The sequence below is a fragment of the Colwellia sp. MB02u-14 genome (assembly GCF_014076915.1).
In the GTDB taxonomy this organism is placed as follows: Bacteria; Pseudomonadota; Gammaproteobacteria; order Enterobacterales; family Alteromonadaceae; genus Colwellia_A.
Map to the genome: position 1 here is coordinate 1 of NZ_JACGUX010000079.1, position 230686 is coordinate 230686.

A 230686-nucleotide genomic window follows, 5' to 3' on the forward strand; every position below is an offset into this window, starting at 1 on the left:
CCGTCATCCTCAACACAACTCCGTCATCCTGAACACAACTCCGTCATCCTGAACACATCTCCGTCATCCTGAACACATCTCCGTCATCCTGCACTTGTTTCAGGATCTGTACTTCGAACCAAATAACAGATACTGAAATGAATTCAGCATGACGAAACTCGTGCAAATAATTATAATTCGGTCTATTTCCCATCATAAGTTTAGCTGTTTTATTGCCCTATTCCAGAAAATAAAGTGCTTAATTATTCTTCAATTTTTGGGCTAGTTTGGTTGCTTGTTTACACACTAAAGCATAAATAGAAAGCTGTGGATTAGTACCAATTGACGTAGGAAACACAGAGCCATCAAATACCCATAAATTGTCTAAATAATGGTATTTGCAGTCACTGTCGACTACGCATAATGCTTTGTTTTCACCCATAGCGAGTCCGCCCATAACGTGAGCACTTCCTACCAAGTTATTACTCACTTGATGCTCGAGTTGCTCAAAACCGACTTTAAAAGACTCAAAACTATCAAACCATTGGCCATGTTCGTGTGCTGGGCGTACTTTTTTTGCCCCCGCTGCAAACTGTATTTCAGCCATTGATAAGTAAGCGCGCTTTATGCCGTCAAATAAATAATCATTCATTGGATAATCTACAATCGGGCTACCATCATCAGAAAGGGTAATACTTGCTCCTTCGCTGTCCTCATCAAACCCATCACGCAACAACGCTAACATAGCGTGGGTATTGTTGAGCTTAGCCATATCATTTACATGGTTTTTACCGTGCCCCATTAACATGATTGATGACATAGCGGGATGTAATGGCGGCACTTCTAGTTTATAACTTAATGGCCCAGTAGCACCGTGTTGCCATTGAAAATGATCACTATAAATGCTTTGTGGCGCACCATAAAAGGGAGAGATTTCTTTATCAAATTGAGCAAAAGAAAAAACCGTTGGATGTAAAAAGGTTCTTTTACCAATACGGTTATTTGGATCAGGCGCATTAGAACGTAACATCAAGGCAGGACCATTAATAGCGCCGCCCGCGAGAATAATATAAGGGGCTTTCGCTATAATTTTTTTCGTCGTTTTTTGCTTATTATCATCAAGGGCAATACATTCTACACCCGTTATTTTTTTATCGGTGATAAGTAAGCGTTCCACTCGGGCTTGATAGAGCAAGGTAGCTCCGTGTTCAAGCGCATCAGGAATCGTTGTCACTAACATCGACTGTTTAGCGTTAGTTGGGCAGCCCATACCGCAATAACCTAGATTCCAACAGCCTTTGACATTGCGTGGAATAACTTTCCATGGAATATTGAGTTTTTCACAGCCCTCTTTTAATACCGCATTATTTTCATTAGCGCCTTGCCATGGCGCTATGCTTAAGCGTTTTTCCATTTGTGCGAACCATGGCACCATATCACGGGTGCTACAGCCTTTTACCTGGAAGGTTTTCTGCCAGTAATCAAGCGTTAATGGCGGTGTTCTAAAACTAGAGGTCCAATTGACAACCGTTGTTCCACCGACACAGCGACCTTGTAAAATACCAATGCCGCCATCTTTAGTGGCTCGTCCGGCACTTTCTTGATATAAATCAGCATACGCTTGTTGTTCATCCATTTTGAAATCACGAGTCGATTTTAATGGCCCCTCTTCTATCATCAAAACGTTTAAACCTGCTTGGGCTAATATTTCAGCGCTAGTACCACCACCAGCACCTGTACCAATGATTATAACGTCAGCAGTTATATGGTCTGTTTCAAGTTGATTAGCGTTTATAGTACGCTTAACGAGTGCTTTATTAGCAGCGTATGGATCACTAATACCACGAATTTCGGAGACTATTTTCACATTTTATTCCTGCGGTGGCACTATTTTAGGAGGGCCTGGATAACCCGCTTGTAAAAAATTTTCTGGTTGGATATACCAGCTCATCGTGATCAACTTACTTAAAGCCGCGTAACCGCTACGTTTTAATGAAAACATGCTTGTTTTCCAGCCTTGTAGAAAACTCTCGAGTTGCTCAGTTGATGCTAAAGCCCAATCACTAATAGGTGCGCCAGCGAGGTAACGCAATGTAAAAGAGGATAATAAATCAAACAGTTGTCGTAATTGCTTTTGGGAATGCTCATCTAAAGCGGCAATTTGTTTGTCAATAGCGGTTAATAACCGATGTTCGGCTTCTTTTTCTAATAAACCTGGGTAGTTAGCTGTTAACATGACCGGTGCAAGCACTAACAAGAATTCAGCATCAGCCACGTTAAGAAAATCAAAATCAGGTAAATCGTCCTCACTCAGTCTTGCTAGCGCAAAAGTAGATAAACTACTGCCAACGAACAAGACAGCACTGCCAAGCAAACTGACTTTAAAGAATTTCCTTCGACTTATATCCACAACGCCACCAAATTATAAAAGGTCACACCAACTGGTATTACCTGTTAATTATGATGAAAAGATAAAGGATAATAGCAACAAAGTCTAGAAGCTTATCTAGACGGACCTATTTTGATGCTTACGATTACCGGCTATGCCAATGATACGGTCTGACCTATCATCACAGTTTCATTTGCCTCAACGACATGTATGTTGGTATTTACCGCTTCTAAACACACAAATGCATTTTCAGCCCCGACATGAAGATCTTTCATTTTGTTGGCCAGTTCAGCGCCAGGATTCCATAAAACCCACTGCTGACAATTGGTTGACGAAACTTTAATGGTTCTTTGCCATTGCTTATCTTCGATTAAGCATGGTTGGTTAGTGTAATAAATACGATCGACTTCCCCACAGCAATTTTCTAAAGCAGCTAGCTGCTGTTCTTTACCCGTAACTTTGTCATCAAAGGGAAATTCAGCTAACGGCGCTATCTTGATATTTTCTGGCGTACTAACAGCAAAGTAACTGTGTAATGCCGCTGAGTACTCAAACGCCTTCGACGATAAGTTACTGATAAAGAGTCGTTGTTCAAATTGTTTAGAAAAAATTAACTGCTGTTTTAATTGATATTGATGAGGCCATAGCGGATGATCATTTAGCCCAGACAAGAACAAGGTCACGGTAACACTGTTTTTTTCAATGGTCACTTCATCAAACTGCCAATTCCGCTGACGAGCAAAGCCATGATTCCCTGCGGTTTCACCACTGGGCGCCTGATATGGACCAAACCAAGGCCAGCATAAAGGAATACCTCCACGAATGGCTGTTCCTTGCTCAAATATCGCATTTTCGCTTAACCAAAACACTGGTTGTTCATTAACTGGCTGCCACGCCAGCACTTGTCCACCATATAAACTTATTTTAGCGGTACCAGTATCATGGGTTATTTCCAACATGCTAATTTGTTTGGTAAGCGAGACTTGTTTAATTTGACCAAATTCATTTTCAGCAATAATAGATGTCATACAACCCCAAAGGTTTTCTATAAAGAAGTAAATGAATCATTATAGCGATAATACAAATAAGCGTCATCCTCAATACTACGCCGTCATCCTGAATACTACTCCGTCATCCTGAATACTACGCCGTCATCCTGAATACTACGCCGTCATCCTGAACTTGTTTCAGGATCTGTACTGACAATAACAAAGAGCAGATACTGAAATAAATTCAGCATGACGGCAAGATAAATATATTAAGCATAACGGCAAGAGAGTATGAAAATGCGAATCATAAATAAACACTCTCCGTCAACCTGAATACTACGCCGTCATCCTGAACTTGTTTCAGGATCTGTACTGACAATAACAAAGAGCAGATACTGAAATAAATTCAGCATGACGACAAGAGAAAGATATTCAGCATGACGGCAAGAGAAATATATTAGGCATGACGACACGGGAGTATGAAAATGCGAATCATAAATAAACACTCTCCGTCAACCTGAATACTACTCCGTCATCCTGAACTTGTTTCAGGATCTGTACTGACAATAACAAAGAGCAGATACTGAAATAAATTCAGCATGACGACAAGAGAAAGATATTCAGCATGACGACACGGGAAATAAATTCAGCATGACGAAAAAAACTAAGTAGCTAAATCCCTTTAGGAAAATTCAGCATCACAGCAAAAATGCTAAACAACAAAGCGCAAAAAAAAAGCATTAAACAAATGTTCGTTTAATGCTTTTCGCTATCGAATAACAAACTGCCAATAAAAGTTACTTCGTGTAACCTCTTGGCATATCACTTTCAGTGGTATAGCGTTTACGCAGTTTGTCTTGACGACTCTGCGTTGAGATTTCTTTACCGTCAATCCACATTTTATCAACTTTCGTACTAAGCTCAAAAGGGTCAGCACTCCATAAAACTAAGTCAGCTTTTTTACCAACGGCAATACGACCCGCATTAATATTAAAAGCATCGGCAACATTGGCAGTAACAGCGGCAAGTGCTTGGTCTTTAGTTAAACCATTAGCAATTGCATTACCCGCTTCGAAACGCAGCTGATATAAGTTATGTGCGTCGTTTATGGCTAAAGCGACATTGATACCTGCTTGGGTTAATTTCGCCGTATTGTCTAACGATGAATGCAGCGAATCAAAACTACTCGGTAAATTATCTAAAGCGCCAAATATAACCGGTACTTTCGCTGCAGCTAATTGCTCAGTAATTAATATCGCATCAGCACCGCCAGCAATCACTAAATCAAGATTAAATTCAGCTTTTAATTTCAGTAATTCGAGTAAGTCTGTGGCGCGGTCAGCATAAGCTACAAGCGGTTTATCACCGGTTAGTAAGGCATTGATAATTTTTGCATCACGCTTTAGTTCTTTCGGTTCTTTTTGCTTGTCGTCAGCTTTTTTGTCTTTTTTCGCTGTTTTAGCGTCTTCAGCAGCTTTGGTTAAGGATTTTTTGGCGTCTTCAAGCGTGTAACGCAATTTTTGTAAGTTTAGAGCGCGTGAACCGCTACTTTTCGCTCCTAAATCTATGATAACGGCATTTTCTTTAAGGTAAACACTGTCAAATTCGCCTGAGAGGTCAGTTACAAAGGTTTGCCCTTTGAACATACTATCACCACCGCTAGGCACTGAAACGTTACTGGTGATACCACCTTTGCGTGTATAAGGCACAACCGTTGAACGTGGATTAAAAGCGATTGAAGCATCAAAAGTAATGTCTGCTTTTTTATCACTAGCATCACGGGTTCTTGATACCGCATTTACCTCAACCAAACCTAATGAATTCATAGCACCAATTAAACCCGGTGTCAATATTTTACCCATCGCATCGAAGGTTACATCAGCATCAATTTTTTCAGGATTAATCGCAATAATTTTTCCGTCATCAATAACAACTGTGGCATTTGTTAAAACGCCCTGTTCAGTAACCGTATGGATAGTGGCATTGGTTATTGCTAAACTTTCTGCGTTAGCATGGCTTATTGCCGCTAAAGCAAGTGCAACTAACGAGGCTTTAAATAGCTTAATTTTTTTCATGATTACTGCCCTCCCTTTTTAGGTAAAGCCGGAACTTCAGCTTGCCCTAACATAAAGTCACTTGTTGCTTGATATTTATCATCAAAGCGGTCATACACTTTTGCACCATCAACAAAGACTTGTTCAGCTTGTGCATAAACACTAAAAGGGCTTTGATTCCAAAGCACCACATCCGCATTTTTCCCAACTTCTAAACTACCCGTTTTATCATCAATGCCTAAAGATTTAGCCGCATTTAAGGTGATCCAACGGATCGCTTCTGCTGGTTTTAAGGCAAAACCATTTTCGTTAGCACGGTACATGACTTTACCTGCTTCTTGGTTTAAACGCTGAATAGTACTGTTTGAGTCTGAGTGAACAATCGCACAAGAGTTTTTAACCGCGTTAACAACCGCAACGTTTTCGTGGATCATGTCGTAAGCTTCCATTTTGAAACCCCACCAATCAGGCCACATGGCTGCACAATTTCCATTCTCAGCTAATAAGTCAGCAATTTTGTAACCTTCAATCGCATGGTGAAAAGTCCCTGACGGGTAATTAAACTCTTTACCTAGATCAATCATCATCGCCATTTCTTCAGCTTTGTAACAATGATTATGAATTAAAATTTCACCGTCGAGCACACCACGCAGAGTATCAAGCTCTAGGTCACGTGCTGGCGCTAATGGATTTTTCCCCGCTTCGTAGTCACGGTCGTATTTTTCCCAGGCATGTTTATACTCAGTCGCTTCTGCCCAAGCCATGCGGTAACCTGCCATGTTACCCATACGAGTTGAGGGTAATATTTTACGGCTACCGTAAACACGCTTAGGGTTTTCACCACAAGCCATTTTTAAACCATAAGGCGCTTGTGGAAATTTCATGCCTTGCATCGTGTGGCTTGATACATTACGAAGCGTTACACCACGGCCACCAAATAAATTAGCAGAGCCAGGTAAAATTTGCATTGTAGTAACACCGCCAGCGCGGGCAGCATTAAAACCCGGGTCTTGTGGCCAAATACTATGTTCAGACCAAACTTCAGAGGTATTGGGCGAACTCATTTCATTACCGTCTGAGTGTGACTCAGCCGATGGGCTTGGATAAACCCCTAAGTGCGAATGCACATCAATAACACCGGGCGTAACCCATTTATCTGTTCCATCAATTTCAACAGCACCCGCAGCAGACAAGTTTTTGCCCACTTGAGATATTTTTCCATCTGTCATTAACACATCAGCATTATCAATGCGCTCACCATTACCAATTAATACTGTAGTATTTTTGATTAATGTTGTTTGCTTAGGTAATGGTTGGTAAGTACTCGGATAAGGGTTTTTATTAATAGACACTTTTGGGTCTTGCTGCTCAGACTCTAAACAGCCAGATAACGCGAGTGATACGCTAAGCGCCAACAACGTAGGCGTGATGCTTTGCTTGATATGCATTTAATGCTTCCTGTGCGGATTATTATTTTGGGTTTTGATGGATAACAATAAAATGATTTGAACAATACAGCAAGTGAACCTTAGCCAATTACGTTAAATGGTTACACATTTACGGTGAATGGAAAGTAATTAAGCTAAGTGGGTATTATTCGTGGGGCTGAAACGTCATGCTGAACTTGTTTCAGTATCTGGTCCCTACTCACTCCCGTGTCGTCATACTGAATTCATTTCAGTATCTGGTTTTTTCACTCCCGTGTCGTCATGCTGAATTCATTTCAGTATCTGGTCTTTATTCATTCCCGTGTCGTCATGCTGAACTTGTTTCAGTATCTGGTCTTTGTTCACTCCCGTGCCGTCATGCTGAATTTATTTCAGTATCTGGTTTTTGTAGAGCAAGTAAAGATCCTGAAACGAGTTCAGGATGACGGAGTAGTATTCAGGATGACGGAGAGTGGCTTGTTTATTATTCGCATTTATTCATTCCCGTGTCGTCATGCTGAACTTGTTTCAGTATCTCGTCCCTACTCACTCCCGTGTCGTCATGCTGAATTTATTTCAGTATCTGGTTTTTGTAGAGCAAGTAAAGATCCTGAAACAAGTTCAGGATGACGGAAAGTGGCTTGTTCACGATTCGCATTTGCTCACTCCCGTGTCGTCATGCTGAATTTATTTCAGTATCTCGTCTTTGTAGAGTAAGTACAGATCCTGAAACAAGTTCAGGATGACGTGTTTTTTCAGGATTACAGAGTATTTTCAAGACTAAAGAGTCTGTTGAGAATGATAGTATTAAAGCTCAAAGTCACCGAAATCAAGGTCAGTTGACGTATCTTGTTTGGCTTTTGATTGAGGGTCAAGTAATGAAGGCTGTAAAACTTCAGCGCTAGTTTGCATCACTTTGACTTTCGGTTTGGTATTTTTACGTTTTTTACGTTGCAAGCAGCGCTTAACGACTTTTTGCTTATTGTCAGACGTTAAGCTTATCCACGTTTGGCGTTCTTCACGCGTACGGTAGCAGCCAAGACAATTGCCTTTTTCATCAGACTGACACACACCCACACAAGGGCTGGGAACATCAAAAAACTCTAATTGCATAAAAACCTTCGGCCAAACATAAAAAGCCTATACATAATGTATAGGCTTGTATCATATTAGTCTAGTTTATCAGTAGCAATATGATAGTCAGGGTCTTCAATCACATTGATTTCAACTAAACTGCCCGCTTTGGTGAGCAACTTGGTACATTCACTACTTAAATGTCTTAAATGCATGGTTTTACCACGCGACAAATAACGGTCAGCTAAGGTATCAATCGCTTCAATAGCTGAATGGTCAACAACGCGTGAATTTTTAAATTCAACGATAATGTCGATACTTGCTTCGTCCATATCAAACTGCTCTAAAAAGTTTGAAACCGATCCAAAAAATAACGGTCCCTTAACATCATAAACGGTTGAACCATGCTCGTTAGTTGAACGATGCACAGTAACGTGTTTTGCATGTTCCCAAGCAAACACGAGCGCTGAGACAATCACACCCACAACAACAGCGATAGCAAGGTCAGAATAAACAGTAACACCCGAGACAAGAATAATAACAAAAGCATCCGCTTTAGGTACTTTGCCTAAAATACGAAAACTCGACCATTCAAAAGTGCCAATAACCACAATAAACATAACACCGACCAAGGCCGCCAACGGAATTTGTTCGATGAGACCTGAAGCAAATAAAATAAAGCCAAGTAATGCTAATGCCGCGGTAATACCTGATGCTCTACCTCGACCACCCGAGTTCACGTTGATCATTGACTGACCAATCATTGCACAACCACCCATCGCACCAAAAAAACCACAAGCGGTATTCGCTGCACCTTGTGCAATACATTCTTTATTGCCACGGCCACGAGTACCCGTTAATTCATCAATAAGGGTTAAGGTTAATAATGATTCAATTAAACCAATCGCCGCTAGCACGAGTGCAAAAGGAAATATTATTTTTAACATTTCTAAATCAAAAGGAACACTTGGAATACTAAATGTGGGTAAACCACCCGCAATAGAAGCAACATCACCCACTAATTTTGTATCAAGACCAACACCTAACACCAACAAAGTAACAACCACAATAGCCACTAAGGTTGATGGTACCGCTTTTGTTAATTTAGGAAAAAAATGAATAATGGCCATGGTTAAAATAATTAACCCTGCCATTGTATAAAGAGGGGTGCCTTGCAACCATTCTAATTCACCCGCTTCATTAGTGAATTTAAATTGCCCTAGCTGAGCGAGAAATATAACGATAGCTAAACCGTTAACAAAGCCGAGCATAACGGGGTGAGGCACTAAACGAATAAATTTACCCAACCTAAATATACCCGCGAGTATTTGTAACAAGCCGGTCAACACTACGGTCGCAAATAAGTATTCAACGCCATGAAGAGCAACTAAACTGACCATCACAACGGCCATTGCGCCAGTTGCACCAGAAATCATGCCTGGACGACCACCAAAAATAGAGGTAATTAAACCCACCATAAAAGCCGCATATAAACCGACTAATGGGTCGACACCGGCAACAAAAGCAAAAGCAACTGCTTCAGGCACTAGCGCTAAGGCGACGGTTAACCCTGAAAGAACATCATTCTTCAGGTTGGAAACTTTACTGGCATGTAATTCGAACATTGCACTCTCATTTTGTAAATAGTGGGGTGTAACCTAACGATGTCCTAATAATAGGAAAATTCAACGAGAAGCGTTAATTGACTTATTTGAGGGAATATCAAGGTAAAAGCGCGAGAATACTAATGATTTGCAGTTAAAAAGTCAATAACTAGCCAGTTTTCTGACTCGTTATTGACCTTATTTTAAGGCGACTTAATTGCTTGCGGTATTAAAACGTTTGATTAAGTTTTGACTTGAAGCTGACAGCATTGACATTTCGCCACCTTTGATTGCTGACAAAATACGGTTGCCTAATTGTTTACCGAGTTCAACACCCCATTGGTCAAAAGAATTTACCTGCCAAATAACCCCTTGCACAAAAATTTTATGCTCATAAAGTGCAAGCAATGCCCCTAAGTTTTCGGGGGTCATTGCTTCAAGTAATAACGTGTTACTGGGGGTATTACCTTTCATGGTTTTATGTGGCGCAAGTGTAGAAATTTCACTAGGTGTTAAGCCAGCAGCGTTAAGTTCATCGTTAACTTCAGTTAACGTTTTACCGCGCATTAACGCTTCACTTTGCGCAAAACAATTAGCCACTAAGACTTGATGATGCTCAGGTAAATGGCTCGCGCCTTTTAAACAGACAATAAAATCGGTAGGAATAATATCATCACTTTGATGCATTAATTGCATAAAAGCATGCTGACCATTCGTCCCCTCTTGACCAAAAACAGTAGGGGCGGTTTGCCATGCTAACTTCTCGCCAGCATTAGACACTGACTTACCATTACTTTCCATATCAGTTTGTTGAAGATAACCGGGTAAAGCCCGCAAAGAATGGTCGTAAGGTAATATAGCAAGGCTTGAATATTGCAAAGCATTACGATTCCAAATACCAAGCAGTGCCATTAACACCGGCATATTCTGCTCAAAGGGAGCATTTTGAAAATGCTGGTCCATGTTATAAGCGCCCTGCTTAAGCTTATTGAAATTTTCATTACCAATCACTAAAGCTAGCGGTAAACCAACGGCAGACCAAAGCGAAAAACGGCCACCCACCCAATCCCACATGGGTAGAATGTTTTTTTCTAAAACACCAAACTCAGTCGCTTTAACGATATTGGTGCTAACTGCAAACCATTGCTTTTCAATAATGTCAGAACAGGTTGAATGCTTAAGCATCCAGTTTTTAACCGCTAATGCGTTAAGCAACGTTTCTTGGGTGGTAAAGGTTTTAGAAATAACAACCACCAAGGTGGTATTAACATTCAGCTTAGCGAGTTTCTCTTCAACGGCAGCGCCGTCAACATTGGCAATAACATGGGCATTCAAGCCAGTGGTATGAAAAGTACTTAATGCAGAAAGCGCCACTTTAATACCGTAATAAGAGCCACCAATACCAATAGCGATAATGTCAGTGTACTTTTCACCAGAAGCTGAAAGTAACACTCCCGAGCTAATATCATTAACGATATCAGCCATGTGCTGCTCAGTTGCAATAACGTCGTCAGCTTGTGCTCCTAATATCGCTTGTTTTTTTTCGTTAGGGGCACGAAGAACGGTATGAAGCACGGCGCGCTGCTCAGTGTTATTAATTATATCACCTGAGAACTGCGCGTTTATTTTTTCAGCTAAACCTGATTCTTTTGCTAATTCAAAAAGCTGATTAAGTTCTGTTGCGTTAATGTTTTGTTTAGAGAAGTCGAGGTATAGACCGGCATTGCTGGTTGAGTAATGCTCAGCACGGCTTTCATCAGTAGAGAATAATGAAATAATTGCCCGAGACTTAGCCGCTTTTGAAAGCGCTGATAAAGAAGATATATCCATATGTATACTTTTCTTATAGTAAATTTAAAATAAGTGAAAGATCGTCATGCTGATACCAACACCGTTATTCTGTGGGATAAACGTCATCCTGATACCATCACCGACGCCCTGAACTCTACTCCGTCATCCTGAACTTGTTTCAGGATCTGTACTTATAACAACGAACACCAGATACTGAAATAAATTCAGCATGACGACAAAAGTGCAAACGAATTACCGTCACCCTGTGGGATAACCGTAATCCTGACACAAACACCGTCATGCGAGATAACCGTCATCCTGAACTTGTTTCAGGATCTATACTTGCAACAACAAAAACCAGATACTGAAATAAATTCAGCATGACGACAAAAGTACTAAACGATCACAGACTCTCTGATACCAACACCATCATCCTGTTGGATAACAGTCATCCTGAACTCTACTCCGTCATCCTGAACTTGTTTCAGGATCTGTACTTGCAACAACCATCACCGTCATCCTGAACTTGTTTCAGGAACTGTACTTATAACAACAAAGACCAGATACTGAAATAAATTCAGCATGACGACAAAAGTGCAAAAGTGCAAAAGAACAAAAAATAGTTGTTACTTCATCAACTCAGTTAAATAAGCTCTGAAATCATCAGCCAATTCTGGGTGACGTAAACCGTATTCAACATTCGCTTTCATGTAACCGAGTTTAGAACCACAGTCATGTGATTTACCTGTCATATGAAAAGCTTCAACCGTTTCTTTTTCCATTAACATGGCAATAGCATCAGTTAACTGAATTTCATCACCCGCACCAGGAGGCGTTAATGTCAACAAATCCCAAATTTTCTCAGACAATACATAACGGCCAACAACAGCTAAGTTTGATGGCGCGTCTTCCATCGCTGGTTTTTCAACAATAGCCGTCATAGTTTTTGATTCACCGGGGGCAAGTTCAACACCACCACAATCAACCACACCATAACTACTTACTTGCTCCATAGGCACAGGTTCAACCATAATCTGGCTGTAGCCACCCACTTCATCATAACGCGTTAACATCGCCGCCAAATTTTCAGTTGTCAAATCTGCTGTAGCATCATCTAAAATAACATCTGGAAGTACCACAACAAAAGGTTCGTTACCAATAATAGGACGGGCCTTCAATACAGCATGACCTAAGCCCTTCGCTTCACCTTGACGAACATGCAGTATGGTAACGTCTTTCGGGCAAATCGCTTGAATTTCATCAAGCAACTGACGTTTAACACGATTCTCTAAAGTAGTTTCTAACTCGAAAGATTTATCAAAATGATTTTCAATGGCGTTTTTTGAAGAATGCGTAACTAAAACAATTTCTTTAATACCCGCAGCAACACATTCATTAACAATGTATTGGATCATCGGCTTGTCTACAATTGGCAACATCTCTTTGGGAATAGCTTTAGTTGCTGGTAACATACGAGTACCTAGGCCTGCTACAGGTATTACTGCTTTTGTTATTTTGTTTTGCATTTTTATCCTTAAAGTATTAGTAATAACTTATTGTAAAGAGTCTTTAATTTATTGTCACTACTATTAAATAAGAAAGTAATCGTTCGACACAAAATAAAAAGCGATATCAGTTGATATCGCTTTTATAGTTATCTGATACTTCTTTATTTGTATTGAGCAGCTATCCAGTTTTGATAAGAGCCATCCATTACCGACTGCCACCATTGTTCATTATTCAAATACCAAGCAACTGTTTTAGCAATACCTGTTTCGAACGATTCTTTAGGCTGATAACCTAATTCATTATTAGTTTTAGTAGCGTCTATGGCATAACGTCTGTCGTGACCCGGTCGATCAGTAACATAAGTAATTAACGATGCGGTATTACTTTCTATTGCCGCTCTTGCTTGTGGAAAGCGCTCAGCAAGCTCAACGTTTTTAGCGAACTCTTGCTCAACTAGAACAGAAATAGCTTTTACAATATCAATATTCGCCCATTCATTATTACCGCCAATATTATAGTTCTCGCCTATGCGGCCATTTTGTAAAACTAAATCGATGCCATAAGCATGGTCTTCTACATACAACCAATCTCTAATTTGCTGTCCATCGCCATAAATAGGTAAGTCTTTATTATGCAAAATATTAGTGATCACTAAAGGAATAAGTTTTTCAGGAAAATGATACGGCCCATAGTTATTAGAACAATTACTGGTCGTAACATTTAAACCATAAGTATGATGATAAGCACGCACTAAATGGTCACTCGCTGCTTTACTCGCAGAATATGGAGAATTAGGTGCATAAGCAGTGTCTTCAGTAAAAGCTGGATCGGTTGCTGATAACGTACCGTAAACTTCATCGGTTGAAACATGATGGAAACGATGCCCATCAAATACAGTGTCACCATCTAACCATACTTTCTTAGCCGCTTTTAATAGACTATAGGTTCCCATGATATTGGTTTCGATAAAGGCATCAGGGCCAGTAATAGAACGGTCAACATGAGACTCAGCGGCAAAATGGACTAAAGTATCAATACTATTCTCAACTAACAGTGATTCAACTAAGGCTTGATCACAAATATTGCCATGTACAAAAGTATAATTTGGATTACTTTCAACAGACACTAAATTAGCCATGTTACCCGCATAGGTTAACGCATCAAGTACAACGACTTTATCTTCAGGGTACTTCTCAAGCCAATAGTGAACAAAGTTGGCGCCAATAAAACCAGCTCCGCCGGTAACTAATAATGTTTTCATATTTTAACTCTTTAATATTTTTTACTTAATGTAAGGTTTTAAAATTATTAACTTTCGTGCCGTTGCATATAACTCAGGAATGTTTGTTAAAAGATAGTCATCCTGAATTCATTTCAGGATCTCGTTGCTAAGATACTGAAACACAGTTTTATTGTTCCAGACTAAAGCTCAGTACCTACATCCATGTAGGCAAGTTCAGCATGACGAGAAAATCATCTTTTTTGTGAGCTCCTGAATGAACTTAATAGACACGTTAACTTTTAATGTTATTGATGGCTAAGAGCTAGCCTGCTAATTCACGCATCATATTCTCTAATTGTTTGCGCCAATGCACTAATTCACAACATGGCAGCGCATTAACAAAGCTACTTTTATCAAGCACACTGTAATGCGGTCGTTTTGCTGGTGTAGGATAATCTGCCGTGGTAATGGCATTAATGGGAATTTCTTTCTCTAACATGCCAAGGCTCAACGCTATTTCTTGAATGGCCACAGCAAAATCATACCAGCTTGCTACACCGTTATCTGTGTAATGATGAATACCCGTTACGTAATGCTTTGCCGCTTCAACACAAGCAATAGCTAAACCTTTAGCATAAGTAGGCGAGCCAATTTGGTCGCTAATTACACTTAATTCTGGCTTAGTACTCATGAGCTTCAACATGGTTTTAACAAAGTTATTACCATGTGTTGAATAAACCCATGATGTTCTGAGTACACATGACTTTTGTGGATAAAGTTCAAAAATCAGTTTTTCACCCGCCGCTTTACTTGCACCATAAACACCTAATGGGCTTATAGCATCATCAGGTAAATAAGGAGATCCTTTATCACCCTGAAAAACAAAATCTGTGGATACATGAATAAAAGGTATGGCAAGTTTTTTACAAACACTCGCCAAGTTACCCACATATTCACAATTGAGTTTTAAGGCATTTTCTTGATCAGACTCTGCAGTATCTACAGCTGTATAGGCAGAGGCATTTATAACAGCATCAGGCGCTAATAATTTAATTTGCTCTGTTAACTTTACAGGGGAAGACAAATCAACATCATTACGACCTAAACAGAAAACAGCTAACTCAGCATCTTGTAATTGTTGTATTTCCCATGCTAGTTGCCCTGAACGACCTATAACTGCTACTTTCATTTTACATCCATTGGTTTAAAACCACTTGTTAAAGCTCTTTCATTAAAAAGAAGGCGCATGCTCAAACGACAAACCAACTTTATCTTTTGCTGATAGGTTAGGAATAACACCATCAACAAGCGGCCATTCAATAGCTAACGCAGGGTCGTCCCATAAAAGTGACACTTCATGTTCTGGTGCGTAATAATTGGTACATTTATATACAAACTCAGCCGACTCACTCATCACATAAAAACCGTGAGCAAAGCCTTCAGGCACCCATAATTGCTTTTTATTATCACCCGACAACACTACACCAACGTGTTTGCCAAAAGTCGGAGAAGACTTACGCATATCAACAGCAACATCATATACTTCACCAGAAGTAACACGTACAAGTTTACCCTGTGTTTGTGTTAACTGGTAATGTAAACCACGTAGAATACCGTGTGATGATTTACTATGGTTGTCTTGCACAAAAGTAACATCAGCGACATTGGCTTTAAACCAATCAACACGAAAGGTTTCTAAGAAAAACCCTCGTTCATCTCCAAATACTTTTGTTTCTATAATTTTTACATCTGGGATACTAGTATCAATAACTTGCACTATAAACTTCCTGAACCGTTATTCTGAATTTATTTCAGAATCTAGCTAAATTAAAAATTAAACCGTCATTCTGAAACACAAACCGTCATTCTGAATTTATTTCAGAATCTAGCAAAATAAGCAGAAGCCTAAAAAACTCGCTCATCAATTAACTTCAACAAATACTCACCATAACCACTCTTACGTAGCGGCTGAGCAATTTCACGTAGCTTGTCAGCACTTAACCAACCATTGCGAAAAGCAACTTCTTCCGGACAATTAACTTTAAGACCTTGTCGCTTATCAATAGTAGAAATGAACTGAGCAGCCGCTAACAAGTCATCATGAGTTCCTGTATCAAGCCAAGCGGTGCCACGCCCCATAATCTCAACTTTTAATTCACCAGCTTGTAAATATTGGTCAATTACATCGGTAATTTCTAATTCGCCGCGCGGAGAAGGTTTAACATTTTTAGCAAATTCAACCACGCGTTCATCAAAAAAGTACAAGCCAGGTACAGCATAATTAGATTTAGGTTCTACTGGTTTTTCTTCTATCGAAATAGCAGTGCCTGCATCATTGAATTCAACCACACCGTAAGAGCCAGGGTTTGATACATGATAACCAAATACCGTGCCACCAGAAGTTTGAGCATTGGCGTTTTGCAGCGATTTTGATAAATCATGACCATAAAACATATTATCGCCAAGTACGAGTGCAGTAGAACACCCCGCTAAAAACTCTTCAGCTAATATAAAGGCTTGTGCTAAACCATCAGGGCTAGGTTGCTCTTTGTATGATATAGAAATGCCAAAATTACTACCATCACCTAACAAATTCTCAAAGCGGTGAATTTCTTCGGGAGTAGAAATAACCAGTATTTCTTTGATTCCCGCTTGCATCAATGTGGCGAGCGGATAATAAACCATAGGTTTGTCATAAATAGGCATTAACTGCTTACTAACAACCTTAGTTAATGGGTAGAGACGAGTTCCACTGCCTCCCGCTAAAATAATTCCTTTACGCATTTTTTTCTCCTGTCAATTATATGTGCATTATCTCTTTAGTTTGAGCCACCATCAAGCACATATTGATTTTTACTATGTATTTAAGCATCATTAACCACTTTTAGAACAATTATAGCTAATATAAAAAATATTTTAAAAGACAACGTCATCGGTTTTAAAATTCAACAACTAATCACAATGAAGTATGAATTCATATAATTAAAGGATAACTCAACAACAAATATAATACTGTGGGATGCAAATTCTTAAAACGCCACTATATGTCATAGAGAACTTTTAACGCAAGTAAGGCGATGTTTAGTAAGTAAAAATCGAAAAACACTACTAACATGCCAGTAAAAATGCTTAGAGAAAATAGATCTGTTTTGATGTTCTGCAAGATGTTGCATTTTTATTTTTGGATAAAAAACAACTTGTTCTCCTATCAAGTGGCTACGATAACAAATATCAATATCTTCACAATACATAAAATAACCTTCGTCAAAACCCTTTAATCGCGAATAATGAGATACTTTAAAAGCAAGGAATGAGCCAGCAGCCCAATCTACCTTTGTTGGTTTTTTTATTAATTTTTTATTGATAATAGAGGTATTAACCATACCTAAAAATGACCTCACAAACTGAGAGTAACTAGGAAAATTTCGTATCGAATTATCTGATATTGAATAATAAGGGTCTTTAAATAAGTTCACACCAGCTAAATTCACACTATCATTTATCATTAATTCAATTAAGTTATCTATCGCAGTATCGTCTGAAATAACATCTGGATTGAAAACTAAAAAGTAATCCTCATCTTTCATTGATAAATACTTTTTACAGTATTTATAAACTACATTGTTATTGTGTCCAAAACCAATGCCATATAAGTCATCAATATAACTAATTTTATTGTCCTTTAAATACGAGACTAGCCCTTGCTCATTTTTGTTGATTTTTACTACTACAGTATATTTTTGAGCTAATTTACTTAAGCAAGCTAATCTTTGTATTAACTTACTGTGACCATGCGAAACAACCGCTATGAAAATAGACATTCAAATTTAACTCCTGAATTGCATCAAATATTAATCAAAATTTGATAACACACTATATTTAAATAAGTACGTGGATAATATTAATTTCACTTAAATAACCAAAATCACTGTATCTATACAATATTTTGATTCAGGGAAATTAATAAAATTAAGCCTCGCTAATTATCAATGAAAAATAACATTAAAAAGTAAAAGTACGACTTCGTGATTTCGCCCATATGTCCGTGTAATCTAATGCCATTATGCTAATGAGAGACAACTAAAATATAAGTTTTCACAAGTAACTACTTAATTCCAAAATAACGAAGAACAAGAGAAGATAACAACCTGAATCGTTCGTGAATAATAGTATTTAGTACACGTGTGCTTTTTGATGACGTCGATGATGCATTACCACCATGTCGTCTATATAAAAGCATTGGCTCTATTATCATAATATGCTTACCTTTAATTAGACTTATTAATGACAACCATACATCATGCATTGGGATGTTTTTAGGGAATGGTAGAGCTATCTCAAGCACTTCACGTCTAAAAGCAGTACAACAACCGACAAATGTATTTTTAAATAAGTTTCTTACTAAGGATGAATTGTGGCCTATTAGATCAAATAATAAATCATTCTTATTCCAAGCAACTGAAAACTCATTTCTTTCATAAAGGTAGGCATTACTCGTTACTATAAATACTTCAGGAGTTTCAAATTCTTTAATAGTTTTAAGAAGACGTCCAGGTAGCCAAACATCATCTTGATCACATAAAAAAACAATTTCATTAGTACTGTTAATTAAAGAATTCTCAAAATTACATATAACACCTTTACCAGTTGCATTTCTAAATAACTTAATTTGATGATATTTTTTAGCATAGGCTTCTAAAATATTAAAGGTACCATCTGTAGAATTATCATCTGAAATAACTATTTCATCAAAATTTCTTATCTGGAGCAATATGGAATCCAACTGCTCTTTGATGAACTCATTGCCGTTATAGGTAGCAATACAGATACTCACACTAGTTTTCAAATCTTTACCCTCTCAAAAAAATATATAATAAATAAATATAATAAGACACCACAGAAAAGGGTAAATACCCAATACTCAACATCTGTTGCTATAATAAATCCAGTATTAGATAAATAATATTTAAGTGCTGACTTTTTATTAGAAGATAAACATAAATTCCGAAAATAGGAAACTATATAAGTAATTATAAACACATAAAAAATTGAAAGATAATATGGAAAAACCATTATTTGTAATGGCAAACTGAAATTAGATCCCTGAGCGAAGCTTGCTTCAAAGCCAGTAACTAATTCTGTAAGCTGCCAACCTACATTTTTTACACTACCAACTATTGGAGATATAAAAATACCAAAAGTAGATTTAACGTATGCAATAACACTCGACTCAATATTGTACGCACCATCAAATTTTAAATAATACTCAACACCATCAGCATTTGCTATAACTCGGTTTAATATAACATAGATAGGATCTAGTCCAGAATCATAGAAAGAAGTCACAAAAATAGCTATTAATATTGAAAAGCAAACTAGAATAACACCATAAAAATTTATTTTATTAAAAAAGGAAGCAGAAAAGTGTTCGTAAAAATAATAAGCAAACATACCTAGAGATAATAGAAATTGAATTAACGAGGAGCGCCCCCCCCCCAAAATATTAATGCTGAGTATAAGTACTATTACAAACGCGACGTAAAAAACAATTCGCTTATATATAAAAATTAATAAAAAAGAATAATAAAACAAAAAAATAGAAGTGGATGTTGATAAAATTCGCTCAACAGGGTTACGGCCTGTAAGATCTTGATACCGATATAAGAACCATGATATAGGAGGATTATTCAAGAAGTATTCAAACATGCTATATTTCGATATAAAAAATAACAAAGCCATAATAGCCCACAAAATAACGACTTTTCTATATTCTAAAAGCTCACCTACGTCTTTATTTCGATTTATATTTTGTATAAAAAGAAAGAGAAGAAATACATATAGAACCATAATCATTAAAAAATAAAAAGCTAAAGCAATATTATTATTTAGCTCAAAAATATAAGAGCACAAAAAACTGAAGAAAGTAGATATCCATAATAAATGGTAAACTAAAGGGTCTAAAATAGAAGTATATTTATTTTTGAACAAAATCAAAAAAAAAGAAAGAAATAAAATTAAAGTCAAAAAGAGTAATGATAGTTCATAGTTTCTTATACTAAACATTCTTCAACCAAAATTTCACTCTATATATTAGCTTCAAAATAAAAGCATATTTAGATGGGAGTAAGCTAGATCTCACAGCATTTGTTTCATAACGAATGGATAACAATGAGTTTGAATCACGGCTGATACCGTTTGGATCGCAAATTGCTGCAATTCCGCTAATCTTTAAAAATTTTCTTTTAGATAAAAATGAACGTAAGTTCAAGTGATAATCAGAAAATCGTTTGTAGCTCCGATCATAAGGATAATCGAGCAATAACTGCCTATTATAGATAATTGACTGATGATGAATAGTATTATGTAATAAAATTTTTAAATTATACATCGAATGAACTATGTGACCGTCTGTATATGCCACATCTCCGTAATATGCATCTATGTTTTTATTACATTTCAAAACAAAATTATTAAAAAAGAAATCTGAAAATATTACATCTCCTGCATTTAAAAAAAACACCCAATCATAACTTGCTAATTCAACGCCTTTTGTCATTGCGTCGTATATACCATCATCTTCTTCTGAAATGAATATAGATACATTATCAAACTGATTAATAATACTCCGTGTATTATCCATTGAGTTCCCATCAATTACGATAAGTTCATACTCAATCTCTAAATTATACTTCAAGCTTGCTAATGTAAGCTTCAAATCTTCGGCTGCATTATAACATACGGTAACAATAGAGATCATAGGGTCTGCTCGTAATATTGAATATGAGAATTGATAATAATTTCTTCTGAAAAATTTTCCTGATAAAAAGCAAGGCATTTATTATGTAGTTGCTTTGACTTATAAAAATTACTGTTAGTATTAATAAATGAAATGATTTCATCAACCTCATTAAAAATATATCCTGTAATATCATTTTTCACAATATCTCTTAAACCAGATGTATTAAAACAAATAACAGGTGTACCTATTGATATTGATTCACACGCAACAAGCCCAAATGATTCAATCTTAGATAAATTGAATACCCAGTCTGATTCGCTCATAATTTTCAGCATTTTCTGTTCGTCATTTATAATTCCAAGGATATTAACATTCTTGAATTTTACTAGACTTTCATGAAGTTCAGATTCTCCAAAGATATTGAAAATGATATTTTCATTACCTTTCACACTATCAATTATTTTGATTAAGGAATTAAATCCTTTATTACTGTTATTATAAAAATTAACAGAACCAATTAAAACATTCACAACACCACTATTAGAAATTCGAGTATCAGCAAAATCATTTTTTAGGGCTTCAGTCACCAGATTAGGTATTACCTTACAATTGTATCCTGAAGAAATAATTGAAGATAAAAATTGTTTTTTCATCCAATGACTTGGTGAAATAAAACTTAAATTATCTGGATAATGCTTAGCTTTGATATTAAGAATACATTTATCTAAATTACTTAGATTCAGCCCTAGATCATGATGATAAGTTGACAAAAAAGGCCACGAATCATGCAGAGTCCAGATGATATTACCTGATATTTTCTTAATATCGTATATACTGAGCATTTCCCCGTTAATCCAATGTAGATGAATTATATCGGCTTCGTAAGAGTTAATTATATTCACTAATTTATTAGGAAAAACATTTAGAGAGCGGTGAATATCTCTGCGTTTCCTAACAAATAAAGAATCCAACTTCAAAATTAATTCGCTGATTCTATTGATTATTTTAAAATATACATATAAAAAAATATTTCTTTCTGTTACCGAAAAAACAGAATTAACAGAAGAATGTTTGTTTATTACAAGTAAAGTAGAGTCAATTTTATTTTTAAGCAATAGCTTGTGAAGCCTTAAACAAGCGACTCCAGCGCCCCCTTCAGCGTCACTATAGGATATATGTAATATTTTCAATTAAAGTGCCTTTTAAGTTTTTTACGAAAAAAACTAGACGTAACAACTCTTAAATCGAGAAAATTTACACCATCACAGATAACCGTTGAAAATTTAAAATAAAATTTTAATAGAAAAACAAGTTGCCCATTTAGTTTTGATAATTCCCGAGCCTTAAGGTATTCGATATAACAAATATCATTTTTATCCCACCCCAAATCATTTGCAGTTAGACAATCTAACATTTTAAGGTAGGAGCTAGATAACTCGTCGGCTTTTACTGTTGAAGTTGTACCAACTCCAGCTCTATAAACAGGAAAGGCTCCGGGTACTTTATAAATTGATGAAACGTATCTAAGTAGCTCTAACTCATGCAGCCTATCTGCCCAAAGTCCAATATCAGTCCGATATGGTTTTATGTTTGAATAGAGTTTCCGACTAAAACCAACAAGCCTTGTAGAGTATTTATCCCTAAGCAACGACTTTAATGGGTTAAATCCATTAACAAAATCATTTCTTACAAGTTTAAGTCTTTGATCTAAATTGTATATGTATATATCTGGTGCGAGAACAAATGCCTCTTTTATAGGATCAATTTTATTTTCTAACATAACATTATTCATTGATCTTATCATACCCGGCTCTAGCCAATCATCGCCAGAAACAAAATGAATCAAATCGGATGTAGCAAGTTTCATAGCTATATTAAAGTTTTGAAATAAACCTTGGTTAACTTTATTTTTATAAAGTTTAATAACACCGGGATATTTTTTTATATACGCCTCAACCTGTTCAACTGTATCGTCACTCGAACAGTCATCACAGACTATAATTTCATCAGGTATAACATCATCTGACAATATTGAAGTTAAACACTTGCCAATATATTTAGAGTGATTATATGTGACACAAATAACAGAGTGTGTGAATTTTATATCATGCATTTTTAAACCAGTATTTTTTAGTAAAAAACAAAATAATTACACAATTTATAATACATGCAATCATATACGCGCTTGTAACAGATGTAATCGACTCGAACCGTGATAATAATAACGAAGAAATAAAGACATATAAAAAAGAGAATGTTAATTCCGATACAATTGAAGTTCTAACAAGTTTTTTTGCTGCCATTATCACAGCAAATACCCATGTAAAAACTCTAATCAAATCACCAGCTAATTGAAATAAAAGTGCAGAACTATCAGGAATAAAACTTTCTGAATACAACAAAGAAAAAACCAATTCTTTATAAAAATACACAAAAAGTATGCCACTAACCACTAGAGGGATTACCAACTTTAAAACCTTAAATATCTCAACTTTAATTTCGCTTATTTTAATTGAACTTATTACAGGTAACAAATATACATTCAACCCCATAATAATAAAAGTCAAATAGGAGTCTGATAGTTTGATAATGCCCTGCCACACACCTGCGACATCTATTCCTAAACTATAAATTATATTTGTTCTTATCAAAAATTGAGTTAATGGAATCGCTATTGCAGTAACGATAAACATTAAAACATAACCTTTAAAAACAGTAAAATCATCAATATTTTGCTTTAAATTCAACCAAGAGCATTTATAATAAACTATAACTCTTTTAAATTTATATATTATGTAAAGAAAACCTATAACCTGTGTGGCAAACATTGAGAATACCACAGCTTTAATACCATAAAACTCAGCACTAAAAACTGTAAGGCCTAATAAAAAAATGGCGATAACGCTATTAAATATTGCGATAAATCTAATGCGACCACGACCATTAAAATAAGAAAGTATTACGTTGTTAATACTGAATGAAAGCACACCAAAAAAAACAATTAAATAATCAAACAATGTTATTGAAAGATCAAATTCTTTAACTGTATAAGAAAAAAGAAACGGTGATAAGCACGCTACGGATATAGAAATAAATAAAGTGAATACAATAAGGGACTCAATTATTTTGCGACTATACTCAGCAGAATACCTAACCATAGCAGTACTAACACAAGAACCAATACCTACCGACATCAATATTATATTTTGAAGCTGTGAATATATGGCAATTCCATTAGTTCCAAACTGACGAGCAATTAGCTTCAATATTAATAATGTAACTAACATTTTAATAAGTACTGAAAAAAATGTATATGCTGCAGTGGAAGTTAATGACATTTTCACAATAAAAATTTATTCGCTATTCCGATAACGTCAGTGATATCTTTCTCCGTCATATTTGGTCCAATGGGAAGACTTAATAAATTTTGGTGCAAACTTTCACTTATGGGATACTCAAGGTCGCCCATAGATGAATATGCTTTTTGCTTATGAGGCGGTATAGGGTAGTGAATGGCAGTTTCGATTCCATTCTTGCTAAAATAACCTTTAAGCTCATCTCTACTTTGTGTTTGAATGACATATAAATGGAACACATGACTGCCATCTGGATGCCATACAGGCAATTTTATTTTAGGGTTATTAATTTCAGCACTATACCTAGTTGCAATATCTTGTCGTTTATTTATTTCACAGTTTAAATATTTCAACTTAACTCTAAGCATCGCCGCCTGAATTTCATCTAAACGACTGTTAATACCTTTGTATAGGTTTTTATACTTTTCGTGTGAACCGTAGTTTCTTAACGCTGAAATTGTAGCTGCTAGTTCACTATCATTTGTTGTAACCGCCCCACCGTCCCCTAGCGCTCCTAAATTTTTTCCTGGGTAAAAACTAAACCCCGCAGCATCACCTAACGAACCTACCTTTTTAGCTTTACCATCATTACCTATAGACAATGCGCCATGTGCTTGTGCACAATCTTCAATAACTTTTAAATGATGCTTTTTAGCAATGGAATTTATTTCATCCATATCAGTAACCTGGCCGTATAGATGAACGGTTAAAATCGCTTTGGTTTTATCTGTAATGGCTTGTTCGATTAACTTCGGATCTAAGTTAAAGGTGTTGATATCTGGTTCGACTAATATTGGTACTAAACCATTTTCAGATATAGCTAATATTGACGCAATATAAGTATTAGAGGGAACAATCACTTCATCACCTTTATTCATCACACCAAGTTCGATATAAGCACGCAGAATCAGCACTAATGCATCTAAGCCGTTTGCAACACCCAAGCAATGCTCAGTTTCACAGTAAGTGGCGAACTCTGTTTCAAATTCAGAAACTTCTTTACCTAAAACATACCAACCCGAGTCTATAACACGAGCACATGCTTCTTTAAGTTCAATTTGATACTGTGCGTTTATTTTTTTTAAATCTAAGAAAGGGATCATATCTTAACTTCTCTTGCTGGATTACCGATAACAGTAGTATGTGGTTCAACACTTTTAGTAACAACAGAACCAGCACCAATCATTGCAAATTCCCCAACTATCACTCCAGGTAGTATGGTTGCATTTGCCCCAATCGATGCATTATTTCTTATTATTGTTTTTAAAAATTTTTCAGGGTATATTTTTGAACGAGGTGTTTTATCATTTGTAAATGTAACATTGGGACCAATAAAAACATTATCTTCAATGGTTATACCATCCCATATTTGAACGCCACTTTTAATCGTAACGTTATCACCTATAATTACATCATTTTCTATTAGACAATGTGAGCATACATTACAATTTTCACCAATAACTGCCTTTGCTAAAACCACACAAAACTGCCAAATATTCGTATTGTAGCCAATATTGGATGATTGTACATCTGAAAGGTTATGAATCATGTTTCACCATTTTAGTAAATTCTTCATAGTCTCTCACATAGTCTGTTTCATCATAAATAGAGTCAGCTAAAACCATTAAAACGCAATCTTCTGAAAAGTCAAACATTTCTCGCCATACGAATGACTCAATGTATAAACCTTGAGCAGGGTTATCTAAAAGCACCTCAATTTTTTCATTACCGTCGTCCAACAAAAACCGACAAGAGCCCTTAACAACAATAGCTAATTGTTTCAATTTTTTATGGGCATGAAAACCACGGCGAACTTTATCTTTAGTATTGAATACGTAATAAACACGTTTAATACTAAATGGTATGTTTTTTTCTTCTTCTAAAGAAACTAAAGAACCACGTTCATCACCATGACTTTGCAATTGTATTAATTTAATATCCATTATTTTTCTCATTATTTCACTAAGTCGAATAAATACTCGCCATAACTATTTTTCAACAATGTATTGGTAATACCTTCAATTTACTTAGCGCTTAACCAGTCCCGATCGAAAGGAATTTATTGAAGGCCAGCTATTTTGAAGTCTTGTCACTTTTCAACGATTTGTAAGTATTGCCCCGAATCCATTAAACTATCGTAAGTGCCCCTATCTAACCAAGAAAAAACCAACAGAGTAATACCACGTGTCAAATACTTGTTATTACTGCTAGTAACTTCATTTTCACCTAACCTCTGAACTTATCTTGGTTATTGACAAACCATTGATAAGACAGAGTTAATCCTTCACCTAATGAAATTGAATGTTCCCACCCTAATGATTTCAAACGTTCAACATTCATCAGTTTACGTGGTGCACCATCTGGTTTACTAGGGTCGAATTTAACTTCACCTGTAAAGCCAATAACTTTAGCGACGGTTTCAACCAACGTTCTTATTGTACAATCAACACCAGTACCTACATTAATGTGGCTTAACATAGGCTCTGTATTTTCATCATAGGTAGACTTATCTAAATTCATAACATGAATAGATGCATCAGCCATATCATCAACATACAAAAATTCACGCATCGGCTTGCCACTGCCCCATGCAATAACTTCTTTATCACCATTTAATTTAGCTTCATGAAACCGTCGCAAAAGAGCAGGGATAACATGACTATTTTCGGGGTGAAAATTATCATGTGCACCATAAAGATTGGTCGGCATGACACTACGATAATCTCGAGCATACTGTCGGTTATAGCTTTCACAAAGCTTTATTCCCGCTATTTTAGCTACGGCATAAGGTTCGTTAGTTTCTTCAAGTGTACCGGTTAAAAGAGCGGCCTCCTTCATTGGCTGCTCTGCCAATTTAGGATAAATACATGAAGAACCTAAAAATAATAATTGCTGAATATTTGCCAAGTGTGCGCTGTGTATCATATTGCACTGAATCATTAAGTTTTCATAAATGAAATCAGCAGGGTAAGTATTATTAGCAACAATCCCTCCCACTTTAGCAGCAGCTAAATAGACTTGTTCTATTTTTTCAGCTTGAAAAAAATCAACAACAGCTTGCTGGTTAGTCAAGTCTAATTCACTTCGTGTGCGAGTAATGATATTAGTATGACCACTTGCTTCAAGCTGACGAACAATCGCCGAACCAACCATGCCACGGTGACCAGCAACAAATATTTTAGTATCTAAGGCAAGCATACTCTTAACCCTGATTTTCAATTGACATAGCGACTTTATGACCGTGGGCTTTAAGTAGTGCATGTTGCTTTGCTTTACTTAAATCGTTCTGCACCATCTCAGCACACATTTCTTCTACAGTGATTTGTGGTACCCAACCTAATTTTTCTTTTGCTTTTGAAGGGTCCCCGAGTAACGTTTCAACTTCTGCTGGGCGGAAATAGCGTGGGTCAACACGTACAATTACATCACCAACAGTTAGTGCTTGTGCGTTATCGCCAGTGATAGCTTTAACTGTCGCTATTTCATCAAGACCTTCACCGGTAAACTCTAATTCAATACCCACTTCTTTAGCTGATAATGATACAAATTCACGTACAGATATTTGCTTACCCGTTGCAATAACAAAGTCATCGGCAGTTTCTTGTTGTAACATCATCCATTGCATACGCACGTAATCTTTAGCATGTCCCCAATCACGAAGTGCGTCCATATTACCCAGGAATAAACACTTTTCTAACCCTTGAGAAATATTGGTAATAGCGCGGGTGATTTTACGCGTTACAAAGGTTTCACCACGGCGTGGTGATTCATGATTAAATAAAATACCGTTACACGCATACATACCGTAAGATTCACGGTAGTTAACAACTATCCAGTACGCGTACATTTTAGCTACAGCATAAGGCGAGCGCGGGTGAAAAGGTGTTGTTTCTTTTTGTGGTATTTCTTGTACTTCACCATATAGCTCTGAAGTAGATGCTTGGTAAAATTTAGTTGTTTTTTCCATACCTAAAAATCGAATAGCCTCTAATAAACGAAGTGTGCCCATGGCATCTACATCAGCAGTATATTCAGGACATTCAAATGAAACAGCGACATGTGACTGTGCCCCTAAGTTATATACTTCATCAGGTTGAACATCTTTGATAATGCGCGTTAAATTTGAAGAGTCCGTCAAATCGCCATAATGCAAAAAGAACTTTTGATTATTTTCATGATTATCTTGATAAATATGGTCTACACGCTCAGTATTTAGCGAAGAAGCTCTACGTTTGATACCATGAACTTCATAGCCTTTTTCTAACAACAATTCAGCAAGGTACGAACCATCTTGACCTGTTACACCGGTAATTAAAGCTACTTTATTCTTTGTCATTTTTATTTCCTAAATTTAGTTTAAAAGATGTTATTTTCTTAACAGCTCTAATAATTCATTTGTTTTTTCTTGCATTAAAGCGACATTACCTTTCGCTTCAACATTGAGTCTAACTACCGGCTCAGTATTTGATGTTCTTAGATTAAAGCGCCATTCAAACGTGTTTTTAGCATCTATTTCTTTAAAAGATAAACCGATACCGTCTGTATAATCGATGAATATCGCCTGTTTTTCGTATTGCTCTAATACTCGTTCTATCGCTAACGTTGGATTGTCGAGTTTTGAATTAATCTCTCCTGAGCTAGGAAAAGCAGCAATACAATTTTTAACCATCGAAGATAACGTCTGCTTTTTAACTGATAATAACTCTGCAACTAAAAACCATGGGATCATACCACTGTCGCAATATGCAAAATCACGAAAATAGTGATGAGCACTCATTTCTCCGCCATAAACGGCATCTTCCTTACGCATTCGCTCTTTAATAAAAGCATGACCTGTTTTGGACATAATGGCTTCGCCATTATTTTCTTTAATTATTTGCTCGGTATTCCACGTTAAGCGGGGATCATAAATGATTTTTGTTGGTTTTTCACTTCCACCCGTATTTTTTTTCAAAAAAGCTTCAGCTAGTAATCCTACGATATAATACCCTTCGATGAATTCACCTGTTTCATCAAACAAAAAACATCTATCGAAATCGCCATCCCATGCTATCCCCATATCTGCATTATGCTCACGAACCGCTTTAGCGGTATCTTCCCTATTTTCAATCAATAGTGGATTAGGTATACCATTAGGGAAATTACCATCAGCTTCGTGATGCACTTTAATCAATTCAATTGGGATATTGAGCTGTTTAAACGCTACCTCTATTGCATCAACAACATGACCTGCAGCGCCATTACCCGAATTTACCACTAATTTAAGAGGGGTAATATTTTCAGGGGCTATGTATGTCATTAAGTGGTCAACATAAGCAGCCAAATTCGAGATTTGTGTATATTCCCCTTTTGGGGTTGCTTGCATAGTAGGACCGCTATTCTTCCAAGGTTGACTTTCAGCCAGCGCTTTAATGGCATTTAAACCGGTATCGCCACTTATTGGCTTAGAATCTTCTCTAACGAATTTCATACCATTATAATTCATCGGGTTATGACTAGCGGTTACTTCAACGCCGCCACACATGCCTAAATTTTTTGTGGCAAAATAGATTTCTTCGGTGCCCGTCATCCCTATATCAAATACGTCTACACCTTCATCCCGTAGACCGTCTGAAAACGATAGTTTTAATGATTGTGAAGTTAAACGAATGTCCCCACCTACTACAACTTTTTTAGGTTTCAGGTACAGAGCAAAAGCTCGCCCTATTCGGTAAGCTATTTCATCATTAAGTTCTTCACCTAGTTGCCCACGAATATCGTATGCTTTAAAACAAGTAAGTTCAGTCATATTCTTCTCATTAGCATTGGTTTACACGCGGCCATATCGATCTTCAAAACGAACGATATCATCTTCACCGAGGTATGTTCCTGATTGGACTTCTATTATTTCTAAAGGTAATTTCCCTGGATTCTCCAGCGCATGAACCACACCAATAGGTATGTATGTAGATTCATTTTCTGTCACTAAAAATGTTTTATCGCCATTTGTGACCTTTGCCGTACCTGACACCACTATCCAATGCTCAGCCCTGTGATGATGCATTTGAATAGACAATTTTTCACCGGGTTTAACCGTTATACGCTTCACCTGATAGCGAGTACCATTATCGATAGAATCATACTTACCCCAAGGACGATAAACTTCACGATGATTCTTAAACTCATCTCTACCTTCTGCTTTTAATTGTTCAACGATTTTTTTAACATCTTGTACTTTATCCTTGCTTGCAACGAGTAAAGCATCTTTTGTGTCAACGATAACTAAATTGTCGATACCAACCGTGGCAATTAATCTTTCACTGCCTTGAATTAAGCTGTTAGTGGTTTCGTGCATAATGCTGTCACCAATCACGGCATTGCCATTAGAGTCTTTGTTATTTACATCCCATAATGCAGACCAAGATCCAATATCGCTCCAACCTGCATCTAATGGAACCACAACCGCATCTGATGTTTTTTCCATTACCGCATAATCAATAGATTCGTCGGGACATTTTTCAAAGGCACCTTTATCTATTCGAATAAAGTCTTCATCTTTTGATGTGTTTGCCAAAGCACTTTCACATGCTGTATAAATATCAGGTCTAAATTGGTTTAACTCTTCCAAGTACCGACTTGCTTTCATTAAAAACATGCCGCTATTCCAATAATGCTCTTTCCCTTCAAAGTATTCACTGGCTATTTTTGCATTAGGTTTTTCAACAAAGGCATCGACTTGAAAGCCATGTTCATTAACAGATTCGCCACGTTTTATGTAGCCATAACCGGTATGTGCTTCGGTAGGTACAATGCCAAAAGTCACGAGTTTACCCGCTTCTGCTAGAGGAATAGCTTTTTCGACAGCATCGATAAAAGCGCTTTCATTAAGAATAACGTGATCAGCCGCTAAAATAAGGATGAGTGAATCTTTAGACTCAACAACTGTCTTTGAGGCTAATGCAATTGCAGGTGCTGTGTTTCGGCCAACCGGCTCTAGGATAATAGTGCCAGATTGATTGATTTCACGTAATTGCTCCGCAACGATAAAACGGTGCTCTTCATTACAAATAACTACCGGACGCTCAAGCGTTAAACCAGTAAGTCTCTGTAAGGTTTGCTGAAGCATTGTTGCTTTGCCGTTTAAGGCTAGAAACTGCTTAGGGAATAAAGAACGACTTAATGGCCATAATCTTGAGCCAGAGCCACCAGCCATAATAACAGGAGTGATCATATAAAATTTCCGTTTAAAATCATTTGATTTGAATTATGTTACTTATTTAAAGGAGCATCTGCTTGTTTATTTTCTTGAAAATACCATTTACTGTGTTTATGCACTTGTTCACTTTCAACGAGCTCTTTTTCAGCGAACCATTTGTATTTTGAATGTTGTTCAAGTGGTAAAGAAGCTAAATCACCCTTAAAAGTTATTTCATAAGCCAGTACTAGATAATGCGTTGAAAAATCATCTTCAGAAAAGTTATCATCATAAAAGTGCTGGTAGATACCTTTAAAAGTTGACTGTACGTTATCAAGCCCTAACTCTTCTTTTATGAGACGATTAAATGCAGACTCGAAACACTCATTTTTTAATATACGGCCACCAGGTACAAACCAATAGCCATTAGCCGGCCTATTAGTTCTTTTTCCTAGCAATATTTGACCTTCTAAGTTTCTAGCAATGAGGTCAATTGATACTAACGGGGTAGATTTAACGATTTTTTTGAATGTTTCAAAGGGTAACATGAATATTTTTCTTTATAATTTTTTTTGTGATATAACACAGCATTTACTGTTCACTAGTTCTAAACAGATAGGTAAAATTTCACAGGCCTAATCTCATATTATCGATACGCTAGTACACGCAATCAAAAAAACAGTAATTGCACCATATCAACTGTTAAATGAGATCAACACCAAATCTCAGGCAATTTATTTTCTTAAAAAAAATATTGTAGTGATAGAGACTATTTCTCTTAGTAAAATTGTCTCTAACATTTATAACCAAAGCACTAGAGAACTTTAAGTAACTTATAATCCATTCAACCAATAGGTTTATCTATTTTACTCTTTCAAATTTTGTAATTTTTCTGATTACCACGACATAACTGGCAAACATAAAAATAAAACCTGTCAGCATAATTACATCAGGTATAGCAAAATATTCACCCGCCAAACCAATTACAGACATTGCTACTGCAAAGGTAGAAATAATGACTAATGCTTGTCGTGTGCTATATCCAACACGTTGAAGTATATGATGAAGGTGGTCTCTATCGGGTTTAAATGGTGATTTACCATTTTTATAACGACGTACGACAATTGCTAACATATCCATTAATGGAATAGCACAAATCCATAGAGCTGTTACTGGGCGAAATGAAGCGTTATCATTTTGAGTCCCCATAGTAAGCAACCAAATAACACTCAAGCCAATGAACATACTTCCTGCGTCACCCATAAAAATTTTCTTTGACTTATTGACTAAACCCAAATTAAAAATCAAGTACGGGATGGTTGCTGTGGCAAGAATTAATGGGTAACTTATATAGTCAGTTTGTCCACTCATGATGAATAGAATAGCGATAGCCGTAAAAGTGTTAATGCTTAAACTACCGATCAAACCATCTATACCGTCAACCATATTAAAAGCATTGATAACAACAATAATACCGACATAGGTAAATATAATGCCTATAGGGCCTAGTGTTACATCACCTAAGCCAAACAAGTTACCTAAGTTTGAAATATAACCACCCACACCATAAATCATTAAGCTAGCGACAATAAGCTGCCCAATAATTCTAATACGTACTTTTAAGTCAAATTTGTCGTCTACCGCACCAATGAAAACCATCATTGCTGAGGCAATGAGGTACATACGAAGCTCTAAGGTATTCGGTAGCCATAAAAGGCTAGCCATGAGTACCGCTATAAAGATTGAAATCCCGCCAATAAGCGGAATATGTCCGGCATGCAATTTTCGTTCGCTGGGTTTGTCAACTAAGCCAACTTCTATTGCTACCGGTTTAAAGAATTTAATTGCGATAAAGGCAAAGCAAAATGCGGTAAGTGCAGAGATAAATACGTCCATTATAATTTCCTATTAGCTTGCGCTAAATTTTCTTCCTTAGTTTTAGTCGACTTATTGTTATTAGTAAAGTGTCTGATTAATACGATAAGTATCGACAATATACCCCCCAGCATTGTACCTAGTACTACAATTAATGCACGCTTTGGTTTAGCTTTGGTATCAGGTACTTGAGCAGGGTCAATCGTTTTTAAAACATATTCTGATGAAACCTTAGTTAGCATCATATTTTTTGTTTGCTCTTCAATCAATTGATAAAAAACAGTTTCCATGGCGCTAACTTCAGTATTTCCTAACTGTTTAGTTAAGTAATCAATTGATGATTGAGCTTCTTGTTCGTCTTGCTCACGCATAAAGTTATTAACGTCTGTAATTAACCAAACAAGCCATTTTTTTGCTATATCAGGTGAATAAAACTCAATATCGATATTCACTAATGATGTTGCTTTATCTTGTGAAATCGTTAATAAGCTTAAAAATCTTTGATAAGTTTGCCACTGAGATGGTTCAGGTGATTCAGTAGCTGAAACTTTACTGAGCCATTTTTTATTTTTACTATCATAAATTTCTTTATTAATAACAAGAGAGTCTGTTGATTTGTCCCAATTTTCACTAGCCATAAGCGGTACGAGCAGTTCATGTTTAGTAATAAATTTTTCTAAAAATGAGCGTGTTTTTATAATTTCAAGAGCAATTGCTGTTTTATCAGTTCCACCGCCACCTAAACTAATACCTGCAAGACTGGCTAAACCACCGAACTGCCCGGCAAGTGCACCCATTCCACCGGCAGAGTCTGATGAGGCTGGTGCTAATAAAATTGAAGCTTTATAGATATCAGGTTTTGATAAGGCAAAAGCAACAGAAGAAGCTCCGAAGATAATGGAAATAACGATGATAATATATTTCCCTGACCATATAGCTCGCCATAAATCTGCTAAGTCAATTTCATCGTCTGAGTTATTTTTTTCGGCAAGTTGTTGAGCCATTTGCTGAGAAAGCAAAAGCGCTTCTTGAGAAAAGGGTGTAGTGGATTGCTGAGTACTATTATGATTCGATTGATTCTGATTTGGCACTTGCAGATTTTCCATACTTAACTATTTGAATAACAATAGGACACTTCCCTATTAAAGCTTACGAATTATACTGTATTAAATTAAGTTATGTAAAGGTCAACACACAGATACTTGTAATAAAGTTGTTATCTTACTGTTCTTTTTTTTGTTTTTAGCAAATAAAAATTCATTAATGATTAATAAACATTCACTTTAGATAATTAACTATATGTGCAATTTTTTCGTTTAACTTAACGATTATCAAATAATGGGTTGTTTACTTTTTATATATTAATGCTTTTAAGTACAGATCTTGAAACGAGTTCAGGATGACGATATTTGGGTCAGAATAACGGTATTACATTCAGAGTGACGGTGCTTGTGTTTGGATAACGGGACATACAGGTAGAATTACGTAGTTATTTGTCGTCATGCTGAATTTATTTCAATATCTGGTTTTTTTTGCTTATAAGTACAGATCCTGAAACGAGTTCAGGATAACGGGACATACACTTAGAATTACGTAGTTCTTTGTCGTCATGCTGAATTTATTTCAGTATCTGGTTTTTTTTTGCTTCTAAGTACAGATCCTGAAACGAGTTCAGGATAACGGTAATAGGCTCTGGATGACGGTGGTGTCAGGCTGTCAATGCTTGTGTGTGGATAACGGGACATATACTTAGAATACGTAGTTCTTTGTCGTCATGCTGAATTTATTTCAGTATCTGGTTTTTTTTTGCTTCTAAGTACAGATCCTGAAACGAGTTCAGGATGACGGTATTACGTTCAGGATGACGGTGGTTGGCTCTGGATGACGGTGGTGTCAGGCTGTCAATGCTTGTGTCTGGATAAAGGGACATACACGTAGAATTACGTATTTCTTTGTCGTCATGCTGAATTTATTTCAGTATCTGGTTTTTTTGCTTATAAGTACAGATCCTGAAACGAGTTCAGGATGACGGTATTACGTTCATGATGACGGTGGTTGGCTCTGGATGACTGTGTGTCAGGCTTTCAATGCTTGTGTGTGGATAACGGGACATACACGTAGAATTACGTAGTTCTTTGTCGTCATGCTGAATTTATTTCAGTATCTGGTTTTTTTGCTTCTAAGTACAGATCCTGAAACGAGTTCAGGATGACGGTATTACGTTCATGATGACGGTGGTTGGCTCTGGATGACGGTGGTCTTGTCAAGATGTCGGTTTTGTTTAGGCTAACGTTAGTGAGTCTGGTTTACGTTACACATTAGAGAGCTAGGTGGACCTTTCTTTTATGAGGTATTTTATAATTCTTTACTCAAATCTAGCCAATTAGGGTTTATTTGTTCTATTAAATTTTCCTTCCAGGCCCTTCGCCAGTTTTTAAGTTGCTTTTCTCTTGTTATCGCATCGTACATCGTTTCAAATGACTCAAAATATACTAATTTATTCAGGTTATATTTATGGGTGAAGCCTAATGTAAGTTTAGATTTATGTTGATAGACCCTCTGAACTAGCTGACTCGTTACACCTATGTATAGTGTCGTATTTTTTATATTTGTCATTATATAAATATGCGGCTGTTTCATATTGACAAGCCTATTAGTAAATAAATTTTTTCGCTAATTTAGATATTTCAGGCCAATCATTGTTAATAAGAAATTGTTTTTCTTTTTTACTCCATTGTCTAATTTCACTTGCTATTTCTCTGGCTTCTTCTTCCGTTTTAAATTTCTGTTGATGTACGAGTTTAGCGGGTAAGCTTATATCATTGTCTAACAACAGCTTGTTATATTTGTCGTATTTAGCCAATACGATATCAAGTTCATCACAACAACCTGTGTAATAACGGCCGTCTACTGACTGTAATATATAAACATAGATTTGAGTATTCATATCACAAGCTCCTTTTGTTAACATAAAATTTACACTTATTCAGTGTAGTATAGCTTTAATACTTTGTCAGTTATCTATGATGAGTTTATTTTAGTGTCCCGTTTAGGCGCGTTGCCGCTTGTCGTCATGCTGAATTTATTTCAGTATCTTGGGTTTGTAGGTAAGTACAGATCCTGAAACAAGTTCAGGATGACGGGTACACAATCAGGATGACGGGGATGCGCGGCTACGATGGTGGGTAATCGCTAACTTGTTAATGGTGCAGAGTTCTTGATGATGGTGTTGGCTTCTTGATGATGGTGTTGGCTTCTTGATGATGGTTTTTGTTCAGAGTCACGGTATTTTCCTGCCCTTTTGTCGTCGTGCTGAATTTATTTCAGTATCTGGGGGTTGTAGGTAAGTACAGATCCTGAAACAAGTTCAGGATGACGGGTACACAATCAGGATGACGGGGATGCGCGGCTACGATGGTGGGTAATCGCAAACTTGTTAATGGTGCAGAGTTCTTGATGATGGTGTTGGCTTCTTGATGATGGTGTTGGCTTCTTGATGATGGTGTTGGCTTCATGATTATGGTTTTTGTTCAGAGTCACGGTATTTTCCTGCCCTTTTGTCGTCGTGCTGAATTTATTTCAGTATCTGGGGTTTGTAGGTAAGTACAGATCCTGAAACAAGTTCAGGATGACGGGTACACAATCAGGATGACGGGGTTGCTCGGCTACGATGGTGGGTAATCGCTAACTTGTTAATGGTGCAGAGTTCTTGATGATGGTGTTGGCTTCATGATTATGGTTTTTGTTCAGAGTCACGGTATTTTCCTGCCCTTTTGTCGTCATGCTGAATTTATTTCAGTATCTGGGGTTTGTAGGTAAGTACAGATCCTGAAACAAGTTCAGGATGACGGGTACACAATCAGGATGACGGGGATGCGCGGCTACGATGGTGGGTAATCGCTAACTTGTTAATGGTGCAGAGTTCTTAATGATGGTCAGAGTTCTTAATGATGGTCAGAGTTCTTGATGATGGTGTTGGCTTCATGATTATAGTTTTTGTTCAGAGTCACGGTATTTTCCTGCCCTTTTGTCGTCATGCTGAATTTATTTCAGTATCTGGGGGTTGTAGGTAAGTACAGATCCTGAAACAAGTTCAGGATGACGGTTTTATGTTCAGGATGACAGTAGTGGAGTCTGGTTGACGGTGTTGGTGTCAGGATGACGGGTGCACAATCAGTATTACGGGTTACGCTGCCACTATGGCGAAGTGCCTGTGCGTATTGGCCAAACGGGTTTATGTTTGAGCTTTGCATTCAACAATGTAAAGTCCGATAAAATCGGACTTTACTTATCTATTTTGTCATAAAATTAATATACCAAGGCATCGCTTTATCAATACCTTGTTGAATTTTAAACTCAGGTTCAAAACCTAATAAATTTTTAGCTTTAGAAATATCCGCTTGAGAATGTAAAACATCCCCTGCCCTGAAATCTTGATAAATTGCTGATTTATCATAATTTACGCCATTTGCTTTTAATGCGACTTTTAAGCTATCGAATAAAGTATTCAAGCTTGTTCTATCGCCTAAAGCCACATTATAAACTTGGTTCTTACCGGCATCATCTGCTGTAGCCGCTAATATATTTGCTTGTACCGCATTTTCAACAAAACAAAAATCACGGCTCGTTTCACCATCACCATTGATATATAAGTCTTGGTTGTCGATCATCGCGGCTGTCCATTTTGGGATCACGGCTGCATATGCTCCGTCGGGGTCTTGACGTTTACCGAATACATTAAAGTAACGTAAACCGGTTGCATTCAAACCATAAGTTTTGTTGAACACGTCAGCATATAGCTCGTTTACATACTTTGTTACGGCGTAAGGTGATAATGGCTTGCCTATATTTTCTTCTACTTTAGGTAATGCAGGATGATCACCGTAAGTAGAACTTGAAGCGGCATAAACAAAAGTACTGACTTGCTCTTCTTTTGCTGCGGTTAACATATTAACAAAACCGGTAATATTAGCAGCGTTCGTTAATATTGGGTCTGCAATTGAACGTGGTACTGAACCTAAAGCTGCTTGATGAAGTATGTAATTAACACCTAAAACTGCTTTTTGACAATCATCAAAATTTCGAATGTCACCTTTAATAAAGGTAAAATTTTCCCATTGCTCTGCTGAAACCTGAGACTGAACTTCGTTTAAGTTACGCTGGTGGCCCGTTGCAAAGTTATCTAAACCCACGACTGTTTGACCAAGCTTTAGTAATGTTTCAAGAATGTTTGAACCAATAAAACCAGCGACGCCAGTAACAAGCCATTTTTTGGGTGTTTGTTCGAGTTGAATTTTAACTTCGCTAAAACGAGACATTAGTTTCCTTTACTTATTTATTTTAAGACCCTGAAAAAAGTTCAGGATCATTATATCTATTTCACATGAGGGGTAGTTACTTAAAAGATAACTAACGCTACAAACGCATATCTACACTGTCTTTGGGGAGTAAGTATTTTAGGTCATAAAGAACATGGTTCTTTTTACCCAACTTACGAATATTTTCAGCACCTAGTTTTTTAAACTGGTCATGAGATACCGCTAAAATTATCGCGTCATAAGTATCGGCTTTCGGTGTTTGATTTAGCGACAGGCCATATTCATGTTCTGCAGCTTCACTTAAACACCAAGGGTCGGTAATATCGACATTTATATTATATTCTTTTAGCTCGCTAACAATATCAACAACTTTGGTGTTGCGTAAATCAGGGCAGTTTTCTTTAAACGTTAAGCCCATTACTAATACATTGGCCCCCTCAACTTGAATACGGTTTTTCAGCATTTTTTTAACCAGTTGAGAAACTACATAGGCTCCCATACCATCGTTTAAGCGACGGCCAGCTAAAATCATTTCAGGGTGATAACCCACCGATTGTGCTTTATGGGTTAAATAATAAGGGTCAACACCAATACAATGACCACCGACTAACCCGGGACGGAAGGGTAAAAAGTTCCATTTTGTACCTGCGGCTTCTAGTACTTCTAATGTGTCGATACCGAGTTTGTTAAAAATGATTGATAATTCATTAATCAATGCAATATTGACATCGCGCTGGGTGTTTTCAATCACTTTAGCCGCTTCTGCCACTTTTATCGAACTGGCTTTGTGTGTGCCAGCAATAATAATAGAGCGGTAGAGTTGGTCAACAAATTCAGCTATCTCAGGCGTTGAACCTGAGGTTACTTTTAAAATATTAATCACCCGATGTTCTTTATCGCCTGGGTTGATTCGTTCAGGTGAGTAACCCGCAAAAAAATCGGTATTGAACGTTAAGCCTGAAAACTGTTCTACAACAGGAATACACGATTCTTCTGTAGCGCCAGGGTAAACCGTCGATTCATAAATAACAATATCGCCTTTGTTAATGACTTTACCCAGCATTTCGCTGGCTTTAATTAACGGGGTTAAATCAGGTCGTTTGTGCTTATCAATCGGTGTGGGCACCGTAACAATGTATACATTGCACGTTTTTAAATCATCAACGGTGCATGAGTAAGATAACGCTTTAGTATGGGCAAGCTCTTCATCACTCACTTCTAGTGTACGGTCTGTACCACTTTGTAGTTCTGCAATTCTAGATTGGTTAATATCAAAACCTAAGGTTGGGTATTTTTTACCAAACTCTACCGCTAAAGGTAAACCTACATAGCCTAAACCAATTATGGCTAATTTTACTTCACTTAAATCGTTGATCATCTTTATTCATTCCATTTTGAATTTTTATAAAAAGCGTTTAAAGTCCACTGATCGCAGCAACTGCTACTGCGGTGTTGTACATAATGGTGGTTGCCGTTGTCCAGAGCGTTAAGCTATTCATGTACTCAGAATCGAGTGGCACTACAATAGAATCTCCTGGTTTTAAAGCGGAGTCGCTAGTACCCGCAAACCAATTACTTTCTTGGAGCATTCTGATACTGCCGTTTGACGAAATAATGTAAATTCTTTCATCGTCAGCGCGCTTTTTCAAGCCACCGCTTTGTGCAATATATTGTTCAACGCTTCGTGATGAGTCAAACATATGAGAACTATTAACTTGTACCTGTCCCATAACATTAACAGAGTCTTTCATCGTTGGAATGTAGAGAATATCGCCCCCTTCAACAGCAACATCATAATCATTACTCGCAATAACCCGTGGTAAGTTAATGACCAAACGCCCTACGGGTTCTACTTTAGTTAAATCAGCAAGAAGCGATTGTATTTCGGTGTAAGAGGTAACCGCACTATTGCTTGACAATGACTTCGTTGCCATTTCTATACGTAAGTCTGCACTCACTTTGATTAAGTTTTGTTTCTCTAGTTGTTTTAATTTCACCCGTGAAAACACTGAGCCATTGGGGTCAGCGAACGATGTTAAACCGCCCGCTTTCTTAATAACACGAGACAATTTATCGCCACGGCGAACGGTATATTTACCCGGAAAAAGTACTTCACCTCGTAACTCGATAACATTGTTCTCGCTCCAGGCAGGAATTCGATGTACATTTAAACGGTCTTTACTTTTTAGTATAATGTTGTCTTCATCGACTTGTTGAAGTGCGTTAGCAAGTTGAATGTTTTTTGATATCTTTACAGCACTCATACCATCCATTTCGTTACGCGTTAATTCAGCTCGCGATAAGTAAGCTGATTCTTTAACGCCGCCAGCCGCTCTAATTAAGTCATTAACACGTGAATATTTCCCGAGTGGATAAACACCAGGAAATTTAACTTCTCCGTCAACTTCAACCAACTGAATAGGTGTGCCAGCGCCAGCTTGTTGGCGTAGTTTATTGACAATAGGCACCAGTAAACGTTGACGAGAAAACAAAGCCATTTCACGAACATTGACAATATTTTTCGTTACGCCGCCACTAATGTCGTTAATAGATTGTTGAACCTCTTCATTAGCACTGTTCGCCACAAGACTATCTTTGCCATACTTATTCCAGAACTTTTTCCGTTTATCACTTTTAATGACTAAATTTCTTTCTTTCGCCAAGAGCTCTTCTTGTGTATAAGCAAGTTCATCTAATAAAAATTGCTCATCTGATAAGGTAATCGCACTTGAAAAAACAATAATTTTATCATTGGTATTTAGCTGAATATTATTTATAGAATTGTTATCAGCAAAAACTTCGGCTAAGTTAAACTGTAATATTTCAATATTGCGTGCGCTATCTATCTCTCTAACAATAATGCCGTAATTTAGGTCGGCGTAGGGCAGTAAGTAAGAGTCTGCATTACGGATAACATCAGATAATTGCTGCTGTTTATGCCACTGATATTTCCCAGGCCTGGCTACCGCGCCAATGAGGGTAATTGATTGACCATACATGTCTGAGCTTTTCAAAATGCGAATATAGTCACCTGGCTCAACGGCTTTTGCACTTTCATTTTTATTTGATAGGTCGATATTGATGATGCTTCGCAAGTTACTGCTATTATATCTTTCTACAGTCGCTGACTTAGGGTAGGCAGAAGGCAATAAGCCACCAGCCATGGCAATAACAGAATCAAAATTATCTTTTTCAGCTAATTCATAAATAGCAGGACGACGCACTTCACCAAATATCGATGCACTTGGTCCTTGAGCAGGAATTAAAACAACATCACCTGATTGTAATAAAATATCACTTGATGAATCACCTTCAATCAGTAGTTCATATAGATCTACTTTTTGAATAAGTTTACCGCCACGCTTAACTTCGATGTTCCTTAATGAACCAATATCACTTATACCACCCGCAGCAAAAATGGCATGAGTTACTGAAGACAAAGAACTAAGAGTATATGGGCCTGGTTTATAAGCAGCGCCCATGACTAAAACACGCATTGAACGCAGTTCGGTAAGACTTACCACAACATCAACGCCAATAATCTTTTGTTTTACTTTATTAACAACGAATTTTTTTAGCTCTGAAAAAGTGAGTCCTGCCACTTTTATTGGTCCAAAAGTAGGGAAAACCAACTCTCCTTCACGACTGACCGTTAAGTTCATTTCGCGGTTTTCTTTGCCAAACACTTGTACAGAGACTGAATCCCCTGTACCTAAGATATAACCTTCAGGAATAGCAATATCCATTACTGGCGAAAAAGTAGAAGGGGCATTTGCAAAAACGTCTAAACCGAAACGGGGAAGCTTTTTGAACAGATTATCTGCATTCTTTTGCTCATCTGATTCATTTTCATTTTGATTGTTCGTATTATCGCCGTTTAAAGCGCGTGGAATAATAGGGGTATTTACCGGTCCTTGTTGAGTGTTTTTTCCGGCTAATTGTGCTTCGATAGCACTGAGGTTAACCCCCATACTTTTAGCTAACACTTGTTGCTGAGATTTAGGTAGTTTTTTAAATTGTTCTATTTGCTGAGCAGACACCTGCTGTGCATATAAATTAATAGAGAGCGTAAAAAGTAAAGAGGCTGCTATAACATAGCGAATAATATTCATCATTGGCGCAATAAATTTCCTATAAATTCAAGATAAAAAGTTAGCTAAAAATTCTAAAACGTAAAGCAAGCAGATAAAATAAGTAAAAGGCAATAAATCAATATATTGCCTTATAAATAAACTGCAAAAATTAACATCTGGAGTTTATCAGCAACGACCTCTTGAATAAAGTAACTTTTTCTCCTTCAAAAAGTAAACGCATTCTGTATTAGCTTGCCTATTAATGGGTTGTTTTGTTTGCCAGAAGTAAACAATGGTAACTAAAACATTACATCTGCTTAATCAAATCTCGGTGCCAAACTATTGCCTTTCATAGCAAGCACAGGTATAACACACGCTGACTTTCGCAAATAAATTTGACAATAATTACAGCGCAAAGAACTTATTTCAATATTTTAAAATGTTTTTAGCGAATTAAAATAATAATATTTAACTGTAATTTACACTTATCTAGAGGATTTTTTTATGAGTACACCTGATGATACAGGTCTAGAGCATTTAGTTATGGGGACACCTGGTAAGGGTTCTTTTTTCGGCCATCCGGCAGGACTACAAACGCTGTTTATCACAGAAATGTGGGAGCGCATGAGTTATTACGGTATGCGTATGCTACTGGTCTTATTTATGACCGCCACCTTACAAGAAGGTGGTTTAGGTTTAACCGTTGCTTCTGCTGCTGCTATCTATGGTTTATATACCGGTAGTGTTTATTTTATGGGCTTACCTGGCGGTTGGATAGCTGACCGATTAATTGGTGGTCAAAAAGCAGTTTGGTACGGCGCAATTATTATTATGATTGGCCATATTATCTTAGCTATTCCGAATGACACCACCTTTTTTATTGGTTTAATCGTCGTCATTTTAGGTACGGGTTTATTAAAACCGAATATTGGCGCTATGGTGGGTCAATTATACTCAGATGAAGATGTTCGTCGTGACAGTGGCTATGCCATTTATTATATGGGCATCAATTTAGGTTCAGTTATTGGCTATGCAGTTTGTGGCTACTTAATGGAAAATGTCGGTTGGCATTGGGCGTTTGGCGCCGCGGCTATAGGTATGGCATTAGGTTTAATTCAATACAAAATGACTACCCCTAAGCTTAACGGTATAGGAGAAAAGCCTGTATACCCGTTATCAGTTAAAGCACAAAAAACAAGCTGGACAGTGATTGGCGTCGTTCTAGCAGTTATTGCTCTGGTAACTTTTGCTGTATTTCAGGGCATATTAACCATTAAACCTGTCACCGTTGCCCAGTATGTTGCCGTAGCATTTTCTTTAATATTTGTTATTTATTATGCGGTTATTTATTTTGGTAGCTCAATTACACCCAATGAGAAGAAAAAGCTTTGGGCGTTATTACTTATTTGTATTGCCTCAGCTTGTTTTTGGTCTGGCTTTGAACAAGCGGGTTCTTCACTCAACTTATTTGCGCGTGATTATACTGACCGTATAGTGGGATCATTTGAAATACCTACGGGTTGGTTCCAAATGACCAACTCGTTCTTTATCGTTTTACTCTCACCTTTTTTTGCCGCTCTATGGATTAACTTAGGTAAAAGAATGGTCAGCCCTTCTTACGGTATAAAGTGTGCTTTTGGTTTAATCATTATGGCCAGTGGTTTTATCGTGATGTTTTTTGCTGCGCAGTATGCGGCATCAGGAATGAAAGTAGCGCCTTATTGGTTAGTCGCCACTTACTTCTTGCACACCGTTGGTGAGCTTTGCTTGAGCCCTGTTGCATTAAGTGCCGTAAGTAAATTATCCCCTAAGCGTTTCGCTGGACAAATGATGGGTGTTTTTGTATTAACCTATTCAATTGGTAATATTATTTCTGGTTTGTTAGCGGGTAACTATGATCCAAATAACGTTGCACAAATTCCTTCACTTTATCTCCAAGTGAGCTTATTCAGTATTGGTATTGGTATCATTATTTTACTGGTTGGTTTCAAATCTAGATTTTGGGAAAACTTACCTGATGATTCAGAAGCATCTGCAACTAACGCAAATGGTTCAACGGCAACGACTAACGCTTAATTAACTGTTAGTCATCGTTAAAGTGATTTTGAAAAGCCAACATCTATTGTTGGCTTTTTTATAGCTAATTTTTACTGTAACTTACTTGTTGTCGTTAGACTTATTTTATAAGGGGTTAAATATCATGAAAACAAGAGATGTGCTTCGCCAAAAAATTCGCTATCAACGCAGTTTATTAAGCGCTGACCAGCAAGCAGAACAATCACTTTTATTATCGAAAAAACTCATTAAAGAAAAAGTAGTTAAAGGCGTTAAACACATCGCTATTTATTTAGCCAATGATGGCGAGTTAAATACTCAGCCTTTTATTGATTGGTGCTGGCAAAATAACATCGCTGTTTATTTACCCGTAATACACCCCTTTAGTCAAGGGAATTTACTTTTTTTACACTATACTGAAACGTCTGCTCTTATCAAAAATAAATATGGTATTTTAGAACCTAAACTTGATGTGCGACATATAATAACTGTTGCGAACTTGGATATAATTTTTACGCCATTAGTCGCCTTCGACCGATACGGCAATAGACTGGGCATGGGCGGAGGGTTTTATGACAGAACGCTTGCTACTTGGTATGCACAATATAAGCAAAACCAACAGACTAAACCGTTACCTATTGGCTTAGCGCATGACTGTCAAAAAGTTGATAACATTCCCAGTGAAACATGGGATATTCCCCTACTTAAAATTATCACCCCTACAATCAGCTATCACTTCGACATTTAATCATCTGCTGATATACTTCTCCCTAATTTCTCCTCGCTAATTAGGATTCACATGACACAAGATGAAATGAAGAAGGCAGCAGCCCTTAAAGCACTTGAATTTATTAAAAACGATACCATTGTTGGCGTTGGCACGGGGTCTACTGTTAATCACTTTATTGACGCCCTAGCAACAATCAAAGACGACATTGAAGGTGCAGTTTCTAGCTCTAAAGTGTCGACTCAGAAGTTGAAAGCTCATGGTATCGAAGTGTTTGAATTGAATGATGTGGGTAGCATAGATGTTTATGTTGATGGCGCCGATGAAATTACTGAATATCTGTCGATGATAAAAGGTGGTGGTGCTGCACTAACTCGAGAGAAAATTGTCGCGGCCGTAGCAAAAACATTTGTCTGTATTGCCGATGAAAGTAAGCAAGTAAAAGTGCTAGGGAAATTTCCACTACCGGTAGAAGTTATTCCGATGGCACGAAGCTATGTGGCTCGTGAATTAGTTAAGTTAGGTGGCGATCCCGTTTACCGTCAGGGCGTAATTACCGATAACGGTTGTGTAATTCTCGATGTACATAACTTAGAGATACTTGATCCTAAGAAACTTGAAAACGATATTAATGCCATTGTAGGGGTTGTTACTAATGGTTTGTTTGCACTACGTGGCGCTGATGTTTTAATTTTAGGCACTAAAGATGGCGCAAAACTCATAAAATAAATCTTTAGAGTTTATACACTATATGCTAATTTAGAAATCTAGCCATCTAAATGCTTTATAGATGGTTAAGGCAATGACCACTATAGTCCTACATGAGATATTAGACCAATGAGCAATAATTCATTAGCAAAAGAAAAAATTAAAATTTTATTACTTGAAGGCGTTCACCCTAGCGCTATTGAAGAGTTAAAAATGAAAGGCTACAGCAATATTGAATGTATAAGTACATCGCTTGCTGAAGAAGATTTAATCAAAAAAATTGCTAATGTCCACTTTATTGGTATTCGCTCACGCACTCAGTTAACCGATCATGTTTTAAGCCATGCCAAGAAACTCGCCGCTATTGGTTGTTTCTGTATTGGTACGAACCAAGTTGACATTAAAGCGGCTCAAAAGCGCGGTATTCCGGTATTTAATGCCCCGTTTTCAAATACCCGCTCGGTTGCCGAACTAGTATTAGGTGAAACTTTATTATTATTACGTGGTATTCCTGAAAAAAGTGCTAAAGCACATCGTGGTGTCTGGCATAAATCTGCGGCAGGCTCTGTAGAAGCTCGCGGAAAAACGTTGGGTATTATAGGTTACGGACATATTGGTACACAGTTAGGTATTTTAGCTGAAACCTTGGGTATGCGTGTTCGCTTTTATGATATCGAAACTAAACTTACCTTAGGTAATGCGAGCCAAGCACCGAGTTTAAAAGCTTTATTACAAGAAGCTGATGTAGTTAGTTTACACGTACCTGAAACGGTTCAAACACAAAACATGATGGCAGCAAAAGAATTTGCAATCATGAAAGACGGTGTTATTTTTATCAATGCTTCTCGTGGCACCGTCGTTGATATTGATGCTCTAGCACAAGCGCTTAAAAGTAAAAAAGTCGCGGGCGCAGCAATCGATGTTTTCCCTGTTGAACCCAAAGGTAATGATGAAGAGTTTATTTCACCCTTACGCGAATTTGACAATGTTATTTTAACACCGCACATTGGTGGTAGTACTAAAGAAGCTCAGTCAAATATTGGCTTAGAAGTAGCGAGTAAACTGGCTAAGTATTCTGACAACGGTTCAACACTTTCAGCGGTTAACTTCCCAGAAGTTTCTTTGCCAGAGCATACGGGTACGAGTCGTTTATTACATATTCATCGTAACCAACCGGGTGTCTTAACCCAGATTAACCAAGCCTTTGCAAAACACAATATTAATATTGCTGCTCAGTACTTGCAAACAGATGATAAAATTGGTTATGTGGTTATTGATATTGAAGCGCAAGATAGTGTGCTTGCATTACGTGAATTAAAGCAGATTGACGGCACAATTCGCGCACGTATTCTTCATTAGTATGCAGAGAATATAATATAAAAACAGCAACGAGACTTAATGAGTCTCGTTTTTTTATTTCCATATTAACGATCCGTCATTTGACCGCATAACAGAACCTATTACAGCCCCAATAATACCCAAAGGAACGAACTTGTTGTCATACTGAATTCAAAAACCTCAGATCTTTTGTAATTATCCATTCTCGTCATAGTGAGTTTATTTCAGTATGATTCCCGTCATGCTGAATTTATTTCAGTATCATTCTCGTTGTTAAGAAAGAGATCCTGAAACAAGTTCAGGATGACGGAATTGGACTTCATACTCACGGTATTTGGGTACATGCTGAATTTATTTCAGTATCATTCCTGTCATACTGAATTTATTTCAGTATCATTCCTGTCATGCTGAATTTATTTCAGTATCATTCCTGTCATGCTGAATTTATTTCAGTATCTGCTCTTTGAGTTTTTAAAGACGAGATCCTGAAACAAGTTCAGGATGACGGAATTGGGCTTCATACTGACGGCGTTTGGCTTCATACTGACGGCGTTTTAGTTCATTCTGATGGAGCTTGGGTTCATACTAATGGAGTTGATTTATGCTCATTGACAATATCTCTTTAGCTCAATTTAATGAAACGACGACACCTTCTGGATTAGCTAGTAGTAAACTCACTTTTTTTAACATTTGAACATTATTACCTATAAAATGTTTTACTGCTTTTGTCATCACTAATTTAACTTCTACCCCCCCCTCAGGGGTTAACGGACTATGAAGTTCTATTTTCTTTCCATCGTGTTCATAAGACATTTTAATTGGCTGCTCTAATATACGAATAAGGGTGCCAATAGGAATATTGTTATATAACCATTCAATATCATTGTCATACAGGCGAATACAGCCAGAACTTGCACGCATACCAATGCCAAAACGTTTATTGGTACCGTGAAGTAAATACTCACTGGTGCCAATACGTAGTGCATATTTACCGAACGGGTTATTGGGCCCTGCCGGAACTTCTTTGACCATTTCTTTACCATGCTCTGCAAAGTAACGAGCGCGCATTTCTTGTGTTGGTCGCCAAGTAGGGTCTTTACGTTTTTCACCAATAGTACTGGTTAAATGGGGTGTTTCGAGCCCTTCTCGGCCAATACCAACAGGAAATACATAGACTAATTTTTCTCCCTTAGGGTAATAATACAACCGCATTTCAGCAAGATTGATCACAATACCTTCACGTTTACCAAAGGGTAGAAGCATTTGTTTTGGAATGACGATGTCACTGCCTGGTTCAAGTAAAAAAGGATCTACATTAGGGTTAGCGGCGAGTAATGCGAAAAAGCCAACATTATAGTTTTCAGCTAACGCTTGAAAGTAATCGCCCTTTATTGCTTTGTGAATCACTTGCTCTCCGATCAACCGGGAATCAGAAGAAGGTAGATTATAAACACTCCCCCAACTTACAAAGGTTATGAAACTACTTAACAACATCCCGAAATTAACAACCCACTTCATGAAATTATCACCCTACTTATTATCTTCAACAACATGTTATGAAAATCTATACAACACTTACGATATTACAATAAAACGATTACGATTCATCTAACCAATAAGATTTCATCGTTAGTGCTATTTTTCTGGAGCTGTCTAACGCTATCAACAACCCTTCAACTTTACTTCCTTGCCATGAGACGAGTTTTTTGGGTTTCTCATCTAACGTTTGTAGCTGCTGGTGAATAATCCACAAGGTTTGTAATTCACTGATCCCTTGTTGAATATCCAACCAAGGCGTTCGATATTCCTTACGTTCATCTTCATCGAACAATAAACCAAACCAAGTTCCCGTTAATAAACTGCGATTCAATAACTTTGCTTGCGACAAGTATTCTTCTCTAGAGAGTGACTCTTTGTTTATGCTATTGGCAAATAAGACTGACATACTTTTCGTTAAGCTTTGCTTTGCAAAAGGTAATAACGCGTCATTAAGTTCAGATGGCTCAGTTAAAAGCATTGCCAGCAAATTAGCTTGCAGCGTATTAAAACGCATACCATGAAGTAGCTCAATGACATCATCACTGGTAGGAAGACGGCGTTTCTCCATTCTTAATTGTTCTACTAGTTGCTCACTGTAATTTAGCTTACGTCGATAGTTACCCGTTTTATTCGTGAGTTCTTGTAAATTAACGGCGTTATCAACCCACGAAAGTAAATGAACAAAATAACTTAACTCATCACGAATTTTTACTGAACCCTCAGGAAGATAGTCAGCAAAAAGCCAAAAACCATGACGAATTAACGCTAAGGTTTCAGTGACTTTTTCTAACTCTACTAAACTTGGCGCTGTTATATAATGTTCAATATGGTCATGTAAATGCGTCAAACAATGATTAATGCCTGTAGAAAATGCATTTAAAATAGATAAGCTACGGTCAATGGGCAAAGCATCAGTGATGGGCTTTTCATAGTTTGGCTTAGTATTTTTCCATAACCGATACCCCCGCGCTGCCTTGCTTTGGCTACTGGGTCTTACTGATACGACTGAAAATAGAAGTTTTGCAAGAAAAAGTAGATCTGATGTTGTGCCATTCACTAGCTCTAATTCAAGCTCACAAATTTTTTCACTTCTGCCATCACTACTAATATCACCTTGATCAAAGGCCACTTCTATCACCGAACCTGATAATAAAGTGACTAACCAAATAATTCGGGTAAAGTCTGTTGAAAAAAGCGGTATCAACGATTCTTGCAGTTGTGCTACTTTTTGATTAGGCGACCAAATATTGGCAGGGAATAAAGCCAGTTCAGGGAAATTATGACTGATGTCAATATTATACTCGGGTCGTTGATGCAAGCCTGCAATCACCACACCCGCAGTTTTTATGGTTTGCTCTAATTGGCCATCACAGCCTCTAATTCTAAGTCCCATATCATGATGGCGAAAATCTAAATTAGCTGTATCGTAGTAACAATTTGATAATTGCTTTGTTACGCACTTAAATGAAAGCTGTTGCTCGCTAAATAGCTCGGTAATCTTTTTTGGGGTATTATCACTCGTTACAAAATACTTGAGCTCAATTTCGGTAACCATATTCTTCCAATCAGTTTTTCGACATGTCAACATTCAGAGTTTACAACAGCAACATATGAAAACAAGTAGCGAACATTGCTTTGATCCAAAAATATCGATAATAAAACCTTTTTTACCAAAAAAACCTTAATGTTCGTAAACTTAACTTGCTATCAATCCTCCAAAGCCCTAGTATTTTGCTATTAATAATTCTCTAAACGTTAATGGTAGTTTCATGAAAATAATAAAAGCTTTATTGGTTGGCTTAGCCCTTAGTTTATCTTTCTCACTTCTTGCAGAAGACGCCGCCTCTAATCTTGACTCTGGATATATTTCAGACGACTTATTTATTTATATGCATTCAGGCGCTGGTAATAATTATCGCATTTTAGGCAGTATAAATTCAGGTACAGAAGTAAAGGTAACGGGCCAGTATGAAAATGATTACACAGAAATTGTTGATGATAAAAACCGCAATGTCTGGGTTGAAAGTAAATACATATCATTAAAGCCAGGTTTACGCTTTGTTATTGCCGAGCTTAACGAAAGACTCGCAAATACGACGAGTAATACAGACAGCATGTCTGAAGAACTTGCTCAAGCTAAAGATACCATTGAAAACCTTAGCAGTGAAAAAGCTCAGCTTAACAACGAAATAAGTCAATTAAATAAAACCTTGATGGTTACGCGTTCAAAATTAAAAGATCAAGATACTAATATCAAAAAAGAATGGTTTTTTAATGGTGCTATTGTATTAGTTATTGGCCTACTTTTAGGCTTAATTCTGCCAAGACTTGCCGCTCGCCGCAAAGGCTCTATGGATAATTGGAAGTAACGCTCTACTCCACTTTCCACTCAAAAAGCCATTTTATCATCGATTATATTTTCTGATGTTAAAGTGGCTTTTTTGTACGAAAAATTCAGTGCCGCGTTTTATCACTTTATCTATGACTTAAGGTAGTGACACCGATTTAGAGGGCGGGGATTACCATTGCCAATAGTTTAGTTTTTTACGCATTTTAAATTGTCTAAAAAAATCTATTGGTTTTTTATCTAACGGTAATGTACCAGATAATACTTCATCAACGGCATTTAAGACTCTAACTGAAGAGCTACCGTCATTGTATGGATGAGTCATTTTAATGAAATGTTTAATATGCTCCATTAATTGAGTCGGTTTTTGTAATGCTGTTTCAATGGTTTGCTCTAATAATTCAACATTGTCTATATCTAACAAATAATTTTCAGGCGCTATATTATTATAGGTCACCACAGGTTTACCTAATAATAAAAACATAATTAACACCGACGATGTATCACAAACCATAACATCCGCTTTTTGTAATAGTGGAATCACATTATCGTCTTCAACAAAAGATAAATGATCATTTTGAATTGATTTATATTGATTAACAGTTTCGATTGGCATTTTAGGATGGAACTGTACGAGCCAATTCCATTTACCTGTCTGACTGAGCCTTTTTACTGTGTCAAATAAGTGAGGAGCACAAGAAAGTTTTTTTGAGAAAGTTGAGCATAAAAGAATCGTCGGCTTATTTACTTTCTGACTTTCATCTTTTAAATATAAACGGTCTAGCGCACACCACCCAGTTTCAATGACTTTAAAATGTTTATGTTGCTTAGATAAAGCTAAAAAAGCCTCTGTGGTGCTTGGACCTTGAGTACAATAAAGATCAAAGCAATTTCTAATTTTAAAATGATCATTATTGCCTTTTTTATCAACTTTACCCGCATCAAAACCATGAAAGATAGCAACATTAATACCTGGTAAAAAAGTAGCAGCTATGTTTGCAGGATAAAAAATAGCCACTGGGTTATAGCTTTTTATTTCATCAATGGATGTTAATCGATATTCATCAACGCTTAGTAGGTCAGCGTTAACTTCTTTTCCCTCTATAAACCAAGCGACTTGATCGCCTCTCGCTAAAATAGCACTTTGCAAAGGTCGTAAAATAGCGTAAGCGTAATTTTGAGAAATATAAAACAAATAACGTTTTGCAGACATGAAACCTTCAACTTACCTAATAAAATAAAGACCTGTTAATTATCACCATTTTACCTATATATAACAGTGATGAAAACACGTATAATTTGATTTTTTGCGTTATTATACAATTTCCTTTATCAAATAAGATGAAACTGTAAAACTATTTAATGGATTTTTCCTAAAATGTTATTCTCTAAAACCATTTTTGCTGCGCTAACATTAGCACTAGGCATATCTTTAAGCACATATTCTCTAGCAGAGCCTTGGATAGACACTTCTGACATTTACTTAAAAGCTAACATTCAGTTACTAGCTGATACTGGCCATATTATTACCCCTGTAACAACTTACCCATTAATGTGGCACGATATTATTCGCGACATTAAAAGCATTAATCCAAAAAACTTAAACTCCAGTCAACAAAGTGCTTATTATTATATTATGCACCAATTTAAGCTAGCCAAAAAAAATCAAACACGTGTTAAAGCAAAGGTTGGATTCGAAAATAAACGATTCACCACTTTTGGAGACTATGTAAGCGATAAGAATAGTATCAGCATTCACTCAAGCTCTATGTTCGAAAATTTCGCAGCTAAGTTTGCACCAAGTTATACTTATCACCCTATTGATGGTGATAAAAAACGTTTAGATGGAAGCTATATTGCGGCATTTGTAGGTAATTGGGTAGTTTCATTAGGTCGACAAGAACGCTGGTATGGTCCAACGTGGGATACTAGCTTAAGTTTAACCAATAATGCCCGTCCAATTACTGCACTCGCTATTTCACGTAAATCAGCAGAACCCTTTATTATTCCATTTACTGAATTTGATATTCCATGGACAGTTACTAGTTTTATGGGAAAAATGGATGACGACCGCGTAGTCAAAAATACTTTACTGTGGGGATTCAGATTAAACCTAAAACCTTTTAAAAATTTAGAGCTAGGTATTACTCGATTAGCGCAATGGGGAGGAGATGGCCGCTCTCACAACCTTTCAATTTTTGGGGATATTCTTCTTGGCAAATCTAACTGTGGTATTGATGGTGTAGTTTGTGATGAAAACACACCAAATCCAGCAAATCAACAAGCCGGTTACGATTTCCGCTACAGTTTCAAGTTGTTGACTATTCCTGTGAGTTTTTACGGACAAAAGTTTGCCGAAGACGGTAGTGAAGGTACACTAAAATATTTTACCAAAGCACAACCCCAAGTCGGCTTTGACGCCCATCTGGCTCTTTTTGGTAAACCAAGTACCGTTTTTATTGAGGTGGCTGACAGTTTAGCTGATTGTGGAGAAAGAGATAATATTGGAGATTGCTATTATGAACACTCTAGTTATGCAACAGGCATGCGTTATAATGGTCGTTCGATTGGTAGCACTTATGAAAACGATTCAAAAACTTACGTGTTTGGTACTATTTCTCAGCTAGGTATAGATACTAGACTCACAGCCAAAATACGTTATTTAGATTTAAATTATGATAATCAGGACAAAGCTCCTGATAATCCTATTATCGGAAATACGGTAACCAGTATTGCAGAACAAGTGTGGATGATATCAAGCAGCATCCAACATGATTATAAAAACTGGCGTTTGACGCTAGCTACAGATATAAGCCATTCTACTTTTGATGATGATATAAGTAATGAAACAGACTTTAATGCCTCTTTTATGGTTGAATATAATCTGTAGTATGATGCGAGATAATAATTTTAATAAGGTAGGTTTATAATATGAGTTCTGTTGTTTACGTATCTGGTACTTTCGATTTATTCCATCGCAACCACTTAAAAATGATTGAATATGGAGCAGGTTTAGGCGGTACATTAATTGTAGGTGTGAGTACTGATGAATTAGTATGCAGCTATAAAAACCCTCCAGCAATACCTTTTGATGAACGTTTAGCAATCGTCAGTGCATTGAAATACCCTGATGTTGTTATTCCACAACGGTCATTAGAGCATACAGAAAGAGTAAAAGATCTTAATATTGATATATTCGTTATTGGTGATGATTGGAAAGGAAAATATGACTACCTTAGAGAACTTGGTGTTAAAGTTTTTTACTTCCCTTACGGCTCAGGTGTCAGTAGCTCAAATTTAAAAGTCCAAATAGCTGAACAATATAAAGAATTAATTACCAATTCTGATAAACATCCTAATCCAGATGTGAAAGTATAATGAAGTCTATTTTAATTACCGGTGGTGCGGGTGACTGGGCACAAAGCTTTTATCAGCAATTCAAAAATGAATATAATATTTCTACGCCAAGTAGAAGTGAAATGGATATAAGTAACGAATTAAGCATCAATAATTATTTCCAAAAAAACTCATTTGACATTGTTATAAATAATGCTGGCACAATCCATCCGAAGAGAATTTTAGAAAGCGATACTCATCTTTGGATTAATGATATACAAGTCAATTTAATTGGCACTTATCTCACCGCTAAAGCAGCATTAACCAAAAACTCTGACACTGTGATCATTAATATTTCATCAACCGCTGCATTTAATGCTTACCCTGATTGGTCATCTTATTGTGCTTCAAAAGCAGGTGTTGTCACCCTTTCTAAATGTTTAGCAAAAGATGGCTTTAATTCATATTGTTTGTGCCCGGGAGCAATAATGACAAAATTCAGAGATAAATTTGATTTACCAAACGACAATGTTTTAGCATGCGAAGATCTTTCAAAGCATGTGATTGATATAATGAATGAAAAATACACATCAGGTGATATTTTGTTTGTGCGTAAAGGTGAATTTATCTTAAATCCCAGCTAGATTATTAGTTTATGTCTATGAAAAAAAATAAGTACTTATTCTATATTTCACAAAATTACTCCTTTGAAATCTTGCGGCCTTTGCAGCAAGAAATTATAAAGCAAGGGAGTATAGTCGCTTGGTTTGTAGCTGGTGACGAGGTTGAATTAAATAACTTTCATGCCGAAGAAGTTGTCCTTAACACTGTTGATGATGTTATAAAATTTGACCCTGTTGCCTCTTTTATTCCAGGAAATGTGATACCAAGGTTTATTCCAGGAATTAAAGTACAAGTATTCCATGGTTTAGAATGGAAGAAAAAAGGCCATTTCGTTATTAGAGATTGTTTTGATCTTTATTGCACTCATGGTATAGCTACAACAGTTCGATTTCAGGAGTTAGCAAAAAAACACCAGTTTTTTGATGTAAAGGAAACGGGTTGGCCTAAATTAGATAATTTATTCAATACCCCTAAAGAACAATATTTCAACGACAAAAAGCCAACGATCCTTTTTGCTCCTACTTTTTCACCTTCTTTAACGTCTGCACCTTATTTGTTTGAGCAGATCACGGCTTTAGTGAATGAGAACAAATATAATTGGCTTGTAAAGTTTCATCCTAAAATGGATAAAAAATGGATTACGCTTTATTCACAATTTACATCAGACAACTTAAAAATAATAGAGTCTGCAAATATAAATAGCTTACTGCAGTCTGCTGATATCATGGTATCAGACACTTCATCTGTTATTGGTGAGTTTGCTCTATTAGGCAAACCCGTAATATCGTTAAATAATAGTCAACCCGGCAACTATTTAATTAACATTACTGAAGCAGAAGAATTGCCAAAGGCACTGCAAATTGCATTATCTCCTCCTAAAGTACTTTTAACGGCTATAAATAAATATGCAGCAGAGTTACACCCTTATTGTGATGGTAAGTCATCATTACGCATATTAGAGGCTGTTGAAGATATACAGTCAAACGGTAAGCAATCACAAAAACCATTACCACTAAATATTATAAGAAATTTAAAACAGCGAAAAAAGCTAAATTACTGGAAATTGTAAACGCCTTATATTAATTATGGTATTACTAAAATAATTTTTATTTTTTTAATTAAGCGACAAGATATTTACAAAGATATGATATCTTACATAGACAATAGATTTATCAAATACTTATCGATAAAAGTTGAGGCATGAACTTTGAAAAATCATGTGCAGATATTGAATTTTAACAAACATTCAAATTTGGTTATGTAAACGATGTTATAATATGGTGCTAGTGAATAGAGATTTACTATCTCAATTTTTATTTATTAGCTGATATTTTTTTATTCTTTTAAAAAAATAGGTTAATAAACTAAAAATTTCTATATACAGTAAACCCCACTTATTCGCGGGGTTTACTTAAAGTATAAAATTCTTTAAATTAGTTATATTCTATATCTGTCACAGTCCAAAATTGATCTTCGTAGCCTTCACATGTCCATAATTGTACATTTGCACCTGCTCCCGCTGATGTACCTCCAACATCTAAACACCTATTCTTTGCACCGTTAAGAACATTTCCTGCATTTCCAGGCCAAGCTTCCAATTTCCAAGTTTGATCTTCACTACGATAGCTAGGTGGTTCACAGGTATAGATTATGACACTATCATCTTTACTACCTGTATGGCCTTTTGCATCTAGACACAAATTTGACTTTACATTTCTTATATTGTAATAACCTAGTCTTGCTTGTGATAAAGATACCGGCTGGCCAAATTCATTAGCAAAGTACCATCTTTGATCGTCGTAACCATCACAGTGATATAACTGTACACTGGTTCTTTTTTGGGCAGAATAACCTTTTGCATCTAAACACATACCTTTTTGAGCATTTGTTAGCGTAAAAGTTTCTGCTGCGGATACAATGTTTGACAATGATAAACAGCTGAATATTACAACCATTTGTATTACTTTTTTTAACATATTCCATTATTCCTTGTTAATATATGCCTACATCTTATAGACATTCAAATTCACGCATAAATTACCAGAATGTTACCGGCCTGTAAATAGAAGGTTAATAGGTAATAATCCAAAGTTTATTACAACTGCAAACTTTACAGAAATCCTGTTCAAAACACCTTAATGCTCGACTTTAAGCACTACTTTTGAAACTTTCTGATTCAGTAACTTAATTTCACCTTGAACTATTAAAAAACAAAAACATACCTACATCCTCATTTCGACACGAGTGTTTACTTTATTGAGATCAAAACGAAGAGGTATTGAAAATTTAAATTAGATATACCTAAACAGATGCGATTGCTAGGGTTAACCTTTGCATAAAAAGAAATTAGATATAGCACGCCTTGCCATCATTGATATCGACGCTAGATGAGTAAAAATGTCAAAGAGTTACCACAAGTAATAGTAAAAAAAACTAGGTTTTCTCTTACTACGATATATCGGATAAGATAAAATCAATGCATACAGTGAATGGCTAAGTTCAAACAACACATAATTAGTGACAAAGCACCTTATAAAATCAAAAGAATGGTCGATGATTTAACTCTATTCAGATAGGCTCCCTTAACCACCTTATATTAATTATGTTCACCATTATTCTTTTTAAATATTAATAATTAATTGACAATATTTGAGTAAATACGCTATTAATAGATGACTGTTTGCTCTTTCGAGCTAAACCAACCAAATAAGATTAATATAATGACAATAATTTTTAACATCACAAATGCTATTCGCATTAACCTCCTCCTCGCATTAACGGTGCGCGGATAGGTTTTTTATTGTTGTAAATTAAAGATAAACATTAAAACCCGCGCACATTACCGCGGGTTTTTTTATGCCTGTATTTGAGGTAAGAAGCGAATTTTCAGTACAAACAAATATTAAGGAATAAAACATGGACAGCAACGTAATTATTTTTGATACCACTTTACGTGATGGAGAGCAGGCATTAAATGCAAGCCTTTCAGTACATGAAAAGTTGCAAATTGCACTAGCCATAGAACGGTTAGGTGTTGATATTATGGAAGTTGGCTTTCCCGTTTCTTCTCCGGGCGACTTTAAATCTGTTCAACAGATTGCTCGAACAATTAAAAACTCCCGTGTCTGTGCCCTAGCTCGAGCTGTTGAAGGAGATATTCAAGCTTGTGCAGATGCATTAAAGGTAGCAGACCAATTTCGTATTCATACATTTATTTCTACATCAGATGTTCATGTTCAACAAAAATTAAAAAAAGATTTTGCCGATGTTGAAGCAATGGCGATACATGCCATTAAATTTGCCCGAAAATTCACTGACGATGTCGAGTTTTCTTGTGAGGATGCTGGCCGCACCCCTATCGACAATTTATGCCGTATGGTTGAAAACGCGATAAAAGCCGGTGCAACAACCATCAATATTCCTGATACGGTGGGCTATACCCTACCCAATGAATTTGGCGGTATTATTACCCAATTATTTAATCGTGTGCCAAATATTGACCAAGCGGTAATTTCGGTGCATTGCCATAACGATTTAGGTTTGGCGGTTGCTAACTCAATGTCTGCAGTACAAGCCGGGGCAAGGCAAATCGAATGTACTATAAACGGTATCGGTGAACGCGCCGGCAACTGTTCATTAGAAGAAGTCGCGATGATAATGAAAACCCGCCAAGACTTCTTAAATGTACACACTAATATCAACCATCAAGAAATTGCTCGCACCTCAAAGTTAGTCAGCCAGTTATGTAATATGCCCGTGCAGTTAAACAAAGCGATTGTTGGCGGTAACGCTTTTAGTCACTCGTCAGGTATACACCAAGATGGCATGTTAAAAGCCAGCAATACCTATGAAATTATGACCCCAGAAAGTGTCGGCATCAGTAAAACAAAATTAAACTTAACATCTCGCAGTGGTCGCCACGTTATTAAGCACCGCATGGCAAGTTTAGGTTATACCGAGACGGAGTTTGATTTAGAAGAGTTATACAGTGATTTTTTAGCGTTAGCCGATAAAAAAGGTCAAGTCTTTGATGATGACTTAGAAGCGTTGCACTTTAATATTCAACAACAGGGTGAAGAACAAGAATTCTATCATTTAGAAACATTAAACGTGCAATGTGGCGGTGGAGAGTTTTCAACGTCAAGTATTAAGTTAGTCGCAGGTAAAGAGAGCCATATTGTTTCTGAAACCGGTAATGGCCCCGTTGACTCTCTATATCGTGCCATTAAAAAAGCCGTTGATATTGACTTTGAGGTCGCTGATTACAAAATATCAAACAAAGGTGAAGGTGAAGACGGTTTAGGTAAAGCTGACTTAGTGGTTGCTTGGCAAGGCCGAAAGTTTCACGGCTATGGTTTAGCCACCGATGTTATTGACGCCTCAGCAAAAGCCTTGATCCACGCACTCAATAATATTCATCGTGCGATCACTATCAATGAAATGAAAAGCGAACTAAAAAATGAAGTACAAGCTTCGTTATAAATACACCAATAATAAGATTGACTAAAGGTATAAAAGACATGTCGAACATAGCAATATTAGCCGGAGATGGCATCGGACCAGAGGTCATGGTTGAAGCTAAAAAAGTGTTAACTACCGTTGCAAAAGCATTTGGTATTGAAATATTAACACAAGATTATGATGTTGGTGGTGCTGCCATTGATATTCACGGCAATGCCCTTCCTGATATTACCATGAAAGGTTGTGAACAAGCTGATGCGATTTTATTTGGCTCTGTTGGTGGTCCAAAATGGGCAAACTTACCCCCTTCGCAGCAACCTGAACGCTGTGCATTATTAGGCTTACGTAGCCGTTTTGATTTGTTCTGTAATATGCGACCCGCGACCTTACAACCCGCTTTGTCTTCGCTATCAACATTGCGCAGTGATATTTCAGAACAAGGCTTTGATATACTGGTTATTCGCGAGTTAACAGGCGATATTTACTTCGGTGAACCGAAAGGCCGCCGCGGTGAAGGGGAAGAAGAAACTGGCTTTGACTCGATGTTCTACTCACGCCGTGAAATTAAACGCATTGCTCATTTGGCGTTTCAAGCCGCACAAAAACGTAACGCTAAGGTAACCTCTGTTGATAAGGCTAATGTTTTAGCCACCAGTCAGTTATGGCGCCAAGTGGTTGAAGAAATTGCCGTTGAATACCCAGACGTAACTTTAGAGCATTTATATGTGGATAACGCTGCCATGCAACTGGTCCGTGACCCAAATCAATTTGATGTTTTATTATGCCCTAACTTATTTGGTGATATTCTTTCTGATATTTGCGCAATGATCACCGGTTCTATGGGCTTATTACCTTCTGCTAGCTTAAATAGCGACGGTTTTGGTATGTATGAACCCGCAGGTGGCAGTGCGCCTGACATTGCCGGAAAAGGTATTGCTAACCCTATTGCGCAAATTTTATCAGCAGCACTCATGCTACGTTATAGCTTAAATGAAAGTGCAGCAGCACAGGCGATTGAAGATGCCGTAGCAAGCGCATTAGACAATGGCATGCTAACCGCTGATTTACTGCCCACAGAGCAAAGACACCAGGCTAAGAATACCGCTGAAATGGGTGATTATATTTGCCAACAAATTATTGCGCGACAAAGTAGTGCACAAGATAGTGCTAATCAAAAAATAACAGAGGCATAACTGATGAGTGTTGAAAATTCAGCCACCACATTATATGAAAAATTATGGCAACAGCATGTTGTTGAAGAAAAAGCCGGTGAAACACCGTTACTTTATGTTGACCGCCATTTGATTCATGAGGTTACTTCACCACAAGCATTTGCTAATTTAAAGTTTCATAACCGCCCTGTTCGACATCCTGAGCGCACAATTGCCACCATGGACCACAACATTTCTACCCGTTCTATAGAAATTGATGCCGCGGGTGAAGGCGCAGCAAACCAATTAAGAACCTTAGAGAAAAACTGTAAAGAGTTCGGTATTGAGTTATTTGGCATGGGTCATAAGAACCAAGGTATTGTGCATGTAATAGGGCCTGAGCTTGGCTTAACCTTACCGGGCACAACAATCGTTTGTGGTGATTCACATACCGCAACACATGGCGCATTTGGTGCATTAGCCTTTGGCATTGGTACTTCAGAAGTTGAACATGTTTTTGCGACGCAAACCTTACGTCAAACTAAAGCTAAAACTATGAGAATTGAAGTTAATGGCCAAGTAGGCTCAGGCATTAGTGCGAAAGATATCATTTTAGCTATTATTGGCAAGACTGGCAGTGCTGGCGCTACCGGTTATGTTGTTGAATATTGCGGTAGTGCTATCGAAGCGCTGAGCATGGAAGAGCGCATGACCGTTTGTAACATGAGCATTGAATTTGGCGCGAAAGCGGGCTTAATCGCTCCCGATAAAACCACCTTCGACTATTTAGAAGGTAAAGAATATGCGCCAAAAGGTGACGTATGGCTTGAAGCGCTAAGTGACTGGAAAAACTTTAAAACCGATAAAGGCGCTAAGTTTGACACAGTATTAACGCTAAAAGCCGAAGATATTAAAGCGCAAATAACCTGGGGAACCACACCGGGACAAGTCACCTCGGTTGACAGCGTAGTGCCATCGCCCGATGACTTTACCGAACAAGTAGAAAAAGACTCTTGCGCCGCCGCATTAAAGTATATGGGCTTAACTGCGGGGACTAAAATTACCGATATTACCATTAATAAAGTCTTTATAGGTTCATGCACTAATTCTCGTATTGAAGATTTACGTGCCGCAGCAAGCGTTGTTGCAACATACCAAGCACAAGGAAAATCAGTATCGGTTAATGTTGACGCTATCGTTGTTCCGGGCTCTTATCGCGTAAAAGAACAAGCAGAAGCTGAAGGCTTAGACAAAGTATTTAGTAACGCAGGTTTTGAATGGCGTCTACCTGGTTGCTCTATGTGCTTAGGTATGAACGATGACGTTCTTGAAGCAGGCGATCGCTGTGCCTCAACCAGCAACCGTAATTTTGAAGGGAGACAAGGCCGTGGCAGTCGAACACACTTAGTTAGCCCTGAGCTTGCCGCTGCATCTGCAATTACCGGTCATTTTGTTGACTTGAATTCACAAGGAATATCATAATGGAAAAATTTACATCACATACTGGCTTAGTTGTTCCGTTAGATGCAGCAAACGTAGATACCGATCAGATCATTCCAAAACAGTTTTTACAAAAAACAGAGCGGATAGGCTTTGCTCCACACTTATTTCACGACTGGCGTTATTTAGATGTGTCAGGTCACGAAAAAAACCCTGAATTCATTTTGAACAAGCCAAAATACCAAGGTGCTAGTATTTTACTTACCCGTGAAAACTTTGGCTGTGGCTCAAGTCGAGAGCATGCGCCATGGGCATTAGAAGAGTATGGTTTCAAAGTTATTATATCACCGAGTTTTGCCGATATTTTTTATGGTAACTGTATCAATATTGGCTTACTACCCATAAAACTCAGCGATGAAGAAATTGAAACTTTGTTTAATAAAACAGCGAAAGAAAACATCGAATTAACGGTAGATTTAGTCAATAACAAAATTCACTGTGGTGAACTACGTTTCACTTTTAGTTTAGATAAATTTCATCAATATTGCTTGGAGCAAGGCATAGACAGTGTTGGTTGGACATTAAATAAGCTAGAGAAGATAGAAGCTTTCGAAGCAAAAATGCCTGCATGGCAGTAATCAAAGCTCAATAATCCTAAAGCTTCGTCAATAATTAACAAAAATTTATTGATGAAGTTTTCTTTTCTACTCTATCCAATTATAATATTTACTAAAACTTACCTAAAATGTTCACTATTAATAAGCTATTATCAACTATAGCTCTTCAACTAACCAACAACCAATATGTTAAAATCAACAACGAGTGAAACGACTCAAACCATTTCTATCGATCAACTCAACCCCGGCATGTATGTAAAATCGTTATCTGATAACAAAAATCTTAATATAAAATCTGAAGGTTATATTTCCTGTGCTGAGAGTATTACGCAATTACGTAAAGCAAACATTACCCATCTCGTTATTGTTCCCGAAAAACAAAAACAAACAGTTAATGTTGAAAAAGTTTTTGCCGAAATAAAAACTAAAGGTCCTATTTCTACAAAAACGAAATCATCTGAAAAAGTTGAGCGTTCGCTCGACAGTGAAATGAAAAAAGCGAGTAACCTTTATAAAAATGCAAAATTACTGCAAGAAAAAATTCTTTCGCAAATAAAACAAAAAAAGACAATCAAAGTATCAGAGGTTGAAGAAAGCACCAATGCAATGGTTGATTCTATTTTTCGTAACCAAGACGCACTCTCTTGTATGTCTCGTCTTCAAACGAAAGACTCTTACCTCATTGAACACTCGCTAAATGTTTCAATTTTGATGTCGGTATTTGCTAAGCATTTGGGCTTTGATAAACGCTTGATCCAAGAACTCGCCCTTGGCGCCTTTTTACACGATATAGGTAAAGTATTATTACCTAACGATATTTTAAATAAACGTAATCCTTTAACCGACAAAGAACAGAATATTATTCGCAGCCATGTTGCACTTGGCTTAAAAATTCTAGAGAGCAGCCCCAGTATTTCTTATATGGCCATTAACATGATACGAGAGCATCATGAGCGCTTAGATGGTTCAGGTTATCCGAATAAACTTAAGGGAGATGAAATATCAAAATACGGTAGAATGATTGCTATTATCGACAGTTACGACGCTATGACTTCTGAACGACCTTATAAAAAAAGTATCCATCCCATTAATGCCTTTAAAACACTCATTGCAGAAGCCCCAGAATACTACGATGAGGAATTAGTTGAAAATTTCATTCAATGTATGGGGGTTTATCCCGTAGGGACGTTAGTAAAACTTAACAGTGGTAAATTAGGGTTAATCAGTCGTCTAAATAAGCAAAAACCATTACACCCTTATGTACGCGTTTTTTATAATATACGGATGAAACAAGCGATCCCTATTCAAGAAATAAACTTAAGTGAGTCTAAATACAAAGATCAAATAGATTGTTGTATTCGCCCTGAAGAATTCAACCTTAATTTATTAGGTTTTTTCAAAACCGCATTTATTGATTAAACTTAGCTATTTACAAAATGTGTTTATAATATAATGCTAAATAATCTAAATTCTGACTAAACATTAGCTTACCAACTTGATAGTGCAGGTAAGCTAAACTGTTCACCTTTAAACGTTAAAATAACTTTCTGCGCATAAATATAGTTTAACACCAATTCATTTGAAATAGTGTCTCCTTCATAGCGATCTCTGCCATTGACTTTTACCCAGCTTTCTCCGTCACTGGTATAGATATGCTGTTCAAAGCTTAACGGAGGAAGGTCACTTTGCACCCAAGCAGGCATATTTGATAAGGTAGGAACATCGACCTCTGACTTTACTGTTATACTGCGCTTATTTTCAATTGTTAACTCCCGTTCAGTATCATCGATAGCACTTTTAAAACGTGCCAGTAGCGCGTCAGAAATGCCGTCAGCAGCATTAACCGAAAGCTTTTGCTTAACTTTTTCTGTTGGCTTATTTTCACTTAGCCTAGGTTCAACAAGTAATGCACTAGTTGGTGTTTCTTTTATCCCTTTGCGCGTATTCGCGGTATTTACTGTGTCCGATGCCAATACGGTTTTTTTATCACCATCATTTTTTATTGCAACCGCTATATTTTTTCCTGCGTTGGCAGCTAAAAATGGCTTTTCAACAATGTTAACTTTGTTTTTGTTTGTTAATTTTTTATTCTCGTTATCAACGGTAATTTTCACCGGGTTATTCGATACTGTATCGACGTGATTAATGGTTTTTTTAGAAATATTACTCGCGGTTTGATTACTGACATTATTACCGTAAAGTTGCCCTAATAAGTAAGAGCTACTAATAATTAAGACCAAGATAACACTTGCTGCTAATGATTTTACTGCAAGATGTTGCCACCATTTTTTAGCTTCATATTCATCACCCAACGCTTCTTGGGCTGATTGTAAAACAATTTTTTTTGTGACTAAGGCATTATTACTGCAATAAGCATTGGTAAGTGATCGTTCACATAACAAATTAATGATGCGAGGGATCCCTTGTGAAATACGATGAATTTCTGCGACTGCAGCGCGTTCAAATAACATACGTTCACATTGTGCAACTGACAAGCGATGTTGAATATAATGGTCAACTTCACTTTTAGTTAACGGTAACAAATGATAACGAGCGGTAATTCGTTGCGCTAATTGTCGTAAGTCGCGACGTTGTAATAGCTGTTTTAATTCAGGCTGACCAATCAAAATAACCTGCAGTAATTTTTTTGTATCTGTTTCTAAATTTGTTAACAAACGTAACTGTTCTAACACTTCTGGGGCTAAGTGCTGTGCTTCATCAATAATCAGTAATGTATTTAGATTAGCTTGATGATTCTTATTTAATTTTTCATATATTTTATCGGTGAGTGTTTTTAACGTTGCTCCTGTTTTTCGATAGCGTATTTTTAGTTCGTCACAAACAGTGGCAAGTAACTCTTGGCTTGATAATGTTGGGTTAAGTATAAAAGCTGCTTGCGTATTTTCTGGCAATTGCTCCATTAAACGGCGACTGATCGTTGTTTTACCCGTGCCAACCTCGCCCGTTAATAACGCAAAACCTCCGGTTTCACCCAAACCATAACTTAAATGTGCCAATGCTTCTTTGTGGCGTTCACTCATAAACAAAAAACGAGGATTAGGGGCGATTGAAAAAGGGCTTTCTTTTAAGCCAAAGTAACCTTTATACATAATAGATTTAAGTCATTTTTAAATTGAGTAAACTGCCATAGAAACTACCTTGTAGTCTCTCATAAGTCAAAACTAGCAGGTAAATAATTTGTAAAAACATGCTAAGCTTTCTCGCAGATAAATAATACTTAATAAACAAAGAGTAATGATGTTCAACAATAAACTTGAAGCGCTTAATCGCTATTTAGTCGGTGGCGCCGTTCGCGACAAACTTTTAGGACATAAGATTTATGATCATGACTATGTTGTAGTAGGAACAACCATTGAGCAAATGTTAGCATTAGGCTTTACTCAAGTAGGTAAAGATTTTCCTGTTTTTCTTCACCCAACAACGAAAGAAGAATATGCTTTAGCAAGAACTGAGCGTAAGCAAGGTCATGGCTACACTGGGTTTATTTGTGATGCTAGTATCGCTGTTACCCTTGAAGAAGATTTACGCCGTCGAGACCTTACCATTAATGCAATGGCCATGCCTTTTAATGATAACGCTGAAAGCGCCACGATAATCGACCCATACAATGGTCAAGTAGATTTAAAAAACCGCGTATTACGCCATGTTTCATTGGCCTTTATTGAAGACCCACTTCGAGTGTTACGTGTCGCCCGGTTCACTGCTCGTTATCATCATTACGGCTTTACCATTGCTGAGGAAACGTTACAGTTGATGACTGAAATAAGTCACGGTGGTGAATTAGCTAGCCTATCAGGCGAACGCATTTGGCAAGAAATGCAACGAAGCTTGACTGAGAGCCATCCTGAAATTTTTTTTCAAGTGTTACGTGAATGTGGTGCATTAGCCAAAATATGGCCTGAGCTTAATTCGCTTTGGGGTATTCCTGATCCAGATGAGTGGCACCCCGAAATTTGTTCAGGCTTACATACCATGATGGTACTGCAACAAGCTGTTAAGCTTTCCACTAAAACGTCTATTCGCTTCGCCGCCCTTTGTCATGATTTAGGTAAATCATTAACCTTAAAGGAAAACTGGCCACGTCACCAAGGCCATGAAAAGTGTGGTTTAGCACTGGTTGAAAAAATATGTGAGCAATTAAAAGTGCCTAAAGATCACAAAATATTAGCCCGTAAAGTTTGTGAGTTTCACTCACACTGTCATAAAGCATTCGACTTAAAAGCCAGCACCATTGTTAAATTATTCAATAGTTTAGATGTATGGCGAAAGCCTGAAGAATTCTCTGATTTTTTGACCGCATGTACGGCTAATTTTCGTGGGCGATTACACAACGAAGAAAAACCTTACCCACAAGTAGACTATTTAAAAAGCGCTTTTCAAGCGGCGTTAGCCATAACAGCAAAAGAGTTTATTGAGCAGGGTATAAAGGGAGTAGATATTAAAGCAGCCATTAATAAGAAACGTATCGAGGTTATTGAGGTAATAAAAAAGTCAGCTAAAATTAGCTGACTTTACAAGTGAAGCGATTAAAAGCTAACCGCTATTTCTAACTCAATTAGAAGTTATACGTTAATTTTGCGTAGTAGAAGCCACCGTTAAAGCCAAATGGAGACGTTTCATAGTACTTACCGCCCCAGTTGCTGTTAGGTGTAAATCCGTCAGGATGACTGCGAGACGACTCTTCAAAATCTAATTCCTCAGCATCTTGGTCAAGAATGTTCTGCGCACCCACTGATATTGTAAATGAGTCATTAATAAAGTAACTCATTTCTGCATCAACCGTTACTGCAGCGTCTGCATCTTGAGCTGCTAGGTCGTAATCAACGTGTACCGCATGATATTCACCAAAGTAATTAGCACGTACATATACGCTTATATCGTCCCAGCTTTGAGAGACAGTGAACGAGCCTCTATGTTTTGGTAGACCCTCCTCTAAACGTTTAACTTTAAAAGCACCAGTAATCGCAGAACTATTTGTAACATCTGTTTCATTCCAGTTGTAAGCTAAACTAAACTTAGTACTTCCTTCAAATAACTCCATACCGTAGCTTGCAACGACATCAACACCTTGAGTGGTTGTATCAAAATCGTTAGCGAAGAAACTTACTGTACCGACAGAACGAGGGTTAGCTACATTTAATGCTTCTAATTTAGCATAATCAGCATCATCTAATTTTGTGCGATCAGATTGTGTGATGCGATCATCAACTTCAATATGGTAATAATCAGCTGTGAAGAATAAATCGCCATTTTGATAAACAGCACCAAAGGCATAACTTTGTGATTCTTCTGGCTCTAACTCTTTACCGCCAAACAATTTTGAAAATTCACTTGTTGGTGGTAATAAGGCTGAATCTGTTAACTCACCATCTTCTAGTGCTGTAGAAACGTTACTTACATTAGCCTGACCAACCGTAGGAGCTCTAAAACCGGTACTCACAGAACCACGTACTGATAATTCGTCATTGATTGCATACTGAGCCGTTAGTTTATAATTTAACGTATCGCCAAATGATGAGAAATCTTCATAACGTAATGCTGCCCCCACTAAGAAATCGTCGGTAATGTATGCCTCTACATCTACATATGCAGCAACGCTGCGTCTAGAGAAAACACCCGCTTGAGAAGGTTGAAAACCAGGAAAGCCATGAGAGCCTAGATTAAAACCTTGATCAATTAATGGTCCAGCAAGGAAAGAGTATTGGTCACCCGCGCCGATTTCAAAGGTTTCTTCACGCCATTCTAGACCACCCGCAACATTCATTGGGTTATCAAGGCCGACATCAACGCCCTTAGATAAGTCTAAATTAAAAGTTTTTTCTAGCTGCGTATAATTACCTAAATCAAAGTCCTTTGGCGATTCAGGTCCCATTGATGAGTTAATGGTATTTACAATACTAAAGCTTGATTTGTTTCGTCCAACTGAGCCGCTAATATCAAAGAAAACTTCGTCTAACATTCCACCATTAATTTCACCTTCAACGCCAACAGTTAGTGATGTATCGACCACATTACCACCAAAATTTGGCGTGTAACCCCCTGGATATGTCTCGTTAACTGCAAAACAATTTTTACCTAAAGGTGTACTATTATCAGCAATAGACTGATAATCAGCTTGATTTAAAACATTTGAACCAATGGCAATTGTAGGACATGTAATACCTGAATCGACACCATCTAAGTCACCTACAAGTAAAGTTTTACCTTTATCATTCGAATAAATGCTGGAGCGATTATGTGGATTTCTCCAATAAAACCCGCCTTGTACATCACGTTCAGAGTAGTTACCAAACATATAGAATTTTTTATCATTATCTAAATCAAGACCGATATTACCAAAAAGTGATAAATCATCATTAATTTCTGGAGAGCCCCAAACTTGAGCTTCTTCGGCAATAAACGTATTACCTGCAGCTGAAATTGTAGCTGCATTAGCAACTTGGTTACTTCGGCTGGTGGCATCAGCATTTTTATATTGGAAGCTTAAATTAGCGAACCCATTTTTAGTTAACGGCATACCCACGTTACCTGCGTATGTTGTTGTGCCGCCGTCACCTTCGTAATACTCACCATGTTTAACAGAAAAGCTACCACCTTCGGCAGCATCTTTTAAGACAAAGTTCATCACACCTGCAATAGCATCAGAACCATATTGCGCCGCTGCACCGTCACGTAAAACTTCAACTTGTTTCAAAGCAATACTAGGAATAACAGAAATATCTGGACCTTGCGCACCATCATTAATACCGCCACCTTGAAAAGCGATTACGGAAGCACGATGTCGACGTTTACCATTTAATAGAACCAGCGTACTGTCTGAAGAGAGTCCACGTAAATTTACTGGACGTACTAATGTGGCTGCATCACTGATAGGGTTAGCATGTACGTTGAAAGAAGGAACAGCTCCAACCAGTTGGTCGAGCATATCAGTTGAACCCAACTTTTCTAAATCGTCAGCACCAATAATATCAATAGGTACAGGTGAATCAGCAACAGAACGAGGAGCAGAACGAGATCCAACAACGGCGATTCTTTCAACATCTTTTACTTTGACTTTTGAACTGCTTTCTTCTGCATATGTGGGGGCGGTACCTAATGCAATACTTACGGCTAACGTTAACGTTGCTGTACGAAATAATTTAGTAGACATGTTACTTCCTTCCAGATTTATGTTTATTTTATATTTATACTTATTATATTTTTAGCTAGATAATTTGTGTGTTCAATATAGAGTCTAGCCCTTACTTTATAAAACAGCCAAAAAGTGTTTACAAGAGGGTAATAAATTGCCAAGAGAAAGAATATGAAGGTTATCCGTTAAACTAGACTTTATTACGAAATAAAGTCTAGTTATTCATAAATAACTTTTAATCATAAACGCTATATATGCTGGTAACTGTAGGCTTAGCAAGCAAAAAATTATGTCCGAAATCGTTCGTAAATATTAATTCCATAATGGAATTAAAAAGTATTACCTATTCCAAAATAACATAAAAATACTTTTCAGAAAGATTGTTTTAGTGTGCCAAATCACACTTAAAGAACTAAAAGTTAACAGTAAAATTACAACGGATACAATATACAACGCAGTTCATCGCTTATTTTTAGCCTTCCATCGCTTATTTACTAGAATTTCACTCGTATTTTTATATACAAGTAAGGTGGTAGGAAGAGACTTAATGTCGCAGAAACAAAATGAATCAAATTAAGATTGAGGGTATAAAGTGGATAAAAATGTTGAAATTTAGCCCTATAAATAAAAAGGCGCTGGCTATAAATAGTCAGCGCCTTCAATAGTAATATTTAAAATTAATTGGCAGGTAATATTACTGCGGATACTGCGCCAAAACCGATGCGCGCTGCACCATCTTTTTTACACCAACCTTTCATTATTACGTTGTCGCCATCTTCAAGAAAAGTACGCTTTTCACCGTTAGGTAAGGTAATAGGGTCAGCACCCGCATTTGAAAGCTCTAACATTGAACCGGCTTCTTCTGGATTGGGTCCAGACTGTGTTCCGCTACCAAACATATCGCCGGCACGAAGATTACAACCGTTAACCGTATGATGAGCAACCATTTGTGCAACTGTCCAGTAAGAGTCTTTAAAATTAGATTGTGACATCTCTACTGCTTCTTCACTTTTCTCACGCATGTTTTGTGTTGCAAGCAATGCTTGTAACTGAATATCAAATGAACCTATTGCACGGTTTTTTTCTGATTCTAGGTATGGCATAGGTTGAGGATCTGACTCAACCCGAGTCCACGATGAACGATATGGAGCCAGAGCTTCTGTTGTTACAATCCAAGGAGATACCGTTGAAGCAAAGTTCTTTGACAAAAATGGCCCTAAAGGTTGGTATTCCCATCCTTGAATATCGCGAGCAGACCAATCATTAAATAAACATAAGCCAAAAACATGGTCTTCAGCATTATCAATAGAAATGGCATCACCGAGGGCATTACCTTTTCCTATAAAAATACCCACTTCTAATTCGTAATCAAGACGTTTACAAGGCCCAAATGATGGTTCAGTTGCTGTTGGCGCTTTTGTTTGTCCGCAAGGGCGTTTAAAATCACGACCTGAAACGTCAATTGAAGATGAACGACCATGATAGCCAATAGGTACCCATTTATAGTTAGGTAATAATGGATTGTCTGGACGAAATTTCAAACCCACAGACGTTGCATGATGAATAGAGGTATAAAAATCAGTGTAGTCGCCAATATTACAAGGCAATGCATATTCAACATCAGCTTGAGCAATTAAACAGCCCGCTATTATTTCTTGTAAAGCAGAGCCCGCTTTTAAAGCATTTGAAAGCGCTAAGCGTAAAGCACTCCACGTTGCTTTGCCCATCGCCATATAATCATTTAACTGCGGTGCACTACAAGCTTTGACAGCATCTTGGGCAAGGCCATCAAAAACATTAACATGACCCAGAGCCGTTAAGTCAATAACTTGATCGCCAATAGCAACACCACCACGAAATGACTCTTCGCTATTTGCACGTTTGAAAACAGCAAAAGGTAAGTTCTGAATAGGAAAGTCGGTATCTGCTTTGTTAGCAGTAACGAGCCAGCTCGCTAGGGCTGGATTATGGGTTTCATTTAATAAGTGCTTAGTAGACATTGATTGAACAACTCCTGAAATTTAAGGCTTGGCTTGATAAAACGTCAAAATACGCTTTAAAATACAAGTAAGTATAGAAGATAACGATATAATATTACGATATTATACCAGCGAGTACAGCAATTGGAATTAATGATAACATTGAGTTATTTTGTTGACAGTTAAGCTGTCAACAAATTGTTGCACCAAAAAGTTTACAGTCTAAGATATTACCTAAAATAAAGGCTTTGATATAATTTGTAGGTAGAAGTAATGAATGAGCGATAGAAAAATAACAATGTATATTGTTCGTTAAAAAATGAGATGCATACAAAATAATGCAGCCAAACCTGCAATAATGTCGTCTACCATAATACCTAAACCACCATGTAAATTCTTATCGATATAGGAAATAGGCCAAGGTTTAAAAATATCAAAAACTCGAAACAAGATAAAGCCAACAACGATACTTTGCCATGACAGAGGCACCATAAACATAGTAATTAAAAAACCAACAATTTCATCCCAAACAATCGCGCCATGATCGTGCACACCTGCATCTTTTGCAGCTTTGCCACAAATATATATACCTGCAACACTCATGATAATAACAATAGCTAAGTAAGTACTCATTGATGTCGGTGCTAACAGTAAATACAGAGGGATCGCAGCAAGGGTACCATAAGTGCCTGGCGCTTTAGGTAATAAACCACTACCAAAACCTAAAGCAAGGAAATGGATTGGGTTTGCTAGACGAAAATTCTCAGTAGACTTGTTCATCAATGCTATCTTAAGTTACTTGTTAGAGGGAGTGTCAGAGAAATGTTGAAAACTCTGTACATTAATATTAATCGTTTTTTTATTTAAAGTTGTGATGATTTTTCCTGAGCCATTCAGTTGGCCTATACAAGTAATTTTATGACCAGTATTAGCTAATGCGGTTTCCATACCTACACGGTTATCTTCAGTAACGCTAAATAATAGCTCGTAATCATCACCACCTTCTAAAGCGATATTATAAGCATTATTAATACCGACCGTTTCACTTAATGCCAAAGGAATAGGTAAAGCATCGAGGACAATATTAGCCCCCACACCGGAAGCTTTACAAATATGACTGAGGTCGGCTATTAATCCATCAGATAAATCGATAGCAGATGTCGCGTACTTACGTAATGCTTGCCCTGCTAAGACCTGCGCTTTTGGGAAATCTAAACGCTTTTGTATTTCATCTTGGTATTTAGCCGCTACTTTCACTTTACCTTGAATATGTTGTAATGCGAGCGCCGCGCCGCCTATTTCACCGGTTACGTATAACCATTCACCGGCTTTAGCACCCGACCGAGAAATATGCTGTTCAAAAGGAATTTGTCCTTGGGCTGTAACCGTAATACTCAGCGGCCCTTGTGTGGTATCACCACCAATGAGTTGTACATTATAAAATTCACAAAGGTCAAAAACACCTTTACAAAATTCACTCATCCAATTTTCATCAATTTCTGGAAGCGTTAAGGCTAAAGACACCCAACTTGGCTCTGCACCCATAGCGGCAAGATCAGATAAATTAACGGCGATTGATTTATGACCAATAGCACGAGCGGATGTATTCAAAGGAAAATGAACACCTGCAACTAATGTATCTGTTGTTACAGCAATATGCTGGCGTTCACCAGGGGTAACTAATGCACAATCGTCACCAATACCTAAATGAACATCTTTACGCTTTACTACTTGTTCAGTAAAATAGCGACGAATAAGTTCAAATTCTTTCATAGAACAGCCAATCCTTTGCTTCTCAAATAAAAGAATAAATTATTCTTCTGGACGAATGAGTTTAACCGCTTTATCAAGCACGCCATTGACGAATTTATGACTATCGTCAGCAGCAAAAGATTTTGCTAATTCGATGGCTTCATTAATAACGACTCGGTATGGCACATCTTTACAGTCTTTCAATTCATAAATAGCAACACGTAATATTGCTTTTTCTACGGGGTCGACATCGTTTAAAGGACGGTCAACATGGGGAGAAATAGCTTCATCGATAGAACCAACTGATTTGGTTACACCATGTAATAATTGTTGAAAATATGGAATATCAAAACGGCGTGCACTGTTATCAGTTAAGAAATTAACTTCGATATCAGTCACTGAGTTTTGGCTAAGCTGCCATGAGTAAATAGCTTGAACCGCTAACTCACGAGCTTTCCTTCTAGGAGATGGTTTCACAAAAGTACCCGCTTATATCTTATCTAAAATATTAACCATTTCTAAAGCACTTAAAGCCGCTTCTGCGCCCTTATTACCTGCTTTAAGTCCGGCACGATCTATCGCTTGTTCTACGGTATCGGTCGTAATAACACCAAAGGCAACAGGAATAGTATATTCCATTGAAACTTGCGCTAAGCCTTTGTTACATTCCCCAGCAACAAAATCAAAGTGTGGAGTTCCACCACGAATAACAGCGCCAATAGCAATAATACCATCGAATTGCCCTTTACTTGCTATACGTTTCGCTGCTACGGGTAATTCATATGCGCCGGGAACACGAACAATCGTAATATCGTTATCTGCAACGTTACCGTGGCGTTTGAGTGCATCAACAGCACCCTCTAATAAACTTTCAACTACAAAACTGTTAAAACGAGAAACAACAATGGCAAACTTTTTACCTGCTGCGTCAAAATTAGCTTCAATGACATTCATTTATAATTCACTCACAAAAAATTTGCGGCAATTCTACCAAACCCAGAGACAATTCGGTACTTGTTTGCTTAATTATTAGCAAAAATACTGTAGAATGCTGCTATTATTCATTAAATATACGATACCCATGGCTTTTATATTTTCAACAAACAAAATCCCTGAACTCGAAAGCTATTCTCTGCAGCAACGCCAGCAAATTTTAACCCTGGCGGCACATAAATTGACGGCTCCTGAGAAATTTGTTTTAAACCTTTTAAAATTATTTATGTTAGTGCCTCCCTTTCTCTTTTTGGCACAGTTAGATGGGATATTATTTGTGGTATCGTTGTTTGGCGTTTTAGGGGTTTATTTTATTTTACTTCGCCCAATATCATTACTCTTTACACGTAAGTATCTCAGTGATGCAATAAAGCTATATAATAAATTAGCTTAAGTTAATTATTTAGCGTTTTATCCACCTTGCTAGCGTTAACTCTATCCATGCTTATATTGCAGTCCCAATACTGTTTTACCCAAACCAGTGAAGCTTAGCCAATGCCAAACTTCACTTTATTTAGATACACCGGTAAATGTTGTCTACTCAATATCGGCCATCGCATCAAGTTCGTCTAAAAACGCATCAATTTCGTCTTCACTTTCCTCATTGATCACAATGGGTGGGTTGCCATCATAAACCTTAAATTCCATATTTTGAAAATAAGCATTTTTAACAAATTCGTACGAATCAATAGATTCATTAATAAGTTGTTCTTGATCAGTAAGCGCAGCTCGTTGTTCAAGCCCGAGTACTGCTTGGCGAAGTAAGTTTGGCCAAAAATCAATAATAGCTAACGGCCAGTAGTATTTATCAACATAGTCACCCACTTCTTCACGAACTGAGCTTGGCCCAAGAGCCGGTATAACAATATAAGGTCCATCTCCTACACCGTAGGAGCCTAAGACTTCACCAAACTCTTCTTGTGCTCGGATCCAATCAAGGTCACTTGCTGGGTCAAAAAATCCAAATATGCCGATAGTAGAGTTAAGGATAAAACGCCCCGTACTTTTACCCGCTTCACTAAACTTGCCTTGCAGCAGGTTATTTATAACCGTTGATGGCTCATTAAGGTTTAAGGCAACATTATGTATCCCGGACCTAAAGTCTGTTGGCATATATTCAACATACGCTTGGGCTGTCGGTTTAAGCACATATTTGTCTGCATAATCCCAGGTAAAAGTCCAAAATGGTCGGTTAATCAATTCTAATGGATCTTTAGGATCTGAAACACCAGCACTATTTTCAGCAGGTGTTGATGAACAGGCAGAAATAACTAAAGCCAGTAAAATGATAACAATTTTTTTTGTTGGGTTATTGATCCAATAAGAAAATATAGCGGCTACTTTCACTTAGCGTCCTTGATATTGAGTAAAAAATAATGTCGCAGTTTACCACGCAAAAATACAATGCAACATAAAAGCTTTAACTATTTATCCGCGGTGAAACCATAAAATGATTGGTTTTAAGAAGGCGATGTTTTATTTCTGTGGACAGATATTAACATTTCAGCTTCAGCAAGTGGGATATCACATTCACGCACAACTTCTTCAATGTCAGCACCTAGCTCAACAAGTTTAAAGGCACGGGAGTAAAGTTTATCTTGGGGTTGTTGATTTTGGAGCTGTTCTAATAAGTTTTTTTGTAGTGCACTCTCTTGTTGAAGTTTTTTTATACGGTGTTCGAGTTGCTTACTAACCTGCTCGTTTTCTAAATAATAATTTTTAAGATTATCTTTGATATCAACAAACTGCTTTTTTACTGTTTTTTGAGCAGATTGTAACTCATTAATAAATAATTTTTGCGTTTCAACTTGTGTTTTTAGCATCTTATTTATTCGATAAAAATGAGATTTTTGACGATAAATAAACACACTAAGCACTATAAAAAGCACAAAACAGATAGATAAAATAATAAGTGGAGAAAGAATAAACATAAAGTCTTCTTGAACAATTACAACTAAATAAAGCCTGAATTAGTCAGGCTTTATTTTTAGAGACCCATCCAACAGTTTTATAGATGGTTAAAACTGTTTAAGCTCATCCCATTCGTCGTCAGATAGTAGCTGATTTAAATCAACTAAAATGAGTAGTTCACCTTCTCTGTTTGAAACACCCTGAATGAATCGTGCACTGTCATCATTACCTACATTAGGTGCATCATCAATCTCTGAATTCTTTAAATAAACCACTTCAGCAACACTGTCTACTAGAATACCAATGACTTGTTTCTCAGCTTCAATAATGACAATACGTGTATTATCAGAAATATCAGCAGGTTTAAGACCAAAGCGTTGTCTTGTATCAATAACAGTAACAACATTACCTCGCAGATTAATGATACCTAATACATATGTAGGCGCTCCAGGCACCGGTGCAATTTCACTATAACGTAAAACTTCTTGCACTTGCATCACATTAATACCGTAGGTTTCATTATCAAGTTTAAAGGTTACCCATTGCAACACTTTATCGTTGTCTACGTTTTCATTTGTATTACGTCTATCATCAGCCATACAGCCTGCCTCTTAAATATCTTATTGAAAATCAATCTGTTTGATTATTCGTCTAGTGCCCATAGTATAATACTATCTTGAGATCTAGCCATTAATCTTGGTTAATATTTGCGCCTGCGTCAAGTAAGTTAATTAAAGACTCTACATCAAGCAGTACACACATACGTTCTTTGACTAACCCCGCTAACCAAGGTCGCTTGTTCGGTACATCTAACCATTTTACATCTTCTTGCTCTAACGTCACCGTGTCTACTAAGGTTTCAGCCGATAATCCCCAATTACTATTACCAAGCATGACAATATATTGATAGTTTAACGAATTTCTTAATGTTTCGTCACATTTTTCTGGCATTACCCATAAAGCTGTATTTACAACATTTATTTTTTCATCGCGGTGTAGCATTACACCCGTAAACCATTCAGGTTTACCCATCAAACTTGTTGTTTTTTCTTCATTATGTATTCCACCTAACTCAATTAAAGGTACGGCTATAGTTAAACCCGCAACATTGAAGAACATCGCTTGAAAACTGCCTTTACGATAATTTTTAGTTTGCTTAACAATTAAAGGCTGCGCACTTTTTCTTGTTTTGAGTGGCTGATCAACAATCAGTTGCTCATTAACTTTTTCTTTGATTTTTACTTTAGCAAATGGCGGTGCTACTTTTGGTATTTCATGACTTACTGTACTCTTAACCGTATGGATAGGTTCATCTGATGGGTCAGCAATATGTTCAGTAATATCAATTTTTTGGAGAAGCTTTTCTAACGGTTGATGTAGTTTTTCTTTTACTGGCGTAACTGGCACTTCAGATTCTTGTTGCTCTTCTGTCAACAATTCTGATAAATAATTCTGCATAAGTTTTTTACTTGCAGCGAGTGATTTTGCCATGGGACGATTAACCTAATTTTTGCAGTTCTAATAAACTGCTTAATAATTTTTTATAAGCACTAACACCACGTGTTAAAGGTGCATAATCTGAAGGAATCTGTAGCGAATAGCTCGCATTTCTAAAATTAGTATCAACAGGTATCACACCTGCCCAAACACTGTCATCGTATAACTCTTGTAGTTTTCTGTACGTCAGCAATGAAGCCTTAGTACGTTTATCAAACATCGTTGGTACTATAGTGTATTTAAATGGTTTATCTTGTTCTACCTGCATAATGTCCATTGTTTTCATCATACGGTCTAAACCTTTCAAGGCCAAGAATTCAGTTTGTACCGGAACAATGATGCGCTGTGAAGCGGCTAAAGCATTCACCATAAGTACACCTAAAATAGGTGGACAGTCAATCAAAACATAATCATATTCACTGGCTATTTTTATCATGGCTTTTTTCAAAACCAACCCCATTCCACCTTTATTGCCCAAAGAGCGATCTAGCGTCGCTAACCCCATTGTTGCTGGGAGTATATCGATATTCTCATATTTTGTTGGGCATAAACTTTGCATTATTTGTTCTTTAGTTGACACTTGAACAAATAAGTCATAAACACTTAATTCAAGATCTTCAGATTCAATGCCAAAATAATAGCTCAAAGAAGCATGTGGATCGGTGTCTACAAGCAAAACTTTATAACCTTGCTCAGCTAATAAGCCGCCTAAGGATATTGTTGTTGTGGTTTTACCAACACCACCTTTTTGATTTGCTACGGTCCATACTACCAAGTTTGTATCCTACTTATTTTGTTACGCTAATTGTTGTTCTGCTGAGAAGATGACTTATCATTTTCTCGCGTAGTAATGCGAATACCACCGTTATCTAGTCGTATAATACGAATTTCGTTTTCCTCGTCATTCGCACTATCTATCTGTTTTATTGCTTCAACATCTTGAACACTGATCGTGGGTGTAGCAAGTAAATTTGACTTTTCTAACCCATACTTTGATATAGCTATAACAACGCGTCGATTTTGTGATCGACCTTTGGCAGTTTTATTATCTTCACGTGGATAATATTGTCCATAACCTTCAATTGCCATACGAGCAGGGTCAAGGGTAAGGTCTTCGAGTACTCTTAAAATAGCTGTCGCCCTAGAAACTGACAATTCCCAATTCGATGAAAATATTTCAGTATTTATCGGTTGATTATCAGTATAGCCTCTCACACGAATAAAATTGCTTGATGAACCAATAACATCATAAATAACAGCCAATACCGTAGTCGCATTGTTTGTTGCTGATGATGAACCACTAGGGAAAAGCATGTTGCTGTTTAATTCTATTTCTAACCAATCACCATCAATTTGTAATTGCGCAAAGCCCGACTCTATTAAATCGTATAGTGCTGTATGCAATTCTTTTTCTAGTGAGGTTAAATTAGTGCCAACTTCGCTGTCAGAAACATTTGAAAGCGTAATTTCACCATTAACGAGTTCAGGTCCGGCAACATCTAAAATACCATTACCGTATAAGCGTTTATTCGTTTTTGAAGTATTAACATCAAGGATATCATCGCCATGACCACGGTTCTTAGGTAAGAATACTTTCGCCTGAAAAACTTTGCCTATCGACTCTGTCGCCGTTTCAAAGGGCTCTTCATCAACCATTGCCATTGCATATAAAACGACAAATAGCGCAAAAAGTAATGTCATATAATCAGCATACGAAACAAGCCAACGATCGACATTATCATGTTCGACAAAATGCCGACGCTTCCTTAAGTGGTTCATTGCTCTAACCGAAAGGCTGACAACTTATTTTCAATGGCATGTGGATTTTCAGCTAATGCAATAGAAATAAGACCTTCAGCAATCATTTCTCGGTACATAGTTTGTTGATGGATAATCGCCTTTATTTTATTTGCAACGGGTAGGTAAATCAAATTGGCAAAACCAACACCATAGATTGTGGCAATAAAAGCCGTTGCAATACCTTGGCCTAATAGTGTTGGAACCGTTAGATTGCTCATCGCATGAATTAAACCTAACACCGCACCTAAGATACCAATCGTAGGACTATAACCGCCCATAGACTCAAAAACATGAGCAGAGCGTAAGTTATGTTCCCGATATAAATCTAAATCTAATTCTAATGAAACACGTAAGTTATCAACTTCAATACCATCAACTAATAAGTTAAGTGCTTTGTTTGTGTAGAAGTCTTGTTCTTCCTCTGCAACATTTTCAAGAGATAAATAACCAGATTCTCGCGCTTTTTCAGACCAAGCAACTATGGACTCGATACCTTGATTAATGTCATATTTTGGTGGATAAAATATCCACTTCAACAAAGACAATGCATGAAAAAATTGAGCAGATGATGACTGTAACATTACAGCGCCAAGCGTTCCGCCAAAAACGATAATAAACGCAGGTAATTCAAATAATGCGGCAAGAGAACCACCATCAAGGATAAAGCCTAAATATATAGCAGTAATTGCAACAAAAAGTCCTGCTATTGTTAGTTTATCCATGATCAACTTCCTTGATAATACTTTGGCTGATATCTTCTAATGCTAAGGATAAAACTGAAATACCGGCAACCTTCACAGCTTGTGGCATTCCATAAACAACACATGAAGCTTCGTCTTGAGCCCATATTGTTGCACCTTTGCCTTTTAACATTCGAGCGCCTTCCCTACCATCAGAGCCCATACCTGTTAAAATCACACCAAGTACTGAGCCACTAAAAACTTTGGCTGCTGAACCAAAACTTATATCAACACTTGGCTTAAAGGCTATTTTCTCTGAATTGTCGTCTATAATTTTTAATTTTGCCAATGTAGCCGTACCATCAATAATCATTTGACGGCCACCGGGCGCAAGATAAGCACAACCAGGTTTTAAAATATCCCCGTCCTCTGCTTCCTTTACGTTAATACTGCATAATGTATTTAGTCGGTTGGCAAAAGCGAAAGTAAAAGCAGCAGGCATGTGCTGTATTAAAATAATAGGTAGTGGAAAGTTTTGCGGTAATTGCGTTAATATTTTTTGCAGAGCTATGGGCCCACCTGTCGATGTCCCTATAGCCAGTAATTGGTATTTTTTTCCAGAACTTCTTTTAACGGTCTGGTTGCGAATTTTTTCGCTATGAGTGGGTTCCACTTTTGTTGTACGAAGTGTATTTCTGGGCTGAATCTCAAATTTACTTATGGGTTTATCCACAGAAGAAGACAAGGTTACACGTGAAGGTTGTGCTTTAATTGCCAGTTTTCTTTTTAGCGAACCGTTCATTTTTGCTAACTCAACAACGCGCTGACGAAGCAGACTACCCGCGTCATCTGATGTTTTAGCTATTTCACTGAATTTTTTCGGCAGAAAATCAAGGGCTCCAGCATCAAGAGCTTCTAACGTAGCATTAGCACCTTGATGTGTCAGCGATGAGAACATTAATATTGATGTTGGCGCTTTTGCCATTATCTGTTTCACCGCTTCAATACCATTAAGCAATGGCATTTCTATATCCATTGTGATCACATCTGGTCTTAAAGACACTGTTTTTTCAACAGCATCTATACCATTTACAGCAACATCAATAACGGTAAGGTTCGGATCTTTATTTAAAATATCCGTAACTCGACGTCTAAAAAAACTCGAGTCATCAACAACCAACACCTTATAGGGCATTTATTCTCTCTTTTGTTTTATAAATTTAAAAGCCTTATCAAAACTCAATAAGGTTTTATTATGTGCTAAGAGTGTAATTTTTTATTAACAACAGCTTTTTTTGCATAGAACTTAAGCATATTAGCAACATCTATAATTAACGCTATTCCACCGTCACTGGTGATTGTTGCACCAGCCATACCTGGGGTACCATGTAATAGACGGTCAAGTGGCTTAATAACAACCTCTTCCTGACCAATTAAACTATCAACAACAAAACCTATTTGTTGATTGCCCAATTGAACGATAACCACATGACCTTTTTCTCTAGGCTTATCAACAAAGTCGCGTACTAACCATTTATCTAAATAGAATAATGGAATAGCTTTCTTACGAACGATGATGGTTAATTGCCCGTCAACGACGTTGGTAGTAGTTAAATCAAGATGAAATATTTCATTCACACCAGCAAGTGGTAAAGCGAAAGTCTGCTTTCCAACAATAACCATGAGTGTCGGTAAAATGGCTAGGGTTAGCGGGACTTTAATCTCGAGTACAGTACCTACGCCCATTTCAGAATCTATACTTACTGTACCATTTAATTGGGTGATCTTGGTTTTTACTACGTCCATACCAACACCACGGCCTGAAACTTCAGAGATTTCTGTTTTAGTAGAGAAACCTGGGGCAAAAATCAAACTAAAAGCTTCTTTATCTGTCATTCTAGAAGCAGCATCAGTATCAAGAACACCGCGTTCTATAGCTATTTCTTTTAACTTTTCGGCATTCATGCCGGCACCATCATCTTTGATGGTTAATAATATATGGTCACCTTCTTGAGAGGCAGAAAGAACAACAACACCTTCTCTAGGTTTACCCATAGCTTCACGTTTGTCAGGTAATTCAATACCATGATCAACTGAATTTCGCACTAAATGCACTAAGGGATCAGCCAATGCCTCAACTAAGTTTTTATCTAGATCGGTTTCTTCACCTACTAGCACTAATTTAATATCTTTATCTAAACTTCGTGCTAAATCTCGAACAACACGAGGGAATCGTCCAAAAACTTTTTTGATTGGCTGCATACGGGTTTTCATCACCGCACCCTGCAAATCTGTTGTCACAGCATCAAGATTAGAAACAGCTTTTGTTAAGTCTTCATCATCTTTGGTCAATCCTAAACTTGTTAAGCGATTTCTGACTAATACTAGCTCACCTACCATATTCATGATTTGATCAAGACGTTTTGTATCAACCCTAACCGTTGTTTCACCTTGCATTGCTTTAGCAGGTGCTTTTTCTGGAACAGGTGCTTTTACTACTGGCTTAGCAACAGCCGTAACCGGTGTTGGCTTAGGGGTTTGAATTTGAGCAACAGGTGCTGGTTTGGGGGAACTCGTTGCTGCTGGCCTAGATAATTTTGGCGCTTGGCCTTGACCATGCAATTCGTCTAACAAAGCTTCGAAATCATCGTCGCTTATTTCATCAGACGACGCACTATTTGATGAGGGTGCCTTACCGGTATTGTTAGTCACAAGTTCAGATGAAAATGCACCTTGACCATGCAATTCATCGAGTAGGGATTCAAATTCGTCATCTGAAATATCATTACTGTCAGAAGAAGCTATTGTCGCTTTTTCTGCGGGTGCTGGTGTTGAAGCCGATCCGCTACCATGAAGCTCATCGAGAAGACGCTCAAATTCATCCTCTGACATCTCATCACCCGTGGAAGAAATTTCAGTTTCAACAACAGATTGAACAGGCTCAGGCGCTTGTTCTTTGCCTTCAGGTTGGCTTAGTCGATGCAACTCAGCAAGTAACGTTGCATCAGCTTTATCAAGTTTTTCACCATTTTGAACTTGCACAAACATTTCATTTACAACATCAAGTGCTTGTAAAATAACGTCCATTAGGCTTGCACTAACACTACGCTGGTTTGTACGTAGCAGATCGAAAATATTTTCTGCGCCATGACAAACATCAACTAAGTTATGTAACGCTAAAAAGCCTGCACCACCTTTTACAGTGTGAAAACCTCTGAATATAGCGTTTAATAATTCAGCATTATCAGGGTCGTTTTCAAGTTCTACAAGTTGTTCCGAAAGTGTTTCAAGTATTTCTCCGGCTTCAATTAAAAAATCCTGAAGAATCTCTTCATCTTGCTCAAATGACATCCAGCAACTCCTATTAAAATCCTAAACTTGATAAAAGGTCATCAACATCATCTTGATCAGCGACAACATCATCACGTTGCGCTGAGTTAACGATAGGGCCTTCAACTAAGTTATCACCTACTTTGGGTTTACTTCGCTCTAAGTCATTTTCTGTTGTAATACCAAAAGCGGTCAGCATACCAATTAAGCTATCTTCTACTTCACGTACTAGATCAATAACTTTACGAATAACTTGTCCGGTTAAATCTTGAAAATCTTGTGCCATTAAAACATCAGTCATTAAATCATGCATGCGAACTGATTCTTTATCTGTCGTTTTTAACAATAAATCTATATCAATACACAAGCTTTTAAATTCAGCTAACCCCAACTTGTTATGCATGAGTTTTTGCCATAACGGATTAACTGCCTTTATCTGCTGTTGTATCGTATCAACAACTGGGAAGATAGATTCTACAGCATCCATGGTTTTATTAGCGGCTTCTTCCGTGCGGGCAATAACGTAGTTTAAACGTTCTTTAGCATCGGGAATATCTGCTGTCGCTAAATCATTCAACCGAGAATCTAATTGAAAATTATTTAATGAATCATGTAATTGACGCGTTAATTTGCCTATTTCAGCAAACAACTCTGAATGAATTGGGTTTTGAATTTCTGCAATTAACTCATCTGCCTTATCTTGTTGGCCACTTTCTAAATATTCGACCAACAGTTTTGCTTCTTCCAAAGAAACATGCACATTAGTATTCACACTCATGCAACAACCTCACCTATAGACTAATTAATGAACGAGCTAAAGAATTAACCTAAACGTTCAAATATTTTATCTAACTTAGCGTTTAGCGTTGCTGCTGTGAATGGCTTAACAATATAACCATTAACACCTGCTTGAGCTGCCATAACAATTTGTTCTTTTTTTGCTTCAGCAGTAATGAGCAAGACAGGAATATGAGATAACTTAGCATCAGCACGAATGGCTTTGAGTAAATCAATTCCTTGCATACCAGGCATATTCCAATCAGTTACAACAAAGTCAAAAGAGCCTTCTTTTAACATGGGTAAAGCAGTGCTACCATCATCTGCTTCTGAAATGTTAGTGAAGCCTAAATCGCGCAACAAATTTTTCACTATACGTCTCATGGTTGAAAAATCATCAACAACAAGAACTTTCATATTTTTATCCAAGGCACCCTCCGGTGAGAACATTTTAAAATTTAATTGTATGTATATTCTACTTAACTTTGCCAGGATTGCATACGTCCTTTTAACCTATGCATCGCTTGGCTATGAATTTGACTAACACGTGACTCACTTACATCAAGCACTTGACCAATTTCACGTAGATTTAATTCTTCATCATAATATAGTGACAGTACTAGAGCTTCGCGTTCGGGTAAAGTGGAAATGCATGCCGAAAGCGATTTTTTAAAAACTATTTTTTCAAAATTATCATAGGGATCGTTATTACTAACATCTTCCATATTCGTTAAAGAATCCTCACCAACACCAAGATCTTCTATACCGATTATTTTACCTGTACTAACTTCACTAAGAATATGATGGTAGTCATTTAACGAAATATCAAGTTTTTCAGCAACTTCAATATCCGTAACATCTCTTCCTAGATCGGCTTCTAGCTTTTTTATGGCTTCGCTGACCATGCGACTATTCTTATGAACTGAACGAGGAGTCCAGTCTCCACGGCGTATTTCATCAAGCATAGCACCACGAATACGAATGCCAGCAAAGGTTTCAAAACTTGCTCCTTTACTGTGATCAAAATTATTTGAAGCTTCAAGCAAACCAATCATACCTGATTGGATAAGATCATCAACCTGCACGCTAGCAGGCAATCTTGCTAATAGGTGATAAGCGATTCGTTTCACTAAAACTGTGTGCTGCGCAATTATTGCAGATTTATCAGTTTGAATACTGTAAGCATTTGGTTTTACCACTATCGCTCACTCGCTAAAATCATGTGAAAATTAAGCACTTTCAAATAAAGTACTCTTATCTTTTTGCTCATTGTTACTAATTTTCTAACAACTGCTCAATAAAAAACTCTAAATGACCAGATGCTTGTTTAGGCATTGGCCACTTAATTAAATTAGCTGCTAAAGATTTAAAAGCAACGGCAGCAGGTGACTGAGGATAAGCTTCAACAATTGCTTTTTGTTTTCTAACAGATTTTCTTATGTTCTCATCAAATGGGATTACCGCAACCAACTCGAGTGCAACGTCTAAAAATCGATCGGTTACTTTTGATAGCTTGCCAAACAGTTGCTGGCCTTCTTTTGGAGTTCGCACCATATTAGCAACAACTTTAAATTTGAATACACCATGGTCACGACTTAATAGTTTCATTAAAGCGTAGCAATCAGTTATAGAAGTAGGTTCATCACAAACCACTAGCATCACATCTTGTGAAGCGCGACAAAAGCTCAGTACCATATCTGAAATACCTGCGGCGGTATCGACAATGAGTACATCAAACTTAGTGTTCATGTCACTAAAGGCACGAATCAAACCCGCATGCTCTGAGGGCGTTAGATCAACCATTGACTGTGTACCCGACGTAGCAGGGATAACATTAATACCCGCAGGGCCTTCAATGATAATATCGTCTAATTCGCATTCACCAGAAAGTACATGTGATAAATTGCGCTTTACTCGTAAACCGAGCATGACATCAACGTTAGCTAAACCTAAATCGGCATCTAAAACTAAAACGCGTTGTCCTAATTGTCCTAGTGCGATAGCGGTATTGAGTGAGACGTTAGTTTTACCTACTCCGCCTTTACCTCCAGAGACTGCGATGACTTTTACTGGTTCGGAACTTTTCATTTTTCTTAAGCCACTTGCTTGATCATTCATTTATCGTATTTCTCTACTTTCTTACGAAAATCCATCAACTAAATTTAGTATAACCCTATAATCACATAACCTGCATATTTTTATAGGATTAAAATTCACATATTATAACAAGTTATGGGAATACAGCGGTATTTACCGTGTTGCACATTTGATTAAATATGCGCTCAACTTTTTTATGAGGACAAATAGATAAGTACCTAGCATAAAAGTTGTCTGTCATTGTTCTACTGAGCAATTGTAATACTTAAGTGTTATTCGTTTTAGGCATTAAAAATGAACCCGTTTCTAATCAACTTGATACCATAGGTGCTGTTCGCCAATTTATTGGTTTATTGACTTGATTTTTCGCTGACATTTTATCTGCTAGCGTAACGAGTTTTTCAGCATTTGCAACTTTAATATCTTCTGGAACTCTTTGTCCATCAGTAAGGTAACCTATTGCTAAGCCATTTTGAATAGAGGTAGAAATAATTTCACCTATGCTAAGACTTTCATCCAGTTTAGTATAAATACAGCCAGCCAGTGGTACTTTTTTAAAGCGATCTACATTCTCTTGCATCACACGCTGCTGTGTATTGGCCGCTAACACTAAGTAATTACGAATCCTTACCCGTGCATTTGAAACTAACGTTGTTAAGTGTTTCGCTAAACGCATGTCACGTTGCCCCATCCCTGCGGTATCAATAAGTATCAGTTTCTTTTTAGAATATTGTTGTAACAGGGTATCTAACGTTTTTGCGTCACTAGCAAGTTTTACTTCGCAGCCAATAATGCGCCCATATGTTGCTAATTGCTCGAACCCAGCGATTCTGTAGTTGTCGGTTGAAATCATCGCAACTTGGTCTGCACCATGAATTTGTGCAAATCGGGCCGCTAATTTAGCTACTGTTGTGGTTTTACCCACGCCAGTGGGTCCAACTAAAGAAACGACACCACCACGATGAATAATGTCATTGTTTGTGGTATTTATTTGTTGGCTGATAAACTTTTTAGCTAATTGCCAAGTATCCTGATCATTCTTTTGTGCGGGGATATAACCGGCAATTTGGTCTGAAACTTCTTCATTCATCCCCAATGACATTAGTCGGTTTACCAGCATAGCGCGAGCAGGATCCTTTTGCGCCATGTCCTGCCACATCAAACCAGAAATTTGATGTTCTAATAATTCACGAATAGAAGACATTTCATGTTTCATTTTTTCTAAGTCTTCGTTATTTACATTTTGTGCAGGCGGCAAATTCATTTCTGAAGCGCTAGACAGCTCCTCAATAGCAGGTTGCTGATATTGTCTTGCTGTTTGCTCGTTACCTGGCTCTTGACTACTTTGTTCTAAGCGATCAGTAAAACTTTTAAATTGTTGCTCTATATTGCTTGATGGAACTGGCGTTGTTGATTGCCCAGAGTTGCTTGTATTATTTTGAGTTAACTTTGCCGCTGCTTGTGAGATTTTATCATGCTGAACTTGATTAATACCCTGGCCATTAAGTGCTGGAGCTCGTTGCACTTGACGATTGAGTAATGCCGCTAAGCTATCGGAGGGAATTACACCTTCTTCACCACCTCTATTATTTTGAACAGAAGCATTCGTCATTGGATTATTTTGACTAAGGTTAACAACATCATTGTCAATTGCACGGGCTGAGCTATTACTTGCTTTAGCCTTAGATCTATTTTCAGAGGTATGTATCGCTGGAGCGGTTGGCTTGGTCACATTAATTTCAACGTTGTTATCAACCGCAGCCATTAATTCAACACCTTCAGGTACACGTTTATTTGACATGATCACAGCGTCAGCGCCTAGCTCTTCTTTGATTTGTGTTAGAGCACTTCTCATATCTTTTGCTACAAAACGTTTAATTTTCAAAACTAACCCCTTATCAACTGCAATCGCTGTTAATGACATATTCATTTAACGGCCAATATTCTCTGCTGTTCATTACCGATATCGTAATTATTGACCAATAGCGCTGACTATCTTTATCTGCTTATCGTCAGGAATTTCTTGGTAAGAAATTACGCGTAAGCTAGGGATAGTATATTTAACAAATTTAGCAAGTACTGCTCGTAAAATCCCTGAGGTTAACAATATTGGCGTATCTCCCGCCATTTCTTGTTGTTGAGCCCCTTCAGTTAAAGATTTTTGTAACCGTTCTGCTAAACCTGGTTCAATGCCTGCGCCATCGTCTCCAGCCATCTGCATAGACTGATGCAACATCTGTTCCAATTCTGGCGACAATGTTATGACAGGTACTTCAGTAACCGGACCTACCAACTCTTGTACAATGAATTTACGCAAGGTTATACGTACCGCAGCAGTCAGTATTTCTGGGTCTTGAGACTTAGGCCCATATTCAACAAGCGTCTGAATAATGCTGCGCATGTCGCGAACCGCTACACCTTCATTCATCAAGTTTTGCAAGACTTTTACCAGTGTGCCAAGTGTTAAAACATCAGGGATAAACCCTTCAATTAATTTAGGATAACTTTTACCAAGCATATCAAGCAGGTTTTGTACTTCTTCATGGCCAAGTAGCTGTGAAGCATTGTTTGTGAGGATTTGACTTAAATGGGTCGCAAGAACGGTGGAAGCATCAACCACAGTGTAACCCAATGATTGCGCATGTTCTCGCTGTGCATTTTTAATCCATACAGCCTCTAATCCAAAGGCTGGATCGATAGTAGCCACGCCATCTAATTTTCCAAAAACTTGTCCTGGATTAATCGCTAACTCATGATCATGACGAATTTCAGCTTCACCAATAGTGACACCCATCAATGATATTTGATAAACATTAGGGTCTAAATCGAGATTATCACGAATATGTACAGCTGGAACCAAAAAGCCAAACTCTTGAGAAAGCTTCTTACGTACCCCTTTTATGCGATTAAGTAACTCTCCACCTTGAGATTTATCTACCAGTGGTATCAAGCGATAACCGATTTCCAAACCGATAATGTCAACGTGGTTGACGTCATCCCAACCTAAATCTTTAACTTCGGCTTCTTGTTGTTGAGTTTCAACCTCTGCAGCCTCTGATTTATCAGCTAACTCTTTTTCTTTTGCTACTTTATATTTTCCACTAAAGAAGGCTGTTCCTCCCACCATGAAAGCAAATAATAAAAAGGAAAAATGAGGCATGCCAGGAATAATCCCCATAACAAACATAACCGCAGCAGCAATATACAACGAACGTTCTTGACCTAATTGACTACTGACCTGCTCGCCCATGTCTTGTGAGGTATTTTGTCGTGTAACAACAATAGCCGTACCTACGGATAAAAGTAAACCTGGTATCTGAGCAACCAGACCATCACCTATCGTTAACAGCGTATATATTTCAACGGCACTGTCAAAACTTAAGTCATGTTGGACCATACCGATGACCAGTCCGCCAATAATATTAATCAATAATATTAATATTCCTGCAACCGCATCACCTTTTACAAACTTACTTGCACCATCCATTGAACCATAAAAGTCTGCTTCACTGGTCACTTCAATGCGACGATCTCTTGCTTGGTCCGCAGTAATAAAACCCGCATTTAAATCAGCATCTATTGCCATTTGCTTTCCTGGCATAGCGTCAAGCGTAAAACGAGCTGTGACTTCAGCAATTCGCCCAGCACCTTTGGTTACAACAACAAAGTTAATAATAATCAGGATAACAAAAACGACTAAACCTACGGCATAGTTTCCACCAATAACTACTGAGCCAAAGGCTTCAATAACTTTACCTGCCGCATCAGGGCCTTTATGTCCTTCGAGCAATACAATTCGAGTACTGGCGACATTTAGTGCTAACCGTAAAATGGTCGCTATCAGTAACACCGCAGGAAAGGAGCCAAACTCAAGGGGTTTTAAGGTATAAACAGTGATCAGTAATACCACCAAAGATAAGGCAATATTAAAAGAAAAGAGTATATCGAGTAAAAATGAAGGCATGGGCAAAATAACCATACCCAGTGCCGCCATAATTAATAGTGGCGTACCTAAACCAGAAAATAAGTTTATTTTATTTTTTTTAAATTTGTTAAATGAAGTAATTAACTGCATATTACTCTTATGATATATTTTTGACGCATACTATGAAATAGCAATAAGCAGACCAACAATCGATTAAAAGTGGTTGGATTGGATAATAAACCATCAAAAGATTTTTAAACCATTAATAATTAAGTTAATTAATATTTAAAATCATCGGGAATAGGGAGATTCTTTGCAATAGGTGTTGGTTTTTTAGCCTTACCTTTTTTGTGTTCGTTAAGTTGAAATATAAAAGCTAATACTTGGGCGACCGCAGCAAAAAGTTCTTCTGGAATGTCTTGATTAGCATCCGCACAATAATATAAAGAACGGGCTAATGCCGGAGACACAATAATTTCAACATTATTCTCTTTCGCTATGGTGCGAATGTGCATCGCCATTTCGTCGATACCTTTTGCCACCAACATCGGTGCTCCACCTTGAGCGACATCATATTTCAAGGCAACAGCATAATGCGTAGGGTTCGTGATAACGACATCAGAATCTGGGACTTCTTGCATCATTCTTCGCTGCGACATTTCATACTGAGTGCGACGAATACGCCCTTTTATCTCAGGGCTACCTTCTGAATTTTTCATTTCATCTTTAATTTCTTGCTTAGTCATTTTTAATTGACGGGTGTGGTCCCAGGTTTGGTAAGGCGCATCAATAGCGGCAATAATACCAACCGATAAAGCAAGTGCTAGAAACATCCACTGCAATAAAGTTACCGAATGCTCTAAGCTCAACGGTATAAGTTCTAAACTCAGGCCAAGTATTTCTTCGAATAAGCTACTCAATAATAAATAAGCAACAATAAAAACGACAAAGAATTTCATCAGTGATTTAACTAATTCAACGAGCGCTTTAATACCAAACATACGTTTAAGGCCTGCTAATGGCGACATTTTACTGGCTTTTGGCGCCATAGCTTCGGTAGAAAAACTCATGCCCCCTAGCATGGTATTACCAATAAAAGCGGCAACGACAATGATCGAAAATATCCATAACATCGGGGCAACTAAACTTCCTACTGAGCCTCTAAGCACATTATACAACGCATGAAAGTCCATCACTTCAGCGCGACTCAAACTAAATGAACGCTTCATGATGCCTGCTAAGCTTTCCGTTAACATTCCACCAACAAGCATGATAGCAACAGCACTGCCAACCAAGACAAACATAGTCCCTAAATCTTTAGAACGCGCTATTTGACCTTTTTTTCTGGCGTCAGCAAGTTTTTTTTCTGTAGGTTCTTCTGTTTTTTCACCGCTACCTGCATCAGCCATTAGTTCGCCTTACAATCAATGAGGTAACAACTAAAATCAAGTGCACGTTTCCATTGCAATTCATAATGCGTAAAAAAGTTGCCCATCGTTAACCACATAATAAGTAATCCTGCACACATAGTGACAGGAAAACCTATTGCAAAAATATTTAATTGTGGCGCAGCACGTGTCATTACGCCAAAGGAAAAATTAATTAATAACATTGCGGTTAAAGGGGCTAACGCTAATGATAACGCTGTAGCAAACATCCACTCGCCCCATTCAACCACTTCTTTAAACTTATCGGGAGTAAATTTATATTCCCCTATTGGCAACGTGTCGAAACTCGCCACAATAAAGTGTAAATAAGCTAAGTGCCCATCCATTGCCCAAAACATAAGGGTTGATAAAATTAGGAAAAATTGGCCAACCGCAGGGACATTCATACCACTCACAGGATCAACGAGAGAAGCAAAACCTAAGCCCGTTTGCATCGCAATAATTTGTCCGGCAAGCGTAAAAGTATTAAGGACCATTACCGTTACAAGACCGAGTGCAATACCAATAACCATTTGTTCAAAAATAAGCAAAGTGGTTTGAAAAGAAAGAAGACTATCGACTTGTGTTGGTGGAATGGCTGGCATAATAGCAATCGTTAATGTCATACACAAAAACACTTTAACTTTTCCAGGTATGACTTTGGAACCAAAGCCTATCATTGACATTATAAGCGCAGAAATACGCGAAAAAGGTAAAATAAAGTCAGCGATATATTGCATAACAACTGACTCAGTGAACTCCACTAGTTCACCACACTGGGAATACTTGAAATCAGCCGGATAGTGAAATCCATTAATTTTTGTACTAGCCAATGTCCTCCAAAAATAAGCGCTAAAAGCGTCACAATCAGGCGAGGCAAAAAGCTTAATGTTTGTTCATTTATTGACGTGGCGGCTTGGAATACTGCGACAATTAAACCCACACATAAACCAGGAATGATAATAGCTGAGACCAGTACAATAACTAAAAAAAGTGCATCACTGAGTATGTCAACAAAGACTTCTGGATTCATCAGCCACTCCCCATTCCGTAACTGGTAGCAATGGTACCTATCACTAAATTCCAGCCATCAACCAATACAAACAGCATCAATTTAAAGGGTAATGAGACGATCATTGGCGATAACATCATCATACCCATTGCCATCAAAATACTAGCAACTACTAAATCGATAATCAAAAAAGGAATGAATAACATGAAACCTATTTGAAAGGCCGTTTTTAACTCGCTAATAATAAAAGCGGGGATAATCACCGTCATGGGTAAATCAGTGGGTTGATTAACCGCAACAATTCCTGCCATATTTGCTAACGTTTCCAAGTCTTTAATTCTGGTTTGTTCAAGCATAAAAGCGCGCAAGGGTATTTTGGCACTTTCCATCGCTTGAACAGATGTCATTTTATCGGCTAAATAAGGTTCAATCGCACGTTGATTTATTTCATTATACACAGGCGTCATAATGAACATAGTCATGAACAACGTTAAGCCTATAACCACCTGATTAGAGGGTGTTTGTTGTAACCCTATGGCTTGTCTTAAAATGGCCATGATCACGACAATACGCGTAAAAGAAGTCATCATAATAATCGCAGCAGGAATAAAGCCTAATGCGGTCATAAACATTAATATTTGCAGGGTTACCGTATATTCTTGTGAACCGTCGGGGTTAGTGGTCAGCTTTAATGCCGACATACCTAAGTCATCAGCGGCTAATACCGTTTGGCTCGCAAAAAAAACAACTAACAGTAGAAATAGGAAAATAAAACCTTTAACCGAAAATAAACTGGTGAGTAAATTTTCAATAGCATTTCTTTTTACCCTGCTTTTAGCTGGATATTCTGTTTTTTTAGACACTTTAGTTAACGAAGGAGCTGTCATGAGAATTTTTCACTCTTGGCTTTATCTATAGAGTTACGGCTAAACTGTGATAATTTTTGGCTAAGCTCTATTGGCACAACACTTTTAATTTCAATAGGTTCAGCTAAAGTTTCAAGCAGATTAATTTGCTGGGCGGTAATACCCAATAATAATTGTTTTTTACCCACTTGTACCACAATTAATCGTTCTTTAGTGCCTAAATTTAGGCTCGTCACAACTTTAAGACCATTAACGACGGACCTGCCACCTACTTGAAATTTTTTTAATATCCACGCAACGACAACAATCATTAATAACACCGCAAGTAAAGAAAGTATCATACTGCCAGCATCAAGGTTACCCATAACATGTCGACCTACTTCCACCGTGTCGGGTTTTCTCTGATTCAAATCAGTGCCAGCGTTTTTTTCAGCAACCGTTGGCGCGACTAAAGTTTCTTCAGCACTGTTTTGAAAAGTAATAAAAATTAAGAAAATAAAAAGCAATAAGCGCATAAGCTTTACTTCAACTTTTTAATACGTTCAATTTGGCTAATAACATCCGTTAGTCGAATACCAAACTTATCGTTCACCACAACAACTTCACCATGTGCTATTAACGTACCGTTAACTAAAACATCAAGCGATTCACCAGCGACCCTGTCAAGTTCTACAACGGAGCCTTGATTTAACTGTAATAAATTGCGAATACTGATGTGGCTGCGTCCTACTTCCATAGAAATAGTCACAGGAATATCTAAAATTGCGTCAAGTTTGCGCTTTTCTTCACCCGTGATCGGTGCATCTTCTTCAAGTTCTTCTAATTCAACTGTTTCGGCTTTGGCTGCAGCTTCGGCTTGTTCATCCATCGCCTCGTCCCACATACCTAAATCGTCATCTTTATCACTCATGCCATTGGCCTCAAATTTACTTTATTATCTACTTTTGCTTTAATAAAATTATTAATAATCAAAATCATCTTCTAAAAGGTGTAACTCTGCATCACTATCTAAGCGCTTACCCCCTTTGGTTAATATGGTTAATTCATTTTTTACTGACTCTGGACGTTTAATTTTTTCAGAGATCTTAATCGCAACATTGTCACGACTACGTCCTAATTTAGCTCTAAATGACGGTAAACCTTCAATTAACACCGTAATATGTTCTGGCATCTCAATAGGAATTATATCACCCTTCTCTAAATCCATAATTTTCTGTAAAGAAAGATCTACAGAGATAAATTTAGTGGATAGCTCAACAGGTACATCCATGATTTCATCACGAAGTGCTTTTGACCAACGCATGTCCGTGTCTTCTTTATCACTTTGTACACCCGCATCAAGTAACTCACGAATAGGCTCAAGCATTGAATAAGGTAAAGCAATATGAAAGTCACCACCGCCACCATCAAGTTCAATGTGAAAGGAACTGATCACCACAACTTCGGTTGGACTGACAATATTCGCCATTGACGGATTGACTTCAGAGTCTAGATACTCAAAAGATACGTCCATGACGGGAGACCATGCTTCTTTGTAATCTTCAAAAATCAACTTTAACAGCATTTGAATAATACGTCGTTCGGTTGGCGTAAATTCACGCCCTTCAATTTTCGCGTGGTAACGTCCATCACCACCAAAAAAGTTATCGACAAGAATAAAAACTAATCGCGCTTCCATGGTAATTAATGCGGTACCTTTTAGTGGCCTAAAGCGAACCATATTCAAACTTGTTGGCACAAATAGCGTATGAACATATTCGCCAAATTTGATCATCTGAATACCATTAATAGATACTTCAGCTGTACGGCGCATCATATTAAATAAACTAATACGCATATGACGAGCAAAACGTTCGTTGACCATTTCCAGTGTTGGCATTCGGCCACGCACAATGCGATCTTGTGATGAAAAGTCATAGTCAGAGGTGCTGCCCTCTTCTTTGGCAAAGTCTTCTGATACTTCCTCTTCTTCGACGTCGTCAACACCATGTAATAGCGCATCAATTTCGTCTTGAGATAATAAATCACTCACTGAATAGTCTCTTTAGTTAAATGCATTGTCTTACTGCATTACAAAACCGGTAAATAATACTTTTTCAACCACATTACTACCTTCAACATCTTTCATAATTTTATGAACTTCAACTAAAGATTTTTGTTTTAATGATATTTTTCCTGCACTGGTTGCTAAATCATCAGCATTTGACTGAGAAAAAACCGCCAGCAAGGTACTTTCGATTAAGGGCACATGTTTCTTAGCTACTTCTTCATTGTCAGAGCCTCTTACTAATAACTGCACTCTTATTTCAACGAAGCGATCACGAGAAGCACCCGGTACGTTAAAACGGAACGGTCTTGGCATTGGCACATATAATGCTGAACCTGTACTTGGCGCAACATCTTCTTTTGCTTCGCCTTCAGCACTGTCATCGCCACTGTTGCCATCAAGTTCAGCGTCAAGTTGATCTTGAGAAACAGGATCGTCTCCTCCCATAAAGAAATAAACGCCACCGCCTACACTAGCCAATATCACAACAGCAGCAATGATAATGATCATCTTTTTGCTTTTGCCTTTACTGTCTAATTCTAACTCTTTACCTTCGCCTTTTTCTTCAGCCATCATCGAGCCTTTAATATCTATTTAAATGTTAGGTTTATGTTTAATCAACTATATCGTTGAATCGCCAGCTAGCCAATGAGTTTTCTCATTTAAGCGTAGTAATCTACGCCAGTTGATGAACCTTTAACCAAATTTAGTGTTTGCGTATCACTTAACGCTGATAATTCATTACCAGTAACATCGCCCTCACCACCTTGATCACCACCGCCAAGTTCATCTTCATTTTGTTGTTTGCTTTGTTGCTCGACATTGGCATCGCCAACATCAACACCACTTTCAGCAAGCATCTCTTTTAATCGACCTAAGTTTTGATCAAAAGCTTCTTTTGCCTGCTGGTTTTGCACCGTAAAGTTAACAACAGCCTGCTCATTTTGCATATTAATTTTAACGTTAACATTACCTAGTTCTTGAGGATCAAGACGAATTTCAATTTGTTGAAGTTTCTGGTTCATCATTACCATAACTTTATCTTTCAACGCGCCCGCAAAATCTTTACGGTATACTGATAAAGTTTCATTGTATAATGAAGTCGCTTGCTTTGCATTCGTGACCGATTGAGCCGTAGATTGAACATTTTCACTGCTCAGTTTGGTGATCATCTCTTCAGTAAAAGCTGCTGATTTTGTCGCTTCATTAACTTGAAGAATATCTCTGTTAAGCGCATTTTCAATACTGATATTCATTTGTTTTTTATCAAAAATCTCATTAAATGGTTTTTCTTTAACTGATACTTCATTATTGACCAATTTTTCAGTGTTAGATAAACTTTGTGCCATTTTCTTGTTTTGTTGCTCTGACGACTGCTCTTGAGATTGTTCGCCAGCACTTGAGTTTTGTGCCTCAAGTACTTTGTGGGTTGCTTGATTGATCACTCGACTTTGATTCTGGTTACTTTCTTGAGCTTGTTTTTCGCCAGGAACGCTCACTCCAGCAAAAGCGACTTTATCTGTATTGATATTGTTAGCATCAATTTCACCCACCAAGTTTTCGTTTTTAACCGTTATGGGTAATGCCGTCTCGGCTCCCTCTTTTGTTAACGAGGTATGATTTTTCGCATTACTTTGTGGGGTTTTATCATGCGTTGTCACTTTATCTTGACTACCTAAAAACGCTGTATTGACTTTTTCTAATTCACCTTCAATCGCTGTATTTTCTTCACCAACCGCAAGGGCTTCAAGATCACTTGCTGACATTTGCTGCTTTGTCACATTGTTAACGTCAGTTTGGGTTGACAGCAGGGTTTTAAGATCAGTGAATTTCATTGATGAAACTTGCTCATTTCCTGTTTTCCCCTCGACTACAGCAATGTCTAACTTACTTTCATTTTTAATCACTTTACCCGCATCAACAACGGGTGGGATTTGAGCGTCAGTTTTATTTATCAATGCCGCGTTTTTGCTAGCTACCTGCATTTTTAATTGCTCAGCTACGTTTTTATCGGGGGTAGGTTTTACTGAATTATCTTCAATTTCACCTGTTTTTATTTTATAATTTCCACCAAGTACTTGCTTTAAAAGCACTTCTAATTCAGTTTTGTCTTGCTGCTTCCCAGCACTTTCTAGGGTTGATAATTTTTCATTAGTTTTTGGCGTAACCGTATTTTCACCATCGGATAATATTTTTTGAGAAGCAGACAAGAACGACATCAGTTGCTCGGTAGTACTTTCTGTATTTTTAGAGGTCGTCGATTCGTTATTAACGTTTACGACTATTGTACTTTTCTGCTCAGGATCTTCTTTTTGAGCATTTTCTAGCTGATCTTTTCTTTCATTGATATCTTGATCATCACTAGGCAACTGTTCTGCTGATTGACTCTTATGAGTTTCAGTGTTGATTTCTTCATCAGATGCCGTACCTAACTCTTTATCTTTCGACGGAACACCTTTATTTACGGGGTTACTTTCTGCATCAACTTTCGCTTTGTTGCCACTTATTTCTTGTTTCTTGCCGCTTTGTTGGTTTTGATAATGTTGATCCACCATTTGCGCAAAATCTTTATTTGGATTTTTTGACGAGCCTGTTACTCTTGACTGAACAGAACTAAAGTCCTTACTTGGCGCTATATCTATGGCTAATGTATTAACTTGCGGCATAGTAAACCTTTTCATTTCAACGGTAAGTTTGAGCTATATTTAAAAGAGTTATAGCATTTTTTATGGCTAATTTTTTCTAACACATAAGTAAGCAAGTATTGTTCCAAAGAATATTGTAATCTTTAGAAATAGCTTTATCTCTGCATTTTTTGTCGCACAAATTGTTGAGTAGCAATTTCATCAAACATTTTTTGTTCTTGTTTATTTGCAATAATGGCCAGTGCTTGTCTTTTTTTATCACGAAGCAATTCCACTGCTTGAATTTTTTGTCGCTGAGCAAACCACTGTTGCTTGCTCTGTTCGACTATTGCCTTGCTTTGCGTGATGGCAATATCTACTTGCTGAGCTGCGTTGTCTAGCTTGGCAATAAAGGCATGAAAATGGCTAAATGTTGCGCTATCGATACCGACCATTGAACGTTCATTTAACCGTTTCATATACTCAAGTCGATACTCGCTAACACTGTTTAACCGTTCAATATTCTGCTGATATTCAAATTCAGCCGTTTGTAGTGCTTGCGCTGCTTTTTTTTCTTTGTCTTGTTCATAACGATGTAAGGTATCCAGTTGCTTTAATGGCATAAGTTACCCCTTTGTAATAGTGAATGGCCAAGTAGCGTTACTACACTTTCTTTAACAACACGATGCAAGAATATTTTATTATCCCTGCGCTGTTTGTGCGTGTGCTTGCGCTGCAGAAAATATTTCTTGGAGTTGCGTTAAGCTTTGATCATAAGGAATAACTTCCAACATTTTTTGTTGTAAGAAAAATTTGATCACTGGCATTAAGTCAATTGACTGATCAATACGAGGATCATTGCCACGGCTATAAGCGCCAATAGCAATCAAATCTTTGTTTTGCTGGTATAGGGAATAAACTTGTTTTAATTGTCGAGCGAGTTGCTGATGCTCTTCACTGGTCACCATTGGCATTACACGACTAATAGAACCTTCGATATCAACCGCAGGATAGTGACCTGCATCAGCTAAAGCACGAGATAAAACAATATGTCCATCTAAAATTGCCCGAGAAGCATCTGCAATAGGGTCTTGTAGATCATCACCTTCTGTTAATACCGTAAAAAATGCGGTTATTGATCCCTGACCTTCACCACCATTACCCGCTCGTTCTACCAGTTGTGGTAACTTTGAAAATACTGAAGGCGGATAACCTTTGGTTGCTGGAGGCTCGCCCACAGCGAGTGCTATTTCTCGTTGCGCTTGTGCATAACGTGTCAGCGAGTCGACCAATAATAAAACATTTAAGCCTTGATCTCGAAAATACTCAGCAATTTGTACCGCTGTTTCACAACCTTTTAGACGCATTAATGGCGAATTATCTGCAGGCGCAGCAACAACAACTGATCGTGCGCGTCCTTCTTCATCTAAAATTTCTTCAATAAATTCTTTAACTTCTCGGCCACGTTCACCAATTAATCCCACCACAATTACATCAGCAGTTGTGCCACGTGTCATCATTCCTAGCAAAACACTTTTACCAACACCTGAGCCAGCGAACAGCCCCATACGCTGACCCACACCTACGGTTAAAAAGCTATTAATAGCACGTACACCAACGTCTAGAGGTTTGGTAATTGCCCGTCTCGATAAAGGGTTAATGGGTTTATTATTTATTTGGTAATGACCCGAGTTTTTGATTGGACCTTTACCGTCTAAGGGTTTACCTACACCATCAACGACTCGGCCAAGCAAATCCATTGAAAAAGGTAAGCGAGCTTTCGTCGCTAGCGGCACAACGCGCGCGCCAGGTAAAACGCCTTGTAAGCTTTGTTCTGGCATTAAATAAGTGATGTCTTTAGAAAATCCGACAATCTCGGCGATTAAATCGCCTTGTGCGGTCTCGACCAGACATTGGCTTCCTACTGCGGCTTTAACCCCAACAGCTTCTAAGGTTAAACCCACAACCCTTACTAAGCGCCCCGCGACAGAAACTTTATGCGGATGGACAAACTCTTGACAGTTTTTTAGTCTTTCATTTAGGCGAAAGGTATTAACCATAGCGGTATTTTGACTCTTTTATACAAGAAATTACTGATGTAATGCATCTTGCAAAAATGAGTCCAATACTTCTTTCATCCGTGATTTAACACTCAAATCTACGTTGGAAGTACTGTTTTCAATTTGACAACTACCAGGAACAAGCTGTGGTGCAGCAAGCAAGCGCCAACCTTGCTCTTGAACATGATCTGCACCAAACTGCTTTTCAACACGTTTAATATCATCTGGATGCAATAAAATTTGTGTTTGTGCTTCTTGGCTAGGTAAAGCTTTTATGCCTGCAGAAATTGCGCCTATTATGATATCAGGATTTGTTTTAGCTTCTTGTAGGGTAACAGCTTCGGTAAGTTGCACAACAAGGTGAAGAAGTTGTTGTTCGACATTTTTTTCTACATCGAGTAACGGCTTATGCAGCTGTTCAGTGAGCGACTGCCATGCTGCAGATTGTTCTTCTATACTTTTTTCCCCCTCTGCCAAGCCTGTTTCAACCCCTTCTTTATGCCCGAGTACCACACCTTCTTCGTGGCCCGACACCTTTCCTTCCTCATGACCTTTAGCAAAACCTTCTTCTTTACCTTGACTAAAACCTTCGTCAAATGCCGCTTGGCGAATGTTTTCAATATCTTCTGCCGTTAACGGCGCTATTTCCTCTTCAACTATATCTTCAGGGGGTTCGAAACGCCAAGCGGTTTTCTTACCCATAGCATTAGTGGTTTCATCTTTAACTTTATTTTCAGGTTCTACGGTAGGCAACGACCATACATCAGTTTCTTGTTCAAGATCGTGCTTAATAATATCAGCGTTGGTTTTATTTAATATTTTCATAATATGTTATAACAGTCTTTATTAAACGATCTACATATAGGAGACCCTGAAGTGGCTTCAGGCGCTAAATATTTACATGAGTAACGTTATTCGATGGCGCTATTTAGCACAAGTCATTTGAAAACGGGGGCATCATCGAGTTAAAGGAACTCATCACCGCCACCAGCTCCCCCTAGCATAATCTCTCCCGCGTCAGATAAACGTCTAGCCACAGACAATATTTCTTTTTGTGCAGCTTCAACTTCACTAATACGAACAGGTCCCATGGCTTCAAGATCATCGACAAGCATCTCAGCAGCACGTTTCGACATATTTGCCATAATTTTTTCTTTCAGAGCATCATCAGCTCCTTTAATTGCTTTCATTAGGGCATCTTGCTGCACTTCACGCAATATTGCTTGGATACCACGGTCGTCAACATCAGCGAGATTTTCAAAGACAAACATTAAGTCTTGTATTTGTTGGCTCATTTCTTCATCGTGCTCGCGAATAGAGTCCATCAATAGACCTTCAACATTGGTATCAAGAAAGTTCATGATATCGGCAGCTGCTTTCAAGCCACCCATTTTAGCGGCTTGTGCGCCCGCTTGACCGGCAAATTGTTTTTCCATAATTTCATTAAGTTCTTGCAGTGCTGCAGGCTGAACTTCTTCAAGGTTGGCGATACGCATCATTAAATCAAGACGTACTTTTTCAGCGAACTGGCTCATAATTTCAGCCGATTGATCAGGGTCTAAATAGGAAAGTACAATAGTTTGAATTTGAGGATGTTCGTTACGAATAATGTTCGCTACTTGTTTTGAGTCCATCCACTTCAACGAGTCTAAACCTTTTGCACCGCCACCCATAACAATTTGATCAATTAAATTACCGGCTTTGTCTTCACCTAATGCCGCTGTTAACGCTTTTCGAACGAACTCTTCACTTTGGAAACCAATTGTACTAAAGTTTTGTATTTCATGAATAAAAAGTTTATGAACAGCGGTAATTTTCTCTTGCGTGAAGTCTTCCATCGCGGCCATGACCATGCCCACTTGTTGAACCTGTTTAGGTTCTAAATGTTTTAATATTTGCGCGGCATCTTCTTCAGATAAACTGAGTAATAATATCGCAGCTTTCTCTGCGCCATCAAGTTTGTCAACGTCAAACCCTTTAGGTGCAGCGCTTAGCTCTTGCATTTCATCACTCATCTTCGTTCAACCAACTTTTAACTACTTGAGAGGAAAGTTCAGGCTCGTTAGCAACAAGCGCTCGAACAGCTTTTAGTATATCTTCATCACGATGTAGGTCTGGTAATTGTAAACTCCCATCAGGAGCAAACCCTACTGCCGCTGCATCAAACTCTGATGTTAGCATATCCATGGTTTCATCACCCAAATCAATATGACTATCAAGTGATTTATCACCGTAGTCGTCAGGAGTTTGGTCTGGATTAATTAGACGTTTGAGCATAGGTTTAACAACAACTAATATCAATACAATAATAACCAGTGCGCCCATACCTAATTTGAAAAACTTCAATATGGTGGTATTTTCATAAAAAGGTACTTTTGGCGCTGGCTCAATAATTTCACGAGAAAAGGGTAAAGTAACCACCTCTAAAACATCACCACGTTGTAAGTTAAAGCCAATACTGCCTTGTAATAAGCGGCGAATGTTTGACATTTCTTCCACACTTCTTGGCGATTGTGTAGTCGCACCTTCTGCTCCTGGCACTGATAAATAATCAAGTGCGACAGAAACACTGATTCGGCGAACAACACCTGCTTGTTGTTTAGTATGGCTTATTGCTTCGTCGAGCTCATAGTTTTTGGTTGATTCGCTATGTCTGCGGCCAGGCATTGATTTTTGTTGCGCCCCCCCGTTGGCGTTCTCTGGAATATTTGAATCAAGTGGTGGTTGATTACTCAGCGCACCAGGAATTCCCCCTAATAAACCACCAATAGTGTTGTCTTCAATTTTCATCTCACTGCGCAGTGCAGGTAAATCGGAATTATAACGACGCTGCATTTCTTCACTTGAGGTGAAGTCCATAGTGACATTAACTTGGGCAGTGTAATTTCCTAATCCAACAACTGGAATTAATATACTGTCAATTTTGTTTAAGTACTCATTCTCTCTTTTTTTCTCCATTTCAAATTCTTTGCGTGAACGAGAAGAGACTGAAGTTTGTGAGCCTGAATTAAGTAAGCGACCATTTTGATCTGTAACGGTTACTCTATTGGGTTCCATACCCTGGACCGCAGAAGCAATAATATCGACAACAGAATCAACTTCTTCTTCTGATAATAAACGACCTTTGCGTAGCGTTAAGACAACGGTACCCGATGCGCTTCGGGTGCGTTTTGCAAAAATATTTTCCCGCGGTATCGCCAATAATACTTTTGCTCTAGAAATAGCTTGTAATTCTTCAATGGTCCGAGCAAGTTGTTGTTCACGAGAAAACTTAAGGCGTTCTGTTTCAAGTCGCTGACTAACACCAAAGCCCATATCTTGCATAATAATTTCACTACCTGCTGAGGGCTCATCTGATAAACCTTCTCGCGCTAATAAAATTTTGATGTCTTGATATTGATCACTGGGTACTGAAATAGTGTTATTTTCTTGACGGTATTCCACTTGGTTTGCGTCGAGAAAATCCATTGTTTTGATTAGTTGCTCAGTCGGCTGCTTAGCAAGAAATCGGTATTCCGCTTGATTTGCCCACATAATAACAAAGACAGCAATGGCTAAACATATTGCCAGCGCCATAATTAAGGTAATTTGGCGTAACAAATCAACATTACCCATTGCAGAGGCAAAGCCTGACTTTTGTTCATCAGCCATGTTTTCGGAACCGTCGCTTGCCATTAGCCCCGTGCCACCGTCTGCAGCAATCATTGAGTTATTATCAGTATCAGCCACTTACTCTCTCCACTACCACTTAATTTTTATGATGAAATAGGTCTGTTTTTTTAATACAAAAGACTCATTAAACAGGCATATTCATTATTTCTTTGTATGCTTCTACAAACTTATTACGTACTTGTACGGTAGCGTCAAAGGCAATACCCGCCTTAGCAGAAGCAACCATGGTATCAGCGAGGGTAACGCTTCTGTCGCCCATTTCAAAAGCAGTACGCTTAGCACCTGAATCTTTTTGAATATCATTAACATTATTCACAGCATCTTTAAGCATATCGCCAAAGCTACTTGCAGATTTATTGACAACCGGAGAAGCGTTATCTCCCATTGCGAGGTCATTACCCATTTTTTCAAATGAGACACCTTGTGCTGATGAGTTTCCAAGCGACATACTTTGCATTTGTGCATATAAAGAATTGGTATCGATATTCATGGTCTACTCACCTGTGTCAATTTTTTGCTACTAACCCTAAAAATAACGGCTTAGTTCACGATATAACCAGATATTGCAAGCATGGTGCCAGTATTATAATTATGGAAGAAGTGGTTATTTAAAGGGGCTGATAGCAGTAAACCCAACATTTTAATAAAAAAGTTGGGTTTATAAGGGAATTTTTAACCGTTGTCGTTATTTTATGCGGGTATTTGAATACCTGAATCACGCATTCTGGCTATTTTATAACGCAGTGTTCTTGGGCTGATCCCTAATCGTTCAGCAACATCTTTTCGGCTACCTTGACAGGCGGTCAGCGTATCAAGAATAATTTGATGCTCTTGTAGTTTTAGTTCATTGCCTAGTTTATCTTCATTATTATTTTCTAACGGTATCTCAGTAACAATTTCACTATCAAAATTTTCAATTAATAGATCACCCGCATCAATAAGATGGTCACTGTGTAAAATAATAGCTCTTTGAATAACATTGTCTAATTCTCGGACATTACCCGGCCAATCATAACTGGCCAGTTTATTTCTAGCTGAAGCAGTAAGTTCTGGGATAACAAGACCATTAGCAACCGATGCTTGGGTAATTAAATGCTTAGCTAAAGGTACAATATCATCTCTACGTTTTTTCAATGGTAACCACGTTAATGGAAAAACATTTAAACGGTAATATAAATCTTCACGAAATATTCCGTCTTTAACCGCAGCATGTAAATCACGGTTACTGGTTGCTATAATACGAACATCAAGCTTAATCGTTTTACGCCCCCCTAAACGTTCAACTTCTCGCTCTTGCAACACCCGTAAAATTTTTGCTTGTAAGCCAAGATCCATTTCAGTGATTTCATCTAATAAGATAGTACCACCCTGCGCTTGTTCAAACTTACCTGGGCATGCTTGAATGGCGCCAGTAAAAGCCCCTTTTTCATAACCAAATAAAGTCGCTTCAAGCATATTCTCAGGAATTGCGGCACAATTTATAGCAACAAAAGGCTTGTCACTTCGGTTTGAATTATAATGAACATATTGCGCGAGTACTTCTTTACCTGAACCGCTTGGGCCAAGCACCATAACGGAAGCATCTGTAGTCGCCACTTTTTTAGCCAACACTAATAATTCAATGCTGCGTGCATCAGCCACCACGGGCTCATGACGTTTCGTCACGTTTAATGGCACATATTGATTAACCATGTTTAACAAAACTTCAGGAGCAAAAGGTTTCGCCATATAATTACAAGCGCCATCACGCATCGCTTGTACTGCATCATGAATCGTGCCGTATGCTGTCATAATGAGCACGGGTAAATTTGGCCATTTTCTCTTGATACTGTTAAGTAAAGTTAAACCTGACATCCCACCCATTTGTACGTCACTCACCACAAGATCAACACTTTGTTCTTTGAGAATAAGTAAAGCCACTTCACCTGAATCAGCTTCAATACACTGATAACCTGATAATTTCAAGGTATCAATGAGTGCTTCGCGTAGTCCCGCATCATCTTCAACCACTAATATTTTACTCTGATCCATTAGTGTTCTCCCCATTAACATGGTTTGTTTCTAAAATAGGCAAGTGAATACAAAAGTGTGCACCCTCTCCTGGCTTACTCACTAAACGCACATCACCTTGATGCGCCTTTGCAACTGATTTAACAACCGCTAAACCTAAACCTGTACCTTGCGCTCTTGATGTATAAAAAGGTTCAAAAATTTTACTGGCAAGTTCTTTATCAATACCTTGCCCATTGTCTTGTACACTAATGTAGGCATATTCATTTTGGCAGAAAGTCGTAAGTGTAATTTCTGCTCCTTGTTTGATCACTTGCAAACTATTATGAATTAAGTTTTCAATTGCCCCGCTCAAAGCGCGCTTATTACCCAAGATTTGGCAATCATCATCACAAAGTTTGATATTTACTTTCGCTTTAGCCTGCAAAATTAAGGCTTCAACACTGTTAACTGAATATGTAATCAATTTATTAATAGAGAGCGGTTCAACAACTTTCTGCTTGCCACTTTTGGAAAAGAGCAACATGTCGTTTACTTGTTGTTCTAAGTCGTGCAAACGCGCCATTAATTTTTCTTGAAAACTACCGCGATCGTCTGGAGAAAGTTTTTTATTTTTTAAATTTGCGCCATATAACATTGCGGCAGAAAGTGGGGTGCGAATTTGATGAGCAAGTTTTGAAACCAAGTGACCTAATGAAGATAAACGTTGCATATGGCTAAGTTTGTCTTGTAATAAACGTGTTTCCGTGAGGTCGGTGATCATAATTAGCTGCCCTGGTTGGTCACCCAAGGCGGTAATTTCTAGCTTAACTCGCCGACCATCTTTTAATGACACTTCATGCCAATCGTCTGCACGTGGTTTAAAAGAGCGTTTAATCACATCAAACCACGCTTGACCCAAAATAGGTTCGTCAAGCAACAGGCTAGCAATTTTATTGGTTTTAATCACAATGCCATCACCATCAAGCATTATCATCCCCGTAGGCATAACATCGATAATTTGTTCAAGTTGCTTTGATTTTTGACGAAGTAAGGAAAGCTCACCACGGTATGCTTCACTTTCTAAAGTATCACTTGCAGAAAAAGGCTGCTGAGTAAAAGCAAACTTAGCTTGATGAAATAAACTATCTTCCACACAATTAAGGGATGAAGATAAGGTTGAAGATGCTAATGAATGTGAAACTGCAACGGTCATATACTTTACTCAATTTTAAAATACTAACTGAATAAAGCATTAACTATGCCAAAGAGGCTTTGTATTAATTTACATGAGGTTAGAAGTCATTTTACGTACAAAAAACGTTGTCAAAGATTTGGCTTTACCGTCTACTAACAAAAAACACTCAACGAAGTAGTCGCTAAGTGTCATTCTACGTAAAGATAAAAGCGCACAAAAAACGATTAGCTGGTATGCTTTTGTAAACTATACTTTCGCATTTTTTCAACTAACGTGGTTCTGCGCATCCCAAGTAATTCTGCAGAGCGAGCAACCACCCAATCATTTTTATCAAGCGCTTGGTTTATCATCGAAACTTCTAAATCTGCTAAGTACTCTTTTAAATTTAAACCCTCATTGGGTAGCACATCAACGACAGATTCACCTTTGAGTTCATCATCAAAATTCGTGATGTCTTCTTCGTCATCATCGTAATCAAAACCAGCAAATAGCTCATTTATCGCATCACGTTCTTGCAACTCATCAGGATATGCCGGTTGATACTCTTCAACATCAATATGACGATATTTTGCAGGTAATTCATTGACATTGACAACCTGCTCACCAAACATAATAATCATACGCTCAATCAAGTTTGATAGTTCACGAACATTACCCGCCCAAGCATGTAGTTTTAACGATTCAATCGCTTGCTCAGTAAAACGAACACTTTGTCCTTGCTCTGCTTCAAAACGAGCAATAAGTTCTTTAATCAGCAAAGGAATATCTTCTTTTCTATCACGTAGTGCCGGTGTTTCAATAGGAAAAACATTCAGACGATAAAACAGATCTTCACGAAAGGTTCCTGCGGTGATCATCTCTTCTAAGTGTTGGTGCGTCGCGGCAATGATACGGACGTTAGTTTTAATACTTTTTGCACCACCTACGCGTTCAAAAGTACGCTCTTGTAGCACACGCAGAAGCTTTACTTGCATGGGTTGTGGCATATCTCCGATTTCATCAAGAAATAAGGTACCACCTTCTGCCATTTCAAAACGGCCTTTGCGCGTAGAAATAGCCCCTGTAAATGCCCCTTTTTCATGGCCAAATAACTCACTTTCGAGTAATTCACCAGGAATAGCCCCACAATTAACCGGTACAAAAGGTCCTTTTGCACGATCAGACAAATTATGAATATTACGTGCAACAACTTCTTTACCCGTTCCGGATTCTCCTAAGACCAACACACTGGCTTGAGTACTTGCCACTTGCTCAATTAAAAATCTAACTTGTAGCATAGGCTCGCTGGTACCGACCAAAGATCGAAATAACAGATTAGGACCATTGTGGTTTCTTTTTGAAGGTAATTGGTTATGGTATTGATGGCAGTGATGTACTTGCTCAGTAAGTTGAGCATAATTCAATGGTACAGCCAAACTGCCTAGTACATTTACCGCTTTATTAAGTAAACTAGCATCAAGCACATCATGTAAAATAAAGGGGGTTGCGGGATGCTTGTTAACAAATTCAACAAGCAGCTCACTGACCTTACCGCATAAAATAACGGTAAGAATATGATCAGATTCGTTAAAATACTGATTAATATCTTCTTCAGGGCAAACATAAAAATGTTCGCCTACAAATGATAATACGGTGGCTATTTGATCGCGCCTGGCAATGTCGTTATCCACGACAAGCACATGTTTTTGACCCTGCATAATCTTGATAAACCAATATTTTTATTAACTAATAAACAGATTTTAGCGCGATATACTAAATAAGCAACAAAAAATTGACACCTTGTGCCATTACTTTGACTAAAGTATATAAATCATCTTAATTATAAATAAGATGAAATAAATTAAAGAAATGTTCAATGCAACCGATAACTATTTTAATAAGAGTAATTTACACGTTGAGTATGGTTTGAAATGAATAGTATAATTACCAACAGCACAAGCTTATTTTTACAGCGCCAAATGACAGATAACTCTAATAAATTATCTGTTACTTACGCTCGTTTGTCTTCGGGTATGCGTATTAATTCAGCAAAAGATGACGCTGCTGGCCTACAAATATCTAATAGACTGACTTCACAAGTTAACGGACTTTCTGTTGCTCAGCGTAATGCCAACGATGGAGTATCTCTTGCACAAACGACTGAAGGTGCATTAGAAGAAGTTACTAATATATTATTTAGAATGCGTGATCTTTCATTACAAGCAGGCAATGGTATATTATCCCCTGATGATAAAAGTGCATTAAACAAAGAAAGTGAACAGCTAAAACAAGAATTAGACAGAATAAATAAAACGACGACCTTTGGTGGTAATAAAGTTTTTGATCAAGTTGAGCGAAAAGGATTAGGCGGCGCCAATGAAGCCGAAAGAAACATTTTAAATGTCTTGCAAAGTGGCGTTTTAGCAGAGTCTGAAAACATAATCCAAAGCGTCTTAGGTTTATCTGGTGATGGCGCAAAAATGAAAATTGATCTTGAAAACGTTGATGGTGCTGGAGGAAAACTTGCATCAGTTTCATTTCTCGGTCCCGGTAACGGCACTGAATTGGTAATGACCATAGATTTAGATGATTTTTCTACTTTAGACTCAGCGAAGGTCAAAGACTTGAAGTCGACCTTACTCCATGAAATGACGCACGCGGTAATGGCAAATCAAATGGATTTAAGTTCTGTGCCCATTTGGTTTTCCGAAGGCACCGCCGAAGCGGTCAGTGGAGCTGATGATAGAGTTGCTTCAGACATTGCTAGTTATGGCTTAACCAACTTGAGAAACGAAACAAATTCCATTTTTGCTGCAATACCGGGCTCTACCCCATCAACAGGTATCCAAATCGCGGGGGTTTATTCTGGCGGTTATATCACAATGCGTTATTTAGAGGACCAAATTGGTGAAGCGGGCATTAAAAATATCATGACCAGTTTATCCGGTGGTAACTCTTTCGATTCAGCACTTGCTGCACAAGGCACTTTCGCCAGCAATGCAGCTTTACAATCGACATTAATGGCAGGCACTACCTTTGAAGACTTTGTAACCGCTAACATTGATACCTCTAACGCCGACAATGGCGCATTTGGTGGTCTCGATGCTGCTGGAGGCATAAGTCGAGAAGAAACTATTGTTGGTGCTAGCAGTGCAAAAACGACATCCAATTTTGACAGCTATTTTGTCAATGGTGACGATAACACAACCAACACTGATTTTGGTTCTGGTACTAACTGGGACCCTACAAGCTTTAATGAAGTTGCTTTAGAAGATTATAACAACTCAGTTACCATTAGCGGTAAAACGACGTCATTTCAAATAGGCGCTGATGCAAACCAAACGATAAATATGATTGTTGCGGGTTTCTCCAGTGATAATCTTGGTTTAAATGGGGTGGACTTAAAAGAGGACTCTCAACTTGCAACCACAACAATAGATACCGCATTGCAATTTGTTGATAATCAACGTTCACATCTTGGCGCTTCTATAAACAGACTTGAACACACGATAAGTAATTTGAATAATATACAAGCAAACGTAACGGCTAGTCGTTCACGAATACAAGATACTGACTATGCAATAGAAACTGCAACATTAGTTTCTCAGCAAATAAAGCAGCAAGCTATTACATCAATGCTAAGTCAAAGTAAGGCTACCCCTGAACTAATGTTACAGTTGCTTAGTTAGCGCGCTCTTTATCAAGTAAATGAATATATCTGTCAATTTCCCATCAAAAAAAATGGCACGATTTATGAATGCTTCTATAAAATAGAACTTAAGTACTTTTAAATAATAGGGTAGATAAATGTTAATATTAAACGGTAGTGCTGAATGTGTGTCTGGCAGTAATGAACATGTGTTAGGTAATGTGCATGCTTTCAATATGTTTTTAAAAAATGATAATTTAGAAGAACAGCTTAGTGATATTGAACAATACTTAGTTAACCGAGGTTGGGATAATATTGAAATAACAGATAATGGTCTTATTGATAATATTGAAGGTATACAACATTCGACATTAATAGAAGCATTTAAGAAAGCGCAAAATGAAGGGTTTTCTGTTGTTATAAATAATACAATTAAACTAAAATAAATATAGCAACATCAGGTAAGTGTTAAATTTTGGAGTAAATAATGCCTCATATATCATTAAAAAAATATAAACAAACAGAACTAAGTAATGCAGGAGAAGCCTCTCCTTATCGGCTAGTGGCTTTATTATTTCAAAAATTATTAGATAACATCGCAACCGCTAAAGGTGCTATATCTCAAAAAGATTATGCAAAAAAAGGCATCCAAATATCTAATGCTATTGCTATTGTAGGTGTATTAGAAGGTTCCTTAGATCATGAAAAGGGAGGAGAAATATCAACAAATTTATCTTCTTTATATAATTTTTGCTCTGAAAAACTTTTTGAAGCAAACACCAATAATGATATAGATTTACTCAATGATATTGCATTAATTATTATTCCTATAAAGTCCGGTTGGGATGCTATTCCTCTTGAAGAACAAGGTAAGGTTAGTTTTTAGTGACACCGTCGATAGAAAGTGTCATTAAGAATATTATCATCAAGTCACAACAATTATTAGTGAGGCTTGATGAGCTTGATAATACAAAAGAACTAGCTCAAGATGAAATAAATGAACAACTTATAAATCTTAAAAATGAACGTGAAATATTGCTTAAACAATTATTTGATCAATATTCAAAAGAACAAATACAAATTCACCTCTTTCACGTCAATCAGATCATTACGCTCGATGAGTCATTAAACACGAAGTGTCAAAAAATAAAACAGTCTTTTTCTGAAAAACTTATAAGCTTAAAGAAAGGTAAAAAAAAGGCTAATGCCTATCAAAAATATTAAACCCTATTATCTAACTTATTGAATGCTTTTAAAATAAGATCTATTAACGTTAAAAACGTTGCCATAATTAAACTATTTGTACGATTACGACTATCCAAAAAATCAGTTTGCATAGTGCGCGAAAACGAGCAGCTATTAATGCGAATTTATAATAAATAGGATGATTTGTTAAAGATAAATAGAAATACACGGTAGTATTGTAAAACATGTATGATATTAAATGATTTATTTTATTAATTTCGATATTATTCTATCGACAAAAATAAAGGCAAATAAAGATGTTCGATAATAAAAGCATTCTAATTACCGGCGGGACGGGCTCTTTTGGAAAGCTCTATGTAAAAACCCTTCTTGAACAATATAACCCCAAACGAATTGTCATTTACTCAAGAGACGAGCTAAAACAATTTGACATGCAACAAATTTATGATGCCCCCTGTATGCGCTATTTTATTGGTGATGTCAGAGATAAAGAACGCTTAATTCAAGCGATGAATGGAATTGACCTCGTCATTCATGCTGCTGCGTTAAAACAAGTACCTGCTGCAGAATACAACCCGATGGAATGTATTAAAACCAATATTAATGGTGCAGAAAATGTCATTAATGCTGCTTTAGCGAATAATGTTGAGAAAGTTATCGCTCTTTCAACAGACAAGGCCGCAAACCCTATTAATTTATACGGCGCCACAAAATTAGCATCAGACAAACTTTTTGTTGCTGCAAATAATATGAGTGGCGGTTATAAAACATTATTTTCAGTAGTACGTTACGGTAATGTTGTTGGCTCTCGTGGTTCCGTAGTGCCATTTTTTAAAAAACTGCTTGACGATGGCACAACAAGTTTACCCATTACTCATGCAGAAATGACTCGTTTTTGGATTTCTTTGCAAGGCGGTGTCGACTTTGTTTTAAAAAACTTTCAACGTATGTTGGGTGGTGAAATTTTCATTCCTAAGATACCGTCAATGCGAATTATTGATTTGGCTAAAGCAATGGCGCCTAATCTACCTATAAAAATAGTAGGAATTCGACCCGGCGAGAAATTACATGAAATAATGTGTCCCTCAGATAATTGTTATCAAACTTATGAATATGATGATCACTTCGTTATTGCGCCTAGTATTATATTCTCTAGCAGAAGTAATGACTTTACCCATAATGCACTAAATGAAAGTGGTCATAGTGTTGAGCCAGGTTTCGAGTATAACTCCAAAAACAATAAACACTTTCTTACGGTAAAAGAGCTTATAAGTTTTAATACGATGGCTGAAAAATGATCCCTTACGGCAAACAAAAAATAAGTCAGGAAGATATTGATAGCGTTATTAATGTTCTTACATCCGATTTTTTAACGCAAGGGCCTCAAGTGCCCTTATTCGAAAAAAATATAGCAGACCATTGCCAAGTTGACTTTGCCTGTGCAGTAAATAGTGCGACCTCTGCATTACATATATCTTGCTTAGCTTTAGAAGTGGGCGTAGGGGATATTGTTTGGACCACTCCCATATCTTTTGTTGCATCGGCAAACTGTGCCCTTTATTGTGGAGCAAGTATTGATTTTGTTGATATCGACTTAGCTTCAGGTAATTTATCTGTCAAAGCGTTAACCGATAAACTTATCAATGCTAAATTGACTAACACATTGCCTAAAGTTGTTATCTTTGTTCATTTGGCTGGGCAACCTTGTGATATGAAAGCAGTTAAGGAATTAGCTAATAAATATAACTTCGCAATTATTGAGGATGCTTCGCATGCCATTGGTTCATATTATTTTAATGCTCCTGTAGGAAATTGTCAGTTTTCAGATATAACCGTCTTTAGTTTTCACCCGGTAAAGATAATTACCAGTGCGGAAGGGGGGATGGCTGTAACAAATTCTCCTGAATTAATTGAAAAACTACGTTTATATAGAAGCCATGGTATTACTTCAGTCGAAAGTAATATGATTGGAGAAAGTGATGGGCCTTGGTATTATCAGCAAATAGCATTAGGGTTTAATTATCGATTAACAGACATACAAGCTGCACTTGGTACAAGCCAATTATCCCAGCTAAACAATTTTGTGAGTAAGCGTAATGAGATTGCAAAACGTTATGATATTGCTTTTGAAAAATGTGAATTAACGCCATTAATACCTACAGATAATTGCTATTCAGCCTATCATTTATATATTGTTTTGTTAGCAGGTGAGAATGCCACTCGACATAAAGAAATTATAACTAAACTACGAGAGTGTAATATTCTTGCTCATGTTCATTATATTCCTATTCATACCCAGCCCTATTACCAAAAATTAGGCTTCTGTGTTGGCGATTACCCTAATGCAGAAAGCTATTATCAACGTGCAATAACCTTACCTTTATATCCTGAGCTTTCTAATGGTGATCAACAAGACATTATAAATACAATAATAAGCTTTTTATGAAGTTAGCTCTTGGCACCGCACAGTTTGGCTTAGATTATGGTATTAGTAACCGCCAAGGAAAAGTATCAAAGACAGAAATAAAAGAAATACTAGATCAGGCTTTTTCTGTAGGTATTTCAACACTTGACTGTGCTGCAATGTACGGGGATAGCGAACAAGTGTTAGGGCAATTAATACCTAATTCGAACTTTAACGTTATCACTAAAATACCACCTTTAGCGCCTGAACAAGAATCCCTTTTAGATTATTTTGATCAAAGTTTTCGAAAACTGCAACAGCAGCAACTTTATGGTTTGTTATTACATCAAGCAGATGACTTAATAATACATCCTAAAAGAAAACAATTTTTTCAACAATTGGACGTATTAAAAAAACAAAAGCTAATTAAGAAAATTGGTGCTTCATTATATAACCCAACAGAGTTGCATAATATAGCTCAGCATTTTCCTATTGATTTTGCTCAAGTACCTATTAATATCTTTGATCAACGATTTTTAGCACCGGATATTATAAACTTATGCCAAGAGAAAAAAATCAAACTCCATGCCCGTTCGTTATTTTTACAAGGTTTGATTTTTTTTAATAAACAAGAATTACCTCAATACTTTCATCCTTTCGAAAGTAAATTAGCCGCATTTACTCTACTTGCTAAGCATTTAAATTGCTCAAAGCTAACTTTAGCATTAGCAATAGTGGCACAAGAGTCGCATGACTATAGTCATATTATTGATAAGTTAATTATTGGTGTATGTAATTGTCAAGAACTGAACGAATTAGTTTTGGCATATCAGCATGCAAAAGTATTAGCTATCAACACAGACGAACTTTCTAAGTTGGTAGATCAACGAATAAATTTTATAAATCCGAGCTATTGGCCACAAAAATAAAAATGACAGACACCTTAATTATAGTACAAGCAAGAACCTCATCATCAAGACTACCTAATAAGGTATTACTCCCTATTCTAGGTAAGCCAATGCTGAGTCATCAATTAGCAAGACTTGCGAAAGTTAAAACGCCTCATAAACTCATTGTCGCCACTAGTACACTAACCAGTGACAATCCAATCGCAGCACTATGCAAGCAGTTAGATATTAGCTGTTTTAGAGGCTCTTTAGATGACGTATTAGAGAGATATTATCAAGCTGCTTTAACTAATAATTCTGATGGTAAGGTTAAGAATATCGTCAGAATAACAGGCGATTGTCCTTTAATAGATAGTCATATTGTTGATCGGGTCATACGTTTATTTTTATTAAGCCAGGTCGATTACTGCTCAAATTGTGAACCCGCTACCTTACCCGATGGTTTAGATGTAGAAGTATTTAGCTTTGAAGCCTTAAAAAAATCTAATTTTCTCGCTAAAAAGCCTTCTGAGCGTGAGCATGTAACATCTTTTATTCATAATAATCCAGACTCATTTAAACGGATAAACTATCGCCACACCCCCGATCTATCTTATTATCGCTGGACTGTAGATGAACCTGAAGACTTTGATTTAATTAATAAAATATACCAATCACTCTATCAAAAAAAAACAAACTTTACCTTAACTGATATATTTGAGTTGCTACAACAACAGCCAGAATTAACAAAAATAAACCAACAATTCATTCGTAATGAAGGTTTAATAAAGTCCCTTATGAAGGACGAGGAACTCGGATATGAATAAAAAATTTACTGTATCAGAACAATTACTTAACCGTGCAGAGCAAAGTATTCCTTTAGGTTCACAAACTTTTAGTAAAAGTAAATTAGTCTATCCGTTGGGGGTTTCACCATTGTTTATTAAACATGGCTCTGGCTGCTTAGTCTGGGATGCCGATGACAATCAATATATTGATTTTGTAAATGGCTTATTATCTATCTCGCTTGGCTATTGTGATGTAGATGTTGATACTGCAGTTATTGAGCAAATCAAATCAGGGGTGACATTTTCATTGCCTCACCTACTTGAAATGGAAGTTGCGGAACAAATTATTGAGTTAATTCCAAGTGCTGAAATGGTTCGTTTTGGAAAGAATGGCAGTGACGTTACCTCTGCTGCTATCAGAATAGCTCGCGCTTATACGGGTCAAGAGCATATTGCTGTATGCGGCTACCATGGTTGGCAAGATTGGTATATTGGATCAACCACACGCAGCTTAGGCGTTCCTGAGTGTGTAAAATCTCTAACTCATAAGTTTAATTACAATGATATATCTTCCCTTGAGAAAGTGCTTAACAATAATAGCGGAAAAATTGCCGCCATTATTTTAGAACCAATGAATGTGTTCTTCCCTAAAAATAATTTTTTACAGCAAGTAAAAGCATTAGCAGCTAAACATAACGCTGTATTAATCTTTGATGAAATTATCACAGGCTTTAGGTTTCACTTAAATGGCGCTCAACACTTATTTGATGTTACACCTGATATATCTACTTTTGGTAAAGGTATCGCCAATGGCTTTCCTTTATCAGTTATCGCAGGTAAAAAAGAGTTAATGATGCTAATGGAAGATATCTTCTATTCAGGTACTTTTGGTGGTGAAACCTTATCGTTAGCAGCGGCTAAAGCGACTATCAATAAATTTAAAGCCTCTGATGTATTAGCTCATACACATGCCATGGGTGATTTGTTAATTAACGGACTTAACACCATAATTACAAAGCATAATGCTCAAGCGTTATTTTCCGTATCAGGTCATAAAGCATGGCCATTTTTATTGGTGGCTCAAACACAAGCGGTTACCGAGCAAGAGCTTTCGTCTTATATACAACAAGAGATGCATGCTCGTGGTATTCTCGTTGGTAACGCACATAATATTTCTTATGCGCATCAGAAAGAGCATATCCAAACACTACTCAACGCCTATGATGACATAATCCCCAAGGCTGTAAGAATTAATGCTGAAGGAAACTTCACTCAACACTTTCATGGTGTGGTGACTAAACCTGTATTTAAGGTGCGGTAATGACCATTTGTTTTCGATGTGATGCAAACGCCACTATCGGGTTTGGTCATTTTTATCGCTGTTTATCATTAGCGAATGCACTATTTAATGAGGGCTTAGATTGTGTTTTTTTGCTAGAGACAGATGAGGAGCAAATTGAAAAAAGACTAAAAGTAAGTCCCCATCAGCATATAATGTTGTCTAAACATCAGAGGCTAGATGGAAGTAACCAAAAAGAAAACGCCCAGCAATGGCTAATACAGATGGGAAAATATAATTTAACTGTGAGTTTGATCATCATTGATCATTACCAGATTGAAACGCTTTGGATGACTATAATAAAACAAAATGCTGAGCGTTTAATGGTACTAAATGATTCAGGTAGAATTTGGAATAATGTAGATTTCATATGGGATGCTTCGTGTTATTACGAACAAGAGTATTCTTCAATATCAAGTACAACAACACTACTGCTAGGCCCTAAGTATGCGCTACTTCGCGAAGAGTTTCAGCATAAACCACAAAATCAATGCAAACCAAACGAAATTAAAAAACATCCTGTTTTGACAACTAACTTAATGCTAGCTATCGGCGCAACAGATCCTTTAAATACGACAGAAAAATTGTTAAGTTGGCTAATATCACTTCCCTTAAATGTCCATATTAATGTTTTAAGTACATCGGCTAATAAGCATATACCACCAATGATTAAAAAGTATGATAACTCACGGATAAACTTCATCATAGATTCTAAAAGCATAGCGCTTGCTATGGCACAGCAACAGGTAATTATTACCGCAGCAGGAAATATAATGTGGGAAGCATTTAGCCTTGGCATACCTTGTGCTTTGATAAAAACATGCTCAAATCAACATAGAAATATAGAGCTAGTAACTAAAACAATGAAAAACGTATACTTAGGTGAAGAAACTACATTAGATAGTGATGGTTTTTTAAAAAAATTATCAATAATTACCCATGCAACACAATGTTCGATGTTATCACAACAGGCTTTAAGATTATGTGATGGCCAAGGAGCAATAAGAGCAGCAAAGTTATTAGCATCAGCAATTGGAGAAGATAATGATAGATAGTGATACATGTAAACGTAGTGAATTATGGCGACATCGTTGGAACGAAACAACACAACTTAATAACCCTTTTGCCACAATGGGAAGAAGCAGCGATAGCATAAGTGATTACTTTTCATATATTACAGATATAATCAATGGATTAGATGGTGTTAATAAAAGTACTGTACTGCTTGATGCTGCCGGCGGTTGTGGTTATTTATCTATGTATTTTTCGCCATTGGTGCAAGAAGTACATTTATTTGATTATTCTGAAGAAGCAATTAAACGTGCGAAAATAGATTGCAAAATATTTGATAATGTTCATCCTTATGTTGATAATTTATTAACTTTAGTCCAAACAAAAGAATCAAATATTTTATATCACAAAATATTACTGGGGGGAGCATTACAGTATTTTGATACTTATGATGAAATTGAAATTATTTTAAAAAACTTATTTAATGTTACCGCCGCTAATGGTCGGATTTTCGTTACTCAAACAACTGATCTATCACGTAGAGATAAACACATCGCCTCATATCAAACATTAGACTGGCCAGAAGAGCGCATAAAACATGCAATTGAAGAAGAATTAACCAATCGCTTTTGGATTGACTTTAGCCAACTAAAAACAATTGCACATTCTGTCGGCTTTAAACAATGCCAGCAAACAAAAAACAATCCTAATTTATTCCAGTCTACCCATATGTTTGACTTTTACTTGGTGAAATAATGAATTCAGTTATTATTGGTGAGCATGTAATTTCAGAGAATAACCAGCCATTTATTATTGCTGAAGCCGGAATTAATCATAATGGAGATCTGACAACTGCCTTTAAAATGATTGATGTTGCTGTAGAATCAGGGGTGAATGCGGTTAAATTTCAAACGTTTAAAGCTGAACAATTTTGTGGTGATCCTCAGCAGATGTTTACCTATAACTCTCAAGGTAAACAAATCACTGAGCCAATGTTAGATATGTTTAAGAGAATGGAGTTTACGGTTGATGAATGGCGACAAGTAAAAGCGTATTGCGATAAACAAAATATAATGTTTTTATCAACACCACAAAACCCTAGTGATCTCGAATTATTACTTGATATAGGAATCGATGTAATTAAAGTAGGCTCTGATGATTTTAATAATATCCCCTTATTGAAATCATATAAAAAAGCCAATTTACCAATGATTTTATCCTGTGGCATGGCTGATTTATCTGATGTATTTATCGCCCTTGAAGCCGTAGGTGCTTTTGAGGGAGCTCCGATAATTTTGTGCCTATGTACTTCTCAGTATCCAACACCACCTGAAGATATTAATTTAGAGAAGTTACGTACATTAAAAGCAGCCTTCCCTATGTTAGTACTTGGGTTCTCGGATCATTCTCAAGGGGCTTTGGCTTCTTCTTTAGCTGTTACGTATGGTGCCGCATTATTTGAAAAACATTTTACTTTAGATCATAACTTACAGGGGCCTGATCATTGGTTTTCAGAAAACCCTATATCGTTAAAGCAGTGGCGTGACTCTATTCATCAAGCCTATGTGATGAAAGGCAGCGCAGTTATTAGAGCTACTGAGCAGGAGCTATCTATGCGCACCTTAGCAAGAAGAAGTATTGTTGCTATTACTGATATAAACCCTAACGATAAGCTAACAGATAAAAACATCGGACTACGTAGACCTGGCGATGGTTTACCACCAATTCTATGGGATAAAGTAGTGGGTTTTTCAGCAAACAAAGTAATTAAACAAGGTACTAAAATAAATTTTGGTGACTTTATCGACTCATAAATTCAATTAATTACGGGAATAGTAATGAAAAAATTTAAACATACAATAGTTGGCGGAGGAATAGCAGGCTTGCTGGCGAGCATTTTAATTAAAAAGCAGAACCCGGATGATTCTGTTTGTTTAATTGAGACAGAAGATAAATGTGGAGGATTATTAAAATCCATAAAATCTTCTCAAGGATATGAGTTTGACTATGGTACCCATATTTTAGGTGAAACAGGCATTAAAGAACTTGATGAAATTTTAATGCCAACAATGCCGTCTAACAATTGGTCAACATTACCTATTCTCAAGTCAGGAAATGTGGTGAATGGTTATTATCATAAAATGTCACAACTTCTGTATGCTCGTGCGCTACCAGAAAGTGTATTAGAAAAAGCAACCTATCAACTGCTATCAGCAGATCATAAAAAAGCAAAGCAAGCCAATAACTTACAAGAATATTGTTACGATATGTATGGTGAAACTTTTACCGAAAAGTTATTTAAGCCCTTAATGAAAAAATTAATAAATAAAGAACTAGAGGATATTCATCCTTCAGCTTTACAACTATTTGGCTACAATCGTTTAATCATAGGTCCAGCTCAAATGATGAAAACGTTAAAAAAAACGCCTCTGTTAGATAATATATTAGGTTTTGAAAGCTATAATGAAGGTGTTTCATCACTCAATAATTACTATCCTAAGCATGGTAAAGGTATCGGTTTATGGGTAGACGATTTAGTTGAAAAAGCGACCGCTCTTAATGTTAAATTTTTACTAAATACTAAAATAAATAGTATTTGTTATAACAAAAATAAAATAAATACCTTAACCCTTTCAAACCATGAATATCCAAGAATAGAGGTCGAAAATCTTATTTGGACAGCACCGCTCTTTCCTCTAATAAAACTTGCTGGATTAGACTTTACATCTAAATACAAGCCGAGTTTTAGTCGTGTAATTTTACATAATTTTGTTTTTGATCAGCCATTTGATACCCATAACTTTCATGTCTATTGTAATGATCCAAACATGAAAAGCTTTAGAATAACATTATATTCAAATATTGCAGAAGCAGGTGAAATCAATGGCCCTAACCGCTGTACTGTCGAAGTACTATCAAATGATAAGTTAAATAATGACATTACTAATAGTGAAATATTACAAATGGAAAACAATATTTTAACTGAATTGAAAACCATGGGTATTATTACCCTTTCAACAAATACACTTTACCGATCCACGGTGATAACCAATGATGGTTTTCCTGCATTTACCAATGATTTTGTTAATGAATTATCTCGGCAAAAAAACTGTGTCAATGAAAACATTGAAAATATTCAATTACTTGGGAAAGCGTCAGCCAATAATTTTTTTATGGCTGACGTGTTAGTAGAAGTTTTCAATACCTATAACTGCCAAAATTAAAGAGTTGCAATGCATATAAATATTTTTAGATCCCTTTTTGAAAAGTTAACGCATTTTAAAAAAAATAAGTTTCATCCTTTGGTGTGGATTAATGGCAATCCACAAATAGGTATAAATGTTTACATTGGTGGTATGTCAGAAGTTAATGCGACTGGTTGCAACGTAAGTATTGGTGAAAATTGTGATATTGCCTCCTTTGTAGCTATTAATTCGGCAGACTCCCATAAATTGACTTTAGGAATTAGTGATTGTGTTGTACGTAAAGATATTATCATTGAGCATAATGTTTTCATTGGCTCACATTCAGTCATAAAAGGTGGTGCTAAAATTGGACATCATAGTGTTGTTGCCGCGGGAACAATTGTTGAAAGTGGAGAGATCCCCCCATATTCACTGGTAATAGGAAACCCTATGGTGGTAAAAGCAGGACATTACTTTGATGCTTGTAAAAAAATTCTGATTACAAATGAATTACACAGATAAACGATGATAGTCGACTCACAAAATATGATCCCACATAACAGACCCTCTTTAGGGCAGGAAGAAGTGAAGGTGACCGAAAATATTGTGCTATCTAACCAGTTAGTATCGTCAAAAAATATTTTTCACTTTGAAAATGAAATATGTGATTTTATTGGCTTACCGCATGGTCATGCTGTGGCCGTATCGACAGGTTCTGCCGCACTTTTTTTAGCATTAACCGCATTAAATAGTAAAAAAGTAGCAATCCCGTCCTATGTTTGTCACTCTCTAAAACAGGCGACTAAGCTTGCCAAAGCAGAATGCGACATTCTTGATACGAAAGAAAATACGACTATTATTTGCCCAATAGCATTAGCAAAAAGCCAAGCAGATACGTTAATTTATCCCTATATATTTGGACAAACAAGCGAACTCCCTAATTTTTCAGGGCATATTATTGAAGATATTGCACAAGCATTAGGAGCAAGTATTAATGGCAAGGCTTTAGGTACTATTGCTGATATTGGAGTGCTATCATTTTATGCAACAAAGTTAATAACCAGTGGTGGTCAAGGTGGCATGGTCGTTAGTAAAAACAAAGACTACATTGATGCCATTAGAAATTATTTAGCTTTTGATACAAATGCAGATGGTCAAGAGCACTTCAATTTTCCATTAACTGAAATACAAGCTGCAATAGGTCGTGTTCAATTAAGAAAATTACCATTATTTATTGACAAAAGAGCTCTAATTTATCAACTATATCAACGAGCAAATTTACCTTTGCTTAATGGGAGTATTAATAGTGGAGAAGAATTTATTTCTGTACGTTATCGTGCTGTACTTATTACACCGAAAGCCAAGGCTTTAATTGCGCATCTCGCTGAGCATAATATTAGTGCTATTGTTCCGATTGAAGATTGGGAACTATTGGCTGCAACCCAAAATGCGATTAAACTCGCAAACAATACAGTTTCTTTACCAATATATCCGACGCTTACTTTGCGAGAAGCAGAGGAAATAGCGATGTTATGTCAAAAATTTTTAAGATAATTAGATGAGTCTCACCATTAAAGCAAAAAAAATAATATCGATTAACCAACCGGCCTATTTACCTTGGTTGGGATATTTTGAACGTATATCCAATAGCGATCATCACGTAGTACTAGATCATGTACAATTCGAAAAAAACGCCATGATCAATCGTAATAAAATACAAACGTCTAATGGATCTTTAATATTAACAGTGCCAATAAAAACTTCAGGTGGATTTGGCCAATTAGCCATTAATAACCTAACTATAAGTGAACAAAAAAAATGGCAAAAAAAACATTGGCAAAGTATTTATTTTAGCTATAAAAAAGCACCTTTCTTTGAAAAATATCATGATGAACTTGCATTCTTTTATCAACAACCTTGGCTGAAATTAAACGATTTATTAAAAGCACAGTTACGCTTTTTTATTAAAGCTTTAGGTATTAACACCACTATAAGTTTCAGTAGCGAGGTTAATTGGCAACGAACAAAGTCTGATCTGGTGTTAGAGATTTGCCAGAAATATGACGCTGACCATTATATTTCTGGCACACTTGGTCGTAATTATTTAAATCTAAATACATTTGTTCAAGCTAATGTTAGTGTTGAATATCAAGACTACAAACACCCACATTATCAACAATTTAAAGCAGAATTTAGTTCACATTTATCTTTGCTCGATCTTTTACTGCACCATGGCGATAAAAGTTTGAAAATATTAAGGAACTCACCATGAAAAACATACTTATCGTCGTTGCCCATAGTGATGATGAAACATTAGGAATGGGAGCCACTATTGCTAGGCATACCGCTAATGGCGATACCGTTAATGTAATGTTTATGACAGATGGTGTTTCTTCTCGCTCTAATAGTACTAATTCCGCTTGTAAAGAACGCCATTTAGCCGCTCAAAAGGCTATGAAAATACTCGGTGTTACCAATTTGCATTTTTTTGATTTTCCAGATAACAGCATGGATACCGTACCGCTCATTCAACTTGTTAAAGCTGTTGAGTCGGTCATTGAGCACCGAAATCCTGATACTATTTACACTCATTACGCATATGATTTAAACATTGACCATCAACTCACTCATTCAGCTGTAATGACAGCATGTCGTCCTCAACGTAACTCAACAGTTCACACTATTTTGTCTTTCGAAGTGCTATCGAGTACAGAATGGAGTTCACCGAGTACTCCTACATTTAACCCACAATACTTTGTCAATTCATCTCATTTCTGGGAAAAAAAACAACAAGCATTACAATGTTATGCTCAAGAATTAAGGGATTTCCCTCACAGTCGTAGTTTACCCTGTATTGAAGCACTAGGAACACTGCGGGGAGCGACAAATGGCTTTGAAAAGGCAGAAGCATTTTATATTGAAAGAATATTAATCTCTTAGCATCTTAGAGGAAAAAATTGTGCAATTAAAAAACAAACATAACGGTGATGTATTCTTACAGTATATTAGTCTAAATGACGTTAATTCAACTTATGTAAACTGGTTAAATGATCCTCAAGTAAACCAATATTTAGAAACGCGTTTTCAGCAACAAACCCTGTCATCAGTAACATGTTTTGTAGAAGATATTTTAGCAAATCATAGTGATCACTTATTCACTATTAGAAGCCATCTCAATGGCCATATTGGTAATATTAAAATAGGGGGGATTAATAAACATCATGGTGTTGGGTATATCAGTTTATTTATTGGTGATAAAACTGTATGGGGTAAAGGTTACGCTAAGCAAGCGATACAATTAGTTAGCGATTATGCTTTTAATACTTTGCAACTAAGAAAATTATCTGCTCGCGCTTATCAACCTAACATTGGTAGTACAAAAGCTTTTCTAAGTGCGGGTTATAAACACGATGGGATATTTAAAGATCACTTTGTGTTGCACGGAAAATCCTGTGATCTGATCCAAGTATGCTTATTTAAAAGTGAGCCTTAAAGTTAATTCACCCCGGTATAACTATCTCAACAAACAGGTTTTAACGGGATTACTATAATGTATTTCAGTACACTTGTTAGTGCAATAAATGCACAAAAACAAGATTTCCCATGAGTAAATGTAAACAATATGCCATCTCATATTGTTTATGATTTTTTTATGTTAGATTTTAGATGGTTTATTATATGAAGTTAAAAACTCTTTATAAAGACTATTGAGATGCTTTCTAAATTTATTTAAGCAAAAATTAATAAACTCTTTTCGCTGTTCTAGGTCATCATAATAATAACAATTTGTCATGATGTACGCTTGAAAGTATCTAAAAGTTCCTTGTATTAACCAATAACTCATTTGATAATTTTTGTTAAACTTTAATTTCATCAGCAAAGTATTTTGTAGCGTAAATTGCTGTGATAACTCTTCTCTGGTAGAGATATCCATCGAAGTAAACCCAATTAACTGCTCTAAAATAACTTTAACTTCTTTAAAGGATTGTTTAATCGCTTTATCTAGTTTTTTTGCGTTAAACTGTCGATTATCAAAAGCATTAGCTAATAATTCATGTAAAGATAAGCTTTTAGTATCAAAATCATCAAATGATGGAATATCGTCTAAAAGCATTGGTGTTGTATACTGAATCTTTGCTCCATCAGAACAGTTGTAAACATTAGCAATACGATGACTTTCAAGGAGCAGTTCCATGTTTCCTCTAGAGCTATCAAAAATAGAAGTGGTAAATACGCTTTCAGAAAAATTACCTTCAACTTTCATATCATCATTATGTTCAGCAACAGGTGTAAAACCTTCATCATAATAGATACTTTCTTTAGAATGATGATGTGTCTGACTTTTATACCCTAAATCGACCCCAATAAAATAAATCTCTTTGAAACCTAAAGAGGTTATAATCGCTAACGCAGTATTACTCACCGTTGGGTTACTATATTCAGGTGCTGCATACATATCAAGTTTGTCATATTGTTGAATAAGTTTACCGCCAGCATCAGAAAGTTTAGTCAGTAACAATGGATTTTTGAAGCGCTTTAGTAACTCAGGATACACAGTGTTAAAAGCAATAATTTGAATATCTCTCAGTTTAATATCACGAGTTTCTTGTTGTTTTTCTATCACTTCAATAAAAGGAAGTAATGCTGCTGTTCTTTCCATTTCTACATGAATATCTGGCTTAATATTATATGTTAATAGTGCTTTTAAGGCCGTTCCGCAACTAACAATAATAATATTGTCTGCATTTTTTTGTAAATACTCAACGCTTGAATCTAAAGAAGGTCCATTAGCAACAATAAATACTGGCTTTTCAGCAATAGGATTATCTATACTTTTTGTCTGTTTACACATTTTAAAACCAGACTGAATATTAGTTAATGTGTGTGTAATACTAATAATTTCATCTTCCATAAAGCCCCAACCAGCCCCCCAGCGATGACCAATTTCATAAAAAAGCTTAAGTGTTGCATCAGTCATTTCACTCGTATAGTGGCGATATAGGAAAAAACGGCTTAAATTGAAATGTCCCTGTTGATGAAGCATGTTTGAAACCGCATTTACAATACCCGCTGCACTTCCTCCAATACGAACAGAAAACCGCCCTCCTAAGCCTATACACTTTTCAATGATAGGCTTAAGTTCAATACAATGAAGCATCGCGAAAAAAGCATCTTTTGATGGCTCACACAACAGAAAATTGACAACTGACTTTTGTTTGAATAATTCGTCTATTTGATACCCCAAGCCAGCACCAATCATACAAATAAAATCAATACAATCGTCATCTATTGGCCGTTTAATTGTATCCTTAACATCAGTTTGCCGTTTTTGCATAATTTGTTTTAAGACTGCCGCGTGTTTAAACACCACATTCTCATCTTCTTGATGATCTAAAGCATAAGTAATCATCGTAGGGTGTTTAATAAATAGTTCAACTTGCTGCTTTGCAAAATTTATTGGGTTATCGTAAACAAATCTATCATTATTGAAAAAATTGGCACTCCCTGTTTCATCGATTGCAACTCCAGAACCTTCTATTTGATAATCTTTAAATTCTTCGTAAACTTCGGGTATATATACCTTTAGGGCATTAAGATTTGCAAGTAACGTTGTATGAAGTAACATTTTTTGAATTGTAACTAATTGGTCTTCCATTGATTGCTCCAGCTTATCGGCTGATATATTAATTATATCTATTTTCACACGGTTATATGGGAGAAACCAAGCAAAATTCAAGCCAAAATCTATAAATAAATATAAAATTAATCGTTTGAGCTTAAATTCGGGCTTTAAATTCAAGTTTTAAATTGGGGTGTCTTATTGATAACCGCAGAGGAGGCTGCATAAAATAAATAATTTATGACTAACTATTTTAACCCGTATTATAACAACCAGATTAAAGTAATAATTTTATAGTATGATTAAGACTTTTTAACAACACCAGGCATATTGTCTAGTTGGGAAGTTAAATATGAACTTGTTGAATTTAACTGTGAAACCAACAAATCCATCGCATTATATTGAGCAAATAACCTTGCCTCTAAAGAATCCATCTTCTCACCAAAGCTTACCAAATCAGAATTTAATCGAGTAATTTGAGACTCTTTTCCATCGATACGCTTTTGAATTAAACCGTCTGAATCAGTATAAAACCCCACGAACTCTTTCAAACTCGCAACAAAACCCGTTTTACCATCATCGCCACCAATAAAGAAACTTTGTACTGCATCGGGGTTTTCTTCTATATGGTTGTTTAATTGTTCAGTATCTAAACTTAAATGCCCATTGCGCTCAGTACGAATACCAAGTTGTGACAGTGTAAATGTATCATCACCTGCGCTAAACTCTCGATTAAATTGACTACGTATTTTTGTCATAACGCCACGCAGTAATGAATCTCCCGCTAAGGCTCCTGCCCCGTCTTCACCTGATTTACCTAATTGATTACTGATATCCACCAAAGCATTAAATTTTCCGATAAAACTCTCAACACCTGCAGCAACATTTTTATTATCTTCAGAAACCGTAATCTTACTGATATCGTCATCAACGTCTTGGACTTTTTTTGCCGTAATAGTAATACCATCTATAACTGAATCAAAAACATTCGTACTATTCGTAACAACAATAGTTCCATCAATCGTAATTTTAGCATCAGTGGCCGCATCAACTTCTGACATATTTTGAATATTGGCAGTGGCAGTTTGGTTCACAGAAGCAAACTGTGAAATACCAGCAGTATCATTATTATCGCCATCATCATCTACGGCGGTTACAGTAATAGCATGAGTACTTCCCGATTCTCTGCTACTAAAGACCAGATGGTCACCTGTGTTATCGGTGAATATACTTGCTTTAACTGAACTGTTTGCGCCGTTATCATTAATTGCCCCCATGATGTCTTCTAATGTATCAGCACCACCAACAGTAACATCAAAACTATTACCGTTAGAGGTAAAGGATAATGTGCCAGATCCGGTTGTGTCAGTTGAAGTAAAGCCATTTACAGAGGTTAATTTATTCGTAGCGTCGGAAGCTAAGCGTGATAAACCAGCAGTGTCACTATTATTGACATCACCCGTATCATCTACATTAACGGTAATAGCATTATCTAACCCTGTACTTTTGCTATTTAACACTAAATGTTGGCCTGAATCGTCAGTAATAATAGTCGCGCTAACCGTAGAATTATCAGTACTGTCATTTATCGCATCACGAATTTCACTTAACGTGGCGGTATCTGATACCGCAATATCAAAGGCATTATCCCCCGAAGCTATCGAAAGAGTACCTTCTCCTACAGCCTCTTCAGCGCCAATAGCTGAAGACAGTAATTTATGGTGAGTGGCTAACGCTTCAACTTTAACTGAATAATTACCTACCTCAGCTTCTTTATCAGAAGAAAGACTTACAAAATCATCTCTCCCTGTAATTGCACGCTTCTGGTATTCATCAACATTTCCTAAACTATCTAAGGCTGCTGTGACATCTTCCAGTGAAGACTTCAAGGCACCTACAGCAGAAATATCAGTCGTATAAGCACCTTGTTTACGCGCTGCGCGCGATTCATAAGGAACTTTTTCAGCATTAACTATGGCTTCGACTATTTCACTGACTTGAAGGCCAGAACCTATTCCTGTGAATGATATGCTCGCCATAATTATTATCCTTATTTTAACGTGTTAACTTAAACTTTTGTGTTAACAAAGCCGCCAACCATTTCAGACAGTTTAGACACTAACGTAAGTACTTCTTCAGAAGGAAATTGCTTAATCAAGTCACCTGTGCCCTTATCAAATACTTTAATAACGTCGCGACCCGAGTCCTTGTCTACCGAAAACTCTAAATTTCGATTTAATTCACCAACAAAATCCTGCAATTGCTGCGCCACTTTTTCCAGTTGTTTACTGTTTAAAGGTTTACTATACGTTATATCTTCACTTTCTTGTTGACTTACTCGTTCATCTTTTACAATTTCATCTTTTTTGGTTTCATCCACTTTAACGAATGAATTAACATCATGTTTCATCTCTGATTTTAAACCAGATAAATCTATGTCTGTACTATTTGGAATGGCAGTCATTGTATATCTCCCACTTTAAATCTAGTTATACTCTGCTACAAGTATCTTGCAAAAAACATTGTATTAGAGCATGTTCAATGAACGGTGCTTTTAATTTTAAAAGCACAAAAGGAAGGAGTATTGGGCTCCTTCCTTTTTCTTCGATTAGGTTAAACCTGAACCTAAAAACTATTAACGACTAACCAATAAGGCTTAATGCCGCTTGTGGTAACTGGTTAGACTGAGCCAAAATTGACGTACCTGCTTGCTGTAGTATTTGATTCTTAGTCATTTGTGCGGTTTCAGAAGCAAAATCAGTATCTTGAATTCGGCTACGTGAATCTGATACATTTTGCTGAACGTTAGCTAAATTACTAATGGTATGGCCAAAACGATTTTGCACCGCACCTAAATCAGCTCGACTAGAATCAATTTGAGCTAATGCCGCATCAATAGTTTTAAGTGCTGACTGAGCTCCATCAGAATTTACACCTGAAATATCAATTGACTCAACGCTACTTAAGGCACTAGAACCACCAGTTGATTGAATAGCTACTGTACCACCTTTACCAAAAAGTTCATTAGCAGTAGAGCCTGAAAGACCGATTTTATTCGCAGATGACAAATTAAGCTCTGAAGAAACACTAATAGGGTTAGCCGTTGTACCAACTGTAGTTCCACCAACCGAAAACCCACTTCCGTCTGTCCCAGTAACATCCATACCATCAACATCCGTTGCTTTAAATGTTATGGTATCAGTGGCGGAATCATAGACAGCATCATAACCATCGGCTTGCATGTCTTCAGCTAAACGGGCTGAGTCTCCGCCATAAGTGCCTAAATCGTAAGAATCATTGGTAGCAGCACCTTTATCTATGTTTATCACTGCAGTACTTGCGGCGTTGATACCAGAAATACTTGTTTCTAACTTTGCTTCGGCATTAACACCATTACCTAAACCATTGATAGTATCAGCAATGGTCGCTGCGCCAGTGCCCGCACCCACAGCCATCGTTGAACCATTTAGATTTATCGTATCTGCGGTTGTATTATGGTTATTATCTAACGAAACCGTTTGTACGTCACCTAAACCAAGAGATGCAACTGCACCAGGACCTTTAATTTCATGAGCGCCAATCGCATCAGCAGAAACATCGCCCAATGTCACATTGATTGTTTCATTAGCATTTGCACCAATTTGAAATTGTTTAGTACCAAAATCACCATCAAGTAGTTTAGTTGAGCCAAATTGTGTAGTTTCAGCAATACGTGTTAATTCTTGCTGTAGAGCGCCCACTTCTTTTTGAAGTGCTGCTCGGTCATCAGCACCATTAGAACCGTTAGCTGATTGTAAAGACAAATCACGCATACGTTGTAATATCGCCGAAGATTCTTGCATTGCACCTTCAGCCGTTTGCGCCATTGAAATACCATCGTTAGCGTTACGCTGAGCAACACCTAAACCATTAACCTGAGAGGTTAAACGATTAGAAATTTGCATGCCAGCTGCGTCATCTTTTGCGCTGTTAATACGCATACCTGATGATAAACGTTGCATTGACGTTGCTAAACCTTCACCTGATTTACTTAAGTTACGTTGTGCGTTTAATGACGCTGTATTCGTGATTACTGATAAAGCCATGATAAACTCCTGATTACAAAATGTAATATTTAGTTAGTTATATGAACCAGAAGCCGTTGACTTGTCGGTAAGGTTACCAATAAATCAATCAATACAGCTCCATTCTACATAAGTTAACGGCAGCCTATAAATTAACTTTAGTTTTTTTTGTCAAAATAAATAAAAAAAATAATGTAAACCCTAAAATAAAATTGCATCAGTCGTTCGTTAGTGTATTTTCCATTTAAAAACAATGTAGTATAAAACATCATTATTTCAGCTCAAGTGTTTTATATTTCATATATTTAAGTTTTAATTTGTATAAAAAAACCAAGCACGTTAAATGCTTGGTTTTGTATAAAACTTAGAGGCGTACTATAGTAAAAGTTGAAGTTAACCACCCAACAAGCTAATTGCCGATTGTGGTATTTGATTCGCTTGCGACAAAATACTTGTGCCAGCTTGTTGTAATATCTGGTTTTTGGTCATAACAGCAGTTTCTTTAGCAAAGTCCGTATCTTGAATTCGACTTCGAGATGCTGAAACATTCTCTTGTACATTCGCCAAGTTGCTAATGGTATGGCTAAACCTATTTTGTACCGCACCCAGCGCTGCCCGGTTAGAATCAATTTGCGCCAAGGCCGCATCAATCACCTCAACAGCCGACTGAGAGTTTTCAGAAGTAACACCTGAAATATCGATAAATTCAACTGAGTTCAAAGCACTTGAACCACCCGTAGCAGTGATGTTATTGCCACCAAAACCTTGGCCTAGTATTTGATTTACCGTAGCACCTGAGATGCCAATTTTGTCTGATGACGATAATTGTAATTCGGCTGAATGAGAAAGGGGGCCTGCACCCGAAGTAAGCATACTTCCAGCAGGTCCCATTTCAATAGAACCCACTGCTGAAGCCGTAACTTCAAAACCGTCAATATCCGTCGCAACAACATCAATAGCGCCAAGCCCACCGTTTAGGGTTCCATCAAATACAGCGTTATACCCAGCAGCTTGTAAGTCTTCTGTTAAACGCTCCATATCTCCGCCATACGAAGCTAACTGAAAGGTGTCCTCTATGCTACCCTCCTTAAAAATATTAAATGTACCTGCGTCTGCCGTTGAAAGACCTTGAATACGTGTTTTTAACACGGCTTGGGCGTTTACACCCGTTGAAGCATCAGTGATTTTTTTGGCTATACTTGAGGCACCATCGCCACCCGCATAGGTGACTGAGGTACCATTTATACTCCAAGTATCACCTGTTGTTCCCATATTTGCAGGTAATAGTGCCGCCTCAACATCACCAATATTAGTAGCGGGTGTACCTGTAGTGCCTCCACCCCTGATTTGGTGTGCTCCGATACTGTCGGCAGCCATATTACCTAATGTGACATTAATCGTTTCGTTAGCATTCGCCCCCACTTGGAATTGTTTTGTACCAAAACTTCCATCAAGCAAGCTGGTTGAGCCAAACTTTGTTGTTTCTGAAATACGGGTAAGCTCTTGCTGCAAAGCCCCCATCTCTTTCTGTAATGCTGACCTGTCGTCAGCACTATTTGAGCCATTTGCTGATTGCAAAGACAGATCTCGCATCCGCTGTAAAATACTTGATGACTCTTGCATTGCACCTTCTGCCGTTTGCGCCATCGATATACCATCATTAGCATTACGCTGAGCAACCGCAAGCCCATTGACTTGCGAAGTTAATCTGTTCGCAATCTGCATACCTGCTGCATCATCTTTTGCACTATTAATACGCATACCCGATGATAGGCGCTGCATGGATGTTGCTAAGCCCTCTCCCGATTTAGACAAGTTTCTTTGCGCATTTAATGATGCCGTATTCGTTATAACTGATAAGGCCATAATGTTCTCCTAATATTTTTACACATAGAAGCTCGTTACAACTCGTTAGCTTCTTTCATACTTATACAGTTAGCACAAAGTAGGCCAATAAATCTTAAGCCTTAAATAACAACGACTTAAAATAAAAAAAAACGATATACTGTGCATACATAACGACAAACATTATTGCTTACTTTATAGCCATTAAATTGACATTATTATTCTATTTCAAATTTCAGTTTGAATTAAAAACCGTCAATAACTTCCCTAGCCTAGCTAAAATTAGTACTCATAAATAAAAGCCAATAAAAAAGGAGGCCATTTGGCCTCCTTTATTCTCATAATACTTTATATTATTAATAACATTAGCTTTTAGCTTAACCGAGTAAACTGGTAGCCGCTTGTGGTATTTGATTAGCTTGCGATAAAATAGTCGTTCCAGCTTGCTGTAATATTTGGTTTTTAGTCATTTGGGCAGTTTCAGAAGCAAAATCAGTATCTTGAATACGGCTTCGAGAGGCTGTTACATTTTCTGCAACATTCGCTAAATTACTAATGGTATGACTAAAACGATTTTGCACCGCACCTAAATCAGCACGACTAGAATCAATTTGAGCTAATGCCGCATCAATAGTTTTAAGCGCTGATTGAGCACCAGCGGAATCGACACCTGAAATATCAATTGACTCAACGCTAGACAAGCCACTAGAGCCACCCGTTGATTGAACAGCTACTGTACCACCTTTACCAAAAATTTCATTAGCAGTAGAGCCTGAAATACCAATTTTATTCGCAGATGATAAATTAAGCTCTGAAGAAACACTGATAGGGTTAGCCGTTGTAGTAACTGAAGTTCCACCAACCGAAAACCCACTTCCGTCTGTCCCAGTAACATCCATACCATCAACATCCGTTGCTTTAAATGTTATGGTATCAGTGGAGGAATCATAGATCGCATCATAACCATCAGCCTGCATATCTTCAGCTAAACGAGCTGAATCTCCACCATAAGTGCCTAAATCGTAAGAATCATTGGTAGCAGCACCTTTATCTATGTTTATCACTGCAGTACTTGCAGCTGAGATACCAGAAATATTTGTTTCTAGCTTTGCTTCAGCATTAACGCCATTACCTAAACCATTGATAGTATCAGCAATGGTCGCTGCACCAGATCCCGCACCCACAGCCATTGTTGAACCATTTATATTTAATGTATCTGCCGTTGTATTATGGTTATTATCTAGCGAAGTAGTTTGTACGTCACCTAAACCAAGAGATGCAACTGCGCCAGGACCTTTAATTTCATGAGCGCCAATCGCATCAGCTGATGTATTACCCAAAGAGACATTAATCGTTTCATTAGCATTAGCGCCTACTTGGAATTGCTTAGTACCAAAAGTACCATCCAATAAACTCGTTGCGCCAAATTTAGTTGTTTCAGCGATACGTGTTAATTCTTGCTGCAATGCACCCATTTCTTTCTGCAGGGCAGCTCTATCTTCTGAACCATTTGAGCCATTCGCTGATTGTAAAGATAAGTCACGCATACGTTGTAAAATAGCAGAAGATTCTTGCATTGCACCTTCAGCCGTTTGCGCCATTGAAATGCCATCGTTAGCATTACGCTGCGCAACACCTAAGCCGTTAATCTGTGAGGTCAGGCGATTAGCAATTTGCATACCTGCTGCATCATCTTTCGAGCTATTGATACGCATACCTGATGATAAGCGTTGCATTGATGTTGCTAAACCTTCACCTGATTTACTTAAGTTCCGTTGTGCGTTTAATGACGCGGTATTTGTTACTACTGATAAAGCCATAATAGTGCTCCTAATTATTTAAAATGCTATTAGAAGCTTATATATTTCAAGCTTCTGTTTTACTAACAGAGGGTTGTACTCTAGAGAGTTAATTAACCCATAAATTTTCATCATCTACTTCTTAAGTGATTATTAACTTATCCCGACAGTCTAGTGGACATTATTCTGTCGATAACTCATCCTTACGTTTAGATAAGCAATAGCTATGCCAAAATCAGTTAAATGTAATTAAATAAACTTAACCCTTCAATTTGTTTAAATGTTTGCTGTGTTGCCTGTAGTGACATTTTTTGCTGTTCAAATAAAGACACTGCACTAGCAAAATCTAAATCTTCTATTTTCCCTCTAGATGATTGCAGCATCACACTTAAGTCCAGGGCGACATTACGCTGTACGTCAATCTTATTTAGAGTTATACCCACTTCAGCTCTTTTACTTGTTATGTGACCAAAAGCACCATCAAGTTGTGTTAGTAAGTACTTATAATCAACTTGAAGTTGTTTTGGATCATCAGTACCTTCAATAGAGTTATCAATCCAATCAATAGCTGACTTTAACGTATCAAACACACTTACTTTTTCTTGTGGTGTGAGCGAAAACTGATCCCCCGGCAACGGGTTGCCGTCTAACTCAACTTCCATACCATTGAAGGCAATCGTTTGCCCTGCAACAAAGGGAACTGGCCCGTGAGATACCACGGCTGCACCATCGGTTATAGTAACGTCGTCAACCACACCGTCAGCATCTGTATCTGTAAAATCAAAGGTTAAGTTGGGTGTCATTGCTGCCGCGTTATAAGCTTGTCGATCAACAATTTTAGCACTTTCAACGTAAATATAAGGTTCTTCTGGATCAGGGTCCGCAGGTGGTGTCAGGTTTTGAATAGCACTGGGAATAAAGTCTCCAACACTATTATCAATGTTCATGAATATATCATCGCCAGGTGTATTTTTAGTCACCCGAATATTTGTAGAAATTTGCAATTCAGCGATTTTATTATCACCTAAATAGGTAACCTGATTATCAGGTCCAGCACTAAAAGGACGTTGATCGACTTGAAACCCCGAGAAGATATATTCTCCGGTTTCGTTTTTTGTGTTGGCTATATCTACTAATTGTTCTAGGTTTGATTTAAGCTGCGCAGACAAAGATTTCAAATTCTCATCATCATATGCACCATTATTAGCCTGAATAAAAATGTCTTGAACTTGCATCAATACGTCTTGGGTATTGGACAACGAAACTTCCTGTCGGTTGTTATGATTTACCGCCTGCGTAATATTCGTTTCAAAACGTTCAATTGAACGTAACTCTTCTTTAATGCCACCTAACGATATATTTTGTATTGGCGCATCTTTAGCGGTTAGAACTTGTTTGCCTGCAGACAAATATTTAACCTGATCTTGTAAGTCAGACTGCATTTTACTCATGCTGTTGGCGCTAATTTGATAAAACTGTGAAGTAGAAATTCTCATAATTAATACCTTCTAACGAAGTGATGACAAAATAGTGTCAAATAGAGTGTTAGCAATACTGATGACTTTCGCTGAAGCTTGATATGCCTTTTGATATTTCAACATGTTCGCTGCTTCTTCATCGAGGTTTACACCTGAAATAGACTGATGCCGACTAATTGCTTGGTTAGCCATGGCGACGTCCGTTTCCAATTGACTTTCTAATGATGCAGCTTCCGAGCCGACAACAGAAACACTACTTGTCAGAAATTGAGAAAACGTCTGTGTATCATTTAAAACGCTGGAATTTTGTGTTCCTGCCATATCCAACATATTGTTACCATTGCCAACACCAAAAGCATCACCAATAACAAATTTTTCTCTGGCATCAGTCCCTAAACCCGAGAGTTTTCCTGTAATTTCAATTTCATAACCAGACAGTGCAACAGTAGCAGTACCACCAGTAAGGTATGAACCTGAAGCTAAAGGAGCAGCAGGTGGTGGGCTGGATGTATCAAATACTCTATATTGGAATATTCCTGGTGAAAGATTATCTTCATAAACATCAACCGTTAATGATGGAAATGTAGCCATAACTTGTGTACGAGCTGCAATCGGATCAGTAACTTTTGAAATAGTTACAGAGCCTGAACTCACATTATTATCATTAGCCGTAACATCTATAGGGCTGCTTGCCGCAATTGATTGAGGATCTTTCAATTCAATATTCATTCTTTCGGCACTATTTTGTAGTGGGCGAACTAAAAAACGATCATTTGCTTGTGGTGTTCCCGAATTTTCTTCAAACTGAAAACCTAATCCCGGTAAAGTAAATGGCCCTGCACCTATTACACCCAAAGTATTAGATGCCCCCGTCGTTAGGTTGTTTAAATTGTAATTAGCACCATCATAGATGACTTCATATTCATCTGTAGATAATTGAGAAACGTCAGTAATAGTTACTTGAGCAATCAATGGAGTCGGGTTACTAACATTATTAGCCGAGTGTGCTAAAACACGTTCTGTTGGCAGAGCTCCACTATTAATATCAGAAAAAATATCAGTACCCTGAAGCTGGTTTAAATCTAACCCTTCAGATTGTGACTGGTTTATTGTTTGGCTAATTCCCACAGCAAGAAGATCAATTTCAGATGAAGCTCTTTTTAGATGAGTGCCTCTAAAGTCAGCTAAAGCACCTAATTGTCCACCTAAATAACTCCCTTCTAATGATAAAGTACTTTTACCATTACTAATTGCTAACTGATTTTCTGATGGATCAGGATCACCAGCTGTTACATACATTGATAAAGGCGTAATTCCTGCTACTAATGTTTTACCATTACCTATCATTACGGTCATAACACCAGATTTGTCTGTTACTGTATCCACTTTTACTAGTTCATTTAATTCGCTTAACAAGCGTTCTCTTTGGTCTAATAAATCATTATTTTGCCCGACATTATTCTCGCTGTAACTAGAAGATATTTTGCTATTAATTTTGCTAATGTCTACTGCAAGCATAGATATACGGTCAGCCATTTGAGAAAACTCATTATTAATTAACTTCTGAGTTCCTGTTATTCGTCCTTGTAGATTTTTAATATCATTTGTTATTGTTTGCGCTTGATCTAATGCCATTTTTCGTAGAGAAGTATCTTCTGGTTTATCTGAAATACTATGTAATGAACGGTAAAAATTGTCTAAAGAGGATTCAACCTGGCCACCATAAATACTCATGGTTTGATCAAGTTCATTAAGCTGACTACTAAGTTTGCTACTATAACTTGCGTTGTTTGCTGTAACTGTTTGCTCTTTATAAGTAAATGAACTGAATACTCTTGAAATGTCAGAAACATACGTTCCAGTTCCTATATAATTCCGTCCACTTGTATCTCCTATTGAAGCAGCTTGCTCACCACGCTGAACAGTGTAACCATCAGTATTAACATTGGAGATATTATGGCCCGTCGTCGCTAAGTGTTGCTGAGCAGCCAATAGACCACTTACACCTGTTTGATACAAACTGACAGCCATAACATAAACTCCTAAACAATAAGTAAGACTAAACGTCCATGCATATCATTTAAATTATTAACTAAAAAGTGTCAAAACTAAGTGAATTAACACGACCAATAGCTACTTGTATGCATAAATAATGCCAAGAAAAATAAAGTCAGGAATTATGAGAGAAAAAAATTGTAAATGGAGGTAATACCTATATCCATGAAACTTCTCACTGGAAGCTCAGATATCAATACTAAGAATAAAAAAACTATTGAAGCAGTTTCTTAACTGTATTTAATGTACTCAATATTTTTTTAGCATAACTAGGATCAGTGGCATAACCTGCTTGTTGCAAGCCGTTTAAAAAGGTTTTTTCATCGCTAGCTTTATCTAATGCGTCTTTATAGCGGTCGCTATTTGAAAGGAAGTGAATATAGTCATTAACACTGTCACCAATGCTTTCATAGACTCTAAACGGTTCACGTTTTTTAACCATTGCACCTTGTTCGAATTCAAGTGTTTCTTTATTGGTTTTGTCGCCATCCCAACGTTTATCTGCTTTGATGTTAAATAGGTTATTAGAACTTTGACCATTTTCAGTTTTGATGATTTTTTGTCCCCAGCCAGTTTCTAATGCCGCCTGAGCAATAACCACTTCAAAAGGTACATTAAGCTTTTCTTCAACACGTTTAGCGTCTTTGACCAATGCAGTTACAAAATCTTTCGGTTGCTTATACTGAGGTTCTTGTAGTGCAAGTGTTTCATAAACTGATGGTTTATCATTTAACACACTCGTACCATTTAATGATGACGGGGCGCGTTGTGGCATACTAAATAATGTGTTTTGGTTGTTAGCTTGATGATCGCCAGAGTCATTAGTTTGACGATCTTTTGCAGAAATAAGGATCCCTTCTGCGACAATAGATTTTCCTTGATTAACATCTTCAGTTAATAAGCCATTATTTTTACTAAAGCGAGTATCGCTGCGTAAAAAAGACTGTGGGGTGAAACTTTCAGTATCACCCCCTAATTGGCGAACAATTAAATCAGATAAACCTAATGAGCCATTATTTGATAACTCTAGTGACATTTGTTGGTCGTGCATATCACGGTAGAATTTTGTACTTTCAGAATTAAATGGACTATCCGACTCTAAAACCTCTTGCGCTTTACGCATGCTTTTCATCAGCATTTGCATAAAAATCGCTTCAAACTGCTTAGCAGCTGTCTGCAATGCTGCATCTTTGGAGCCTTTATCAGTTTCTTTAGACTGCTGGCGAATAGAATTCAAGCCATTGATGTCTAAGAAATTCTGCGAGTTAGCTGTCACCGATGCTTGCGGTGAAAATGAAGATAATGAAGATTGAGTCGGTGAAGTCATAAGCGATAATGATCATTAAATAATGATCAATTCTCCTCGAAGTGCACCCGATTGTGATAAGGCTTCTAATATTGCCATAACATCACCAGGGCCAGCGCCAATTTCGTTAATAGCACGAACCAGGGTATCTAAGCTTACACCGGGGTTAAAAACAAACATTCTGTTATCGTCTTTGTTAACGTTGACTATCGATTGATTTGTTGCAACGGCATTACCATCAGCAAAGGCATTAGGCTGGGAGACATCTTGAGTTTCATTAATCGTAACGGTGATCCCACCATGAGTGATGGCTGCTGGTAACAAACGCACATCAGAACCGATAACGATAGTGCCGGTTCTTGAGTTGACAATAACTTTTGCGGCTGGACGTGAAGGCTCAAACTCTAGGTTTTCTAATGCTGCCAAAAAACTCACTCTTTGGCTTGCATCTCTTGGTGCGTTCACTTGAATTGAGGTTGCATCTATAGCACGTGCAATAAAAGTTGCCGGATCATTAATATTAGCGAATTCACTATTAATGACTCGTTCTAGACTTCTCGCACTACTAAAGTCAGAATCTCGAAGATTAAAAGTAATATAATCACCGTTAGTAAAAGGTGAAATAACTTCTCGTTCGACCGTAGCACCATTTGGAATACGACCAACTGTTGGCGTATTTACAATAACTTTTGAACCATCTAAACCTTCTGCACCCAAGCCACTAACGACTAAACTACCTTGACCTACCGCATAAGCATTTCCATCAATACCCATCAAAATAGTTTGTATTAATGTACCGCCACGCAAACTTTGAGCACTGCCCATAGAGGAAACAGTAATATCTATTCTTTGCCCAGGTTTAGTGAACGCAGGTAATTCGGCATGAACAGCCACCGCAGCAACGTTTTTAATCTTTGGTTTTAAATTTGCTGGCATAGTAATACCAAAATTACTTAACATCGTTTTAAAACTTTGCTCTGTAAAAGGACTTTGTTCACCTGTCCCAGGTAAACCAACCACTAAACCGTACCCTATTAGCTGATTACTGCGCACACCTGCAACATCGGCTAAATCTTTGATTCGTTGCGCATAGCTCATCGAGCTAAGTAAAAGTGATACAACTAATAAAGTCACTTTTATGTTTGTCGGAAGATTTTTCATAATAATACCTATTGAAAGTCTACGTTGAGTTAACGCTACAGTGGCCACCAAGAGCTAGTAAAGAAACTCGATAACCAACCTTGTTCTTGTACATCAGCAAAAGTGCCTGTGCCTGCATATTCGATGCGAGCATTAGCAATTTTACTAGAGATGATGGTATTACCTGCGCTAATATCTTGTGCGCGAATAACACCGGTTAAACGAATAAATTCATCACCGTTATTTAAGCTCATCCATTTTTCACCACGGATCATCAAATTACCGTTCGGTAAAACTCGCAAAACATGAACAGAAATATCACCACTTAAGCTATTGCCTTGATTAGATTTTGAATCACCTTTAAAATTAGAATCTTGATTATAGCCAAATTGTATCGCATCATTTTTAAAGTTTACTGCACCACCACCTAAACCAATAATAGGGTCTAAGCTGGCACCATTTTCTTTTTTCAACTCTGTTTTAGCGCTCTTTTGCGCTTGGGTACTTTCATTCAAAATAACTGAAATAATGTCTCCAACACGGTGCGCTTTTGAGTCAGAATAGATATTATTGACATAATTAACCTTAAAGAGTGAACCCGTTGGAATAATTGACGCTTCTTCCATTTCTGGCATAATTGGCGCAAAATCGGGATCATCAGGTAATGTTTTTGCCTGTTCAATACTGGCACAGCCCGTCATTGATAAAGACAGAATAAGTAATGCTAAGAGTGTTTTCATAAGAAGTTCCTTAAGCGCTATAACTGCTGATTAATATAACTAAGCATTTGATCCACAGCTGAAATAACTTTTGAGTTCATTTCATATACACGCTGGCTTTCAATCAAATTAACGAGTTCTTCTGTTGTATTGACGTTCGATGTTTCAAGTGCACCTTGAACTATCATGCCAAAACCTTCTAAGCCAGGTACCCCTTCTTGTGGTGCACCACTCACCGCGGTTTGAATATATAAATTTTGTCCTATCGGCTGTAAGCCCGTAGGATTGACAAAATTAACTGTGTTGATTTGACCCACGACAGCAGGATCCGGCTGCCCTTGCAAGGTCACAGAAACTTCACCATCTTGTGAGACAATAATACTTAAAGCATCTGGTGGAATCGTTATTTGCGGCTGTATTAAATAGCCAGCACCTGGCGTTACCATATTGCCTTCTTCATCCATGGTAAACTGACCATTTCGTGAATAAGATGATGTACCATCAGGTAGCTGTACTTCAAAAAAACCTTCACCTTGGATCATTAAATCTAAAGCGTTATCTGTGGTTTGCATATCACCTTGGGTATGAATCTTTTGTGTAGCGACCACTTTTGTACCTGCGCCAAGCATCAAGCCTGATGGCATTTCGGTATCTTGAGCTGAACGTCCACCTGGCTGATTAATCGTTTGATAGAGTAAATCTTCAAATACCGCACGACTTTTTTTAAAGCCAATGGTACTGGCGTTCGCTAAATTATTAGAAATTACCGCAATGTCTTTAGTTTGCGCATCTAATCCTGTTTTACTTATCCATAATGCTGGGTTCATAAATCACCTAAAAAATTATTTATTGAAATTAAAAAGCGCGTAATAAAGATGCAGAACTGGCATCAATCTCTTCGGCCGTTTTCATTAACTTTAATTGCATTTCAAACTGACGCTGCAATGAAATCATCGCGGTCATTTCCCCAATAGGGTTTACATTACTTGATTCAACCATGCCACTTTCTACCTTGACATTGATGTTTGCCTCTTCATCTTGCCCGTCTTTACGGCGAAACAACCCATCATTACCTTTGGCTAACTCTTGTACTCTTGGATTCACCATTTTGATTCGACCAACTTCTTCTTGTACAGAACTTGGCGCTCCTTCAGGCTGAACCATAATAGTGCCATCTTTGCTGATATTAATGTTGTTAACTGGGAGTGGTAAGAATATCGGTCCAGTATTCCCCATAACGAGCTCACCTTCAGCGGTTTCTAAAGCCCCCTGTTCGTTAAGGCGAAACTGGCCATTTCGCGTATAACCTTCGCTGCCATCTTCAGCCTGAACAGCAAACCAACCAGGTCCTTGAATGGCGAGATCTAAATCACGAGAAGTTTGCATTAAAGCGCCACTGTCAAAGTTTTGGCTTGGTTTCTCTGTCATGGCAAACACGCGAGAAGATAACCCTTCCCCAAAAGCTTGCATGGAACGCGCTTGTGCTAAGTCAGCCTTAAAGCCAGTCGTCTTAGCATTGGCAAGGTTGTTAGCATTTATTGCAAGCGATTGCATATTTTGTTTTGCACCGCTCATTGCGATATAAAGCATTTTATCCATAACAGTTCTCTGAAATTGTATCTTATCGTTAGAAATGCAATAACAGTGCCAGAAGAAATATAACAAAGAGGAAATAAAAGATAAGCGCTATTGTCGTTATTTGCCATAGACATGCGGCAATATACTAATGCAACACCTAATAGCTGCCATAGGCCTTTAATATACATAGATGTACTAGTGTATTGAAAGATAGGAAGTCTGAGAAGTCCCACTCATGAAGATAAAAAGAGACAAAACACTGGCTATGTTTTATCTCTTTATTTTTATGTTTATGTGAGGATTAAATTACGTTAAATATTTATTTATCGTATTTGTAAAATGGTTTGATTGAGTTGGTTATCAACTTCAAGTGCACGAGAGTTCGCTTGAAAATTTCGCTGGGCGGAAATCAAGTCAATTAATTCTGTGGTTAAGTTAACATTCGATTGCTCTAATGCCGAAGAATTAATCGTACCAAAAGTACCTGAACCTGCTTCACCTGCGAGTGCTTCACCCGAACTGATACTCTCCTTCCAAGAAGAGTTACCAATTTGTGTTAACCCCTGCTCATTAGCAAAATTGACTAACGAAATACGTGATAATGGCGCAGAAGTACCGTTGCTATAGGTTGCTCGAATTAATCCGTCGGTGCCAATATCTATGCCCGTTAATCGCCCTACCGCTAAACCATCTTGCTCTAGTGCAGTAACTTCGAAGTTTGAAGCAAACTGTGTTGGTTCATTTGGGTTTGGCCCTAAAACATCTAGGTTAAAATCAACCTCAATAGTTTGAGAAGCCTCGGCACCATTTGATAAAATAATACCACCGAGTGGTTCGGTTACAATACCGCCTTCGGCTGGCGTTGGTATTTGATTAACAAAGTCTCCTGAACTAGAAAACTCTAAACGGGCACCGACAACACCACCAGGAAATAACCCACCAGAGACAGTACCACCTACTGGGTTTGTTGAGCCACCGACAGGGTCAACAATGTTAACGGGTACCCCATCAACACCAGCAAACATCATCCACTCGTTTGGATTGGTTGATGGATTATCTTTAACAAAATAATAAGTCATAATATGACTATCACCTAGTGAATCAAAAGTAGTCACTGAAGTAGAATGATTAAAAGTGCCTGAATCTTTTGGATCAAAATTACCAGGGGCCCCTGTAATATAGGAATCTCCTGCAGGTAGGTTCATACGAATATCTACTTTGCTACTCGGTGTTGGAGCACCGGAAGAGGTTGGAATTAAAATAGGTTCAGCAGTACTTAAACTCACCGATGAAGAAGAACCATCTGCATTAACAGGAAAACCCAATAAGTACCCACCCCCGGAGTTAACAACAAAATTACTGTCGTTAAGTTTAAATTGCCCCGCACGTGTGTAAGAAGTTTCTAAACTGTCAATCTCAGGCACTGTTGCATAAAAACCATTACCAGTAATTGCTAAATCTAAAGCATTGTTAGTAAATTGAATGCTCCCTTGGGAAAATTGCTGAGCAACATCTGCCGTCAAAACACCGTCACCAACCTTAGTTTTACCCGAAGCAAGCAGAGACGATGCATACACATCAACAAATTCAGCACGTGACTCTTTAAAACCCGTGGTATTTACATTGGCGATGTTATTTGATGTAACATCCAAATCTTTTTGAGCAGCGTTTAATCCGCTCAACGCTATATTAAATGACATAATTGCACCTCATATAAAAACTGTTTATCTTAATTATTTCGAGTATTCACTCTTTCTTGAAATAACAGTGGCGTAAATTGAATTGCTCAATTTATCCTTCTGATACTTCCACCACATCTGCTAGTGCCATGGAACTGCCACCATTAAGATTTAATAAAATATTTCCACCTGCTCCTGCCAACGTCACACTATCGACTTTACGGTAAGTCATCGCTTGCAACTCTGATGCTTGCCCATCAACTAAACCTGCGATTCTAAAACGATAGGCACCTTCTTTAGCCGGCTCTCCGTTGGCCATTTTACCGTCCCAACTAAAGGTAAAGTCTCCTGCGGCAACACTGCCAACAGGAACGGTTTGAATAAGTTCACCTGCTTTATTTTCAACATAAATATTAACATTGCTAGCCGGCTTATCAGTGACCATTTTTCCTTTAACACTGTCACCTTCAGCCATACCAAAAACATTATCATCAACTAATACGCTACGCCCTACTAATGAAGAAGCTTGCAATGCTTGACTAGATGACATTGATGCGGCAAATGACGTAAATTGGTCATTTAATGTTGCCACGCCGTCAGTGGTTGAAAATGCAGTCATTTGAGAAATCATCTCATTATTTTCAACAGGCTTAGTCGGGTCTTGATGCGAGAGCTCTTTTGTTAACAATGCGAAAAAATCTTCTTGCGTTAACATGCCCTTGTTGTTGTCAGACTTTGTTATTTCTTCCTTTTGCCAGCGCATGCCATCTAAAGGTTTACTTCCACTAACTGTTTCCATTTTTCATTCCACCTTTAATTGTTACTTGCCAAGCTGCAAGGTTTTATTCAGCATGTTTTTTGCTGATTCAGCCAACTGAACATTTGTTTGATACGAACGCGATGCCGAAATCATATTGGTCATTTCTTCAATCACATTCACGTTTGGTTTATAGATATAACCATCTTTATCTGCCATTGGGTGCCCTGGATTATGTTCAACGGTTAAAGGTTTATTGCTTTCCACGATACCTAAAACTTTAACACCCACTCCTGAGCTATCTTGTCCAGCGGCAGCTTTTTGCATCTCTGCGGCAAAAACAGGGTGCCGTGCTCGATAAGTTTGATCAACACTGCTGCTAACACTATCAGCATTAGCAATATTACTTGCTGTGGTATTTAAGCGCACAGATTGAGCGCTCATACCCGTGCCAGATATAGTAAATACGTTAAATAAGCTCATAATTATTGCCCCGATCCGGTAATAGCTTTTTTCAAGCCTTTTATCTTACTACTAAGAAATTGAATGCTGGCTTGATACTGCATTGAGTTTTCTAGATACAAGTTTCGTTCCACTTGTGCATCTACAGTATTACCGTCACCTGTATCTGGTTGATTAGGTGTTCTAAACTGCACGCCATTGTTTAGTTCAGTGCGAACATCAAGATGTTTTTCATGGGTTCGAGACATACCTGATTGTTGTTTACTGGAGGCTTGAGCTAGGGCCGTATTAAAGTCCATACCTCTGGCTTTATAGCCAGGTGTATCTGCATTTGCGATATTACTCGCAATAACTTCTGCACGCTGAGCACGAACGGCAAGTGCTTGTGGGTGAATGCCAAGTGCTTTTTCAAAACTGATAGCCATAGTGTTACCTCCAAATCAATGAAGATAACCATACAATATTTATGCCATGTAGAATCTTTGAGGAAGGTTAATTCTTTTTCTGGTAAATAATGCCAGGATTACAACGAACCATATCAAAATTTTGGTTCAAACCTGAGAGTGATTCTGACGCACCAAGAAAGAGGTATTTTTTAGGGTTTAATACGCCTTCAAACTGAGAAATTATTTGTTTTTTTATTTCAGGTGCAAAGTAAATCAATACGTTACGACAAAAAACGATATCAAACTTACCCATTAAACTATAACTATTTAATAGGTTAAGTTGTCTAAAACTCACCATTTTTTTAATTGAATCTTTAACTTTTGACATGCCTTTATCGCCATCTTCAAAAAAAATTCTTTTGCGTTCGGCAGATAAACCACGTGACAAAGCTAAACTGTCATAATGACCATATTTACAATGCTCTAGCATCGTATTTGAGATATCAGTGCCAATAATTTGAACACCACCAGAAAACGCGCCAGGATTACTTTGTTTAAATTCTTGTACCGCCATCGCAATAGAGTAAGGTTCTTGCCCCGAAGAACTTGCAGCAGACCATATTTTTAAGGGCGTTCTTTGATTTTTAAATTCTGGGAGTAAGCGCTTTTTCAACAGTTCAAAGGGGTACTCATCACGAAACCACAAAGTTTCATTTGTTGTCATCGCATCTATGACTGCCGCACGCAACTGTCTTTCCACAGGGCTGAGAGTACGAGTGACTAAGTCACCCAATGTGGCAACATCAAATTTAGCCATTAAAGGCGCCAAACGGCTTTTTACTAGGTATTGTTTATTTTCACCTAACACGATGCCACATTGTTTCTCGAGAAAAACTCTAAACTGATGATAGCTGCTATCATCAAGCTGTCGGTCTGACACTACGATATTCCACCTTAAATTATTATTGTGCTAGTTTATTGGGTATAAAATACGCTAAAGAAAATTACGGGTTAATTGACATCTTTCGCTATTTCATCTTTCTTTAACCATTTCTTTACTGCTGTGGCTAATTCATCAGGATGAAATTTTGGAATAAAGTCTTCTGCACCTACTTTTGCAACCATGGCATTGTTGAAGACACCACTTAATGAGGTGTGTAAGATAACAGGCATAGCTTTAAGCCGGTCATTATTTTTAATTTCTGCAGTTAAGGTATAACCATCCATTTCAGGCATTTCAATATCTGATATCAGCAGAGCCACTTTTTCAGTGATTGATACCTTACATTCAGCATCTAAAACGAGTAATTGGTCCAAAGCATCTTGGCCATTTTTAGCTAATAGCATATTTAAGCCCAAAGGCTCTAGAGCACGTTTTACTTGATTTCGTGCAACGGTTGAATCATCAGCGATCATAATGACACGTTCGCCGAGACTTTCGCCAACAGTTGCATCAGCAACATCTTCACTTAATTCAGTTGAAATGGGGCTAATTTCATTTAGAATTTTTTCTACATCTAAAATAGAAACCATTTTTTTATCTATTTCAGTAACCGCTGTTAAATAACTAGACTTACCAGTACCTTCTGGAGGTGGCATAATATCTTTCCAGCTCAACGTGACTATTCTCTCAACGCCTCCAACTAAAAACCCTTGTACGCTACGATTATACTCAGCAATAATAACAAAAGAGTTTTCATCAGGAATTATTTCTGGTCCACCTGTAGATTTACTTAAATCAATCACTGAAATGGTTTGCCCACGAATATGTGCAACACCTTTAATGAAAGAATCTTGCCCAGGAAGTAAGGTTAAACGCGGACAAGGCATGACTTCGCGTACTTTGAAAACATTAATGCCAAAGCGTTGTGACCCTATTAAACGAAAAAGTAATAATTCAAGCCTATTCTGCCCAACCAACTGAGTACGTTGATTTACTGAGTCTAAAATTCCTGCCATACAAACCTCATTTTACTTAATTCACAAAAAGGCACACTTCTTGATTGTGCTTATATATACATAGTCGACGTTCAATTTTTTGACGTTTGGTGCGTATTCATCTTTTTTACTTGTTGTTAAGTTTACACATTAATTAAGCATAGACGAGTATTTTAATTTCCCTAGCAAATAGTTGACAAATTTATGAGCATATTAAAGATTTCTATCATTATTTCACTATTATTAGCATTTTTGCCTAATTTAACTTTTGGCCAAACAATTAACCGGGCACAGCTTCAAAATTTTGTCATAAAATTTATTAAAAATAATATTGCATTACCGACTCAAGGAAAAATGACGGTATCAGTCTCTACGCTAGATCCCAGAATTACCATTAAACCTTGTTTATCTGCTCTAAAAGCAAATATACCTGAAAATCATAATGGTAGAAACGTAAATGTCAAAATAAATTGCAATGATCCAACACCGTGGTATCTTTTTATTCCAGCAAGGATCCAAGTAGTTGTTCCAATAGTCGTCGCAAAAAGTATCATTAACAAAGGAAGTAGAGTTGATGCATCAAATGTAATCATTGAATATCGTGACACACTTAGGATCCGCGGTGAGATCCTCGATGATACCAAAATTGTTATTGGTACGAGAGCCAAAAGAAAAATATCCGCAGGTGCTATCCTAACCAGAAAGAATATTTGTTTTGTTTGCAAAGGAAGCCATGTCACGCTTATTGCAAAATCAGGAACGTTAATGATAAAAACTTCAGGTATAGCTCTTACAGACGGTGCGCTTGGTGAACAAATACAGGTTGAAAACGACAGCAGTGGCCGAACGGTAACAGGGCGGGTGTCCGCTATCAACAAAGTTGTAATTAATTTATAATAATGGTTAAGTTATTAGCTTATTTGCCGATAACAAGATAGTGAAGATCAACCCGTTATATTAGGATAGTATTATGGCTATAAATATCAATAACTTGTCAAACAATAATCAGGTAAAGCAAAAACTTGATCAACAAGTACAAGTAAAACAGCAAGCCACACAAAATGCAGCCAGCAGTGAACAAGGAAAATCTGCAGGTAAAGATTCAGTGTCTTTAACGCCACAAGCTCAGCAACTGAATGAATTACAAAAGAAATCGAATGATGCACCGGCATTAGACCAGAAAAAAATTGATCAACTGAAAAAAGCGATTGCCAATGGTGAGTACAAAGTTAATCCTGAAAAGCTTGCCGCCAGCATAGCAAATTTCGAATTTAAACTAGGTTAATAGTAAGCTGTTAACCTAATCACAGGAGTTTATAAGTGATGGCAGCGTTAGCAGCAGAGCAATTAATTGCCCAACAATTACTTAACCTACAGCAGCTTGAAGATCTGCTCAGCGTTGAAAAAGAAATATTAAAACAACAAGACCCCGAAGCTTTAGTTTTTGTCACTGAGCAGAAAAGAGTTTTGCTTGAAGCCATACAAAAGCTTGATGAGCAAAATGCTCAAAACATACTTGTTAAAAATGAAATAGCATCAGGTATTCATCATAAAGAAATTACTGAAATTGAAGCTATTCTTCTCCGTTGCAAAGACAAAAACCATATCAATGGTCAGATAATACAACACTCATCGCTTGCCGCTGAACGTATGAAGAACTCCCTACTTGAGAATCACAACCGTTCATCAATGACTTACAATAGTAAGGGCAAAAAAAGTGGTGGTCTCAGCAGTTTAGGTATAAAAGCTTAATGTACAATGGTTAATAAAGTAAACGTTAATACCATCGCCCATTCCCCCTAGCTCTTGCATCATCGTATTCATTCTGAATATAAAAAGCCTCAACTTAACAATAAGCTGAGGCTTTTTTATAGGTGCATTATTATAACTATTTTTCTCATTTACTGTCCCGTTCATTTGAACGGAAAACAAGTCAATAACACCGAGTCATATATCGCGTGACCCTTTTTAAAGGGGCGAACTAAATGTCTAACCAAATAACTTACCTAGTTTTTTCTTTACTTTATCTTCGAGCTTTTTCTTTTGCTTGTCTTCAAATTCTTTCTTTTTCGCTTTTACAACATCTGAATTAATCAGGTTATCTAAAGCTTGATCAGTCTGACTAATCAGTGCTTCAACATCGACTAAAGACTGCGCTTCATCATTACTCATTCCTAACGCTTTACTGAGTTTAGTATTCAAACCTGCTTTAACATCCGTTTTAAAACTCGTCAGTTTATTTGATACCTGCTTCACCATTGAATTTTTTAACTGTTTATCAAGTGGCGATGAAATAGACAGCTTAGGAGCCGTCATTTTACCTTTTGCTGTAATCGTTAACGATAATGTCTTTAAAGACTGAACTGTGTCAATAAAGAGCGTACTTAAATGAGATGTACCCGCACCACTATATTGAGTATTATCAAGGCTTAGGCTATTTTCACTATCAAGTTGATCATCAAGTAATGAAAAAGTCCCCTTTCCTGACAACAAGCCACTATCAAGTTGCAAAGTAAAAGCGCTTGATTCCTGGAGTGAAACCGCATTCAAATCAACATCTGAGAGTTTCCATATACCATTACCACTTAAAATACGCTGCTTGTCTAATGAAAAATCGAGTGCTAATGCTAATTTCCCAGATCCCTGTACGTTGTCGCTCTCAACGTTAACTACGCTGTTGTTGCCACGAACCCAGTGTTGATGTGTCAATTCTTTGCCGCTGATGGCAAATTCACCTTGCGGTAAAATCAAAGAAAACTTTGCCTGTTCAATCAGCACATCAGGTAAAGGTGTGTCATCGTTAAAATGTATATAGCGCCCTTCACTTGTTGTTTTTTCAGCTTGCTTATCCACTTTAGAAGATTTAATTAATGGGGCTATTTTTTGATAAACCGCATCGGCATAGCCAAAATATTCACGTGCTTGCTCACCAAACAGCATATGTGCAAAATCAGCACCTTCTACACTATCAAGTTGATACTTACTTTCAATGATTTTCCAATCAGCTGAAGGTGCCTCTTTCAATGCCTGTGTTTGCTTGGTCAATAACGCTTTAGAAGTGCTGACTTGTTCTTTAGCTTGTTTAACAATCGCTTGGTCAGCATCAAACTGTGCCTTCAGCGCTGTAAAGTCTTTATTAAGCTTTTCAAGATCGGCTAAGCTGTTAATCTTTATATTTGTGAGTGCTTCAACTTGTTTTTTGTAGTCAGCTAACGTGTCTTTATTAGGGAGCGTCTCATAAATACCTTGCAGCTTTTTCTTTTCTGTTTGATAGCTTTGTTCTAAAACTTTACCCTGCTTAACCGTTAATAAATCGCTATTATTAAGTAATTCATCCACTGCAGGCAAGCTAACATCAAGTCCAGGTAAAACAGAGTTGTCCGCCCCTTTGTTGCCATTTTCAACATTTTGGTCAATAAGAGTGAATACTTGCCCTGCCGACAATCTTGGCTGATCTATACGTAACTCCGCAACGGTTAAGTCACTGATGTATAGTTTGCCAAATAAGTATTGCCATACATCAACACCGGCTGACGCTTGAGAAAAACTCACTAAATTATACGTTGGTTTTTCTGGATCTGTTGCTTGAAAACCTTCAATATTGAGTGTTAACGGGGCATACATTATTTCAACATTTTCGACATTAACTTCAGCACCTAAATACCATTCTCCCGACTTCTCTATACCTTTCTTAACTAACGCATCAGCAAAAAAATATATAAAAGTCATGATTAATGCTATCACCACAAAAAAACCAACTAACCCTTTCCAGCGAATAAAACGACTCATGACAATTCTCCTTGACCAGAAACTTGGCAATAAAGACGATAAAACTTGGATGCTTTCAATGCTTTCACAATACGGAATTTTTCAAAGAAGGCTTTAATATGCAGACGATATTTTTCAATTAAAAAATTACTGATAAAATAAAGTGGAATAGCCAATAAACAACCAATTACTAGGGCACCTAAAGTGTAGGTATGATGTAGATGAGCGAGCTTGAACAATGAAAATTGGTAAAACGCATCAAACATTGATTGTAAAGATTCAGCCGTAAGTAATGACTCACCCACGTTAACAATTAACGGTGATAATAAGTAACTCAGCCCTTTAAAGAATCCCCAAGCGACTATAAATCCACCTATATTGACTCGTAAAAATAAAACAATAAACAAAAAAACGATATTATGTAAGGTTAATAGTGGAGATAAACCCACAATAAAACCTAACGCAATGGCCAATGATATTTGTCTAGTTGAACTTTCTGAGTTCAATGCATTAAACAGTTTAGCGAGTAATGAAAGCATTCCTTTTCCTTTTGTTGTTTTCTTTTTCTATAAGTGATCACTGTAATGATAATGGGTAAGTAACTAAGCGGTTCCTTGCCCAATAATTTCAGCCGACTATTCAGTGTCTTTGCGGGTAAATACCCAATCATTCCCTTGACTCAAATCTTCACTGTATTGATAACCTGCAACATCGAATGCTTTAAGTTGTTCTACATCAGTTAAGCGATGCTCAATAATATAACGTGCCATTAGACCTCGTGCTTTTTTAGCAAAAAAACTGATCATTTTAAATTGACCGTTCTTCCAATCTTTAAAAGCGGGAGTTATGATCTCACCTTTAAGGTTTTTCTTTTTCACTGACTTAAAGTATTCGTTTGATGCAAGGTTAATTAATACGTTATCACCTTGTTCTTCTAAAGCTTGATTAACGCTGTCTGTAATAATATCACCCCAAAACTGATATAAGTTACTGCCACGTTCATTCGCTAACCTTGTGCCCATTTCTAAACGATACGCTTGCATTAAATCAAGCGGTTTAAGAAGGCCATATAAGCCAGACAAAATTCTCATGTGTTTTTGGGCAAAATCAAAATCGTCAGCACTAAACGTTTTTGCGTCTAATCCCGTATAAACATCGCCATTAAAAGCTAATACTGCTTGGCGGGCATTATCAACTGTAAAAGGCATCGACCATTCACCAAATCTAGCGGCATTTAACCCGGCAAGTTTATCGCTAATGCTCATGAGTGTAGATATATCAACAGGGGTAAGCTTTATGCAATGCGAAATCAATGTTTTACTGTGCGCTAAAAGCTCTGGTTGAGAATATTTATCCGTAGGTAATGGTGACTCAAAGTCTAAATTTTTAGCTGGGGAAACAACAAGTAGCATAAAGGATCCGTTTATTGACTGTATTAGAATATATAAATCATATAATACAATAAAACCGCTAAACATGAAGCGAAATGATAAGCCAATTGAAATACCTTTAAAAAAATGTCAAACATACTTGCTATATATTGAAAATTTGTTACAAATATGGTCATATCAAGCACAACATCAATGATTTATCGCTTTTTCAGCCATTTATGTTGTAATAATACTCCAATCTCAAGTTTCACGTTAAAAAGGTAAAGGACATGACAAATCAGCTTTCACAATTAAAAAAAATGACCACAGTAGTCGCTGACACTGGCGATATTGAAGCGATCGCAAATTTTCAACCGCAAGATGCAACGACAAACCCATCACTATTATTAAAAGCAGCTTCATTAGAAAGCTATCAGCATTTACTCGCCGAAGCAGTTACATGGGCAAAAGAACAATCATCAAGTGCAGAACAACACGTTATTGATGCCGCTGATAAATTATCAGTATTGATTGGCTTAGAAATTTTAAAAACAGTCCCTGGGCGTATTTCAACAGAAGTAGACTCACGCTTATCATTTGACACCGAAGCTTCAATCGCCAAAGCGCACAAGCTAATGGCGATGTATAAAGAAGCGGGAATTAGTAATGAACGTATTCTTATTAAGCTTGCGTCAACTTGGGAGGGTATCAAAGCTGCTGAACAACTCGAAAAAGCAGGCATTAATTGTAACCTAACATTATTATTTAGTTTTGCTCAAGCACAAGCCTGTGCAGAAGCCGGTGTTTATTTAATATCGCCTTTTGTGGGCCGCATTTTAGATTGGTACAAAAAAGACAGTGGTAAAAGTGAGTACGCAGGCGATGAAGACCCTGGTGTTATCTCAGTCACTAGTATTTATAACTACTACAAAGGTAAGGGTTATAAAACAGTAGTGATGGGGGCAAGTTTTCGCAACATCGACGAAATACGCCAACTTGCCGGTTGTGACCGTTTAACAATTAGTCCTAATTTATTAGATGAACTATCAAAATGTCATGAAACACTTGAGCAAAAATTATTTAGTGAACAACCTACATTAGCCAGCCAAGACAAGTTATCAGAAAGTAGCTATCGCTGGGCAATGAATGAAGATGCCATGGCGACAGAAAAACTTGCCGAGGGGATCAGAAATTTCACCATTGATCAGATCAAATTAGAAAAGCAACTTGCTGAGCTACTTTAACAGCTAATTATCATACAGTTAGTTTAAAATAAGCCCTAAATTGAGCTATTTCACCATCAAATGTTGCGGTTTTTTATTGCTTTAATTATTTGCTTATCACTTTGAATGTGTTATTAAAAAGGTGCTGTTAAATAAAAAGGAGTGTTCTATGGAAAAGCTTCAACAAGTATTGGGCTCATTTGGTAAAAGATCTAAGCCCTCAGAAAGCACTAATAAGAAAAGAAAATGGCGTGAAATAGAACTAATAAAGGAAAGGTTTCAACTTGAAAAAGAACTGAAAGCGTATGAAGACTCGTTAGAGTTTATGTTGGAAGATTTCTAGCTTTATTTCAAAATGAAAAAACCCAGTTTTTAACTGGGTTTTTTATTATTTACTCTTGGATGAATTAAAAACTAAGCTTGCTCTAAAGTTTGATGAGTGGGTTTCACACCTATTAATTCCTTTAGTCGCTCAACAATTAAATAGTTCACTGGCACTAAAATTAACGTAATAAAAGTCGCAAACAAGATACCAAAACCAAGAGAAACAGCCATTGGAATAAGGAACTGTGCTTGTGTTGATTGCTCAAAAAGTAACGGCATTAAGCCAATAAAAGTGGTTAAGCTCGTTAACATCACCGGACGAAAACGCGAAGCACCCGCGGTAAGCACCGACTCCATCAGTTTTATCCCCTCTGATCGCTTTTTATTAATAAAGTCAACTAACACTAGAGAGTCATTTACCACAACACCAATGAGTGCCAACATCCCCAGCAAACTCATAATAGTTAACTCCATACCCATTATCCAATGACCTATTACCGCGCCTATCATGCCAAAAGGAATAACACTCATAACAATAAGGGGCTGTATGTAAGATTTAAATGGAATAGCCAGTAAGGCATAAATAATAAAGAAAACAAAGAGCAATGCCCAAGCTAACGAACCAAAAGATTGACGTTGCTCTTTCGCTTCTCCTTCTAGAGAATGACTGACACCAGGATATTGTAGCAGCAGTTCATCTAAGTAGGTTTTAAGATCAGCCTGTAATATTGTCATGTTGGTATTCTCTTTTTCAACATCAGCACTAACACTAGCGGTTCTGTAACGATCAATTCTAGAAATAGTTGAAGGACTCTTTCCTGGAATTAACCTAGCCACATGTGCCAGAGGCACCGAACCACCATTGGGGGTGCCAACAAGAATACTTTCTAAATCAGCGGTCGTTCTTCGTTCATTTAATGGTAGTCGCACCATTACACGTACATCGTCTCTACCTCTTTGAATACGCTGAACTTGTGATCCAAAAAAAGAACGGCGTACTTCATTAGAGATACTCACTCTGGTTAGCCCCAAAGCTTTGCCTTGCTCAGTTAACTCAATTTGTAGCTCTTGCTTACCATCTGACAAGCTATCTTCTATATCAAAAACGGTTGGATATGTTGCTAAACGCACCTTAACTTTATCAGTAATTTCTTTAAGTGAGTCTAATGAACTTGCTTTCAATTGCACTTGAATAGGATTGGATGACCGACCTATTTCAGCTCTAAAAGTCATACTTTCAGCCCCAGGAATTGGCCCAATCATTTCCCGCCACTCCCGCACTAATTGCGCAGAGCCAATAGATGAGTGCCTAGACTCTGGCGGTGTTATTTCAAAGCGCACACTTCCTTGATTTGTCGTACCACCTCGACCACCAGTCGTGGCTAAAATATTAATGATGATGCTTTCATTAGTTTCTTCATCAATATATTTAGCACGTAACACTTCTGCTTTTTCGGTCATTTTTAAGATATGTTTATTGGTTACCTCAAATGGCGAGCCCGCGGGTAAAGTTAATGACGCACGTACAGTTTCACTGGGGATTCTTGGGAAGAAAATAAATTTAGTCCAGCCACTCATGACCAAGGTAATAATGATTAAGAAAACCCCGACAAAACCAAAAAACGTAGCCGTTTTAAAATTAATCGCTTTTTGTAATAACGGCTGATAATAACGTAATATTGTACTTTCAAAGCCATCGGCAAAACGTTGTTGAAATTGACTAAATTTAGATGTTTTTGTTTTTTGACTACGTAACTTTAAATGCTTTAAATGCGACGGTAAAACAAATTTTGATTCTATTAAGGAAAACAATAATACCGGAATAACAATGACAGGAATTTGTGCAAACAATGCGCCTCGTGCACCTTCAATAAACGCGAGAGGCAAAAATGCAGCAACGGTGGTTAATACCCCAAAAGTGACTGGAGTTGCCACTTCTTGTGTGCCTCTAATAGCCGCTTCTTCACCTGAGCTAGCTGTTTTTAAATGGGTATAAATATTTTCTCCGGTGACAATGGCGTCATCCACCACAATACCGAGTACTAAAATAAAGCCAAACAAACTCATCACATTAAGCGTAATACCAAAAAATGGCATCGCGATAAAAGCGCCCATAAACGAAATAGGAATACCAAGAAATACCCAAAACGCGATCGATGGGCGTAAAAATAAGCTCAATAATGCGAGGACTAAAATGCCCCCTTGCAGCGCACTTGTTGTTAGCGTGGAAATACGATTTTTCACCACTTGGGAATCATCATCCCAATAGCTAAGTTCCACACCTACAGGCACGTTACCTTGTTGTTCATCAATATAGTTTTTTACTGCATCAGCAACATCGATAGCACTTTGTGGGCCAATACGGTAAATATCAATAAAGGCTGCTTGTTTGCCATTAAACCTTGTTCTTACCGGAGTTTCTTCAAAAGCGTCGGTGATCAATGCAATGTCAGACAAGCGTAAAATAGAACCGTCAGTGTGGGTCTTTATTGCTATCTCAGCAAACTCATCTTTACGATAGGCTTGGCCTTTGGACAACAATAAAATATCACCACCTTGTGTTCTTAAATTACCTGCAGAAACGTCAGTGCTAGCATTATTAATTGCAGCTGATACTTGGGCGATAGTTAAGTTATATTGTTGTAATTTGTCTTGCGGAATTTCAATAGAAATTTCGTAATTACGTACACCACTCAGTTCAGCCTGGGTAATTGAAGGTACTTTTAACAGCTCGTCACGTACTTTTTCTGCGTACTCTCGTGTTTCTTTTTCGCCATATATACTCGCGACACTTACCGAAATAACTTCCCGCTTTCGCGTAGCTAGAGAAACAACAGGCTTTTCAGCCTCTGCTGGGAAAGTGTTAATAGAGTCGACTCGGCTTTTAATGTCAGCCAATACTTCTCGTGCATCATAACCGCTATCAACTTCAATATTAACAGAAGATGCCCCCTCAGAAGAGCGACTAGATATTTCTTTAATGCCCTCTAAGTCTTGTATAGCCTCCTCAATACGAATAGAGATACTTTTTTCTACATCTTCGGGTGTCGCGCCACGTAATGAAACGTTTACGTTAATACGATCAGAGGCAAATGAGGGAAAAACCTCTACGGGTATCCTTACGGAAAGACTAAACAAACCTAAAATCAATATGGTTATTAATAATAGATTCGCCGCTACGTGATTTCGAGCAAACCATGCAATCATTGTGATTCATCCTTTGCTTGTTTAGCTGCTTTACGTTTCTCTTGTTTTTCTGCTTTACGTTTCGCTATTTTATCTTGTTTTTTTGAACCTTGTTTATTACCTTGGCTTGACACACTGCCTTCAATGGCAACAGGCGTTCCTGAACTTACTTGACCTAACGACGTTAGCACCAACTCGTCACCAGCAACGAGCCCAGACTCAACAATTGACTGTTTACCATTTTGCCAACCGAGAGTAACTTCTTTACGCATCAACAAGCCCTTTTCTACCGTATAGACATAACTGCCTTGATAAATAGCACTGCTAGGTATAACCAACGAATGACTTAATGCTTTACCTTCAATTTCAGCGGTAACATATTGGCCTATTTTTATCGGTGATCCATCAGAAGTTTTTGCGTCATAGGGGCGATTAATTTGTGCAACGACATAAAGTTGCTGCGACTGCTCATCAATAGCACTTTCTGTGCGAATAATTTTACCATTCCACGATTGATGTCCAATTAGGTCAGAGGTTAATTTTACGTCATTTTTACGGCCCTGTTCGCCAATATCACGATACACTTCAGGTAAGTTCATCAGGGCAAGATCTTTATTTTGAATCGGGAGTCTAATTTCTACATAATCGACAGCAAAAATGGTTGCAAGTTGACTATTGCTTGAGACAACTTGACCAATACCAACTTGTTTTTTTAGAATTCGCCCAGCATAAGGGGCAACGATTGCCGTACGCTCGAGTGATAACCTTGCTTTATCTAATTGTGCTTGAGCAGAAAGCATTTTTGCTTTTGCAGATTCAAGCTGCGGCTGTCTTAGCACAAGCACATTAGCCGTTTTACCATTTCCTAAACGTTGCCAGTCGGCTTGAGCTTGTTGCACTCGAGCTTTTTCTTCAAGTAAGACTTGGTTGGCAGACAAAAGGTTTGCTTGAGAGACTTTAACTTCCGACAGGTAATCTCTATCATCAAGTTGAACTAATACATCGCCTTTTTCAAAAAATCCACCATCACGAAATTGCTCACTTACCTGGGTAATTTGCCCTGAAACTTGTGAAAAAAGTATACTTTCAGTACGAGGTTTTACCGTACCAAAACTTTCTACCATCACTTGATAACTTTCTGGTACTAAAATTTTTGTTTCAACGGTCATCTGGGGTGCTTTCGAGGGTTTAAAGCGTTTTGATTGTGGCGGATTATTAAAAATCAAAGTAACTAACAGCAGTGTCACACCAATAATTGCAGCTAAGAGTATCAGTTTTTTCTTTCTACTTGGTTTTTGAACTGTTGCATGATTTAGAGAAGAATGTGAAGACATAATTATTTAGCCTTTGTATAAGTAGTAGTGACAGTTTTTTCAGACACAGTGAAGTCGCCACCGAGTGCTAAGTGAAGCTGTATTCGATTGGCAATTAAGCGATTTTTAATTTTGATCAGTGTAGTTTGTGCGTCAAACGAACGCGTTTGAGCATCAAGTACCGTGGTATAATTGACTAGACCACTTTGATATTGTTCAAAAGAAAGTGTAGCGGCAACCTTGGCATTTTCTTGTGCTGCCAACATACTTTGATAACTATGCTTTAAGCTTTTCTCTTGTGTTATGGCGTTTTCAACGTCAGTAAAAGCACTATATAAATGATCAAGGTATTGCTGTTCGTTTTGTTTTAGCGATAAACGTGCTTTCTCTTCATTAGCCGCTAAGCGACCTGCATTAAACAACGGGGCAGAAATATTACCAAGTAATGACCAAGCTAACGATGAACCTGAGAGTAAATCATCAATATCAGTTCCACTGTCCCCTAGCGATGCTGTTAAACTCAAACTTGGAAAACGCTGCTTATGTGCATAAGCAAGGCCGGCATCTTTAGCAAGAAGCTGATACCAGCTTGCTATTAACTCAGGTTTTCTGCTGATAAGTTCTGATGGAAGTCCTAGCGGAATATCTGAAGTTAATAGCGGTAAATCAGCATCAACTCGTAGCTTTCCTGCGGGGTAATCACCGACTAAACGCTCAAGTTGTCTCACTAACTGCTTTTTTGTAGATTTTTGTTCTGAAACACGAGTTAGCTCATTGTTTAATTCATTACGAGTTAAGTAAACATCGAGCGCCTCTCCTAGCCCGCTGTTGTAACCTGACTCAATAATATCTAAATTTTGTTGTGAATTGTTAACTCGGCTTTCATACAAGGATAATAGTTTTTCAGCTTCTACCACTGCAAACCAAGTGGTTACTACATTAACAGCCAATTGCTGCTTACTTTGCTCAAAACGTGACTGCTCAGCCATAAAAGTTAAGTTAGCTTGCTGGTCAGCTGCAGAAAGCTTCCCCCATAAATCAAGCTCATAAGTCAAATTCAAATTAACCGAACTTGAATTAGCGTAACTATCATTGTTATTATTTTTATTTCGACCTGAACGCAAAGATAAATCAAGGGACGGCCACAACGAACTACCCGAAATAATCAGTTGCTGCTTTTGTATTTCAACATCATACGCTTGAATGCTTAATTGATGATTAGAGGCGAGTGCAGATTTCACTAGCTGGTGAACTTGTGGACTATCTAATTGATATAACCAATTGTCTTCAACCGGTAACTTTTCATTACTTTGCTGCCAAGTTGTTGGTAAGTTGATATTTTTAATATTTTCATCAAGTTCTGAAGTACTAGAGCAAGCTAACAACAGACTTGTTGTTAGGCCAACAATAATACCTTGTTTGACATTCGTTCTCAGACGATTTTCCATAAAATATGAAACCACTACTGCTATTTTTAATGGCTTAATTGTATTCAATAATGATAAAAAATAGTAATGACTTTACAAAAGTTTACTTTCAGTAAAAGTGTTGCGATGAATAGCAGATATTAAAAGGTGAGTGGTAATTTGTTACGCTATTAACTTAGTGGGTGCAGTAAAGAAAATAAACGTAGATATTTAATTCACTTAACATAAAACGAAAAAAGCCCACAATCACTTGTGGGCTTTTTAGTCTCAATAAAGAGAAATATGGTGCCTTGACCCGGAATCGAACCAGGGACACGAGGATTTTCAATCACCTAAAACTCATATCAAACTGTTATATAATTTTACTTTCTCTAGCAAAATTATATATGGAAAAGTTAATCCAACGTTTTCTGTTTTATTCTATTAGACATCAGTCTTGCCAGATAGATAATAGATGACTTTTACAATACATGTAATAATCTTACTTGATACTTAACTAAATACGAGAAATATTTTGAACAGTAATTTTGTCGATAAATCAAAATGAAGGTTATTGTATTGAATACCATGGTTGCTTGATTTGGCTATCTACTGGTTTTATCACATGTTCAAGTCCCATCGCTGCTATCGAGTAACTAAGAAAGTTAAAGACATTCACCACGAAATTGACAAAAACACTTACCATCAAAATAGTAAGAAACTGAATAGGTCATTGATAAGGTTATTTACCTTAAAGCCATAATGCCTAATCATGGTTGTGGAAAATAACAGCAACATTTACCATTTTTATTTTGAAAAAGGTGAATCGGTTAGCAAAAATTTTATATATGAAAAGCTAAAAGTAAGTAAATATCAACTTGCTATTACCAAGCGAAATATTAAAAAAAAGATCCTTATACAACACCTATTAATAAAACATGGGGAGTTGACTTAACAACTGTGAATTTATCTGCAAAACAGCAAATTATTTTAGGTATTGTTGATCATGGCTCTCGTCTAAATCTGAGCTTACGACATCTAAAATCCAAACACTCTGCAAATATTTGCTCGAGGTGATTCATGTTATTCTAAAATTTGCCTTTCTGTCTTTATCAGAACGGATAACGAGCACTGTTTTACTTCTTCACTCATGAAAATTGGCATAAAATTGTTAGGTATAAAGCATCAAAAATCTGATATTTCTTATCCTTGGCAAAATGGAGGAATTGAACGTTTCTTTGGTACGTTTAAGGTACAATTTAAGCAACTTGATTGGTCAAAAGTTTGCCCTAATTATTTACGATCAGAACTTAGTAGATTTCAGGTTTGGTATAACTGTATGAGAATTCATGAAAACTTGAACTATCAAACTCCTACTGAATTTTTACTAATCGTAAACCAAAGGCAAAGCACAATTAATCTCTGATTTGGATGGTGTTTTATGTGGTTACTATTTTTCAGATTGATCAATGAAAGAAGTTTCAAGTTAATATAAATATTACCATTAAGACAAAGTGGTCATTTCTGACACATATAATTTGTTAAAGAACATAAATTAAATAAATTAATAGATGACTTTGGCATAAACCTGAATATTAGTTTTTGTTTTATATCTATAAAACTAAATTAACGGTCAAATTCTAAAAAATAATCGTTGATTTATATACAATTCATTACCCGAACGATTACTCATGAAGAGAACTTATCCCTTAAAACTAAGAAGTATTACTAGTAGAAAGTAAATCTAATGCATTGATTAAAAGCTCATGTTCCTCATTACCTCTGATGATATCCCATGCTTTGTATAAGTACCCACCACCAAATATAGCAAACATGACAGGGGGAAGCCCGAACATATTTTCATCAAAAAACATAATTGTACTTGGTATAAAAGCAAAAACAGTAAAAATAGTACTCAGAATACAATACACCCATTTATATATTTTTTGTTTCTTTACGTATTTGTCAATTTTTTTTGAAAGTTCCAATTTTGTCACACCCCCTCCCTAACCTTACTTTATTTAACAAAAAAACTATCAATAACATTTTTAACTATACGGCTAGGATAAAAAACTTTCTACTTTTTTATTCTTAATCTCAAATTTCAATACACCAATAAACCGACACCAAAATGATAATAAAATGTAAATATATAAAAAAAGGAAAGTAAAAATGAATTGGATTAAAAATATTGGACTTATCCTAGCAGTAATTATTTTGTTATTTATTAAGATAACAAGTGATCGAGAAGGAATATCAATAACTGTTAGTTCTGCATATGCAATTGAACGCATCGGAGTAAATTGTGATCAATACTGTTTGGATGAGATAGCACGTCAAGATGCTTTATTTGAAGAGTATCGAGTATTATATGATGAGTATTTTGGTGTTGGCGCTCTCGCTCAAGTAGATCTAATGTACGTTAACACGACCTTATTAAGAGCACAAATAGTTGCAAAATGTATGGATAACTCTGATGCACAATTAGCTGGTTGCCAGGCAGAACTAACCAATGCACGGAATACTGGTGGTGATGTCTGTAGTCTTCTTGGAACTTTGCTTGGTCCATTATTGGGGGTAGTTGCAGTTGGTTCATGTATAACCTCAACTCATTATGCAGTTCAAGAGGTTCCACAAGTTTGCAATTTAATGAAAGCAAATGGTAGAGCCGATTGCTATAGTATTCAATAATTTTTGAGTACTAACTAAGTGGTATTGATGAAATTCATCAATACCAAGTTTTACAAAAGATGGGAATTACAAAAGTTGAATTCAAGAGTTCTTAAAGTACTAGTTTACAGTTTATTAATATTTTTCATTATACTTAGTTTGTTTTTTTTAAATATAAAAGAAAATATTGAAGCTAAAAGCACAACAGTTAAAGAACTGAAATCAACAGAACAACCTGAATATGTTATGCCTGAACTCACTTTACCCACTAATCAACCTCAAACCGATTTAACGTTGAATATATGTGATAATTATCTCACACAAATTGAGGATATTTCTTTGTGGTCAAAAGAAAAGTCACATGAAATAAAGAAATTTTATCAAAATTTAGTAAATGGTAATGCTGAGCGAACAAAGTTAGATTACATTTCCATATTTTCAGGTGTAAATTTTATGAGAGGAAGAATTTTTAGCATTAATCCTTTCGAAAGAAAAATGCTGCCACCTTTAGCGGATACCAATGCAGAAATAATGAAAAATAATGCTAGCGCTTTATTTTCACAATTATTAGAAGAAGACAATTTGGTTAAATTGATACAGTCTTTCTCAAAAGGAGAACTGCCTATAAATGGGTATGTCTATTATTCATATAAAGTAATTCCTCCTATCTCACATATACTTCTAAAAAATAGCAATAAACGAGGACAAGATGCAGTTTTACAGTTACTTGATTTGGGAGCTAGCCCTGCATTTATAGATTTAGTAACAGCAACAGAGTTATCTTTACCCATTTCTTTTGTTGATAGACTTTATATGGCAGGAAATGCTGACGCTACAAGAGTTTACTTTGATTTAGGTTATTATAACTCTCTAGCCTTAGTTGCCACCAAATCGCTCTCACCTGAACTGGTATCTTATTGGCTTTCATTAAATAGCCCCGCATCTCCAGATCCATTTCATTTAAATGCGCTCGATTTGCTAAAAACACCTAAAAATGAAAATCAAAAAAACGTATATATAGAAATATTTTTATCATTGATGGAAAATGGAGTTAAACCTAATTATCAATCAACCGTAGATAATTTATTAAGCTGGCTGCCTAAAGATTTAATCAACAGTTATGAAAGCACATTTTCTGAAATCAACGATAATAAAATACCAGAAGACTGGAAGCCTTCTGTCTATGTAAATGTTTTTGAATTGTATAAAATAGCATTGCAGGGCCACTTGCAAGAAGAAGGTACTGATATTATTACCAATCGATGCTTTTTACTTATGGGAAATAAGATGATTAGCCTTGCTTTAAGTAAAAAATCAAAAAAAAGAGCGATAGGAGTTGAAACAAAAAACATTTCTTTTGAATTAGCCGCAAAAAAATTACTCAAAGAAAAACAAACAGAGAATATTACAATAGATGAATTAATCGATAACCTTTCGATGAGAAATGATCTTGTAGGTAAGCTAGCAATACAAGGATTACTACTTTCAAATGTACAAAACCAGATTGATTCTCAAAATAATCGCTTTAAAAATGAGGTATCTGAAGAGCAACGAGATGCTTTAGAATCAGCATTTACAGCTTTAGAACTTGACGATTGGCAAAGTATTGAGGAAATAATCTTTGATATAGAAGAATCCAACGATAAAGAAAAAATAGACATGCTTCTGATGATAGCAATTTCATCGAATCAGAATTGGCTCACAATAGAGTCTTTATTAGAACAGGGAGCTGACTTACCCAAGAATTCAATTATTCTTTTAGCGCAAAGTAATAATGTTTCATTAGCGAGGAGGCTAATACCTTACGGCTTAAATATAAAGCTTATAGATAGCATAGGTAATAATGCGTTCTATTATAGCGTGATTTTTAACGCTAAAGAAATGATTGCTTTTTTATTAAGCCAAGGTGTGGAGTTAAACATTAATTCAAAGGGTTTAGACCCCCTCGATCATGCTCTAGCACTGATAAAATATCAAACTGAAATCATTCAAATTGTTGAATTGTTAATTAATGGAGGAATTAACATATCTAAAAGTCATAAAGAACGAACATCAAGCTATAGTCATTCTAACCCATCAATTTATAATCAATTAATAAGTAAGTTCCCCCAGTTATTAGATTAAACTAACGTTCATTAAATAATGCAGCACACTTTCCAAGTATTAAAAATACTTGTTGAGACATTAATAAAGCCTGTAACAAATTTTTTGTAACTGTCAATTTTAAATAAAGTTCTTTAAACGCTTTTCGAATTCAATCATATATCGATTCAAGACCTCTTCCCTTTATCTAATGGGCATTGTCCATTTATTGATGACGCGTCTATCGCAAGGTAAATCACTTCCTCTTCGAATCATCAGAAGACTTGTCCTTAAAGGAAGACTGCTTTAATCGCATCAAAAAAACCTTTAAGACCATCAACAGAGCCGATAGATTACATGTCTATCACCCAAAAGGTGTAACTATACCGTGAAGAAAAAACCTATATTATTGTTAGTAGCGTCACACTGTTAATGGTAAGTTCATGTGGAACTGACCAGATATCGACCAGACGCCTAAAACGAAAAAAGCCCACAATCACTTGTGGGCTTTTTAGTCTCAATAAAGAGAAATATGGTGCCTTGACCCGGAATCGAACCAGGGACACGAGGATTTTCAATCCTCTGCTCTACCGACTGAGCTATCAAGGCAATTTGAATTTCTGGCGAATTTCAAAGAAGCGTCATAATATAGGGTAATCATCTTTCAGGCAAGCATTACCTAACCACTTTTAAATTATATTACTCTCTAACCAAGCAGTTAATCATTTCGCTATTTTTTAAAATATTATCAATAAACAAACGACTGTACGTAAATTTTTTATTTTAGTATTTAACGCCCATAAAAAAACCAGCATCTCTGCTGGTTTCTTAAATTAACATCGTTAAATGCTAGGTGAAAATTGCGACCATTCCCCAGAAGAAAACAATCGATAAACCAGCACCTACTGGCAAAGTAATGACCCACGAAACAACAATATTACGTACTACGGTTAAGTTAATTGCTGCAATACCACGCGCCATACCTACACCTAAAACAGCACCTACTAATGTTTGTGTGGTTGAGATAGGTAAGCCTGTACCTGAAGCAATAACAACCGTACAAGCAGCCGCTAACTCTGCCGCAAAACCACGACTAGGTGTTAAATGCGTAATACCGTTACCAATGGTTGCAATAACCTTATGACCAAACAAAGCCAGACCCGCAACAATACCAAAACCACCCAGTGGTAATATCCACCATGCAATAGCAGATTTAGCCGCAATTTCGCCGTCATTACCGACAATACTAACAACAGCAGCTAGTGGACCAATAGCATTAGCTACATCGTTTGAGCCATGAGCAAATGCCATTGCACAAGCAGTAACAATCATTAGAAGTGCAAATACTTTTTCTACGTTAGCATAATGCGTCTTCTTTGCTGCATTCTCATCAAATTTTAAACGGTTGATAAAAAGCTTGCCAATAAACGCAACTAAAACAGCAACGATAATAGCGTATATATAACCTTCAACTGAGCCTATATCTAAACCTAAATGCTTTAAACCTTTCTTAATAGTGACTAAAGCAAGTACGAAACCCGCTAAAAACATGTAAAAAGGTACCCAACGTTTAGCTTGTATCAAAGGATTTTCTGTATCAAAAATTAATTTTTGTGCGCTGTTAAAAATAAGAAACGCGATAATACCAGAAATAAGCGGTGTTACGATCCAACTACCCACAATGCCAAGTACTTTGCCCCATTCAACTGCATCAGGACTTACACCAACAGCAGCAAAACCAACAATAGCACCAACAATTGAATGTGTAGTAGATACCGGCCATCCTAAAATAGAAGCAATGAGTAGCCAAGTAGCCGCGGCAAACAAGGCGGAGATCATACCAAAGACAAGTAATTCAGGGCTGTCAACGAAGTAAGCAGCGTCAATAATACCTTTACGAATCGTTGAAGTAACTTCACCACCCGCTAAATAAGCACCGGCAAATTCAAAAACCATTGCAATAAGAATCGCCTGTTTAATCGTTAGCGCTTTAGAGCCAACTGATGTACCCATCGCGTTAGCGACATCGTTTGCGCCAATGCCCCACGCCATAAAAAAGCCAACTACGCCAGCCATAATGACTAACATTGGGCCATGTGTTAATATAATATCCATGAATAACCTTTATTTTCTAGCGAGTAAAATTTCTAATCGGGCACCAACACGCTCGGCTAAATCAGCTAAATCACCTATCCATTCAATAATTTGATATAGAAACATTACATCAATTGGATTTAAGTCATTTTCAATAGCCAACAAGTCGCTACGCAATTTAATTTGCATACCGTCAGTATCATCTTCTATTTCATCTAATTGATTGATCATTTTTTCAACCAATGCTACTTCTCGACCACGAAATCCAGTTTCTAATAAATCGTCTAATTCATTAATAGCGTCCGCTGCTTTTTCCGCTGCGTCTATATTTCTAGCTACATAAGTCACAAAAGATGCTTGTAGTGTTTCAGGTATAACAAGTTTGCGCCCTAAAATACGTCCGGCAATATCTTTTGCTTTGTTAGCTATTTTATCTTGTTGGGAGAGTAATTCTAATAAGTCTGCTCGGTCAACCGGCATAAACAAGCCACCCGGTAATTCTAAACGGATTTGTCGTTTTAGGGTGTCAGCGTCACGTTCATATTTTGAAATTTTACTGCGAAGCTTTCCTGCTGTAGACCAATCTTGTGCAGCACAAGCAGCAAAAAAAGGAGTGAGTTGATTACAACACTTAGTGACCAATCGAATGTGTTTTTCTAATGGTTTAATAGGTGACTTTGCAAAGACACCTAGTATAGAATTTGTAGCCATAATTTATTCCCAGAGCCAAATTGCTCTTTGTTATTATTCGTCGCGGATATTAACCCATTTAACACGATCTTCAAGCGTTTTATGACAATACCTATACTTTTAGATAGATATACCTATCATTTGTTAAAACAGTATAGGTATATATAAAGTTATTTAAACGTAGCGGCTTTTTATAAATTTACAAAGATTTAATATCTTCAGCCGTTGTGTGACGCACATCTTTGCCTTTAACGAAATAAATGATGTATTCGCAAATGTTTTGACAGCGATCTCCAATGCGTTCTAAAGCTCGGGCTGACCATATAACACTCATTATTTGTGGAATTGAACGTGGGTCTTCCATCATATAAGTCATTAATTGACGCATTAACGCTTCATACTCACGGTCAATTTTCTCATCATTGCCATGTGTTTTAACCGCAGAATCTACATCCATTCGAGTAAAGGCATCTAAGGTCGCTTGCAAAAACTCTAAAACTTTACGCCCTAAATTGTCCAAATTAAGTAACAGCGCTTTTTGCTCTCCAGAGAAACTCTCTAAAGCAACTCGAGCAATTTTTTGTGCTTCGTCGCCGATACGCTCTAAATCTGCAATTGTTTTTACAACTGCCATAATCAAACGTAAATCACCTGCGGCTGGCTGGCGTTTAGCAATAATGCGCGTACATTCATCGTCAATACTAACTTCTAAGGCATTAATTTTGTAATCGTTCGCTAAAACATTTTTAGCCAGTGCTTCATCTGCATTATAAACAGCAGTCAGTGAATCACTTAATTGCTTTTCAACTAAGCCACCCATGTGCATGACATGGTTAATGACATTTTCTAAATCTTCATTAAATTGGCCTGAGATATGACGACCAAGATTGATGTTATCCATTATTTTTCCTTATACTTCTACAATAAAAGTAGCATATTAATCGTCTGTATTAACCGTAACGGCCAGTAATATAATCTTCAGTTTTCTTTTTCGCGGGTGTAGTAAACAGCGTATTCGTATCGCTGTATTCAATTAAGTCACCCATGTACATAAAAGCGGTTTGATCTGAAACACGTGCTGCTTGTTGCATATTATGCGTAACAATCACCACGGTGAACTGCTTTTTCAAATCGTTAATCAATTCTTCAATCGTTAAGGTTGAAATAGGATCGAGTGCAGAGGTAGGTTCATCGAGTAACAATACTTCGGGCTTAATCGCAATCGCGCGAGCAATCACTAAACGTTGCTGTTGACCACCAGAAAGTCCTAAAGCACTGTCGTGCAAACGGTCTTTTACTTCATTCCATAATGCAGCACTGCGTAATGCTTTTTCTGCAGCTTCATCTAGAACACGTCGATTATTTTCACCCATAATGCGCAAACCATAAACAACATTTTCATAAATACTTTTAGGGAATGGATTAGGCCGCTGAAATACCATACCCACTTGGCGACGTAACGCTGCAACATCAACTTGTTTACCATAGATATTTTCGCCATGAAGATTAATTTCACCTTCAATCTTACAAATATCAACCAAGTCATTCATGCGGTTAATACAACGTAAAAGTGTCGACTTACCACAACCACTAGGGCCGATAAATGCAGTAACTTGTCCTTTAGGAATAGACATACTGATATTTTGTAGTGCTTGTTTTTCACCATAATAAAGGTTCAAATTCTTAATTTCTAGTGCCACTTGCTCTGGCGATAAGTTATTGAGATCAAGTTTAACTTTTGGGTCTAATGTTCTTGGCGTGACTGAAATCATAATATTCTCTTTCAATGCTTAAATTTTGTTCGTTACGGTTAAAGTGTTCATTATTTAATATTTTTTCCTATTGAAATAAAAGGAAAGTGTCACCCTAATTAAGCCTAATTAAGCCTAATTAAGCCTAATAATCAGGGTGAACGATAAAAATTAATGCTCTAACATGCGATATTTCTCTCTTAAGCGGTTGCGTATAGTAACCGCTGTCATATTCAGTGAAACAATGATGGTCACCAATAAAAATGCAGTAGCAAACACTAATGGACGTGCCGCTTCCACATTAGGGCTTTGGAAACCGACATCATAAATATGAAAACCTAAATGCATAAACTTACGATCTAAATGTAAGTATGGAAAGTTACCATCAAGCGGTAAATTAGGTGCCATTTTCACGACACCAACCAACATCAATGGTGCAACTTCTCCGGCTGCACGCGCAATCGCTAAAATAATACCTGTCATGATCGCAGGGCTGGCAATAGGGAGAATAATACGCCATAACGTTTCAGCCTTTGTCGCGCCTAAGGCTAACGAGCCATGACGCATTGCAGATGGAATTCGAGATAAACCTTCTTCAGTGGATACAATGACCACGGGTAATGTTAATATCGCTAATGTTAATGCAGACCACATAACCCCTGGTGTACCAAAGGTTGGGCTAGGTAAAGTTTCAGCGTAAAATAATTGATCTAAACTGCCACCCACCATATAAACGAAGAAGCCTAAACCAAATACACCATAAACAATTGACGGTACACCCGCTAAGTTAATTACCGCTATACGAAGTAATTTCGTTAGCGCATTCTTTCCAGCATATTCATGCAAATAAATAGCGGCAACCACTCCAAGGGGAGCAACAACAACCGTCATCAATAAAACCATTAATACAGTACCGAATATAGCAGGAAATACACCACCTTCCGTATTAGCTTCTCGAGGGTCATCAACTAAAAAACTGCCAATTTGCTGAATAAATACTGATGCACGACCAAAAACAGATAATTTATTGTTATAAGTTACTTTGAGTATTTCTTCAAAATTTATCTCTATAACTTCGCCACCCATAGCACGAACCACTAATTGGTCACGAGATACTTTGTCACGAATAGCCATTAACTTAGTTTCTAATACTTGATAATCAGCGTTATAACGAGCAACTTCGTCATCAATTTCTTGTTCACGTTCTAGTGTTAATGTTTCATCAAGTATGTGTTTACGCTTTTTCAAACGCAAACGCTCTATTTGATAATTAATAGCGCCGATATCAGCTTTTTGTAATTCTTCCATTTCTTCTTGAAAGTCATCAACACGCTCAACCAACTCAGCCATTTTTTCAATACTTTCAGGCTTACCGTCTAAAATAATTCCTTCAATGTAGCCATAAAAATTACCATTGGTACGACGTTCAACCACCACTAACTCTTCCGGTTTCGACGTTTTGTTAATCAATGGTATTAATAACCAACGAAAATCTAAACTGACTAATTCACGGTTACCCGTTTTAACCAAGATACGTTCAATGGTCTCTTTATTTGGATCTAAACCTAAATTTAAATGCGACAACTGTTTAGTAGGAAGGCTCTCTCGATCGTATATCTCGCCGATAACTGTAACTGCCTGTCCTTGTTCATTTACCGTCTCAAATTGATAAATGTCTGCAGGCCAAAAGTACGATAATCCGCGTGAAGCAATTAACCACAATAAACCTAGAACTGAAATTAAACTGATACTTACTCCGCCAGCAGATAACCACACCCACGGAGAACCAGATTTAAACCAACTATTCATAAACTCAGTTCCTTAACTATAACGAGCTATATTTTTCACGTAAGCGCTGACGTATCAGCTCAGCAAACGTGTTAAAAATAAAGGTGAAAACAAATAAAACAAAAGCGGCTAGAAAGAGAATTCGATAATGCGAACTACCGACTTCAGACTCTGGCATTTCAACAGCGATATTGGCCGCTAACGTACGCATGCCTTGGAAGATACTCCAATCTAAGATTGGGGTATTACCTGTTGCCATAAGAACGATCATAGTTTCGCCTACAGCCCGACCTAACCCCATCATTACCGCAGAAAATATGCCTGGGCTAGCAGTTAACAAAACCACTTTTGCAAGCGTTTGCCACTGCGTTGCACCAAGCGCTAAAGAGCCACTGGTTAAGTGTTTTGGTACACTAAAGATTGCATCTTCTGCCATAGAGAAAATGGTCGGTATTACAGCAAACCCCATCGCTAAACCAACCACTAATGAATTGCGTTGGTCAAAGTCTATATCTAGGTCGTTAGTGATAAATTGTCGAACATCACCACCAAAAAACAAAGTTTCAAAGAAGGGTGATAACAAAAAGGCACTGCCCCCCGCAATCAATAACACCGGAACAAGTATGATCGGTGCCCATGTTTCAGGAATAGTGTTTTTCATTTCTTTGGGCAGCTTATGCCAAGCAAATGCGGTAACAAATACCGAAAGTGGCAACATAATTAATAACATTGCTATTGCAGGTAAATAATTTTCTATTATCGGTGCTAACCATAAACCTGCTAAGAACCCTAAAATAACAGTAGGCAATGCTTCCATTAACTCAATAGTAGGCTTAACTTTTCGGCGCATGCCTGGGGTCATAAAGTACGCGGTATAAATAGCAGCACTTAACGCGATAGGTACAGCAAATAACATCGCGTACATGGCTGCTTTCATCGTACCAAATGAAATAGGTACTAAAGAAAATTTCCCTTCAAAATCATCTGAACCAGACGTTGATTGCCAAATATATTCAGGCTCAGGGTAACCCTCATACCACACTTCTTCCCACAACGCGCTCCATGTTACTTCAGGGTGCTCATTTTCAACGCTGAATATTTTTAACTGCTTATTATCAATAATCACTAGGCCATCAGCACGAGGTGAAATAGCAAATACTGCTGGCTCACTTGTTGTTAATTGGCCACGCCATAAATCTGCTTCACTGGTGGTGTAAAAAACACCCATATTTCCAGATGGCGTTAGGGTGTAAAAGCTTTTACGAAATTGTTCGGTATGAATTTGCGTAATAGCTTCAGTTTCACTAACATCAAAAGTACGAACATTTTTAAATTGACGACCATTGTCAGTAGCCACTTCAAACCACTGCGACACTTTACCGGCACTGCTACCCAATAAAATTGAGCTACTACCTGAAAGTAATGCCATAGAAGTAATATGATGAGGTTTAGTGCTCGTTTGCTCTAATGATGGAATAATGGTGGCTTTAAGTTCGACATCATCTTCATCTGTGAGATCAAAAACAAAAATTTGATCATCACTGCGAACAAAAGCTAACCCCATATCTGGTGTAACTAGAATGTCGTTAACGTGATCAACTGGAAAATCAATTTCTTGATAAACTGCCTCAAACGCGCTGTCGTAAGTAAAGTCATCTTCGGCGATTAAACTTGTTTTAATTAAACGCTGGTCTTGCGTAAAAGCAACAAAAACTGCTTTTTCATCGTTCATACTAAAGGCAAGTTGGGTAAAGTTTTCGCCATTTTCATCAACAGGTATTGAATTTTCACCCAATGGATAAGCTACACTTGGAATAATCTCACGTGTGCCAGAATCAAAATTTGAAAAGAATTTAGCTGCAACAAGTTGTACGCTACCTTCACTATCAATTAATAATTTATTTTCTCTGCCTGCATGAACAACTTTAGTGAGGGTCCTATTATCACTCAATAACTTTTCATTGAGTACTAACGTCCCTTTGTCATGAGCAGCACTTTTAACTAATTGATAAAAATTAATATCACCTTGTTGGGTAATTTGAAAAGCAACTTCTTTGAGTTCATCAACACCTGTTGATAACGTGGGTGCTGCCGTACTTATTTCAAATTGACTAACAGGTTCTATTGTTGCCGACTCAAAAATAGGTTTTATCACATAGAGTAAATATAAAAAGATGAGCACCAGTGTAAATAAAACACTTATGCCACCTACTGTTATTAACCATTGTGCTAATGTATTTTTCAACTGACGTGGGCCAGTCGATTTTAATGCAATTGCCACTTAAAACACCTTCAATTATGGAAACTTTAGTACGATTCCAATTATAAGACAGTTGTATGACATTTTTGTTACAGCCAACGATTACTTTATACATAAATGATAAAACCTGATGTTTTAATCAAACGGTGATTGTTAACTAAGAAAATTTTGTTTATCTTGATGATGAGATAAAAATAAAATATGAGGATGAAATAATGAGCTTAAGCAAAGTCATGTCGAAAAACTTAATTACACTCGAAATTGATGACGATTTAAGTAAAGCCAAAGCAATATTTGACCAACATAACATTCACCATATCTTAATACTCTGCGATAAGCAGCTGGTTGGAGTAGTGACTGATAGAGATTTATACAAGCATTTAAGTCCAACCATTGGTACTAAAAACGAGACACCTCGTGACCATTCAATGTTACAAAAAAAACTGCACTTAATCATGAACCGAAACTTGATAACGGCCGAAAAAGAGACGAGTTTGAATGACGCGGTATTACTATTTTATGACAATCATATTTCATGTTTGCCTATTGTAGATAATAGCATGCAGCCTATTGGAATTGTTAGCTGGCGAGATATTTTAAAAGTTCTTGCTCTGCAGTACAGACTTAAGTTAGCGACGATTAAATAATTGCGGTGATAAATATCAGGGTTGCTTATCTTCGTGATTTATTGTGAACACGCTTTAACCAAGGAATAATAATGTATTTTACGCTCACTCCCTCTCCTTATGGCGATATAGCTTTAACCGCTAATGAACAAGGCTTAACCGCACTAGCTTTTCAAGAAGGCGCACTGCCCTTGATCATTGATGACAATTACACCGAAAGCCCCAGCCACTTCATTGAGGTATGCCAACAACTTAAAGAGTATTTTTTAGGTAAACGAACCACTTTTAATGTGCCTCTTGCGCCACAAGGCACACCTTTTCAACAAAAAGTATGGCAAGCATTACTAAAGATTAAGCAAGGTGATACAAAAAGTTACTTATGGATAGCAAAAAGAATTAATAATGAAAAAGCTGTAAGAGCAGTAGGAGCAGCAAATGGCAGAAATCCTATCGCGTTAATTATACCTTGTCATCGCGTTATTGGTGCCAACGGAAAGTTAACTGGTTATGCAGGTGGTTTAGCCTTAAAAGCAAAATTGCTGATGCATGAAAAAGCACAGTTTAGTGTTTAACTCAAGCCGTGAATAATTGAAAAACAGCCTGTTTAACGTTAACTCAAGTCAACGCTATAAAATAAAAATAAACTTTAGCAAAATTGAATTTGACTGATAAGATGCTTATACCAATTTCATAACGTAGATGAGCTATTTTATACTGGCGATATAGTGGAAAATACAAGGCATAAATATAGTAAGTTGTTATTCTACTTATGCATTTTATAACGCCGTAGTTGGCGATTTTAACCGGTATAAATGATCACATAATGAGTGAGATTTGGTATTAATATTTCTAGAGAATTAATAAGTCATGAGTATAGATATTGTATTTTTTTTTGCCATAGCCGTTATATTGTGGATGGCGTGGTTATTAGTTAAAGCAAAACGCTTTACTAAATTCAAGCAACGAATTGAAGAAGAACTAAAACCGAAAGTCATCGCTAATATATTAGCTGAATTAGAAGAAAATAGAAGTGAGGTATTTCCAAATAACGAGGCTCATCAACACGCGACTATTTATTATTGGTCACAGTATAAAGCACGTATTTTACAAGCCGCTTTACAGCGAGAGATTATTAGCACGCAATGGTTAAAAGATACTGGTAACTTGCGTAATAGCCAGCATCTTTTCCACGTTGAACAAGAATACTTAAATTAGTTGTTCGCTTTAGGTTAATCTTGGCGTTTAAATTGAATATCCCAAACGCCATGGCCTAAATTATTACCGCGGTTCTCAAATTTTGTTAATGGGCGAGAATCTGGCCGCGGTACAAAATCACCATCGGTTGCTAAATTTTTATAGCCCGGCGCTGAATTCATATCTTCGATCATACATTCCGCGTAATTTTCCCAGTCAGTAGCCATGTGAAAAACGCCACCTACGTTAAGCTTTTGGCGGATAGTTTCTACAAACTCTAAAGAAACAATCCGACGTTTGTGGTGCTTCTTTTTATGCCACGGGTCAGGGAAAAATAATTGCACCGTCGTTAGCGAACTATTAGGAATACAATCAGCGAGCACTTCTATCGCGTCGTGTTCAAAAACCTTTAAATTATCAACGCCTTCTTCTTTTGCTAATGAAATACAAGCGCCAACCCCTGGGCGATGCACTTCAACACCAACAAAGTTTAGCTCTGGGGCATTTTTTGCCATTTCAACTAAAGATTTCCCCATACCAAAACCGATTTCTAAAATAACAGGGTTACTGTTATTAAATAGCTGAGCAAAATCAATCATTGCGTCTGAATGGTTCAAGCCCATGGTTGCCCAAAACTGCTCTAAAGCACTCGCTTGTCCTTTTGTTAAGCGCCCTTCGCGCTTAACAAAACTACGCACTTTACGAATATATTTGCCTTCTTTCTCGGCTTGTTCAACGGTCTTGTGGCTGTTTTCTGTTTTATCTGTCATACATTTCTTCAATATAATCCAAGTTTAATTCTAAATAAATGCGCTTTAAACAAAGCTGTGAAAAATTTCAGAGCCTGCGCTTATACTGCATAAACAATAGCACTGAAACACACAAAAAATGCTAATAGTGCCAAACAAAGCTCATTTATAAAAATAAAATTATTCAGCCCACCAAACATCGTAAAGCTCGCTAACAGCAACGGCTGTAGCGCCATTTTTATTTAACCATGACTCAACAGTAGTGCGGTGTTCATCGGTACATTTACCAATATTTTGAGTACACACGATACCATGCCATAACACGTCGCCTTCGCCACCAAAACCTAAGCCATTAGGTTGAATAACTTCATTGAAAAAGTTATTTAAAAAGGTATCAACGGTATCATTATCAGTGCCGTCAGCTAATTTAAAAGCAACATCAAAACCTAATTCTTGATATTCATCAACACGTAATTTTTTACGTAAACGGCGGTTACGGTTTTTAGCATTTAATTTCATTTTAATTCCTTAAGACTTGGGGAGTACATTTTGAGTAATAATCTCGATATTTATATGGACGAGAGCATAATGGCATTATAAATTTTTGCAATAAAAAATGCACATTTATTCGTGTCCACTTTTTAGGTAAACTAAGCGCCTATGACAAATAAAACTCAAATATCATCAAAATCAGCGCAGTATTTTGCCACGCAAACACTCGACTGGTACCAAGCCCAAGGTCGAAAACATTTACCTTGGCAGCAAAATAAAACCCCATACCGCGTATGGATCTCAGAAATAATGTTGCAACAAACCCAAGTAGCAACCGTTATTCCTTACTATCAACGTTTCATGGACAGTTTCCCAACCATTGAAGATTTGGCCAAAGCAGATGAAGACAACGTGTTACATCACTGGACAGGTTTAGGCTATTACGCTCGAGCACGTAACTTACACAAAACAGCAAAAATCATTCATCAACAATTCCAAGGGAATTTCCCCGAAAACATTGAGCAAGTAATTGCCCTACCCGGCATTGGCCGCTCAACCGCTGGTGCTATTTTAAGTTTGGCACTCAACAAACATCACGCCATTCTAGACGGTAATGTAAAACGTGTGTTAGCACGTTGCTATATGGTTGAAGGCCATAATGGCCAAAGTAAGTATGAGAAAGCCTTGTGGCCTATTGCTGAAGCACTAACCCCCAAAGAAGGTGTTGCGCAGTTTAACCAAGCGATGATGGACTTAGGCTCACTGATTTGTACGCGCAGTAAACCTAAATGTGAACTTTGCCCATTAAATGAAAGTTGTTTAGCTTTTTCGTTGGGCGAACAAAGTAGCTATCCACAAAAGAAACCAAAGAAAACCATTCCTGAAAAACAAACGATCATGGTAATACCCCGTATTAACCATCAAGTTTTATTAGAAAAACGTCCACCGAGTGGAATATGGGGCGGCTTATGGTGCTTTTTAGAAGTTCAGCACGAAGATGAGATTGCCATTTTATTAGCAAAACTTCACCTGAAACAAACTTCAGTGCAATCGTTAACAAAGTTTCGTCATACCTTTAGCCATTTTCATTTAGATATTGAGCCAATAGTGATTGACTGTGAACAGTTATCTATAAAAGAAATCAACGAAAACAGCCAACAACAGTGGTACAATTTAGCCACAACAGCATCGGTTGGCTTAGCAGCATCAACACAAAAACTGATCACTTTATTAAAGCCATGATGTTTTCGAGTAGTATTTGTCGAAAATTTATAACCAAGAACAAGAGAAATAATTTATGAGCCGTATAGTATTTTGTCAAAACTTAAAAAAAGACGCTGAAGGATTAGGATTTCAACTTTACCCAGGAGAAGTGGGTAAACGTATTTTTGATAACATTAGTCAAGAAGCATTTAAAAACTGGCAACAAAAACAAACCATGATTATTAATGAGAAAAAAATGAACATGATGGAGCCAAATGACCGTGCTTTTTTAGAAACAGCCATGATCGCTTATCTTTTTGAAGGAAAAGAACCAGAAATTGAAGGCTACGTTCCACCTAAAAAGTAGTGACGGAACAACTTTTTTTATTGAATATTTTGATTAAATAACGATTTTACGCTGACTATTCCGACAATAAGCAGAAAAAACAAGCAAACAAACATTTATTTAAAAAAAAGGGTTGACGAACAAAACGAAAAACAGTTTAATACGCCCCGTCTTCAAGGCAAAGCCGAAAAGACAGCAGATTAGACACTGCCTCGATAGCTCAGTCGGTAGAGCAGAGGATTGAAAATCCTCGTGTCCCTGGTTCGATTCCGGGTCGAGGCACCATCTATTCATACACTATTTGAATATTTGTTGCTTAGTTTTAAAAGAAACATTTATTCGGTGCCAAAGTATTATTCGTAACTAAATAATACTGCACACGTTCTTCGTGTGCCGACTTAGCTCAGTTGGTAGAGCAACTGACTTGTAATCAGTAGGTCGCCAGTTCGACTCCGGCAGTCGGCACCATTTATTCTCTTCGGAGAAGAAACGAAACCTTAACAGCAATGTTAAGGTTTTTTTTCGTCTGAAATTTAACAAACTATAGAGAATATCTCAGTAGTAACGATTAGCACCTTTACCTCACCTACTCTGTACTTTGTGCGTTATTTACATCGTTTATACTAATAAGCTAATAGCCACGACACACATTACTATCCAATCCCCTGCTAAGACACTGCATTTCTCTTAGTCCAATTTTCAGTACTAAAAAACGAATATTGTGTAAATAATGCTATTCAACCCAGAACATTCATATATATGTTAAAGTTTTATTTTCTGTTTATTAACTAAAAAGTGATTAATGTACCTATCATTTGCTGATATTTTTGACCTTTTCCTGAGATTTTTAGCTGTAGGTCAACTTTCTTTATTGTGCCATTACATATTATCAAAGAACCAAAACTTATCTTCTGCATTAGCGGTTTCAGTTAATATTTGTTTATGTGCTTATCTTTTGCTGACAGCCCCCATACCTGATCACTATTACGGCATATTAAGAGGCATACTTTTATTTTTCACCGAAGTTGCACCTTATTTACTTTGGTTGCTCGTTTTATTACATTTCAAAGATAATTTTCAACCAACGAAATGGTCCATTTGGATTAAAGTTAGCATTGGATTAATGTTACTTTGGTTTATATACTTTTTTGGTTACATCAAAGGAAGTGGCAGTTTTCATCAAGTTAACCATGTAATACAGCTCTTTTTTATCATCCATATTATTTATGTTGCCGTACAAGAGTTTCCAGATGATTTAGTTCAAGCGAGGCGAAATGCTAGGTTAGTCACGATAATTTGCACTTGTATATATTTAATATTGATATTGATATTGGAGTTAGGTAATGCGGCAATAAGAGACTCTTCTATTTTTAGTCTCGTAAATGCAGGACTCATTTTAGTTTCAACTTCTTTTTTTAGTTGGCACTATTTTAATAATAGATTCACAGAAAAAACTAAAACCGCATCAATTGAAGAAATAAAAGACAATGATAATTATCCCCCTTCTATCCCGCTAGTTTTTAAAAATGTTTATCAACAACTTAATCAATTAATGCAAGATGGCTTTTATACGGAAACTCAGTTATCAATTAAACAGTTGGCAAACAAACTTAAAATGCCAGAACATCAATTACGTGAATTAATTAATAAACATTTAGGCTTTAGAAATTTTTCAGACTTTCTAAGCAGCTACCGAATTCCCGCGGCATGTGTACAATTTGAAGATATAACGTTCATTCGCAAACCTATTTTGACAATAGCTTTAGAGTTGGGCTATGGGTCAATTGCCACCTTTAATCGTACATTCAAAGCGCAAAAAGGCATGACACCTAAAGAATATCGCAATAAATTTCAAAAATGATCAGTGTTTTTTAGTATTGATAAGTTTTAATGGGCCGAATTGTTTAGCATTTACATATCAACTTCAAAGAGTAATTTACATGTTAAAGTTCACAAAAGTTAAAATTATTAGTATCGGCTTATTCGCAACTCTGTTCATATTAATTTGGCCAATTTATGAGAGTATGGCCCACAAAAACAAGGTGAGTTTTCTTCCATTTTATCAATTTGATGAAATACCGAAAACTAGCCCAACCGACCAAATACTCTATCAAGAGAACTACACAGAAGCAGCAAACAAAGCATTAGATGTAATAACAACACATAAAGTCGCGATTAATGCGCCAGCAATTTCAGCTGCCGTATCTATTGACGGTAAATTAGTTTGGGCTGGTGCGTCTGGTTGGTCAGATATAGAAAATAAAACGCCGGTTACTACGAATACCCAGTTTAGAATTGGCAGTACCGCAAAGGCATTAACAGGAACGGCTCTTGCGAGAATGTATGATGTGAAGATGATTGATCTTGATAAGAATATTTCTAGCTATATGAAAGACTTGTCTAATGATGCTTGGAAAGACATCACTAGCCGTCAACTTGCTTCACATATGGCAGGCCTGCCACACTATAAACAAAATACTGATTATGTAGGATTATACAAAACGTTAACGTTATCTACCCGCTATGAAGATGTTGAAGATTCGCTTTCGATATTTGATAGTAGCGAACTTTTATTTGAGCCCGGAACACAATTTTCCTATTCAACACTTGGCACAGTTTTACTTAGTGCTGTTATGGAGAATGCCGCGAATATGCCTTATCTTGAAATTATGAAAAAACAAGTCTTTGACCCGCTTAAAATGAACGCGACCTTGGCTGAGTTTCAAGGAGAAAATTCTAAAAATTTAGCCAAGTTTTATTGGAATAATAACGGACGTTCGACCCAAGTCAGACAATGGCGCGATGTTGACCTTAGCCATAGGTTAGCTGGTGGTGGCTTTATATCCACTTCTTCAGATCTTGTTAAAGTGGGCAACGCTTTCTTGGATGATGAATTTATCTCAGCCAAAACACGTGGTGTTTTTTGGACACCGCAAAAATTACCAGACGGAAGCGAAACCCCCGATGGCTATTCACTAGGTTGGCGAGTTTTGACAAGAAACATTGACCCAGAAGTTGGAGAAATAACCTTTGCTAACCATGGTGGGGTTTCAAGAGGCGCTCAAAGCTGGTTGATGGTTTTGCCTGAGCATAATATATCGGTTGCGATTAACATTAATTCAAATACTAAAGTTTTCTGGGATTTTGGCAAAGTATCAATGCAAGTGTTAAAACCTTTTTTATTGGCAAAAATTGCAATGGAGCAAAGAGTACCCATTTCACAATAAACATAATTTAGCATTCCCCTAAACTATAGATATTTTGGAAAACTGATTTATGATTTCAATCAGTCTTCAATAAACTAAAACAACGTTTTACATCATTAGTACAAAATCCTACTTTAAGCGTCTAGGGCTATTATTTTATAAAGGCACGCATACTATACACTGAAGCTATATTAACAGTAGAGAACTCTTCTCAAGCGTTACCTTGGAATCAGTAGATACTAATTAGACTTTTGTTGTTGGCACTATTAATTCAGAGACAAATAAAGCCTAGTGATAAATTTATCACTAGGCTTTATTAAAACATTTAGACGCTTTAGTTTATTAGAATGGACCTGTAGTTATTTCAGATATTTGCCATAAAATTTTCCAAAGACTATTACCGTGCAGATAATAAATATCATCATTGTGGAATATGCCTCGATCATCGCACCCCGAAACATAATTCGCTTCCGAAGGTTCTGAATTTACGACTGGTTTAACGCTACCTATTTAAAGTAAGGTTGCATCAACATCGTTACCAGTAACTTCAATTAGCTCTAGGGAATTGTCTGGCATCCAAATGTTAAACTCTTGCCCTGTTAAACGATCCACTACACTTTCTAATAACCACCTTTCTACCGGTAAACCAAAGCGATGGGTATTATTGTCGGTTTTTAGTTAGGTTAACGCATGATAATCAAATTCAACAGGGGTATAACCGTTTTCATAAACAATAGATTTAATTTCAAGGGGATTATTCATATTACTTACGTCAAATAAACTTATTTTGGCGCCTTCAATAATAGGCGTAGTTCCATCATCTTCAGCGAGAAAAAGTCTATTGGGATCAACGTTATGGCCTATTCTCCAAGTAGGCGTTCTGATATCGGGTGTAAGTATGATGAATAGCCTGGAATTTCAAGTGCACCCGTAATTTGTGAATGGCACAAAGCGAGCTGTAAACTTAGCAGATCAAAACTAAGAGGATGTCAGTTTATCATTGAGCTACCTAAAAGTGAGATTGTATAACGGGCTGGGCAACAAAGTAAGTTACAAAGACGCGTAGCTATTTCAAAAAATTCACTTTAACCTTCCCCTCGTGCCTCTTTTTTCATTTTTGGCCATTTTATCAAGAATCTTTTGTTCAATATCTATCTCTTGCCAATGGGCAATATCTAACACCCTAAGAATAATGTCGGCTAATTCTTCTCCAAAAGCATCCGTAGGCTTTTCGTTTCGACACTCATTGATCGCTTCTCCTACTTCGGAGGCAACTAAAGCAAGGGCTTCTAAAGTCGTTTTATTGTGCCAGCCCATTTTTTCTACCCAAAGATAGTTCTTTTCAGCTATTTCATTAATATTCATGTCTTTCACTCACTAAGTTTAACTATTGGTTAACTTACTATCATATCTAAGTGAATTCACTCTAAAAATAAAATTTGATACTTAGTTGCCAAATGAAAAATAACGTTATAAGCAATCTAGTGATTTAATTAGAATCAAAGAAGTTGTGAGCATAACAACTCCGGCAGTCGGCACTATTAATTCTCTTTTGCAATTTGTCGTTTGTTATTTTTTGTTTGTTCTTGAGTTATTTAGAAATCAAGAGCTGACACCTGCTGACAAATCATTCTATAAGCTGATTTAACCGTTCAACCCACAACTAGGTACTACAACCTTAAAAACTAACACAACTCTAACCCTACGCACTGCTGGGACCGTTTTGCTACATTTTTTAATATGCTTGTATAAGTTGATTTTTTGGTATACAAATCACAATAATCGTCTTTTTGCACTCTACGATGAGAGAAAAGAATGATTATGACCCATATCGATTAGGAATATAAATGGAAGCAAATAGCGTTACCGTCCGTCATTTAACTTTACAAAATATGACAGAGCTTCGACACGCAAGTGAATCAGTTTACCTTAATAAAGCATTAGCAACGTGGAATGAATCTACGGTAAAAGCCTTATTAACTAAATTTCCAGAAGGACAAATCTGTGTGGTTGTTGATGGCATTGTAGTCGGTTGTGCCTTTTCATTAATCATTGAATATGCTGATTTTGGTGATGAACATACTTATGCTGAAATCACGAGCGATATGACCTTTGACAATCATGATCCCAAGGGTGATTCTTTGTATGGAATTGAGGTGTTTATTCACCCTGATTATCGTGGTTTACGTTTGGCTAGACGTTTGTACGATGCGCGCAAAGAACTTTGCGAAAACTTGAATTTGCGCGCCATTGTAGCGGGCGGTCGTATGCCTAACTATGCACAGTATTCAGACAAAATCAGTGCAAAGCAGTACATTGAAAAAGTTAAAATTAAAGAGTTATATGATCCCGTATTAAGTTTTCAGCTTGCTAATGATTTTTATGTACGCAAGTTACTGACCGGTTACTTATCGGGTGATAAGGAATCAATGGAATATGCCACGTTACTTGAATGGCCAAATATTTTTTATACTAAATCAGTAAAACTGATCAATGCCCCGCGCTCAGAAGTTCGTTTAGGTTTAGTGCAATGGCAAATGCGTTCCATGAAAAGCATTGATGATTTATTTGAACAAATGGAGTTTTATGTTGATGCAGTCTCAGATTACAAAAGTGACTTTGTCTTGTTTCCTGAGTTGTTTAATGCGCCATTGATGGCCGAATTTAATCACTTACGTTTAACTGAAAGTATTCGCCGGTTAGCAGAATATACTGAACAAATTCGCGATAAATTTATCGAATTTGCGATTAGTTATAATATTAATATTATTACCGGTAGTATGCCGTTTTTTGTTGATGGCAATCTTTATAATTCCGGCTTTTTGTGTCGCCGGGATGGTTCATGGGAACGTTACGATAAAATTCATTTAACGCCAGCAGAAGTACGTAGCTGGTCTATGGTGGGTGGTAAAAACCTTAAGGTGTTTGATACTGACTGTGGCAAAGTTGGTATCATGATTTGTTATGATGTTGAATTTCCAGAGTACTCTAGAATACTTGCTGATCAAGGGATGAATATTTTGTTTGTGCCGTTCTTAACCGACACCCAAAATGGTTACACGCGAGTACGTCACTGTGCGATGGCAAGAGCGATTGAAAATGAGTGCTATGTCGCTATTGCTGGCGCAGTAGGTAATTTGCCCAAAGTGAATAATATGGATATTCAATATGCGCAATCTGCCGTTTTTACGCCGTCTGACTTTGCTTTCCCCACTACAGGTATTAAAGCGGAAGCAACACCAAATTCAGAAATGACCGTTATCGTCGACGTAAATATAGATTTATTAAAGCAGTTACATAGCCATGGATCTGTGCATACCATGCGAGATAGACGTCACGATTTATATAGCATTACTGAGCATAACAAAGCTTAGTTGGTCATTTTTTATTGATAGAATACATTAACCACTAGCATATCTGCACAATCAAAGCGCCTAAATCGAATCTATAACGGTTCAGGTGCTACTTTGAGATACAAAGGTTATTTTGTCGTATAAGTCTTCGACAACATAAACGAATTCACATGATGTTCACGCTACACATAACAACATCGCTATTTCTTGAGTATGGCTAATAAGCCTTTCTCACTTGTGAACTTTTATCTTGTATGATGCATTTTAATAAATGAGAAATCCTTATAGCGCTTCATGCTATTTAAAAAGAGAAGCCACAGCATTATGCTGCTTAACCAATGACTCGCTATATTCTACTGAGTAAAATTAGGCTACCCTGTTAGGTGTTTCGACAATAAAGGTATTGCCGACAAGCCAGCATCAGGTTTTTATCTCAATTAATATATTTTTTCTACTTTGGTTCAAAGACAAAGTAACTATGGCAAGGGAACCTAAGTGCGATTTTTTAAATTAATTTTAATTGCTGTTCTCACCTTATTAACTACGTTAACTATTATTTATAGTGCACGAGTCTCCATCATCAATAACGTCGCACAAGCGCAATTGAGCTCGCTTAACATAGATATTACTTGCCTAGATATCAGCTTTGCCCGAAATTTGGCCATCAGCGTCGATAAGTTATGTTTACAATCGTCTCAAGCTGATATTGAAATGGTTGATATGACCATACATTGGCGGTATTCCCCCCATTTTAAAATAACCGATATTGATGTTGGTCGGGTAAAAATTAAAGGCACAGATCACTTATTTTCCAAAGTAAATGACCTTCCCTCAACTAATAAAAACAATGAAAATTTTAGCCAATTATTGTCAACAATATTAAGACCCTATGCTGAGCAGGTTACACAATTCAAATTACCGATAACCATTAATATCGACAGCATTTCCTATTTACCTTTTATTGTTCTTCATAAAGTGAACACGCCCAATAAAAAAACCATAAAGCAAGACGAGCATTTATATACGGCTAAACTATCGACACGAGATAACACGTTATCATTTTCATTAAAAAACACTGAAAACATACCATTTATCAAGGCTAAATTAACCCAAGTAGAAAAAGGGTTTTCCGTTGCGTTATCAAGTCAATTAAATTTACTGAAAAGCTTCGTTAGTACTCATCAATTACCTATAACGACAGCATTAGCAAACCACTTAGCTGCTATCGAAGTATCAGGTAATATCGACTCACTCATAAAATATCAGGCAGATGTTTTTACTCTACAAAATAATATTACCGACATCTCAATAAGTTCTGCTGTCGGCATTGATAATAGCGGCGCTTTTAAGCTTTCTGGGGCACTAAACGTTAAGAGTCAATTCAATTTAATTCCCCAAAAATCGACTAAAGCAATACCCCGTCAGATTAAAAAGACCCTAGCCGATGAGAACAATACAGAAGTAGCGTTAACCTTTACGGGAAAAAATGAATTAATATTGGAATATAGTCAGCCACAGTTTTTAAAAACCTTAGAGCAAATCGAGCTCTCCCCCACTATTATCTCAATACTTAAAGATAACCCTTTAAAACATTTAACGTTAAAGTTTCAGGGCAATGGCTTAGTAACACTTAATGATAATAAGGGTTATCTTAGTCATCTTGAAATAAATGCGCGTAGCAATGAACGACTCCATAAAATTAAACTTGATGATATTACTTTTATCCAACCCCACTCAAATATAGCACTCGGTGATAGTGCCATAACAGACACGAGAGTTAGCGCGGACAACAAGGTTGCTAAAAGCAGCATTAAAAGTGATGAAACACCTTCTATATTGGCAATAGGTCGTTTTACTATTGATAGTCAACTTAAACTGTTAAGCATGGCTAAATTTACCACGGCGCCGGCCGTTCTTCACCTGGCCGGCTCACTAAAACAAACCAAACAAGAAACAACGGTTATATTAACTGAAAACTCCTCAATCACATTGAGCAATATTGTTGTGCTTAAACAAACAACTGCTCTTAAAAATAGCATTAAACAGAAAAAAGCAGAGCACACTTTAGCGACAAAGAAACCCCAAGCGCTGGTAAGCCTAAAAACATTGACAACAACGCTAGAGGGTAGCGTACAACGCTTAGAAAATAACACCCTTAATATAAACTTAAAGGTTAATAACAGAGCTTCACAAGTAAATGTGCCCAATGCATTGAAAATAAGTTCGTTTAATCTTTTTAGTGAAATTAAAGGCAGTCTTAATGACATAAACCTCAATGCGAGCGCAACGGCAGACGGCGTTAACCTGGGTAACCTTGTTATTACTGGCCCAGTAAAGTCGCCTCGCATAGAAGTTTATGCAAAGAAGTTACAACTCACTGATTTATTATCCTTAAATATACAATTACCCACTAAAATTGAACTAATTGACGGCAGACTAGATTACAACATATCAGGGCAAATAAACGCGTTAAGTAATATTGAAAACACACCACTTAGTGTTTCGGTTGCTGTAACATCACTCAGTGGTGAAATTAATGGCATCTGGCTGCAAGAATTAAACTGGCAAGAACATTTATCGATACATGCAGGTAAAATAACGACAATACCTAATGTAAAAGACAACTTAACCATTGAATTAATTGAAACCGTTACCCCTGTTTCAAAGCTGTCAATTAACACGAGTTGGACAGTTGACAAAACCTTTACGCTTTCAGCAAACAAACTTAAAGCCGATGTTTTAGGCGGCAGTTTTTTTGTTCCAACTATAAACTGGCCTTTCGAGCACGGGAATTCAGTTAACGTTCAGCTAAAGAGTATAGACTTAGAGCAAGTCTTAGCATTAGATGAAAAACAAGGTATTGTGGTGACAGGTAAAATATCAGGTCAACTTCCCGTTACTTTTGATGGTGACAAATATATGATTAAAGAAGGTGAACTACACAATACGAGCAACGGGCTAATACAGGTTATTGACAATCCAGCAGTAGCAGCACTAAAAGCCAACAACAGCCAGCTAAAACTAGCATTTGATGCATTGCAGAACTTGCATTATCATCAGCTTTCATCAGCAGTTTCAATGGCAGACGACGGATACATGCAGTTAGACACAGTGATCAAAGGTCGTAATCCAGATCTTGATAACGATGTAAATTTGAATTTGAACTTGAGTTACGATTTACTGGGTTTACTTGAGTCATTGTCAATAACACAACGTTTTGAAGAAAGTATTCTCAAAGGTTTACAAAAAAATAAGGGATAAGTATGAGTAAAATACTCACTGTAGTATTCACTGTTTTTATCATGAGTGCCTGCACCCATAAGATAGAAGTTAGCGCAAAAGAGCCGATCACAATTAATTTAAATTTAAAAATTGATCATGAAATAAAAGTGAAAGTAGATAAAGAACTAGATGATATATTTAGTGCTGAAAGCGACATATTTTAAGGAGATATAATGAAAAATTTAACGAACAAAATTATAAAAAAGCTCACCTGTGTTCTGTTTATTTCTACCCTGGCTTTTTCTGCTTGGGCTATTTCTCTTGACGATGCAAAAGAGCAAGGCTTAGTCGGTGAAATGTCTAATGGTTACTTAGGCCTCGTTGTTGATAACGCAGAAGCTAAAAGCTTAGTCATGAGTGTTAATGAAAAGCGTAAGAGTATTTATATGAATTTAGCGCGTCAAAATAAAATTACCATGGAGCAAGTAACGGCTTTAGCGGGTAAGAAAGCTTTTGCTAAAACTCAGTCGGGGCATTTTATCCAAAATAGTACTGGCCAATGGGTTAAAAAATAGCACAGTGCCCATAACACTGGTCACCTCTCTATTTAGCAATAAACTGACAAAACCTTAATAGCAATACTAAGGTTTTTTTTACGCTGAAAAAACACCTTAGCCTTGTAACGTAAACAGTTAAAACCCCTTTAAATACTTCTCCTTCAGCCACTCATCAATAATAATTTTCATAAGCGATTATTTTTTTTGTTTGACATTAATCGACTCTTAAATTCTAATTCGCCTTAATTACCCAAGAAGAATTCTCATTCTATTATTCAGTAGAAAGCGTAAAGGAAAGTTAATGAACAAAGATAATCTTGATCACACACGTGCACACTATAATGTACGTCATTGGAGTCAAGGCTATTTCGGTATCAATGATGCAGGAAACGTATATGTTGCACCGAAAGTTGATCATCAAGAACACACAGTAGATTTAATCAGTATCGCTAAGATGATCGAAGATAAGGGCTTAACACTCCCTGCACTCGTGCGTTTTCCACAAATAATTCATCATCGCATTCACAGTTTGTGTGAAGCTTTTAATAAAGCGATAGCAGACTATGATTATCAGGAAAAATATTTATTAGTTTATCCAATTAAAGTCAATCAACAGCGTGAAGTGGTTGATGAAATTTTGGCTAGCCAAAATAATAAAGAGTTCACGCAGCTAGGCCTTGAAGCTGGCAGTAAAGCAGAATTATTGGCTGTTTTGGCGATGGCTCAAAAGGTTTCATCGGTTATTGTTTGTAATGGCTATAAAGACCGAGAGTATGTGCGTTTAGCGTTAATTGGCGAAAAGTTAGGACACGAAGTTCATATTGTTTTAGAAAAAATGTCTGAATTGGCGATGATTTTAACGGAAGCAAAAAAACTGAATGTAGAACCTCGATTGGGCATACGTGTTCGTTTAGCCTCTCAAGGTAAAGGTAAATGGCAAGCCAGTGGTGGTGAGAAATCAAAGTTTGGTTTATCAGCCTCACAAGTACTCAACGTTGTTAAAGTACTCAAAGAAGAAAACATGCTTGACGCGTTAAAACTTGTGCACTTTCACTTAGGCTCACAAATAGCCAATATAAGAGATGTTAGATTGGGCGTTAGTGAAGCCGCGCGCTTTTATTGTGAGCTTCGCCAACTCGGTGCAGGTATTTTATGCATGGATGTCGGTGGTGGTTTAGCCATTGACTATGATGGTACACGAAGCCAATCGCATAACTCAATGAACTACAGTGTTGCCGAATACGCTAATAATATTGTCCATACGATTGGTGATATTTGTAAGAGTTATCATCAACCTATGCCTATGATTATTTCGGAGTCAGGTAGAGCATTAACCGCACATCATGCGGTACTTATTTCCAATGTTATTGGTGCTGAGTCTTATGAGCCAGAAAACATAACAGCACCAACACCTGATGAATCTATTTTATTAAGTAATATGTGGCCTTCGTTAGCGCAATTAAATGACCGTAATGATGATCGCGCCCTGATTGAAATTTATCACGACACACAAAGTGATTTAGCTGAAGTACATAGTCAGTTTTCGATGGGATTATTAAATTTAACTCAACGCGCTTGGGCTGAACAAATTAACTTACGTATTTGTTACGAATTAAATAAATTAATGGATGGTAAAAATCGTTTTCATCGTCCAATAATGGATGATTTAACCGAAAAACTTGCTGATAAATTTTTTGTGAACTTTTCTTTATTTCAGTCACTTCCAGATGCATGGGGGATCGATCAGGTTTTTCCCGTATTACCATTAAGTAACTTAGAAAAATCACATGAAAAACGAGCCGTGTTATTAGACATTACTTGTGATTCTGATGGCACTATTGATCATTATGTTGATGGACAAGGTATTGAAAGCACACTACCCGTACCCGCATGGACAGAAGATGAGCCTTATTTATTGGGGTTTTTCTTAGTCGGTGCTTATCAAGAAATTTTGGGAGATATGCATAATTTATTTGGTGACACTCATAGTGCTGTCGTATTCGTTAATGACGACGGTGAAGCAGAAATCACTGAAATTAATCAAGGTGACACCGTTGAAGACATGTTGAATTATGTGCATTTAGACGCAAAGTTATTTCAACAAACTTATGCCGAGCTTATCGATGCTAGATTATCAAAAAGTGAAGGTGAAGAAGTTTATAAAGAGTTAGTTGATGGCTTAAAAGGCTATACCTACCTTGAAGATTTGTAGAGAATAAGCGACATGAAAAATATTTTCAATCAAGTTGATGAGTCTATTTACTCAAATGCAATGACATTTTTACGTCAGCCTTTGGTGCAAAATCCCATTGAGTCGGCTGCTGATATTGTTGTTTTAGGCTTGCCGTATGATATGGCAACCACTGGTCGTTCAGGCGCTCGAATGGGCCCTATGGCTATTAGGCAAGCGTCGATTAATTTGGCTTGGGAAGGTCGACGATTTCCTTGGCCTTTTAGCCTATTAAAACATTGTAAAATAATTGATGTGGGTGACTTGGTTTTTTCTCCTGGGGACTCAGCGCACTTTTGTACGCAAGTTGAAACGGCTGTAGGCCAATTACTTGACGCAGGTAAAACCGTTTTATCGTTAGGTGGCGATCACTTTGTTACCTTGCCGATACTACGCGCTTATGCAAAGAAATTTGGCACGATGGCACTGATACATTTCGATGCTCATACCGATACTTATAGTAATGGTAGTTGTTATGACCACGGCACTATGTTTTATCATGCGCCAAAAGAAAACCTTATTGATAAAGATAAATCTATTCAGGTGGGTATTCGCACGAATTACAAAGAAAAAGACCATGGTTTTTCTGTCATTAATGCCATGCAAGCCAATGATCTGAGTGTCGATGAGATAACAAAAAGGATTAAAGAAAGAGTCGGCGATATGCCTGTTTACTTAAGCTTTGATATTGATTGCTTAGATCCCGCCTTTGCTCCAGGAACAGGCACGCCAGTATGTGGCGGTTTAACCACAGATAAAGTGTTGAAGGTATTGCGAGGTTTAGTGGGCATTAACCTGATTGGTATGGACGTCGTTGAAGTCGCTCCTTCTTATGATCACAGTGAAGTTACCGCATTAGCCGCGGCAACAATAGCGTTAGAATTAGCACATCTTTGGACAGCTAAACATAAAATCGTCTAACAAAATGTGTAAGTTATTGTTGCTTTGTAACTTACGCATTCACTTGGAAAACCTCTAGCAGCAGTGCCACTTGATTACATTTACCTAAGCCAACCAATTACATTTAATTATGCCAGAATATTTTGGCCTTATTAAAGCTGTCGTCTTTGGATAAATTGAACACTACTAATGCTCACTTTTGCCACTTTGAAGACGTTAGCATTTGAGAATTCATACTAAAAATATTTGTACATGTTGATCTGCAGCGGACATGGCTGAACAACAATATTATATTAAAGGTTCGCTATAGCTGAGGCTCCCCATAGGTAAAAAGTTTCAATTTTTGATGGTTACTTTTACCTATATCCCGTTAAGCCTAAAAAAAACAAAGTCACCAATATAGTCATTCGTTTAATATAGCTATCATAATATAATCAGGACTGTGTTAGTTAACCAATATAATTACCTAAGAACTGTTGCTGAAGTGTCTGTTATTTTTACACTTCATTAAATGATAAAACATTTGTATTCGAAAAACCTAACTTAATCAGCTTATTGGGTTGTTGGTGCGAAAAATGCATGCGATGGGTTATATTTTCAAAAGGAATTACAAATGTTTAATAAAATTAAACTGATTATTTTATCGCTAGCTTGCATTTCACAACTCACTTACGCCGATTTAATCGTCACGGGTGACTGTGATGTATCTAATGCTACTTTAACTTCAATACATCTATCAGATTTAGATATTGACAATAATAGTGGAGGTCAAGTAGGTAATAATTTATTACAGAATACTCCATATAATGCTTCTGAGTGTATTGGAATTTTTGCTGGTAACGATAGCGATCAAACAGCTAACAACATTGGTGAATTCGGAGACGGTCTTCTAAATGGTGAAGATTCAATTTTAACAGGATATGAATTTATTGATGGTATGGTTGGTGGTCTAGCTGGGGGTTATGATGGTGAACCATTAAATATTGATGGCCTAGGTGCTGCGACTGACCCTGGTTGGATAAATTTAGCTAAATTTGATGTAGATGATAACGAAATTACTTATAGTAATGTTACTAGTTTTGATCAAACAAAAACACTTAATATATCAGATGTATTAAAGCTTACTTTTAGTTGCGATAATAGTGGTGGTGAGTGCTCTGCTATTAATTGGACACTAACTACAGATATAGATATTGCTGAAACAGTAAGGGAAGTTATTGATAGGGCCACATTTGACCACTTGGCTTTTGTAGCTAAAGCTGGTAGTGGAAAAGGAAAAGGAAATCAAGATGATAAAGGTTGGGCGATATATGACTTTAACTTTTATGAAATATTCAATAATGAAGCCCCAGGATTATTTGATTTTGAAACTGCATATTCTTTATCGGGTGCTATAAATATAAAGCCGGGTGACTTTAGTGCAGGTCTATCTCATTTAACCGTTTGGGCTAGAGATCCTTTAGGTACACCCACCATAGTCTCTGAACCAACTACTTTAGCTATATTCGCTTTTGGTATTATTGGACTTGGCGTACGTCGATTCAAAAAATAATAGTCATTATTATCTTATTAAAAGCATCACCTTTTAGGTAACGGTGATGCTTTTTTTTATACGATACAAATAGAGTTAGTCTACAACATGAAATAGTGTTAAAAACAGATTTCCTAACAATACGATTCTACGTTATTAATATTCTTAAGTGCGCTTTTCATAATTCAACTCATAGTTAAAAATTAATTTATGTGTCCATCAACTGTTAGACTTTCTTTGTTTAATGGTGAAAAAACCATACAATCCACGAATGTTTTTAGTCGTTATATTTAAAGGCTAAATCTCTGTATATTCAATTGAAATACCGTTAACGTTATAATGGCTAATAAATTACCTTGTGGAACCATGCTCAATTTGTCTGATAAATTTTTTCTATAATTTATATCCAGCACTTTAAGACTAAATATTTTTTTCATTAAAGATATTACTAACAGCATAATGAGCTTGCAGCAACCATAAATATTGTTCTCACTTATATATATGTATTCTGCTTTTTTGCACATGAAATGAGCCTCAACACTGATTTTTGTAACGTCCGCTAAGCCGAAATATATTAAGTTAGCTGCGGGCCTGCTTATGACAACTAAAGGTTGTGCAGGTGACCTCGACAAACGTTTACAAATCTAAAACCTTACTTATCCATTGCGCACAAAGTGAACATATATATTAATGGCAAACCTAATGTTATTCAGTGGCCGTAGTAAGTGTTATTAGGTGACAGTATTAGATGATAATGACTAGCCGTTCTGATGCAATCAGGTGGCACAACTGATGTCATTATCCATTCACCTATCTAACACCTAAATCAAACCTAAATTAAACCTAAATTAAACCTTAACAATACCGTTAGTCATCAAGGTAAAACTTTTAGTTTGTACTTTGATGGGGAAGCCATTTATAAAAGTTAGCGAGATTAGTATTTTTTTGTTCATCTTCATCAACGCCCGAGATATCATCAGTAATTATGACAGAAATATATTTGATGACACTAAATGAAGGCTGTATTTGATAAAAGCAAAATAGGAATTTATCTACTTGCCTCTCATTAACCCACTTGCGATGTGTTAACAAAATTTTTTAATCGAAATGACAAAAATATTTTACTGTCAATTTTTAATAAAAATGGCGAGTATCATAAAAATAGTATTTATTAACCATTAAAGAGAACATCATGAATACTTACTCTGTTTCACCATCGAGTAATGACAACGCATTGAATAACGAATTAGCTGAGTTTGACTTATCCCACCAAAGCCAATTTGCTCATTTAAAACATTCCAGAGACAGAGCAAATGTGGCGGGTCATTATAAACAAGCAAGTAAAAAAGCGCGTAAAAAATTACGTAATGTTTTTGATGACGATGACTATGAAATTGAAGAGTGAAGTTTTTCCAGGAATATCAAAGTAAAAATTTAGACAGTTGTCCCACCCTTTCGATAAAAAGCCTTAACAGAAATGTTAAGGCTTTTTTTTTGCTGAAATAAAGCTTATAGCTACACTAAAAATTACTAGGTATGGCCGCAGACTGATAGATTGACTCAACTACATGTTACTTTGGTGCATCTGTGCATCATAAACTGACAAAAGTTGTATGAAAGATCTTAAAATAAAGTCAAACCTCTGATATTAAACAACTTAACTTACTGGCATGAATACTGCGTTATTCTTTTAAATATATCCTCTTATTTCCTTAGATTTGAATAAAGTGAGAAAAAAAATATTATCTTCATCAAAAATAAGTAATAAAAATCAAGATATAACTGCCAAATTAAAAGTATTACTTGCAGAAAATAACCCTATAAAAGCAAAAGCATTAATGAGCATTCTCTCTAATGCAGAATACGACATTTATCACATTGCTCATTCTGGCGTACCTTTGCTTAGAGATGTTGAACAACTAAACCCTGATGTCATCATTATAGATATTGAATCACCTAATAGGGATATGCTTGAAAACCTGAATCAAATTTCTCAATTCGCTCCTAAACCTATAATAGTTTTTTCAGAACAACAAAACACTCACACCACCATTAATCAGATGGTTAAATCAGGTGTCAGTGCCTATGTTGTTGGGGAAGTTAACCAAACAAGGGTGAAATCTATTATTGATGTAGCGATAGCAAGATTTGAGGTTTTTCAGGGGCTCAAACGAGAGCTTGCTGACACCAAACAAAAACTATCTAGTCAAAAAAACATTGATAAAGCTAAGCGTTGGCTAATGGAAACCAAGCAACTATCTGAAATAGATGCTTATCATTTCATTCGAAAAATAGCGATGGACAACAGTCAAAAAATGGACGACGTTGCTAAGAATATTCTATCTGTCGCCAGCATTTTTTAGCGCGTTTAAAAATTTAGAGAATAAAAATTATGTTTACTATTGAAAAGAAAAATATAACGCTCGGTTTCATGCCATTAACCGATAGTGCTCCGGTAGTCATCGCTTATGAAATGGATTTTTTTCAAAAATGGGGGCTTAACGTTAACTTAACCAAACAAAACTCTTGGTCAACGTTAAAAGACAAACTACATACTGGGGTCATTGATGCTGCACAAATGTTAGCGCCTATGCCCATTGCCAGTAATTTAGGTTTATACGGAAAAAAATCAACGGTGATCTCACCAATAATATTAAGTCGCAACGGTAATGGCATAACATTATCGACTAACCTCTATCAAAAAATATTATCACAACATCACAGTAATGAAATCAGCATGCCATTTACAGCAAAAATTCTTCGCCCTGAAATAGAGCAGCGTAAAAAATCAGGCGATAAATTAACTTTTGCAGTCGTTTTTCCTTATAGCTGTCACTATTATCAACTGATTGAATGGCTTAAAGAAAGTGAGATTAAACTCACAGACATTAATTTATTAATTGTTCCTCCTTCAGACATGGTGCCTGCTATGCACTCAGGTGATCTCGATGGCTTCTGTGTGGGTAGCCCTTGGAATGCCAAAGCCGTAAGAGAAGGAGTGGGTATTACCGGTGTTACTTCCTCTGATTTATGGCAAGACTGTCCTGAAAAAGTCCTGGGATTAATGTCTGATTGGCAAAAACAACACCCGCAAACAACATTAGCTTTGGTGTCAGCTTTATATGAAGCATGTCAGTGGCTTGAGAATATCCCTAATCGTTTTGAAGCAGCTCGATTATTGAGCCGCGCAAAATATTTAGATACCCATATCGACGTAATCGCGCCCTCGTTACTGGGCAGTTGCCTAACGATTAATAATTCCGCGCCACGTAAAATGCCCACTTATCAACAATTTTCTTCGTTAGACGATCCTAAGTTCAACACGCCAGCTCATCATTATGGTGAGAACATTGCCGAACTAATGCAAGCGTGTGGCCATATAAACACGCAACAAAGAGCAGGTTTAAACATTGCTTCAATCTACAGAGAAGATATTTATCAAGCGGTTATTAATACCCTTAAACCGAACAAGCCCTAATATTGACCACAACTGAAAAACCAATATAAACACCAAAATAGTGCAAATGCTTCCCTATCTTGCGCCAAAGTAGGTAAAACGTTTAACTAAAAAACCAACAAAAAACACTAAGCTATTGATAAGAATAAATATAAATTATTGGCACTAAATGTGCTGTATTACTTGTAGTGTTTTCATGTTGATTCAACCAATAAAATTGAACATAAGTGAAAACTGACTAAAAATTTATTTCGTTAAAACTAATCGCACTGCAACGACGTAGTCATTATTAGTTTGGCATTGAAGCCCACAGTACTCGGATTTCCTCTGATGTGCTGTGGGCTTTTTTATTTGGAGAAAAGTATGTTTCAAGCAACTTTAAAGAATGAATATAAGAAATTATGCCTTACTGTCCTTACTGGGCTATGTCTATCCGGCTCATTACTTACCGCGTCTTTACAAGCGACAGAGTTAGGTTATCCAGAAAAAGAAGAACTAAAATTTGGCTTTATTAAATTAACCGATATGGCGCCTATCGCTATCGCTTATGAAAAAGGTTTTTTTGAAGATGAAGGGCTATATGTCACGATTGAGTCCCAAGCGAACTGGAAAGTATTGCTTGATGGCGTTATAGATGGTCGATTAGACGGTGCACATATGCTTGCTGGCCAACCCATTGCAGCAACCATTGGTTACGGCACTAAGGCTGAGATTATCACTCCTTTTTCCATGGACTTAAATGGTAATGCCATTACTGTTTCTAATGAAATTTGGAAACAAATGAAGGTAAATATTCCTAAGCAAGCTGATGGAAGACCTGTTCATCCGATTAAAGCAGATGCTTTAAAGCCTGTTGTAGAGAAATATCTTGATGAAGGTAAACCTTTCAATATGGGAATGGTGTTTCCAGTATCGACTCATAACTATGAATTACGTTATTGGTTAGCGGCTGGTGATATTCATCCGGGCTTTTATGCTCCGCATAAAGGTGATACTTCAGGAAAAATTAACGCACAAGTTTTGTTGTCAGTAACGCCTCCTCCACAAATGCCAGCCACAATGGAGGCCGGTACTATCTATGGATATTGTGTAGGTGAACCTTGGAACCAACAAGCTGTATTTAAAGGTATTGGTGTACCCGTTGTTACCGATTATGAAATATGGAAGAACAACCCAGAAAAAGTATTTGGCATCACTAAAGCCTTTGCTGAGAAATACCCAAATACCACCATTCGCTTAACACGTGCTCTCATTCGCGCAGCAAAATGGTTAGACGAAAACAACAATGCTAACCGCCCTGAAGCGGTGAAAATTTTATCTCAATCGAACTATGTCGGTGCTGACTACGATGTTATCGCAAACAGCATGACAGGGACCTTCGAGTACGAAAAAGGCGATGTGCGTTCAGTACCTGATTTCAACGTATTCTTTCGCTATAACGCCACTTATCCTTACTACTCAGATGCTATTTGGTATTTAACGCAAATGCGTCGTTGGGGACAAATTAGCGATGACATGCCTGATAGTTGGTACAAAGATATTGCCGCAAAAGTTTATCGTCCTGATATTTACATGGCGGCAGCGCAATCATTAGTTGATGACAAGATATTATCTAAAAACGACTTTTCAGACCTCGTTGGTGAAGATGGTTTCCGTGCTCCTCAAAAACACTTTATTGACAATATTGTTTATGACGGTACTCAGCCGAACGCCTATATCAACAAGTTTAAAATTGGTTTAAAAACCGGTGACAAACTCTAGTGAGCTCGAATGTGTTGCTTGTGTAGCATTTCAGGAGAAAAAGATGACCGCTTTAATGAGTAAAAAAATAGTAGGTATTGCCCCAATGAATAGAAACAAAATGATCATGTCTTTTATTGCAGAAAAAACACAAGCGTTGATCTTACCCTTGGTCGGTATCTGCTGTTTTATGCTGCTCTGGTCGTTCACCGCAAGTAGCATTGATACTTCTCTTGGTAAGTTTCCTGGGCCAAGTGCCGTGGCCACTCAAGTGGTTAATTTAATTGATGAGCACAATGCTGAACGCAATAAAGAAGACGCTTTTTATATTCGTCAAGACCAGCGAAATGAAATGCGTCAGGCAAAAGATCCCAGTTACCAAGCTAAAGTGCGTGCCTATACCGGTAAAGAAACCTTCTTAGACCAAATAGTCACCAGTGTCGTGACGGTCCTTAGTGGTTTTTTATTGGCTGCTGTTATTGCTATTCCTTTGGGTATTGCCATTGGTTTAAGTAAAAATTTAAACACTGCCATTAACCCCATAATACAGATTTTCAAACCTGTATCTCCTTTGGCGTGGTTGCCATTAGTAACCATGGTGGTGAGTGCGGTTTATGTTTCTCCTGAGCCTATGTTTGCTAAATCATTTATCACCTCTTTAATCACCGTCACCTTATGCAGCATTTGGCCGATGGTTATTAACACCTCTTTTGGTGTGGTTTCAATGAATCAAGACTGGGTAAATGTTAGTCAAGTATTAAGTCTCCCTAAACTCGTCCATATACAAAAAATTGTTTTACCGGCGTCCATTCCTGCCATTTTTACGGGTATGAGAATGTCACTGGGTATTGCTTGGATGGTATTGATTGCTGCAGAAATGTTGGCACAAAACCCTGGGTTAGGAAAATTCGTTTGGGATGAATTTCAAAACGGTAGCTCGCAATCACTCAGTCGAATTATGACCGCTGTTTTCGTTATTGGACTTATTGGCTACTTGCTTGATCTTGCCATGTTGCAACTACAAAGAGCGTTGTCTTGGGATAAATCAAGCGCGCAACGCTAGCGAATAAACACGAAGGAAAAAAGATGAGCATTATTTTAGATATCAGCAAAGTAGACATGGTATTCCCTACTCCTAAAGGCGACTTCACTGCTTTGAAGGGCGTTGATTTACAAATTAAAAAGGGTGAATTCATTTCACTGATTGGCCATTCAGGTTGTGGTAAATCCACGGTGTTAAATATTGTTGCTTGTATTCATAAAGCAACAATGGGCGGTGTGATCCTTAATAATAAAGAGGTGACGGAGCCCGGACCTGAACGTGCGGTCGTTTTTCAAAACCATTCATTATTACCTTGGTTAACGGCATATCAAAATATTGAGTTAGCGGTAAAGCAGGTCTTTAAAAATAAGATGTCAAAGACTGAGATGAAAGAATGGATTGAGCACAACTTACGTTTAGTGCATATGGATCATGCGAGAGATAAACGCCCTGATGAAATATCAGGTGGTATGAAACAACGTATTGGTATTGCCAGAGCGCTAGCGATGAAACCCGAAATACTGTTAATGGATGAACCTTTTGGTGCGCTCGACGCGTTAACACGTGCCCATATGCAAGACTCATTAATGGAAATTCAACAAAAACTCAATAATACCGTAATTATGATCACCCATGACGTAGATGAAGCCGTTTTATTATCTGACCGTATCGTCATGATGACCAACGGACCCGCTGCAACGATCGGTGAGATTTTAGACGTTAACTTACCCCACCCAAGAAATCGTTTAGCCCTAGCAGAAGATGTTGAATATAACCGTCTTCGCTCAGCTGTTCTTACTTTTCTATATGAAAAACAACGAAAAGTGGAAGTTATTCCGAAAGTGGAAGCGACTGAAAGTAAACAAAAAACATCGGATGTTGCTTAATACCGATTAAGTACTTAACCAATAATTAAAATAGCTTTAAACCAATTTTAAAAAGACATTTAAGGAATAAACCATGCAACGAGTACGTAAACTTTCAACACTTACAGCATTGATTTTACTAACAAGTTCAAGTATTTCAGTGAGTGCAAATAGCGAGAATGAGATTAAAAGCAACGCTAAAGCCAGCGTCGATTTCAACTTACGTTACGAAACAGTTGATCAAGACAATACCGCTAAAGATGCCTCCGTATTAACATTACGTAGCCGGTTAAATTATACCACGGCTAGCTACAGTGGTTTTTCAGGTATCGTTGAATTTGAAGACTCTCGCCAAATAGCAGGTGTTGACGATTATAACGATACAGTTAGCAACAATACGCAATATTCTGTTATTGCCGATCCAGAAACCACGGAATTAGATCAAGCTTTTGTACAATACAAACGCGATAAACTTACCGCTAAAATTGGTCGCCAAGTTATCACTCTAGATAACCATCGCTATGTCGGTCATGTTGGCTGGCGTCAAGACAGACAAACATTTGATGCTGTTACCCTAAATTATGCCGCCTTAAACAACCTAAAAATAAGCTATAGCTACCTAAACAAACGTAACCGAATTTTTGCCGATGTAAAAGATCTTCACTCAAAAGATCATCTACTTAATCTTGCCTACAACACAAACTTTGGACAACTAACTGCCTATAGCTACTTACTAGAAGTTGATGAAGGTACATCAAACGGTTTAGACACTTTTGGTATCAGCTTTAAAGGAAAAAAAGATAACTTTTCATATTTTGCTGAATTTGCCACGCAAGATTCTGAGACTGCTGGCACTGATTATTCTACAAGCTATATAGCGATTGAAGGTGGCTACAGCTTTGATGCAATAACCATTAAATTAGGCGCAGAAATACTGGGTAGTGACAAGGCAAGGTATGGATTTTCCACACCGCTAGCGACACTACATAAGTTTAACGGTTGGTCAGATCAATTCTTAGGTACACCAAAAGAAGGCTTAGTAGATTTGTATGCCTCAGTTTCAGGTAAAGCATTTAGTGGTAGCTGGACAGTAGCCCTGCATGACTTTTCTGCTGACGAAGCAACAGACACGGTTGACGATTTAGGTAGTGAAATCAATGCTATTTACGCTAAGCGTTTTTCTAAACATTATAAGGCTGGCTTGAAGTATGCGGCTTACTCTGCAGGTGATTCGTCTGCGGGTAAAGTCGACACCGATAAAGTATGGCTGTGGATCAGTGCAAATTTTTAACTGACCAGCACACACCATAACGGTAATTTTTAGTCGTTTTATTAAGTGTTACCAAAAGTTGTAACCCCCCTATCAATATTGAAGCAGGTATAAAAATGAGCTCAAATAATCAGCAATTAGTAGAAAAACAAAAAGTGGTTGTTGTCGGTAACGGCATGGTAGGTCACCATTTTGTTGAGCAATTGGCTCAATTGCGTACGGCTAACCCAGCCATTGAAATCACGGTTTTATCAGCAGAATCTCGTCTTGCTTATGACCGTGTTCACCTTTCAGAATATTTTAGTGGAAAAACAGCTGCAGACTTAGCGATGACTGACGAAAAAACCTATCAAGAGTGGGGGGTAAAATTCCAGACTGATGCCAAAGTTATTTATATTGATAGAGCAAATAAACAGATTGTTACCAAAAATGATGAAGTCGTCGAATATGACAAACTTATTCTCGCCACAGGCTCTTACCCTTTTGTTCCGCCTATTCCTGGAAAAGACCGTGACCACTGCTTAGTTTATCGCACTATTGATGACTTAGACGATATTCAAGCCAGTGCCAAGGTTAGTAAAGTCGGCGTTGTTATCGGGGGAGGTTTATTGGGTCTTGAAGCAGCAAATGCCTTAACTGCCTTAGGCTTAAAAACCCATGTAGTCGAATTTGCACCACAATTAATGGGCGTTCAAATTGATGCCGGTGGTGGTCGATTATTAAAAGAAAAAATTGAAGCTTTAGGTGTGCAAGTGCACACATCAAAGGCCACCCGTATTATTGAAGATGGCGATGAATGTCGTTACAAACTGTGTTTTAGTGATGACACCGTACTTGAAACTGACCTTATTTTATTCTCAGCAGGTATCCGCCCTTATGACAATTTAGCTAAGTCTTTTGGACTAGAGATGGGCGAACGTGGCGGTATTGTTATTAATAACCAATGCCAAACTTCAGATGAAAACATCTATGCCATTGGTGAGTGTGCGCTATGGAATAACTTTATTTTTGGTTTAGTGGCACCTGGTTACAACATGGCTAAAGTGGCTGCAAAACATATTATGGGTGAGCAAGCATCTTTTACTGGTGCAGACATGAGTACAAAACTAAAACTGATGGGCGTGGAAGTGGGTTCAATTGGCGATGCCCATGCAAAAACCACTGGCGCGTTAACCTATACCTATGAAAACCAACCAGAAGGCGTTTATAAGAAAATTGTCGTCTCTAGCGACAAAACAAAAATGCTTGGCGCGGTGTTAATTGGCGATACCAGTGAATATGATTCTTTACTGCAGTACATGCTTAATGCAATAGATTTACCTGCCTCACCAGAAGCGCTGATCTTGCCTTCATCTGGTGAAAAGCCCACGTTAGGTGTAGATGCACTGCCCGATAACGCCATCATTTGTTCATGTCATAACGTGACTAAGGGCGACATTATTAGCTCAATCGACCAAGGTGCATGCACACTTGGGGATGTGAAAACGTGCACGAAAGCGAGTACGGGGTGTGGCGGTTGTACCGCTTTATTAAAAAATGTTGCGGACAAAGAATTTTCCAGTCGTGGTGTTGAGGTTAAAAAAGATATTTGTGAACATTTCGCTTATTCACGCCGAGAAATTTTTGACATTGTTAACGTTGAAAAAATTAAAACCTTTAATGAGCTTTTAGCTTCGCATGGCAAAGGTCATGGCTGTGAGGTCTGTAAACCACTTACCGCGTCTATATTAGCTTCGGTGTGGAATGACTATATTCTGAAAAAACCGCATTTATCGCTACAGGACACCAATGACACCTATCTTGGCAACATGCAAAAAGATGGTACTTATTCGGTTGTGCCACGCGTTGCTGGCGGTGAAATAACCCCAGACAAGTTAATTGCTTTAGGACAGGTGGCAAAAAAATATAAGCTCTACACCAAAATAACTGGGGGCCAACGTGTCGACCTCTTTGGCGCACGTGTTGAAGAACTCCCACCTATTTGGCAAGAACTTATTGATGCAGGTTTTGAAACAGGTCATGCCTATGGCAAATCACTGCGCACCGTTAAATCTTGTGTTGGCTCTATTTGGTGTCGCTTTGGTGTACAAGACTCTGTTGCCATGGCTATTGCTTTAGAAAATCGCTACAAAGGTTTAAGAGCGCCACATAAAATCAAGTTTGGTGTTTCTGGGTGTACCCGCGAGTGCGCCGAAGCACAAAGTAAAGATATTGGTATTATCGCCACAGAAAAAGGCTGGAACTTATATGTTTGTGGTAATGGTGGTATGAAACCTCGTCATGGCGACCTCTTTGCCATCGACATCGATGATGAAACCTTAGTTAACTATATTGACTGTATTTTAATGTTTTATGTGCGCACCGGTGACCGCTTACAAAGAACTTCCGTGTGGATGGACAATATGGAAGGCGGCTTAGCCTACTTACAATCAGTTATCATTGAAGACAGCCTTAAACTTACCGATTACCTGCAAGCACAAATGGCCACAATTATTGGTACTTATCAATGTGAATGGAAAACCACCTTAAGTGACCCTGAGGCCTTAAAGCGCTTTAAGCCTTTTGTAAACTCGTCAAAACCTGACAGCAATATTATTTTTGTGCAAGAACGCGATCAAATTCGCCCAGCAACTACGGATGAAAAAATAGCACAACGTTCGCAAACAGTAAAAATAACTAACGCCGGCAAAATTGCTGAAGACGCTTAAGGAAATCATCATGTCAGAGCAAACTATCTCAGCAAAAAATAAGCATTGGTTAACGATATGTCAAACCAGTGATTTAATTAAAGATTCAGGAATTTGCGCCTTAATAGAGCAAGAATTTGAAGAGAAACAGGTCGCTATTTTTCATTTACCTAATACCGAAAAACAAGTGTACGCCGTTGGCAATTATGATCCCATTGGTCAGGCTAATGTACTGTATCGGGGTATCGTCGGTAGTGTCGGAGACGACATTGTCGTTTCCTCGCCTTTATATAAACAACATTTTTGTTTAACGACCGGAAAATGCTTACAAGAAGATAAATACATTGAAGTTTTCCCAGTGCGAATTATTGATGACTACGTGCAACTTTTTGTCTAAATAAAATAAATAACCGCCTGAGTAAAAATAGGCTATTCGACGATATATATTCTGTTTTAAAGGTAAATTTTATGAGTTGTTCTCAATCATCACATATTGTTCAATCTACTTGTGCATACTGTGGTGTAGGTTGTGGTATTGATATTACCGTTGAAGATGGCAAAGCCAAGGCATTAGTGGGTACAAAAGAGCACCCCGCCAATTTTGGGCAACTGTGTGTTAAAGGCACCAATTTATTAGCAACCACGGATTTAACCAACCGCCTACTTAAACCACAGATAAATAACCAAGTGGTTAATTGGTCAACCGCCACAAAACATGTTGCTGATAAATTTTCGCAAATTATCGACGCTCATGGTCCAGACTCAGTCGCTTTTTATGTTTCAGGGCAATTGTTGACCGAAGATTACTACCTTGCTAATAAATTAATGAAGGGCTATATCGGCTCTGGCAACATTGATACTAATTCTCGTCTTTGTATGTCTTCAGCGGTTGCCGCTTATAAACGTAGTTTTGGTGAAGATGTTGTGCCCTGTAGCTATGACGATTTAGACACAACTGAGCTATTATTAATTACTGGCTCTAACGCTGCTTGGACACATCCAGTATTATTTCAGCGCATTGAACGTGCTAAAAAGCGTAATCCAAAAATGAAAGTGGTGGTTATTGACCCGCGTAAAACCGCAACCTGTCAAATTTCTGATTATTTTTTACCATTAAAGCCCGGCAGTGATGCGGCATTCTTTAATGGTCTGTTAAATTATCTAGCAGAGAATAATGGCCTAGATCGCAACTATATTGAGCAACATACAGAAGGCTTTGAACGAGCATTATTAGCCGCAAAAAAATGGTCTATTGCGGAAGTATCAGCCTATTGCGAACTTGATCAAAAAACCCTCGAAAGTGTTTATCAATTATTTACAAGCACAGAAAAAGTACTCAGCTTTTATTCAATGGGCATCAATCAATCGAATTCTGGTGTTGATAAATGTCAGAGTATTATTAATTGTCACTTAGCGACAGGAAAAATTGGCAAAGACGGTTGTGGACCTTTTTCTATTACCGGACAACCCAACGCGATGGGGGGCAGAGAAGTCGGCGGTTTATCTAATCAATTAGCCTCACACATGGACATCGAAAACCCTGAACACAGATCAACTGTGCAACGCTTTTGGCAATCGCCAACCATGGCTGATAAAAGTGGCTACAAAGCGGTAGATCTCTTTGATGCTATAGATAAAGGCAAAGTGAAAGCGGTTTGGATAATGGCTACAAACCCAATGGTGAGCTTGCCAGATCGACAAAAAATAGCCCGAGCATTAAGTCAGTGCGAGTTTGTTGTTGTTTCTGATTGTGTTGAAAACAATGACACTTTAGACCTTGCTGATGTTAAATTACCCGCGACACCTTGGCTAGAAAAAAACGGTACAGTTACCAATTCAGAGCGTCGTATTTCACGGCAAATAAATGCTATAGCAGCTAACGGACAAGCAAAGCACGACTGGCAAATTATTGCAGAAGTTGCCACAGCTATGGGTTTTTCAGGTTTTGATTATGCGCATGCTAGTGAGGTATTTCGAGAATTCGCTCAATTATCAGGTTTTGAAAATAATGGCGAGCGTGTTTTTGATATATCCGCCTTCTCCACTATTTCTCCTGCACAGTATGACCGCTTAAAACCAGTACAATGGCCAGTTAACGACACCTACCCTGAAGGTAAAAAGCGTGTTTATGAAGACGGGAAATTTTCTACTCCTTCAGGTAAAGCACTGTTTTTTCCTATTACACCACGCCAGCCAGCACAAGAAATCTCAGCAAAATTTCCCTTTATATTAAACAGCGGCCGCTTAAGAGATCAATGGCATACTATGTCTCGCACGGGTAAAGCGCCGCAACTTACCGCACATACCGATAAATGTTACCTCTATATTAACCCTAACGATGCTGCGCGCTTAAATATCGTTAATGATGAAATAGTCAATGTTACTTCCAGCACCGGGCAAGCAACCGTTCATGCAAAGTTAGATAAAAATCAAAGAGCCAATGAATGTTTTATGCCCATTCATTGGAATAAACAATTTGCTTCTAGTGCCAATGTTAGCAATTTGTATGCGAGTATTACCGACCCTATTTCGGGTCAAGCTGAAACTAAACATGGCGCAATTTCGTTAAGCAAAACAACCTTTACGCAATTTGGGCAGCTTCATATTGGCGAAGAATTTATTGTTCAAACACAAGTAAGTAATGAGTTTTGGAGCAAAGCTCGAACGCCTTATGGCATGAGTTTTCACTTTGCGAACACTCAGCTTGAAACACAATGCTTACACTGGTGCCAAGCAACCAGTCAAATATTGGGTGAGTGGATACAATTTACCCAAGGAGACACAAGTTATATTATCTGCATGCAAGAGGGGCAGTTAGTTTTCTTATGTTATATCTCATCAAGGCCACCAAACACCGAAAGCGCATGGCTTGAACATGTTTTCAGTGCAAAAAAATTGCCTGAACACGATATTCAATCATTATTGTCAGGGTCTTCAAGTGAGATATTCGCTAAAGGTAAAAAAATTTGTAGTTGCTACAACATAGGTGAGAAAGCCATTATTAATGCCATTAAAACAGGCTGTGATTCGGTTGAAAAATTAGGCAAAAACTTAAAATGTGGAACAAATTGCGGTTCGTGTAAATCAGAATTAAGCGCTTTAGTTCATGAGTATAAAATCAATAAAGTCAAAATAATAAAGACCTCCTTTAGAGAAATAGTGACGTTAAGTGAAAGTGATAACTAATTGTCACTTTCTTTTTACAATTATATACCCAGAACACGTCAAAGTGCAGTTTCAGCCTTAAAGGTGAAGTCTATCGGGTATAGCATGACATTTTATCTATTATTAGATAAAATGTTAGCAGACTTAAACAAACTGGCTCGTGTCAGTTTCGCCTAAATATGAAATATAATGTCAACTCAAACAACTGCTAAACGTCCTAATGCTTTTTTAGAAATTATTTTTAACATTGCTATTCCGTCACTTATTTTAATGAAATTATCGGGGGATGAATATTTAGGTACTGTACCCGCTTTAATCGTGGCGCTATTATTTCCATTGGGTTATGGGCTATCCGATTTTATTAGAAATAAATCGATGAACTTTATTGCCTTACTGGGATTTTTGAGTACGTTGTTAACGGGCAGTATTGGTTTATTTGAATTAGATGTAGAATGGTTAGCCATTAAAGAAGCCGCAATTCCAGCCGTTATTGGTTTAGTTGTCTTAATATCTGGTTTCTGGGGTAAACCCCTCATCGCCAAAGTGATGTTAAACCCACTTTTATTTAATTTAGATTTGATCTACCAAACACTTGAAAATAAAAATAAAACCCAAGCGTTTAAAGCAAGAATTCAGTGGGCAAATCACCTATTATCTTCAACCTTTGTTTTTTCGGCTGCCATGAATTACCTGTTAGCGAAATGGATTGTCGTTAGCCCTGCTGGTACAACAGAGTTTAATGAGCAGCTCGGTGAAATGACACTACTAAGTTATCCCGTTATTGCGATACCTTCGATGGTCATGCTGATAGCGATTATGTTTTATGTGGTAAGAAGCTCGATGAAGTTAACCGGTTTAACGTTGGATCAAATATTAAACGGTGAAAACTAGCAGTGAAAGCAACCTTTAAAATAAACCTCATGCATTAGGTCTTGAGCCTAGATATAAGGGTGTAAATATCAAAATTTAATATTTACACCCGCCATCGTTTAAATCAGTGACCTCGATTTAATGAAAGATCAACGATTAGCCCATTACTTTTCCCTAGTCATTAACCATTGCGACAATAAACGCACACCAAAACCAGTGCCTCCCGTTGGGACTTCATTTTTTGCTTTGCTGCTTAACGCATTACCAGCAATGTCTAGATGTGCCCATCGAACATCGCCCACAAATTGCTGTAAAAAACTTGCTGCTGTTGTTGCGCCGGGTCCGCCTGTACCTGTATTTTGTAAATCAGCAATATCGGTTTCAAGCATATCTTTATAACCCAGCGGTAAGCGCCATAAATTTTCATTCACCTGCTTTCCTGCAAAAGTTAATTCTGTAACTAAGGCTTCGTCGTCTGAAAATAAACCCGCATAACGGTCACCCAGCGCTCGAACTTTCGAACCTGTTAACGTTGCTACATCAACCATTATTTCTGGCTTATAAAATTCACGCGCATACCAAAGTGCGTCAGATAATACCAAGCGCCCTTCTGCATCAGTATTAACGACTTCGACCGTTAAGCCTTCGGCTGTTGTAACTACGTCACCCGGTGCAATTGAAAATTGAGAAACCATATTCGCCGCCATTCCCATCACAGCAACAACATTTACTTTGCTTTCATTGAGGGCTAAAGCTTTAATTGTGCCTAATACAGCAGCGGCGCCAGCCATATCTGACTTCATTCGAGCAATAGATGCTCCAGTTTTAATGCTGTAACCACCAGAATCAAAAGTGATCCCTTTACCTACTAAGGCAATAGGTGCTTCATCACTGCCCTTATAATGCGCAACCACTAAACGTGAACCGTCTTTACTACCACGACCAACAGCCTCTAAAGCTCCCATACCTAATTTTTTAAGTTGCTTAGGCGTTAACACCTTAATTTCAACACCCAGCTTTTTAAGTGCTTTTGCCGCATTTGCAAAATCAACAGGTGTCATTTCAGTAGGTACTTCACTGGTTAAATCGCGGGCTAAAAAAACACCCTGCTCAATATTGGCTAAAGGAGTGTAAGCCAGTTGTGCTGCTTTGCCATTTTCAACGTCAAAAACAAACGTTTTTTCGCTGCGTTTTTCATTATGATATTGTTCAAACCGGTGAGCGCGCAAGCTTACGCCATGGGCTAATAAAGATGCAGAGGTATTGCTGTTAGCCAAATCATCTGTAGAGACTTCGATGATTTTAGTTGATTTGGTATCTAACTTAGCCAGTAAATTACCTCCCAATGCGGTTAACTTGTCTTTAGTTAATTGTTCCTGTTCACCTATTCCGACGATTAACACTCGGTCATAATCTAAGCCAAAAGGCGCAACAACTTGTAAGAAACTACCGTATTCACTGGTGAAACCTTCTGCTTTAACAGCCTTAGTTAAGTGACCTTGGCTTTTTTTATCAAAAGTAGAAAAATCACTGTCATTACCATCTTTACTGTGAAAAACCACTAAAGTATCTGCTGATACAGTTACGGAATCTGCAAAACTTATTTTTTCAGCAAATACTGATGTACTTGAAAGAACAATAGCCAATGCAACTGAAGTGGTGGTGCGTTTAGATAACATAAAAACCTCTATTAAAGTGTAAAAAATATTTATAATTCAACTATATCTTATACATACGATAGTAAAACCATATGAGTTCAGTGCCTTACTTTGAGCTAAAAAACCTGAATAAGCTTCAAAGCGAAAGGTTCGGCCTTGTTATATTGTGACATAAAGAGGCTTGTATTTTTATATCTTTTAATCGGTAAACCGTTCGTTGAGTTGTTTGTGGCTTCATTTAAAAAATGAGGTTATTTCTCTATATTTTCGTCAGTATAACCGTTTATACTTTGTGGCTATTAATACTTTATTTGGATGTAAAATGATTGATTTTCGCTCTGACACCGTAACCCGACCTTCTTTAAAAATGCGTAATGCAATGTCTCAGGCTGAGGTCGGTGACGATGTTTATGGCGACGACCCAACGGTAAATGAATTAGAACAATGGTCCGCGGTACGCCATGGCTTTGATGCCGCATTATTTTGTAGTTCAGGCACACAAGCCAATTTATTAGCACTTATGGCCCATTGCGAGCGTGGTGACGAATATTTGTGTGGTCAACAAGCCCATAACTACAAATTTGAAGGTGGCGGTGCTGCGGTCCTTGGATCAATTCAGCCACAACCGATAGAAAACGAGAAAGATGGCACCATTTGCTTAAAGAAGCTAGAAAAAGCGATTAAACCTGATGATTCCCATTTTGCTCATACCAAACTGGTTAGCATTGAAAATACTATTAATGGCAAAGTGCTCCCATTAAAATACTTAGCCAATTTGCGAACCTTTGTGAACAAACATCAATTAAGTTTACATTTAGACGGCGCTAGAGTTTATAACGCCGCGACAGCTTTAAACGTAGATGTCACTGAAATAGCACAATATTTTGACACCATGTCGGTGTGTTTATCTAAGGGGTTGGGCGCGCCTATTGGCTCATTATTATTAGGTTCAACTGAAGTCATAGCCAAAGCCCGACGCTGGCGAAAAGTACTGGGTGGCGGTATGCGTCAAGCCGGTATTCTCTGTGCTGCCGCTAAAATAGCCTTAACTGAAAATGTTGAACAGCTTAACGTTGACCACGAAAATGCGCAACATCTAGCAAATCAACTGAATAATATTGTAGGCTTTGAGGTTGACCTCGCGCAAGTTACCACTAACATGGTCTTTGTTAAGGTAGAAAAATCAATCGATATTCACGCCATCGCCACCAAATTAAAAGCTCAAGGAATTATAATATCACCGAGTACCTATATGCGTTTGGTTACGCATTTAGATCTGAGTAAAGCAGATATCAATTACTTTATTTCAGCATTAAAAGTGGCATTAAATAAATAGAGTAAATTTTTCCATAAAAAGATCATATCGTGTGATTATCATTCGATTTTTTATTTCTATTATCTATACTCGATATATTACATAAATTACATACGAAAAATCAAATGGATAAGTCACGTAGAAATGCTATAAAGAAAATTGCATTAGGTGGTGCTGCCGGTATAGCAATTGCCAAAGCGCCTTATGTATTTGCCCGCAATAAAGTAACCTTACGCATTTTGGGCACGCATGTAACATTACAAGAAGAACTAAGACAAAAAGCCATGGAAGACCTTGGCATCAACTTGATCTTTGAACCCAAAGGTAGCGCGGCAGTTTTACAAAAAGCATCAATGTTTCCACAGTCATTCGATTTATACGAACAGTGGTCAAATAGTATTAATGTTCTTTGGCGCTCTGGCGCTATTCAATCTATAGATAAAAGAAGAATTACTCATTGGGATGAAATTAACAACTTAAGTAAGACGGGGAAAATAACACCATCAGCAAAACTGGGTGATGGCGATGCTCCTTATAAGATATTACATATTCAAAAAAACAATCAACTCGGAGAAAACCACACCAACGACATCAGCTTTTTGCCTTATGTTCATAATGTTGATTCGTTTGGTTACAACACTGACTTTATTAAAGAAGGCATACCTTACGAAACCGAAAGTTGGGGGTGGTTATTAGACGAAAAGTACAGTGGTCGTGTGGGTATTATCAACGCGCCTACCATTGGTATATTTGACTTAGCGCTGGCAGTACAAGCTAAAAATCTAATGTCTTTTAATAATATTGGCGCGATGACCAAGCTAGAATTAGATAAACTGTTTGGTATATTAATTGGCTTAAAACAAGCTGGACATTTCAGTGGTTTATGGACTTCGGTCCCTGAATCAATTCAATTTATGAAATCAGGCCGAGTCGTTATAGAAAGTATGTTTTCTCCTGCTGTCGCATCGTTAAATGGTATGAATGTCCCCGTTACCTACGCTGCACCCAAAGAAGGGTACAGAGGTTGGCATGGCGTAATGTGTATATCAAAGGCGACAACGGGTAAAGTAAAAGATGCCGCTTACGACTATATGAATTGGTGGTTATCGGGTTGGCCCGGCGCTTATATTGCTAGACAAGGCTATTATATTTCAAACCCGCAACGTACCGCTCGTTACTTGTCATCACAAGAATGGGACTATTGGTATGATGGAAAAGCCGCTTCAATCGACTTAAAAGGGGTTGATAATAAAGTATCAGTCTATCAAGGAAATATTCGCCGAGGAGGCAGTTATGAACAACGATTTAGTAATGTCGCTGTCTGGAATACTGTCATGCCGACCTATGATTATAGTATTCAAAAATGGTATGAATTTATTAATGCATAAACAATCTACTTTTCATTCAAGTGTGTTAAAAAATTAAACCTTGTGGTGTTATAAATGTTTCCAAGCTTAAAAGCACAGCTAATACTTTCTTTAACGATTATAATTTTACTTTTTATTGGACAAGAGTATGTGTCGTATCAAAGCCAAAAACTGTTAATTACTGGCCTAACCTCTAACCAAGAAATAGTTGATGCCGTTATTGAAGTTAAAACATTAGAGAAAGATGTTTTAGATTTACAAAGAAACGTACTTATTTATAAAGAAAATCAAGCATCTTCAGTGTTAAAACGATTGAATGACATTATGACCTCCGTCACTCGTAAATTAGATATGACGTTACTTTTAATCAAAAAAAATGAAATTGGCAACAATCAAGAGGTCGCCATAGAGAGTATGCGTAATCATTTAAAAGATTACCGAGAAAACTTTGATTCTGTTGTTTTACTTATCGATAAAAAGGGTGAATTGTTTAATCAAAAGATAGTCACTCGATTAACTCACTTAAAAAGTATTACGACTAAAGTATCGGACGATATAACGAACACGCCCCCACTTAATACTACACGTATAAATAACAAGAAGCTTAGTAATTTAACATCTGAATTACAGCTTGCTGCTTATCAATATTTTCTTTTACCAAATACTGAAAACACAATCAATTTTCAACGTATTCTCAATAAGTTAAAAAGTGTTACTACCGCATTAAATATCAAAGAAATAAATACAGATTTAGCCATTATTTCTAGCGAAATGAAATTATTAACACAAGTAACCAAAAATTATAACTATCTAGTAAACGTTGTTATGTCTGGCTCTGCAAACGAATTTCTATATTTAGCGAAAGACTTAAGTAAAGTTGTCTTACAATATCGTGATTCCAGTAACTCAAACCTTAATGGAATTGTTGACGAGTCTATTTTACGTGGCACTATTATGTTTATTTTTGGTATATTTTTTACTAGCCTTATCACCTTATATGTACTCAAAAGACTCATATTTCCGATAGAAAAAGTGACCCAAGTATTCAATACACTCGCAGAAAATAAAGAGCTTAATGAAGGCCTTGAACTTGAAGTGAATCGAGCTGATGAAATAGGTCATTTAATGAAGTCAGCCACTATATTCCAATTAAAAAACCAGCAAACAAATGACTTATTAATACGATCACAACAATTAAATCAACAACTTGTTCTATCACAAAAGAAGGCTGAAAAGGCAACCCAAGCAAAAAGTATGTTTTTAGCGAATATGAGCCATGAAATTAGAACGCCCATGAATGGCGTTGTTGGTATGCTCAGCTTATTGTCAAACACACCATTAACCGATGAACAAAAAGAATACATTAGTCTTGTCAATTCTAGCTCTGAATCTTTATTGACTTTAATTAACAGTATTTTAGACTACTCTAAAATTGAATCAGGCAAACTAGAAATCGAGAGCATTCATTTTAATATTGCTGATATTATTAACGAAGTCGTAATCATTATGGCTGCTATCGCCGAGAAAAAATCGTTAGGGCTCACTATTAAATCGATCGAACTCTCTCAAAAGACAGTAATAGGTGACCCTACTCGGCTTAAACAGATACTGATAAACCTGATCAGTAATGCGATTAAATTTACCGAGCAAGGAGGTATTGAACTTGAAGTTTTGCTTGTTGAGGTAAACAATGAACAACTTAACTTTTCTTGTAAAGTAAGAGACTCTGGCATAGGTATTTCTCAAGAACAGCAAGATAATATTTTCAGTCCTTTTTCTCAGGCTGATAATTCAACAACACGAAAGTACGGAGGTACAGGTTTAGGCTTAACCATAGTTAAACAGCTTTGTGAACTTATGGCCGGAGATATAAAGATAGACAGTACATTGAACAAAGGCAGCTGTTTTGCTTTTAACTTGCTTTATCAAAAACCAGAAAAAGATATTTCTGACAAATCAGAGGAAAATCCCCCGATTAAAGATGTTAACTTACTATTTAAAAAAATACTTTTGGTTGAAGACAATAGGATAAATCAAATCGTAGCAATGACTATTCTCCGCAAATTAAAGCTTAAAGCTGACATAGCAGATAACGGTATTGAGGCAATAGAAAAGCTAAAATCAACGTCCTATGATTTAATCTTAATGGATTGCCAAATGCCTGAAATGGACGGTTATGAAACAACTAGAGCGATTAGAGCTGGAAAAGCAGGAAAGGAACATCAAGATATCCGCATTATCGCGATGACCGCTAATGCGATGAAAGGAGACAAAGAAAAATGTATGAATGCTGGTATGAATGATTACTTAGCTAAACCGATAGATATTGATAAATTACATCAAAAACTTTCCGCTTGGGCAACAAAATAACCCCACATTAAAAATCATTAAGGTACTTGTTAACTTAAAGATATTATTCATTACCGATTGTAAATAAAGCCAATATATTGGCTTTATTTACAATAAAGTCGTTGAACTCTAGCATTAAAACCCTTTATTTAAAAAAGTGACCTTTAGGGCTACATATCAAGTTTAATTTGTGCATAATAAGTGCCTCTTCACTTTACTGTCCGACGTTTATATGAAAAGCAACATTGTTGATTTACAAGATAAGCTAAATACATTATTGCTTACTCATCGTGATAGCTTTGTAAAAGGTGCCGTAGCGGACTACATTCCAGCTCTCGCTATTGTTAGGCCTGATTTTGCGGGTATATCTGTCGCGACCATTGACGGAAAAACTGTAGGCGCGGGAGATTATCAGCAGTCTTTTTCCATTCAAAGTATTTCAAAAGTATTTGGTTTAGTCATGGCAATGAATCGTCTGGGTGAGTCATTATGGCAACGTGTAAGAATGGAGCCTTCAGGTCAACCTTTCAACTCTATTATTCAACTTGAGTGGGAAAAAGGTATTCCCCGAAATCCGGTCATAAATGCTGGAGCGCTATTAGTTGCTGACGTATTAACCAGCCATTATTCAGCCAGTAAACTCGCTTTCTTAGGCTTTGTAAGAAAACTTGCCAACAACGAAGATATTCGCGTTGACCTTGAGGTTTACCAATCTGAATTCACCCATGGTAACCGTAATGCCGCCCTAGCCTACTTAATGAAAAGCTTTGGTAATATTGAAGCCGAAATTCCTGACGTACTTAGCCATTATTTCACCCAATGTTCAATCGCTATGAGCTGCGAGCAGTTAGCGCAGAGTTTGCTTTTTTTAGCCAATAAGGGTGTCGATCCCTTAACAAAACGGGTTATTTGTAGCCCGAAAGATGCCCACCGCGTTAATGCGATATTATCAACCAGTGGTATGTATGATCAATCTGGTGAGTTCGCTTTTTCTGTCGGTTTACCCGCTAAAAGTGGTGTTGGGGGTGGTTTAATTGCTATTGTGCCAAATTATGGCGTTATCTGTACATGGAGCCCACCGTTAAACAGTTTTGGTAATTCTGTTGTTGGTATGAAATTAGTAGAAGGTATTGCAGAAGAATTAGGCTTGTCTATTTACCATTAAAGCCGATAAAAGCAGTAAGTTGACCGACATAAAGACTTACTGCTTATAAAAGGGGGATTTTTATTTCTCTAATGAATTATTGCTGAAAGCGATAAACAGACCCTAAAGATAAAAGTTGAGACAACTCATCTAAAGCCGTACGTGACTCAATAATTAACTGAGGATCTCGTAAATCATCAAGTATTAATTTATCACGATAATGTTTGTTAACCCATGCAACTAATTGTGTATATAACGCGGGTGTTAATAAACAACTGGGATTCACTGCAAGTAATTCTTCTTCAGTAAGGGCAACCCTTAAACGCAAGCAGGCAGGGCCACCACCATTTTTCATACTTTCGTTAACATCAAAAAATTCAACATGGTTTATTGGATTATCCGCAGCGATTAATCTGTGTAAATAGTCATTAACTTGAATGTTTTCACGACAGTGCGTTGGAGCAATAATGACCATCGTATTGTCCTGTAACGTAACAATTTGCGTATTAAACAGGTAGGTATTAACCGCATCTTGAACAGACACTTGTTCGGTTGAAACTTCAAGAAAGTGCAGTTTTTCGCTGTCAAATTTACGTGTTACCTCAGCTTTAAATTCAGCGGTATTTAAATAGGCTTGCTCATGGTAAAAAAAGACATTTTGATTTCCCACCGCAATGACATCATTGTGAAAAACACCTTGATCAATAATATCGGGATTTTGTTGCACAAAAACAGTTTTATCTTCAGACAAACCATGTAACCTTGCAATAGCCTGACTCGCTTCAAACGTTTGACGAGCAGGAAACTTAATAGGCACTGGTTTATTGCGGTTAAAAGCATAACGACCATAAGTAAAAATTTCTACACCCGCATCACCATAACCTTCACATAAGCGCGTATGGTTAGCAGCACCTTCATCACCAAAATGTTCATTATCATTAAGATGCTGGTGATGCTGGAAATACTTTTCGTCACCAAACATCGCTTTAAGAATTTTGCTGGTTGTTTCAGGCTCAAGTGAGCGATGAAATTTATTCGCTAAGTTAGCAGAAGTAAAATGCACTTTTTTATCAAGTGTATCGGCTGATGGCGACACTGATGCTGCATTTGCTGTCCACATCGTTGAAGCAGAGCAACAAGAAGCGAGCAGGGTTGGCGATGCTTTATAGGCTGCTGCCAAAATTTGATCATCACTACCATGAAACCCCAGTCTTCTTAAGGTATACATATCAGGGCGTTCTTGAGGCGCAAATACACCTTGCTTTAATCCCATATCATGCAAAGCTTTCATTTTTTTCAAACCTTGCAAGGCGGCTTTTTTAGGGTTTGAGCTGTTATGAGTATTAGATAATGACGCAACATTACCCTCTGAAAGACCCGCATAATTATGGGTTGGCCCCACTAATCCATCAAAATTTACTTCAACACTTTTCATCATCATTCCTACATTTTTATCATTATGCTAATCGCAAAGCAAAATACACACCAATCCAAAATAAAATACCTATCAATAGCTTACAATTTTTGGTGATATTAATGTTTGTTTAATGCATCATTTTGATCCATTAATTTTTTGTAACGTGCAGTGTTTACTCAATAGAAATAAAGCAATGGTGGTCTGTAAAAAGAATAGCAAGTGGTCTCTCTCATCAATTATTTCTCTCAGTAAGACTAATAGGTGAAAAATGTTAAAGTATAAGATGAATTTATCTCATTTGCCATGTTCATCGAATAAATTTATGATGGTTTTGTTTTTTGAATCACTCCCTATTTTTAATAATAATATCTCTGATTCTTTAATAACACTCTTTTTTATTGCTAGACGGCTTCATTTCAAGGACATCATTTGATGTCCTTTTTTCTGTCTTTTTTGACTACTAGGTGAAATAAACTCATCTATCGGATGAATTTATCTCGTTTGCGGCGTTTGATCGATAAACGTAAAGTGAAGATGTATTTTGAATCTCCCCCGATTCTTTAATAGCACTTACTTATATTGTTAAACTGTTTCATTTCAAGGACATCATTCGATGTCCTTTTTTTCTGCCTTTATTTTGACTACTAGGTGAAAAAAACTCATCTATCGGATGAATTTATCTCGTTTGCGGCGTTTGATGAATAACCTTATGGTGAAGATGTATTTTGAATCTCCCCCGATTCTTTAATAGCACTTACTTATATTGTTAAACTGTTTCATTTCAAGGACATCATTCGATGTCCTTTTTTTCTGCCTTCATTTTTTATTTCTTTTACTGTCCTTTTAGTGCAAACGAACCAAAGTAGTGCAAGCAAGACCTTATCACCGTGTAAGTAAAAAAAAATAAACAATGATATCAATAAATTAAATTTCGGTATAAGTATTGCTAATCACCTCTGTCTTCATCAATATATTTTACTTATATGCCTATTCAAACACCCATACGTGGTTTACGGTCATTCTGTGTGGCCTCAAAATGTTTAAGTTTTAAACATGCCGCCGCACAATTATTTTTAACCCCCTCAGCGGTTAGCCATCAAATAAAACAGCTAGAGGAACAGTTAGGTTTTATCCTTTTTAAAAGACGTACCCGATCAATAGAATTAACCAGTTCAGGGAAACAGTTTTATCAGTCTATTCAGCCGATTATTCATCAGCTTGAGTCGACAATTTCAGAATTTACTCATAACCAACAAAACAAGACAATTGTCATTAGTTTGCCTGAGTTTTTTGCCAGCGAATTATTCATTCCACAATTAAGTGAATGGTCTGAAAAGAACCCAGAAATCAATCTGCAATTAGAGACAATAAAGTCAGGAAGTGAGCCCTCCCAGGTTGCTGACTTATCAATCGTACTCGCCAATGGGAAGCCTAATGCCAGTATTGTTCATGAATTATTTCCTGTTCGCTACACTCCTGCTTGCAATAAAAAACTCTATAAAAAGCTTAAAAGTATGGGGGTTGCCGCATTAAAAAACACGCCACTCATTTTACACCGTTCTCGTCCTTGGTCATGGCATCAATGGGCTGACAACATTAACATTGACGATTTTGATCCGAAACAAATTATACAATTTGACAGTATGTTTGGCGTCGTACGAGCAGCTCAACAGGGAATGGGAATTGCTTTAGTACCTCTTCCTATTAGTAAAACATGGTTTAGCGAGGAACTATTAGTGAAACTATTCGATGAAGAGCTAAATACCAACGACAGATACTATTTAATTCAACATGAGAATATGGAAAATAAAACCGAACTAACTTTATTCGCAAATTGGGTAAAAGAAACCTTCGCCAATGACAATAAATAGCCGCGTTGGTGATGGGTGAATTTTATTCACTTAATACGTTTATTTTAATCGTTTGTTTAGCTAAATTAAAATTTCTATAGTGAACGTGCATTAACCCAATGCGCTTTTAAAAAGAGATACCAAAATGAATAGTGAACACGTTTTTTTAAAAAAATCATTAATGACTCTAGTAATGACTTTAGTGATAAGTAGCCCTTTAATGGCTTTTGAAAACAACTTAGCCTTAAAAGTGGCTATCGTTAAAGATGCTACTGGTAGTCAAGATATTGTTAAGGGAAACTTTAACTCGAGTATTAAAAAACTAACCAGACGTCATAAAGATGAAAATTCATACAACAGCAATATGAGTTTATGTGTTGCTTATTTACAAGCTGATAATGCCAAACAGTCAGAATTAGCATGTACTGCGGCAATCAACGATGTTGAAGCCATGGACTTATATAATGACAAAGCCCTATACCTTAAATCATTAAGTTACAGTAATCGTGGTATTTCGAGATATAAAAATAATGATATTTCTGGTGCCTTAACTGATTTAAGTGCAGCTGTGTTAATTGATGCAAATACGGTTACCGTTGGTAACTTAAACATTGTAAAAAAACGACTCTATAAATCTCAAACTCTTGCTTCAACTTCAGCACAGTTTGCCGAATAATCATCATTACAACGTTAATATTTAGGAGATACAACATGCTAAAGCGAATGCTATACAGTATTTTATCCGTAACGACTTTACTGCTTAACATTAAACATTTATCAATAAGTCAGTGGGATATTGAAGAAACAGACAATACACAACACTTTAATAACTCGCGACAACAAAGGTAAATGAATGATCTATTTAAAATACAGTAGCAACGCAGTTAACTCATTTAACATTTAAATGATAAAAATAACGTTGCTACCTTATTTCCTTATACCCAACCCTCATAAAATAAAACTACGTTAACCGCATTAAACGGGCACTTTCCTGTAAAAACACTTATCATTAAAATCGAGTTTTTATGAACTATATTAGTGTAATAGAGAGATATCATGAATATCATGACGCTATTCATGAGCTTATGGCTTCAATCGTTGCAGGGGCTTTTGATGAAAATTTTTTTAACGATGAACGCTTACTGAAAAACTCAATGGATTGGCTGACCAAACATTACCCTTTTATTGAGTTGATGTTCACTTTAGATGCCGATGGTATTCAACGTAGTAAAAACATTTCAAAGCATAACGTTGTCAATAAAAACAGTATTGAAGGCCCTGGAATAGACCGCTCTTATCGCCCTTACTATATCAAAGCAAGTGAAAATAATAACATTATTGTTACCGAGCCCTACTTATCAACCTCTAGCCATAATTTATGTATCTCTTCGTCAATGAAATATGCCAATAAAAATGGTGATGTGGTCGGTGTGTTGGTGATTGATATTAACTTATCTCAGGCAATTGAGTTTTTAATGGGCGATGTAAAACGAAAAAAATTCCACCCTTTTTTTGTTAGTATATATTCATGCATTGTTATTGGCCTTTTCTTTATCGTGGGTATTCTTTTATATTCGGCAGGTAGTGAAATAATTAATTTACTGCTTTCACCCACCCCTGAAGATCTTCAATTAAAACCGTTTGGCATTATTATTTTTTTAACCTTAGCACTCGCTATTTTCGACTTAGGTAAAACGACCATTGAAGAAGAAGTGCTCATGCAAAAAGATATATTACGCCACAGTTCGACACGACGAACAATAACTCGATTTATTGCGACCATCTTAATTGCTGTTTCGATAGAAGCTTTATTGCTGATGTTTAAATCGGTGCTTGGCTCGCCTGAATACTTAGTGAATGCGGTAGCGATGATGGCAACTTCAGTTGGATTACTGGTTGGATTAGGACTTTATGTTTATCTTGGCGCAAAAGCAGAAACATTGTTGAAGAAATAGCTTACATTGCTTAATTATTAGTAATATTTATATCAATAAAGGCATAAATATACGTGATTAACAGACCACAGCACTAGTCAAACTTCACCCTAGCGGGTAGAATCTAGCTCATCAATTTTTTAAGAACAATGAGATGCATTCAGATGGGTAGAGCATACCAAAACCGCAAATTGTCAATGGCGAAAACAGCCGGTGCGAAAACTAAAGTTTATTCTAAATACGGTAAAGCAATTTATGTGAGTGCCAAAGAAGGCGGTGTAGACCCTGACGGCAACTTAACACTTCGTGGTTTAATTGAACGAGCTAAAAAAGACCAAGTACCTACACATGTTATTGAAAATGCTATTAAGAAAGCATCTGGTGCTGGCGGTGAAGACTTTGTGGCGGCACGATATGAAGGTTTTGGTCCGGGTAACTGCATGGTTATTATCGATTGTTTAACCGATAACGGTAATCGTACCATTAAAGACGTTCGCCAATGTTTTACTAAAACGTATTCTAAAATTGGTTCATCAGGTACTGTTTCACACATGTTTAATCATCAAGCCGTATTTGCCTTTCAAGGTGAAGATGATGAAGCTGTTTTAGAGACCTTAATGATGGCTGATATTGATGTGACCGATGTTGAGCTTGAAGACGGTATCATTACTGTTTATGCCCCGCACACTGAGTTTTTCAAAATTAAAACTGAATTTGCGAATTCAATGCCAGAATTTGATTTAGAAGTTGAAGAAATTACGTGGGTACCACAAACTTATACTGAAATTACCGGTGAAGATGACACGGCAAATTTTGAGAAGTTTATCGCTATGTTAGATGACTGTGATGATGTACAAAACGTTTATCATAATGCTGATATTGCCGAGTCATAATTTAACATAAGACTAAGCTCAGGATGCTCTTTATCTGGCATCCTGGTTTCATCATACTTACTTAGCCAGTTTTTCCAGCATGACATTTACCGCGTCTAAATGTTCTGGGTTGTTATGACACATCCCTTGGAATACTGCACAAATATCTAGAAAATCAGGTAAATCGGTACGCTGTGCCATTTTCATCAATCGCTTAGTTAAGCGCATTGAAGCGGTTGGTTTACTGGCTATATCCGTCGCTAAGGCTCGCACTGTTTCCATTAATAATTCAGGTTCAACAACATTGAGCACAACGCCCAATTCTTTTGCCTCTTCGGCATCTATAATACGTCCTGTAAAGGTGAGTTCAGCGGCCTTTTGATAACCGATAGCGCGTTGCATAAACCACGCACCACCATCACCAGGGATGAGCCCTAAATTAGCAAATGTTTCTCCAAACTTTGCTTTGGTTGAAGCAATACGGATGTCACACATATTAGCCACATCAAAACCTGCACCGATTGCTGCACCATTAATAGCCGCAATAATAGGCACTTCACATTTGTGTAAAGCAAGAGGGATTCGTTGAATACCTTGGCGGTAACGCGCTTCAAGTTCTTGAACATCGCCAGCAAAATCTCCACCACGCTCGGCCATATCTTTAATATTTCCGCCTGAAGAAAACGCGGAGCCCGCACCGGTAATAATCAAAACTGCCACATTAGCGTTTTTATTCACCCAATTAACGGTTTCAACAATATCATCCGCAATTGCTGTACTGGTTAACGCATTACGTACGTCATGACGATTAAACGTTAACGTAACAATATTATTGTCTAGGGCGAGTATGCAGTCTGATAATTGGGGAAGCTTTTCTTTCATCACTATTTCTCTTTAAGGTATTTCAGTGTTGACTTTTTTTCATCGCGCTTCACTTGTTGCCAGTATGCTTCTAGCGTTTCGAGTGAGTGCTGTTCAAATATTATGCCTGAGTCTTGTACCTGCTTTTCAACACCATGAAATCGTGTAGTAAATTTCTGATTCGCTTGGCGTAATAGCTGTTCTGGGTCTTGCTTGGCATGACGACAAAGGTTAACAACCGCAAACATTAAATCACCGAGCTCTTCAGCCAATGCCTCGGGGTTATTCTGTTCAATCTCAACCTTAACCTCCTCAACTTCTTCCGCGACTTTAGCAAATACGTCTTCAATATTATGCCAATCAAACCCTGCATGAGCACAACGTTTTTGAATTTTAGCCGCTTGGCTCAGTGCGGGTAAATTTCTTGGAATATCCGCAAGAATACTGACGGTTTCGTTGGCATTTTTTTGTTGTCTTTCTTGCGCTTTTTCATCTTCCCAATTTGCATTTATATCAGCATCAGAAACTAACTTTTTATCGCCAAAAACATGTGGGTGACGGCGGATCAATTTTTCACAAATGGCAGCGACCACACTGTCGAAATCAAATTGCTTCTGCTCTTGACCGAGTTGACTATAAAAAATAATTTGAAATAATAAATCACCTAATTCTTTTTCTAACTCAGAGAAGTCTTGCTGCTCAACAGCGTCAATTACTGCATCAGCTACTTCATAAGCTTCTTCGATGGTATGAGGAACTATCGAGGCAAAGTCTTGCTTAATGTCCCACGGACACCCTCTTTCTGGGTCGCGAAGTTGTGTCATAATCCAACGGAGTTTTTCGATTGAAGATTTGTCATTTAACATTTTTAATGTCCACCATAATTAATGTGAAGAGGTCTGCCACTCAATTTTAGTAACCTTGTCGTCTGGGATAGTAAATATCATTGATGCCACTCCTACATCTTCGTTAGCTACCATATAGATATAATTGAAGCCTTCTATCCTGCTTGGCTTACCCAATTGACGTATTAATTCATCTTCCCCATTACAAGTAATCGAACTAAAGCTTAAGCTCTCACCACAACCTGTTAAATTAAACTTTTGAAACAGCTTACGAGTAACTATTTCACTACCGTCATCATATTTGTCGTAATCATAAACATAAAATTGTATAGAAATTTCGTCATATTTTAGAGTGATGTTTTTATCTAATCGCTTATATGTTTCATTTCGTATTGGATTTTCTATAATTTCATTTGGGGTTCCGTTTTTATTAACAACATCATCATAATGCTTACCCCATGAATATAGAGTTTTATAATAGAAATCCGATGGTGGTGAACCTTCCCTAAAGGTTTTTCCCCACTTGGTAGCTCCCATCAAAAGAATACTGATGCAAATAACCATGAACAAATGTAATAATACTTTCACTTAATATCCTTATTAATAATTAACTCATTAACCGTGGAACCTTGCATTCCTCTTCAATGGTGTGGGGAACTATCGAAGCAAAGTCTTGCTTAATATCCCACGGACACCCTGTTTCTGCGTCGCGTAACGCTGATATAATCCAGCGAAGTTTATTCATTGAAGCTTGTTCAGTTAACATATTTATACGTTTTCCATAAGGTAGATAAAATAAAGCTAAAGTCTTTTAACCTCTAATACATCGTCGAGTTGCAGTAATTTTCCAATTAAACGACCTAATATTTCATTGTTTGGAATTTCGATATTTAATAACATAGCGACTGTTTGTTTACTGGCATCAGAACGACTTTCCATGCCGACAATACTGACACGTTCATTTGAGACAATCGTAGAAATATCACGGACTAACCCTTGACGATCACTTGCGATAACTTTAACCGTTGCAAGGTAATTCTGTTGACTCTGCTCACCCCATTGCACTTCTACTTGACGCTCAGGTTGCTGATTTAATGCATTAGCGAATTGGTCACAATCGTTGCGATGTACCGAAATACCTCTTCCTTGGGTAATAAAACCCGCAATATCGTCACCGGGCACTGGATGACAACATTTTGCCATGTGTGTTAACAAATTACCGACACCCGATACGGTTATACCATTGGCGTCAGCTTTAAATTTTTGCTGAGTTTGTTGAGGTTTTACTAAGCTTTGTGGGTCAAGTTCAACAGGGGGTTTATTTCTTTCTTCATGATATTGCAAATGATTAATCACTTGCTGCAAGCGAGCATTACCTGAGCCTATTGCGGCATATAAATCATCAACGGTTTTAATATTAAAACGTTGGCTTGCTAGCATTAAGTCTGCATCTGATAAATCAAGTTTAGATAATTCGCCATCTAACTGCTCTTTACCTGAGGCAATGTGTTTGTCACGGTCAAGAAGCTTAAAGAAATGCTGAATTTTCGATCTTGTTCTTGGTGCATGAGTATAATGCAGATTAGGGTTTAACCAATCTCGACTTGGGTTGGGTGTTTTACTGGTTAGTACTTCAACTTGATCACCTGTTTTTAAACGATAAGTAAAAGGCACAATTCGACCAGAAACTTTAGCACCTATACAACAATGACCAACATTTGAATGAATATAATACGCAAAATCTAACGGAGTAGCCCCTGCTGGCAAATCAATTACATCACCATTTGGCGTGAATACATAAATACGGTCTTCAAAGACTTGGCTACGTAACTCATCCAACAAGTCACCGCTTTCGCTTACATCATCTTGCCATTGTAATATTTTTCTTAACCAACTCACTTTTTCATCAAAACCCGTTTTTCTATCGGTATTTTTCCCCCCTGCACTGCCTTCTTTATAACGCCAATGGGCAGCGACCCCCATTTCTGCATCATCATGCATTTGCTGAGTTCTAATTTGAACTTCTACTGATTTACCCTCAGGACCTAAAACGACCGTATGAATCGATTGATAACCATTAGGTTTTGGCGTCGCGACATAGTCATCAAATTCATTAGGCAAATGCTGCCAACTTGTATGAACTATGCCTAATGCGCCATAACAGTCTTGTAATTTATCAACAACAACTCTTACCGCTCTAACATCAAAGAGTTCTTCAAAATCAAGTGACTTTTGTTGCATTTTTTTCCAAATGCTAAAAATATGTTTAGGCCGGCCATAGACGTCACCCAAGATATTTAAATCTTTTAATTGCCCGCTGAGGTTGCTAACAAAATCAGCCATGTATTGTTCTCGGTCAAGGCGTTTTTCATCTAATTGTTGGGCAATATCTTTATATACGTTTGGATGGAGGTAGCGAAAAGATATATCTTCAAGCTCCCATTTTAATTGCCCTATGCCTAACCTATTAGCCAGTGGCGCATAAATGTTGGCTGTTTCTTTGGCAGCTAAAACACGTGTTTCTTCATCCGCATTTTTTACCAGTCGCAAGTAGCAAACTCGCTCAGCAAGTTTAATCACAACCGCACGTACATCATCGACCATCGCAACTAACATTTTACGGATGTTGTCAACTTGGTTTGCAGACACTTGATTTGACTGGCCTTGCTGCAGGGTCTTTATTGCCTGCATTTGGCTAACACCATTACATAAGTTGAGTATTTTTTTAGAAAAATTTTCTTCAATGTATTCCAATGAAATACATTGATATTCATATAAGGGGAGTAAAAAAGCAGCACACAATGAATCACGGTCAAGATTCAAGCTGGCAAGAATCTCGACCATTTCTAAAGACTTAGTCTGACACTCTTGCTGCTCTACGCAGAACTCACTCACTTGCTGCCAAAGCTTCTCGAGTGCTAGGTTTTTTTGGTCACTAAGTTCTAATGAGCTTAACCATTGCTCAAAATTTATTTCTGAAATTTGATGAGATTTACGTACCGACACCATAAAAATAACCTACTAAATTTTAGAGAAACAAAATGAATACCTACTTTACAAACAATACCATAGTCTCAATATGCTTTGTTTGAGAAAACATATCCATTAAAGATATTTTTTCAATACGATAACCTTGTGCTATTAATAACTCACTATCTTTAGCTAACGTTGCGGGATCACAACTTACATATAAAACGGTTGGAATATTTACATGAGTCAATTGTTGCAGCGCTTCATATGCACCTGCTCGAGCAGGGTCTAATAGCAGTTTAGTGTATTTTTTGTTGACCCAAGTTTCGTCCTTCCAATCGCTATTTAGGTCTGCTTGATAAAACTCACAATTAGTTAAACCATTTTGCAAAGCGTTTTTATGCGCATTAGTGACCATAAGCGCGACGCCTTCAATACCGACAACTTGCGCGACACGTTTTGCGATAGGTAAGCTAAAGTTTCCTAAACCACAAAATAAATCTAGCACAATGTCTTGCTCAGTTAACTGCAACCAATCAATAGCTTGAGTTATCATACTTTTATTTACGTCGTGATTAACCTGAATAAAGTTATCACTACTAAAAGAGATAGCAATATTGTTATCTAAAACATACTGTAAATTTTCTGAAATCGATTCATCTAACGAAATTATCTCTTTACCAAAATCAAACCGCACATCACAACACAAATCATCACTGAATGTTTGCCAGTGCTGTTTATCTTGCTGGGTTAGCTTGTCAAGTTGACGCACCACAACGGTCACTCTTTCTGTCGCAATAACCTCTATATGACCAATAGCATTTTTACCAGACAGTTTTTTTAGCAAGACTTTAAGGGGTGAAAAAATATTATTTAATGGCTGAATAAGTACAGGACAATTTTTAATATTAATTAAATGATTACTACCACGCTGCCTAAAGCCAATAGTTGCTTGCCCAACTTTATTGTACTGCACGCCAATACGAGCCTTTCGTCGATAATGCCAAGATTGACTGATTATAGGTACTTGCCAAGGCAATAATTGCTCATGATTGTTGCGCGAAAATAAGTCACTGACTTTTTGCTGTTTGAAGTCAAGTTGAGCGGCGGGTGACAAATGCTGTAAATCACAACCTCCACAACTGAGAAAGTGTTGACACTTCGCCGCTATACGCTCTTCATTGGGAACGATTACCGCGGTTAGCTTGCCACGGCTATATTTGTTTTTTTGCTCAATAACCTTCACCTGAACCACTTCATCAGGTAACGCACCATCAATAAATATAGGCTTTTTATTGTATTGACCAACGCCGCAGCCGTTAATATCAAGGCGTGTTATTGTAATTTTTACTTCTTGCCCTAATTCTTGTTTTTTAACTGTTGCTTTAAAAAAGTTGGCCATGACGAAATATACCTGTTAAGTGCTATAAATTTATATGACGATATGCCATGATAAGGTTATTCAAAGTCATGATTTTACACTAAAGTTCAGCAAATAATGCATAAAATAAGTCTGAAAGATTGGGTAATTTTACTTACCATAGTGCCAACCACGCTGATCGCTTTCTCGATCGCCAGCTATTTTTCCTATAGCCGGTATGATGAATTGAATAATTTTTTAACGCAGCGCTCACAAAGTATTATTGAACCCCTAGCGATTGCCAGCACTTTGCCCATGTTGAACAAAGATCGTGTGCAACTTCGTAATTTGATGAACTTCACCCATCGTAGTCAATCGTCTATTATCAAAAGTATTGCTGTTTTCACCAAAGATAACCAAGTTTTTGTTACCAGCTCTTATCACGGTGATGCTAATTTGTTGCGTCTTAAAGCCGGGCAAGTTATTCCTGATGGTACAATTTTTTCGAAAACGGGTGATGATTTTATTTTTCATAGTCCTATAGTTAATGAAACCTTAATTAATGACGCGACGCGTTCCTTATCTCAAGATAATATTGGCTATATTGCTATGCAAGTTGATAGCAGTAAGATTCGGTTAAAGCAGCAAGACCAAATGATATTCTCCTTTCTTATTGTACTTTTCGGTACAGCTTTTAGTGCCTTTTTTTCTTATCGGCTTATTAAAAACTTTACTCGTCCAATAGGCGCTATGGTACAAGCTGTTGATCGAATTAGGGAAGGAAAGCTGGAAAGCCGAGTAACGGGACAATTGATTGGAGAGTTAAATTTTTTGAAAAATGGTGTCAATGCAATGGCCCAATCATTAGGAGATTATCAAGAAGAAATGCAAGGCAGTATTGACCAAGCGACTACCGATTTACGAGAAAGTTTAGAACAATTTGAAATACAAAACGTTGAACTTGATATTGCTAAACGAAAAGCACAAGAAGCCAATAAAGTTAAATCAGAATTTTTAGCTAATATGAGCCATGAACTTCGTACACCACTCAATGGCGTTATTGGTTTTACTCGCCAAGTATTAAAGACACCTTTAACCATTACTCAGCGTGACTACTTACAAACCATTGAGCGC

The 230686-nt window shown here is 37.3% G+C and carries 202 protein-coding genes, 3 tRNA genes and 2 pseudogenes (1 of these 207 cut by a window edge); 81 read left to right on the forward strand and 126 right to left on the reverse strand.

The features are described from left to right. Positions 1-238: 238 nt before the first annotated feature. From H4J52_RS10340 to H4J52_RS10360, 5 genes are all read right to left on the reverse strand, one after another. Entirely contained in the window at positions 239-1846 is a 1608-nt protein-coding gene (locus tag H4J52_RS10340) for a GMC family oxidoreductase (RefSeq protein ID WP_310649983.1), read from the reverse strand. Positions 1847-1849: 3 nt separating this feature from the next. Next, positions 1850-2389, reverse strand: a complete 540-nt coding sequence (locus H4J52_RS10345) for a hypothetical protein (protein WP_182188799.1) — start codon at positions 2387-2389, stop codon at positions 1850-1852. A 131-nt stretch (positions 2390-2520) separates the two neighbouring features. Continuing rightward, a complete protein-coding gene (locus tag H4J52_RS10350; RefSeq protein WP_182188800.1) occupies positions 2521-3396 on the reverse strand; it encodes a D-hexose-6-phosphate mutarotase in 876 nt (291 codons plus the stop codon). A gap of 758 nt (positions 3397-4154) precedes the next feature. Further along, the gene (locus tag H4J52_RS10355; RefSeq protein WP_182177633.1) at positions 4155-5423 is read right to left on the reverse strand and encodes an amidohydrolase family protein; all 1269 of its coding nucleotides are present in this window, start codon (positions 5421-5423) and stop codon (positions 4155-4157) included. A gap of 11 nt (positions 5424-5434) precedes the next feature. Next, positions 5435-6859: an amidohydrolase gene (locus H4J52_RS10360; RefSeq protein WP_182224615.1), complete on the reverse strand. Its 1425-nt coding sequence runs from the start codon at positions 6857-6859 to the stop codon at positions 5435-5437. Between the two features lie 167 nt (positions 6860-7026). Between H4J52_RS10360 and H4J52_RS10365 the strand changes: the two genes are divergently transcribed. After that, the gene (locus H4J52_RS10365) at positions 7027-7284 is read left to right on the forward strand and encodes a hypothetical protein (RefSeq protein ID WP_182224617.1); all 258 of its coding nucleotides are present in this window, start codon (positions 7027-7029) and stop codon (positions 7282-7284) included. Positions 7285-7300: 16 nt separating this feature from the next. Continuing rightward, complete coding sequence (locus tag H4J52_RS10370) at positions 7301-7468, forward strand: hypothetical protein (protein ID WP_182224619.1); 168 nt, start codon at positions 7301-7303, stop codon at positions 7466-7468. Positions 7469-7645: 177 nt separating this feature from the next. Here the strand turns inward: H4J52_RS10370 and H4J52_RS10375 are convergent, their stop codons facing one another. The 30 genes from H4J52_RS10375 to H4J52_RS10520 form a co-directional block, all read right to left on the reverse strand. Then, a complete protein-coding gene (locus tag H4J52_RS10375; protein WP_182224621.1) occupies positions 7646-7951 on the reverse strand; it encodes a DUF1289 domain-containing protein in 306 nt (101 codons plus the stop codon). 56 nt (positions 7952-8007) lie between these two features. Beyond that, positions 8008-9537, reverse strand: a complete 1530-nt coding sequence (locus tag H4J52_RS10380) for a SulP family inorganic anion transporter (RefSeq protein ID WP_182176881.1) — start codon at positions 9535-9537, stop codon at positions 8008-8010. Positions 9538-9729: 192 nt separating this feature from the next. Beyond that, positions 9730-11346 (reverse strand): glucose-6-phosphate isomerase, encoded by a 1617-nt coding sequence (pgi, locus tag H4J52_RS10385; protein ID WP_182224622.1) that lies wholly within the window; start codon positions 11344-11346, stop codon positions 9730-9732. A gap of 587 nt (positions 11347-11933) precedes the next feature. Further along, positions 11934-12833 carry a UTP--glucose-1-phosphate uridylyltransferase GalU gene (gene galU, locus H4J52_RS10390; RefSeq protein ID WP_182224624.1) on the reverse strand — a complete coding sequence of 300 codons (900 nt, stop codon included), beginning with the start codon at positions 12831-12833 and terminating at the stop codon, positions 11934-11936. A 143-nt stretch (positions 12834-12976) separates the two neighbouring features. Then, complete coding sequence (gene rfbB, locus H4J52_RS10395) at positions 12977-14077, reverse strand: dTDP-glucose 4,6-dehydratase (protein WP_182224626.1); 1101 nt, start codon at positions 14075-14077, stop codon at positions 12977-12979. Between the two features lie 283 nt (positions 14078-14360). After that, positions 14361-15227: a dTDP-4-dehydrorhamnose reductase gene (gene rfbD / locus H4J52_RS10400; RefSeq protein WP_182224628.1), complete on the reverse strand. Its 867-nt coding sequence runs from the start codon at positions 15225-15227 to the stop codon at positions 14361-14363. A gap of 42 nt (positions 15228-15269) precedes the next feature. Next, positions 15270-15815 (reverse strand): dTDP-4-dehydrorhamnose 3,5-epimerase, encoded by a 546-nt coding sequence (gene rfbC / locus H4J52_RS10405; protein WP_182224629.1) that lies wholly within the window; start codon positions 15813-15815, stop codon positions 15270-15272. A 128-nt stretch (positions 15816-15943) separates the two neighbouring features. Then, a complete protein-coding gene (rfbA, locus tag H4J52_RS10410) occupies positions 15944-16822 on the reverse strand; it encodes a glucose-1-phosphate thymidylyltransferase RfbA (protein ID WP_182224631.1) in 879 nt (292 codons plus the stop codon). A 263-nt stretch (positions 16823-17085) separates the two neighbouring features. Beyond that, positions 17086-17859 (reverse strand): glycosyltransferase family 2 protein, encoded by a 774-nt coding sequence (locus H4J52_RS10415; RefSeq protein WP_182224633.1) that lies wholly within the window; start codon positions 17857-17859, stop codon positions 17086-17088. Positions 17860-18143: 284 nt separating this feature from the next. Beyond that, on the reverse strand, positions 18144-18884 hold the full coding sequence (locus H4J52_RS10420) for a glycosyltransferase (RefSeq protein WP_182224635.1): 741 nt from the start codon (positions 18882-18884) through the stop codon (positions 18144-18146). Next, positions 18881-20101 carry an O-antigen polymerase gene (locus H4J52_RS10425; protein WP_182224637.1) on the reverse strand — a complete coding sequence of 407 codons (1221 nt, stop codon included), beginning with the start codon at positions 20099-20101 and terminating at the stop codon, positions 18881-18883. The genes H4J52_RS10420 and H4J52_RS10425 overlap by 4 nt, the downstream gene beginning before the upstream one ends. Next, positions 20094-20795, reverse strand: coding sequence for a glycosyltransferase (locus H4J52_RS10430; RefSeq protein WP_182224639.1), 702 nt, complete (start codon positions 20793-20795; stop codon positions 20094-20096). The genes H4J52_RS10425 and H4J52_RS10430 overlap by 8 nt, the downstream gene beginning before the upstream one ends. After that, positions 20792-21967: a glycosyltransferase gene (locus H4J52_RS10435; RefSeq protein WP_182224641.1), complete on the reverse strand. Its 1176-nt coding sequence runs from the start codon at positions 21965-21967 to the stop codon at positions 20792-20794. The genes H4J52_RS10430 and H4J52_RS10435 overlap by 4 nt, the downstream gene beginning before the upstream one ends. After that, the gene (locus H4J52_RS10440) at positions 21964-22890 is read right to left on the reverse strand and encodes a glycosyltransferase family A protein (protein WP_182224643.1); all 927 of its coding nucleotides are present in this window, start codon (positions 22888-22890) and stop codon (positions 21964-21966) included. The genes H4J52_RS10435 and H4J52_RS10440 overlap by 4 nt, the downstream gene beginning before the upstream one ends. Continuing rightward, entirely contained in the window at positions 22883-24121 is a 1239-nt protein-coding gene (locus tag H4J52_RS10445; RefSeq protein ID WP_220461088.1) for a hypothetical protein, read from the reverse strand. The genes H4J52_RS10440 and H4J52_RS10445 overlap by 8 nt, the downstream gene beginning before the upstream one ends. Further along, the gene (locus H4J52_RS10450; RefSeq protein ID WP_182224646.1) at positions 24118-25236 is read right to left on the reverse strand and encodes a DegT/DnrJ/EryC1/StrS aminotransferase family protein; all 1119 of its coding nucleotides are present in this window, start codon (positions 25234-25236) and stop codon (positions 24118-24120) included. Before H4J52_RS10450 ends, H4J52_RS10445 begins: the two co-directional genes overlap by 4 nt. Beyond that, the gene (locus H4J52_RS10455; protein ID WP_182224648.1) at positions 25233-25682 is read right to left on the reverse strand and encodes an acyltransferase; all 450 of its coding nucleotides are present in this window, start codon (positions 25680-25682) and stop codon (positions 25233-25235) included. The genes H4J52_RS10450 and H4J52_RS10455 overlap by 4 nt, the downstream gene beginning before the upstream one ends. Beyond that, a complete protein-coding gene (locus H4J52_RS10460) occupies positions 25672-26076 on the reverse strand; it encodes an FdtA/QdtA family cupin domain-containing protein (RefSeq protein WP_182224650.1) in 405 nt (134 codons plus the stop codon). The genes H4J52_RS10455 and H4J52_RS10460 overlap by 11 nt, the downstream gene beginning before the upstream one ends. Positions 26077-26359: 283 nt before the next feature. Continuing rightward, the gene (locus tag H4J52_RS10465; protein WP_182224652.1) at positions 26360-27331 is read right to left on the reverse strand and encodes a GDP-L-fucose synthase; all 972 of its coding nucleotides are present in this window, start codon (positions 27329-27331) and stop codon (positions 26360-26362) included. Positions 27332-27335: 4 nt separating this feature from the next. Next, complete coding sequence (gene gmd / locus H4J52_RS10470) at positions 27336-28469, reverse strand: GDP-mannose 4,6-dehydratase (protein ID WP_182218503.1); 1134 nt, start codon at positions 28467-28469, stop codon at positions 27336-27338. 30 nt (positions 28470-28499) lie between these two features. Next, complete coding sequence (locus H4J52_RS10475; protein WP_182224654.1) at positions 28500-29921, reverse strand: phosphomannomutase CpsG; 1422 nt, start codon at positions 29919-29921, stop codon at positions 28500-28502. 21 nt (positions 29922-29942) lie between these two features. Further along, positions 29943-31343 (reverse strand): mannose-1-phosphate guanylyltransferase/mannose-6-phosphate isomerase, encoded by a 1401-nt coding sequence (locus H4J52_RS10480; RefSeq protein ID WP_182224656.1) that lies wholly within the window; start codon positions 31341-31343, stop codon positions 29943-29945. A gap of 38 nt (positions 31344-31381) precedes the next feature. Further along, entirely contained in the window at positions 31382-31855 is a 474-nt protein-coding gene (locus tag H4J52_RS10485) for a GDP-mannose mannosyl hydrolase (protein ID WP_182224658.1), read from the reverse strand. 313 nt (positions 31856-32168) lie between these two features. Continuing rightward, positions 32169-33203, reverse strand: coding sequence for a UDP-N-acetylglucosamine--undecaprenyl-phosphate N-acetylglucosaminephosphotransferase (wecA, locus tag H4J52_RS10490; protein WP_182224660.1), 1035 nt, complete (start codon positions 33201-33203; stop codon positions 32169-32171). Then, entirely contained in the window at positions 33203-34288 is a 1086-nt protein-coding gene (locus H4J52_RS10495) for a GNVR domain-containing protein (protein ID WP_259367850.1), read from the reverse strand. The genes wecA and H4J52_RS10495 overlap by 1 nt, the downstream gene beginning before the upstream one ends. A 1249-nt stretch (positions 34289-35537) precedes the next feature. Then, positions 35538-35822, reverse strand: coding sequence for a GIY-YIG nuclease family protein (locus H4J52_RS10500; RefSeq protein ID WP_182224662.1), 285 nt, complete (start codon positions 35820-35822; stop codon positions 35538-35540). A 13-nt stretch (positions 35823-35835) separates the two neighbouring features. After that, a complete protein-coding gene (locus H4J52_RS10505) occupies positions 35836-36129 on the reverse strand; it encodes a hypothetical protein (RefSeq protein WP_182176905.1) in 294 nt (97 codons plus the stop codon). Between the two features lie 1345 nt (positions 36130-37474). Next, complete coding sequence (locus H4J52_RS10510; protein WP_182224664.1) at positions 37475-38500, reverse strand: NAD-dependent epimerase/dehydratase family protein; 1026 nt, start codon at positions 38498-38500, stop codon at positions 37475-37477. A gap of 97 nt (positions 38501-38597) precedes the next feature. Next, the gene (gene tviB, locus H4J52_RS10515; protein ID WP_220459968.1) at positions 38598-39878 is read right to left on the reverse strand and encodes a Vi polysaccharide biosynthesis UDP-N-acetylglucosamine C-6 dehydrogenase TviB; all 1281 of its coding nucleotides are present in this window, start codon (positions 39876-39878) and stop codon (positions 38598-38600) included. A gap of 37 nt (positions 39879-39915) precedes the next feature. After that, a complete protein-coding gene (locus H4J52_RS10520; RefSeq protein WP_182224666.1) occupies positions 39916-42615 on the reverse strand; it encodes an SLBB domain-containing protein in 2700 nt (899 codons plus the stop codon). A 501-nt stretch (positions 42616-43116) separates the two neighbouring features. Between H4J52_RS10520 and H4J52_RS10525 the strand changes: the two genes are divergently transcribed. The 4 genes from H4J52_RS10525 (at position 43117) to serA (ending at position 47422) form a co-directional block, all read left to right on the forward strand. After that, positions 43117-44649, forward strand: a complete 1533-nt coding sequence (locus tag H4J52_RS10525) for a peptide MFS transporter (RefSeq protein ID WP_259367857.1) — start codon at positions 43117-43119, stop codon at positions 44647-44649. A 124-nt stretch (positions 44650-44773) separates the two neighbouring features. Next, a complete protein-coding gene (locus tag H4J52_RS10530) occupies positions 44774-45376 on the forward strand; it encodes a 5-formyltetrahydrofolate cyclo-ligase (RefSeq protein ID WP_182224670.1) in 603 nt (200 codons plus the stop codon). A 51-nt stretch (positions 45377-45427) separates the two neighbouring features. Beyond that, a complete protein-coding gene (gene rpiA, locus H4J52_RS10535) occupies positions 45428-46084 on the forward strand; it encodes a ribose-5-phosphate isomerase RpiA (RefSeq protein WP_182224672.1) in 657 nt (218 codons plus the stop codon). 108 nt (positions 46085-46192) lie between these two features. Beyond that, entirely contained in the window at positions 46193-47422 is a 1230-nt protein-coding gene (serA, locus tag H4J52_RS10540; RefSeq protein ID WP_182176911.1) for a phosphoglycerate dehydrogenase, read from the forward strand. 606 nt (positions 47423-48028) lie between these two features. Here the strand turns inward: serA and H4J52_RS10545 are convergent. Next, a complete protein-coding gene (locus tag H4J52_RS10545; RefSeq protein ID WP_182224674.1) occupies positions 48029-48919 on the reverse strand; it encodes a L,D-transpeptidase family protein in 891 nt (296 codons plus the stop codon). Positions 48920-48998: 79 nt separating this feature from the next. Then, complete coding sequence (locus tag H4J52_RS10550; RefSeq protein ID WP_182176913.1) at positions 48999-50495, reverse strand: CYTH domain-containing protein; 1497 nt, start codon at positions 50493-50495, stop codon at positions 48999-49001. A 214-nt stretch (positions 50496-50709) separates the two neighbouring features. On the opposite strand from H4J52_RS10550, the gene H4J52_RS10555 reads away from it, so the two are divergent. Further along, positions 50710-51309 carry a TIGR04211 family SH3 domain-containing protein gene (locus H4J52_RS10555; protein WP_182176914.1) on the forward strand — a complete coding sequence of 200 codons (600 nt, stop codon included), beginning with the start codon at positions 50710-50712 and terminating at the stop codon, positions 51307-51309. Positions 51310-51459: 150 nt separating this feature from the next. On the opposite strand, the gene H4J52_RS10560 is transcribed toward H4J52_RS10555, so the two are convergent. Further along, positions 51460-52500, reverse strand: coding sequence for a CDP-glycerol glycerophosphotransferase family protein (locus H4J52_RS10560; RefSeq protein WP_182176915.1), 1041 nt, complete (start codon positions 52498-52500; stop codon positions 51460-51462). A gap of 165 nt (positions 52501-52665) precedes the next feature. Here H4J52_RS10560 and H4J52_RS10565 point away from each other — a divergent pair, with 165 nt between their 5' ends. The 4 genes from H4J52_RS10565 to H4J52_RS10580 are packed head-to-tail and all read left to right on the forward strand — an operon-like array spanning position 52666 to position 56316. Beyond that, the gene (locus tag H4J52_RS10565; RefSeq protein WP_182223649.1) at positions 52666-54177 is read left to right on the forward strand and encodes a capsule assembly Wzi family protein; all 1512 of its coding nucleotides are present in this window, start codon (positions 52666-52668) and stop codon (positions 54175-54177) included. 41 nt (positions 54178-54218) lie between these two features. Continuing rightward, complete coding sequence (locus H4J52_RS10570; protein WP_182176917.1) at positions 54219-54665, forward strand: adenylyltransferase/cytidyltransferase family protein; 447 nt, start codon at positions 54219-54221, stop codon at positions 54663-54665. Further along, the gene (locus tag H4J52_RS10575) at positions 54665-55267 is read left to right on the forward strand and encodes an SDR family oxidoreductase (RefSeq protein WP_182176918.1); all 603 of its coding nucleotides are present in this window, start codon (positions 54665-54667) and stop codon (positions 55265-55267) included. Before H4J52_RS10570 ends, H4J52_RS10575 begins: the two co-directional genes overlap by 1 nt. Before the next feature lie 17 nt (positions 55268-55284). Further along, a complete protein-coding gene (locus H4J52_RS10580; protein WP_182176919.1) occupies positions 55285-56316 on the forward strand; it encodes a CDP-glycerol glycerophosphotransferase family protein in 1032 nt (343 codons plus the stop codon). A 364-nt stretch (positions 56317-56680) separates the two neighbouring features. On the opposite strand, the gene H4J52_RS10585 is transcribed toward H4J52_RS10580, so the two are convergent. After that, positions 56681-57202, reverse strand: a complete 522-nt coding sequence (locus tag H4J52_RS10585; protein WP_182176920.1) for an RICIN domain-containing protein — start codon at positions 57200-57202, stop codon at positions 56681-56683. Positions 57203-58163: 961 nt separating this feature from the next. On the opposite strand from H4J52_RS10585, the gene leuA reads away from it, so the two are divergent. From leuA to H4J52_RS10610, 5 genes are all read left to right on the forward strand, one after another. After that, positions 58164-59729: a 2-isopropylmalate synthase gene (gene leuA, locus H4J52_RS10590; RefSeq protein WP_182176921.1), complete on the forward strand. Its 1566-nt coding sequence runs from the start codon at positions 58164-58166 to the stop codon at positions 59727-59729. 38 nt (positions 59730-59767) lie between these two features. Continuing rightward, a complete protein-coding gene (gene leuB / locus H4J52_RS10595; RefSeq protein ID WP_182176922.1) occupies positions 59768-60901 on the forward strand; it encodes a 3-isopropylmalate dehydrogenase in 1134 nt (377 codons plus the stop codon). A 3-nt stretch (positions 60902-60904) separates the two neighbouring features. Continuing rightward, the gene (leuC, locus tag H4J52_RS10600; protein ID WP_182176923.1) at positions 60905-62341 is read left to right on the forward strand and encodes a 3-isopropylmalate dehydratase large subunit; all 1437 of its coding nucleotides are present in this window, start codon (positions 60905-60907) and stop codon (positions 62339-62341) included. After that, positions 62341-62937: a 3-isopropylmalate dehydratase small subunit gene (gene leuD / locus H4J52_RS10605; protein ID WP_182176924.1), complete on the forward strand. Its 597-nt coding sequence runs from the start codon at positions 62341-62343 to the stop codon at positions 62935-62937. The genes leuC and leuD overlap by 1 nt, the downstream gene beginning before the upstream one ends. A gap of 165 nt (positions 62938-63102) precedes the next feature. Continuing rightward, on the forward strand, positions 63103-64335 hold the full coding sequence (locus tag H4J52_RS10610) for an HD-GYP domain-containing protein (RefSeq protein WP_182223648.1): 1233 nt from the start codon (positions 63103-63105) through the stop codon (positions 64333-64335). Positions 64336-64403: 68 nt separating this feature from the next. Here the strand turns inward: H4J52_RS10610 and H4J52_RS10615 are convergent, their stop codons facing one another. Continuing rightward, a complete protein-coding gene (locus tag H4J52_RS10615) occupies positions 64404-66026 on the reverse strand; it encodes an AAA family ATPase (protein ID WP_182224676.1) in 1623 nt (540 codons plus the stop codon). Between the two features lie 148 nt (positions 66027-66174). Between H4J52_RS10615 and H4J52_RS10620 the strand changes: the two genes are divergently transcribed. Continuing rightward, the gene (locus tag H4J52_RS10620) at positions 66175-67446 is read left to right on the forward strand and encodes a multifunctional CCA addition/repair protein (RefSeq protein ID WP_182223647.1); all 1272 of its coding nucleotides are present in this window, start codon (positions 66175-66177) and stop codon (positions 67444-67446) included. A 46-nt stretch (positions 67447-67492) separates the two neighbouring features. On the opposite strand, the gene H4J52_RS10625 is transcribed toward H4J52_RS10620, so the two are convergent. The 6 genes from H4J52_RS10625 to ribE form a co-directional block, all read right to left on the reverse strand. Next, a complete protein-coding gene (locus tag H4J52_RS10625; RefSeq protein WP_182176928.1) occupies positions 67493-70087 on the reverse strand; it encodes a TonB-dependent siderophore receptor in 2595 nt (864 codons plus the stop codon). Positions 70088-70746: 659 nt separating this feature from the next. After that, a complete protein-coding gene (gene fahA / locus H4J52_RS10630) occupies positions 70747-72069 on the reverse strand; it encodes a fumarylacetoacetase (RefSeq protein WP_182224677.1) in 1323 nt (440 codons plus the stop codon). A 291-nt stretch (positions 72070-72360) separates the two neighbouring features. Continuing rightward, entirely contained in the window at positions 72361-72828 is a 468-nt protein-coding gene (locus tag H4J52_RS10635; protein ID WP_182176930.1) for a phosphatidylglycerophosphatase A, read from the reverse strand. Positions 72829-72843: 15 nt separating this feature from the next. Further along, positions 72844-73821 (reverse strand): thiamine-phosphate kinase, encoded by a 978-nt coding sequence (gene thiL / locus H4J52_RS10640; RefSeq protein WP_182176931.1) that lies wholly within the window; start codon positions 73819-73821, stop codon positions 72844-72846. A 39-nt stretch (positions 73822-73860) separates the two neighbouring features. Then, a complete protein-coding gene (gene nusB, locus H4J52_RS10645) occupies positions 73861-74277 on the reverse strand; it encodes a transcription antitermination factor NusB (RefSeq protein WP_182176932.1) in 417 nt (138 codons plus the stop codon). A gap of 12 nt (positions 74278-74289) precedes the next feature. Beyond that, entirely contained in the window at positions 74290-74754 is a 465-nt protein-coding gene (ribE, locus tag H4J52_RS10650) for a 6,7-dimethyl-8-ribityllumazine synthase (protein WP_182176933.1), read from the reverse strand. Positions 74755-74881: 127 nt separating this feature from the next. On the opposite strand from ribE, the gene H4J52_RS10655 reads away from it, so the two are divergent. Further along, on the forward strand, positions 74882-75187 hold the full coding sequence (locus H4J52_RS10655) for a DUF6170 family protein (protein ID WP_182224679.1): 306 nt from the start codon (positions 74882-74884) through the stop codon (positions 75185-75187). 143 nt (positions 75188-75330) lie between these two features. Here H4J52_RS10655 and H4J52_RS10660 read toward each other — a convergent pair whose 3' ends face one another. The 33 genes from H4J52_RS10660 to H4J52_RS10820 all read right to left on the reverse strand — a co-directional run bounded on the left by H4J52_RS10660 (position 75331) and on the right by H4J52_RS10820 (position 109402). Next, positions 75331-76140, reverse strand: coding sequence for a VacJ family lipoprotein (locus H4J52_RS10660; RefSeq protein ID WP_310649653.1), 810 nt, complete (start codon positions 76138-76140; stop codon positions 75331-75333). A gap of 113 nt (positions 76141-76253) precedes the next feature. Next, entirely contained in the window at positions 76254-76724 is a 471-nt protein-coding gene (locus H4J52_RS10665) for a DUF2802 domain-containing protein (protein ID WP_182176935.1), read from the reverse strand. An 87-nt stretch (positions 76725-76811) separates the two neighbouring features. Then, complete coding sequence (locus H4J52_RS10670) at positions 76812-77303, reverse strand: chemotaxis protein CheW (RefSeq protein ID WP_182176936.1); 492 nt, start codon at positions 77301-77303, stop codon at positions 76812-76814. A 91-nt stretch (positions 77304-77394) separates the two neighbouring features. Next, positions 77395-78195 (reverse strand): chemotaxis protein CheW, encoded by an 801-nt coding sequence (locus H4J52_RS10675; RefSeq protein ID WP_259366607.1) that lies wholly within the window; start codon positions 78193-78195, stop codon positions 77395-77397. A 7-nt stretch (positions 78196-78202) separates the two neighbouring features. Beyond that, positions 78203-78976, reverse strand: coding sequence for a ParA family protein (locus H4J52_RS10680; protein ID WP_182176937.1), 774 nt, complete (start codon positions 78974-78976; stop codon positions 78203-78205). Positions 78977-79002: 26 nt separating this feature from the next. Further along, positions 79003-79980 carry a flagellar motor protein MotB gene (locus tag H4J52_RS10685; protein WP_182176938.1) on the reverse strand — a complete coding sequence of 326 codons (978 nt, stop codon included), beginning with the start codon at positions 79978-79980 and terminating at the stop codon, positions 79003-79005. Beyond that, positions 79977-80723, reverse strand: coding sequence for a flagellar motor protein (locus H4J52_RS10690; RefSeq protein ID WP_182176939.1), 747 nt, complete (start codon positions 80721-80723; stop codon positions 79977-79979). The genes H4J52_RS10685 and H4J52_RS10690 overlap by 4 nt, the downstream gene beginning before the upstream one ends. Then, entirely contained in the window at positions 80716-81876 is a 1161-nt protein-coding gene (locus H4J52_RS10695) for a chemotaxis response regulator protein-glutamate methylesterase (RefSeq protein WP_182224681.1), read from the reverse strand. The genes H4J52_RS10690 and H4J52_RS10695 overlap by 8 nt, the downstream gene beginning before the upstream one ends. A 65-nt stretch (positions 81877-81941) precedes the next feature. Next, on the reverse strand, positions 81942-84032 hold the full coding sequence (locus H4J52_RS10700) for a chemotaxis protein CheA (RefSeq protein ID WP_182176941.1): 2091 nt from the start codon (positions 84030-84032) through the stop codon (positions 81942-81944). Positions 84033-84045: 13 nt separating this feature from the next. After that, a complete protein-coding gene (locus tag H4J52_RS10705) occupies positions 84046-84789 on the reverse strand; it encodes a protein phosphatase CheZ (RefSeq protein ID WP_182176942.1) in 744 nt (247 codons plus the stop codon). 44 nt (positions 84790-84833) lie between these two features. Further along, positions 84834-85217 carry a chemotaxis response regulator CheY gene (gene cheY / locus H4J52_RS10710; protein ID WP_070374617.1) on the reverse strand — a complete coding sequence of 128 codons (384 nt, stop codon included), beginning with the start codon at positions 85215-85217 and terminating at the stop codon, positions 84834-84836. 50 nt (positions 85218-85267) lie between these two features. Further along, on the reverse strand, positions 85268-85990 hold the full coding sequence (locus H4J52_RS10715; RefSeq protein WP_404851828.1) for an RNA polymerase sigma factor FliA: 723 nt from the start codon (positions 85988-85990) through the stop codon (positions 85268-85270). Between the two features lie 73 nt (positions 85991-86063). Further along, positions 86064-86906, reverse strand: coding sequence for a MinD/ParA family protein (locus H4J52_RS10720; RefSeq protein ID WP_182176944.1), 843 nt, complete (start codon positions 86904-86906; stop codon positions 86064-86066). 289 nt (positions 86907-87195) lie between these two features. Further along, entirely contained in the window at positions 87196-88770 is a 1575-nt protein-coding gene (flhF, locus tag H4J52_RS10725; protein ID WP_182177647.1) for a flagellar biosynthesis protein FlhF, read from the reverse strand. 87 nt (positions 88771-88857) lie between these two features. Beyond that, the gene (gene flhA, locus H4J52_RS10730; protein WP_182176945.1) at positions 88858-90960 is read right to left on the reverse strand and encodes a flagellar biosynthesis protein FlhA; all 2103 of its coding nucleotides are present in this window, start codon (positions 90958-90960) and stop codon (positions 88858-88860) included. A gap of 128 nt (positions 90961-91088) precedes the next feature. Beyond that, positions 91089-92219, reverse strand: a complete 1131-nt coding sequence (gene flhB, locus H4J52_RS10735) for a flagellar biosynthesis protein FlhB (protein WP_182176946.1) — start codon at positions 92217-92219, stop codon at positions 91089-91091. Beyond that, positions 92219-93001, reverse strand: coding sequence for a flagellar biosynthetic protein FliR (gene fliR / locus H4J52_RS10740; RefSeq protein ID WP_182176947.1), 783 nt, complete (start codon positions 92999-93001; stop codon positions 92219-92221). The genes flhB and fliR overlap by 1 nt, the downstream gene beginning before the upstream one ends. Beyond that, the gene (gene fliQ, locus H4J52_RS10745) at positions 93001-93270 is read right to left on the reverse strand and encodes a flagellar biosynthesis protein FliQ (protein WP_182176948.1); all 270 of its coding nucleotides are present in this window, start codon (positions 93268-93270) and stop codon (positions 93001-93003) included. The genes fliR and fliQ overlap by 1 nt, the downstream gene beginning before the upstream one ends. Beyond that, positions 93270-93950, reverse strand: a complete 681-nt coding sequence (gene fliP, locus H4J52_RS10750; RefSeq protein ID WP_259366621.1) for a flagellar type III secretion system pore protein FliP — start codon at positions 93948-93950, stop codon at positions 93270-93272. Before fliP ends, fliQ begins: the two co-directional genes overlap by 1 nt. Before the next feature lie 182 nt (positions 93951-94132). Continuing rightward, a complete protein-coding gene (gene fliO / locus H4J52_RS10755; RefSeq protein ID WP_182176950.1) occupies positions 94133-94630 on the reverse strand; it encodes a flagellar biosynthetic protein FliO in 498 nt (165 codons plus the stop codon). A gap of 5 nt (positions 94631-94635) precedes the next feature. Next, complete coding sequence (gene fliN, locus H4J52_RS10760) at positions 94636-95025, reverse strand: flagellar motor switch protein FliN (protein WP_182176951.1); 390 nt, start codon at positions 95023-95025, stop codon at positions 94636-94638. Between the two features lie 51 nt (positions 95026-95076). Continuing rightward, positions 95077-96147, reverse strand: coding sequence for a flagellar motor switch protein FliM (gene fliM, locus H4J52_RS10765; RefSeq protein WP_182176952.1), 1071 nt, complete (start codon positions 96145-96147; stop codon positions 95077-95079). A gap of 30 nt (positions 96148-96177) precedes the next feature. Beyond that, entirely contained in the window at positions 96178-96735 is a 558-nt protein-coding gene (gene fliL / locus H4J52_RS10770; RefSeq protein ID WP_182176953.1) for a flagellar basal body-associated protein FliL, read from the reverse strand. A gap of 89 nt (positions 96736-96824) precedes the next feature. After that, complete coding sequence (locus H4J52_RS10775) at positions 96825-98828, reverse strand: flagellar hook-length control protein FliK (RefSeq protein ID WP_182224683.1); 2004 nt, start codon at positions 98826-98828, stop codon at positions 96825-96827. Positions 98829-98962: 134 nt separating this feature from the next. Further along, on the reverse strand, positions 98963-99409 hold the full coding sequence (fliJ, locus tag H4J52_RS10780) for a flagellar export protein FliJ (protein ID WP_182176955.1): 447 nt from the start codon (positions 99407-99409) through the stop codon (positions 98963-98965). A gap of 78 nt (positions 99410-99487) precedes the next feature. Next, positions 99488-100846: a flagellar protein export ATPase FliI gene (gene fliI, locus H4J52_RS10785; RefSeq protein WP_182176956.1), complete on the reverse strand. Its 1359-nt coding sequence runs from the start codon at positions 100844-100846 to the stop codon at positions 99488-99490. A gap of 30 nt (positions 100847-100876) precedes the next feature. After that, on the reverse strand, positions 100877-101671 hold the full coding sequence (gene fliH, locus H4J52_RS10790; RefSeq protein WP_182176957.1) for a flagellar assembly protein FliH: 795 nt from the start codon (positions 101669-101671) through the stop codon (positions 100877-100879). 140 nt (positions 101672-101811) lie between these two features. Continuing rightward, entirely contained in the window at positions 101812-102861 is a 1050-nt protein-coding gene (gene fliG / locus H4J52_RS10795) for a flagellar motor switch protein FliG (RefSeq protein WP_182176958.1), read from the reverse strand. Further along, complete coding sequence (gene fliF / locus H4J52_RS10800) at positions 102854-104575, reverse strand: flagellar basal-body MS-ring/collar protein FliF (protein ID WP_182176959.1); 1722 nt, start codon at positions 104573-104575, stop codon at positions 102854-102856. Before fliF ends, fliG begins: the two co-directional genes overlap by 8 nt. 67 nt (positions 104576-104642) lie before the next feature. Further along, on the reverse strand, positions 104643-105008 hold the full coding sequence (fliE, locus tag H4J52_RS10805) for a flagellar hook-basal body complex protein FliE (RefSeq protein WP_182176960.1): 366 nt from the start codon (positions 105006-105008) through the stop codon (positions 104643-104645). Between the two features lie 200 nt (positions 105009-105208). After that, a complete protein-coding gene (locus H4J52_RS10810; protein ID WP_182176961.1) occupies positions 105209-106549 on the reverse strand; it encodes a sigma-54 dependent transcriptional regulator in 1341 nt (446 codons plus the stop codon). Further along, positions 106536-107723, reverse strand: a complete 1188-nt coding sequence (locus H4J52_RS10815) for a PAS domain-containing sensor histidine kinase (protein WP_182223646.1) — start codon at positions 107721-107723, stop codon at positions 106536-106538. The genes H4J52_RS10810 and H4J52_RS10815 overlap by 14 nt, the downstream gene beginning before the upstream one ends. A gap of 206 nt (positions 107724-107929) precedes the next feature. After that, positions 107930-109402 carry a sigma-54 dependent transcriptional regulator gene (locus tag H4J52_RS10820; protein WP_182223645.1) on the reverse strand — a complete coding sequence of 491 codons (1473 nt, stop codon included), beginning with the start codon at positions 109400-109402 and terminating at the stop codon, positions 107930-107932. Between the two features lie 213 nt (positions 109403-109615). On the opposite strand from H4J52_RS10820, the gene H4J52_RS10825 reads away from it, so the two are divergent. The 18 genes from H4J52_RS10825 to H4J52_RS10910 all read left to right on the forward strand — a co-directional run bounded on the left by H4J52_RS10825 (position 109616) and on the right by H4J52_RS10910 (position 125646). Continuing rightward, positions 109616-111373, forward strand: coding sequence for a flagellinolysin (locus tag H4J52_RS10825; RefSeq protein WP_182176964.1), 1758 nt, complete (start codon positions 109616-109618; stop codon positions 111371-111373). Between the two features lie 118 nt (positions 111374-111491). After that, positions 111492-111779, forward strand: a complete 288-nt coding sequence (locus H4J52_RS10830) for a hypothetical protein (RefSeq protein WP_182176965.1) — start codon at positions 111492-111494, stop codon at positions 111777-111779. A gap of 41 nt (positions 111780-111820) precedes the next feature. After that, positions 111821-112219, forward strand: coding sequence for a flagellar export chaperone FliS (fliS, locus tag H4J52_RS10835; RefSeq protein ID WP_182176966.1), 399 nt, complete (start codon positions 111821-111823; stop codon positions 112217-112219). After that, complete coding sequence (locus tag H4J52_RS10840) at positions 112219-112557, forward strand: hypothetical protein (protein ID WP_182176967.1); 339 nt, start codon at positions 112219-112221, stop codon at positions 112555-112557. The genes fliS and H4J52_RS10840 overlap by 1 nt, the downstream gene beginning before the upstream one ends. Positions 112558-112835: 278 nt before the next feature. Continuing rightward, complete coding sequence (pseB, locus tag H4J52_RS10845; protein ID WP_182176968.1) at positions 112836-113837, forward strand: UDP-N-acetylglucosamine 4,6-dehydratase (inverting); 1002 nt, start codon at positions 112836-112838, stop codon at positions 113835-113837. Continuing rightward, positions 113834-114985, forward strand: coding sequence for a UDP-4-amino-4,6-dideoxy-N-acetyl-beta-L-altrosamine transaminase (pseC, locus tag H4J52_RS10850; protein ID WP_182224685.1), 1152 nt, complete (start codon positions 113834-113836; stop codon positions 114983-114985). Before pseB ends, pseC begins: the two co-directional genes overlap by 4 nt. Beyond that, entirely contained in the window at positions 114982-115872 is an 891-nt protein-coding gene (locus H4J52_RS10855) for an aldo/keto reductase (protein WP_182176970.1), read from the forward strand. Before pseC ends, H4J52_RS10855 begins: the two co-directional genes overlap by 4 nt. 2 nt (positions 115873-115874) lie before the next feature. Then, positions 115875-116657 (forward strand): cytidylyltransferase domain-containing protein, encoded by a 783-nt coding sequence (locus H4J52_RS10860; RefSeq protein ID WP_182176971.1) that lies wholly within the window; start codon positions 115875-115877, stop codon positions 116655-116657. Next, on the forward strand, positions 116650-117939 hold the full coding sequence (locus H4J52_RS10865; RefSeq protein ID WP_182223644.1) for an aminotransferase class III-fold pyridoxal phosphate-dependent enzyme: 1290 nt from the start codon (positions 116650-116652) through the stop codon (positions 117937-117939). The genes H4J52_RS10860 and H4J52_RS10865 overlap by 8 nt, the downstream gene beginning before the upstream one ends. Continuing rightward, on the forward strand, positions 117939-119012 hold the full coding sequence (gene pseG, locus H4J52_RS10870; RefSeq protein ID WP_182224687.1) for a UDP-2,4-diacetamido-2,4,6-trideoxy-beta-L-altropyranose hydrolase: 1074 nt from the start codon (positions 117939-117941) through the stop codon (positions 119010-119012). Before H4J52_RS10865 ends, pseG begins: the two co-directional genes overlap by 1 nt. Then, positions 119002-119724: a bifunctional 2-polyprenyl-6-hydroxyphenol methylase/3-demethylubiquinol 3-O-methyltransferase UbiG gene (locus H4J52_RS10875; RefSeq protein WP_182176974.1), complete on the forward strand. Its 723-nt coding sequence runs from the start codon at positions 119002-119004 to the stop codon at positions 119722-119724. Before pseG ends, H4J52_RS10875 begins: the two co-directional genes overlap by 11 nt. Then, a complete protein-coding gene (locus H4J52_RS10880; RefSeq protein WP_182176975.1) occupies positions 119724-120782 on the forward strand; it encodes an N-acetylneuraminate synthase family protein in 1059 nt (352 codons plus the stop codon). Before H4J52_RS10875 ends, H4J52_RS10880 begins: the two co-directional genes overlap by 1 nt. Positions 120783-120806: 24 nt before the next feature. After that, on the forward strand, positions 120807-122192 hold the full coding sequence (locus H4J52_RS10885) for an NAD(P)-binding protein (protein WP_182224689.1): 1386 nt from the start codon (positions 120807-120809) through the stop codon (positions 122190-122192). A gap of 9 nt (positions 122193-122201) precedes the next feature. Next, on the forward strand, positions 122202-122675 hold the full coding sequence (locus H4J52_RS10890) for a DapH/DapD/GlmU-related protein (RefSeq protein WP_182176977.1): 474 nt from the start codon (positions 122202-122204) through the stop codon (positions 122673-122675). A gap of 3 nt (positions 122676-122678) precedes the next feature. After that, positions 122679-123707, forward strand: a complete 1029-nt coding sequence (locus H4J52_RS10895; protein WP_182176978.1) for a DegT/DnrJ/EryC1/StrS family aminotransferase — start codon at positions 122679-122681, stop codon at positions 123705-123707. Between the two features lie 4 nt (positions 123708-123711). Then, on the forward strand, positions 123712-124425 hold the full coding sequence (locus H4J52_RS10900; RefSeq protein ID WP_182224691.1) for a WbqC family protein: 714 nt from the start codon (positions 123712-123714) through the stop codon (positions 124423-124425). Next, a complete protein-coding gene (locus tag H4J52_RS10905) occupies positions 124422-125093 on the forward strand; it encodes a PIG-L deacetylase family protein (RefSeq protein WP_182176980.1) in 672 nt (223 codons plus the stop codon). The genes H4J52_RS10900 and H4J52_RS10905 overlap by 4 nt, the downstream gene beginning before the upstream one ends. Positions 125094-125112: 19 nt before the next feature. Further along, positions 125113-125646, forward strand: a complete 534-nt coding sequence (locus tag H4J52_RS10910; protein WP_310649688.1) for a GNAT family protein — start codon at positions 125113-125115, stop codon at positions 125644-125646. A gap of 162 nt (positions 125647-125808) precedes the next feature. On the opposite strand, the gene H4J52_RS10915 is transcribed toward H4J52_RS10910, so the two are convergent. The 20 genes and pseudogenes from H4J52_RS10915 to H4J52_RS11005 form a co-directional block, all read right to left on the reverse strand. After that, the gene (locus H4J52_RS10915) at positions 125809-127809 is read right to left on the reverse strand and encodes a motility associated factor glycosyltransferase family protein (RefSeq protein ID WP_182224693.1); all 2001 of its coding nucleotides are present in this window, start codon (positions 127807-127809) and stop codon (positions 125809-125811) included. A gap of 266 nt (positions 127810-128075) precedes the next feature. Then, positions 128076-129812, reverse strand: a complete 1737-nt coding sequence (gene fliD, locus H4J52_RS10920) for a flagellar filament capping protein FliD (protein ID WP_182176982.1) — start codon at positions 129810-129812, stop codon at positions 128076-128078. A 29-nt stretch (positions 129813-129841) separates the two neighbouring features. Beyond that, the gene (locus H4J52_RS10925; RefSeq protein ID WP_182176983.1) at positions 129842-130237 is read right to left on the reverse strand and encodes a flagellar protein FlaG; all 396 of its coding nucleotides are present in this window, start codon (positions 130235-130237) and stop codon (positions 129842-129844) included. A 178-nt stretch (positions 130238-130415) separates the two neighbouring features. Continuing rightward, a complete protein-coding gene (locus tag H4J52_RS10930) occupies positions 130416-131858 on the reverse strand; it encodes a flagellin (RefSeq protein WP_182176984.1) in 1443 nt (480 codons plus the stop codon). Positions 131859-132230: 372 nt separating this feature from the next. Further along, positions 132231-133358, reverse strand: a complete 1128-nt coding sequence (locus tag H4J52_RS10935; RefSeq protein WP_404851829.1) for a flagellin — start codon at positions 133356-133358, stop codon at positions 132231-132233. Then, positions 133341-133703 (reverse strand): annotated as a pseudogene (locus H4J52_RS20480) (flagellin); the annotation flags it as partial. The pseudogene H4J52_RS20480 and the gene H4J52_RS10935, both read right to left, overlap by 18 nt. 356 nt (positions 133704-134059) lie before the next feature. Next, positions 134060-135502, reverse strand: a complete 1443-nt coding sequence (locus tag H4J52_RS10940; protein ID WP_182176986.1) for a flagellin — start codon at positions 135500-135502, stop codon at positions 134060-134062. Positions 135503-135720: 218 nt separating this feature from the next. After that, a complete protein-coding gene (flgL, locus tag H4J52_RS10945; RefSeq protein ID WP_182224695.1) occupies positions 135721-136977 on the reverse strand; it encodes a flagellar hook-associated protein FlgL in 1257 nt (418 codons plus the stop codon). A gap of 12 nt (positions 136978-136989) precedes the next feature. Continuing rightward, positions 136990-138990 carry a flagellar hook-associated protein FlgK gene (gene flgK, locus H4J52_RS10950; RefSeq protein ID WP_182176988.1) on the reverse strand — a complete coding sequence of 667 codons (2001 nt, stop codon included), beginning with the start codon at positions 138988-138990 and terminating at the stop codon, positions 136990-136992. Positions 138991-139228: 238 nt separating this feature from the next. Further along, on the reverse strand, positions 139229-140341 hold the full coding sequence (gene flgJ, locus H4J52_RS10955) for a flagellar assembly peptidoglycan hydrolase FlgJ (protein WP_182176989.1): 1113 nt from the start codon (positions 140339-140341) through the stop codon (positions 139229-139231). Positions 140342-140356: 15 nt separating this feature from the next. Next, positions 140357-141481 carry a flagellar basal body P-ring protein FlgI gene (locus tag H4J52_RS10960; protein ID WP_182176990.1) on the reverse strand — a complete coding sequence of 375 codons (1125 nt, stop codon included), beginning with the start codon at positions 141479-141481 and terminating at the stop codon, positions 140357-140359. A 35-nt stretch (positions 141482-141516) separates the two neighbouring features. Then, positions 141517-142200, reverse strand: a complete 684-nt coding sequence (gene flgH / locus H4J52_RS10965) for a flagellar basal body L-ring protein FlgH (RefSeq protein WP_182176991.1) — start codon at positions 142198-142200, stop codon at positions 141517-141519. A gap of 17 nt (positions 142201-142217) precedes the next feature. Continuing rightward, the gene (gene flgG, locus H4J52_RS10970) at positions 142218-143006 is read right to left on the reverse strand and encodes a flagellar basal-body rod protein FlgG (protein ID WP_182176992.1); all 789 of its coding nucleotides are present in this window, start codon (positions 143004-143006) and stop codon (positions 142218-142220) included. A gap of 28 nt (positions 143007-143034) precedes the next feature. Continuing rightward, positions 143035-143778, reverse strand: coding sequence for a flagellar basal-body rod protein FlgF (flgF, locus tag H4J52_RS10975; protein ID WP_182176993.1), 744 nt, complete (start codon positions 143776-143778; stop codon positions 143035-143037). 302 nt (positions 143779-144080) lie between these two features. Continuing rightward, positions 144081-145457 (reverse strand): flagellar hook protein FlgE, encoded by a 1377-nt coding sequence (flgE, locus tag H4J52_RS10980; RefSeq protein WP_182176994.1) that lies wholly within the window; start codon positions 145455-145457, stop codon positions 144081-144083. Between the two features lie 91 nt (positions 145458-145548). Then, the gene (locus H4J52_RS10985; protein WP_182176995.1) at positions 145549-146235 is read right to left on the reverse strand and encodes a flagellar hook assembly protein FlgD; all 687 of its coding nucleotides are present in this window, start codon (positions 146233-146235) and stop codon (positions 145549-145551) included. 21 nt (positions 146236-146256) lie between these two features. Beyond that, on the reverse strand, positions 146257-146676 hold the full coding sequence (gene flgC, locus H4J52_RS10990; RefSeq protein WP_182176996.1) for a flagellar basal body rod protein FlgC: 420 nt from the start codon (positions 146674-146676) through the stop codon (positions 146257-146259). A 2-nt stretch (positions 146677-146678) separates the two neighbouring features. Next, positions 146679-147080, reverse strand: coding sequence for a flagellar basal body rod protein FlgB (flgB, locus tag H4J52_RS10995; protein ID WP_182176997.1), 402 nt, complete (start codon positions 147078-147080; stop codon positions 146679-146681). A gap of 67 nt (positions 147081-147147) precedes the next feature. Further along, positions 147148-147981, reverse strand: a complete 834-nt coding sequence (locus H4J52_RS11000; protein ID WP_182176998.1) for a protein-glutamate O-methyltransferase CheR — start codon at positions 147979-147981, stop codon at positions 147148-147150. 71 nt (positions 147982-148052) lie between these two features. Then, positions 148053-149000 (reverse strand): chemotaxis protein, encoded by a 948-nt coding sequence (locus H4J52_RS11005; protein WP_182176999.1) that lies wholly within the window; start codon positions 148998-149000, stop codon positions 148053-148055. A gap of 183 nt (positions 149001-149183) precedes the next feature. Here H4J52_RS11005 and flgA point away from each other — a divergent pair, with 183 nt between their 5' ends. From flgA to flgN, 3 genes are all read left to right on the forward strand, one after another. Continuing rightward, a complete protein-coding gene (flgA, locus tag H4J52_RS11010) occupies positions 149184-149876 on the forward strand; it encodes a flagellar basal body P-ring formation chaperone FlgA (protein WP_182177000.1) in 693 nt (230 codons plus the stop codon). Between the two features lie 73 nt (positions 149877-149949). Further along, the gene (flgM, locus tag H4J52_RS11015; RefSeq protein WP_182177001.1) at positions 149950-150264 is read left to right on the forward strand and encodes a flagellar biosynthesis anti-sigma factor FlgM; all 315 of its coding nucleotides are present in this window, start codon (positions 149950-149952) and stop codon (positions 150262-150264) included. Positions 150265-150302: 38 nt separating this feature from the next. Further along, the gene (flgN, locus tag H4J52_RS11020) at positions 150303-150731 is read left to right on the forward strand and encodes a flagellar export chaperone FlgN (RefSeq protein ID WP_182177002.1); all 429 of its coding nucleotides are present in this window, start codon (positions 150303-150305) and stop codon (positions 150729-150731) included. A 237-nt stretch (positions 150732-150968) separates the two neighbouring features. Here flgN and H4J52_RS11025 read toward each other — a convergent pair whose 3' ends face one another. The 3 genes from H4J52_RS11025 to yaaA form a co-directional block, all read right to left on the reverse strand. Beyond that, positions 150969-152768: a TIGR03545 family protein gene (locus H4J52_RS11025; protein ID WP_182177003.1), complete on the reverse strand. Its 1800-nt coding sequence runs from the start codon at positions 152766-152768 to the stop codon at positions 150969-150971. After that, positions 152765-153286: a TIGR03546 family protein gene (locus tag H4J52_RS11030; RefSeq protein ID WP_182177004.1), complete on the reverse strand. Its 522-nt coding sequence runs from the start codon at positions 153284-153286 to the stop codon at positions 152765-152767. Before H4J52_RS11030 ends, H4J52_RS11025 begins: the two co-directional genes overlap by 4 nt. Before the next feature lie 96 nt (positions 153287-153382). Then, positions 153383-154159, reverse strand: coding sequence for a peroxide stress protein YaaA (gene yaaA, locus H4J52_RS11035; protein ID WP_182224697.1), 777 nt, complete (start codon positions 154157-154159; stop codon positions 153383-153385). Positions 154160-154407: 248 nt separating this feature from the next. Here yaaA and tal point away from each other — a divergent pair, with 248 nt between their 5' ends. Continuing rightward, positions 154408-155361, forward strand: a complete 954-nt coding sequence (gene tal, locus H4J52_RS11040; protein ID WP_182224699.1) for a transaldolase — start codon at positions 154408-154410, stop codon at positions 155359-155361. Between the two features lie 148 nt (positions 155362-155509). Further along, positions 155510-155683, forward strand: coding sequence for a DUF3545 family protein (locus tag H4J52_RS11045; RefSeq protein ID WP_182177007.1), 174 nt, complete (start codon positions 155510-155512; stop codon positions 155681-155683). A 71-nt stretch (positions 155684-155754) separates the two neighbouring features. Here H4J52_RS11045 and H4J52_RS11050 read toward each other — a convergent pair whose 3' ends face one another. From H4J52_RS11050 to H4J52_RS11060, 3 genes are read right to left on the reverse strand one after another with little or no spacing between them, the layout of a single operon-like run. Continuing rightward, positions 155755-158871, reverse strand: a complete 3117-nt coding sequence (locus H4J52_RS11050; protein WP_182224701.1) for an efflux RND transporter permease subunit — start codon at positions 158869-158871, stop codon at positions 155755-155757. After that, complete coding sequence (locus tag H4J52_RS11055) at positions 158868-160184, reverse strand: efflux RND transporter periplasmic adaptor subunit (RefSeq protein ID WP_182177009.1); 1317 nt, start codon at positions 160182-160184, stop codon at positions 158868-158870. Before H4J52_RS11055 ends, H4J52_RS11050 begins: the two co-directional genes overlap by 4 nt. Before the next feature lie 2 nt (positions 160185-160186). Further along, positions 160187-161611 (reverse strand): TolC family protein, encoded by a 1425-nt coding sequence (locus H4J52_RS11060; RefSeq protein WP_182224703.1) that lies wholly within the window; start codon positions 161609-161611, stop codon positions 160187-160189. Between the two features lie 1108 nt (positions 161612-162719). On the opposite strand from H4J52_RS11060, the gene H4J52_RS20485 reads away from it, so the two are divergent. Then, complete coding sequence (locus tag H4J52_RS20485; RefSeq protein ID WP_404851982.1) at positions 162720-162995, forward strand: integrase core domain-containing protein; 276 nt, start codon at positions 162720-162722, stop codon at positions 162993-162995. Between the two features lie 289 nt (positions 162996-163284). Here H4J52_RS20485 and H4J52_RS11070 read toward each other — a convergent pair whose 3' ends face one another. Further along, a complete protein-coding gene (locus tag H4J52_RS11070) occupies positions 163285-163566 on the reverse strand; it encodes a hypothetical protein (protein ID WP_182224707.1) in 282 nt (93 codons plus the stop codon). 175 nt (positions 163567-163741) lie between these two features. On the opposite strand from H4J52_RS11070, the gene H4J52_RS11075 reads away from it, so the two are divergent. Both H4J52_RS11075 and H4J52_RS11080 read left to right on the forward strand, forming a co-directional pair. Continuing rightward, positions 163742-164260: a hypothetical protein gene (locus H4J52_RS11075; RefSeq protein ID WP_182224709.1), complete on the forward strand. Its 519-nt coding sequence runs from the start codon at positions 163742-163744 to the stop codon at positions 164258-164260. Between the two features lie 27 nt (positions 164261-164287). Next, on the forward strand, positions 164288-166363 hold the full coding sequence (locus H4J52_RS11080) for an ankyrin repeat domain-containing protein (protein WP_182224711.1): 2076 nt from the start codon (positions 164288-164290) through the stop codon (positions 166361-166363). A 491-nt stretch (positions 166364-166854) separates the two neighbouring features. Here H4J52_RS11080 and H4J52_RS11085 read toward each other — a convergent pair. The 7 genes from H4J52_RS11085 to H4J52_RS11115 all read right to left on the reverse strand — a co-directional run bounded on the left by H4J52_RS11085 (position 166855) and on the right by H4J52_RS11115 (position 174925). Further along, positions 166855-166930: transfer RNA gene (locus tag H4J52_RS11085), tRNA-Phe, on the reverse strand. A gap of 240 nt (positions 166931-167170) precedes the next feature. After that, positions 167171-168436, reverse strand: a complete 1266-nt coding sequence (locus tag H4J52_RS11090; protein WP_182177011.1) for an inorganic phosphate transporter — start codon at positions 168434-168436, stop codon at positions 167171-167173. 9 nt (positions 168437-168445) lie between these two features. Then, positions 168446-169126 carry a TIGR00153 family protein gene (locus tag H4J52_RS11095; RefSeq protein ID WP_182177012.1) on the reverse strand — a complete coding sequence of 227 codons (681 nt, stop codon included), beginning with the start codon at positions 169124-169126 and terminating at the stop codon, positions 168446-168448. Positions 169127-169304: 178 nt separating this feature from the next. After that, positions 169305-170006 (reverse strand): phosphate signaling complex protein PhoU, encoded by a 702-nt coding sequence (gene phoU, locus H4J52_RS11100; protein WP_182177013.1) that lies wholly within the window; start codon positions 170004-170006, stop codon positions 169305-169307. A gap of 49 nt (positions 170007-170055) precedes the next feature. Next, on the reverse strand, positions 170056-170877 hold the full coding sequence (gene pstB / locus H4J52_RS11105; RefSeq protein ID WP_182177014.1) for a phosphate ABC transporter ATP-binding protein PstB: 822 nt from the start codon (positions 170875-170877) through the stop codon (positions 170056-170058). Positions 170878-171027: 150 nt separating this feature from the next. Next, on the reverse strand, positions 171028-172665 hold the full coding sequence (pstA, locus tag H4J52_RS11110) for a phosphate ABC transporter permease PstA (protein WP_182177015.1): 1638 nt from the start codon (positions 172663-172665) through the stop codon (positions 171028-171030). A gap of 16 nt (positions 172666-172681) precedes the next feature. Further along, a complete protein-coding gene (locus tag H4J52_RS11115) occupies positions 172682-174925 on the reverse strand; it encodes an ABC transporter permease subunit (RefSeq protein WP_182177016.1) in 2244 nt (747 codons plus the stop codon). Positions 174926-175119: 194 nt separating this feature from the next. Here H4J52_RS11115 and H4J52_RS11120 point away from each other — a divergent pair, with 194 nt between their 5' ends. The 3 genes from H4J52_RS11120 (at position 175120) to H4J52_RS11130 (ending at position 176745) form a co-directional block, all read left to right on the forward strand. Beyond that, complete coding sequence (locus H4J52_RS11120; RefSeq protein WP_182177017.1) at positions 175120-175551, forward strand: CBS domain-containing protein; 432 nt, start codon at positions 175120-175122, stop codon at positions 175549-175551. 71 nt (positions 175552-175622) lie between these two features. Further along, positions 175623-176102, forward strand: a complete 480-nt coding sequence (locus H4J52_RS11125; protein WP_182177018.1) for a methylated-DNA--[protein]-cysteine S-methyltransferase — start codon at positions 175623-175625, stop codon at positions 176100-176102. Positions 176103-176397: 295 nt separating this feature from the next. Next, entirely contained in the window at positions 176398-176745 is a 348-nt protein-coding gene (locus tag H4J52_RS11130) for a hypothetical protein (protein WP_220459969.1), read from the forward strand. A gap of 14 nt (positions 176746-176759) precedes the next feature. Here H4J52_RS11130 and trmB read toward each other — a convergent pair whose 3' ends face one another. Continuing rightward, positions 176760-177494, reverse strand: a complete 735-nt coding sequence (trmB, locus tag H4J52_RS11135) for a tRNA (guanosine(46)-N7)-methyltransferase TrmB (protein ID WP_182177019.1) — start codon at positions 177492-177494, stop codon at positions 176760-176762. A gap of 159 nt (positions 177495-177653) precedes the next feature. Next, entirely contained in the window at positions 177654-177992 is a 339-nt protein-coding gene (locus tag H4J52_RS11140; RefSeq protein WP_182177020.1) for a 50S ribosome-binding protein YggL, read from the reverse strand. Between the two features lie 141 nt (positions 177993-178133). Here H4J52_RS11140 and mutY point away from each other — a divergent pair, with 141 nt between their 5' ends. The 6 genes from mutY (at position 178134) to H4J52_RS11170 (ending at position 182741) form a co-directional block, all read left to right on the forward strand. Next, positions 178134-179207, forward strand: a complete 1074-nt coding sequence (mutY, locus tag H4J52_RS11145) for an A/G-specific adenine glycosylase (protein ID WP_182177021.1) — start codon at positions 178134-178136, stop codon at positions 179205-179207. A gap of 55 nt (positions 179208-179262) precedes the next feature. Further along, complete coding sequence (locus tag H4J52_RS11150) at positions 179263-179535, forward strand: oxidative damage protection protein (protein ID WP_182177022.1); 273 nt, start codon at positions 179263-179265, stop codon at positions 179533-179535. Between the two features lie 188 nt (positions 179536-179723). Then, positions 179724-179799 (forward strand) — tRNA-Phe (locus tag H4J52_RS11155). A gap of 107 nt (positions 179800-179906) precedes the next feature. Further along, positions 179907-179982, forward strand: a tRNA-Thr gene (locus tag H4J52_RS11160). A gap of 334 nt (positions 179983-180316) precedes the next feature. Continuing rightward, positions 180317-181375, forward strand: coding sequence for an AraC family transcriptional regulator (locus tag H4J52_RS11165; RefSeq protein WP_182177023.1), 1059 nt, complete (start codon positions 180317-180319; stop codon positions 181373-181375). A 163-nt stretch (positions 181376-181538) separates the two neighbouring features. After that, positions 181539-182741 (forward strand): serine hydrolase, encoded by a 1203-nt coding sequence (locus H4J52_RS11170; RefSeq protein ID WP_182177024.1) that lies wholly within the window; start codon positions 181539-181541, stop codon positions 182739-182741. Positions 182742-183398: 657 nt separating this feature from the next. Here H4J52_RS11170 and H4J52_RS20490 read toward each other — a convergent pair. The 3 genes from H4J52_RS20490 to H4J52_RS11180 all read right to left on the reverse strand — a co-directional run bounded on the left by H4J52_RS20490 (position 183399) and on the right by H4J52_RS11180 (position 184085). Next, positions 183399-183620 (reverse strand): beta-propeller domain-containing protein, encoded by a 222-nt coding sequence (locus H4J52_RS20490; protein ID WP_404851962.1) that lies wholly within the window; start codon positions 183618-183620, stop codon positions 183399-183401. Then, a complete protein-coding gene (locus tag H4J52_RS20495; RefSeq protein ID WP_182188807.1) occupies positions 183581-183670 on the reverse strand; it encodes a beta-propeller domain-containing protein in 90 nt (29 codons plus the stop codon). Before H4J52_RS20495 ends, H4J52_RS20490 begins: the two co-directional genes overlap by 40 nt. 130 nt (positions 183671-183800) lie before the next feature. Continuing rightward, complete coding sequence (locus H4J52_RS11180) at positions 183801-184085, reverse strand: MazG nucleotide pyrophosphohydrolase domain-containing protein (RefSeq protein WP_182177025.1); 285 nt, start codon at positions 184083-184085, stop codon at positions 183801-183803. Between the two features lie 482 nt (positions 184086-184567). Here H4J52_RS11180 and H4J52_RS11185 point away from each other — a divergent pair, with 482 nt between their 5' ends. The 18 genes from H4J52_RS11185 (at position 184568) to H4J52_RS11270 (ending at position 209631) form a co-directional block, all read left to right on the forward strand. After that, positions 184568-186094 (forward strand): bifunctional GNAT family N-acetyltransferase/carbon-nitrogen hydrolase family protein, encoded by a 1527-nt coding sequence (locus tag H4J52_RS11185; RefSeq protein WP_182224713.1) that lies wholly within the window; start codon positions 184568-184570, stop codon positions 186092-186094. A 474-nt stretch (positions 186095-186568) separates the two neighbouring features. Continuing rightward, the gene (locus tag H4J52_RS20270) at positions 186569-189334 is read left to right on the forward strand and encodes a YdbH domain-containing protein (protein WP_182177027.1); all 2766 of its coding nucleotides are present in this window, start codon (positions 186569-186571) and stop codon (positions 189332-189334) included. Positions 189335-189336: 2 nt separating this feature from the next. Beyond that, on the forward strand, positions 189337-189519 hold the full coding sequence (locus H4J52_RS11195) for a YnbE family lipoprotein (protein WP_182177028.1): 183 nt from the start codon (positions 189337-189339) through the stop codon (positions 189517-189519). Positions 189520-189528: 9 nt separating this feature from the next. Continuing rightward, entirely contained in the window at positions 189529-189870 is a 342-nt protein-coding gene (locus H4J52_RS11200; RefSeq protein ID WP_182177029.1) for a YdbL family protein, read from the forward strand. Positions 189871-190153: 283 nt separating this feature from the next. Continuing rightward, entirely contained in the window at positions 190154-192064 is a 1911-nt protein-coding gene (speA, locus tag H4J52_RS11205) for a biosynthetic arginine decarboxylase (RefSeq protein WP_182224715.1), read from the forward strand. A 12-nt stretch (positions 192065-192076) separates the two neighbouring features. Then, positions 192077-193003: an agmatinase gene (gene speB / locus H4J52_RS11210; RefSeq protein WP_182224717.1), complete on the forward strand. Its 927-nt coding sequence runs from the start codon at positions 192077-192079 to the stop codon at positions 193001-193003. A 592-nt stretch (positions 193004-193595) separates the two neighbouring features. Then, entirely contained in the window at positions 193596-194534 is a 939-nt protein-coding gene (locus H4J52_RS11215; protein WP_182177032.1) for a PEP-CTERM sorting domain-containing protein, read from the forward strand. 1171 nt (positions 194535-195705) lie between these two features. Further along, complete coding sequence (locus tag H4J52_RS11220; RefSeq protein ID WP_182177033.1) at positions 195706-195918, forward strand: hypothetical protein; 213 nt, start codon at positions 195706-195708, stop codon at positions 195916-195918. A gap of 322 nt (positions 195919-196240) precedes the next feature. After that, positions 196241-196876 carry an ANTAR domain-containing protein gene (locus H4J52_RS11225; protein WP_310649651.1) on the forward strand — a complete coding sequence of 212 codons (636 nt, stop codon included), beginning with the start codon at positions 196241-196243 and terminating at the stop codon, positions 196874-196876. A 29-nt stretch (positions 196877-196905) separates the two neighbouring features. Beyond that, a complete protein-coding gene (locus H4J52_RS11230; RefSeq protein WP_182177034.1) occupies positions 196906-197991 on the forward strand; it encodes a CmpA/NrtA family ABC transporter substrate-binding protein in 1086 nt (361 codons plus the stop codon). A gap of 342 nt (positions 197992-198333) precedes the next feature. Next, entirely contained in the window at positions 198334-199731 is a 1398-nt protein-coding gene (locus tag H4J52_RS11235; RefSeq protein ID WP_182177035.1) for a CmpA/NrtA family ABC transporter substrate-binding protein, read from the forward strand. An 85-nt stretch (positions 199732-199816) separates the two neighbouring features. Further along, complete coding sequence (locus H4J52_RS11240; RefSeq protein ID WP_259366616.1) at positions 199817-200773, forward strand: ABC transporter permease; 957 nt, start codon at positions 199817-199819, stop codon at positions 200771-200773. Between the two features lie 23 nt (positions 200774-200796). Beyond that, positions 200797-201639 (forward strand): ABC transporter ATP-binding protein, encoded by an 843-nt coding sequence (locus tag H4J52_RS11245; RefSeq protein WP_182177037.1) that lies wholly within the window; start codon positions 200797-200799, stop codon positions 201637-201639. Between the two features lie 73 nt (positions 201640-201712). Continuing rightward, complete coding sequence (locus H4J52_RS11250; RefSeq protein ID WP_182224719.1) at positions 201713-202909, forward strand: alginate export family protein; 1197 nt, start codon at positions 201713-201715, stop codon at positions 202907-202909. 95 nt (positions 202910-203004) lie between these two features. Then, complete coding sequence (gene nirB / locus H4J52_RS11255; protein WP_182224721.1) at positions 203005-205596, forward strand: nitrite reductase large subunit NirB; 2592 nt, start codon at positions 203005-203007, stop codon at positions 205594-205596. Positions 205597-205606: 10 nt separating this feature from the next. Continuing rightward, positions 205607-205972, forward strand: coding sequence for a nitrite reductase small subunit NirD (gene nirD / locus H4J52_RS11260; RefSeq protein ID WP_182224723.1), 366 nt, complete (start codon positions 205607-205609; stop codon positions 205970-205972). A 71-nt stretch (positions 205973-206043) separates the two neighbouring features. Beyond that, the gene (locus H4J52_RS11265) at positions 206044-208761 is read left to right on the forward strand and encodes a nitrate reductase (RefSeq protein ID WP_182224725.1); all 2718 of its coding nucleotides are present in this window, start codon (positions 206044-206046) and stop codon (positions 208759-208761) included. 168 nt (positions 208762-208929) lie between these two features. Next, positions 208930-209631, forward strand: coding sequence for a VC0807 family protein (locus H4J52_RS11270; protein WP_182224726.1), 702 nt, complete (start codon positions 208930-208932; stop codon positions 209629-209631). 143 nt (positions 209632-209774) lie between these two features. Here the strand turns inward: H4J52_RS11270 and H4J52_RS11275 are convergent, their stop codons facing one another. Next, positions 209775-211289, reverse strand: a complete 1515-nt coding sequence (locus H4J52_RS11275) for a leucyl aminopeptidase (RefSeq protein ID WP_182224728.1) — start codon at positions 211287-211289, stop codon at positions 209775-209777. Between the two features lie 301 nt (positions 211290-211590). On the opposite strand from H4J52_RS11275, the gene ltaE reads away from it, so the two are divergent. The 4 genes from ltaE to glsB all read left to right on the forward strand — a co-directional run bounded on the left by ltaE (position 211591) and on the right by glsB (position 217464). Continuing rightward, positions 211591-212604: a low-specificity L-threonine aldolase gene (gene ltaE / locus H4J52_RS11280; RefSeq protein WP_182177044.1), complete on the forward strand. Its 1014-nt coding sequence runs from the start codon at positions 211591-211593 to the stop codon at positions 212602-212604. A 104-nt stretch (positions 212605-212708) separates the two neighbouring features. Next, positions 212709-213971: a PotD/PotF family extracellular solute-binding protein gene (locus tag H4J52_RS11285; RefSeq protein WP_182177045.1), complete on the forward strand. Its 1263-nt coding sequence runs from the start codon at positions 212709-212711 to the stop codon at positions 213969-213971. Positions 213972-214025: 54 nt separating this feature from the next. Beyond that, a complete protein-coding gene (locus H4J52_RS11290) occupies positions 214026-216320 on the forward strand; it encodes an ATP-binding protein (RefSeq protein ID WP_182177046.1) in 2295 nt (764 codons plus the stop codon). A gap of 211 nt (positions 216321-216531) precedes the next feature. Then, complete coding sequence (glsB, locus tag H4J52_RS11295; protein WP_182177047.1) at positions 216532-217464, forward strand: glutaminase B; 933 nt, start codon at positions 216532-216534, stop codon at positions 217462-217464. Positions 217465-217540: 76 nt separating this feature from the next. On the opposite strand, the gene astB is transcribed toward glsB, so the two are convergent. Continuing rightward, positions 217541-218878: an N-succinylarginine dihydrolase gene (gene astB, locus H4J52_RS11300; protein ID WP_182223640.1), complete on the reverse strand. Its 1338-nt coding sequence runs from the start codon at positions 218876-218878 to the stop codon at positions 217541-217543. 971 nt (positions 218879-219849) lie between these two features. Here astB and H4J52_RS11305 point away from each other — a divergent pair. The 5 genes from H4J52_RS11305 to H4J52_RS11325 all read left to right on the forward strand — a co-directional run bounded on the left by H4J52_RS11305 (position 219850) and on the right by H4J52_RS11325 (position 223537). Beyond that, a complete protein-coding gene (locus H4J52_RS11305; protein WP_310649654.1) occupies positions 219850-220731 on the forward strand; it encodes a LysR family transcriptional regulator in 882 nt (293 codons plus the stop codon). A gap of 124 nt (positions 220732-220855) precedes the next feature. Then, positions 220856-221386 carry a hypothetical protein gene (locus H4J52_RS11310; protein WP_182177050.1) on the forward strand — a complete coding sequence of 177 codons (531 nt, stop codon included), beginning with the start codon at positions 220856-220858 and terminating at the stop codon, positions 221384-221386. Positions 221387-221421: 35 nt separating this feature from the next. Continuing rightward, entirely contained in the window at positions 221422-221559 is a 138-nt protein-coding gene (locus H4J52_RS11315; RefSeq protein WP_182177051.1) for a hypothetical protein, read from the forward strand. Positions 221560-221735: 176 nt separating this feature from the next. Further along, positions 221736-222665, forward strand: coding sequence for a PDC sensor domain-containing protein (locus H4J52_RS11320; protein ID WP_182177052.1), 930 nt, complete (start codon positions 221736-221738; stop codon positions 222663-222665). Between the two features lie 143 nt (positions 222666-222808). Next, a complete protein-coding gene (locus H4J52_RS11325; protein ID WP_182177053.1) occupies positions 222809-223537 on the forward strand; it encodes a YebC/PmpR family DNA-binding transcriptional regulator in 729 nt (242 codons plus the stop codon). A gap of 57 nt (positions 223538-223594) precedes the next feature. On the opposite strand, the gene H4J52_RS11330 is transcribed toward H4J52_RS11325, so the two are convergent. The 6 genes and pseudogenes from H4J52_RS11330 to rlmD all read right to left on the reverse strand — a co-directional run bounded on the left by H4J52_RS11330 (position 223595) and on the right by rlmD (position 229594). Continuing rightward, positions 223595-224398 (reverse strand): enoyl-CoA hydratase-related protein, encoded by an 804-nt coding sequence (locus tag H4J52_RS11330; RefSeq protein ID WP_182177653.1) that lies wholly within the window; start codon positions 224396-224398, stop codon positions 223595-223597. A 2-nt stretch (positions 224399-224400) separates the two neighbouring features. Further along, on the reverse strand, positions 224401-225243 hold the full coding sequence (mazG, locus tag H4J52_RS11335; RefSeq protein ID WP_182177054.1) for a nucleoside triphosphate pyrophosphohydrolase: 843 nt from the start codon (positions 225241-225243) through the stop codon (positions 224401-224403). Positions 225244-225261: 18 nt separating this feature from the next. Beyond that, positions 225262-225810: a hypothetical protein gene (locus H4J52_RS11340; protein WP_182224730.1), complete on the reverse strand. Its 549-nt coding sequence runs from the start codon at positions 225808-225810 to the stop codon at positions 225262-225264. A 37-nt stretch (positions 225811-225847) separates the two neighbouring features. Continuing rightward, positions 225848-225988, reverse strand: a pseudogene (gene mazG / locus H4J52_RS11345) (nucleoside triphosphate pyrophosphohydrolase); the annotation flags it as partial. Between the two features lie 35 nt (positions 225989-226023). Next, positions 226024-228231 (reverse strand): GTP diphosphokinase, encoded by a 2208-nt coding sequence (gene relA, locus H4J52_RS11350; protein WP_182177057.1) that lies wholly within the window; start codon positions 228229-228231, stop codon positions 226024-226026. Positions 228232-228271: 40 nt separating this feature from the next. Further along, on the reverse strand, positions 228272-229594 hold the full coding sequence (gene rlmD, locus H4J52_RS11355; RefSeq protein ID WP_182177058.1) for a 23S rRNA (uracil(1939)-C(5))-methyltransferase RlmD: 1323 nt from the start codon (positions 229592-229594) through the stop codon (positions 228272-228274). 96 nt (positions 229595-229690) lie between these two features. On the opposite strand from rlmD, the gene barA reads away from it, so the two are divergent. Further along, positions 229691-230686: the 5' portion of a two-component sensor histidine kinase BarA gene (gene barA, locus H4J52_RS11360; RefSeq protein ID WP_182223639.1), read on the forward strand. Its footprint extends 1833 nt past the window's final position; 996 of the gene's 2829 nt are visible here — the first part of the coding sequence; the start codon lies at positions 229691-229693; its stop codon lies beyond the right edge, outside the window.

Excerpts from the sequence above, each read along its gene's own strand:
- H4J52_RS10425 (WP_182224637.1), bottom strand. The coding sequence starts at position 20,101 with ATGTTTAGTATAAGAAACTATGAACTATCATTACTCTTTTTGACTTTA.
- fliJ (WP_182176955.1), bottom strand. The coding sequence starts at position 99,409 with ATGCCATTAAAGCAACTGGATACCTTACATCGTTATGAACAAGACAAA.
- pseC (WP_182224685.1), top strand. The coding sequence starts at position 113,834 with ATGATCCCTTACGGCAAACAAAAAATAAGTCAGGAAGATATTGATAGC.
- H4J52_RS11235 (WP_182177035.1), top strand. The coding sequence starts at position 198,334 with ATGTTTCAAGCAACTTTAAAGAATGAATATAAGAAATTATGCCTTACT.
- trmB (WP_182177019.1), bottom strand. The coding sequence starts at position 177,494 with ATGACAGATAAAACAGAAAACAGCCACAAGACCGTTGAACAAGCCGAG.
- H4J52_RS10670 (WP_182176936.1), bottom strand. The coding sequence starts at position 77,303 with ATGGCTGATGATAGACGTAATACAAATGAAAACGTAGACAACGATAAA.
- H4J52_RS10380 (WP_182176881.1), bottom strand. The coding sequence starts at position 9,537 with ATGTTCGAATTACATGCCAGTAAAGTTTCCAACCTGAAGAATGATGTT.
- rlmD (WP_182177058.1), bottom strand. The coding sequence starts at position 229,594 with ATGGCCAACTTTTTTAAAGCAACAGTTAAAAAACAAGAATTAGGGCAA.
- fliH (WP_182176957.1), bottom strand. The coding sequence starts at position 101,671 with ATGAAAATATTAAATAAAACCAACGCTGATATTATTAAGCACGATCTT.
- flgM (WP_182177001.1), top strand. The coding sequence starts at position 149,950 with ATGGCTATAAATATCAATAACTTGTCAAACAATAATCAGGTAAAGCAA.
- flgN (WP_182177002.1), top strand. The coding sequence starts at position 150,303 with ATGGCAGCGTTAGCAGCAGAGCAATTAATTGCCCAACAATTACTTAAC.
- H4J52_RS11270 (WP_182224726.1), top strand. The coding sequence starts at position 208,930 with ATGTCAACTCAAACAACTGCTAAACGTCCTAATGCTTTTTTAGAAATT.
- H4J52_RS10585 (WP_182176920.1), bottom strand. The coding sequence starts at position 57,202 with ATGGTTGTAATATTCAGCTGTTTATCATTGTCAAACATTGTATCCGCA.
- H4J52_RS11330 (WP_182177653.1), bottom strand. The coding sequence starts at position 224,398 with ATGAAAGAAAAGCTTCCCCAATTATCAGACTGCATACTCGCCCTAGAC.
- H4J52_RS11325 (WP_182177053.1), top strand. The coding sequence starts at position 222,809 with ATGGGTAGAGCATACCAAAACCGCAAATTGTCAATGGCGAAAACAGCC.
- leuD (WP_182176924.1), top strand. The coding sequence starts at position 62,341 with ATGGAAAAATTTACATCACATACTGGCTTAGTTGTTCCGTTAGATGCA.
- H4J52_RS11170 (WP_182177024.1), top strand. The coding sequence starts at position 181,539 with ATGGCCCACAAAAACAAGGTGAGTTTTCTTCCATTTTATCAATTTGAT.
- fliP (WP_259366621.1), bottom strand. The coding sequence starts at position 93,950 with ATGTCGGCATTAAAGCTGACCACTAACCCCGACGGTTCACAAGAATAT.
- ltaE (WP_182177044.1), top strand. The coding sequence starts at position 211,591 with ATGATTGATTTTCGCTCTGACACCGTAACCCGACCTTCTTTAAAAATG.
- H4J52_RS10570 (WP_182176917.1), top strand. The coding sequence starts at position 54,219 with ATGAGTTCTGTTGTTTACGTATCTGGTACTTTCGATTTATTCCATCGC.
- nirB (WP_182224721.1), top strand. The coding sequence starts at position 203,005 with ATGAGCTCAAATAATCAGCAATTAGTAGAAAAACAAAAAGTGGTTGTT.
- H4J52_RS11250 (WP_182224719.1), top strand. The coding sequence starts at position 201,713 with ATGCAACGAGTACGTAAACTTTCAACACTTACAGCATTGATTTTACTA.
- H4J52_RS10860 (WP_182176971.1), top strand. The coding sequence starts at position 115,875 with ATGACAGACACCTTAATTATAGTACAAGCAAGAACCTCATCATCAAGA.
- leuA (WP_182176921.1), top strand. The coding sequence starts at position 58,164 with ATGGACAGCAACGTAATTATTTTTGATACCACTTTACGTGATGGAGAG.
- H4J52_RS11200 (WP_182177029.1), top strand. The coding sequence starts at position 189,529 with ATGAAAAATTTAACGAACAAAATTATAAAAAAGCTCACCTGTGTTCTG.
- H4J52_RS10415 (WP_182224633.1), bottom strand. The coding sequence starts at position 17,859 with ATGTCTATTTTCATAGCGGTTGTTTCGCATGGTCACAGTAAGTTAATA.
- H4J52_RS10705 (WP_182176942.1), bottom strand. The coding sequence starts at position 84,789 with ATGAGTGTGAATACTAATGTGCATGTTTCTTTGGAAGAAGCAAAACTG.
- fliN (WP_182176951.1), bottom strand. The coding sequence starts at position 95,025 with ATGAGTGATAAAGATGACGATTTAGGTATGTGGGACGAGGCGATGGAT.
- H4J52_RS11025 (WP_182177003.1), bottom strand. The coding sequence starts at position 152,768 with ATGAGTCGTTTTATTCGCTGGAAAGGGTTAGTTGGTTTTTTTGTGGTG.
- H4J52_RS10565 (WP_182223649.1), top strand. The coding sequence starts at position 52,666 with ATGTTATTCTCTAAAACCATTTTTGCTGCGCTAACATTAGCACTAGGC.
- mazG (WP_182177054.1), bottom strand. The coding sequence starts at position 225,243 with ATGTTAAATGACAAATCTTCAATCGAAAAACTCCGTTGGATTATGACA.
- H4J52_RS10580 (WP_182176919.1), top strand. The coding sequence starts at position 55,285 with ATGAAAAAAAATAAGTACTTATTCTATATTTCACAAAATTACTCCTTT.
- H4J52_RS10530 (WP_182224670.1), top strand. The coding sequence starts at position 44,774 with ATGAAAACAAGAGATGTGCTTCGCCAAAAAATTCGCTATCAACGCAGT.
- pstB (WP_182177014.1), bottom strand. The coding sequence starts at position 170,877 with ATGATTTCAGTCACGCCAAGAACATTAGACCCAAAAGTTAAACTTGAT.
- flgK (WP_182176988.1), bottom strand. The coding sequence starts at position 138,990 with ATGGCTGTCAGTTTGTATCAAACAGGTGTAAGTGGTCTATTGGCTGCT.
- H4J52_RS11090 (WP_182177011.1), bottom strand. The coding sequence starts at position 168,436 with ATGGATATTATATTAACACATGGCCCAATGTTAGTCATTATGGCTGGC.
- flgG (WP_182176992.1), bottom strand. The coding sequence starts at position 143,006 with ATGAACCCAGCATTATGGATAAGTAAAACAGGATTAGATGCGCAAACT.
- glsB (WP_182177047.1), top strand. The coding sequence starts at position 216,532 with ATGAAAAGCAACATTGTTGATTTACAAGATAAGCTAAATACATTATTG.
- pseB (WP_182176968.1), top strand. The coding sequence starts at position 112,836 with ATGTTCGATAATAAAAGCATTCTAATTACCGGCGGGACGGGCTCTTTT.
- H4J52_RS10375 (WP_182224621.1), bottom strand. The coding sequence starts at position 7,951 with ATGCAATTAGAGTTTTTTGATGTTCCCAGCCCTTGTGTGGGTGTGTGT.
- H4J52_RS11075 (WP_182224709.1), top strand. The coding sequence starts at position 163,742 with ATGAATTGGATTAAAAATATTGGACTTATCCTAGCAGTAATTATTTTG.
- fahA (WP_182224677.1), bottom strand. The coding sequence starts at position 72,069 with ATGTCTACTAAGCACTTATTAAATGAAACCCATAATCCAGCCCTAGCG.
- H4J52_RS11285 (WP_182177045.1), top strand. The coding sequence starts at position 212,709 with ATGGATAAGTCACGTAGAAATGCTATAAAGAAAATTGCATTAGGTGGT.
- rfbB (WP_182224626.1), bottom strand. The coding sequence starts at position 14,077 with ATGAAAACATTATTAGTTACCGGCGGAGCTGGTTTTATTGGCGCCAAC.
- H4J52_RS11240 (WP_259366616.1), top strand. The coding sequence starts at position 199,817 with ATGAATAGAAACAAAATGATCATGTCTTTTATTGCAGAAAAAACACAA.
- H4J52_RS10695 (WP_182224681.1), bottom strand. The coding sequence starts at position 81,876 with ATGCCCTATAAGGTGTTGGTTGTTGATGACTCGAGTTTTTTTAGACGT.
- H4J52_RS10620 (WP_182223647.1), top strand. The coding sequence starts at position 66,175 with ATGTTCAACAATAAACTTGAAGCGCTTAATCGCTATTTAGTCGGTGGC.
- H4J52_RS10905 (WP_182176980.1), top strand. The coding sequence starts at position 124,422 with ATGAAAAACATACTTATCGTCGTTGCCCATAGTGATGATGAAACATTA.
- flhA (WP_182176945.1), bottom strand. The coding sequence starts at position 90,960 with ATGCAGTTAATTACTTCATTTAACAAATTTAAAAAAAATAAAATAAAC.
- H4J52_RS10830 (WP_182176965.1), top strand. The coding sequence starts at position 111,492 with ATGTTAATATTAAACGGTAGTGCTGAATGTGTGTCTGGCAGTAATGAA.
- rpiA (WP_182224672.1), top strand. The coding sequence starts at position 45,428 with ATGACACAAGATGAAATGAAGAAGGCAGCAGCCCTTAAAGCACTTGAA.
- serA (WP_182176911.1), top strand. The coding sequence starts at position 46,193 with ATGAGCAATAATTCATTAGCAAAAGAAAAAATTAAAATTTTATTACTT.
- wecA (WP_182224660.1), bottom strand. The coding sequence starts at position 33,203 with ATGGACGTATTTATCTCTGCACTTACCGCATTTTGCTTTGCCTTTATC.
- H4J52_RS10615 (WP_182224676.1), bottom strand. The coding sequence starts at position 66,026 with ATGTATAAAGGTTACTTTGGCTTAAAAGAAAGCCCTTTTTCAATCGCC.
- H4J52_RS10510 (WP_182224664.1), bottom strand. The coding sequence starts at position 38,500 with ATGTCTCGTTTTAGCGAAGTTAAAATTCAACTCGAACAAACACCCAAA.
- H4J52_RS11130 (WP_220459969.1), top strand. The coding sequence starts at position 176,398 with ATGAGTATAGATATTGTATTTTTTTTTGCCATAGCCGTTATATTGTGG.
- fliO (WP_182176950.1), bottom strand. The coding sequence starts at position 94,630 with ATGCGCTTATTGCTTTTTATTTTCTTAATTTTTATTACTTTTCAAAAC.
- H4J52_RS10865 (WP_182223644.1), top strand. The coding sequence starts at position 116,650 with ATGAATAAAAAATTTACTGTATCAGAACAATTACTTAACCGTGCAGAG.
- H4J52_RS10810 (WP_182176961.1), bottom strand. The coding sequence starts at position 106,549 with ATGGATCAGAGTAAAATATTAGTGGTTGAAGATGATGCGGGACTACGC.
- H4J52_RS10880 (WP_182176975.1), top strand. The coding sequence starts at position 119,724 with ATGAATTCAGTTATTATTGGTGAGCATGTAATTTCAGAGAATAACCAG.
- H4J52_RS10525 (WP_259367857.1), top strand. The coding sequence starts at position 43,117 with ATGGGGACACCTGGTAAGGGTTCTTTTTTCGGCCATCCGGCAGGACTA.
- H4J52_RS11150 (WP_182177022.1), top strand. The coding sequence starts at position 179,263 with ATGAGCCGTATAGTATTTTGTCAAAACTTAAAAAAAGACGCTGAAGGA.
- H4J52_RS10885 (WP_182224689.1), top strand. The coding sequence starts at position 120,807 with ATGAAAAAATTTAAACATACAATAGTTGGCGGAGGAATAGCAGGCTTG.
- H4J52_RS10815 (WP_182223646.1), bottom strand. The coding sequence starts at position 107,723 with ATGACCGTTGCAGTTTCACATTCATTAGCATCTTCAACCTTATCTTCA.
- leuC (WP_182176923.1), top strand. The coding sequence starts at position 60,905 with ATGAGTGTTGAAAATTCAGCCACCACATTATATGAAAAATTATGGCAA.
- ribE (WP_182176933.1), bottom strand. The coding sequence starts at position 74,754 with ATGAATGTCATTGAAGCTAATTTTGACGCAGCAGGTAAAAAGTTTGCC.
- H4J52_RS10775 (WP_182224683.1), bottom strand. The coding sequence starts at position 98,828 with ATGCCGCAAGTTAATACATTAGCCATAGATATAGCGCCAAGTAAGGAC.
- mutY (WP_182177021.1), top strand. The coding sequence starts at position 178,134 with ATGACAAATAAAACTCAAATATCATCAAAATCAGCGCAGTATTTTGCC.
- flhB (WP_182176946.1), bottom strand. The coding sequence starts at position 92,219 with ATGGCTGATGCAGGTAGCGGTGAAAAAACAGAAGAACCTACAGAAAAA.
- flgL (WP_182224695.1), bottom strand. The coding sequence starts at position 136,977 with ATGAGAATTTCTACTTCACAGTTTTATCAAATTAGCGCCAACAGCATG.
- rfbD (WP_182224628.1), bottom strand. The coding sequence starts at position 15,227 with ATGAAAGTAGCAGTTATAGGTCGTTCAGGGCAACTAGCATGGGAAATA.
- H4J52_RS10465 (WP_182224652.1), bottom strand. The coding sequence starts at position 27,331 with ATGCTTGCCTTAGATACTAAAATATTTGTTGCTGGTCACCGTGGCATG.
- H4J52_RS10700 (WP_182176941.1), bottom strand. The coding sequence starts at position 84,032 with ATGTCATTTGAGCAAGATGAAGAGATTCTTCAGGATTTTTTAATTGAA.
- speB (WP_182224717.1), top strand. The coding sequence starts at position 192,077 with ATGAAAAATATTTTCAATCAAGTTGATGAGTCTATTTACTCAAATGCA.
- H4J52_RS10625 (WP_182176928.1), bottom strand. The coding sequence starts at position 70,087 with ATGTCTACTAAATTATTTCGTACAGCAACGTTAACGTTAGCCGTAAGT.
- H4J52_RS10560 (WP_182176915.1), bottom strand. The coding sequence starts at position 52,500 with ATGTCTGCAAAACGTTATTTGTTTTATATTTCTCAAAATTACGCTTAC.
- H4J52_RS11265 (WP_182224725.1), top strand. The coding sequence starts at position 206,044 with ATGAGTTGTTCTCAATCATCACATATTGTTCAATCTACTTGTGCATAC.
- H4J52_RS11050 (WP_182224701.1), bottom strand. The coding sequence starts at position 158,871 with ATGATTGCATGGTTTGCTCGAAATCACGTAGCGGCGAATCTATTATTA.
- H4J52_RS10675 (WP_259366607.1), bottom strand. The coding sequence starts at position 78,195 with ATGGCAAAATCACTCGCTGCAAGTAAAAAACTTATGCAGAATTATTTA.
- leuB (WP_182176922.1), top strand. The coding sequence starts at position 59,768 with ATGTCGAACATAGCAATATTAGCCGGAGATGGCATCGGACCAGAGGTC.
- H4J52_RS11220 (WP_182177033.1), top strand. The coding sequence starts at position 195,706 with ATGAATACTTACTCTGTTTCACCATCGAGTAATGACAACGCATTGAAT.
- H4J52_RS11320 (WP_182177052.1), top strand. The coding sequence starts at position 221,736 with ATGAACTATATTAGTGTAATAGAGAGATATCATGAATATCATGACGCT.
- H4J52_RS11185 (WP_182224713.1), top strand. The coding sequence starts at position 184,568 with ATGGAAGCAAATAGCGTTACCGTCCGTCATTTAACTTTACAAAATATG.
- relA (WP_182177057.1), bottom strand. The coding sequence starts at position 228,231 with ATGGTGTCGGTACGTAAATCTCATCAAATTTCAGAAATAAATTTTGAG.
- pstA (WP_182177015.1), bottom strand. The coding sequence starts at position 172,665 with ATGAATAGTTGGTTTAAATCTGGTTCTCCGTGGGTGTGGTTATCTGCT.
- H4J52_RS10610 (WP_182223648.1), top strand. The coding sequence starts at position 63,103 with ATGTTAAAATCAACAACGAGTGAAACGACTCAAACCATTTCTATCGAT.
- H4J52_RS10360 (WP_182224615.1), bottom strand. The coding sequence starts at position 6,859 with ATGCATATCAAGCAAAGCATCACGCCTACGTTGTTGGCGCTTAGCGTA.
- H4J52_RS10875 (WP_182176974.1), top strand. The coding sequence starts at position 119,002 with ATGATAGATAGTGATACATGTAAACGTAGTGAATTATGGCGACATCGT.
- H4J52_RS10985 (WP_182176995.1), bottom strand. The coding sequence starts at position 146,235 with ATGGAAACAGTTAGTGGAAGTAAACCTTTAGATGGCATGCGCTGGCAA.
- flgB (WP_182176997.1), bottom strand. The coding sequence starts at position 147,080 with ATGGCTATCAGTTTTGAAAAAGCACTTGGCATTCACCCACAAGCACTT.
- H4J52_RS11125 (WP_182177018.1), top strand. The coding sequence starts at position 175,623 with ATGTATTTTACGCTCACTCCCTCTCCTTATGGCGATATAGCTTTAACC.
- H4J52_RS10555 (WP_182176914.1), top strand. The coding sequence starts at position 50,710 with ATGAAAATAATAAAAGCTTTATTGGTTGGCTTAGCCCTTAGTTTATCT.
- fliI (WP_182176956.1), bottom strand. The coding sequence starts at position 100,846 with ATGGTTAATACCTTTCGCCTAAATGAAAGACTAAAAAACTGTCAAGAG.
- flgA (WP_182177000.1), top strand. The coding sequence starts at position 149,184 with ATGAGCATATTAAAGATTTCTATCATTATTTCACTATTATTAGCATTT.
- H4J52_RS10450 (WP_182224646.1), bottom strand. The coding sequence starts at position 25,236 with ATGATCCCTTTCTTAGATTTAAAAAAAATAAACGCACAGTATCAAATT.
- H4J52_RS11165 (WP_182177023.1), top strand. The coding sequence starts at position 180,317 with ATGTACCTATCATTTGCTGATATTTTTGACCTTTTCCTGAGATTTTTA.
- fliG (WP_182176958.1), bottom strand. The coding sequence starts at position 102,861 with ATGAGTGATGAAATGCAAGAGCTAAGCGCTGCACCTAAAGGGTTTGAC.
- H4J52_RS10440 (WP_182224643.1), bottom strand. The coding sequence starts at position 22,890 with ATGCATGATATAAAATTCACACACTCTGTTATTTGTGTCACATATAAT.
- H4J52_RS10430 (WP_182224639.1), bottom strand. The coding sequence starts at position 20,795 with ATGATCTCTATTGTTACCGTATGTTATAATGCAGCCGAAGATTTGAAG.
- H4J52_RS10925 (WP_182176983.1), bottom strand. The coding sequence starts at position 130,237 with ATGACTGCCATTCCAAATAGTACAGACATAGATTTATCTGGTTTAAAA.
- H4J52_RS10475 (WP_182224654.1), bottom strand. The coding sequence starts at position 29,921 with ATGACTGAACTTACTTGTTTTAAAGCATACGATATTCGTGGGCAACTA.
- H4J52_RS10960 (WP_182176990.1), bottom strand. The coding sequence starts at position 141,481 with ATGAAAAATCTTCCGACAAACATAAAAGTGACTTTATTAGTTGTATCA.
- H4J52_RS10915 (WP_182224693.1), bottom strand. The coding sequence starts at position 127,809 with ATGGAAGACCAATTAGTTACAATTCAAAAAATGTTACTTCATACAACG.
- H4J52_RS10495 (WP_259367850.1), bottom strand. The coding sequence starts at position 34,288 with ATGGAAAATCTGCAAGTGCCAAATCAGAATCAATCGAATCATAATAGT.
- H4J52_RS10825 (WP_182176964.1), top strand. The coding sequence starts at position 109,616 with ATGAATAGTATAATTACCAACAGCACAAGCTTATTTTTACAGCGCCAA.
- flgH (WP_182176991.1), bottom strand. The coding sequence starts at position 142,200 with ATGAAAACACTCTTAGCATTACTTATTCTGTCTTTATCAATGACGGGC.
- H4J52_RS10485 (WP_182224658.1), bottom strand. The coding sequence starts at position 31,855 with ATGTTACCCTTTGAAACATTCAAAAAAATCGTTAAATCTACCCCGTTA.
- H4J52_RS10350 (WP_182188800.1), bottom strand. The coding sequence starts at position 3,396 with ATGACATCTATTATTGCTGAAAATGAATTTGGTCAAATTAAACAAGTC.
- H4J52_RS11310 (WP_182177050.1), top strand. The coding sequence starts at position 220,856 with ATGAATAGTGAACACGTTTTTTTAAAAAAATCATTAATGACTCTAGTA.
- H4J52_RS11180 (WP_182177025.1), bottom strand. The coding sequence starts at position 184,085 with ATGAATATTAATGAAATAGCTGAAAAGAACTATCTTTGGGTAGAAAAA.
- phoU (WP_182177013.1), bottom strand. The coding sequence starts at position 170,006 with ATGGATAACATCAATCTTGGTCGTCATATCTCAGGCCAATTTAATGAA.
- H4J52_RS10480 (WP_182224656.1), bottom strand. The coding sequence starts at position 31,343 with ATGATCACTCCTGTTATTATGGCTGGTGGCTCTGGCTCAAGATTATGG.
- H4J52_RS11005 (WP_182176999.1), bottom strand. The coding sequence starts at position 149,000 with ATGGCAGGAATTTTAGACTCAGTAAATCAACGTACTCAGTTGGTTGGG.
- H4J52_RS20485 (WP_404851982.1), top strand. The coding sequence starts at position 162,720 with ATGAAAATTGGCATAAAATTGTTAGGTATAAAGCATCAAAAATCTGAT.
- H4J52_RS10500 (WP_182224662.1), bottom strand. The coding sequence starts at position 35,822 with ATGAAACAGCCGCATATTTATATAATGACAAATATAAAAAATACGACA.
- H4J52_RS10370 (WP_182224619.1), top strand. The coding sequence starts at position 7,301 with ATGACGGAGAGTGGCTTGTTTATTATTCGCATTTATTCATTCCCGTGT.
- H4J52_RS11195 (WP_182177028.1), top strand. The coding sequence starts at position 189,337 with ATGAGTAAAATACTCACTGTAGTATTCACTGTTTTTATCATGAGTGCC.
- tviB (WP_220459968.1), bottom strand. The coding sequence starts at position 39,878 with ATGATCAACGATTTAAGTGAAGTAAAATTAGCCATAATTGGTTTAGGC.
- fliL (WP_182176953.1), bottom strand. The coding sequence starts at position 96,735 with ATGGCTGAAGAAAAAGGCGAAGGTAAAGAGTTAGAATTAGACAGTAAA.
- H4J52_RS11120 (WP_182177017.1), top strand. The coding sequence starts at position 175,120 with ATGAGCTTAAGCAAAGTCATGTCGAAAAACTTAATTACACTCGAAATT.
- flgJ (WP_182176989.1), bottom strand. The coding sequence starts at position 140,341 with ATGACTTCACCGACTCAATCTTCATTATCTTCATTTTCACCGCAAGCA.
- H4J52_RS11140 (WP_182177020.1), bottom strand. The coding sequence starts at position 177,992 with ATGAAATTAAATGCTAAAAACCGTAACCGCCGTTTACGTAAAAAATTA.
- astB (WP_182223640.1), bottom strand. The coding sequence starts at position 218,878 with ATGAAAAGTGTTGAAGTAAATTTTGATGGATTAGTGGGGCCAACCCAT.
- pseG (WP_182224687.1), top strand. The coding sequence starts at position 117,939 with ATGACCATTTGTTTTCGATGTGATGCAAACGCCACTATCGGGTTTGGT.
- H4J52_RS10940 (WP_182176986.1), bottom strand. The coding sequence starts at position 135,502 with ATGGCTTTATCAGTAGTAACAAATACCGCGTCATTAAACGCACAACGG.
- H4J52_RS10455 (WP_182224648.1), bottom strand. The coding sequence starts at position 25,682 with ATGATTCATAACCTTTCAGATGTACAATCATCCAATATTGGCTACAAT.
- thiL (WP_182176931.1), bottom strand. The coding sequence starts at position 73,821 with ATGAAAGAATTTGAACTTATTCGTCGCTATTTTACTGAACAAGTAGTA.
- tal (WP_182224699.1), top strand. The coding sequence starts at position 154,408 with ATGACAAATCAGCTTTCACAATTAAAAAAAATGACCACAGTAGTCGCT.
- flgC (WP_182176996.1), bottom strand. The coding sequence starts at position 146,676 with ATGAGCTTATTTAACGTATTTACTATATCTGGCACGGGTATGAGCGCT.
- H4J52_RS11245 (WP_182177037.1), top strand. The coding sequence starts at position 200,797 with ATGAGCATTATTTTAGATATCAGCAAAGTAGACATGGTATTCCCTACT.
- H4J52_RS10930 (WP_182176984.1), bottom strand. The coding sequence starts at position 131,858 with ATGGCTTTATCAGTAATCACGAATACAGCGTCATTAAACGCACAACGT.
- H4J52_RS11060 (WP_182224703.1), bottom strand. The coding sequence starts at position 161,611 with ATGGAAAATCGTCTGAGAACGAATGTCAAACAAGGTATTATTGTTGGC.
- speA (WP_182224715.1), top strand. The coding sequence starts at position 190,154 with ATGAACAAAGATAATCTTGATCACACACGTGCACACTATAATGTACGT.
- galU (WP_182224624.1), bottom strand. The coding sequence starts at position 12,833 with ATGCAAAACAAAATAACAAAAGCAGTAATACCTGTAGCAGGCCTAGGT.
- H4J52_RS11230 (WP_182177034.1), top strand. The coding sequence starts at position 196,906 with ATGTTTACTATTGAAAAGAAAAATATAACGCTCGGTTTCATGCCATTA.
- nirD (WP_182224723.1), top strand. The coding sequence starts at position 205,607 with ATGTCAGAGCAAACTATCTCAGCAAAAAATAAGCATTGGTTAACGATA.
- pgi (WP_182224622.1), bottom strand. The coding sequence starts at position 11,346 with ATGGATATATCTTCTTTATCAGCGCTTTCAAAAGCGGCTAAGTCTCGG.
- H4J52_RS10685 (WP_182176938.1), bottom strand. The coding sequence starts at position 79,980 with ATGAACCACTTAAGGAAGCGTCGGCATTTTGTCGAACATGATAATGTC.
- H4J52_RS10665 (WP_182176935.1), bottom strand. The coding sequence starts at position 76,724 with ATGTTTATTCTTTCTCCACTTATTATTTTATCTATCTGTTTTGTGCTT.
- H4J52_RS11080 (WP_182224711.1), top strand. The coding sequence starts at position 164,288 with ATGAAATTCATCAATACCAAGTTTTACAAAAGATGGGAATTACAAAAG.
- H4J52_RS10855 (WP_182176970.1), top strand. The coding sequence starts at position 114,982 with ATGAAGTTAGCTCTTGGCACCGCACAGTTTGGCTTAGATTATGGTATT.
- H4J52_RS10460 (WP_182224650.1), bottom strand. The coding sequence starts at position 26,076 with ATGGATATTAAATTAATACAATTGCAAAGTCATGGTGATGAACGTGGT.
- H4J52_RS10635 (WP_182176930.1), bottom strand. The coding sequence starts at position 72,828 with ATGAACAAGTCTACTGAGAATTTTCGTCTAGCAAACCCAATCCATTTC.
- H4J52_RS10655 (WP_182224679.1), top strand. The coding sequence starts at position 74,882 with ATGGCTTTTATATTTTCAACAAACAAAATCCCTGAACTCGAAAGCTAT.
- H4J52_RS10505 (WP_182176905.1), bottom strand. The coding sequence starts at position 36,129 with ATGAATACTCAAATCTATGTTTATATATTACAGTCAGTAGACGGCCGT.
- H4J52_RS11045 (WP_182177007.1), top strand. The coding sequence starts at position 155,510 with ATGGAAAAGCTTCAACAAGTATTGGGCTCATTTGGTAAAAGATCTAAG.
- H4J52_RS10895 (WP_182176978.1), top strand. The coding sequence starts at position 122,679 with ATGATAGTCGACTCACAAAATATGATCCCACATAACAGACCCTCTTTA.
- H4J52_RS10820 (WP_182223645.1), bottom strand. The coding sequence starts at position 109,402 with ATGCAGGGTCAAAAACATGTGCTTGTCGTGGATAACGACATTGCCAGG.
- H4J52_RS11290 (WP_182177046.1), top strand. The coding sequence starts at position 214,026 with ATGTTTCCAAGCTTAAAAGCACAGCTAATACTTTCTTTAACGATTATA.
- fliQ (WP_182176948.1), bottom strand. The coding sequence starts at position 93,270 with ATGAATCCAGAAGTCTTTGTTGACATACTCAGTGATGCACTTTTTTTA.
- H4J52_RS11055 (WP_182177009.1), bottom strand. The coding sequence starts at position 160,184 with ATGTCTTCACATTCTTCTCTAAATCATGCAACAGTTCAAAAACCAAGT.
- fliS (WP_182176966.1), top strand. The coding sequence starts at position 111,821 with ATGCCTCATATATCATTAAAAAAATATAAACAAACAGAACTAAGTAAT.
- fliE (WP_182176960.1), bottom strand. The coding sequence starts at position 105,008 with ATGAATATCGATACCAATTCTTTATATGCACAAATGCAAAGTATGTCG.
- H4J52_RS10520 (WP_182224666.1), bottom strand. The coding sequence starts at position 42,615 with ATGATGAATATTATTCGCTATGTTATAGCAGCCTCTTTACTTTTTACG.
- yaaA (WP_182224697.1), bottom strand. The coding sequence starts at position 154,159 with ATGCTACTTGTTGTTTCCCCAGCTAAAAATTTAGACTTTGAGTCACCA.
- H4J52_RS10935 (WP_404851829.1), bottom strand. The coding sequence starts at position 133,358 with ATGGGGGCTTTGCAGCAAGAGCTTACCCGTATTTCAGAAACAACAAAG.
- fliD (WP_182176982.1), bottom strand. The coding sequence starts at position 129,812 with ATGGCGAGCATATCATTCACAGGAATAGGTTCTGGCCTTCAAGTCAGT.
- H4J52_RS10690 (WP_182176939.1), bottom strand. The coding sequence starts at position 80,723 with ATGGATAAACTAACAATAGCAGGACTTTTTGTTGCAATTACTGCTATA.
- H4J52_RS10575 (WP_182176918.1), top strand. The coding sequence starts at position 54,665 with ATGAAGTCTATTTTAATTACCGGTGGTGCGGGTGACTGGGCACAAAGC.
- H4J52_RS11275 (WP_182224728.1), bottom strand. The coding sequence starts at position 211,289 with ATGTTATCTAAACGCACCACCACTTCAGTTGCATTGGCTATTGTTCTT.
- gmd (WP_182218503.1), bottom strand. The coding sequence starts at position 28,469 with ATGACAAAGAATAAAGTAGCTTTAATTACCGGTGTAACAGGTCAAGAT.
- flgE (WP_182176994.1), bottom strand. The coding sequence starts at position 145,457 with ATGTCATTTAATATAGCGTTGAGCGGATTAAACGCTGCTCAAAAAGAT.
- H4J52_RS11095 (WP_182177012.1), bottom strand. The coding sequence starts at position 169,126 with ATGGCTACAAATTCTATACTAGGTGTCTTTGCAAAGTCACCTATTAAA.
- H4J52_RS10550 (WP_182176913.1), bottom strand. The coding sequence starts at position 50,495 with ATGGTTACCGAAATTGAGCTCAAGTATTTTGTAACGAGTGATAATACC.
- H4J52_RS10545 (WP_182224674.1), bottom strand. The coding sequence starts at position 48,919 with ATGAAGTGGGTTGTTAATTTCGGGATGTTGTTAAGTAGTTTCATAACC.
- H4J52_RS10720 (WP_182176944.1), bottom strand. The coding sequence starts at position 86,906 with ATGAATGATCAAGCAAGTGGCTTAAGAAAAATGAAAAGTTCCGAACCA.
- H4J52_RS10900 (WP_182224691.1), top strand. The coding sequence starts at position 123,712 with ATGAGTCTCACCATTAAAGCAAAAAAAATAATATCGATTAACCAACCG.
- H4J52_RS11030 (WP_182177004.1), bottom strand. The coding sequence starts at position 153,286 with ATGCTTTCATTACTCGCTAAACTGTTTAATGCATTGAACTCAGAAAGT.
- flgF (WP_182176993.1), bottom strand. The coding sequence starts at position 143,778 with ATGGATAAAATGCTTTATATCGCAATGAGCGGTGCAAAACAAAATATG.
- H4J52_RS10890 (WP_182176977.1), top strand. The coding sequence starts at position 122,202 with ATGCATATAAATATTTTTAGATCCCTTTTTGAAAAGTTAACGCATTTT.
- H4J52_RS11315 (WP_182177051.1), top strand. The coding sequence starts at position 221,422 with ATGCTAAAGCGAATGCTATACAGTATTTTATCCGTAACGACTTTACTG.
- H4J52_RS11215 (WP_182177032.1), top strand. The coding sequence starts at position 193,596 with ATGTTTAATAAAATTAAACTGATTATTTTATCGCTAGCTTGCATTTCA.
- rfbA (WP_182224631.1), bottom strand. The coding sequence starts at position 16,822 with ATGCGTAAAGGAATTATTTTAGCGGGAGGCAGTGGAACTCGTCTCTAC.
- H4J52_RS10365 (WP_182224617.1), top strand. The coding sequence starts at position 7,027 with ATGCTGAACTTGTTTCAGTATCTGGTCCCTACTCACTCCCGTGTCGTC.